General features: G+C 64.9%; 194 protein-coding genes, 1 tRNA gene and 5 pseudogenes (1 of these 200 only partly in view). 121 read left to right on the plus strand and 79 right to left on the minus strand.

Translation table 11 applies throughout. The features are described from left to right. The 3 genes in view from CFE42_RS07735 to CFE42_RS07745 are tightly spaced (at most 8 nt apart) and all read left to right on the plus strand, a layout consistent with a single transcriptional unit that may run on beyond the window. Positions 1-502 carry the 3' portion of a cytochrome c oxidase subunit 3 gene (locus tag CFE42_RS07735; protein ID WP_004632632.1) on the plus strand. 107 nt of this gene lie to the left of the window's left edge, so only the last 502 of its 609 coding nucleotides appear in the window; its start codon lies beyond the left edge, outside the window; the stop codon is at positions 500-502. Then, positions 499-1,191 (plus strand): heme-copper oxidase subunit III family protein, encoded by a 693-nt coding sequence (locus CFE42_RS07740; RefSeq protein ID WP_004632630.1) that lies wholly within the window; start codon positions 499-501, stop codon positions 1,189-1,191. Before CFE42_RS07735 ends, CFE42_RS07740 begins: the two co-directional genes overlap by 4 nt. Positions 1,192-1,199: 8 nt before the next feature. Continuing rightward, the gene (locus CFE42_RS07745; protein ID WP_004632628.1) at positions 1,200-1,526 is read left to right on the plus strand and encodes a cytochrome C oxidase subunit IV family protein; all 327 of its coding nucleotides are present in this window, start codon (positions 1,200-1,202) and stop codon (positions 1,524-1,526) included. Positions 1,527-1,544: 18 nt separating this feature from the next. On the opposite strand, the gene CFE42_RS07750 is transcribed toward CFE42_RS07745, so the two are convergent. Continuing rightward, positions 1,545-2,780: a cystathionine gamma-synthase family protein gene (locus tag CFE42_RS07750; RefSeq protein ID WP_251471176.1), complete on the minus strand. Its 1,236-nt coding sequence runs from the start codon at positions 2,778-2,780 to the stop codon at positions 1,545-1,547. Between the two features lie 239 nt (positions 2,781-3,019). Here CFE42_RS07750 and CFE42_RS07755 point away from each other — a divergent pair, with 239 nt between their 5' ends. From CFE42_RS07755 to CFE42_RS07805, 11 genes are all read left to right on the plus strand, one after another. Next, positions 3,020-5,938, plus strand: a complete 2,919-nt coding sequence (locus CFE42_RS07755; RefSeq protein ID WP_004632622.1) for an ABC transporter transmembrane domain-containing protein — start codon at positions 3,020-3,022, stop codon at positions 5,936-5,938. 110 nt (positions 5,939-6,048) lie between these two features. After that, positions 6,049-6,483, plus strand: a complete 435-nt coding sequence (locus tag CFE42_RS07760) for a hypothetical protein (RefSeq protein WP_238563817.1) — start codon at positions 6,049-6,051, stop codon at positions 6,481-6,483. A gap of 349 nt (positions 6,484-6,832) precedes the next feature. Then, the gene (locus CFE42_RS07765; RefSeq protein ID WP_004632618.1) at positions 6,833-8,146 is read left to right on the plus strand and encodes a glycosyltransferase; all 1,314 of its coding nucleotides are present in this window, start codon (positions 6,833-6,835) and stop codon (positions 8,144-8,146) included. A 36-nt stretch (positions 8,147-8,182) separates the two neighbouring features. Continuing rightward, entirely contained in the window at positions 8,183-8,944 is a 762-nt protein-coding gene (locus tag CFE42_RS07770; RefSeq protein ID WP_004632616.1) for an SDR family oxidoreductase, read from the plus strand. Then, entirely contained in the window at positions 8,935-9,558 is a 624-nt protein-coding gene (locus CFE42_RS07775; RefSeq protein ID WP_004632614.1) for an HAD family hydrolase, read from the plus strand. The genes CFE42_RS07770 and CFE42_RS07775 overlap by 10 nt, the downstream gene beginning before the upstream one ends. Then, complete coding sequence (gene waaF, locus CFE42_RS07780; RefSeq protein WP_004632612.1) at positions 9,555-10,766, plus strand: lipopolysaccharide heptosyltransferase II; 1,212 nt, start codon at positions 9,555-9,557, stop codon at positions 10,764-10,766. Before CFE42_RS07775 ends, waaF begins: the two co-directional genes overlap by 4 nt. A 48-nt stretch (positions 10,767-10,814) precedes the next feature. After that, positions 10,815-12,641, plus strand: a complete 1,827-nt coding sequence (locus CFE42_RS07785; protein WP_004632611.1) for a carbamoyltransferase C-terminal domain-containing protein — start codon at positions 10,815-10,817, stop codon at positions 12,639-12,641. Continuing rightward, positions 12,638-13,690, plus strand: coding sequence for a glycosyltransferase (locus CFE42_RS07790; RefSeq protein WP_004632609.1), 1,053 nt, complete (start codon positions 12,638-12,640; stop codon positions 13,688-13,690). The genes CFE42_RS07785 and CFE42_RS07790 overlap by 4 nt, the downstream gene beginning before the upstream one ends. Continuing rightward, positions 13,687-14,832: a glycosyltransferase family 9 protein gene (locus tag CFE42_RS07795; protein ID WP_004632606.1), complete on the plus strand. Its 1,146-nt coding sequence runs from the start codon at positions 13,687-13,689 to the stop codon at positions 14,830-14,832. The genes CFE42_RS07790 and CFE42_RS07795 overlap by 4 nt, the downstream gene beginning before the upstream one ends. Next, positions 14,829-15,821, plus strand: coding sequence for a glycosyltransferase family 4 protein (locus CFE42_RS07800; RefSeq protein WP_004632604.1), 993 nt, complete (start codon positions 14,829-14,831; stop codon positions 15,819-15,821). The genes CFE42_RS07795 and CFE42_RS07800 overlap by 4 nt, the downstream gene beginning before the upstream one ends. Continuing rightward, positions 15,818-16,840: a UDP-glucuronic acid decarboxylase family protein gene (locus CFE42_RS07805; RefSeq protein ID WP_004632602.1), complete on the plus strand. Its 1,023-nt coding sequence runs from the start codon at positions 15,818-15,820 to the stop codon at positions 16,838-16,840. Before CFE42_RS07800 ends, CFE42_RS07805 begins: the two co-directional genes overlap by 4 nt. Before the next feature lie 34 nt (positions 16,841-16,874). Here the strand turns inward: CFE42_RS07805 and CFE42_RS07810 are convergent, their stop codons facing one another. The 6 genes and pseudogenes from CFE42_RS07810 to CFE42_RS07835 all read right to left on the minus strand — a co-directional run bounded on the left by CFE42_RS07810 (position 16,875) and on the right by CFE42_RS07835 (position 21,020). Next, the gene (locus CFE42_RS07810; protein ID WP_004632601.1) at positions 16,875-17,798 is read right to left on the minus strand and encodes a glycosyltransferase; all 924 of its coding nucleotides are present in this window, start codon (positions 17,796-17,798) and stop codon (positions 16,875-16,877) included. Next, positions 17,782-18,504, minus strand: coding sequence for a PIG-L family deacetylase (locus tag CFE42_RS07815; protein WP_004632598.1), 723 nt, complete (start codon positions 18,502-18,504; stop codon positions 17,782-17,784). Before CFE42_RS07815 ends, CFE42_RS07810 begins: the two co-directional genes overlap by 17 nt. A gap of 122 nt (positions 18,505-18,626) precedes the next feature. Continuing rightward, a pseudogene (locus CFE42_RS07820) lies at positions 18,627-18,851 on the minus strand (alcohol dehydrogenase catalytic domain-containing protein); the annotation flags it as partial. 96 nt (positions 18,852-18,947) lie between these two features. Beyond that, complete coding sequence (locus CFE42_RS07825; protein ID WP_004632595.1) at positions 18,948-20,219, minus strand: Nramp family divalent metal transporter; 1,272 nt, start codon at positions 20,217-20,219, stop codon at positions 18,948-18,950. Between the two features lie 7 nt (positions 20,220-20,226). Beyond that, positions 20,227-20,493, minus strand: a complete 267-nt coding sequence (locus tag CFE42_RS07830; protein ID WP_004632593.1) for a hypothetical protein — start codon at positions 20,491-20,493, stop codon at positions 20,227-20,229. A 35-nt stretch (positions 20,494-20,528) separates the two neighbouring features. Continuing rightward, positions 20,529-21,020, minus strand: a complete 492-nt coding sequence (locus CFE42_RS07835) for a YetF domain-containing protein (RefSeq protein WP_004632591.1) — start codon at positions 21,018-21,020, stop codon at positions 20,529-20,531. A 159-nt stretch (positions 21,021-21,179) separates the two neighbouring features. Here CFE42_RS07835 and CFE42_RS07840 point away from each other — a divergent pair, with 159 nt between their 5' ends. The 4 genes from CFE42_RS07840 (at position 21,180) to CFE42_RS07855 (ending at position 28,342) form a co-directional block, all read left to right on the plus strand. Further along, entirely contained in the window at positions 21,180-22,040 is an 861-nt protein-coding gene (locus CFE42_RS07840) for an SDR family oxidoreductase (protein WP_004632589.1), read from the plus strand. Positions 22,041-22,369: 329 nt separating this feature from the next. Further along, positions 22,370-25,576, plus strand: a complete 3,207-nt coding sequence (locus CFE42_RS07845) for an efflux RND transporter permease subunit (RefSeq protein WP_004632587.1) — start codon at positions 22,370-22,372, stop codon at positions 25,574-25,576. Then, on the plus strand, positions 25,569-26,888 hold the full coding sequence (locus CFE42_RS07850) for an efflux RND transporter periplasmic adaptor subunit (RefSeq protein ID WP_004632585.1): 1,320 nt from the start codon (positions 25,569-25,571) through the stop codon (positions 26,886-26,888). The genes CFE42_RS07845 and CFE42_RS07850 overlap by 8 nt, the downstream gene beginning before the upstream one ends. Continuing rightward, positions 26,885-28,342 (plus strand): efflux transporter outer membrane subunit, encoded by a 1,458-nt coding sequence (locus CFE42_RS07855; protein ID WP_004632583.1) that lies wholly within the window; start codon positions 26,885-26,887, stop codon positions 28,340-28,342. Before CFE42_RS07850 ends, CFE42_RS07855 begins: the two co-directional genes overlap by 4 nt. Positions 28,343-28,345: 3 nt before the next feature. Here the strand turns inward: CFE42_RS07855 and CFE42_RS07860 are convergent, their stop codons facing one another. Beyond that, positions 28,346-29,275: a hypothetical protein gene (locus CFE42_RS07860; RefSeq protein WP_004632581.1), complete on the minus strand. Its 930-nt coding sequence runs from the start codon at positions 29,273-29,275 to the stop codon at positions 28,346-28,348. Between the two features lie 345 nt (positions 29,276-29,620). Here CFE42_RS07860 and CFE42_RS07865 point away from each other — a divergent pair, with 345 nt between their 5' ends. The 3 genes from CFE42_RS07865 to CFE42_RS07875 are packed head-to-tail and all read left to right on the plus strand — an operon-like array spanning position 29,621 to position 32,897. After that, the gene (locus tag CFE42_RS07865; RefSeq protein WP_004632579.1) at positions 29,621-31,213 is read left to right on the plus strand and encodes a D-aminoacylase; all 1,593 of its coding nucleotides are present in this window, start codon (positions 29,621-29,623) and stop codon (positions 31,211-31,213) included. A 60-nt stretch (positions 31,214-31,273) separates the two neighbouring features. Then, positions 31,274-31,630, plus strand: coding sequence for a RidA family protein (locus CFE42_RS07870; RefSeq protein WP_004632578.1), 357 nt, complete (start codon positions 31,274-31,276; stop codon positions 31,628-31,630). A gap of 13 nt (positions 31,631-31,643) precedes the next feature. Continuing rightward, positions 31,644-32,897 carry an FAD-binding oxidoreductase gene (locus tag CFE42_RS07875; protein WP_004632575.1) on the plus strand — a complete coding sequence of 418 codons (1,254 nt, stop codon included), beginning with the start codon at positions 31,644-31,646 and terminating at the stop codon, positions 32,895-32,897. On the opposite strand, the gene CFE42_RS07880 is transcribed toward CFE42_RS07875, so the two are convergent. The 5 genes from CFE42_RS07880 to CFE42_RS07900 are packed head-to-tail and all read right to left on the minus strand — an operon-like array spanning position 32,894 to position 39,217. Then, positions 32,894-34,375 (minus strand): NAD-dependent succinate-semialdehyde dehydrogenase, encoded by a 1,482-nt coding sequence (locus tag CFE42_RS07880; RefSeq protein WP_004632573.1) that lies wholly within the window; start codon positions 34,373-34,375, stop codon positions 32,894-32,896. The genes CFE42_RS07875 and CFE42_RS07880 overlap by 4 nt on opposite strands. 20 nt (positions 34,376-34,395) lie before the next feature. Next, positions 34,396-35,481: a tartrate dehydrogenase gene (locus CFE42_RS07885; protein ID WP_004632571.1), complete on the minus strand. Its 1,086-nt coding sequence runs from the start codon at positions 35,479-35,481 to the stop codon at positions 34,396-34,398. Between the two features lie 28 nt (positions 35,482-35,509). Beyond that, positions 35,510-36,313, minus strand: coding sequence for a 4-hydroxy-2-oxoheptanedioate aldolase (hpaI, locus tag CFE42_RS07890; protein ID WP_004632569.1), 804 nt, complete (start codon positions 36,311-36,313; stop codon positions 35,510-35,512). After that, positions 36,282-37,619, minus strand: a complete 1,338-nt coding sequence (locus CFE42_RS07895) for an MFS transporter (protein WP_004632567.1) — start codon at positions 37,617-37,619, stop codon at positions 36,282-36,284. The genes hpaI and CFE42_RS07895 overlap by 32 nt, the downstream gene beginning before the upstream one ends. 50 nt (positions 37,620-37,669) lie before the next feature. Beyond that, positions 37,670-39,217, minus strand: coding sequence for an altronate dehydratase family protein (locus CFE42_RS07900; protein WP_004632565.1), 1,548 nt, complete (start codon positions 39,215-39,217; stop codon positions 37,670-37,672). Positions 39,218-39,378: 161 nt separating this feature from the next. Here CFE42_RS07900 and CFE42_RS07905 point away from each other — a divergent pair, with 161 nt between their 5' ends. Further along, complete coding sequence (locus CFE42_RS07905; protein WP_004632563.1) at positions 39,379-40,431, plus strand: LacI family DNA-binding transcriptional regulator; 1,053 nt, start codon at positions 39,379-39,381, stop codon at positions 40,429-40,431. A gap of 3 nt (positions 40,432-40,434) precedes the next feature. On the opposite strand, the gene CFE42_RS07910 is transcribed toward CFE42_RS07905, so the two are convergent. From CFE42_RS07910 to CFE42_RS07940, 7 genes are all read right to left on the minus strand, one after another. After that, on the minus strand, positions 40,435-41,913 hold the full coding sequence (locus tag CFE42_RS07910) for a M81 family metallopeptidase (RefSeq protein ID WP_004632561.1): 1,479 nt from the start codon (positions 41,911-41,913) through the stop codon (positions 40,435-40,437). Positions 41,914-41,932: 19 nt separating this feature from the next. Next, complete coding sequence (locus CFE42_RS07915) at positions 41,933-43,186, minus strand: Zn-dependent hydrolase (protein ID WP_004632560.1); 1,254 nt, start codon at positions 43,184-43,186, stop codon at positions 41,933-41,935. An 11-nt stretch (positions 43,187-43,197) separates the two neighbouring features. Further along, positions 43,198-43,914 (minus strand): ABC transporter ATP-binding protein, encoded by a 717-nt coding sequence (locus CFE42_RS07920; protein WP_004632557.1) that lies wholly within the window; start codon positions 43,912-43,914, stop codon positions 43,198-43,200. Beyond that, positions 43,911-44,681 carry an ABC transporter ATP-binding protein gene (locus CFE42_RS07925; protein WP_004632555.1) on the minus strand — a complete coding sequence of 257 codons (771 nt, stop codon included), beginning with the start codon at positions 44,679-44,681 and terminating at the stop codon, positions 43,911-43,913. Before CFE42_RS07925 ends, CFE42_RS07920 begins: the two co-directional genes overlap by 4 nt. Continuing rightward, entirely contained in the window at positions 44,678-45,646 is a 969-nt protein-coding gene (locus tag CFE42_RS07930; RefSeq protein WP_004632553.1) for a branched-chain amino acid ABC transporter permease, read from the minus strand. The genes CFE42_RS07925 and CFE42_RS07930 overlap by 4 nt, the downstream gene beginning before the upstream one ends. Continuing rightward, a complete protein-coding gene (locus CFE42_RS07935) occupies positions 45,646-46,503 on the minus strand; it encodes a branched-chain amino acid ABC transporter permease (RefSeq protein ID WP_004632550.1) in 858 nt (285 codons plus the stop codon). Before CFE42_RS07935 ends, CFE42_RS07930 begins: the two co-directional genes overlap by 1 nt. Before the next feature lie 80 nt (positions 46,504-46,583). Continuing rightward, positions 46,584-47,783 (minus strand): ABC transporter substrate-binding protein, encoded by a 1,200-nt coding sequence (locus CFE42_RS07940; RefSeq protein ID WP_004632548.1) that lies wholly within the window; start codon positions 47,781-47,783, stop codon positions 46,584-46,586. A gap of 355 nt (positions 47,784-48,138) precedes the next feature. Here CFE42_RS07940 and CFE42_RS07945 point away from each other — a divergent pair, with 355 nt between their 5' ends. Next, positions 48,139-48,987, plus strand: a complete 849-nt coding sequence (locus CFE42_RS07945; RefSeq protein ID WP_004632544.1) for a FadR/GntR family transcriptional regulator — start codon at positions 48,139-48,141, stop codon at positions 48,985-48,987. 4 nt (positions 48,988-48,991) lie between these two features. Here CFE42_RS07945 and cynS read toward each other — a convergent pair whose 3' ends face one another. Then, the gene (cynS, locus tag CFE42_RS07950; protein ID WP_004632542.1) at positions 48,992-49,435 is read right to left on the minus strand and encodes a cyanase; all 444 of its coding nucleotides are present in this window, start codon (positions 49,433-49,435) and stop codon (positions 48,992-48,994) included. 298 nt (positions 49,436-49,733) lie between these two features. Here cynS and CFE42_RS07955 point away from each other — a divergent pair, with 298 nt between their 5' ends. From CFE42_RS07955 to CFE42_RS07975, 5 genes are all read left to right on the plus strand, one after another. Then, positions 49,734-51,089, plus strand: coding sequence for a carbohydrate porin (locus CFE42_RS07955; protein WP_004632540.1), 1,356 nt, complete (start codon positions 49,734-49,736; stop codon positions 51,087-51,089). 31 nt (positions 51,090-51,120) lie between these two features. Beyond that, on the plus strand, positions 51,121-52,131 hold the full coding sequence (gene xylF, locus CFE42_RS07960; protein WP_004632537.1) for a D-xylose ABC transporter substrate-binding protein: 1,011 nt from the start codon (positions 51,121-51,123) through the stop codon (positions 52,129-52,131). A gap of 42 nt (positions 52,132-52,173) precedes the next feature. Next, positions 52,174-53,721 carry a xylose ABC transporter ATP-binding protein gene (locus tag CFE42_RS07965; RefSeq protein ID WP_004632535.1) on the plus strand — a complete coding sequence of 516 codons (1,548 nt, stop codon included), beginning with the start codon at positions 52,174-52,176 and terminating at the stop codon, positions 53,719-53,721. A gap of 6 nt (positions 53,722-53,727) precedes the next feature. Beyond that, complete coding sequence (locus tag CFE42_RS07970) at positions 53,728-54,930, plus strand: sugar ABC transporter permease (RefSeq protein ID WP_004632534.1); 1,203 nt, start codon at positions 53,728-53,730, stop codon at positions 54,928-54,930. A gap of 138 nt (positions 54,931-55,068) precedes the next feature. Beyond that, positions 55,069-55,995, plus strand: a complete 927-nt coding sequence (locus CFE42_RS07975; protein ID WP_004632532.1) for an NAD(P)-dependent oxidoreductase — start codon at positions 55,069-55,071, stop codon at positions 55,993-55,995. A gap of 1 nt (position 55,996) precedes the next feature. On the opposite strand, the gene CFE42_RS07980 is transcribed toward CFE42_RS07975, so the two are convergent. Together CFE42_RS07980 and CFE42_RS07985 are read right to left on the minus strand one after the other, a co-directional pair. Then, positions 55,997-57,037 carry a LacI family DNA-binding transcriptional regulator gene (locus tag CFE42_RS07980; protein WP_004632530.1) on the minus strand — a complete coding sequence of 347 codons (1,041 nt, stop codon included), beginning with the start codon at positions 57,035-57,037 and terminating at the stop codon, positions 55,997-55,999. Between the two features lie 113 nt (positions 57,038-57,150). Further along, positions 57,151-58,044 (minus strand): DMT family transporter, encoded by an 894-nt coding sequence (locus CFE42_RS07985; RefSeq protein WP_004632529.1) that lies wholly within the window; start codon positions 58,042-58,044, stop codon positions 57,151-57,153. 98 nt (positions 58,045-58,142) lie between these two features. Here CFE42_RS07985 and CFE42_RS07990 point away from each other — a divergent pair, with 98 nt between their 5' ends. Further along, positions 58,143-58,958, plus strand: a complete 816-nt coding sequence (locus CFE42_RS07990) for a helix-turn-helix transcriptional regulator (protein WP_004632526.1) — start codon at positions 58,143-58,145, stop codon at positions 58,956-58,958. 10 nt (positions 58,959-58,968) lie between these two features. Here the strand turns inward: CFE42_RS07990 and CFE42_RS07995 are convergent, their stop codons facing one another. After that, positions 58,969-59,184 carry an SDR family oxidoreductase gene (locus CFE42_RS07995; protein WP_004632524.1) on the minus strand — a complete coding sequence of 72 codons (216 nt, stop codon included), beginning with the start codon at positions 59,182-59,184 and terminating at the stop codon, positions 58,969-58,971. Positions 59,185-59,534: 350 nt separating this feature from the next. Between CFE42_RS07995 and CFE42_RS08000 the strand changes: the two genes are divergently transcribed. From CFE42_RS08000 to CFE42_RS08010, 3 genes are read left to right on the plus strand one after another with little or no spacing between them, the layout of a single operon-like run. Then, the gene (locus CFE42_RS08000) at positions 59,535-59,951 is read left to right on the plus strand and encodes a MarR family transcriptional regulator (protein ID WP_004632522.1); all 417 of its coding nucleotides are present in this window, start codon (positions 59,535-59,537) and stop codon (positions 59,949-59,951) included. 52 nt (positions 59,952-60,003) lie between these two features. Beyond that, positions 60,004-60,396 (plus strand): 4-oxalocrotonate tautomerase family protein, encoded by a 393-nt coding sequence (locus tag CFE42_RS08005; RefSeq protein WP_004632520.1) that lies wholly within the window; start codon positions 60,004-60,006, stop codon positions 60,394-60,396. Positions 60,397-60,442: 46 nt separating this feature from the next. Continuing rightward, on the plus strand, positions 60,443-60,577 hold the full coding sequence (locus CFE42_RS08010) for a hypothetical protein (protein WP_004632518.1): 135 nt from the start codon (positions 60,443-60,445) through the stop codon (positions 60,575-60,577). Positions 60,578-60,581: 4 nt separating this feature from the next. Here the strand turns inward: CFE42_RS08010 and CFE42_RS08015 are convergent, their stop codons facing one another. Then, entirely contained in the window at positions 60,582-61,601 is a 1,020-nt protein-coding gene (locus tag CFE42_RS08015) for a helix-turn-helix domain-containing protein (protein WP_004632514.1), read from the minus strand. Positions 61,602-61,699: 98 nt separating this feature from the next. On the opposite strand from CFE42_RS08015, the gene CFE42_RS08020 reads away from it, so the two are divergent. The 4 genes from CFE42_RS08020 to CFE42_RS08035 all read left to right on the plus strand — a co-directional run bounded on the left by CFE42_RS08020 (position 61,700) and on the right by CFE42_RS08035 (position 69,144). Next, positions 61,700-62,842, plus strand: coding sequence for an acyl-CoA dehydrogenase family protein (locus CFE42_RS08020; RefSeq protein WP_004632512.1), 1,143 nt, complete (start codon positions 61,700-61,702; stop codon positions 62,840-62,842). Positions 62,843-62,869: 27 nt separating this feature from the next. After that, positions 62,870-64,075: an acetyl-CoA C-acetyltransferase gene (locus CFE42_RS08025; RefSeq protein ID WP_004632511.1), complete on the plus strand. Its 1,206-nt coding sequence runs from the start codon at positions 62,870-62,872 to the stop codon at positions 64,073-64,075. A gap of 13 nt (positions 64,076-64,088) precedes the next feature. Then, positions 64,089-66,215 (plus strand): 3-hydroxyacyl-CoA dehydrogenase NAD-binding domain-containing protein, encoded by a 2,127-nt coding sequence (locus CFE42_RS08030; RefSeq protein ID WP_004632509.1) that lies wholly within the window; start codon positions 64,089-64,091, stop codon positions 66,213-66,215. A 334-nt stretch (positions 66,216-66,549) separates the two neighbouring features. Then, complete coding sequence (locus CFE42_RS08035; protein ID WP_052035688.1) at positions 66,550-69,144, plus strand: EAL domain-containing protein; 2,595 nt, start codon at positions 66,550-66,552, stop codon at positions 69,142-69,144. Positions 69,145-69,151: 7 nt separating this feature from the next. On the opposite strand, the gene CFE42_RS08040 is transcribed toward CFE42_RS08035, so the two are convergent. Beyond that, positions 69,152-69,973 (minus strand): anti-sigma factor, encoded by an 822-nt coding sequence (locus tag CFE42_RS08040; protein WP_004632505.1) that lies wholly within the window; start codon positions 69,971-69,973, stop codon positions 69,152-69,154. Continuing rightward, positions 69,963-70,595, minus strand: a complete 633-nt coding sequence (locus tag CFE42_RS08045; RefSeq protein WP_024974398.1) for an RNA polymerase sigma factor — start codon at positions 70,593-70,595, stop codon at positions 69,963-69,965. Before CFE42_RS08045 ends, CFE42_RS08040 begins: the two co-directional genes overlap by 11 nt. Positions 70,596-70,794: 199 nt before the next feature. Between CFE42_RS08045 and CFE42_RS08050 the strand changes: the two genes are divergently transcribed. Together CFE42_RS08050 and CFE42_RS08055 are read left to right on the plus strand one after the other, a co-directional pair. Beyond that, positions 70,795-71,745: a metallophosphoesterase gene (locus CFE42_RS08050; RefSeq protein WP_004632501.1), complete on the plus strand. Its 951-nt coding sequence runs from the start codon at positions 70,795-70,797 to the stop codon at positions 71,743-71,745. Between the two features lies 1 nt (position 71,746). Further along, positions 71,747-72,124 carry a cytochrome c oxidase subunit II gene (locus CFE42_RS08055; RefSeq protein ID WP_004632499.1) on the plus strand — a complete coding sequence of 126 codons (378 nt, stop codon included), beginning with the start codon at positions 71,747-71,749 and terminating at the stop codon, positions 72,122-72,124. A gap of 70 nt (positions 72,125-72,194) precedes the next feature. On the opposite strand, the gene CFE42_RS08060 is transcribed toward CFE42_RS08055, so the two are convergent. Both CFE42_RS08060 and CFE42_RS08065 read right to left on the minus strand, forming a co-directional pair. Beyond that, positions 72,195-72,713, minus strand: coding sequence for an SRPBCC domain-containing protein (locus tag CFE42_RS08060; RefSeq protein WP_004632497.1), 519 nt, complete (start codon positions 72,711-72,713; stop codon positions 72,195-72,197). Continuing rightward, complete coding sequence (locus CFE42_RS08065; protein ID WP_037044490.1) at positions 72,703-73,047, minus strand: metalloregulator ArsR/SmtB family transcription factor; 345 nt, start codon at positions 73,045-73,047, stop codon at positions 72,703-72,705. Before CFE42_RS08065 ends, CFE42_RS08060 begins: the two co-directional genes overlap by 11 nt. Before the next feature lie 103 nt (positions 73,048-73,150). On the opposite strand from CFE42_RS08065, the gene CFE42_RS08070 reads away from it, so the two are divergent. Continuing rightward, on the plus strand, positions 73,151-73,780 hold the full coding sequence (locus CFE42_RS08070; RefSeq protein WP_296157154.1) for a J domain-containing protein: 630 nt from the start codon (positions 73,151-73,153) through the stop codon (positions 73,778-73,780). A gap of 106 nt (positions 73,781-73,886) precedes the next feature. Here the strand turns inward: CFE42_RS08070 and CFE42_RS08075 are convergent, their stop codons facing one another. Continuing rightward, positions 73,887-74,054: a hypothetical protein gene (locus CFE42_RS08075; protein ID WP_004632491.1), complete on the minus strand. Its 168-nt coding sequence runs from the start codon at positions 74,052-74,054 to the stop codon at positions 73,887-73,889. Between the two features lie 196 nt (positions 74,055-74,250). Between CFE42_RS08075 and CFE42_RS08080 the strand changes: the two genes are divergently transcribed. Beyond that, positions 74,251-75,540, plus strand: coding sequence for an extracellular solute-binding protein (locus tag CFE42_RS08080; RefSeq protein WP_004632489.1), 1,290 nt, complete (start codon positions 74,251-74,253; stop codon positions 75,538-75,540). Continuing rightward, positions 75,537-78,479, plus strand: a complete 2,943-nt coding sequence (locus tag CFE42_RS08085) for an EAL domain-containing protein (protein WP_004632487.1) — start codon at positions 75,537-75,539, stop codon at positions 78,477-78,479. The genes CFE42_RS08080 and CFE42_RS08085 overlap by 4 nt, the downstream gene beginning before the upstream one ends. 95 nt (positions 78,480-78,574) lie before the next feature. On the opposite strand, the gene CFE42_RS08090 is transcribed toward CFE42_RS08085, so the two are convergent. After that, a complete protein-coding gene (locus CFE42_RS08090; RefSeq protein ID WP_004632485.1) occupies positions 78,575-79,480 on the minus strand; it encodes a LysR substrate-binding domain-containing protein in 906 nt (301 codons plus the stop codon). Positions 79,481-79,645: 165 nt separating this feature from the next. On the opposite strand from CFE42_RS08090, the gene mdcA reads away from it, so the two are divergent. From mdcA to CFE42_RS08140, 10 genes are all read left to right on the plus strand, one after another. Then, positions 79,646-81,334 (plus strand): malonate decarboxylase subunit alpha, encoded by a 1,689-nt coding sequence (gene mdcA, locus CFE42_RS08095; protein ID WP_004632483.1) that lies wholly within the window; start codon positions 79,646-79,648, stop codon positions 81,332-81,334. Next, positions 81,334-82,263 carry a triphosphoribosyl-dephospho-CoA synthase gene (locus CFE42_RS08100; protein ID WP_004632482.1) on the plus strand — a complete coding sequence of 310 codons (930 nt, stop codon included), beginning with the start codon at positions 81,334-81,336 and terminating at the stop codon, positions 82,261-82,263. The genes mdcA and CFE42_RS08100 overlap by 1 nt, the downstream gene beginning before the upstream one ends. Next, entirely contained in the window at positions 82,250-82,558 is a 309-nt protein-coding gene (locus CFE42_RS08105) for a malonate decarboxylase subunit delta (RefSeq protein WP_004632480.1), read from the plus strand. The genes CFE42_RS08100 and CFE42_RS08105 overlap by 14 nt, the downstream gene beginning before the upstream one ends. A gap of 9 nt (positions 82,559-82,567) precedes the next feature. Beyond that, positions 82,568-83,413: a biotin-independent malonate decarboxylase subunit beta gene (locus tag CFE42_RS08110; protein WP_004632478.1), complete on the plus strand. Its 846-nt coding sequence runs from the start codon at positions 82,568-82,570 to the stop codon at positions 83,411-83,413. Then, positions 83,410-84,240: a biotin-independent malonate decarboxylase subunit gamma gene (gene mdcE / locus CFE42_RS08115; RefSeq protein WP_004632475.1), complete on the plus strand. Its 831-nt coding sequence runs from the start codon at positions 83,410-83,412 to the stop codon at positions 84,238-84,240. The genes CFE42_RS08110 and mdcE overlap by 4 nt, the downstream gene beginning before the upstream one ends. A gap of 357 nt (positions 84,241-84,597) precedes the next feature. Continuing rightward, complete coding sequence (madL, locus tag CFE42_RS08120) at positions 84,598-85,005, plus strand: malonate transporter subunit MadL (RefSeq protein WP_004632473.1); 408 nt, start codon at positions 84,598-84,600, stop codon at positions 85,003-85,005. A gap of 11 nt (positions 85,006-85,016) precedes the next feature. Then, entirely contained in the window at positions 85,017-85,781 is a 765-nt protein-coding gene (gene madM, locus CFE42_RS08125; RefSeq protein ID WP_004632471.1) for a malonate transporter subunit MadM, read from the plus strand. Beyond that, positions 85,778-86,413, plus strand: a complete 636-nt coding sequence (locus CFE42_RS08130) for a malonate decarboxylase holo-ACP synthase (RefSeq protein ID WP_004632469.1) — start codon at positions 85,778-85,780, stop codon at positions 86,411-86,413. Before madM ends, CFE42_RS08130 begins: the two co-directional genes overlap by 4 nt. Next, positions 86,410-87,345, plus strand: a complete 936-nt coding sequence (gene mdcH, locus CFE42_RS08135; RefSeq protein WP_004632467.1) for a malonate decarboxylase subunit epsilon — start codon at positions 86,410-86,412, stop codon at positions 87,343-87,345. Before CFE42_RS08130 ends, mdcH begins: the two co-directional genes overlap by 4 nt. Positions 87,346-87,457: 112 nt before the next feature. Beyond that, on the plus strand, positions 87,458-87,919 hold the full coding sequence (locus CFE42_RS08140; RefSeq protein WP_296157164.1) for a hypothetical protein: 462 nt from the start codon (positions 87,458-87,460) through the stop codon (positions 87,917-87,919). Between the two features lie 42 nt (positions 87,920-87,961). On the opposite strand, the gene CFE42_RS08145 is transcribed toward CFE42_RS08140, so the two are convergent. Beyond that, on the minus strand, positions 87,962-89,557 hold the full coding sequence (locus tag CFE42_RS08145; RefSeq protein WP_004632461.1) for a peptide chain release factor 3: 1,596 nt from the start codon (positions 89,555-89,557) through the stop codon (positions 87,962-87,964). A 372-nt stretch (positions 89,558-89,929) separates the two neighbouring features. Here CFE42_RS08145 and CFE42_RS08150 point away from each other — a divergent pair, with 372 nt between their 5' ends. Both CFE42_RS08150 and CFE42_RS08155 read left to right on the plus strand, forming a co-directional pair. Then, positions 89,930-90,157, plus strand: a complete 228-nt coding sequence (locus CFE42_RS08150) for a hypothetical protein (RefSeq protein WP_004632457.1) — start codon at positions 89,930-89,932, stop codon at positions 90,155-90,157. 123 nt (positions 90,158-90,280) lie between these two features. Further along, positions 90,281-90,607, plus strand: coding sequence for a hypothetical protein (locus CFE42_RS08155; protein WP_004632455.1), 327 nt, complete (start codon positions 90,281-90,283; stop codon positions 90,605-90,607). 12 nt (positions 90,608-90,619) lie between these two features. Here CFE42_RS08155 and CFE42_RS08160 read toward each other — a convergent pair whose 3' ends face one another. The 4 genes from CFE42_RS08160 to CFE42_RS08175 all read right to left on the minus strand — a co-directional run bounded on the left by CFE42_RS08160 (position 90,620) and on the right by CFE42_RS08175 (position 93,799). Further along, positions 90,620-91,627, minus strand: a complete 1,008-nt coding sequence (locus CFE42_RS08160) for a YihY/virulence factor BrkB family protein (protein WP_004632453.1) — start codon at positions 91,625-91,627, stop codon at positions 90,620-90,622. A 120-nt stretch (positions 91,628-91,747) separates the two neighbouring features. Beyond that, positions 91,748-92,053, minus strand: coding sequence for a hypothetical protein (locus CFE42_RS08165; protein ID WP_004632451.1), 306 nt, complete (start codon positions 92,051-92,053; stop codon positions 91,748-91,750). 69 nt (positions 92,054-92,122) lie between these two features. Then, complete coding sequence (locus tag CFE42_RS08170) at positions 92,123-92,290, minus strand: DUF1328 domain-containing protein (protein WP_004632450.1); 168 nt, start codon at positions 92,288-92,290, stop codon at positions 92,123-92,125. A 90-nt stretch (positions 92,291-92,380) separates the two neighbouring features. After that, positions 92,381-93,799 (minus strand): sigma-54 dependent transcriptional regulator, encoded by a 1,419-nt coding sequence (locus CFE42_RS08175; protein ID WP_004632448.1) that lies wholly within the window; start codon positions 93,797-93,799, stop codon positions 92,381-92,383. A 538-nt stretch (positions 93,800-94,337) separates the two neighbouring features. On the opposite strand from CFE42_RS08175, the gene CFE42_RS08180 reads away from it, so the two are divergent. Beyond that, entirely contained in the window at positions 94,338-95,441 is a 1,104-nt protein-coding gene (locus CFE42_RS08180) for a sigma-54 dependent transcriptional regulator (protein WP_004632446.1), read from the plus strand. Positions 95,442-95,507: 66 nt separating this feature from the next. Here the strand turns inward: CFE42_RS08180 and CFE42_RS08185 are convergent, their stop codons facing one another. After that, the gene (locus CFE42_RS08185; protein ID WP_004632445.1) at positions 95,508-95,654 is read right to left on the minus strand and encodes a hypothetical protein; all 147 of its coding nucleotides are present in this window, start codon (positions 95,652-95,654) and stop codon (positions 95,508-95,510) included. 27 nt (positions 95,655-95,681) lie between these two features. After that, a complete protein-coding gene (locus CFE42_RS08190) occupies positions 95,682-96,086 on the minus strand; it encodes a hypothetical protein (RefSeq protein WP_004632443.1) in 405 nt (134 codons plus the stop codon). Positions 96,087-96,409: 323 nt separating this feature from the next. Between CFE42_RS08190 and CFE42_RS08195 the strand changes: the two genes are divergently transcribed. From CFE42_RS08195 to CFE42_RS08205, 3 genes are read left to right on the plus strand one after another with little or no spacing between them, the layout of a single operon-like run. Continuing rightward, positions 96,410-97,912, plus strand: coding sequence for an RNA polymerase factor sigma-54 (locus tag CFE42_RS08195; RefSeq protein WP_004632441.1), 1,503 nt, complete (start codon positions 96,410-96,412; stop codon positions 97,910-97,912). Positions 97,913-97,917: 5 nt separating this feature from the next. Next, positions 97,918-99,129, plus strand: a complete 1,212-nt coding sequence (locus tag CFE42_RS08200) for a glycosyltransferase family 1 protein (RefSeq protein WP_004632438.1) — start codon at positions 97,918-97,920, stop codon at positions 99,127-99,129. Positions 99,130-99,158: 29 nt separating this feature from the next. Continuing rightward, entirely contained in the window at positions 99,159-99,953 is a 795-nt protein-coding gene (locus CFE42_RS08205; RefSeq protein ID WP_004632436.1) for a DUF2334 domain-containing protein, read from the plus strand. Between the two features lie 9 nt (positions 99,954-99,962). Here the strand turns inward: CFE42_RS08205 and CFE42_RS08210 are convergent, their stop codons facing one another. The 6 genes from CFE42_RS08210 to CFE42_RS08235 form a co-directional block, all read right to left on the minus strand. Beyond that, a complete protein-coding gene (locus CFE42_RS08210; RefSeq protein ID WP_004632435.1) occupies positions 99,963-100,499 on the minus strand; it encodes a phosphatase PAP2 family protein in 537 nt (178 codons plus the stop codon). Continuing rightward, entirely contained in the window at positions 100,477-101,649 is a 1,173-nt protein-coding gene (locus CFE42_RS08215) for a glycosyltransferase family 1 protein (protein ID WP_004632433.1), read from the minus strand. Before CFE42_RS08215 ends, CFE42_RS08210 begins: the two co-directional genes overlap by 23 nt. A 7-nt stretch (positions 101,650-101,656) precedes the next feature. Beyond that, positions 101,657-102,088, minus strand: a complete 432-nt coding sequence (locus CFE42_RS08220; RefSeq protein ID WP_004632429.1) for a hypothetical protein — start codon at positions 102,086-102,088, stop codon at positions 101,657-101,659. 225 nt (positions 102,089-102,313) lie between these two features. Then, complete coding sequence (locus tag CFE42_RS08225) at positions 102,314-103,567, minus strand: AI-2E family transporter (RefSeq protein ID WP_004632428.1); 1,254 nt, start codon at positions 103,565-103,567, stop codon at positions 102,314-102,316. A 51-nt stretch (positions 103,568-103,618) separates the two neighbouring features. Next, on the minus strand, positions 103,619-106,036 hold the full coding sequence (locus CFE42_RS08230; RefSeq protein ID WP_004632427.1) for a PAS domain-containing protein: 2,418 nt from the start codon (positions 106,034-106,036) through the stop codon (positions 103,619-103,621). Positions 106,037-106,124: 88 nt separating this feature from the next. Further along, positions 106,125-106,907: a DUF4397 domain-containing protein gene (locus CFE42_RS08235; protein WP_004632425.1), complete on the minus strand. Its 783-nt coding sequence runs from the start codon at positions 106,905-106,907 to the stop codon at positions 106,125-106,127. 297 nt (positions 106,908-107,204) lie between these two features. Between CFE42_RS08235 and CFE42_RS08240 the strand changes: the two genes are divergently transcribed. Then, positions 107,205-108,467, plus strand: a complete 1,263-nt coding sequence (locus CFE42_RS08240) for a hypothetical protein (RefSeq protein WP_004632422.1) — start codon at positions 107,205-107,207, stop codon at positions 108,465-108,467. Between the two features lie 289 nt (positions 108,468-108,756). Here the strand turns inward: CFE42_RS08240 and CFE42_RS08245 are convergent, their stop codons facing one another. Continuing rightward, positions 108,757-110,061 carry an NCS2 family permease gene (locus CFE42_RS08245; protein ID WP_004632419.1) on the minus strand — a complete coding sequence of 435 codons (1,305 nt, stop codon included), beginning with the start codon at positions 110,059-110,061 and terminating at the stop codon, positions 108,757-108,759. A gap of 1,445 nt (positions 110,062-111,506) precedes the next feature. Between CFE42_RS08245 and CFE42_RS08250 the strand changes: the two genes are divergently transcribed. Next, positions 111,507-112,583, plus strand: a complete 1,077-nt coding sequence (locus CFE42_RS08250; RefSeq protein WP_004632417.1) for a replication protein RepA — start codon at positions 111,507-111,509, stop codon at positions 112,581-112,583. Between the two features lie 77 nt (positions 112,584-112,660). On the opposite strand, the gene CFE42_RS08255 is transcribed toward CFE42_RS08250, so the two are convergent. Then, positions 112,661-112,864, minus strand: coding sequence for a cold-shock protein (locus CFE42_RS08255; RefSeq protein ID WP_004632415.1), 204 nt, complete (start codon positions 112,862-112,864; stop codon positions 112,661-112,663). Between the two features lie 415 nt (positions 112,865-113,279). Between CFE42_RS08255 and CFE42_RS08260 the strand changes: the two genes are divergently transcribed. The 7 genes from CFE42_RS08260 (at position 113,280) to CFE42_RS08290 (ending at position 122,218) form a co-directional block, all read left to right on the plus strand. Then, positions 113,280-113,948, plus strand: a complete 669-nt coding sequence (locus tag CFE42_RS08260; protein WP_004632410.1) for a ParA family protein — start codon at positions 113,280-113,282, stop codon at positions 113,946-113,948. Then, the gene (locus CFE42_RS08265; protein ID WP_004632408.1) at positions 113,945-114,955 is read left to right on the plus strand and encodes a ParB/RepB/Spo0J family partition protein; all 1,011 of its coding nucleotides are present in this window, start codon (positions 113,945-113,947) and stop codon (positions 114,953-114,955) included. Before CFE42_RS08260 ends, CFE42_RS08265 begins: the two co-directional genes overlap by 4 nt. Positions 114,956-115,275: 320 nt before the next feature. Further along, on the plus strand, positions 115,276-116,094 hold the full coding sequence (locus CFE42_RS08270; RefSeq protein WP_004632406.1) for a hypothetical protein: 819 nt from the start codon (positions 115,276-115,278) through the stop codon (positions 116,092-116,094). Between the two features lie 267 nt (positions 116,095-116,361). Next, complete coding sequence (gene galU, locus CFE42_RS08275; RefSeq protein WP_004632405.1) at positions 116,362-117,312, plus strand: UTP--glucose-1-phosphate uridylyltransferase GalU; 951 nt, start codon at positions 116,362-116,364, stop codon at positions 117,310-117,312. Between the two features lie 290 nt (positions 117,313-117,602). Beyond that, the gene (locus tag CFE42_RS08280; protein WP_004632403.1) at positions 117,603-118,943 is read left to right on the plus strand and encodes an MFS transporter; all 1,341 of its coding nucleotides are present in this window, start codon (positions 117,603-117,605) and stop codon (positions 118,941-118,943) included. A 3-nt stretch (positions 118,944-118,946) separates the two neighbouring features. Beyond that, positions 118,947-120,863, plus strand: coding sequence for a sensor histidine kinase (locus CFE42_RS08285; RefSeq protein WP_004632402.1), 1,917 nt, complete (start codon positions 118,947-118,949; stop codon positions 120,861-120,863). Next, positions 120,860-122,218, plus strand: coding sequence for a sigma-54 dependent transcriptional regulator (locus CFE42_RS08290; protein ID WP_004632400.1), 1,359 nt, complete (start codon positions 120,860-120,862; stop codon positions 122,216-122,218). The genes CFE42_RS08285 and CFE42_RS08290 overlap by 4 nt, the downstream gene beginning before the upstream one ends. Here the strand turns inward: CFE42_RS08290 and CFE42_RS08295 are convergent. Further along, entirely contained in the window at positions 122,215-123,015 is an 801-nt protein-coding gene (locus tag CFE42_RS08295) for a YhfC family glutamic-type intramembrane protease (protein ID WP_004632398.1), read from the minus strand. The two genes, CFE42_RS08290 and CFE42_RS08295, sit on opposite strands and share 4 nt — an antisense overlap. 125 nt (positions 123,016-123,140) lie before the next feature. Between CFE42_RS08295 and CFE42_RS08300 the strand changes: the two genes are divergently transcribed. From CFE42_RS08300 to CFE42_RS08330, 7 genes are all read left to right on the plus strand, one after another. Beyond that, positions 123,141-123,581 carry a surface-adhesin E family protein gene (locus tag CFE42_RS08300; RefSeq protein ID WP_004632395.1) on the plus strand — a complete coding sequence of 147 codons (441 nt, stop codon included), beginning with the start codon at positions 123,141-123,143 and terminating at the stop codon, positions 123,579-123,581. 107 nt (positions 123,582-123,688) lie between these two features. After that, positions 123,689-126,370: a diguanylate cyclase gene (locus CFE42_RS08305; protein ID WP_037044456.1), complete on the plus strand. Its 2,682-nt coding sequence runs from the start codon at positions 123,689-123,691 to the stop codon at positions 126,368-126,370. Between the two features lie 450 nt (positions 126,371-126,820). Further along, positions 126,821-127,981 carry an ABC transporter substrate-binding protein gene (locus CFE42_RS08310; RefSeq protein WP_004632393.1) on the plus strand — a complete coding sequence of 387 codons (1,161 nt, stop codon included), beginning with the start codon at positions 126,821-126,823 and terminating at the stop codon, positions 127,979-127,981. A gap of 130 nt (positions 127,982-128,111) precedes the next feature. Then, positions 128,112-128,993: a branched-chain amino acid ABC transporter permease gene (locus CFE42_RS08315; RefSeq protein WP_004632391.1), complete on the plus strand. Its 882-nt coding sequence runs from the start codon at positions 128,112-128,114 to the stop codon at positions 128,991-128,993. A 10-nt stretch (positions 128,994-129,003) separates the two neighbouring features. Beyond that, positions 129,004-129,912 (plus strand): branched-chain amino acid ABC transporter permease, encoded by a 909-nt coding sequence (locus tag CFE42_RS08320; protein ID WP_004632389.1) that lies wholly within the window; start codon positions 129,004-129,006, stop codon positions 129,910-129,912. Positions 129,913-129,919: 7 nt separating this feature from the next. After that, on the plus strand, positions 129,920-130,717 hold the full coding sequence (locus tag CFE42_RS08325) for an ABC transporter ATP-binding protein (protein ID WP_004632385.1): 798 nt from the start codon (positions 129,920-129,922) through the stop codon (positions 130,715-130,717). Then, positions 130,714-131,439 (plus strand): ABC transporter ATP-binding protein, encoded by a 726-nt coding sequence (locus CFE42_RS08330; RefSeq protein ID WP_004632384.1) that lies wholly within the window; start codon positions 130,714-130,716, stop codon positions 131,437-131,439. The genes CFE42_RS08325 and CFE42_RS08330 overlap by 4 nt, the downstream gene beginning before the upstream one ends. Positions 131,440-131,547: 108 nt before the next feature. On the opposite strand, the gene CFE42_RS08335 is transcribed toward CFE42_RS08330, so the two are convergent. Beyond that, positions 131,548-132,420 carry a LysR family transcriptional regulator gene (locus tag CFE42_RS08335; protein WP_193747931.1) on the minus strand — a complete coding sequence of 291 codons (873 nt, stop codon included), beginning with the start codon at positions 132,418-132,420 and terminating at the stop codon, positions 131,548-131,550. A 271-nt stretch (positions 132,421-132,691) separates the two neighbouring features. Between CFE42_RS08335 and CFE42_RS08340 the strand changes: the two genes are divergently transcribed. The 3 genes from CFE42_RS08340 to CFE42_RS08350 all read left to right on the plus strand — a co-directional run bounded on the left by CFE42_RS08340 (position 132,692) and on the right by CFE42_RS08350 (position 135,525). Then, positions 132,692-133,624, plus strand: a complete 933-nt coding sequence (locus CFE42_RS08340) for a quinone oxidoreductase (RefSeq protein ID WP_296157220.1) — start codon at positions 132,692-132,694, stop codon at positions 133,622-133,624. A 127-nt stretch (positions 133,625-133,751) separates the two neighbouring features. Beyond that, positions 133,752-134,069, plus strand: a complete 318-nt coding sequence (locus CFE42_RS08345) for a YciI family protein (RefSeq protein ID WP_004632378.1) — start codon at positions 133,752-133,754, stop codon at positions 134,067-134,069. 52 nt (positions 134,070-134,121) lie between these two features. After that, positions 134,122-135,525 carry a ClcB-like voltage-gated chloride channel protein gene (locus CFE42_RS08350; protein WP_004632375.1) on the plus strand — a complete coding sequence of 468 codons (1,404 nt, stop codon included), beginning with the start codon at positions 134,122-134,124 and terminating at the stop codon, positions 135,523-135,525. A 116-nt stretch (positions 135,526-135,641) separates the two neighbouring features. Here CFE42_RS08350 and CFE42_RS08355 read toward each other — a convergent pair whose 3' ends face one another. The 3 genes from CFE42_RS08355 to CFE42_RS08365 all read right to left on the minus strand — a co-directional run bounded on the left by CFE42_RS08355 (position 135,642) and on the right by CFE42_RS08365 (position 139,069). Further along, positions 135,642-135,788: a hypothetical protein gene (locus tag CFE42_RS08355; protein ID WP_004632373.1), complete on the minus strand. Its 147-nt coding sequence runs from the start codon at positions 135,786-135,788 to the stop codon at positions 135,642-135,644. Between the two features lie 123 nt (positions 135,789-135,911). Further along, positions 135,912-138,440, minus strand: coding sequence for a PEP/pyruvate-binding domain-containing protein (locus tag CFE42_RS08360; protein WP_004632370.1), 2,529 nt, complete (start codon positions 138,438-138,440; stop codon positions 135,912-135,914). After that, complete coding sequence (locus CFE42_RS08365) at positions 138,440-139,069, minus strand: TetR/AcrR family transcriptional regulator (RefSeq protein WP_004632368.1); 630 nt, start codon at positions 139,067-139,069, stop codon at positions 138,440-138,442. The genes CFE42_RS08360 and CFE42_RS08365 overlap by 1 nt, the downstream gene beginning before the upstream one ends. A 119-nt stretch (positions 139,070-139,188) precedes the next feature. Between CFE42_RS08365 and pip the strand changes: the two genes are divergently transcribed. The 4 genes from pip (at position 139,189) to CFE42_RS08385 (ending at position 142,982) form a co-directional block, all read left to right on the plus strand. After that, entirely contained in the window at positions 139,189-140,142 is a 954-nt protein-coding gene (pip, locus tag CFE42_RS08370) for a prolyl aminopeptidase (protein WP_004632365.1), read from the plus strand. A gap of 3 nt (positions 140,143-140,145) precedes the next feature. After that, complete coding sequence (locus CFE42_RS08375; RefSeq protein WP_004632363.1) at positions 140,146-141,051, plus strand: LysR family transcriptional regulator; 906 nt, start codon at positions 140,146-140,148, stop codon at positions 141,049-141,051. A gap of 103 nt (positions 141,052-141,154) precedes the next feature. Next, positions 141,155-141,823 (plus strand): HAD-IA family hydrolase, encoded by a 669-nt coding sequence (locus CFE42_RS08380; RefSeq protein ID WP_004632361.1) that lies wholly within the window; start codon positions 141,155-141,157, stop codon positions 141,821-141,823. Positions 141,824-141,833: 10 nt separating this feature from the next. After that, positions 141,834-142,982 carry a DSD1 family PLP-dependent enzyme gene (locus CFE42_RS08385; RefSeq protein ID WP_004632360.1) on the plus strand — a complete coding sequence of 383 codons (1,149 nt, stop codon included), beginning with the start codon at positions 141,834-141,836 and terminating at the stop codon, positions 142,980-142,982. A 358-nt stretch (positions 142,983-143,340) separates the two neighbouring features. Here CFE42_RS08385 and CFE42_RS08390 read toward each other — a convergent pair. Further along, positions 143,341-143,425: transfer RNA gene (locus CFE42_RS08390), tRNA-Leu, on the minus strand. Between the two features lie 173 nt (positions 143,426-143,598). Here CFE42_RS08390 and blaOXA point away from each other — a divergent pair. Next, complete coding sequence (gene blaOXA, locus CFE42_RS08395) at positions 143,599-144,423, plus strand: OXA-22 family class D beta-lactamase (RefSeq protein ID WP_004632358.1); 825 nt, start codon at positions 143,599-143,601, stop codon at positions 144,421-144,423. A gap of 75 nt (positions 144,424-144,498) precedes the next feature. Here the strand turns inward: blaOXA and CFE42_RS08400 are convergent, their stop codons facing one another. Further along, positions 144,499-144,876, minus strand: a complete 378-nt coding sequence (locus CFE42_RS08400) for a hypothetical protein (RefSeq protein WP_296157230.1) — start codon at positions 144,874-144,876, stop codon at positions 144,499-144,501. A 999-nt stretch (positions 144,877-145,875) separates the two neighbouring features. Between CFE42_RS08400 and CFE42_RS08405 the strand changes: the two genes are divergently transcribed. Together CFE42_RS08405 and mctP are read left to right on the plus strand one after the other, a co-directional pair. Beyond that, on the plus strand, positions 145,876-146,055 hold the full coding sequence (locus tag CFE42_RS08405) for a DUF3311 domain-containing protein (RefSeq protein WP_004632354.1): 180 nt from the start codon (positions 145,876-145,878) through the stop codon (positions 146,053-146,055). Further along, on the plus strand, positions 146,055-147,563 hold the full coding sequence (mctP, locus tag CFE42_RS08410; RefSeq protein WP_004632352.1) for a monocarboxylate uptake permease MctP: 1,509 nt from the start codon (positions 146,055-146,057) through the stop codon (positions 147,561-147,563). The genes CFE42_RS08405 and mctP overlap by 1 nt, the downstream gene beginning before the upstream one ends. Before the next feature lie 80 nt (positions 147,564-147,643). Here the strand turns inward: mctP and CFE42_RS08415 are convergent, their stop codons facing one another. Then, positions 147,644-148,765 (minus strand): sensor histidine kinase, encoded by a 1,122-nt coding sequence (locus CFE42_RS08415; RefSeq protein ID WP_004632350.1) that lies wholly within the window; start codon positions 148,763-148,765, stop codon positions 147,644-147,646. A 265-nt stretch (positions 148,766-149,030) separates the two neighbouring features. Between CFE42_RS08415 and CFE42_RS08420 the strand changes: the two genes are divergently transcribed. Then, entirely contained in the window at positions 149,031-151,418 is a 2,388-nt protein-coding gene (locus CFE42_RS08420; protein WP_004632348.1) for a PAS domain S-box protein, read from the plus strand. Positions 151,419-151,674: 256 nt separating this feature from the next. Here CFE42_RS08420 and CFE42_RS08425 read toward each other — a convergent pair whose 3' ends face one another. Further along, positions 151,675-152,265, minus strand: coding sequence for a flavodoxin family protein (locus CFE42_RS08425; protein WP_004632346.1), 591 nt, complete (start codon positions 152,263-152,265; stop codon positions 151,675-151,677). Between the two features lie 118 nt (positions 152,266-152,383). Here CFE42_RS08425 and CFE42_RS08430 point away from each other — a divergent pair, with 118 nt between their 5' ends. Next, positions 152,384-153,289, plus strand: a complete 906-nt coding sequence (locus tag CFE42_RS08430; protein ID WP_004632344.1) for a LysR family transcriptional regulator — start codon at positions 152,384-152,386, stop codon at positions 153,287-153,289. Between the two features lie 102 nt (positions 153,290-153,391). Here the strand turns inward: CFE42_RS08430 and CFE42_RS08435 are convergent, their stop codons facing one another. Next, complete coding sequence (locus CFE42_RS08435) at positions 153,392-154,078, minus strand: DUF2076 domain-containing protein (RefSeq protein WP_004632342.1); 687 nt, start codon at positions 154,076-154,078, stop codon at positions 153,392-153,394. Between the two features lie 39 nt (positions 154,079-154,117). Beyond that, complete coding sequence (locus CFE42_RS08440; protein WP_004632340.1) at positions 154,118-155,152, minus strand: helix-turn-helix domain-containing protein; 1,035 nt, start codon at positions 155,150-155,152, stop codon at positions 154,118-154,120. A 97-nt stretch (positions 155,153-155,249) separates the two neighbouring features. Between CFE42_RS08440 and CFE42_RS08445 the strand changes: the two genes are divergently transcribed. The 10 genes from CFE42_RS08445 to CFE42_RS08490 all read left to right on the plus strand — a co-directional run bounded on the left by CFE42_RS08445 (position 155,250) and on the right by CFE42_RS08490 (position 166,228). Further along, on the plus strand, positions 155,250-156,062 hold the full coding sequence (locus CFE42_RS08445; RefSeq protein WP_004632339.1) for a dienelactone hydrolase family protein: 813 nt from the start codon (positions 155,250-155,252) through the stop codon (positions 156,060-156,062). 136 nt (positions 156,063-156,198) lie between these two features. Further along, positions 156,199-158,562 carry a bifunctional salicylyl-CoA 5-hydroxylase/oxidoreductase gene (locus tag CFE42_RS08450; RefSeq protein WP_004632338.1) on the plus strand — a complete coding sequence of 788 codons (2,364 nt, stop codon included), beginning with the start codon at positions 156,199-156,201 and terminating at the stop codon, positions 158,560-158,562. Position 158,563: 1 nt separating this feature from the next. Beyond that, positions 158,564-159,346: an SDR family NAD(P)-dependent oxidoreductase gene (locus tag CFE42_RS08455; protein WP_004632337.1), complete on the plus strand. Its 783-nt coding sequence runs from the start codon at positions 158,564-158,566 to the stop codon at positions 159,344-159,346. Beyond that, positions 159,343-159,927: a MarR family transcriptional regulator gene (locus tag CFE42_RS08460; RefSeq protein WP_004632335.1), complete on the plus strand. Its 585-nt coding sequence runs from the start codon at positions 159,343-159,345 to the stop codon at positions 159,925-159,927. The genes CFE42_RS08455 and CFE42_RS08460 overlap by 4 nt, the downstream gene beginning before the upstream one ends. A 17-nt stretch (positions 159,928-159,944) precedes the next feature. Beyond that, entirely contained in the window at positions 159,945-160,805 is an 861-nt protein-coding gene (locus tag CFE42_RS08465; RefSeq protein ID WP_004632334.1) for an enoyl-CoA hydratase family protein, read from the plus strand. Position 160,806: 1 nt separating this feature from the next. Beyond that, on the plus strand, positions 160,807-161,982 hold the full coding sequence (locus CFE42_RS08470) for an acyl-CoA dehydrogenase family protein (protein ID WP_004632333.1): 1,176 nt from the start codon (positions 160,807-160,809) through the stop codon (positions 161,980-161,982). A gap of 31 nt (positions 161,983-162,013) precedes the next feature. Further along, on the plus strand, positions 162,014-163,630 hold the full coding sequence (locus CFE42_RS08475) for an AMP-binding protein (protein ID WP_004632332.1): 1,617 nt from the start codon (positions 162,014-162,016) through the stop codon (positions 163,628-163,630). Further along, entirely contained in the window at positions 163,627-164,046 is a 420-nt protein-coding gene (locus CFE42_RS08480; RefSeq protein WP_004632331.1) for a thioesterase family protein, read from the plus strand. Before CFE42_RS08475 ends, CFE42_RS08480 begins: the two co-directional genes overlap by 4 nt. A 28-nt stretch (positions 164,047-164,074) precedes the next feature. Further along, positions 164,075-164,467 carry a RidA family protein gene (locus tag CFE42_RS08485; RefSeq protein ID WP_004632330.1) on the plus strand — a complete coding sequence of 131 codons (393 nt, stop codon included), beginning with the start codon at positions 164,075-164,077 and terminating at the stop codon, positions 164,465-164,467. Positions 164,468-165,094: 627 nt separating this feature from the next. Further along, entirely contained in the window at positions 165,095-166,228 is a 1,134-nt protein-coding gene (locus tag CFE42_RS08490) for a hypothetical protein (RefSeq protein WP_004632327.1), read from the plus strand. 220 nt (positions 166,229-166,448) lie between these two features. On the opposite strand, the gene CFE42_RS08495 is transcribed toward CFE42_RS08490, so the two are convergent. Beyond that, positions 166,449-167,975 carry an efflux transporter outer membrane subunit gene (locus tag CFE42_RS08495; RefSeq protein ID WP_004632326.1) on the minus strand — a complete coding sequence of 509 codons (1,527 nt, stop codon included), beginning with the start codon at positions 167,973-167,975 and terminating at the stop codon, positions 166,449-166,451. A gap of 136 nt (positions 167,976-168,111) precedes the next feature. On the opposite strand from CFE42_RS08495, the gene CFE42_RS08500 reads away from it, so the two are divergent. Together CFE42_RS08500 and CFE42_RS08505 are read left to right on the plus strand one after the other, a co-directional pair. Beyond that, on the plus strand, positions 168,112-169,344 hold the full coding sequence (locus CFE42_RS08500) for an efflux RND transporter periplasmic adaptor subunit (RefSeq protein WP_004632324.1): 1,233 nt from the start codon (positions 168,112-168,114) through the stop codon (positions 169,342-169,344). 12 nt (positions 169,345-169,356) lie between these two features. Beyond that, complete coding sequence (locus tag CFE42_RS08505; RefSeq protein WP_004632322.1) at positions 169,357-172,524, plus strand: CusA/CzcA family heavy metal efflux RND transporter; 3,168 nt, start codon at positions 169,357-169,359, stop codon at positions 172,522-172,524. A gap of 29 nt (positions 172,525-172,553) precedes the next feature. Here CFE42_RS08505 and CFE42_RS08510 read toward each other — a convergent pair whose 3' ends face one another. Continuing rightward, positions 172,554-173,159 carry a response regulator gene (locus CFE42_RS08510; protein WP_004632320.1) on the minus strand — a complete coding sequence of 202 codons (606 nt, stop codon included), beginning with the start codon at positions 173,157-173,159 and terminating at the stop codon, positions 172,554-172,556. Positions 173,160-173,235: 76 nt separating this feature from the next. Here CFE42_RS08510 and CFE42_RS08515 point away from each other — a divergent pair, with 76 nt between their 5' ends. Next, entirely contained in the window at positions 173,236-174,843 is a 1,608-nt protein-coding gene (locus CFE42_RS08515) for an ATP-binding protein (protein WP_004632319.1), read from the plus strand. Here the strand turns inward: CFE42_RS08515 and CFE42_RS08520 are convergent. Together CFE42_RS08520 and CFE42_RS23910 are read right to left on the minus strand one after the other, a co-directional pair. Continuing rightward, entirely contained in the window at positions 174,840-175,763 is a 924-nt protein-coding gene (locus CFE42_RS08520) for a cation diffusion facilitator family transporter (protein ID WP_004632317.1), read from the minus strand. The two genes, CFE42_RS08515 and CFE42_RS08520, sit on opposite strands and share 4 nt — an antisense overlap. A gap of 203 nt (positions 175,764-175,966) precedes the next feature. Continuing rightward, a pseudogene (locus CFE42_RS23910) lies at positions 175,967-176,515 on the minus strand (hypothetical protein); the annotation flags it as partial. A 444-nt stretch (positions 176,516-176,959) separates the two neighbouring features. On the opposite strand from CFE42_RS23910, the gene CFE42_RS08525 reads away from it, so the two are divergent. Both CFE42_RS08525 and CFE42_RS08530 read left to right on the plus strand, forming a co-directional pair. Continuing rightward, the gene (locus CFE42_RS08525; RefSeq protein ID WP_004632315.1) at positions 176,960-177,967 is read left to right on the plus strand and encodes a fatty acid desaturase; all 1,008 of its coding nucleotides are present in this window, start codon (positions 176,960-176,962) and stop codon (positions 177,965-177,967) included. Continuing rightward, on the plus strand, positions 177,936-178,781 hold the full coding sequence (locus CFE42_RS08530; protein WP_004632313.1) for a PhnD/SsuA/transferrin family substrate-binding protein: 846 nt from the start codon (positions 177,936-177,938) through the stop codon (positions 178,779-178,781). The genes CFE42_RS08525 and CFE42_RS08530 overlap by 32 nt, the downstream gene beginning before the upstream one ends. A 575-nt stretch (positions 178,782-179,356) precedes the next feature. On the opposite strand, the gene CFE42_RS08535 is transcribed toward CFE42_RS08530, so the two are convergent. Then, positions 179,357-179,605, minus strand: coding sequence for a hypothetical protein (locus CFE42_RS08535; RefSeq protein WP_024974470.1), 249 nt, complete (start codon positions 179,603-179,605; stop codon positions 179,357-179,359). Positions 179,606-180,048: 443 nt separating this feature from the next. On the opposite strand from CFE42_RS08535, the gene CFE42_RS08540 reads away from it, so the two are divergent. Then, positions 180,049-181,680 (plus strand): methyl-accepting chemotaxis protein, encoded by a 1,632-nt coding sequence (locus CFE42_RS08540; RefSeq protein WP_004632308.1) that lies wholly within the window; start codon positions 180,049-180,051, stop codon positions 181,678-181,680. Positions 181,681-181,929: 249 nt separating this feature from the next. Then, the gene (locus CFE42_RS08545) at positions 181,930-184,524 is read left to right on the plus strand and encodes a 2-oxoglutarate dehydrogenase E1 component (protein ID WP_152458832.1); all 2,595 of its coding nucleotides are present in this window, start codon (positions 181,930-181,932) and stop codon (positions 184,522-184,524) included. A 94-nt stretch (positions 184,525-184,618) separates the two neighbouring features. Here the strand turns inward: CFE42_RS08545 and CFE42_RS08550 are convergent, their stop codons facing one another. From CFE42_RS08550 to CFE42_RS08565, 4 genes are all read right to left on the minus strand, one after another. After that, complete coding sequence (locus CFE42_RS08550) at positions 184,619-185,923, minus strand: MFS family transporter (RefSeq protein ID WP_004632304.1); 1,305 nt, start codon at positions 185,921-185,923, stop codon at positions 184,619-184,621. A 199-nt stretch (positions 185,924-186,122) separates the two neighbouring features. Then, the gene (locus CFE42_RS08555) at positions 186,123-187,346 is read right to left on the minus strand and encodes an MFS transporter (protein ID WP_004632302.1); all 1,224 of its coding nucleotides are present in this window, start codon (positions 187,344-187,346) and stop codon (positions 186,123-186,125) included. A gap of 99 nt (positions 187,347-187,445) precedes the next feature. Then, the gene (locus tag CFE42_RS08560; RefSeq protein ID WP_004632300.1) at positions 187,446-188,282 is read right to left on the minus strand and encodes a GntR family transcriptional regulator; all 837 of its coding nucleotides are present in this window, start codon (positions 188,280-188,282) and stop codon (positions 187,446-187,448) included. Between the two features lie 171 nt (positions 188,283-188,453). Further along, a complete protein-coding gene (locus CFE42_RS08565) occupies positions 188,454-188,996 on the minus strand; it encodes a helix-turn-helix domain-containing protein (RefSeq protein ID WP_004632298.1) in 543 nt (180 codons plus the stop codon). 134 nt (positions 188,997-189,130) lie between these two features. Between CFE42_RS08565 and CFE42_RS08570 the strand changes: the two genes are divergently transcribed. The 4 genes from CFE42_RS08570 to modA all read left to right on the plus strand — a co-directional run bounded on the left by CFE42_RS08570 (position 189,131) and on the right by modA (position 192,197). Beyond that, positions 189,131-189,709, plus strand: a complete 579-nt coding sequence (locus CFE42_RS08570; protein ID WP_004632295.1) for a GNAT family N-acetyltransferase — start codon at positions 189,131-189,133, stop codon at positions 189,707-189,709. Positions 189,710-189,952: 243 nt separating this feature from the next. Continuing rightward, positions 189,953-190,387, plus strand: a complete 435-nt coding sequence (locus tag CFE42_RS08575; protein WP_004632292.1) for a VOC family protein — start codon at positions 189,953-189,955, stop codon at positions 190,385-190,387. Positions 190,388-190,437: 50 nt separating this feature from the next. Then, positions 190,438-191,316, plus strand: coding sequence for a LysR family transcriptional regulator (locus CFE42_RS08580; protein ID WP_004632291.1), 879 nt, complete (start codon positions 190,438-190,440; stop codon positions 191,314-191,316). Positions 191,317-191,423: 107 nt separating this feature from the next. Beyond that, on the plus strand, positions 191,424-192,197 hold the full coding sequence (gene modA, locus CFE42_RS08585) for a molybdate ABC transporter substrate-binding protein (protein WP_004632289.1): 774 nt from the start codon (positions 191,424-191,426) through the stop codon (positions 192,195-192,197). On the opposite strand, the gene CFE42_RS08590 is transcribed toward modA, so the two are convergent. Beyond that, positions 192,198-193,496, minus strand: a complete 1,299-nt coding sequence (locus tag CFE42_RS08590; protein WP_004632286.1) for an MFS transporter — start codon at positions 193,494-193,496, stop codon at positions 192,198-192,200. Between the two features lie 188 nt (positions 193,497-193,684). Here CFE42_RS08590 and CFE42_RS08595 point away from each other — a divergent pair, with 188 nt between their 5' ends. The 6 genes from CFE42_RS08595 (at position 193,685) to CFE42_RS08620 (ending at position 200,636) form a co-directional block, all read left to right on the plus strand. Beyond that, positions 193,685-194,353 carry a TetR/AcrR family transcriptional regulator gene (locus tag CFE42_RS08595; protein WP_004632284.1) on the plus strand — a complete coding sequence of 223 codons (669 nt, stop codon included), beginning with the start codon at positions 193,685-193,687 and terminating at the stop codon, positions 194,351-194,353. A 93-nt stretch (positions 194,354-194,446) separates the two neighbouring features. Then, positions 194,447-195,409 (plus strand): MoxR family ATPase, encoded by a 963-nt coding sequence (locus tag CFE42_RS08600; protein WP_004632283.1) that lies wholly within the window; start codon positions 194,447-194,449, stop codon positions 195,407-195,409. A gap of 12 nt (positions 195,410-195,421) precedes the next feature. Continuing rightward, entirely contained in the window at positions 195,422-196,504 is a 1,083-nt protein-coding gene (locus CFE42_RS08605; RefSeq protein ID WP_004632281.1) for a DUF58 domain-containing protein, read from the plus strand. Continuing rightward, entirely contained in the window at positions 196,501-198,534 is a 2,034-nt protein-coding gene (locus CFE42_RS08610) for a DUF3488 and DUF4129 domain-containing transglutaminase family protein (RefSeq protein ID WP_004632280.1), read from the plus strand. The genes CFE42_RS08605 and CFE42_RS08610 overlap by 4 nt, the downstream gene beginning before the upstream one ends. 494 nt (positions 198,535-199,028) lie before the next feature. Then, positions 199,029-200,165 (plus strand): collagen-like triple helix repeat-containing protein, encoded by a 1,137-nt coding sequence (locus tag CFE42_RS08615; RefSeq protein ID WP_004632278.1) that lies wholly within the window; start codon positions 199,029-199,031, stop codon positions 200,163-200,165. Between the two features lie 162 nt (positions 200,166-200,327). Next, a complete protein-coding gene (locus tag CFE42_RS08620; RefSeq protein ID WP_004632276.1) occupies positions 200,328-200,636 on the plus strand; it encodes a hypothetical protein in 309 nt (102 codons plus the stop codon). Positions 200,637-200,715: 79 nt separating this feature from the next. Here CFE42_RS08620 and prpF read toward each other — a convergent pair whose 3' ends face one another. The 4 genes from prpF to prpB all read right to left on the minus strand — a co-directional run bounded on the left by prpF (position 200,716) and on the right by prpB (position 206,855). Continuing rightward, entirely contained in the window at positions 200,716-201,900 is a 1,185-nt protein-coding gene (gene prpF / locus CFE42_RS08625) for a 2-methylaconitate cis-trans isomerase PrpF (protein WP_004632274.1), read from the minus strand. Then, a complete protein-coding gene (gene acnD, locus CFE42_RS08630) occupies positions 201,897-204,494 on the minus strand; it encodes a Fe/S-dependent 2-methylisocitrate dehydratase AcnD (protein WP_004632273.1) in 2,598 nt (865 codons plus the stop codon). Before acnD ends, prpF begins: the two co-directional genes overlap by 4 nt. Positions 204,495-204,751: 257 nt before the next feature. Continuing rightward, positions 204,752-205,921, minus strand: coding sequence for a 2-methylcitrate synthase (gene prpC, locus CFE42_RS08635; protein WP_004632271.1), 1,170 nt, complete (start codon positions 205,919-205,921; stop codon positions 204,752-204,754). A 37-nt stretch (positions 205,922-205,958) separates the two neighbouring features. After that, a complete protein-coding gene (gene prpB / locus CFE42_RS08640) occupies positions 205,959-206,855 on the minus strand; it encodes a methylisocitrate lyase (protein ID WP_004632269.1) in 897 nt (298 codons plus the stop codon). 193 nt (positions 206,856-207,048) lie between these two features. Here prpB and prpR point away from each other — a divergent pair, with 193 nt between their 5' ends. Next, positions 207,049-209,007, plus strand: a complete 1,959-nt coding sequence (prpR, locus tag CFE42_RS08645) for a propionate catabolism operon regulatory protein PrpR (RefSeq protein ID WP_004632267.1) — start codon at positions 207,049-207,051, stop codon at positions 209,005-209,007. 69 nt (positions 209,008-209,076) lie between these two features. Here the strand turns inward: prpR and CFE42_RS08650 are convergent, their stop codons facing one another. From CFE42_RS08650 to CFE42_RS08665, 4 genes are all read right to left on the minus strand, one after another. After that, positions 209,077-209,391, minus strand: a complete 315-nt coding sequence (locus CFE42_RS08650; RefSeq protein ID WP_004632265.1) for an AzlD domain-containing protein — start codon at positions 209,389-209,391, stop codon at positions 209,077-209,079. A gap of 14 nt (positions 209,392-209,405) precedes the next feature. Then, positions 209,406-210,038, minus strand: coding sequence for an AzlC family ABC transporter permease (locus tag CFE42_RS08655; protein ID WP_238563814.1), 633 nt, complete (start codon positions 210,036-210,038; stop codon positions 209,406-209,408). Between the two features lie 64 nt (positions 210,039-210,102). Further along, positions 210,103-210,561 (minus strand): DUF2000 family protein, encoded by a 459-nt coding sequence (locus CFE42_RS08660; protein ID WP_004632260.1) that lies wholly within the window; start codon positions 210,559-210,561, stop codon positions 210,103-210,105. Position 210,562: 1 nt separating this feature from the next. Continuing rightward, a complete protein-coding gene (locus tag CFE42_RS08665; protein WP_004632257.1) occupies positions 210,563-211,759 on the minus strand; it encodes a fatty acid desaturase in 1,197 nt (398 codons plus the stop codon). A gap of 252 nt (positions 211,760-212,011) precedes the next feature. Between CFE42_RS08665 and CFE42_RS23915 the strand changes: the two are divergent. From CFE42_RS23915 to CFE42_RS08675, 3 genes and pseudogenes are all read left to right on the plus strand, one after another. Beyond that, positions 212,012-212,086, plus strand: a pseudogene (locus CFE42_RS23915) (hypothetical protein); the annotation flags it as partial. Positions 212,087-212,199: 113 nt separating this feature from the next. Next, the gene (locus CFE42_RS08670) at positions 212,200-212,895 is read left to right on the plus strand and encodes an HD domain-containing phosphohydrolase (protein WP_004632254.1); all 696 of its coding nucleotides are present in this window, start codon (positions 212,200-212,202) and stop codon (positions 212,893-212,895) included. 240 nt (positions 212,896-213,135) lie between these two features. Next, positions 213,136-214,482 carry a GGDEF domain-containing protein gene (locus CFE42_RS08675; RefSeq protein ID WP_004632252.1) on the plus strand — a complete coding sequence of 449 codons (1,347 nt, stop codon included), beginning with the start codon at positions 213,136-213,138 and terminating at the stop codon, positions 214,480-214,482. Positions 214,483-214,504: 22 nt separating this feature from the next. On the opposite strand, the gene CFE42_RS08680 is transcribed toward CFE42_RS08675, so the two are convergent. Beyond that, entirely contained in the window at positions 214,505-215,074 is a 570-nt protein-coding gene (locus CFE42_RS08680; protein ID WP_037044441.1) for an isochorismatase family cysteine hydrolase, read from the minus strand. 205 nt (positions 215,075-215,279) lie between these two features. Here CFE42_RS08680 and CFE42_RS08685 point away from each other — a divergent pair, with 205 nt between their 5' ends. Beyond that, entirely contained in the window at positions 215,280-216,587 is a 1,308-nt protein-coding gene (locus CFE42_RS08685; RefSeq protein WP_004632249.1) for a chloride channel protein, read from the plus strand. Between the two features lie 63 nt (positions 216,588-216,650). Here CFE42_RS08685 and CFE42_RS08690 read toward each other — a convergent pair whose 3' ends face one another. The 3 genes and pseudogenes from CFE42_RS08690 to CFE42_RS08700 all read right to left on the minus strand — a co-directional run. Next, positions 216,651-217,130 (minus strand): VOC family protein, encoded by a 480-nt coding sequence (locus CFE42_RS08690; protein ID WP_004632246.1) that lies wholly within the window; start codon positions 217,128-217,130, stop codon positions 216,651-216,653. A 459-nt stretch (positions 217,131-217,589) separates the two neighbouring features. After that, complete coding sequence (locus CFE42_RS08695) at positions 217,590-218,444, minus strand: DUF2242 domain-containing protein (RefSeq protein WP_004632242.1); 855 nt, start codon at positions 218,442-218,444, stop codon at positions 217,590-217,592. Between the two features lie 221 nt (positions 218,445-218,665). After that, positions 218,666-218,989: pseudogene (locus CFE42_RS08700) on the minus strand (metallophosphoesterase); the annotation flags it as partial. 386 nt (positions 218,990-219,375) lie between these two features. Between CFE42_RS08700 and CFE42_RS08705 the strand changes: the two are divergent. From CFE42_RS08705 to CFE42_RS08720, 4 genes and pseudogenes are all read left to right on the plus strand, one after another. After that, on the plus strand, positions 219,376-220,308 hold the full coding sequence (locus tag CFE42_RS08705) for a restriction endonuclease (RefSeq protein ID WP_296157315.1): 933 nt from the start codon (positions 219,376-219,378) through the stop codon (positions 220,306-220,308). A 76-nt stretch (positions 220,309-220,384) separates the two neighbouring features. Beyond that, complete coding sequence (locus CFE42_RS08710) at positions 220,385-220,555, plus strand: hypothetical protein (RefSeq protein ID WP_251471178.1); 171 nt, start codon at positions 220,385-220,387, stop codon at positions 220,553-220,555. 33 nt (positions 220,556-220,588) lie between these two features. Then, positions 220,589-220,903 (plus strand): DUF1153 domain-containing protein, encoded by a 315-nt coding sequence (locus CFE42_RS08715; protein WP_004637757.1) that lies wholly within the window; start codon positions 220,589-220,591, stop codon positions 220,901-220,903. Between the two features lie 5 nt (positions 220,904-220,908). Then, positions 220,909-221,217, plus strand: a pseudogene (locus CFE42_RS08720) (IS3 family transposase); the annotation flags it as partial.

Consider the following 221,217-nt stretch of genomic DNA (forward strand, 5'->3'; position numbering starts at 1 on the left):
GCTGCTGATCCTGGCCTACGCCATGCGCATGCGCGAGCCGGACTGGATGCCCGTCCCGCACCCGGCACTGCTGTGGTGGAACACCGGCATGCTGGCGCTGGCCAGCGTGGCCATGGAACTGGCACGGCGCGCGATCGCCCGCCGCGCAATCTGGCTGCTGGCGAGTGGCGCGCTTGCCGCGCTGTTCGTGTTCGGCCAATGGGCAGCATGGCAGCAGCTGTCTGCCACCGGGCAAGGCGTGGCAGTCAACCCATCCAACAGTTTTCTGTATGTGTTCACCGGCCTGCATGCTTCGCATGTCATCGGTGGCCTTGGCGTCTGGGCGGTGACGGTCGCGCGCCTGCGCAAGAACGCCGATCGCACCCAACGTGCCGTTGCCCTCTGCGCGACGTACTGGCACTTCCTGCTGGCCGTGTGGCTCGTGCTGCTGGCCGCAATGTGGTGGATCACGCCCGCCTTCGTCAGCGCCATCTGCGGGCCGCTGTATGGAGCCACGCCATGAGCAACCCCACGCTTCCCACCGACTCAGCCCACGCCTTGCCCGAGGGCTGGCCCGGCATCGTCAACGACTGGTCGGGCGACCGCGAAACCTTCAGGGTGCCGTGGGGCAAGGCCATGATGTGGATCTTCCTGCTGTCGGACACCTTCGTCTTCAGCAGTTTCCTGATCGGCTACATGACGGTGCGCATGTCGACCACCGTGCCATGGCCCGACCCGTCCAAGGTGTTCGGGCTCTCGGTGGGCGGAGTGGAAGTGCCGCTCCTGCTGATCGCCATCATGACGTTCGTACTCATCAGCAGCAGCGGCACGATGGCCATGGCGGTGAACTTCGGCTACCGGCGTGAGGCAAAGCGGGCGGCGCTGCTCATGCTGGCGACCGCCATCCTGGGCGCGGCGTTCGTGTCGATGCAGGCGTTCGAGTGGACCAAGCTGATCGTGCACGAGGGCATCCGCCCGTGGGGCAACCCGCTGGGCGCAGCGCAGTTTGGCGCGTGCTTTTTCATGATCACCGGCTTCCACGGCTTTCACGTGACCTGCGGCGTGATCTACCTGTTGCTGGTTGCCCGCAAGATCCTGCAGCCGGGCTTTGCCGAACACGGCAACTTCCAGATCGTGGAGATCGCGGGCCTGTACTGGCACTTCGTCGATCTCGTCTGGGTGTTCATCTTTGCGTTGTTCTACCTGTGGTGAGGCCTGACATGGACCACACGGAACCCTCTGCCCACGGGCAACAACACCCCATCGGCATCTACCTGAAGATCTGGGGCCTGTTGTTCGTGCTGAGCACGATGTCGTACCTGGTCGATTATTTCCACGTGCAGGGGCTGATGCGCTGGACGCTGATCATCGTGTTCATGATCGCCAAGGCCGGGCTGATCGTCTCCGTGTTCATGCACATGATGTGGGAGCGATTGGCGCTGGTGTACGCCATCCTGATGCCGCCGCTGGCGTTGCTGGTGCTGATGGTGTTGATGGCGGCGGAAGCGCATCACACCTTTGGGATGCGCGCCCTCTTTTTCCATTGAGCGCCGTTCAGCTCGCCATCAAGCAACGGCCGTCGCGTCCAGCGCCTGCGTGAAATCCGCCACCAGATCGGCCTCATCCTCAATGCCGACCGACACACGCACCAGCGAATCGGCGATACCCATCGACGCGCGGCGCTCGGCACCCATTTCCCAGTAGATGGTGGGGGCGACCGGAATCACCAGCGTGCGCGTGTCCCCCAGGTGCGTGGCGCGCACGGCGTAGCGCAGGTGGTCGAGCATGTCGACGTAGTCGGCGCCGTCCACCAGTTCGAAGCTCAGCAGGCCGCCGTAGTGGCGGAACAGCTCGGTGGCGCGGGCGTGCTGGGGGTGCTCCGGCAGGCCGGGGTAGTAGACACGTGCCACCTTCGGGTGCGCGGCCAGCGTGCGGGCCAGCGCCAGCGCATTGCTGCAGGTGCGGTCAATGCGCAGGGCCATCGTTTCGGCGCCCACGGCAATGCGGTGCGCGGCATCGGCAATCAACGTCGCACCCTGGTCGCGCAGGCCCTTCTTGCGGATCTGCTGGATGCCCTGCATTTCCGGCTTGGCCTTGCGGTAGGCCGGATAGATGTTCGGATACGTCGCCCAGTCAAACAGGCCGGTATCCACCACCGCGCCGCCCAGCGCATTGCCGTGCCCGCCGATGTACTTGGACAGCGAATGCACCACCAGGCTCGCCTGCGCATCGCGCGCGCGGAACAGCCATGGGGACGTCATCGTGCTGTCGACCACGTAGATCAGGCCGCGTGCCTTGCAAACGTCGCCAATGCCCTTCAGATCCGCCACTTGCGTGCGGGGATTGGCAATGGTTTCCACAAAGACGAGGCGCGTATTCGGCTGCACCGCGTCGGCCACCGCCTGGGCCGACGTGGCATCGACGAACGTCACCTCCACGCCCAGGTTGCGCAGCGTTTCGAACACGCTGTTGGTGTTGCCGAACAGAAAGGCGCTGGAGACCACGTGGTCCCCCGCGCGCAGCATGGTCGAGAACACCGCCATGATGGCTGCCATGCCGGTGGCGAAGCACGCGGTGGCCACACCGGCTTCCATCATCGTGATCTTGGCTTCGAGTGCGGCCGTGGTCGGGTTGCCCTGGCGCGCGTAGGTGTAGCCGGGCTTGCCCTGGAACACGTCGATCAGCTCGCGCGTATCGGTATAACCGTACGTGGTGGACGTGTGCAGCGGCTTATGGATGGCGTAGTGCTCGACGCCGGCTTCGCGGTCGGCGTGCAGGAGGGCGGTGGTCAGTCCGGTCATGGCAGGGGCAACAGAAAGGCGGGAAAAGCTAGGAGGCGCTGGAAACAGCAGGAAAGTCACGCATTATCGCGCGATTCCGGGGCCACCTGGGGGCCAGAGCGCGGGCGGGCGTGGAACGTGGCTTGCGTCGCACCTCGCGTTGCAAGACCGACCGGATCCCAAGCCTGGTGACGAGCCCATCTCCTGCATCTTCCCCTCCTTCCCATCCTGCTGAGGCATCGAGCCTGCAGCAGCGGATCGTGGGCGCGTTGTGGCGCGCCATCTGGCGCTACCGCAAGCGCGTGCTGGTGGCCGTGGGGCTGCTCGTGCTGGCCAAGCTGTGTGCGGTGGGCGTGCCGATCGTGCTCAAGTGGATCGTCGACGGCTTTGGCGATGCCACCCGGGCGCGCGTGTTTCCGGCCTTCCTGCTGCTGGCCTATGCGGTATTGCGCTTTGGCGGCACGCTGTTCGGCGAGCTGCGCGACATGGTGTTCTCGCGCGTGTCGCAGCCCACGGTGGCGGGCTTCATGGCGCAGGCGTTCGAGCACCTGCATCAGCTCGGGCCGCGCTTTCATGCAAGCCGGCAGACGGGCGGGCTGATCCGCGATGTGGAGCGCGGCACCACCGGCATCGAGTTCCTGCTGGGTGTCGCGCTGTTCACGATCCTGCCGACCATGGTGGAGATCGGCTCCGTGCTGATCATCATGATGAGCCGCTACAGCGGGTGGTATCTCGTCACCATCCTGGCCACGTTTGCAGCCTACTGCACCGCAACCGTGCTGCTCACGCGACGCCGCGTGCGCCTGCAGCGGCAGATGAACGAGTTCGACTCGATGGCCGGCAGCCGGCTGCTCGACAGCATGCTCAACCACGAAGCCGTGAAGGTCTACACCAGCGAGCGCTTCGAGGCCCACCGCTACCGCGACATCCTGCGCCAGCGCATCGAGACGGCGGTGGCCAACCAGCGCGCGTTGTCATTGCTGCACGTGTCGCAAAGCGGCGTCATTGCCGGCGGTGTAGCGACCGTCATGCTGCTGGCCGGGCAGGACGTGACGCGCGGTGTGCTGTCGGTGGGCGATCTCGTGCTGATCAACGCGTACATCATCCAGGTGTGCCTGCCGCTCAACGCGCTGGGCTTCATGTTCCGCGAGGCCAAAGACGCCGCCATCAATGCAGAGCGCCTGTTCCAACTGCTTGAGCAGCGCGCCGATGTCGTGGACCTGCCCAACGGCGCACCGCTGCGCGTGACGCAGGGCGAGGTGCAGTTCGACCACGTGGATTTCGGCTACGAGAACACGCGGCCCATCCTTCACGAGCTGTCGCTGCACATTCCTGCGGGCCACACGGTGGCGGTGGTGGGCGGCAGCGGCTCGGGCAAGTCGACGCTGGCGCGGCTGCTGCTGCGCTTCTACGACCCCTGGGCGGGGCGCGTGTCCATCGACGGGCAAGACCTGCGCGTGGTCACGCAAGACAGCGTGCGGCGCGCGATCGGCATCGTCCCGCAAGACACGATCCTCTTCAACGACACCATCGCCTACAACATCGCCTACGGGCGCGAAGGCGCGACGATGGCCGAGGTGATCGAGGCGGCGCGCGCGGCCTATGTGCACGACTTCATCGCTGCGCTGCCCGAGGGCTATCAGACCATGGTGGGCGAGCGGGGGCTCAAGCTCTCGGGCGGTGAAAAGCAGCGCATTGCCATTGCGCGGGCGCTGCTGAAGAACCCGTCGATCCTGATCTTTGACGAGGCGACCTCTGCCCTGGATACACGCTCCGAACGCGCCATCCAGCGCGAGCTGGATCGGCTCTCGGCACATCGCACGACGCTGGTGATTGCGCACCGGCTCTCCACGGTGGTGGACGCGCACGAAATCGTCGTCCTGGAAAAGGGCCGCATTGTCGAGCGCGGCCGCCATGTCGACCTGCTGGCCGCCAACGGCGTCTATGCGCAGCTCTGGACGCTGCAGCGTCAACAGTCCGACCTGGAGCAGGCCCAGCACCGGCTTGCACAGCAGCCAATCAATCTCGTGGCGCTGGTGGTGAGCGTGCTCGACGGCCTGCGCGAGGCCATCGATGCACGCCGCATCACCGTGTATTCCGTCATCCGCTCTGAAACGCCGAGCATCACGGGCGACCCGAGCCGCCTGCAAGGCATCGTGGGCGATGTGCTGAGCCACGCCGTGCTGGCCAGCCACCCGGGCAGCCGCATCGAGATCGTGCTGGAGCGCGTGGAAGGGATGGCGCAGTTGCGCGTGACTGACACGATTGCCATTCCGGCTGCGGCTGCGGCCGCCATTCCCACCGCCTCGCACACGCCTGCCGAGATGGAGCCCGACGCCGCATTGTCGGCCTTTGGGCCGACGGCAACCCCGCCGGCGCCCGCGCCGTTCGACGTGCTGGACCCGGTGGAACCGCTAGCGCCGCTGCGGCAAGAGCCGCGCGCGTTCGACACCGCACTCGTGGCCACCGCGCAAGACGCAGCCCCAACACCGGCAGCCACGCTTGACCCGTTGTGGATTCGCTCTGTCGTCGAGCAGCACGGCGGGCGCTTTGCCGTCGTACCGCTGCCCCATGGCGAGGGCACAACGTATGTGATGGACTTCCCGATCCGCGCCGTGGCGCCGCTTGCGACCGCGCCCGGCGAGCCCGTGCCCGCCACCGCGCAGCAGGCGCCACGAGGCGAACGCACCACGCTTGCGCCGCCGGATGCGCTATCCGGGGTGCACGTGCTCATCGTCGATGACCAGGAAGACGCCCGCGAGATACTCCAACTGCTGCTGGAAGACTACGGCGCCACCGTCACCGCTTACGGCGCGGCCAAGCCTGCACTTGCTGCGTTGCGCGCGGCGCCGGGCAATTCCTGGCCCGATGTGCTGGTCTCCGACATTGCCCTGGGTGACGACGAAGACGGCTACGCGCTGCTGCGCAACGTGCGCTTGCTGGAGTCCGAACGCGACATGCCGCTCGATGCCCGCCTGCCCGCCGTCGCACTGTCCGGTTATGACAGACCGGAAGACCGTACGCGCGCGCTGCTGGCCGGTTTCCAGTTGCACCTGGCCAAGCCTACCGAGCGCGGCGAGCTGGTCACCGCCATCCTGAGCGTCATCCGCGCGCGGCGTGCGCCCGCGCATGAATCGCACGCCTCCCTTTCCTTCCAATCAGCCCAGGAGTCTCCATAAGCATGCTGGCCGATTTCGATCCTTCCGCCCAACGTGAGGCGCCGCAGAAACAACCGCACCAGACCACATCGCACTTTGCTGGCGCCGACGCCGCACGGCGTGCGGTGGAGATGGCGTTGCCGCTCATCACGCAAGCGATGAAGCGTCCGCAGGAGGTGGGCGACAGCGGCTTTCTGCACATCGTTGTGATAGACCCCGCACGCTCGCCTGCGGAATGCGCCTTTGATGACGCCGTGCTTTACGAATATTCGGTAGGCGATCGCGCGCAATGGGATGCGGACTACGCCGCCTATGCGCGCACCAAGGCACGGCTGGCCTGGCGGCACGGCATGAGCACACATGCGCTGCAGGCGTTGCGCCCGCACGTGCTGCGTGCAGGCGACACCAACCTGTGGGGCAGCGCCGTGCTCGACGGCATCGTGGTAGGCGTGAGCGGCGCGCTGCCGTTCTATGACGAAGCCTTTGCACATGTGGTGGCGGCATGCCTGCGCGCCATCGCCAAACAGGCCGCTGTCGCCACGGGCGGCACGCTGCGGCTCGCCTGACCTGCCCCACTCTTCATGCGCGGCGCGTCAGGCGTGATGCCGTCGCCGCGCCGTTTCTCCTTGCGCTCCACGTAAGAATTGCGCGGTCGCTTCGGCTGCGGCCTGCACCTGTCGCGTGACGCCATGGCGGCCCGCCGCGTGCACGGGTCACGCGCGACGTTCGCATCAACCTCCCGCAAACGCTTGTCCGGACAAGCGAGAGACGCTTCCCCGCATCGGCTCCGCACGCACCAGCGCGAAGCCCCGCCGCACAAGGTTGCACGCCATGGCACGCCGGCTGCTGTAGGTCTTCGCACGTGGCTTCCGAACACCTCACCACACAGGCCGCGGCCATAAGAGGAGAAACGACATGCGCATCGCCATGGTCAGTGAACACGCATCGCCACTTGCCGACCTGGGCGGTGTCGACTGCGGCGGACAGAACGTCTACGTGCGCCATGTCGCGCGCCAGCTTGCACGGCTGGGCCATCGTGTCGATGTCTTCACGCGCCGCGAGCGTCCGTGGGACCCGGAGGTGGTGCCGTTCGATAGCGGCTGCCGTGTCGTCCACGTGCCGGCCGGGCCGGCTGCCGTGCTGCCCAAGGAAGCGCTGCTGCCCCACATGCATGCCTTTGGCCGCCACCTGCTGAACCACTGCGCGCGCGCCCAGGCCAGCGGTGACGCCTACAACGTCATCCATGCCAACTTCTTCATGTCGGGCCTGGCATCGCTGGCGGCGTCCACGCGGTTGAACCTGCCGCTGGTCATGACCTTCCACGCGCTGGGCCGCGTGCGCCGATTGCATCAGGGCAGCGCCGATGGTTTTCCCGATGCGCGATTCGCGATCGAAGAGACGCTGGTACAGCGTGCCGACCGCGTCATCGCGGAATGCCCGCAGGATCAGGCCGACCTGGAAACGCTCTACCGCGCCCGCCCTGAGCAGATCGACGTGGTGCCGTGCGGCTTTGACGCCGGAGAATTTGCGCCCATCGACCACGCGCAAGCGCGACGCCGCCTGGGCGTGCCAGCCGATGCGTTTGTCGTGCTGCAACTGGGCCGCATGGTGGCGCGCAAGGGCGTGGACAACGTCATCGAGGCCATCGGTGAGCTGCCGGCCGACGCGCGCAAGCGCGTGCGCCTGTACGTGGTGGGCGGCAACACCGTCGTGCCGGACGTGGCCGCCACACCTGAGCTCGGCCGCCTGCAAGCCATTGCCGAGCGCGCCGGGGTGCACGCGCAGACCACCTTTGTCGGCAAGCGCGGCCGCGCCGATCTGCGCACCTGGTACAGCGCCTGTGATGTGTTCGTCAGCACGCCGTGGTACGAGCCGTTCGGCATCACGCCGGTGGAGGCCATGGCGTGCGGGCGCGCGGTGATCGGTGCGGACGTGGGCGGCATCCGCTCGACCGTGCGGCATGAGCGCACCGGCTTCCTCGTCCCGCCAAAAGACCCGCAAGCGCTGGCCGCACGGCTGCTGCAACTGATCCAGCAGCCCGAGCTGTGCCGCGAGCTGGGGCAGGCCGGGCTGGTGCGCGCCCGCATGCTCTACACGTGGCTGGGCGTGGCGGGGCAACTCGAGCGTGCGTACCTCAAGGCCATCGACAGCCACGCGCGCGCCGTGGGCCGCATGACCGATGCCGCGCCCAGCGCCAACGCTGCGGCGCTGGCAGGGCTCGCAGCCTGACCGGATTTCTTCCCACCCTTCCCTCTTCACCCCGCCATGACCCAGACCGATTTGAACTCGAACCCCAACACCACACCCACGCTGCGCGACCAGGTCATCATCGTGACCGGCGCGGGGCGTGGGCTGGGCGCCGCCATCAGCCGCGTGCTCTCTGCCGAAGGGGCCACGGTGGTCGCTACCGACTACGATGCCGGCACCGCCGACCGCACCGCCGCTGCACTGATCGCCGAGGGCAGCCAGTCGCACGCCATTGCGCTGGACGTGGGCGACGCAGCCGCCGTGCGCGGCGCACTCGATGAAGTGGTCGACCGCTTTGGCCGTGTGGATGCCGTGATCAACAACGCGGCCATCGACATCACGCTGCCCATTGATGAACTGAACGTGGAAGACTGGGACCGCGTGGTGCGCACCAACCTGCGCGGCCCGTTCCTGCTGGCCAAGCACGCCAGCGTGCTGATGCGCAAACGCGCGAGCGGTGCCATCGTCAACATCGCGTCAACCGCTTCGCGCCGTGCGTGGCCGAATGCGTCGGTCTACCACGCCACCAAATGGGGGCTGCTGGGGCTGTCGCACGCGCTGCATGCCGAGCTGCGCCCGCACGGCATCAAGGTCTCTGCCGTGATTGCCGGCGGCATGCGCACACCGTTCCTGCTCGACCGCTTTCCCGATATCGATGTGAGCAATCTGCAGGATCCGGCCAACGTGGCCGCCGCCGTGCGCTTCGTGCTGCTGCAGCTGCCCGAGACGGTGATCCCGGAAGTGATGGTGCTGCCGATGCGGGAGACGTCATGGCCCTGATGCGTGCGCCGTTGCAGCTGCGATCGCGCCCCGCCATCTTTCTCGACAAGGACGGCACGCTGCTGGAAGACGTGCCCTACAACGTCGATCCGGCACGCATTGCGTTGGCACCCGGCGCGGGCGAAGGCCTGCGGATGCTGGGCGCCACCGGCTCGCCGCTGATCGTGGTGAGCAACCAGCCCGGTGTGGCGCTGGGACTCTTTCCCGAGGCTGCGCTGGAAGGGGTGGCAAAGCGGCTGGGCGAATTGTTTGCGTTGCACGGCGCCACGCTGGGCGGCTTCTATTTCTGCCCGCACGCGCCGGCGGCCGATGGCAGCATCCATTGCGCCTGCCGCAAGCCGGGCGACGGGTTGTTACGCCAGGCCGCTGAGGCACACGGCCTTGCGCTGGAAGGCTCCTGGATGATCGGCGACATCCTCAACGATGTGGAAGCCGGCCGGCGCGCGGGCTGCCAGACCATCCTGATCGCCAACGGCAACGAAACGCTGTGGCAGCCGGGGCGGCTGCGCGTGCCGGATTACATCGTCGGGCGCTTTGACGAGGCGGCTGCCATCGTCATTGCCCAGCAGGCGCGGCATGCGCCGCGCGCACAACACCTGAGGGCGGTTGCATGATCGCAGCGGGGATTCCCGAGCGCCGTGCCGTGTGGGCCAACGCGAGCCGCATCCTGTGCGTACGGCCTGACAACCTGGGCGACGTGGTCATGACCACGCCGGCCTTTCACGCGCTCAAGGCCGGCGGGCAGACCCGCCGCGCCAGCCGCCATCTCACGTTGCTGACATCGCACTCGGGCGCCACGGCGGCGCCGCACCTGTCCGACATCGACGACGTGATCGTCTGTGATGTGCCGTGGGCCAAGCACGCCAGCGCGGCCGATGCTGAGCAGACACGCGCACTGGTCGACACCCTGCGCGAGGGCGCATTCGACGCGGCGGTCATCTTTACCGTGCACACGCAGAATCCGTTGCCGGCCGCCATGCTGTGCTTTCTGGCCGGCATTCCGCTGCGCCTGGCGCATTGCCGCGAGAACCCGTACGCGCTGCTGACGGACTGGATTGCCGACCCCGATGCGCGCATTGCCGCCACCGCGCCCGGTGACGTGCGCCACGAAGTGCGCCGTCAGCTGGACCTCGTGCAGCACGTGACCGATGTGGCCGCGCATCTGCCGCATCGGCTGCGCTTCAACGTACGCCCAGCGGATCGCGATGCCGTGCGCGCCAAGCTGGGCGAGCGCGGCGTTACTACGGACGCCCCGTGGATCGTCCTGCATCCGGGTGCGACCGCAGCGTCGCGGCGCTATCCGCCCGATCGCTTTGCGCATATCGCCTGCACGCTGGCGAACCGGTATGGCTGCCCGGTGCTGGTGACCGGCGCACCCGCCGAAGCGGAACTGGTGCAGCAGGTGTGCCTGCCAGGGCTCATTGCCGGGCAGCGCGTGCTGAACATGGCCGGGGCGCTCACGCTGGGCGAGCTGGCGGCGCTCATCGAAGGTGCGGCGCTGCTGGTGTCCAACAACAGCGGCCCCGTACATCTGGCGGCAGCCACGCAAACGCCGGTGGTCGATCTCTACGCGCTGACCAATCCGCAGCACACGCCGTGGGCCGTGCCGCACGCGGTGCTCTCGCATCAGGTGCCGTGCCGCTATTGCTATCGCAGCGTGTGTCCGCTCGGCCATCAGGCGTGCCTGACCGGCGTGACGGAAGAGGAAGTGGTCGCCGCCGCGCACCCGCTATGGCAGTCGTCGCGCGTGGCGCAGGCGTTATGGCCTGCTTCCGTCGTGCCTGCGTTGCCTGTATCGAATGCGCCAACGCCGGTCGCCTGAGCGTTGCGCGTGACCTGTACTGACTGAATCGATTGACGGAGCCCCCGCATGGAAGCCAAACCGCTCTACACCCTCGGCATCAACGCGGCGTATCACGATTCTTCCGCCACGCTGGTGCGTGACGGTGTGGTGATTGCCGCCGCTGAAGACGAACGTTTCACGCACGTCAAGCACGCCAAGCGGCCGGTGCCGTTTTCCACCTGGCAGTTGCCGTATCACGCCATCGATTACTGCTTGGCCGAAGCCGGCATCGACCTGGCGCGCGTGGACCAGGTCGCCTACTCGCTCGACCCGGCCCTGCTGACCGACCTGCAGGCGCAGACGCATATCGCGCTGCCGCGGCAGCCGTCGGCGCAATTGGACCTGCCGCCCGGCGCCGCGCCGTGGGACCCGCTGTTTCTCTCTTACGTGCTGAACGCGCCGCGCCAGCTGGCCGACGGCGCGCCGCATCATCTGCAGGCGCGCTTCGCCAACGTGAAGCACACCGGGCCGTTCCGCTGGTCGTTTGTCGAGCATCACCTTGCGCACGAGGCCAGTGCGTTCCTGGCGGCACCGTTCGACGACTGCGCCGTACTCACGATGGACGGACGCGGCGAGCGCGCGACCACGTCCTACGGCCTGTTCAGCGACGGCGAATACACGCGCCTGCAGCAGGTGGACCTGCCGCATTCGCTCGGCCTGTTTTACGAAGAGGTGACGGACTACCTCGGCTTTCTGCGTTCGTCGGACGAATACAAGGTGATGGCGCTGGCGTCGTACGGGGAGCCCCGCTATGTCGACGCATTCCACGAGATGGTGCGGGTCGAGACCGACGGCCGCTACACCGTGGCCCCTTTGCGGCTGGAAGAACGTTTCGGCCCGCCGCGACAGCGTGGCGGCCCGATGGAACCGCGCCACTTTGACATTGCGCGTTCGCTCCAGCAGGTACTGGAAGAGACGGTGCTGACGATGAGCCAGTGGCTGCATCAGGCCACCGGCGCAAGCAATCTGGCCATGGCCGGCGGCGTGGCGCTCAACTGCGTAATGAACGCGCGCATCCGCGACCGCGGCCCGTTCGAAAACGTCTGGGTGCAGCCGGCAGCCGGCGATGCCGGCACGTCGCTCGGTGCCGCGCTGTGGACGGATTACCAAACGCGCGGCAACAAACAGCGCCTGTGGAAAATGGACCACGCCTATCTCGGCCCGTCGTATGCCGATGAAGAGATCGAGCAGTTCCTCGCGTGGTCAAAGCTGCCGTTCGAGCGCCTGGACAACATCGCCGAGCAGACCGCCGAGCTGCTGGCGCAGGGCCAGGTGATCGGCTGGTTCCAGGGGCGCATGGAGTTCGGCCCGCGCGCGCTGGGTGCGCGGTCCATCCTCGCCTCGCCCATCCCCGCCGACATGCAGGCGCGGCTGAACGAGATCAAGGACCGCGAGGACTTCCGCCCCGTCGCTCCGGTGGTGATGGAAGAACGCGCCGCCGACTGGTTTGTCGGTGCGCAAACCGCACCGTTCATGCTGTTCATCTTCGATGTGCGGGAAGACCGCGCCACGCAGATCCCGGCCGTGCGCCACGTTGATGGCACCGCGCGCGTGCAGACCGTCAACCGGCGCCAGCATCCGCTGTACTACGACCTGCTGGCGGCGTTCGAGCGGCGCACCGGCGTGCCGATCCTGGTGAACACGTCGTTCAATACGCGCGGCGAGCCCATGGTCTGCAGCCCCCGCGATGCGGTGGAATCGTTCTGGACCTCGCCGCTCGACGCGCTGGTGATCGGGCCGTTCCTGCTGCGCAAGACGGCCCTGCGCCCGGAGCAATCGCAGACCCAGGAAGACGGCGCCGTACGCAATGTCGACGGGCTGCGGCGCGTCCCAGGCCTGGCGGGGGTCGCATGAACCAGCCGATGCCGTTTGACGTGTCGTCGGTGACCCCCGTGCAAGGGGAGCCAGCCATGTCCGTCGTGATTGCGACATGGCGACGGCCGCAGATGCTGCAACGCTGCCTGGACGGCCTGCGCGCGCAGACGTTCGACGCGCGCCGCGTGGAACTGGTCGTCGCCGACGACGGCCCGGACGACGCCACCCGCGCGGTCGTGGACGGCTTTGCCGCAGCGTCCCCCGGCTGGCGCGTGCAGTACGTGCCTGTGCGCGAAACGCAGGGCCCCGCCGCCGCACGCAACCGCGGCTGGCGCGCCGCCACCGGTCACATCGTCGCCTTCACCGACGACGACACCATTCCGGCGCCCACGTGGCTCGCGGAAGGCTGGCGCATCATGACCACTGCCGAGGGCGCCAGTGGCCCTGAGAGCGACCAGCCGCCCGACGCCGCCACCGGCGCAGTCCGCATGCCGTTGCCCGAGCGTCCGACGGACTACGAGCGCGATGCCAGCGGCCTCACCCGGGCCGAATTCGTCACCGCCAACTGCTTTGTACGGCGCGCGATGCTGGAGCGTGTCGGCGGCTTTGACGAGCGCTTCCGGCTCGCGTGGCGGGAAGATTCCGACCTGCAGTTCCGCATTCTCGATGCAGGGGGGCGCATCGTGCAGGCGCCGCGCGCCTTGATGCACCACCCCGTGCGGCCGGCGCCGTGGGGCGTGAGCGTGTCGCAGCAGCGCAAAGTGTTTTACGACGCGCTGCTTTACAAGAAGCACTCCCGGCTCTACCGCACGCGCATCCGGCCGGTGCCGCCGTGGCATTACTACGGCGTGGGGGCTGCCGTGGTGGTTGCAGTGGCCGCGCTGGCCGCGCACCTGCCCTGGGTGGCCGCTGCGGCCGCTGTGGTGTGGCTGGCACTCACGCTGCGCTTCACCGCCATGCGGCTGCGGGGCACCGCACACACCGCGCGGCATGTGCTGGAAATGTTTTGGACGTCCATCGCCATCCCGCCGCTCGCGCTGTACTGGCGCTTGCGCGGTGCGTGGCATTTCCGGGTCTGGTTCCTATGACGCCCGCTGCTGAACTTTTGCGCGGCGCGCGCCGCATTGCCGTCTTTCGCGCCTTGCAACTCGGCGACATGCTGTGCGCCGTGCCCGCCCTCCACGCCTTGCGGGCCGCCGCGCCCCAGGCGCACATCACGCTCGTGGGCCTGCCGTGGGCGCGCCAGTTCCAAGAGCGCTATGCCGATCTGCTCGACGACTTTGTCGCGTTCCCGGGCGGCGACGGCTTTCCGGAAGCCGGGCCTGGCGATGCAGAGGCGACACACGCGTTCTATGCCGGCATGCGGGCACGCTGCCTGGATGTCGCCATCCAGCTGCACGGCAGCGGACCGCAATCGACGGAAGTGGTCCGGCAGTTTGGTGCGCACCATGTGTTCGGATTCCAACCCAATGGCGTGATCCCGCGGCAGCCGGATCCGGGGTTGCTCCCGTGGCCGACGCAGTTGCCTGAGGCGCAGCGCCTGCTGGCGTTGCTTAATCACCTGGGGGCGCCGGCCGTGCCGGCCACGCCCGACTTTCCGCTCATGCGCGACGACTATGCCGAAGCGCTTGCCCTGCTGCGCCACCACGCGCTGGACCGCGACCGCCTGGTCTGCCTGCACCCCGGCGCGCGCATGCCCACGCGGCGCTGGTGGCCGGAGCGCTTTGCTGCGGTGGCCGACACGCTCATCGTCAGCGGTTTTCATGTGGTGATCACGGGTGCGCCTTCGGAGGCGGCGCTCGTTGAAGAGGTCCGCAGCCACATGCGCCAGCGTGCGGCCTCGGTGGTCGGGCAAACCTCGCTTGGCGGGCTTGCTGCGCTGCTGCGGCTGGCGCGCCTGCTGATCTGCAACGACACCGGCGTGTCGCACGTGGCGGCGGCGGTGCGGGCGCCGAGCCTGGTCATTGCCTGCGGCAGCGACGTGGAGCGCTGGGCGCCGGCAGACCGCACGCTGCACCGCGTGCTGGCCGCGCATCCGCCATGCCGGCCCTGCATGCACTGGACGTGCCCCACCGGGCACGAATGCGCGCGCGATGTGACGGTGCACGAACTGCTCGACGCCGCGTATGCCGCGCTGTTCGACCCCGATCTGCACCTGCGCGCATCGCATGCACCGCAAGCCGCCGACGCTCCCACCGCATCGCACACGATCGAGAATTCGACCTCATGACCCACCCCACGCGACAACGCCTGCGCATCCTGACGTGGCACGTGCACGGCAACTACCTGTACTACCTGTCGCAGGTGCCGCACGACTTCTATCTCGTGACGCGGCCGCCCGATGCCTCAGGCCGCGTGCCGCCGGGTTATGCGGGCAAGGTCGGCGTGTTGCCCTGGGGTGACAACGTGCACGAAGTACCGTTCGATGCCGTTGCCGGGCAGCACTTCGATGCGGTGCTGTATCAGTCCCGCGCGCAGTGGGAAGACGATCGCCTGTCGGTGCTCAGTGCCGCGCAGCGGGCGCTGCCGACGATCTATCTCGAACACGATCCGCCGCAGGAACACCCCACCAATACACGGCACTGGGTGCAAGACCCGAACGTGCTGCTGGTGCATGTAACGCCGTTCAATGCGTTGATGTGGGACAGCGGCATCACCCCGGCACGCGTGATCGAGCACGGTGTGCACTTACCCGTGCCGGCCAGCTACACCGGCGAGCTGGAGCGCGGCATCGTGGTCGTGAACCACCTGCACAAGCGGGGGCGCCGGCTGGGTGCGGACGTGTTCCAGTCGCTGCGCCAACACGTGCCGCTTGACCTGGTCGGTATGGGCGCGGAAGCGGCGGGCGGGATCGGCGAAGTGGGCAACCTCGACCTGCCCACCTTCTGCGCGCGCTACCGCTTCTTCTTCAACCCCATCCGCTACACCAGCCTGGGCCTGGCGGTGGTGGAAGCCATGACCGTCGGCATGCCGATTGTCGGCCTGGCCACCACGGAGATGAGCACGGTCATTCGCAACGGCCACAACGGCTACGTCGATACCAGCCCCGAAGCGCTGGCCGGTGTCATGCAGACGCTGCTGCGCGATCCGGCCCTGGCCCGCAGCTGGGGCGACGCAGCACGCGAGACGGCCCGCACGCGTTTCGGCATCGACCGCTTCGTCGCCGATTGGCTGGACGCGTTTGCCACCGTCATGGAAAACAAGAAGGAGGCGGCATGAGACACCACGGAGACGCACACCACCCCGGCCACCCCGAGCCGCACCACCACTGGCGCGACCAGCGCCGCGTGCTGGTCACCGGCGGCGCGGGCTTTCTCGGCTCGCACCTGTGCGACCGCCTGCTGCGCGACGGGCACGATGTGCTGTGCGTCGACAACTTCTACACCGGCACCAAGCGCAACATCGCCCACCTGCTGGGGCATCCGCGCTTCGAAGTGCTGCGCCATGACGTGACCTTCCCGCTGTATGTGGAGGTGGACGACATCTACAACCTCGCCTGCCCGGCCTCGCCCATCCACTACCAGCACGACCCCGTGCAGACCACCAAGACGAGCGTGCACGGCGCGATCAACATGCTGGGGCTGGCCAAGCGCGTGGGCGCGCGCATTCTGCAAGCGTCAACCAGCGAGGTGTATGGCGACCCCCATGAACATCCGCAAACCGAGCGCTACTGGGGCAACGTCAACCCCATCGGCGTGCGCTCGTGCTACGACGAGGGCAAGCGTTGCGCCGAGACCCTCTTCATGGACTACCGCCGCCAGCATGGCCTCGACGTCAAGGTGGCGCGCATCTTCAACACCTACGGCCCGCGCATGCACCCGAACGACGGGCGCGTCGTCTCCAACTTCATCATGCAAGCCTTGGCCGGCGACCCGATCACGCTTTACGGCGATGGCCGCCAGACACGCGCCTTCTGCTACGTGGACGATCTGATCGACGCGCTGGTGCGCTTGATGAACACGCCGGCGGATTTTTCGGGACCGGTCAACGTGGGCAACCCGGTAGAAATGAGCATGCTCGACATCGCGCGGCAGATTGTGGCTTGCACGCGCTCGACGTCGGAACTCGTCTTCCACCCGCTGCCGCAAGACGACCCGACGCAGCGCTGCCCCGACATCACCCTCGCCCGCGAGGCGCTTGGCTGGGAGCCCCGCACGGCGCTTGAAGTCGGGCTGGCGCGTACGGTGGAGTATTTCCGGCAGCAGTTCTTCCTGGCGCCGATGCCCGCGCTGGCCTGACCTCGGCCTTCGCGGGCGCTCTTCTGAAATCGGGTTAGCCGATCGACAGTGTGGGGATGGCGCGGCGGCGCTGGCGGTCAGCATCCATCTGCCGCCACAGCGCCACGGTCGTCGGCTGCACGGTATGCCGATGCAGCAAGGTGCGCGGCAGCCGCACCAGCGCGGCGGGCAACGCCTCCGCCAGCACGCCCTGTTCGGCCATCGCGCGGATGGCGCGGCCCGTCACTCGCCAGGCGAGATCCAGCGGCAACCGCAGCCAGGCGCTCAGCAACTCGTTGCGCGCCAGCAGTGCACGCCGCTGTGTCACATCACGCACCGGCGATGGGTTGTGGTGCGTGACCACCTCCCTGCAGTAGACGATGCGCCAGCCCGCGTCGACCAAGTCGAGCGCGAGCACGCTTTCTTCACCGCCGATAAAAAGGTCGCGCCGGTAGCCGCCGGCCTCGGTAAAGGCGCGTGTGCGGACCACGCAGGCGCCGGCCATGAAGCCCAGCAGTGCGGGACCCGGCAAGCCGTCGGAAGGCAGCGTGCTGGTGGCCATGGGCTCGCACGCCGTGTCGTCGCGCCGCGTGGGCCCGACCACGACATGCGCCGCTACCACGCCCACCGACGGATACCGCTGCAGCACATCCACCGCGCGTGCCACCGAACCGGGCAACCACGCGGTGTCGTCATCGCAGAAAGCCACGTAAGGCGTATCGATGCTCGCTACGCCAAAGTTGCGACCCGCCGCACCGTAGTTGCGCGGCACCCGGACGAGTGTGATGTCGGGAAAGCGCGCGGCGATCTGATCGGCGGTGCCGTCGGTCGAGCCGTTGTCCACCACCACGATGGGCCACGGTTCATCGAGCGCGGCGAGGTTGCCAAGCGTTTCAAGCACGGTGGCTGCACGGTTGTACGTCAGCACGACGACGGAACACGGTGCCTGCGCACTGCGGGCGTCATCCAGCGGTTGCATGATCGGGTTCTCCTTGCTTGGGTTCCAGTAGCCAGAAACGTTCGGGCTGGTGCAGGTCTTCCACGCCGCCGGGGCCGAACGCGCGCAGCTGACTGGCGTAACAGGCCACGGCGCGACGCTTCTGACGGCCATCGACGGCTGTGAGGGGCGATACCGGCGTGGCCACGATGTCCTGCGCGGCCAGCGCAACGATGCGGTCCTGCACGGCACCGCGCCCACGCCGGTACAGCGCGTCCTCATAGCCGATCCAGAGCCGCTGCGGCAGCTTGCGCAGCAGCATCAGCGCCGCTTCGTGCACAAGTACGTGGTCGCTGTGGAACAGCCCCAGCGGTACGAACACCGCATCTGCCGTGCGTCTTTCCACCAGCCGGTATAAGGCACGCTCCAGTTCGGCCACGGTGGGCGTTTGCCCGTACTGGCTGTCGCAAAAACCGAGGTGATGCACCGTGGCGCTGACCTGCGCGTGGGCCTGCGCATCTTCCAGCCGGCGAGCGGCCACCGCCTGGTTGGAATCGGCAAAGCCCGCTTCTTGGTCCCAGGTCGTTGAGACCGGAGTTTCGGGCGCGCCACCAAACACCGTGACCGTGCGGCTGCCGTGATGCGCCGCCAGCAACGCACCGCACGAGAAGATCGCGTCGTCAAAGTGCGGCGAGATCACCAGCACCGGGCCGAGGCTCGCGACGCGATCGTGCAGCGCCCGGCTCATGCGCGCGAGGCGCGGGGCGTGCGAGCGCCGTCAGTCGCGTGCGGGTCAAGCTTGACCCTCAACCGGCCTGGCTCGCGCGTATCGAAGGCGAGGCAGGCATCGAGCGCTCCCGCCATCGGCGCGCCCACCGCCAGATTGCGCAGATCGTCGCCGAGCGCCTCCACTACCCTCCCCACGCCTTCGTGGCCGAGGATGCGGCCCACGGTGCCGCATACGAAGTGCAGATCCGTCCCGCAGATGGCGCTGGCCCTCAGGCGCACGGTGGCGTCGGTGGGCTCGCGCAGTGTCGGCTCGGGCACGTCTCTCAGACGAATGTCGCCGATGCCGTGGAATACAACCGCTTTCATGATTGACCCCTGGTTGGTGAACTGGACACCGCGCCGGAAGCGCGGTTTCGCCCGAGACACGCAACCGCGGTGCCTGCGCCGCAGCCGGTTGTTTTTTCAGGAACCTCGCGCGGCCAGCACGAAGAACAGCAGCGTGCTGGCGCACATGCACAGCGTCGCCACCCAGGCGGTGCCATGCAGCAGCGGCGAGCTGCGAAACGGCCCCATCACCGCCTTGCGGCGCGACATCAACTGCAGCATCACCATGACCGGCGTGGCGGCCACGCCGTTGAGCACGGCGGCCCAATACAGCAACTTGAAGGGCTCGATGGGCAGGAACACCATCACCATGGCTGCGGCCATCACCAGTGTCAGGAAGAGGTAGAACTTGGGCGCGTGGTGCACCTTGGCTTCCAGGCTGCTATGCCACTTGAAGGCCTCGGCAGCGGCATAGGCGGCAGACCCGGCCAGCACCGGCACCGCCAACAATCCTGTGCCGATCACGCCCACGGCAAACAGCATCTGTGCAAAGCGGCCGGCCACCGGCTTGAGCGCCTCGGCGGCCTGCGCACAGGTTTCGATGTGGGTGATGCCGTGCGTGTGCAGCGCATAGGCGGCTGTCAGCATGATGCAGAAGGCGATCAGCGCCGACACCGCCATCCCGACGGTCGTGTCGATGCGGATGCGTGCGAGCTGGTCCTTCGCCTGCCACGGCGCATGCTTGAGCGGCGCTTCGTCTTCAGCCAGCCGCGTTTCTTCGACCTCGCCGGCGGCTTGCCAGACAAACAGATACGGGCTGATGGTGGTACCAAACACGGCTACCAACGTCATCGCATAGTCCTTGGACCACTGCATCCGCGGCACCACCGTGTCGTGCAGCGCATGCGCCCAGTCGACCTGCACGACAAACGCCGTGGCAACGTACGCGAGCAGCGACAACGCAATCCATTGCAGATAGCGCGCATAGCGCCGATACGGCATCCAGACTTGCAGCACGAGCGTCACCACCGCAAACAGGCAGGCGTACCACGCCGTGGCGCCGCCCACGAGCAGCCGCACGCTGTCGCCCATGGCCGCAATGTCCGCACCCACGTTGATGACGTTGGCCACCGTGACGAGCGCCACGAACGCATACGCCAGCCACGGCGAATGATGCCGCCGAATGTTGGCGACCACGCCCTGCCCGGACACCCGCCCCAGCCGAGCACTGACGAGCTGGATGGCGATCATCAGGGGCAGCGTGAGCAACAGCGTCCAGAGCATGGCCGTGCCGACCTGTGCCCCGGCCTGTGCATACGTGGCGATGCCGCTCGGGTCGTCATCCGCCGCACCGGTGATGAAGCCGGGCCCCAGCCGGCGGTACCACGGGGTGTCGTTTGCAGCGGGCACGCTGGGCTTAGCTGCAGTTGTCGGTGGGCGGTGCGTCTGGCATCTGCTCGCCGGGGTCGAGCAGCCTGTCTCGCGTGATGCCCGGCGGCACCTCGCCCTGACGCATGCGGCGCAGCGTATCGTGCCGGCTCTGCGGTTTGGGTGCGGTGCTGCCGGTGCGGCCCACTTCCGCATTGGCAGGCCGGTCGCCCGGTTTGCGGTGCGAATCGGCCTGTTCCCAATCGGCCTGACGTTGTTCTGCGTCTCGGTTTTCCTTGTGTTGCTTGTCTCGCATGGTCGGCTCCGGTGTGCGTGTGCGGGTGTGCAAAATCAGCGGCGCTTGCGGATCAGGCTGACCTGTCCGTTGCGCTCCAGGATGGCGGCCTCCACATCGTCGAGCGTGCGTGAGCCCAAGGTCTGGCGCGCGCTTTCTTGCACATCGCCCACAGTGATGAGCGCCGCATCCATCTGGCCCTGGTCGAAGCGCCCTTCGCGATAGACCTCGCGTTCGCGGCCCGCGATGAGCCGATCGAGCTTGGGCAGCCGCACGCACGCCCAACCCAGCAGACGGTGCACCGCTACCAGTGCGAGCGACGCCGACACCGTGGCCACAAACGGCGACGCCCCGACGATCGCGCGGCTCAGCGTTGCCCCAAGCAACACGGCGACAACGAAATCGAATGGCGCGCGCTGCCCGAACGAGCGCCGACCGGATAAGCGCACCAGCGCCAGGCCGATGGCGAACACCACCACCGCGCGCATCGCGGTTTGCAGCGGGTTGAGATCCTTGCCTTCGCCAAACAGGAACAGCAGCGTGTCCATGGCGCCTCCCGTTGTCGATGTGGAGTCTGTTCCACCAGGAGAGCAAGCGGCGTGCCGCAGTGCATGCGGCCAAGACTCCACCTGACGCTACGTCCGAGCGCAATGGCATACCGCGTGCTGAAAGCCAGGGTATCCACTCTTTTTTATAGGGAGCCCGCCATGCCCGACCAACCCCAACAGCAACCGCCACAGCATCAGCACCGCCAGCCCGGCACGGAGAGCGAGATGACGCCGCGCCCGCAAGCCGAGATGGAAAATTACGTCGGCGGCAGCAAGCTCACAGACAAGGTGGCCATCGTCACCGGCGGCGACAGCGGCATCGGCCGTGCCGTCGCCATCGGCTTCGCCAAGGAAGGCGCCGACGTGCTGATCGCCTACCTGGACGAACACGACGACGCCAACCAGACCTGCCGCCTCGTACGCGCGACCGGCCGCCGCTGCGAAGCCATTGCCGGCGACCTGGGCGACGAAGCACACGCCCGCGCGGTCGTCACGCAGGCGGTCGCCACCTTTGGAAAGATCGACATCGTGGTGAGCAATGCGGCGGAACAGCACCCGCGGCAAAGCCTGGCCGACATCGATGCGGCGCAACTGGAACGTACGTTCCGCACCAACGTCTTTGCGATGTTCTATTTGATCCGTGCCGCGCTGCCGCACCTGCATGCAGGCGCACGCATTATCACGACCACGTCGGTCACGGCGTTTCGCGGCAGCGGGCACCTGGTGGACTACGCCGCCACCAAGGGCGCTATCGTGGCGTTCACGCGCTCGCTCGCGCAGCAACTGGCGGAGAAAGGCATCCTGGTGAACGCCGTGGCGCCCGGGCCGATCTGGACGCCGCTGATTCCGTCCACCTTCGACGCCGAGCACGTCGCCAAATTCGGCAGCAAGGAGCCTCTGGGCCGGGCTGGCCAGCCGGATGAAGTGGCACCGTGCTACATCTTTCTCGCGTCGGCCGATGCGAGCTACATGACGGGGCAGACGCTGCATCCGAACGGGGGCGAAATCGTCAACGGGTGAGGGAACACATCCCGCCGCATAACGGCAAATCAATCCGCCACCCTCGGGGCCGCCCAGTGTCCATGGTCTTGACCCGCGGTTCCGCCCCCGTCGCTGAATCGCGCCCCCCCCGTCGGGCGCCTCCGACTGCGCCCCGCCTTCTCGTAAGCCACTTTCGGCGTCGATTGGCGCCGCCCTTCAGTTGCCCTGGCAGCCGCCGTTATGCAATGTAATAAAGTCTGATCATAGGAACATTCTGATCGGCACCCCTCGGCGATAGAATGACTGGTCACCGCCGTTCGAGCGGTCTTCGTCCCCCAATCAACGCACCGCGGTTCTGAAACGCCTCCATGTGGATTGTCCAACTCGCGCTGCGAAGGCCGCTGACGTTCATCGTCCTCGCCTTGCTGATCCTGCTGGCGACGCCGTTTACGCTCATGCGTACGCCAACGGACATCTTTCCGGAAATCGACATTCCGGTCGCCAGCATCATCTGGAACTACAACGGCCTGCCAGCCAAGGAGATGGCCGACCGCATCGTGTCTGTCACGGAGCGCAGCCTGACCACCACCGTCAACGACATCGAGCATATCGAGTCGCAATCGTTGGGCGGCGTGTCGATCATCAAGGTCTTCTTCCAGCCCAACGCCAACATCCAGACCGCACTCGCGCAGATCGTGGCGAGCACGCAGGCGCAGGTGCGGCAGTTGCCGCCGGGCACGACGCCGCCGCTGGTGATCAAGTATTCAGCGTCAAGCATTCCGATCCTGCAACTGGGGCTGTCGAGCAACACGCTATCGGAGCAGGAACTCAATGATGCGGCGGTAAACTTCCTGCGCCCGCGCCTGATCACGGTGCCCGGCATCGCCGTGCCGTTCCCGTATGGCGGCAAGAGCCGGCAGATCACGGTCGATCTTGATACGCAGAAACTGTTGGCGCAGGGCCTGACGCCCGTGGACATCGTCAACGCGGTGGGCGCGCAGAACCTGATCCTGCCCGCCGGCACGCAAAAGATCGATGCCACCGAATACGGCGTCACGCTCAACGGCACGCCAGGCAGCATTGCCGCGCTCAACGCGATTCCGGTCAAGACCAGCAACGGCGCCACGCTCTACCTGGGCGATGTGGCCCATGTGCGCGACGGCTTCTCGCCGCAGACCAACGTGGTGCGCCAGGACGGCCAGCGCGGCGTGCTGCTGTCCATCCTGAAGAATGGCGGCGCGTCGACGCTCGATATCGTCAACAACATCCACAAGCTCCTGCCGGCCGCGGCCGCTGCCCTGCCGCAAGACTTGAAGATCACGCCGCTGTTCGACCAGTCGCTGTTCGTGAAAGCGGCCATTGAAGGCGTGATCCGCGAGGCGATCATCGCCGCGTGCCTGACCGCCGCCATGATCCTGCTGTTCCTCGGCAACTGGCGCAGCACGGCCATCATTGCGGTGTCGATTCCGCTGTCGATCCTCTCGTCGATCATCGTGCTGCATCTGCTGGGCGAGACCATCAACCTGATGACGCTCGGTGGGCTGGCGCTCGCGGTCGGGATTCTGGTGGACGACGCCACCGTCACCATCGAGAACATCGAGCGCCATCTGCACGAAGGCAAGGCGCCCGTCACCGCCATCCTGGACGGCGCGGCCGAGATTGCCGTGCCGGCCTTCGTGTCGACCCTCTGCATCTGCATCGTGTTCGTGCCGATGTTCTTCCTCACGGGCGTGGCGCGTTATTTGTTCGTGCCGATGGCCGAAGCGGTGATCTTCGCCATGCTGGCGTCGTATGTGCTCTCGCGCACGCTCGTGCCGACGCTGGTGATGATGCTCATGACCGGCCACACCGACGACGCAAAGAAGCCTGGCCCACGTTTGACCACATTCGGCCGCATCTACGAGGCATTCAATCGCCAGTTCGAGCACATGCGCGGCAACTACGCCGCCGTCCTGGGCGGGTTGCTGGAGCGCCGCCGCGTGTTTGCACTGTCGTTCCTGGGCTTCTGCGTGGCGTCGTGCGCGCTGTTCCTGGTGCTCGGCCGAGACTTTTTCCCCGATGTGGATGCGGGCCAGATCCGTCTGCACATGCGTGCACCGTCGGGCATGCGCATTGAAGAGACGGCACGCCTGGCCGACGAGGTGGAGACGGCCATCCGGCAGATCATTCCCAAGAACGAGTTGTCGACGATTCTCGACAACCTCGGTGTTCCGAACTCGGGTATCAACCTGTCGTACAGCAACGCCGGCACCATCGGCACGCTGGACGGCGAAATCCTCATCGCCCTGCACGAGGGCGAGCGCAAACCCAGCGCCGAATACATCCGGCGCCTGCGCGAAGAACTGCCGAAGCGGTTCCCCGGCGTGGAATTCGCCTTCCAGCCCGCAGACATCGTCAGCCAGATCCTGAACTTCGGCCTGCCGTCGGCCATCGACGTGCAGTTCTCAGGCGCCGACGTGGCCACCAACAAGCAGCTCGCGGGCATGCTGGCCAACCGCATCAAGCAAATACCGGGCGCCGTGGATACACACGTACACCAGCGCTTCGACCAGCCCACGCTGGCCTTGAACATGGACCGCACGCGCATCCAGCAGGTCGGGCTCGAAGGCCGCGACGTGGCGCAGAACCTGCTGGTGTCGCTCAGCTCCAGCTTCCAGACTTCACCCACGTTCTGGCTGAACCCGATCAACGGTGTGGTGTACCAGGTGGCCGTTACAAGCCCGCAATACCGCGTCGACTCCCTCGACGCGCTACTGCGCACCCCGGTGGCGGGCTCACGTGGTGGCGCGGCACAAGCAGGGGGGCCGCAGTTGCTGGGCAACCTCGTGCAGGTCAGCCCCGGGGTGCAACCCCAGGTGGTCTCGCATTACGACATCACCCCCGTGGTGGACGTGTACGCCGCCGTGCAGGGCCGCGACCTGGGCGCCGTCGCCAAGGAAGTGCAGAAAGCCGTCGACGACATCCGCCCGAAGCTGCCGCGCGGCGCGCAGGTCACGGTGCGCGGTCAGGTGAAGACGATGGAATCGTCGTTCGTCGGCCTGGGCGTTGGACTGGTGATGGCGATCGTGCTGGTGTACCTGTTGATCGTCGTGAACTTCCAGTCGTGGATCGACCCGCTCATCATCGTCACGGCCCTGCCGGCGGCGCTGGCAGGTATTGCGTGGATGCTGTTCGTGACAGGAACGACGCTGTCGGTGCCGTCGCTCACGGGGGCGATCATGACGATGGGCGTGGCAACGGCCAACTCGATTCTGTTGATCTCGTTTGCCCGGGAGCGCCTGGCCGAAGGCATCGCGCCGGTGCAGGCCGCGCTGGAAGCCGGCGCCACCCGCCTGCGCCCGGTGCTGATGACGGCGCTGGCGATGATCATCGGCATGGTGCCGATGGCATTGGGCCTGGGCGAGGGCGCAGAACAGAACGCGCCGCTGGGGCGCGCGGTGATCGGCGGTCTGCTGTTTGCAACCGTCTCGACCCTCTTCTTTGTTCCGGTGGTGTTTGCCAGCGTGCACAACAGATTGCAGCGGCGCGCCGCACGGCGGAGTCACGATTTGCGGGGAAGCGAAGGACATGTCTGAGCAAACATCCAGTGCCCATTCCGGGGCGCATTCGGGGCCGCATTCTGGGCACCTCGCGGACGGCCCGCCGCACCACGTCGTCACGGTCGACCCGATCGAACAGGTGGACCGCGGCCCCGCCATGCGGCGCGCACGCTGGGTCGTGATTGTGGTGGCTGTGCTGCTGGCGCTGGGCGCCGCGCGCACGCTGGTGGGCCGCTACTACAACGCGCACGCGCTGGAGCGCCAGGTGAGTGCGCAGACCAGCCGCTACGTCACCACCACCGCTCCCAAACCGGCCAGCGCCAACCGCGAGCTGACGCTGCCGGGCACGCTGCAGGGCTACGTTGAATCGCCCATCTATGCGCGCACCAGCGGCTACGTGCTGCGCTGGTTCAAGGACATCGGCGCCCACGTCGACAAGGGCGAAGTGCTGGCGCTGCTCGACACCCCGGAAATCGACCAGGAACTGAACCAGGCGCAAGCCACACGCAACCAGGCCGCCGCACGCAAGGCGCTGGCGCAGACCTCGCTTACGCGCTGGCAGAACCTGCGCCAGAAAGATGCCGTCTCTCAGCAGGAACTGGACGAGCGCACCAGCGCTGCCAATCAGGCCCAGGCCGACCTGGCCGCTGCCGAAGCCAATGTGCGCCGCCTGCAGGAACTGCAAGGCTTCCGCCGGGTAGTGGCCCCGTTTGCGGGCGTGGTGACCAAGCGCAATGTCGATGTCGGCGCGCTCGTCAACGCCGGCAATGCGGGCGCCAACCGCGAGCTGTTCACCCTGGCGCAGACCGATCCGCTGCGCATCTACCTATATGTGCCGCAGGCGTATTCGCAGCAGGTGAAGGTTGGGCAGGATGTGGCCGTCACGCTCGCAGAGCTGCCCGGCCAAACCTTCCGCGGCACCATCGCGCGCGCCTCCGGCGCCATCGACGCCACCACGCGCACCATGCAGGTGGAAGTGCAGTTGCCCAACAAGGACGGCCACCTGCTGCCGGGCGCGTATGTGCAAGTCGCCATCAAGGGCAAAACGTCCGGCGACGATGCGGGTGCCAACGCGCAGGGGGCCTATCTGGTGCCGACCAACACGCTGCTCTTCCGCAAGGAAGGCCCACGCATCGCCGTCGCAGACAACGGCCGCGTCGCGCTGCGCCCGGTCACCATTGGCCGCGACTACGGCCGCACGGTAGAGATCGTCTCGGGCCTCAAGCCAAACGACGCGCTGATCCTCAACCCGGCCGATTCCATCGAGCAAGGCGAAGTGGTGACCATCGTCACCCCGGCCCCGGCCCCCGCATCGGCACCGGCGGCTTCCGCGCCGCACGCATCATGACGCGGTTGCGAACCCCAGCGCTGGCGGCTTCGCTGATCGTCTCGCTGGCCGGTTGCTCGCTCGCGCCGACCTACGAGCGCCCGGCCATGGACATGCCCGCGCACTGGCAGACCGAAGCGCCCTGGCGCGCCGCCCAACCTGCCGATGCAGCACCCAAAGGCCCGTGGTGGCAGCGCTTCAACGATCCGCAGCTCGACAAGCTGATCACGCAGGCGCTGCAGGAAAACCAATCCCTCAAGGTGGCACTGTCGAACCTGGAGCAGGCACAGGCGCAGACGCGCGTGGCCCGTGCCAGCCTGCTGCCGACCATCACAGCCGCCAACAACGACACGCGGTCGCGCACATCCTCGGAACGGCCGCTCTCGTCGTACACAAGCCCGACGATGTCGACGGTGCAGAGCGATTTCGTAGTGCGCGCCGACGTCAGTTACGAAGCCGACCTGTTCGGCCGCGTGCGTAACACCGTCGCCAACGCCGCCGCGAGCGAAGCGCAGGCCGGCGCCAATGTCGAGAACTTCCGCCTGCTGCTTGCCGCGCAGGTTGCCACCACCTGGTACAACCTGCGCGAGACCGACGCGGAAATCGCCGTGGTGCAGGAAGGGCTCGCACTGCAGCGCAAGGCGCTCGATTTCGTCACCTCACGACATCAGGACGGCGTTGCGTCGGGGCTCGATCTGGCACAGCAGCAGACGCTGGTCGACAGCACGGCCACGCAGGCCGAACTGCTGACCAAGCAACGCGCGCAGTACGAACACGCGCTCGCTACGCTGGTCGGCACACCCGCACCCGCCTTCCACATCGATCCGATTCCGCTCAAGGGCGCGGCACCGCAAATTCCGGTGGCGCTGCCGTCCGACGTGATCGAACGCCGCCCCGACGTGGCCGCAGCAGAGCGCGGCGCCGCTGCTGCTAACGCGCAAGTGGGCGTGGCGCGCGCTGCCTTCTTCCCGAGCGTGATGCTCAACGGCGGCGCCGGTTGGGAAAGCCGCGATCTGGCGCTGCTGTTTTCTGCGCCGACGCTGCTGTGGTCGTTCGGCACGCAGATCGCCCAGACGGTGTTTGACGCGGGTCGCACGCGGGCGCGCGTGGACTTTGCCAATGCGGCCTACCAGGGCGCGATTGCCAACTACCGGCAGACGGTGCTGGGAGCGTTGCAGGAAGTGGAAGATGGACTGGCCGGGCTGCAATCGCTGGACCGTGCGGCAACCCAGGCGCGCCATGCCGTGGAAAGCGCTCGCAAGGTCTACGACATTGCCAGCGTGCGCTACGAGGGCGGGCTCGCAACCTCGTTGGACGTGATCACCGCGCAGCAGTCGCTGTTGAACAACCAGCGCACGGCGGTGCAGATTCTCGGCCAGCAGATGACGACGAGCGTGTTTCTCGTCAAGGCGGTGGGCGGCGACTGGAACCACGTGATCGCCACGCCAACGCCAACGCCAACGGCCAAGCGGTAAGCCTCAGGCAACGGCGCGCAGGAAGCGCGCGCCCACAAAAAGCCCCACCAACCAGCTCAACGTCAGCGCCACGGCAACGACCAGCTGGAGTAGCGCGGTGGCATCGCCGGGCACGCGCAGCGCCAGCACAATCACCGCGGCCATCAGCGCACCCGCTGCGACCAGGCTCACCAGCAGCGCACCCAAACCGGATGCGAGCGTGCGCACCAGCGGCGGATGCACATGTGCCGGCGGACACAGCACCGCCATGCGCGCACGCACATAGGCGGTGGTGCGCGCGCCATCGGTGGCTTCGGCGTGATGGCGCATCACGTACATCCAGGTTTGCGTGTCGAGCACGCCGGAACTCAGCTCGTGCGTCACACGGCGCAGTGCAGCACGTTCGCGCGCGTGGTCGGTGGCATCGCTTGGCGTTTCGTTGGGGTTGAGCCTGTCGAATACGGCCGGCGCAGCAGCCGGATCGTTCGCGCGCACCTCATGCCGATACGTCACGCGCACGCGGCGCGACCGGGCGAGATACGCCAGCGTCCCGAGCGGCACCAGCACCTCCGCCGCCAGCAACAGCGCGAGCGGTAACCCCGCCGCCGTGCCGCCCGATGCCTGCGCGGCCCACGCCTTGATCCCACCGCTCATGCCCAGCGTGGCCAGCAATTGCAGCAGGCAATAGCCCAGCCAGACCCACGGAAACCAGCGCACGCGCAAAAACGCCACAACCACCAGCCCCAACGGAAACGCCAGCCCAGCAAGCGCCAGCACCGGCCGCGCCGCGCCACCGCCCATCTCGCCCAGCATCAGCACCATGGCCATCGCCAAAACCACCACCAGCGCCGGCAACGTGCTCAACCACAGCAGCGTCACCAGCCAGCCGCGAACGCCATAAAGCCGGTGCGCCCGCGCACGCGCCGCCGATATCGCAATCCACCTTCCTTGCATGAAGCTCCTTGTCCGGGTCCGCCATGCGGCGCGCCGTAGCGCAGCATGGATTACTGAATTTCGGCGATTGTGTCATCGGGGCAACGCAGGTGGCCCCCTCTGGAGTGGGGACAGCCGCACATTGTTGCTAATGTCTGGGCGGGCCCAATGCCGACAAGGGTTTGCGAGCAATTAGTTGTTCTTAATTCAGATGTTGAAATCTCTGAGTGTTGTATCGGCGCCTTAATGTGGGCGCGTCCGCTGGCAAGGGTCAGCATGTCCGCCGCGCATACGAGCCCGAACCATTTGCATGTGATGTGTGCCACAAGGCTCCTTACACTCGCTGCAAACTCAAAGGAAGCCGATATGCGCCCACACCGTCTGCCGCAGTGCCTGCTGTCCGCCCTCATCCTGAGCCTTGCCCTCGCCGGCCCCGCCGGTGCTGCGCCGGAGCCTGAACCGGTCGACATCCTGATCCGCAACGGCACCGTGGTCGACGGCAGCGGCGGCGTGCCGTTCGTGGCCGACGTCGGCATCCGCCATGACCGGATCGTGCTGGTCCAGCCCTCCGCCACCGGCGTCCAGGCGAAAACGGTGCTCGATGCGAGGGAGCTCGTGGTGGCGCCGGGCTTTATCGATCCGCATACGCACGCCTATCACAACCTCATCTCCAAAGATCGGCACCAGAACCAGCCGTACCTGCTGCAGGGCGTGACGACGGTAGTGATCGGCAACGACGGCATTGTCCTCGAAGCCGACGGGCCGGATCTCGACCGCATCGGCCCGACGCTCAAGGCGCTGGACGCCAACCGCATCGGCACCAACGTGGCCATGCTGGTGGGTCACAACGCGGTACGCCATCGCGTGATGGGCGACGTGGCCCGCGCACCGACGGCTGAAGAACTCAAAGCGATGCAGGGCCTGATGGAAGACGGCATGCGCGACGGCGCCTTCGGCATGTCGACGGGCCTCGTGTACACACCCGGGCTGTTCGCCAAAACCGACGAGGTGGTGGCGCTGGCCAAGACCGTGGCCGCGCGTGGCGGCATCTACGACACGCACCTGCGCGACGAGGGCAACTTCCGCACGGGCCTCGTCAACGCCGTGAAGGAGGCGCTGGACATCGGCCAGCAGTCGGGCATCCCGATCCACATCTCGCACATCAAAGCGCTGGGCGTGGATTCTTGGGGCAAGAGCGCGGAGATCATCAGCTTGATACGGCAGGCGCAGGCCGGCGGCATGAACGTATCGGCAAGCCAGTATCCGTACACGGCGTCGAGCACGCACATCATTCCGGCGCTGGTGCCGGGCTGGGCGCGCGACGGCGGCAACGACGCGCTGCTCAAGCGCCTGGAAGACCCGGCCACACGCGCGCGCATTGCCACCGACATGGAAAAGGCCATGCAACAGCGCAACGGGCCGGCGGCGCAGGTGCTGATCTCCACCAACCCCGAATACAACGGGCAATCGCTCGAGGCGCTGGGCAAGAAGCTGGGCGTGAGCCCCGTCGATGCGGCCATCAGCGTGATCCAGCACGGCGGCACGAACATCGTCTCGTTCAACATGAGCGATGCCGATCTGGAAGCGTTCATGAAGCAGGACTTCGTTGTGGGCGGCTCCGACGGCATTGCCGGACACCCGCGCGAGGCCGGTACCTTCGCACGCCGCATCGGTGAATACGTCACGCGCAAGCACGTGATAACGCTGCCGTTCGCCGTCCGCCAGACAAGCGCCCGCACCGCTGAGATCTTCGGCATCAAAGACCGCGGCACCGTGCAGGCGGGCAAGTTTGCCGATCTGGTCATCTTCGACCCAGCCACCTACGCCGACCGCGCGAGCTATGAACAGCCGGCGCTGCCGCCTGTAGGCGTGCGGTGGGTGCTCGTCAACGGCGCGGTGGCCGTGGCCGATGGCAAGGCGGTGCCGGAGGTTCTGGCGGGGCGGGCGCTGCGCAAGTGAAGCGCAGGAGCGCTACCATCGACGCTCCTTTCGCTTCTTTGAATCCATAACTGAACCGACATGCCCAACATCCAACGCTTCCACACCAACGCCCGCATGAGCCAGATCGTGATCGCCAACGGCATCGTGCATCTGGCCGGACAAGTGCCCGACATCGACTTCAAGTCGATCACCGAGCAGACCAACAACATCCTCGCGCGCATCGATACGTTGCTGGCCGAAGCGGGTGTCGACAAGACGCGACTGATCTCCGCCAACATCTGGCTGACCGAAGCCAAGCACTTCGCCGAGCTGAACGCCGCGTGGGAGGCCTGGGTGCCGGCCGGCCACGCGCCCACGCGCGCCTGCGTGCAGTCGGGCCTGATGCGCCCGGGCATTGACGTGGAGATCGCCGTCACGGCGCTGGCCAAGGGTTAAGGAGCCAGCCGCCATGCGCTTTGACACCCTTGTGCTGGGCGCCGGCATTGTCGGCGTATCGGTGGCGGTGCATCTGCAGAAACGCGGGCGTGCCGTCGCGCTGGTGGACCGCCGGGCGCCGGGCTTTGAGACGTCGTTCGGCAATGCCGGGCTGATCCAGCGCGAGGGTGTGTATCCGTATGCGTTCCCGCGCGATCTGTCGACGCTGTTGCGTTATGCGGGCAACACGTCGGCGGACGTGCATTACCACCCCGGCGATCTGCCCCGGCTGCTGCCGTTCTTGTGGCAATACTGGCGCAACTCGCACCCGACGCGGCACGCGGCGATTGCGCGTGAGTATGCGCCGCTCATCGCACATAGCGTGAGCGAGCACCGCGCACTGGCCGAAGCCGCCGGTGCCATGCATCTGATCCGCCCCAGCGGCTGGATCAAGGTCTTCCGCAATGCCGCCACGCAGGACAAGGAAACGCGCAACGTCGAGCGCTGGCAACGCGAATACGGCGTCGCGTTTGAAGCGCTCGACCCGGCACGCCTGCATACGGTTGAACCGCATCTGGACACATCGCTGCTGGGTGGTCTGCGCTATACGGAAGCCGACGCCGTCAGCGACCCCAACGCACTGGTCACGGCCTACGCGAAATACTTCGAGCAGCTTGGCGGGCACCTGTTTGAAGCCGATGCCAACACGCTGACGCCCGACGCGCCGTGGCTGCTGCAAACCAAGGAGGGGGAGCTACGCGCAGACAACGTTGTCATCGCCATGGGCCCCTGGGCAGACGTCCTCACCTCGCGCCTGGGCTACAGCTTGCCGCTGGCCGTCAAGCGCGGGTACCACATGCACTACGCGCCCGCACAAGGCGCGCAGTTGAACCATCCCGTGCTCGATGCGGACGGCGGGTATGTGCTGGCACCGATGGCGCGCGGCATCCGCCTGACGACCGGCGCGGAATTGGCGCACCGCGATGCGCCCAAGACGCCGGTGCAACTGGACGCCGTCGAGCCCGTCGCCCGCACGCTCTTTCCGCTGGCAGAACGTGTGGATGCGGAACCGTGGATGGGCGCCCGCCCCTGCACGCCCGACATGCTGCCGGTCATCGGGCAGGCACCGCACCACGCAAACATGTGGTTCGCGTTCGGGCATGCACACCATGGTCTGACGTTGGGCCCGATCACCGGGCGATTGATTGCGGAAATGATGACGGGCGAGACACCTACCGTGGATGTTCGCCCGTTCCGTGCGCAGCGGTTCTGGGATTCAGCGCGCTAGTTCAACCCGCCCTGGCACAGGTACTTGATCGACAGGTAATCGTCGAGCCCGTACTTGGAGCCCTCGCGGCCATAGCCCGATTCCTTCACGCCGCCAAAGGGCGCTGCCTCGCTGGCAAGCGCACCTTCATTGATGCCGACGATGCCCGCCTCCAGGGCGTGTGATACACGCTCGATGCGGCGGATGTCCTGCGTGTAGAAGTACGACGCCAGCCCGAACGGCGTGTCGTTGGCGGCCTGCACGGCTTCGGCTTCATCGACGAAGCGGAACAGCGGCGCAACGGGGCCGAACGTCTCTTCGCCGCACAGGGCCATGCCGCTGTTGGCGTCGGCCAGCACGGTGGGCGCATAGAAGTGTTCGCCAACTTCCGGCAGGCGCTTGCCACCGGCCAGCACGCGCGCACCGTTGGCAACGGCGTCTTGCACGTGGCGTTCGATCTTGTCGACAGCGCGGGCGTTGATCATCGGGCCGATCTGCGCATCCGGATCGGTGGCGGGCGCGACTTTCAGCGCGGAAACCCGCTCGGCCAGCATGGCGCCAAAGCGCTCATACACGCCGGCCTGCACGTAGACGCGGTTGGGGCACACGCACGTCTGGCCGCCGTTGCGGAACTTGGCCGCCAGCAAACCCGTGATGGCCGCATCAAGGTCCGCGTCGTCAAACACGATGAACGGCGCGTTGCCGCCCAACTCCAGCGACAGCTTCTTTAGCGTGCCCGCCGATTCGTGCGCCAGATACTTGCCCACCGGCGTCGAGCCCGTGAAGGTGATCTTGCGCACGCGGCTGTCGTGCAGCCAATCGGCCACGGCCTCGATGCCGCGCTCACGCGAGGCCGAGATCATGTTCAGCACGCCCGGCGGCAGCCCGGCTTCCTGCGCAAGGTGCGCCACCGCGAGCGCCGTGAGCGGCGTGTCTTCCGCCGGCTTGGCGACCACGGTGCAGCCCGCCGCCAGCGCCGGCGCGATCTTGCGCGCAATCATCGCCAGCGGGAAATTCCACGGCGTGATGGCCGCCACGATGCCGACGGGCTCCTTGACGGCGCTCATGCGCTTGCCGCGCTGCTGCTGCGGGATCAGGTCGCCGTAGATGCGCGTGGCCTCGTCGGCAAACCAGGCGACGTACGAGGCGCCGTACATGACCTCGCCGCGCCCTTCGGCAAACGGCTTGCCCTGCTCCAGAGAAATCAGCCGCCCCAGCGCGTCGGCATTGGCAACGATGGCCGCGTGCCAGCGGCGCAAGATGGCAGCGCGCTCGGCAGGCAGCGTGTCGCGCCATGCGGGAAAGGCGCGGGCTGCCGCGTCGGTGGCGGCACGCGCGTCGGCGGCGCTGCTGTCGGGCACGTTGGCGATGAGGCAGCCGGTGGCCGGGTCCGTCACGGCAAAACGTGCGCCGTCGGTGCCGGCAACCCACTGGCCCTCGATCAGGTTGTCGGTGCGCACGAGCCCCGTCTGCCGAAGTTGGTCGAAGCTGAAAGCCATCATCGATTCCTTCTCGTCGCTCAACCCAGGTGCGCGGCAATTGCCTCGCCCACCTGCGTGGTGTTGGCGTTGCCGCCCAGGTCTGGAGTGCGGGGGCCTTCCTTCAACACGGTTTCGATGGCAGCGACGATGGCGTCGTGCGCAGCGCGGCCTGCCCCCTGCCCTTGCGTCAGGAAATCCAGCATCAACGCGCCCGACCAGATCATCGCGATCGGGTTAGCGATGTTCTTGCCGTAGATGTCCGGCGCCGAGCCGTGCACCGGCTCAAACAGCGACGGGAACGTGCGATCGGGGTTCAGGTTGGCGGAAGGCGCCAGGCCGATCGTGCCGGTGGTGGCGGGGCCAAGATCGGACAGGATGTCGCCGAACAGGTTGGTGGCGGCCACCACGTCGAAGCGGCCCGGCTGCAGCACGAAGCGTGCGGTCAGGATGTCGATGTGCTGCTTGTCGAGCGTGACGTCGGGATAGTGTTGCGCGACTTCATCCGCGCGCTTGTCCCACCACGGCATGCTGATGGCGATGCCATTGCTCTTGGTGGCGAGCGTCACGTGTTTGCGCGGGCGGCTCTGTGCAAGGTCGAACGCGAACTTGAGCAGCCGCTCTGCACCCTTGCGCGAGTAGACCGATTCCTGGATGACGATTTCACGATCGGTGCCTTCGTACATGACGCCGCCGAGCGATGTGTATTCGCCTTCGGTGTTCTCGCGCACGACGTAGTAATCGATGTCGCCCGGCTTGCGATTGGCGAGCGGGCACGGCACGCCTTCAAACAGGCGCACGGGGCGCAGGTTGATGTACTGGTCGAACTCGCGGCGGAACTTGAGCAGCGAGCCCCACAGTGAGACGTGATCGGGCACCGTGGCCGGCCAGCCGACCGCGCCGAACAGGATGGCGTCCATGCCTTGCAGTTGCTGCTTCCAGTCGTCGGGCATCATCTGGCCGTGCTGCTGGTAGTAATCACAACTGGCCCAGTCGATGTGCTGGGTCTCGAGGCTGATGCCGAAGCGGCGCGCGGCCGCTTCGAGCACGCGCAGGCCTTCGGGCATCACTTCGCGGCCAATGCCGTCGCCAGGGATCACGGCGATCCGGTAAGTCTTGCGGGTCATGTCAGATCCGTTGGAAAGAGAAGAACGATCAGGCGGTTTGCGGCGCGATGAAGTCTCGCGCGAGCTTGCGGGCGCCGTTGGCGAACAGGAGGATGTCGATGCCGGTGGCGACAAAGGTGCAGCCGAGTTCCAGGTAGTGGCGTGCGAGCACGGGGTCGGATGTGAGCGTGCCGGCTGCCTTGCCCGACGCGATGATCGTGCGCATGGCGTTGTCGATGGCGGCCTGCACCTCCGGATGGCCGGCATTGCCGCGATGGCCCATCGACGCGGCCAGATCGGCCGGGCCGATGAAGACGCCGTCCACGCCATCCACGGCGCAAATGGCTTCGAGGTTCTGCAGAGCGATCACGGTTTCGGCTTGCACGAGCAAGCAGGCTTCGTCATCAGCCACTTGCAGGTAGTCGGTGCGGGCGCTCCAACGCGATGCACGGCCTACCGCGCTGCCCACGCCACGAATGCCGAACGGCGGGTAGCGCACCGCACGCACGAGATCGCGCGCCTGTTCCGCCGTATCCACCATCGGCACCAGCAGCGTGCGTGCGCCAATGTCGAGCAGGCGCTTGATGAGGGCGGGATCGCCGCTGTACGGCCGCACGATGGGCTCGGCACGGTACGGCGCCACGGCCTGCAGTTGCGCGAGGATCGTGCGCACGTCGTTCGGAGCGTGCTCGCTGTCGATCAGCAGCCAATCGAAGCCGGCCGTGGCACTCACTTCGGCCAGGTACGGATCGCTCATCGCCAGCCAGAAACCGATCTGGCGTTGCTTGGCGGCCAGCGCGGCCTTGAAACTGTTCGGTCGGTTAAGCGCGGGCGTCTGCATTGCGTTGGTCATGCGAATGATGTGTTTCAGGAGTGGGCTCGAAGCTGATGGGTTCTACCTTGCCGAGTAGGAAGAGGTAATTCAGGATCGCGAGGCCGATCAGTGCGGCGGAGAACACCAGCGCCGGAATGAACGAGCCCGTGGCACCCACGATGGCGCCGGTGACGATCGGGCCGACCACGCCTCCCATATTCGACACGCTATTCTGCAGGCCCGCCACCATCGACACGTTGTTGCCCGGCGCCACATCCGCCGGAAGCGCCCACACCTGCGACGCCGCCACGGTGGTGCCCGACTTGGCGATGCACAGCAGGATGACTGCCACGACGGCCGACTGAGCGAACGCCGCCAGCCCGATGCTCGACGCCATCACCAGCCCAATCACCAGGAAGAGCTTGCGCGTGGCCGTGAGCGAAAGCTTGCCCGACGCATACACGCGGTCCGACGCCCAGCCCGCGAACACCTCCACGAACATCGAGACGAACAGCGGCAGCGACGCCATGAGGCCCATCTGCATCAGGCCCATGCCGCGTTCCTTGACGAGATACGTCGGCAGCCACGTGATGAAGAAGTACGAGTTGTAGTTGATCATGAAGAAGCCGATGCACATCGCCCAGATGTTCCGGTGCGTGAGCAGCTTCGTCCAGGGCACCTTGGGTTCATCCTTGCGGGCTGGCGGCAGGCCGCGTTGGATGTGGGCCAACTCAGCGGCGTTCACGCCTTTGTGCGCTTCGGGCGTTTCCTTGAACACCGCCCACCACACCACTGCCCACACGATGCCCAGCCCGCCTGTCACGACAAAGGTGATCTTCCAATCGAACATCACCAACAGCCACGCGATAAGGGGCAAGGCGACGGCGCTCCCCAACTTTGAGCCGCTATCGAAAATGGCCGCCACCGTGGCGCGTTCCTGTTTGGGGAACCAGCGCCCCGTGATGCCCGCGCTGCTCGGATACGCACCTGCCTCGCCGATGCCCAACGCCACACGCAGGCCCACCAGCGACTTGAAACCGTTTGCCAGGCCCGTCAACGCCGTCGCAACAGACCACCACAGCACCGCAAACCCGAGCACCTTCTTTTGCCCGAAGCGGTCGGCCAGAATGCCGGCCGGCAACTGCAGCAGCGCATACGACCAGAAGAACGCCGACATGACGACGCCCATTTCCACCGCGCTCAGGTGGAATTCCTTCTGGATGTGCGGCGCGGCGGCCGACAGCACGGTGCGGTCGATGTAGTTGATGGCAATCGCCGCCCACATGAGGCCGGCGACAACCCAGCGCACTTTCGAGCGCGGGCCGCCTTGTGACGTGTCCTGCATGGTTTGTCTCCTGTTTTGTAATAGGTGATGCGTGCCTTCGAGTCGAGGCGCTAACTCACGATGCCCATGTGCCACGGCACGAATTCATGGTCTCCAAGACCGAGCAGTTCGCTCTTGGTGCGCTCGCCCGAGGCGGTACGCAGGATGTGTTCGAAGATGTCCTGACCCATCTCTTCCACCGAACGTTCGCCGTCGAGAATGCGGCCGCAATTGATGTCCATGTCTTCTTCAAGCCGGCGGAACATGGGCGTGTTGCTGGCGAGCTTGATCGTCGGAGCGGGTTTCGAGCCGAACATCGAGCCGCGTCCCGTGGTGAAGCAGATCAGGTTGGCGCCGCTGGCAATCTGGCCCGTCACGGCAACGGGGTCGTAGCCGGGGGAATCCATGAAGACAAAGCCCGCGCGGTCGATGGGCTCGGCGTATTCGTACACGGCCTGCAGCGGCGTGGTGCCGCCCTTCATGGCCGAGCCGAGTGATTTTTCGAAGATGTTGGCCAGACCGCCCTGCTGGTTGCCGGGCCCAACCACGCCGTTGAACTGGCCGTTGTGGCCGCGCGTGTAGTTCTCCCACCAGGCCAGCCGATCGAGCAGCTTCTGGCCGACTTCGGGCGACACCGCGCGGCGCGTGAGCATGGTTTCCACGCCGTGGATCTCCGGCGTTTCCGACAGGATGGCCGTGCCGCCATGGCGCACCAGCAAATCCATCGCCGCACCGAGCGCCGGGTTGGCGGTGATGCCCGAGAAGCCATCGGAGCCACCGCACTCCAGGCCGATCTTGATATGACTGGCCGATACCGGGCGGCGAACGATGTCGTTGGCCGCCGGCAGCATCTTCTGGATGGCGGCGATGCCCGCCTCGATGGTGGCGCGCGTGCCGCCGGTGTCCTGCATCACCAACGTGTGCATCAGGTTGCCGGTTTTCAGGCCCTGACTGGTCATCAGATCTGCCACCTGGTTGCGCTCGCAGCCCAGTCCGACGATCAGCACACCCGCCAGGTTCGGATGCCGCGCGTAGCCCGCCAGCGTGCGGCGCAGCACATCGAAATGCTCCGAGGGCGACGACATCCCGCAGCCGCTCGTCTGCGCAAATGCCACCACGCCATCCACATTGGGAAACAGCGCGAGGCGCTCCGGCGAGAACCATGCCGCAATGTTCTTGATGACGGTAGACGAGCAGTTGACCGACGCCAGGATGCCGATGAAGTTGCGCGTAGCCACGCGGCCATCGGGGCGGACGATGCCATTGAACGTAGCGCGCTGCGCCTCTGGGATGTAATCGACCGGGCGCACATCCAGACCGAAGCCCGGGTCGCGTGCGTAGTCGATCAGCTCGACGTTGTGCGTGTGGACGTGTTCGCCCGCCGCGATGTCGCGTGCGGCGCGCCCGATGATCGTGTCGTACTTGCGGATGGCTTCGCCCTGGGCGATTCGCCGCGCGGCGATCTTGTGGCCGGCCGGCACCTGCGCGCGCAGGCGCACCGTCGTTCCGTTGATCGACAGGTTTGCGCCGAGCGACAGCCCTTCGCGCGCAATCAGCACGTTGTCTGCCGCGTTCAGCTGAATCAGCGGCCCAGCGTACGCTGGGGTTGCCTGCAACATCCTTTGCTCCTCCGGGCTGTCTTCTCGTGCAGCCGCAGTCGATCGTGAGTTTTGATGTTACCGGTTTATGTAACCGGTAACATTGGCGCAATCGTAGTCTGGTTTTGCGATAATTGCTAGCCCCTTTTTCCCTGTGTTTCCCCAATCGGCCCATCGATCACGTGACCAAGTCCACCACCGTGTCCCTCGTAGAAACCGCGCCGGCGGCCCCACGCCGTGCGCGCAAGAACACCGGGCGCGTCACTCTGAGCGACCTTGCCAAGCTGGTGGGTGTGACCAAGGTGACGGTGTCCCGTGCGCTGAACACGCCGGAGCTGGTGTCGGGCGACACGCTCGAGCGCGTGCGCGAAGCGGTGCGGCAGACCGGCTATACGCCGGACCTCGTGGCCGGCTCACTGGCATCCAACCGCAGCCGGTTGATCGTCGCGCTCATCCCGACGATTGCGGGCAGCGTGTTTCAGGAAACGGTCGCGGCGCTGACCACCGAGCTGGCTGCTGCGGGCTATCAATTGCTGATCGGCCAGAGCGGCTACGACGAATCACGCGAAGATGCACTGCTCGATGCGATCGTCGGACGGCGCCCCGCGGGCATCGTGCTGACGGGCGTGGTGCACTCCGCCAGCGTGCGGCAGAAGTTGCAGGCGGCCGGCGTACCGGTAGTGGAAACCTGGGACATCACGCGCAACCCGCTGGACATGCTGGTGGGCTTCTCGCACCAGAAGGTCGGCCAGGCGGCGGCGCGCTATGTGAAACAACGCGGCGCAAAGCGCCCCGCCGTCATCACGCCGAGCGACCGCCGTGCACAGGCCCGCGCGCAAGCCTTCGTGAAGGCGTTCGGCTCAGAGGCCGACATTCCCGTGATGGCCGCCGAATCCCCCGCCAGCCTCGGCGACGGCCGGCGCGCACTGGGCATATTGCTAGAGCAACATCCGGACACCGACGCCATCTTCTGCGGCGCAGACATCCTTGCGCTCGGCGTGCTGATGGAGGCGGAACATCGCGGCATTGCCGTGCCGGCGCAACTCCGCGTGGTCGGCTACGGCGACCAGGTGTTCGCCAAAGACACCACGCCCGCGCTCACCACCATCCGCATCGACGGCACAGGCATCGGCAAGCTGGCAGCGACGTTGCTGATCAACCGCATCGAACACGGCGACGAAGAACGGCGCACGGTCGATGTGGGTTTCACCCTCGTTGAGCGCGACAGCGCGTAGCGCTTAGGCAGGCACCGCGTCCGCATCGAGCGGAAACACGGGCCGCTGCACCTTCACAAACGGAAAGCGGCTGTAGTCCGAACTCGTCACCCCGCCGCCGTCGCACTCCACCACGGCTTTGGCAATGGGCACGAACACGGGCCGGCAATACATGCGCGACTTCAACAGCACGAAGCGCGCGGCATGCGGGTCCACGCCGATGTGCGTGAAGATGCCAAGGTCCCAGTGCTCCTGCGGCGTCTCCGTGACAACGATCTGCGCCGCGCCGATGTCGAGCAGCGCCGTGCGGCCCATGCGGATGCGCTGGCCCGTATAGGTCGGCCCCGTGATGGTGTATTCGCCGTCGCTGATGCCGACAACCTTGCCCGTCAGCGCGCGCGGCACAGGGTAGATGCCCAGCTGCACGAGCGGCACCTTGTCGCCCACGGGCAGCGAGACGGTAGCACCCTCGCCCGCCTCGATCATCGCAGCGACAGCTTCCGGGTCGCACACTGGCCCGACGGCGATGCCGCTCAAGCCTTGCTTCAACGCTTCGTGCAGGACGTGCATGTCATCGCACGTGCCGCCGGACATGCAGTTGTCGCCGTGGTCGAGCAGCAGCACGGGGCCGCTGCCGGGGGCGTGTGCCAACTTGGCCGCGCGCGCAATCGATTCGGTCAGCGGTTCAGAGCGGTAGACGAACCCTTCGCGGTCGGCCCAGATGGCATCGGCGATGCGTTGCGCCGCGGCGTCGGCGGCATGCTTGTCGCCGTTGCCGACCACCACGACGGAAAGGCACGGCGCGGCAATGTCCGCCAGCCCGAATCCGGCCAGGATCGACACGGCCAGCATGCCGTCAGTCTCGGCCTGCTTGGCGAGCGCCACGGCGCGGTGCATCGCCCCTTCGTCGGTGCGGCTGCGCAGGGTGTGCGTGACCATCGGCAGGCGGCGCCACGCGAGCACGGGGTTCGCGCGGCCGGCCAGCTTGTCGAACAGCAGGCGGCCGGCGTGCTCGCCGGTTTCGTACATGTCAACGTGCGGATACGTCTTGAAGCTGACTGCGATGTCGGCCAGGTCAATGAACTTCTGCGTGAGATTGCCGTGCAGATCCAGCGCGACGGCAATCGGCACGCCGGGCGCCACCGCGCGCAGGCGTTCGAGCAGATCGCCTTCGCCGTCGTCGCTGTTCTCGGCGACCATCGCGCCGTGCAGGTCGAGCATCAGCGCATCGCAGCCGGGTGCAGCCGCGACGATGGCGTCGCACAGCGTGGTGTACGCCTCGGCAGCGACCCGTCCGCTGGGGTTCGCTCCGGCCACGACGGGCACGACGATTTCCGCGCCCGCCGCCTCCGCCAGATCGATGAACGCACCGGCCGCCGTGCGCGTGCCCTTGGCGGCGCGGTACGCGTCGGCACCGTAGTGCGGATGGAACGATGCCAGCGGCGTCGGCACCGGCGAGAACGTATTCGTCTCGTGATTGAAGCGGGCGATCAGGATGCGCATGAGCGGTCGGGTGATGGTGTCAAACGCGGCCAGCGGCCTGGAGCATCGCGTGCAGCAGTACGTTGGCCCCGGCTTCCAGATGTTCGGGGCGGGCGTCTTCGATTTCGTTGTGGCTGATGCCGTCCTTGCACGGCACGAAGATCATCGCGGTGGGGGCCACACGCGCCAGATAGACCGCGTCATGGCCTGCGCCGCTGATCACGTCCATCTCCGACAACCCCAACTGCCGCGCGCCGCTGCGCACCGCGTTCACCAGCGTGGCGTCAAACGGCTGCGGCGGGAAGTAGACGACCTGGCGCAATGCGATGTCGATGCCGCTGCGTGTGCGCAACTCCGCCACCGCCTCATGCAGTGCCGCATCCATGTCGGACAACATCGCGTCGTCAGCGGCGCGAAAGTCGATCGTCATCGACACTTGGCCGGGAATCACGTTGCGCGAATCCGGATGCACGCTCAGGCAGCCCACCGTGGCCCGCGCGTGTGGCGGGCGCTCCAGCGCGATGCGGTTGGCAATGCCGACCAGCTCCGCCGCCGGCAGCAACGCATCGCGGCGCAGCTCCATCGGCGTGGGGCCGGCGTGCGCTTCCATGCCGGTCAAGACCACGTCGTACCAGCGCTGGCCGAGCGCGCCCGTCACCACGCCGATCGTCGTGGCGTGCGCCTCCAGCACCGGCCCTTGTTCGATATGTGCTTCGAAATAGGCACCGACGGCTCGGCCGCCAACAGGCTCACTCCCCGCGTAGCCGATACTGCGTAGCGCCTCGCCCACGGCCACCCCGTCGCGGTCCTGCGCGGCCAGCACGGCGTCCAGCGCAAACTCGCCGATGAACGCGCCGGAGCCCATCATCACCGGCACGAAGCGCGAACCTTCTTCGTTGGTCCACACGGCCACTTCGATGGGCGCTTCCGTTTCGATGCCCGCATCGTTGAGCGCGCGCACGACCTCGATGCCCGCGAACACGCCGTAGTTGCCATCGAACTTGCCGCCGGTCGGTTGGGTGTCGATATGGCTGCCGGTCATCACCGGCGGCAGTGCATTGTTGCGGCCGGGGCGGCGCGCGAAGAGGTTGCCGATGGCGTCCACGCGTACGGTGCAGCCAGCGGCTTCGGCCTGCGCAATAAAGAAGTCGCGGCCCTGCCGGTCGAGATCCGTCAGCGCAAGGCGGCGCACGCCGCCCTTGGGCGTGGCGCCGATGCGCGCCTGCTGCATGAGCGTGTCCCACAGACGTGCGCCGTTGACGCGCAAAGTGGTATCGAGTTGGGTGGTCGTCATGATGTGTGCGTTTAAGCGGCCAGACCGACGCCAAGGTAGCGGTCCTTGATGGCGTCGTCGGCGCGGAAGGCTTCATTGGTACCGCTATAGACCACGCGGCCCTGTTCGATGATCACGTGGCGATCGGCGAGCTGCGTGCAGACTTCGAGATTCTGTTCGACAAGCAGGATGGACACGCCCGCCTGCTTGATGACTTTCAGCTGCGCGACGATCTCTTCCACGATGACGGGGGCCAGACCTTCGACCGGCTCGTCGAGCATCAGCAGGCGCGGGTGGTTCATCAGCGCGCGGCCGATTGCCAGCATCTGCTGCTCGCCACCGGACAGGTTGGCGCCACCGTTACGCCGCCGCTCATGCAGTCGCGGGAAGATGCGATAGATGTCAGCCAGCTGCCACGGAGAATCGCGCCGCGCGCCGAGCCTCAGGTTCTCTTCCACCGTCAGCAGCTTGAAAATCCCGCGATGCTCGGGCACGAGGCACAGGCCCTGCGCGGCAATGCGATGCGGCGGCTGCCCCGCGATGTCCTTTCCACGAAAACGCACTTGCCCGCCGCGCGGCGTGACGACGCCGGCAATCGTCTTCAGCGTGGTCGATTTTCCGGCGCCATTGCGGCCGAGCAGCGTCACGAGTTCGCCCTCGCCCACCGACAGCGCCACGCCCTGCAGCACGTGGCTCTTACCGTAATAGCCGTGGAGGTCTGCAACGTCGAGAATCGCCGTCGTCGTCATGCCTTGCCTCCCGTGATCATGTTGCCGAGATACGCGGCGCGCACGCGCGGATCCGCCCGCACGGCATCGGGCGTGCCCTCCATGAGCACCTTGCCCTGCTGCATGACGGTGATCATGTCGGAGATGTCCATCACGATGTCCATGTTGTGTTCGATCAGCACGACCGTGTGATCCTGCGCGAGGCCGCGAATGAGCGCCTTCATGGCGGGCAGGTCGTCCACGCCCATGCCGGAGGTGGGTTCATCCAGGAAGATCGCGCGCGGGTTGGCGGCCAGCGCCATGCCCACTTCCAGCCGGCGCTGCTGGCCGTGCGAAAGGACGGCGGCCGGCGTGTCGGCCAGGCGCGGCAATTCAAGCCGATCGAGCACGCGGTCGACCGTGTCGGCGCAGGCCAGCTCGCCCTGCGGCAGGCGCCAGCCGTGCAGGGCACGACGCGGCGTGGTGCCGAGTGCGGCGAGGCGCAGGTTCTCACGCACGGAAAGGCTCGGGAACAGGCTCGTCACCTGGAACGAACGCGCAATGCCACGCTGCACACGCTGGTAGTCGGCTTCACGCGTCACGTCGTGGCCATCGAAAACGATGGTGCCGCTGGTGATCATGCGTGTGCCCGTGAGCATGTGGAACAGCGTGGTCTTGCCTGCGCCGTTGGGGCCGATGACGGAGTGGACCGTGCCGGGCATCACACGCAAATCGACGCCGCCCAGTGCGGTGAATTTGCCGTACTGCTTGACGATGCCGGTGGCCTGGAGGATGGGGGTGGTGGTCATGCACGCTCCTCCTGCACCGCCGGTGCGTGACGCAGTGCGCGCACACGCTGCCACAGCTTCTGCCCGAGCCCGAACAGCCCGCGCTGCATGAACAGGCTCACTGCGATCAGCAGGAAGCCGAGCAACATCAGCCAGCGGGGCCACAAGCTGGAAAGCCAGTCCGACAGCAACACATAGAACGCCGCACCCAACACCGAGGCAAACACGTTGCCCGTGCCGCCGATAACGGTCATCACCAGAATCATTTCGCTGACGTGGTAGTCGATATTGGCCAGCGGCGCGATGCCCGTGAGCATGGCGTGCAGGGCGCCGGCCAGCCCTGTCACCGCACCGGAGATGACAAACGCCAGCAGCTTGAATGCGCGCACGTTGTAGCCGACGGCGAGCGCGCGCTCTTCGTTGTCGCGAATGGCCAGCAGCGTGCGGCCAAACACCGATTCCGTCACACGCTGCACGAGGAAGAACACCACGAGAAACAGCGCCGCGACAAACGCGTAGAACGCCCACGGCGACGCCGCAAATGCCGGACGCGGAATATCGAGCAGGCCGTTATCGCCGCCTGTGAGCGACGGCGTGGTGTAGGCCAGGAAATAGAACATCTGCGAGAAGGCCAGCGTCAGCATGACGAAGTACGTGCCGCGCTGGCGGATGGCAAACCAGCCGACCACCGCCGCCACGACCGCGCCCACCACCACGGCCAGAACAAGCGCCACCGGCATCGGCAGCGCGAGTTGCGTGAGGCCGATACCCGCGGCATAGCTGCCGAGCCCGAAGAAGATGCCTTGCCCGAACGACAGCAGCCCCGTGTAACCGAGTAGCACGTTGCAGGCCATCACGGCCATCGCGTAGACGAGCACTTCGGTGGCCAACGTGCCGGACGTCAGCACCAGCGGCAGCAGCAACGTCACGCCCAGCGCCAGCCACCAGAAGCGATGACGCGAAATTCCATGGAATGCGGCTTGCATCATCCCCTCCCCAGCAGGCCGTGCGGGCGCAGCAGCAGCACGGCCGCCATCGCCACGTAGATCATCAGCCGAGCGCCCTCGGGCCACAGCGTGCTCATCAGGCTCTGCACGATGCCCACCAGCAGGCCGCCGACCAGCGCCCCCGCAAAGCTGCCCATGCCGCCCACCACCACAACCACGAAGGCGACGCCGAGGGCCTCCACGCCCATGAAGGGCTCCGCGCCGCGAATCGGCGCAGCCAGCACACCGGCCACCGCCGCCGTCGCCGCACCCAGCGCGAACATCAGGCTGAACAGGCGGAACACGTTGATGCCGAGCAGCGACACCATCTCGGTCGATTCGCTCCCCGCGCGCACGGCGCTTCCCAGCCGCGTGCCCTCCAGCAGCCACCACAGCCCGAGCGCCAGCACGGCGGTAAAACCGATCACGAACAGCCGGTACTTCGGATAGACGAAATCGCCCCACATCACCACGCCCTGCAATGCATCGGGCGCTGGCACGTCCACGCCCAGCGGCCCCCACGCCACGATGATGAGTTCCTGCACCACCAGCGCCAGCCCCACCGTGACGACGATGTGGAATTCGTGCGCCTGCGCATACACGTGCCGCAGCAGCACCTTCTCCGTCACCCACGCCAGCGCGCCGATGACGAGGGGCGCGAGCACAAGCGCCAACCAGAAATCCATGCCCATCTGCAGGGCCTGAAAGCACAGATACGCGCCCAGCGCATAAAACGCGCCGTGGGCGAAATTGACGAAGCGCAACAGCCCGAAGATGATCGACAGCCCTACCGCCAGCAGGAAGTAGAGCATGCCGATCCCCACGCCGTTGACGACCTGGAGCAGGTAGACGTTCATTGCGTTGACCGAAATGGCACTCAGGAAGACAGGCGCCCGCGCTTCAGTGGCCGAAGGCGGGCGAGCGGCAGATCAGACCCTCAGGCCAGCTTGCACTGCGTCTGCTCCACCGGCAGGAACGCCTTGCCGACGGCGACCACTTCGGCAAAGTCGTCCTTGTCCTTCATGCGGTTCTTGGGCTTGCCCTTGAGCAGGTAGTAGTTCTTGAGCACCTGGTGGTCCGCCGCGCGAATTTCTTCGGGGCCGGTCAGGCCGTCGTACTTCATGCCCTGCAGCGCGGCGATCACGGCCTTTGGATCGGCGCTGCCGGCCTTGGCCATTGCGTCGAGCAGGATCTTCGTGCAGGTGTACGAGCCTGCCAGGCTGTAGTTCGGGTTGGTCTTGAACGCCGCCTGCGTGCGCTTGACCAGATCGCGGTTGGCGGGCGTATCCACGTCGTGCCAGTACTGCGCGCCGAAGTACACGCCATCGCACAGGTCGGCGCCGAGCGATTCGAACTGCTCCAGGCCAGACGCCCACGCCACCAGGATCGTCGTGTTCTTCTTCATGCCGAAGCTCACCGCCTGGCGCAGCGTGTCGGACGATTGCGAACCGAAGTTCAGGATCAGCAGCACGTCGGGCTTGGCGGCCATCGCGTTGGTCAGGTAGCCGCTGAATTCCTTCTCGGTGAGCGCGTGATAGCTGTTGCCCACATGCTCGATGCCCTTTTCCTTGAAGATGTTCTTGGCCGCCGAAAGCAGCCCGTCGCCAAACACGTATTGCGGCGTGATGGTGTACCAGCGCTTGGCCTTAGGCATCGACTCGATGAGCGGGCGCACGGTGCGCTCGATGGCGCCGTATGTGGGCACCGACCAGCGGAAGGTCGCGCGGTTGCAGTCCTTGCCGGTAATTTCATCGGCGCCCGCGGTCGTGATGAACACCCCGCCGAACTTCTCCGCCTCCTTGCCCATGGCCAGCGATTCGGAAGACAGGATGCCGCCCGCGAAATAGCGCGCGTTCTTCTGCTGCGCGAGTTCCTGGACCTTGCGCACGGCCGTGGCTGGCTTGCCCTCGGTGTCGAGCACGCTATACGCCAGCGGCCGGCCGAGCACCTTGCCGTATTGCTCCACGGCCAGCTTCATGCCGAGGTCGGCAAACTTGCCATTGGCAGCGAACGGACCGGACATCGGCACCGGGCAGCCGAGTTCGATGGCATCGGCCGCAAACGCAGAACGGGCCTGCAGCACCGACGCAGGCACGGCGGACAGCGCCGCCAGTTTGAGCAAATCTCGACGATTCAAAGCGCACTCCTTGGGGTTCGTGTATGGGACACAACAAGCGCCTGGAGCCACCTGCGGCGGCCTCCTCCTAGCCTGACCGGCGAGGTTTTTCGCCGACGGTAGCGTCGAGCAAGAACCAGACCAGTTTCTTATATTTGTTATGATAAATAGGCGAAATCATCATAGAATCCGCCTCCACGCTGCGTCAACGACGACGAAGTCGGTGTTTACGCCAAGGTGTGTGGGATTGAGGTGCCGGGCGACGATGCGGGAATGCGGTGCGTACGCACGATCGAAGGGCATGCATGCACCACCTCGGGCAGCCCGGGCGGCACAAGCTCGCAGTTAGAATGCGCGCAACTAGGAACGGACATCCATGGCCACACTCGGAGCAGGCAAGACGGCGTCGATCGGCATTCGCAAGCAGAAGCGCGCCGACCTCGTTGCCGAAGAACTCAAGCGGCTGATCACGCAGCGCAACCTCAAGCCTGGCGACAAACTCCCGCAGGAGGTCAAGCTGCAGGAGACCTTCGGGGTGAGCAAGGGCACCATCCGCGAGGCGCTCAAGTCATTGGAGGTACAGGGCCTGGTGAGTGTGAGCACGGGGCCCGCCGGCGGCGGCACCATCGTCGAGGTGCCGTTGGACCGCACGTTCCAGCTCATACAGAACTATCTGTTCTTCAAGGACATCGGCATTGCAGACGTCTACACCGTGCGCTGCCTGCTTGAGCCTGAACTGGCCGCGGGCGCGGTGCCGCATCTCACCGAAGATGATTTCCACGCGCTTGAGCACACCATCGACCTGTGCGACCCAGCGTCGACCAAAGCCGCTGCGCCGCTCGACCAGCGTCAGGAAGACCTGAGCTTTCACGACATCCTGGCCGCGGCCAATCCCAATCCGATGCTGCGGTTCTGCTGCGAGTTGATCAACGAAATGATTCGGCAGCTTGTGGTGTTCGGCAATGAAACCTCGCCGAAGGACCATGCCAAGTTCGGCGCGTCCAACGTCAAGTTCCACCGGCAGATTCTGGATGCGGCCCGCGCGCGCGACGCCGACACCGTGCGCGCACTCATGAGCACGCACATGGAAGACTGCACGCATCACGTCACGCGCATGAAGGGCCGCGTTCACGGCCGCCTCGTGCTCGATTCCGAGATGCCGCGCCGCCATCGGCCGCTGATCGACGATCACGACGACAGCGACCACAGCGACGACGGCGCGTGACGGTTCAGTAAGTCTTGTAGGGCAGGAACTTGCCGCTCATGACGATGCGCACGCGATCGCCCTTCGGGTCGGGCTCGCGGGTGAGGTCCATGTTGAAGTCGATCGCGCTCATGATGCCGTCGCCAAACTCTTCGTGGATGAGCGCCTTGAACGTCGTGCCGTACACGCTGATCGCCTCGTAGAAACGGTAGATCAGCGGATCCGTTGGCACTGCCGTGGGAAGCGAGCCCTTGTACGGCGTCACCTGCAGCAGCGCGATGGTCTCTTCGGACAGCTCCAGCGCCGCGCCCACGGCATGCGCCTGCGCTGCAGTCAGCGTCATCTGGCCGAGCAGCGCAGCGGTGCTCCATTCCTTGCTGTGGCCGATGACCTCGGCCAATTGCGTCCACGTCAATTGCTTCTTGATCTTCTGCAGGACGATCATTTCGGTCACATCTTCGCGTTGCATATCGGCACCTTCGATGGGTTGAGGAAACGGCGCGCAGCATAAGCAAGGTGGATGCCATGCACGCAGTTCAGCGCCCGTGGCGACGCTTGCGCCCGATGTAAAAATTTCCGCATCGCAACATACGTCCGGCAACCGTTTCAACGCGTTGTGGGTACAACTCGAACTAGGGCAAACCCCGAGATTGACAGCGCTGTCAATTGTGGCCATTCTTGCGTCCGTCGGCACGCCACACGATTCCGAAGAGAACGCTGACACCGCTGTCATGCATGGCAGCCGGTCCAATATCAGGAGACAGTCCATGGAGCTTGAAGCCGCACGTCCGGCCGCACGTCGTCAATCCCGCAACACGCGCTTTGGTCAACGCGTCGGCGCGTCGGCCATTGCAGCCGCCGTCCTCGCGCTGGGCGCAGGCAGTGCCCACGCGTATGACATCACCACCAGCCCGTATCTGACCGGCGACTGGGGTGGCCTGCGCACCCGTCTGGCCGAACAGGGCGTGACCTTCAACCTCGGCTACGGCAGCGAAGTTGCGCACAACTTCAGCGGCGGTACCGAACACCTCACGCGCTACACCGATCAATGGGTCATCGGTACGGCGCTGGACCTGCAAAAGCTCGTCGGCTGGCAAGGCGCCACGTTCCAGGCCACCGTCACCGACCGCAACGGCCGCAACCTCGGCAGCGACGCGAACATCGGCAACAACATGCTGATCCAGGAAGTCTATGGCCGCGGCCAGACCTGGCACCTGACGCAGTTCTGGCTGAACCAGAAACTGCTCAACGACCGCCTGGAAATCAAGGCAGGCCGCGTAACGGTGGGCGAAGACTTCTTCTCGTTCTCGTGCGATTTCCAGAACCTGACGTTCTGCGGCTCCCAACCGGGCAACTTGGTGGGCGGCTACTGGGTGAACTGGCCGACCAGCCAGTGGGGCGCGCGCGCCAAGGTGCACACCTCGGCCGAAACCTATGCGCAGATCGGCGTGTACCAGGTCAACCCGAACTACGTGGATGACGGCTGGGCCCGCCGCAACGGCTGGAAGCTGAACAACCCCGGCGGCACCACGGGCGCGCTGATTCCGCTGGAGTTTGGCTGGATGCCCACCATCGAGGGTCGCCCGGGCACGTACCGCGCAGGCGTCTGGTACAACACGTCGAACGGCAAAGACCTGTATGAAGACGTGAACGGCAACGCCCGCGGCATCACCGGCCTGGACGCCAAGCAACGCAGCGGCCAGTACGGCGTCTACCTGAACCTGCAGCAGCAGATCACGGGTGCGCCGGACGGACGCGGCGCCACGGTGTTCCTGAACTTCTCGCAAGCCGATCGCAACACCGCGCAGACCGACCACCAGATTTCGGTGGGCGTGCAGTACAAGGGGCCGTTCGATCGCTTGGCCGACACCATCGGCTTTGCCGTGGGTGCCACGCACAATAACGGCCGCTATGCCGACTTTGTCCGTCAAACCAACGCACGCACCGGCGCCAATACCGTGGTGGGTGACGGCTACGAATACGTGAGCGAGCTGTATTACAGCTGGTCGCCGGTGAAGTCTGTGTACTTCCGTCCTAATCTGCAGTACATCCTTCATCCGGGCGGCACTTCGCAAAACAAGAATGCCTTCGTCGTCGGCCTGAAGACCGGCGTCACGTTCTAAGAATGCACTTGCGCACAATAGGAGACCTTTCATGATTTCCCGCGTACTGAACACCCTCGCCGCTGCGGCGGTGCTGACTTTCGCCGCCACCTCGGCCCACGCCAGCAAGGAAGCGCCGGTGATCGGCTTCTCGATCGACGACCTGCGCGTCGAGCGCTGGACGCACGACCGCGACTATTTTGTCGAATCGGCCAAGAAGCTGGGCGCGACCGTCAACGTGCAGTCGGCCAACGCCAACGAAGCCAAGCAGATCGCCCAGATCGAAAACCTGATCGCCCAGAATGTCGACGTGCTTGTGATCGTGCCGTTCAACTCCAAGGTGCTGGGCAACGCCATCGCAAGCGCCAAGAAGAAGGGCATCAAGGTGGTGTCGTATGACCGCCTGATCCTGAACGCCGACATCGACGGCTACGTGACCTTCGACAACGTGAAGGTGGGCGAGCTGCAGGCGCAGGGCGTGGTCAAGCTCGCGCCGAAGGGCAATTACTTCCTGCTCGGCGGCGCCGCGACCGACAACAACGCACGCCTGCTGCGCGAAGGCCAGATGAAGGTGCTCAAGCCGTACGTCGACAAGGGCGACATCAAGATCGTCGGCGAGCAGTGGACGCCGGAGTGGGACCCCTCCAAGGCGCAGAACATTGTTGAGAACGCGCTGACCGCCAACAACAACAACATCCAGGGCATCGTTGCCTCCAACGATGGCACGGCCGGTGGCGCGATCCAGGCGCTGGCACGCCAGAAGCTGGCGGGCAAGGTGCCGGTGTCTGGCCAGGACGCTGACTTGGCCGCCGTGAAGCGTGTGGCCGAAGGTACGCAGGCCATGACGGTGTACAAGCCGATCAAGCAGATCGCCGCCACCGCCGCCGAGATGGCCGTCGACCTCGTGAAGGGCACGGCGCCGAAGTTCAACACCAAGCTGAACAACGGCAAGAAGGATGTCGACACCGTGCTGCTGACCCCGACGCTGCTGACCAAGGACAACCTGGACAGCACCGTTGTCAAGGATGGCTTCTATACGCATCAGCAGATCTTCGGCAAGTAAGCAGCCGATGCAGTGGTCAGTCGTAGTCAGTAGGAGAACGCCATGAGCAGTAACGGCACCCTGTTCGAGATGCGCAACATCGTGAAGTCGTTCTCCGGTGTGCGCGCGCTCGACGGCGTCAGCCTGGCAGTGAGGCCGGGCGAGTGCGTCGGTTTGTGCGGGGAGAACGGCGCCGGGAAATCGACCCTCATGAAGGTGCTGTCGGGGGTCTACCCCTACGGCACCTTCGAAGGCGAGATCCTGTGGGAAGGTGAGCCGCTGCACGCGCATTCCGTGCGCGACAGCGAGCGCGCTGGCATCGTCATCATCCATCAGGAACTGATGATGGTGCAGCAGCTCTCCGTCACGGAGAACATCTTCCTCGGCAACGAGATCACCAAGCCGGGGGGCCGCATGGACTACGACGCCATGCATGCGAAGGCAGAAGAACTCCTCGCCCGCCTGCGCCTGACCGACGTGAACGTGGCCGCGCCCGTGATGAACTACGGCAGCGGCCACCAGCAGCTTTTCGAGATTGCGAAGGCGCTCGCCAAGAATGCGCGTCTGCTGATCCTGGACGAGCCGACCTCGTCGCTGTCCGCCAAGGAAATCGAGGTGCTGTTGTCCATCATTGAGGACCTCAAGCGCAGCGGCGTGGCGTGCGTGTACATTTCGCACAAGCTCGATGAGGTCAAGCGCGTGTGCGACACCGTCACCGTCATCCGCGACGGCAAGCACATCGGCACACGCCCCGCCGCCGACATGACCATCGACAACATCATCACGATGATGGTCGGCCGCGAAATGACATCGCTCTTCCCCAAGGTCGAACACACGGTGGGCGACGTGGTGATGGAAGCGCGCAACGTCACCTGCTGGGATGTCACCAACCCCAACCGCAAGCGCACAGACAACGTAAGTTTTGCCGTGCGCCGCGGCGAGATTCTCGGCATTGCGGGCTTGGTGGGTGCCGGGCGCACGGAGATGGTGTCCGCGCTGTTCGGCGCCTACCCCGGCCGCTCCAGCGCAGAGATCATCATGGACGGCAAGCCGGTCAAGGTCAGCACGCCAGCACAGGCGATTGCCAACGGCATCTGCCTGGTGCCCGAAGACCGCAAACGCCACGGCATCGTCCCGCTGATGGCCGTGGGCGAAAACATCACGCTCGCCACGCTGGCGCAATACGCGCGCGGCTTGCGTGTCGACAAGGGCGCCGAACTCACCACCGTCGACCGCGAAATCAAACGCCTGCGCATCAAGACCGCCAGCCCGGCGCTGGCGATCGCCAGCCTTTCCGGCGGCAACCAGCAGAAGGCCGTGGTCACGAAGATGGTGCTGGCGATGCCAAAGGTGCTGATCCTCGACGAACCGACGCGCGGTGTCGACGTCGGCTCCAAGTACGACATCTACAAGATGATCGCCGACCTGGCCTCCAGCGGCGTGGCGATCATCATGGTCTCTTCCGAGATGCCGGAAATCCTTGGCATGAGCGATCGTGTCCTGGTCATCGGCGAAGGCCAGTTGCGTGGCGACTTCGTCAATCAAGGCCTGACCCAGGAGCGCATCCTGGCTGCTGCAATCAACGCTGAACCCGGCCGCCAAGCGGCTTGAATTGCCATGTCCAATATCCTGCAATCCCAACTCGCCCGCCAAAGCGGCGGCAATGGCGGTCCGCGCCTGGACGGCCGCGCCATCCAGCAACTGTTCGTGCGCTACAAGGTGCTTGCGCTGCTGCTGGCCGTGGCGCTCATCTGGGTCTTCTTCTACTTCCAGACCAACGGCACGTTCCTGAAGCCCAACAGCATCTCCAACCTGTTCCTGCAGATGTCGGTGACGGGCATGCTGGCCTGCGGCATGGTGTTCGTCATCATCGCGGGGGAGATCGATCTTTCGGTCGGCTCGCTGCTTGGCCTGCTGGGCGGGCTGGTCGCCATCCTCACCGTCAACCTGGGGTGGAACACCTGGCTGGCCGTGGGTACGGTGCTCGTGGCAGGCGCGGCCATCGGCGTGGTCAACGGCTTCATCACGACCAAGCTGCGCGTGCCCTCGTTCATCGTTGGCCTGGGCGGCATGCTGGCCTTCCGCGGCTTGCTGCAGTGGAGCACCGACAGCGTGACGATCGCCCCGGTGCCCGATGACCTCGGCAACCTCGCGCAGAGCTTCGTGCCGGCATGGCTGGCGTGGTCGCTGGCCGCCGTCATCGTTGCCGGTTCGGTTGTGCTGACCGTGCTCCGCCGTCGTGAGCGCACCCGCCTGTCGCTCTCGCTCACGCCGATCTGGGCTGACGGACTGAAGCTGCTGGCGATTGCGGCCGCCTCGTTCGGCTTTGTCGCCGTACTCAACCAGGCCAGCGGCGTGCCCCTGCCGGTGCTGATCCTGCTCGTGCTGCTTGCCATCTTTTCGTACGTCGCGACACAAACCGTCTTCGGCCGTCACGTCTATGCGGTGGGCGGCAACATGGAGGCCACACGCCTGTCCGGCGTGAACGTCGGCCGCGTCAAGCTGCTGGTGTTTGTGCTGATGGGCCTGATGTGCGCCTTCGCGGGCATCATCACCACCGCACGTTCGGCGGCGGGGTCGCCCTCCGCCGGTGTGGGCGGCGAACTGGATGCCATCTCCGCCTGCTTCATCGGCGGCACGTCGATGCGCGGCGGCTCGGGCACCGTGTACGGCGCACTGATCGGCGCGCTCGTCATGGCGAGCCTCGACAACGGCATGCAGCAAATGAACGTCGACGCCTCGTGGCAGATGATCGTCAAGGGCGTGGTGCTGGTCGTCGCGGTGCTGATCGACGTGCTGTCGGGCTCCAATCGGGGCTGACGGCGGCTCGGTTCACATCACTCCAGGGGCCCATCCGGCTCCCCTCCCTGATCCCGGAACGATACGGCGGCGCGCGACGTTGCAGCGCCGGCCGCCGATCGTCCTTTTTTCTCCTCATCCCGAACGGAATTCGACATCGTGGCTGACTACCAAACCCCTGCTCGCGTTCTTGTGACCGGCGTGGCCGGCAACCTGGGCCGCAAGGTCGTCGAGGCACTGGCCTCCGCCCCGTGGTGCACGTCCATCATCGGCGTTGACTGGGTTGCCCAGAACGTCGAGTTTTCGCCGCAAGCAGCCGAACGTTTTCAATGGGTCAAGGCCGACCTCACGCAAGCCGACGGCGCATGGACGGATCTGCTGGGCAACGTCGATGCCGTCATCCACCTGGCCGCGATCCACTCCACGCCGGACGCAACGTGGGAGCAGGCGCTGGCCTCCTACGGCATGACGCTCAATGTGCTGCAGGCTGCGGCCACGCACGGCGTGCGCCGCTTCGTGTTTGCCTCGTCCAACCACGCGATGGGCGCATACAAGGACCAACCCCTGGCCGGCACCATCGGCCCCGGCAAACTCACCGCCGAGCTTCCGCCCGCCCCGGGCACGCGCTGGAACAACGGCACGGAAGACGTCTACTCGCTCGCCTACGGTACATCCAAGGCAATGGGCGAACGGCTTTGCAGCGCGGTGGGCGCCGTCTCGGCAGCCAACGGGGGCAAGCTGTCGATCGTGTCGCTGCGCATCGGCTGGGCACTGCCCGACGAGAACGACCCGAACGACATCAACTATTCCGGCACCGCTGACACACCCGTCCCCACCGAACTGCCCGATGAAGCCAGCCACATCGCGCTGCGCTGGTTCCGCAACATGTGGCTCTCGAATGGGGATCTGCGCCGGCTGTTCCTCTGCTCCGTCACGGCAGACCCGGCATGCTGGCCCGCGCCGGCTATCGTCGTGAACGGCGTGTCGAACAACCGTGGAATGGATTGGGGTCTGGAGACGGGGCGCGAGTTGCTGGGGTATGAGCCTCAGGATGATTTGTATGGGTTGATCCGGCAGCCCGCCTAAGTCAACGCGCGGGCGCGCAGGTCGATTCCCGAATCACCAACTCATACTGCAAATTCTCGTGCACCGAATGCGGCTTCAGCCCCGGCAGGTGCGGGCGATGAATCGCGATGAGCTGTTCCACAGCCGCATGCGCCATCGCCTGGATCGGCTGGCGCACCGTGGTGAGCGCCGGCCAGAGCTGGCGTGAGAGCGGCGTGTCGTCGTAGCCGCAAATGGAGAGTTCTTCCGGCACCTTGATGCCCCGCGCCTGCGCCACGCGGAGCACGCCGGCGGCCATATCGTCGTTGCCGGCAAAGATGGCGGTGGGGCGCGGCTCGCACGACAGCAGCCGCTCAGCGCAGGCCACACCCGACTCGAACGAGTGCTCGCCCTGCTCGACCAGTCGTTCGTCGACTTCGATGCCGGCTTGCGCCATCGCATCGCGATAACCGAATACGCGCTGATACGCCGCGCCGTGAGCGGGGTCGCACACCACGAAGCCGATGCGGCGATGACCGAGGCCGATCAGGTGCCGCGTCATGTCGCGTGCGGCGGCGCGGTCTTCGGTGTTGACGGACAACCCTTTGTGCTCGCGATCGGCAGGTGCCAGCCGCACGTAGTCGATGCCGGCTTCATCCAGCGCCGTGATCAGCGACGGCACGTCCGACACCGGCGGCGTCAGGATGATGCCGGCCAGGGCACGCTGGCGCGCACTCTGGATGATCTGGTCGGCGAGGTTCGGATCGCGGTAGTTGCACGGCGTGAGCAGCAGGCTGTAGTCGAGCGCCTGGCAGGCTTCGAGCGCGCCATGCTGAATGTTGACGATGTAGTTGTCGGAGGGGTTGTCGTAGACCAGCGCGATGATGTCGGCGCGCTTGCTGGCCAGTCGCCGGGCAGCCGGGTTGGGCCGGTAGTCGAGCGTCTGCATCGCCTCGACCACCTTCGCTCGCGTCTTCTCGCTGATGTTGGGCTCGTGATTCAGCACGCGCGAGACGGTCTTGATGGACACGCCCGCATGCGCGGCAACATCATCGACGGTGACAGCTCCGGCGTTGCGCTTCATGGTCTGACGATGGTCTGGCGAATGTGGTTCTGAAACACGGAACGGGCGCCATCATGCGCCCGCCAACGTGTTCGATTTTACCGCCAACCCCCACGCGGCGCGGCCGAAAAAAACTAACGGGCGCTCAATCCCGAACGGCCAATCGGCAGCCGGATGATGCCTTGGGCGAAGCTCACGCCCAGCAGAACGAGACAGCCGCCGATCCAGTGATACCCGTGCACCGTCTCCCCCAGCATCACCGCAGCCATGCCGGCCGTGAAGACTGGCATCAGGTTCATCAACACCGCCGTACGCTCACTGCCGATGCGCTTGAGCCCCTGCATCCACAGATACGACGCGACGATCGACGAGGCAATACCCGCAAACGCCACCAGCCCGATGCCCCTGGCCGGCACGGCCAGGCTGTGCGCCGTCATGGCTACCGGAACGAGCATCACGACGGCCATCAACACCTGCACGTACAGGTTGATCCACTGCCCGAACGGCAACGCCCAACGGCGATAGAGGATGTTGTACAGCGCGTAGGCAGTGACGCCGGCAAGCACCAGCACGTCGCCGTGGTTGATGCCGCCATCGAACAGGTTGGTTGGTTCTCCGCGTCCAAGCAGATACAGCACGCCCAGGAGCGACACCACCACACCGGTCACCGCCTGCGCCCCGACCGGCTGACGAAATACCACCACGTTCAAGGTCAGCCCCAGCATCGGGATCAGGGCGCCGATCACGCCCATGTTGGTCGCGCTCGTGCTGTGCGCGGCGTAGTACGCCAGGCATTGGTACATCACCATGCCCAGCAGCGCGAGCACCGCAAAGCGGCGCCACTGCGCCACCACGGCATGACGCTGGCGCCATAGCGGCCGCGCACAGAACGGCGTGAGCACGATGGCCGCCAACAACCACCGGTAGAATGAAATGGCCGCCGGGTCAACCACGCCGGCCGCGGCCTTCGACACGATTGTATTGGCGGCCCAGATCAGCACCGCCAGCAAGGGATACAGCACAGGCACGACGGCCTCCTCGAACACCCGAAGACGGCAGTGTAGTAATGTCTGGTTCAAAACATATACTTCAAACCAGACAACCTCACCCCTCGAAAGCGACAACCGTGGCTGACACCGTGTACACCGCCTTCCGCGAAGCCGATCTGCGGGTGCCCAAGGGCGCTCCGTTCTACTTTCGCTACGACCATTTCGAGCCTGAAACCGATATCGAGCCGCACACGCACCCATGGGGCCAGATCAACCGGATCAGCCTCGGGTTGATGGAGGTGGTGGTCGATGGCCGCCGGCTGACGGCGCCCGCCGAATACGTGATCTGGGTGCCGGCCAACCAGCCGCATTCGGCATCGATCCGGCAAGCGACGGATTTCCTCTCGCTGTACATGGCGGAGCCGCTTGCGCAGCGGCTGCCACCCATGGCTTGCCTGATTCCGCAAACGCCGCTGGTGCGTGCGCTGTTCGAAGACTTCGCCACGCGCCGCGTCACCGGCATGGCTGACGAGTGGGACTTGCGCCAGTTCGAATTGCTGGTCGAAACGTTGGTGCGTGCCGGCCACGCCGATAGCTACCTGCCCGACAGCACCGACCGCCAGCTGGAGCCCATCCTGCAAGCCATCCGCCTGGACCCCGCAGACACCATCACGCTGCAACAATGGGCCGAGCGCGTGCACGGCACCGAACGCACCCTTGCACGCCGCTTCCAGACCGAACTCGGCATGAGCTTCGTGCAATGGCGCAATCGCGTGCGCCTGCTTCGCGCGCTGGTGTGGCTCAAGGAGGATCGATCGGTGCAGGACATTGCGCTCGCGCTCGGCTATGGAACGCCGTCGGCGTTCATTGCGATGTTCCGCAAGCAGGTTGGGGTTTCGCCCGAGCGCTATCGACGGCAGATGTGTGGCGAGGCGGAGCGCCCCGCCGCATAGACCGTCGTCATCAAGCGACCGAGTCACCGCCATCGGCCACCAAGGCGTAGCCCGACACAACGCTCGCATCATCCGAAGCGAGGGAGGCCACGATGGTTGCCATTTCCTCTGCGCTGCCGACACGGCCAGCCGGTGTGCCCGCCGCAAAGTCATACATCGCTTGGGCTGACGGCGAGATGCCGCGATGGTGAAACGGCGTCTCGACCAGGCCCGGCGGTCTCGACATCTGGGACTATCGTTACGCGCGAAACGCGGCGATCGGCGTTGTGTTTGTCGGGATTCCGATCGGTTCGAAGAAGATCGCCTCGTTCTACTTCGACGATGCGGACGGCGTGCTTAAGAAGATCGAATACAAGGTCCTGCAGCAGTAACCCCCGGTGAAACCTGCCGCGCCCGCCACCCATGGCGCGGGCACGGCATGGCCAACGCCTGCACTCACGGCGGCACGTCAATTCCCCCAATCGCAACGCGCCCTCGTGCCTTGCTTGTTACATTGAGCACGAACGAAAGAGGGATGGGCCACCAACACAAAAATAAGTTGCATATCTAACCATCCTCACCTACCATCAATTCACCATGTTCGACCACTGCCTCTACTTCAACACCACCGCCTTGGCCCGCAAGCTCGACCGGGTCTGGGCAGACGCCTTCGCGCCGTTTGATCTCACGCCGCCGCAAGGCTTCATGCTCCGTGCGATCGTCGACCGCCCGGGCATGCTGCAAAGCGAGTTGTCGGAAGCGATGTCCGTCACGCGCCCCACGGCAACGCGCGCGCTGGATGGCCTGGAAAGCAAGGGCTTGATCGAACGCCGCAAGACGGAAGTCGACGGCCGCGAGACCGCCATCTTTCCGACGCGGGAAGCCGTCAAGATCGGTGCGGCGTTGAACGAGGCGAGCGGCGCCGTCACCGCAAGGTTGAAGCGTGTGCTGGGCAGTACCGAATTCACCGATACGGTGACGAAGATCCGCGGTGTGCGCTCCACCCTGACATGAGCGTCATTTTTTTGGCCACGTAGTTGCATTGCTAACTAAAAAGAGAAACATCATGCCCATCCTCAACGTCAAAGTCAGCGCCAAACGTTCGGCAGAAATGACGCAGAAGATCGCCAGCACCTTGCTGGAACTTACCTCCCGCATCCTCGGCAAGGACCCGAAGGTCACGGCCATTGCCATCGACTATGTCGACCCGGAAGACTGGGTCGTCGGTGGGCAGACGCTGGCCGCACAAGGCAAGAACAGCGTCTATTTCGACATCAAGGTGACGGACGAAACGAATACCAAGGCAGAAAAGGCGCAGTACATCGCCGAGGCGTTCACGGCTTTTGCTGAGTTGCTCGGCAATCTGCACGAAGAGAGCTATATCTATGTGCAGGACGTTCGCGCCGCAGCTTACGGCTACGGCGGCAAGACGCAGGAGTACCGCTACCAGCACGCATAAATGTGCCGATCGCGTCTCTCCCACCAACTAAAGAACAGGTGAAATCATGAACCGCATGAGCGCTTTCTTCGCGGCCAGTTGGCTGGCCGCCGCGCTGCTGTACTTTGGCCAACATTCGCTGCCGCTGACCGCGCTCTCGGGTGTGGTGTTGCTGGCCGGCTTCGATCTGCTGCGTCCATGAAGCTTCAGCGGGTGCGGTGCTGCGCCCGGTATTGCAGTGGGCTGCAACTGCGGTCGGCAGAAAACGCGCGACTCAGTGCGCTGACGCTGCCATAGCCGCATTCATCGGCAATGTGATCGAGCGGCTGGCGGCCCGTTCGCAGCAGAAACGCCGCCAGTTCCAGCCGCAGCATCGCCACGTAACGCCGCAGATTGCTGCCGGTGGCGGCGGCAAAGCGGCGCGTCAAGCTTCGCTCGCTCATCGCTGCCTGGGCGGCCAGTTCCGCCAATGCAGGTGGCGCCGCCAGTTCCCGCTCCACGATCTCCTGGATGGCCAGGATGGCCACATCGCCGTGGCGCTTGAACTGAGCCGTCCACACGGCCATGTGTTCGTATGACGGCAAGGATTGCGTGAGCGCCGTGCGCAGCATCCGCCGCGATGCGCCCGCCCCGCGGCAGTGATCGATGACGTACGCGCAGGCGTCCACAGCGGGGTTGATGCCACTGACGGTGATGATGCGGCCATCCACCGCCAGGGGCCGGTCGGGCGTGTAATGCACGTTGGGAAAATGCCGTGCAAACCAGGCGCGCTCGCTCGCCAGCCCGGTCGCTCTACAACCATCAAGCAGTCCAGCCTTGGCGAACAGCGGCGCCGCGTTCATGCCAACGACCAGGGCGCCAGCCTCATAGCGCCTGCGCAGCCAATCGGCGATGTGCGCCTCTTCCGCATCCAATGCCGCCTCGGGGGCGAACTGTGCGGGCACGATCACGACGTCGTAGGCTGCATCGGTCAACGCGGCGGTGGCGGGCACGGCCATCTCGCCAAAGCTCTGGACGGCTGCCCCATCGGCAGACAGCAGATCGATATCGAAGAGCCGGCTGCCCATCACATCCACGCTGCGCGCCTGCATGGTGCCGGCAACCAGCAGCATCTCCTGGGTGAGGAATACATATCCGGCAAACAGGCGCGGCGGCAGCAGGATGGCGATACGCGCCCGCGCGTGCAGACCGGGGCGTTTGGAGGCAGCTTTCGGCTGGCGCTTCATATCAAGAAGGTGGCGATCCGGATCAACCGGAATTGTCGCGGCCTTGTTGAAATACGGCAACCCATTCGCTGCCAATCCGCCACCAGTCCGGAGCCGCCATGATCGCCCGCACGCTGTTCGATGCCGAACACGACACCTTTCGTGAATCCGTCCGCCGCTTTATCGACGCCGAAGTCCTGCCCCATCACGAGCGCTGGGAAGACCAGGGCTACGTCGACCGCGCCATCTGGGAGAAGGCGGCCGCCGCTGGCTACCACTGCGCCAGCATGCCGGAAGCCTACGGCGGCGCGGGTGCCGATATCCGCTACAGCACCGTGCTGATCGAAGAGATTGCCCGCGCGGGCGCCACGGGCCTGGGCTTTGGTCTGCACTCGGAAATCGTCGCGCCGTATCTGCTGCACTACGGCAGCGAGGCGCTAAAACAGCACTACCTGCCCAAGCTTGCGAGCGCCGAGATGATCGGCGCGATTGCCATGACCGAGCCTGGCGCCGGCTCCGACCTGCAAGGCGTGCGCACCACCGCCACGCGCAGCAGCGACGGCAGCCACTACGTCCTCAACGGCTCGAAGATCTTCATCACCAACGGCTGGCACGCCGATGTCGTGATCGTCGTGGCGCGCACCACGCCGGACGGCGGCGCCAAGGGCACGAGCCTTTTCGTCGTCGACACCAGCATGGAGGGCTTCAGCAAAGGCAAGCGCCTGAAGAAGGTCGGCATGAAGGCGCAGGACACCGCAGAGCTGTTCTTCGACAACGTGCGTGTGCCCGCCGGCAACCTGCTCGGCGAGGAACATCGCGGTTTTGCCTACCTGATGCAGGAGTTGCCGTGGGAGCGCCTCCAAATTGCCATCACGGCCATCGCTTCAGCCGAAGGCGCGCTTGAATGGACGCTGCGCTACGTGCGCGAGCGCCAGGCCTTCGGCAAATCCATCCTCGATTTCCAGACCGCGCGGCACGCACTGGCGGAACTGAAAACCGAAGTACAGATTGGCCGTGTGTTCGTCGACCAGTGCATCGCGCTCAAGCTCGCCGGCAAGCTCGATGCCGCCACGGCCTCCATGGCCAAGTACTGGACCACCGACCTGCAGTTCAAGGTGATGGACCGCTGCGTGCAACTGCACGGCGGCTACGGCTACATGTGGGAATACCCCATCGCCCGCGCGTGGGCCGATTCGCGCGTGCAGCAGATCTACGGCGGCACCAACGAGATCATGAAAGAGCTGATCGCCCGCACCCTTTAACGAGCACGACCATCAGGACGCAACGCTATGGAAGCCTATATCTACGACGCCGTGCGCACCCCGCGCGGCAAGGGCAAGAAAGACGGCAGCCTGCACGGTGTCACGCCGCTGCGCCTGGCCGCGACCGCGCTGCGCGCCATCCGCGATCGCAACCAGCTCGACACGGCATTGGTGGACGACGTCGTGCTCGGCTGCGTGGAACCCGTGGGCGAACAAGGCGCGTGCATCGGCCGCGTGGCAGTGCTGTCCGCCGGCTATGCCGAGACGACGGCCGGCGTGCAGATCAACCGCTTTTGCGCATCGGGCCTGGAGGCCTGCAACATGGCCGCCGCGCAGGTGATGGCCGGGCAGAGCGACTTTGCCATCGGCGGCGGCGTGGAGAGCATGTCGCGCGTGCCGATGGGCGCCAGCGGCGGCGCGTGGCCGGTCGATCCGGCGGCCGCCATCCCGCTGTACTTCGTGCCGCAAGGCGTGTCGGCCGACACCATCGCCACCAAGTGGGGCTACAGCCGCCACGATGTCGACGCCTATGCCGCAGAGAGCCACCGCCGTGCGCATGCGGCCAGCACGGCCGGCTGGTTCACAGGTTCCATCGTGCCGGTGCGCGACCAGAATGGCCTGACCATCCTCGACCGCGACGAGATGATCCGCCCGCAGACCACCGTGGACACACTCGCGCAGCTCAAACCGTCGTTTGCGGAATTGGGCGAGCAATACGGCTTTGACGCCGTGATCCGCCAGCGCTATCCGGAACTGGAGCGCATCGAACACGTGCACCACGCGGGCAACAGCTCGGGCATCGTCGATGGCGCCGCGGCCGTGCTGATCGGCAGCCGCGAGGCCGGCAAGCGCGCGGGCCTCAAGCCACGTGCGCGCATCCGCAGCTTTGCAAGCATCGGCTCGGAGCCGTCGATCATGTTGACCGGGCCTTCGTACGCAGCAGAGAAGGCGCTCAAGCGGGCCGGCATGTCTGCATCCGACATCGACCTGTACGAACTGAACGAAGCCTTCGCCTCGGTCGTGCTGCGCTTCATGGAGGTGCTGGCCGTGCCGCATGACCGCATCAACGTCAACGGCGGGGCCATTGCGATGGGCCATCCGCTCGGTGCGACGGGCGCCATGATTCTCGGCACGCTGCTCGACGAGCTAGAACGGCGTGGGGCGAGCACGGGGCTCGCCACGCTGTGCGTCGGTGCCGGCATGGGCACCGCCACCATCATCGAACGCATTTAAGGAGCGTGCTGACATGATCGACATCACCATCGACACCGACGGCATCGCCACGCTCACATGGAACCAGCCGGGCCGTGCACAGAACGTGCTCAACGGCGAAACCTGCGCCGCCTTCTTTGCCGCCATCGACCGCGTATGCGCGGATGCAAGCGTCAAGGGCATCCTCGTCACCTCCGCCAAGGCGGATTTCATTGCCGGCGGCGACCTCGAATGGCTGCAGGCCAGCGACGACGCAGCCACGTTGTATGAACGTACGTGCGAGCTGCACCGCATGCTGCGCAAGCTGGAAACGTGCGGCAAACCCCTGGCCGCCGCGCTGCCGGGCTCCACGCTGGGCGGCGGGCTGGAGATTGCGCTTGCCTGCCACTACCGCGTGGCGGCCGACAACGCCCGCGCGCGCTTCGGCCTGCCGGAAGTGACGCTCGGCCTCTTGCCGGGCGGCGGCGGCACGCAGCGTCTGCCGCGCCTGATTGGTGTGCAGAAGGCGCTGCCGATGCTGCTGGAGGGCAAGCGCATCAAAGCGGCCGAGGCGCTCAAGCTGGGCATTGTCGATGCGGTCGTCAACGCGGGGGAAGAAGCCGATGCTGCGCGCACGTGGCTGCTGGGCGAAGGCCAGACCAGCACGCAGCAACCGTGGGACATCAAGGGCTACAAGGTGCCCGGGGGCGCCATCGCCAGCCCCGCCGTGCAGCAGCTATTCACGGCGGCCAACGCCATGCTGCGGCAGAAGACCTACGGCAACTATCCGGCAGCGGCCAGCATCCTGTCGTGCGTGTACGAGGGGCTCATCACCGATCTCGATATGGGCCTCAAGACTGAGGCACGCTACTTCGTGCAGGCCGTGCTGTCGCCGGAGGCACGCGCGATGATCCGTACCCTCTTCTTCAGCCTGAACGCGGCCAACAAGCTGGCCGCGCGCCCCGCCGATGTGCCGGTGCGCCGCTACGCCAAGGTGGGCGTGCTGGGTGCGGGCATGATGGGCGCCGGCATCGCTTACGTCACCGCCAAGGCGGGGTTGCCGGTCGTGCTGCTCGACGCCACGCAGGAAGCCGCCGAACGCGGCAAGGACTATTCCCGCAAGCTCGTCGAGAAACAGGTACAGCGTGGCCGCCTGCATGCCGACCAGGCCGAAGCGCTGCTCGCGCGCATCCAGCCCACCACGTCCTACGCCGACCTGGATGGCGCGGGCCTCGTCGTTGAAGCCGTGTTCGAGCAGCGCGAGATCAAGGCCGACGTGACGCGCCAGGCAGAAGCCGTGCTGTCGCCGGAAGCCATCTTCGCGTCCAACACGTCTACGCTGCCGATTACGGGTCTGGCCGAAGCCAGCCAGCGTCCGGGCAACTTCATCGGGCTGCATTTCTTCTCGCCGGTCGACAAGATGCCGCTGGTGGAGGTGATCGTCGCCCGGCAGACCACGCGCGCCACGCTGGCGCAAGCGCTCGATTACGTCAAGGCGATCGGCATGACGCCCATCGTTGTCAATGACAGCCGCGGCTTCTATACGAGCCGCGTGTTTTCGACCTACGTGCTGGAAGGCCTGGCGATGCTTGCCGAAGGCGTGGCGCCTGCGCTGATCGAAAACGCCGGGCTGCTGGCCGGCATGCCGGTGGGGCCGCTTGCGTTGATCGATGAGGTTTCCAGTGAACTGATCCACAAGGTCAACCAGCAGACCCGCGCGGACCTGGGCGCCGCCTACATCGAGCGCCCGGGCGAAGCCGTGGCCGAGCGCATGGTGGCGCTGGGTCGCATCGGCCGCAAGGCCGGCCAGGGCTTCTACGACTATCCGGAAGGCGGCAGGAAGGCGCTATGGTCGGGGCTGGCGAACGAGTACCCCGCAGCGGCTGCGCAACCCGACGTGCAGACGCTCGTCGATCGGCTCATCACCGTGCAGGCCGTGGAAACCGCACGCTGCCTCGATGAACGCGTGGTGACCGATCCACGCGATGCCGATGTGGGTGCGCTGCTCGGTTGGGGATTCCCGGCATTCCGCGGCGGGCCGGTTTCGCACATCCATCGGGTTGGGGTCAGCGCATTTGTCGAGCTGTGCGATCGGCTGGCTGCGCAGCACGGCCGCCGCTTCGCGCCGCCAGCCCTGCTGCGCGACATGGCAGACAAACACGCCGCGTTTTACGAACGCTGACCCGCCGGCGCCCGCGTGCCCCCTGCGCGCGGCGCTTCTCTCCGCAGGCGTTGCGCCGCACAAACAGCAACCCACGGTAAGTCCGGGTGTTGCCTGCCAAAAGCAAACGATTGCGCTCCTGCTGCCCTGCTTCCACGGTCGGGTTAAGACACATGCGGCCCGCTCCGATATAGAGTGAGATGCACATGAATTGCCGACACCCAGGCACGCGGCACGCGTGCCCTAGGCAACTGGACACGCAACCGATGGAGTGGGGATGCCCGCAGAGCAATCGAAGGCCTCTTCTGGTGGCACGACAGATACCCCGCCACGGCAAGGATGGCGGAGCAAACTGTTGTCGCCGCTCAACATCGGTGCGGTCGTGGGCCTGCTGTTCATCTGGTCGTTCACGTTCCATCAACTCACCCTAGAGCACGACAGGCTGATACGCGATGCGCAGGCGCGCACGCAGGTTGAGGCACGGGCATTTGGTGAATACTCGCTTGGCAGCGTGCGGCGCGTGTCGGAGTTCTTGCTCGATCTGCGCGCGAGTTGGCTGGCCGGCCGCGAAGTATTCGAGCATGTCATCCGCGAGCGGCAGGAGACCGTGCGCGACCTGACCTTCCAGGTTTCCGTGATCGACGAGAACGGGATGCTGCTCTACTCCAGCATCGGCCCCACAACAGAACGCGTCGACCTGAGCCAGCGCGAGCACTTTCGCGTCCACAAGGATTCGGGCGGACGCGATGTGCTCTTCATCAGCGACCCGGTGCAAGGCAAGGTCTCGAAAAAGTGGTCGATCCAGTTCACACGGCCCATCCTCAGGGCCGGGCAGTTTGCCGGCGTCGTCGTCGTGTCGGTCAGCCCGGAACAGTTCGCCAGCTTCGCCAATACGCTGGCCGTGGGCAAGGACGGGGCGGCCACGATCATCCGAGAGTCAGGTCAGGTCCTGGCCCGCGTGCCCAACCCGACCGCGGGTATCGAAAAGCCGCCGCGCCGCCGCCAGTTCAACCAGCCGGGCGCGCTGGAAACGGGCAGCTACCGCGTGGTGTCGGGCACCGACGGCGTGGAGCGCATCATCGGCTATCACCATGTGCCGGAGATCGGGCTCTACTTTCTGGTGGGCGAGTCGGTGGCCTCGGTGCTGGCGCCTTACGACGGCTATCGGCGCACCGCGCTGGTCGAGGCGGCCGCCTCCACCTTGCTCCTCGCGCTGCTGTATTTCACGCTGCGTCGCCGGGGTGCAGAGCGCAAGCGGCACATCGAAGATCTGCGCCTGGCCTCCATGGTCTATGCGTCGAGCAGCGAGGCGATGATGGTGACGTCCCTCGACGGGCACGTGATCGACGTGAACCCCGCCTTTACCGTCACCACCGGCTATTCAGCGCAGGAGTTCAAGGGCCAGTCCAGCGACGCCATCCGCTCCGAATGCAACGAGCGCGCCGTGATCGACGCCATGCGCGAGGGTGTCTCAACCAAGGGCACGTGGAGCGGCGAGTACCTGATCCGCCGCAAGGACGGCAGCGAATTCCCCGCGCTGCTCACCATCGACACGTTTGCCGACAGCACGCTGGGCGAGCCGCGCCGGGTTGTGCTGATCCACGACATGACGGAGAAGAAGCGGGCCGAAGAGGTCATCTGGCGGCAGGCCAACTTCGATGCGCTCACCGATCTGCCCAACCGGCACATGTTCTACAACCGCCTGCGCCACGAGATCGCGCGAGCGCGTCAGGCATCTACACAGCTCGCGCTGCTGTTCATCGATCTTGACCGCTTCAAGGAAGTGAACGACACGCTCGGTCATGACCAGGGCGACGTCCTGCTCAAGGAGATCGCCCGGCGCATCTCGGCCATCGTTCGCGGCACCGATACGGTCGCGCGGCTGGCGGGCGACGAGTTCACCATCATCCTGCCGGACCTGCCTGATGCCGGCGCGGCCACGCCTATCATCCGCGCCCTGCTCGCACGCATTGCGGCGCCGCTGCAGCTTGGTGAGGAAAGCGTGGAAGTATCGGCCAGCATTGGCGTGGCACTGTACCCGCGCGATGCCGACAGCGCGGAATCGTTGCTCGTGCGCGCAGACCAGGCCATGTTTGCGGCCAAGAGCGCGGGGCGCAATCAATGGGCCGTCTTTACCCCGGCATTGCAGCGCGCCGAGCAGGAACGCCTGCGCGTGACCAGCGATTTGCGCGTGGCGCTCACGCAGGGCCAGCTTGCGGTGCACTATCAGCCGATCGTCGATCTGTTGACGGGCAAGGTGCGCAAGGCAGAGGCGCTGATCCGCTGGACGCACCCCGTGCGGGGCGAGATCGATCCGGCGGATTTCATACCGGTGGCCGAAGACAGCGGGCTGATCGTCGAAATCGGCAAGTGGGTGCTGAACCAGGCGCTGGATCAGCTCACGCAATGGCACGCCACGCTCGACAACACGCTGCAGGTGTCGGTCAACAAATCGCCGCTGGAGTTCCGCGCGCACCAGTCGAGCAACGAGTCCTGGCCCAAGGTGGTGGAGCGCCGGGGGCTTCCACCGCACAGCCTGGTCGTCGAAATTACCGAAGGCTCGTTGATGGCCGACAGCGCCGAGGTGGTCGAGCACCTGCACGAGTTCAGGCGCGCGGGTGTTGACATCGCGCTCGACGATTTCGGCACGGGCTATTCGTCGCTGTCGTATCTCAAGCGCTTCGACATCAACTACATCAAGATCGACCAGTCTTTCGTGCGCAGCCTCGCAGATGACCCGAAGGACATCGCGCTGTGCAGCGCCATCGTGAGCATGGCGCACGCGCTGCGCATCAAGGTCATCGCGGAGGGCATCGAAACCGAGGAGCAGAAGGCGATCCTGGTGGCGGCAGGTTGTGACTACGGCCAGGGCCACCTCTTCTGCCCGCCGGTGCCGCCGGCAGCGTTTGCAGCCTTTGTGGTCAAAAGGCAGCACCTTGCGGAAACCTGACCGCCTTTCAGCCGCCGCGCACGGCCCGCGCAAAGGCCTGCACCACATCGGCAGACGCATCGGTGATGGCCCAGTAGCCCATGCCGGCGCTGCGCCAGACCATCAACTGGTAGCCGCGCTCGGTGCGCAGCGCGGGCTCGGTATCAATGCCCGCTTCGGGGCGTACGTACAGGTCGACGGGATGCTGCGCCGAGCGGTAGACCAGCACCGCCACGGGGCGACCGTCGATGTAGTCCAGCCGCCCGCCGATGAGCGGGAAGCCGCGTTCGGCAAGGTCAGTCACGGGCGGCGCATAGTCGATGCGGCCGTTGAACCACGGCTTGACCGTGTGGCGATCCGATGACAGCACATCCGTCTCCCGCGCGCCCAGCAGCGCCCGCACGTGGCTTGCGGTGATGTCGTGCGCGGTGAGCGCAGCCGTATCGGGTCGGCCAACCAGCACGCCCACACCGAGTGCCACGGCAGCGAGCGCGGCTGCGCCCAATCCCAAGCCGAGCCCCCGCGATGGCGTGATCAACCAATTGGCCAAGCGCTGCCATGGAAATTCCGTCCGGCGCGGCGCGCCCGCACGGGTCGATTCGGGTCGCACGCCGGACTCTGCCTGCACGGCCTGCAATACACGTTCGCTCAAACCCGCCGGCGCCTTCATGTACAGCGCCGGCGCACGCAGCCCCTGGCGCAGCGCACGCACCACGCCATCGTGGCGCACTGCGATGTCGGTGCAGGCGGCACACGTGCCCAGATGCGTTTCCATGCGCAGGCTGTCGGCCGCACCGAGTTCGCCATCGGCGCGGGCAGCCAGCAGCGCGCGGATGTCGTCACAGTTCATGGCGGGCCTCCTTGGTGCTGTTTCCCATGCCGCCCGATGCGCGGATGGGTGTCACATTGGTGCGCGGTGGCGCGTTGTCTTCCGTCAATAGGCGTGCGAGTTGCTGCCGCGCACGTGCCAGCCGCGACATGACCGTGCCGATGGGCGCGTCGACCACGGCGGCAATGTCGCGGTACGGCAGGTCTTCCAGCTCGCGCAGCACGAGCACCTCGCGATACGGCACGGGCAACTGCGCCAGCGCGGCATGCACGCGGCGCACATCGTCGATGCGGGCGAGCAGCGCGGCGGGGTCGACACCGTAGCTGGCGCTGTCGTCATTCGCCTGGCCTGCTGCATCGTCATCCCATGGCTGGGCCGGGGCCTGCTTGCGGCGCGCGCATTCCGAGAACCACGTGTTGCGCACGATGGCGAGCAGCCACGGACGGCCATCGCCGCCGCGAAACCCGCCGAACAGCCGGAACGCGCGCAGGCAGGCTTCCTGAACGATGTCGTCGGCGTCTTGCGCGTCGCCCGAGAGCCAGCGTGCCAGGTTGTAGGCGGCGTCGACATGCGGCAACACCGCCTGCGCAAAGCGCTGCGCGTCGGTGGGCAGATCGAGCATGGGGTCTGGCAGGTCGGGCATGGCAGCCTGGAGGCGGTTGACCTCCGTATACCTGGGTGCAATCCAGTTTATTCCCGCCCCGAAGAAATTTTGTGAAAACGCGAATCTTGTGGAATACGCGGGCACGCCGGCCGGTATGACAGGCAGGACCGGCGCTTCCTCCATTTCCATCGCGCTGGGCCCACTTCCCATACTCAGCCATCTATTGCAGGGGACACCCATGAGCAAGCAACCCGGACGACGCCAGTTCCTGCAACTGGCCGCGGTCGGCGGTCTGGTGTACGCATCCGGCCTGCCCGGCTGGCAGGCGATGGCGGCCACCACGCGCGCCGCCGGCGCCAAGCCAGACGATTTCTATTTCGTGCAGTTATCGGACACGCACTGGGGCTTCAAGGGCGCGCCGAACCCGGATTCGCAAGGCACGCTGCCCAAGGCGATTGCGGCGGTGAATGCGCTGTCGCCGGCGCCGGATTTCGTCATCTTCACGGGCGACCTCAGCCACATCAGCGACGACCCTGCCGAGCGCCGCAAGCGCCTGGCCGAGTTTCGCGACATTGCCGCGCAGATCAAGGTGCCGGTTGTGCACTACATGCCGGGCGAGCACGACGCTTCGCTCGACAACGGCGAGGCCTATATCGAACTCTTCGGCCGCACGCATTACTCGTTCGATCACAAGGGCGTGCACTTCATCGCCATCGACAACGTGTCCGACCCGTCCGCCCGTGTGGGCGATGCACAACTCGCGTGGCTGGCGGCGGATGTGCGTTCCGTGCCTGAGCACACACCCATCGTCGTGTTCACGCACCGGCCGCTGTTCGACCTGTACCCGCAATGGGACTGGGCCACGCGCGACGGCCAGCAGGTCATCGACTTGCTGATGCCGCACCCGAACGTGACGGTGTTCTACGGCCACATCCATCAGGAACATCACCACATGACCGGGCACATCGCGCACCACTCCGCGCGCTCGTTGATGTTCCCGCTGCCCGCGCCGGGCTCGCAGGCCAAGCGCAACCCGATCCCGTGGGATGCTGCCGCACCGTACCGCGGCCTGGGCTGGCGCAGCATCGCCGAGCACGGCAAGCAGGATGCCGCCACCTGGGCGTTGGCCGAGCAGCCGATCCAACCCAACAGCGAAGCCACTGCCACCAAAACCCCGGAGACCACCTGACATGCGCGCCTTCATCGCACACAACCCCAAGCGCCGGCTGGCGCTGCGTCAGTTAACCGTGCTTGCGGCGGGTGCGGCGCTCGCCTGCGTTGCGCACGGCGAGGGCCCGACGGTCATCCGCGTGCACGCGCGCAAGTTCACGTTCACGCCCGACAAGATCACGCTCAAGCGCGGCGTGCCCGTGGTGTTCGAACTGACCGGACAGGACATCCTGATGGGTTTTTCGATTCCGGATTTCAACGTACGGGCCGATGTGGTGCCGGGGCAGACCGTCCGGCTGGCGCTCACACCCGACAAGACGGGGACGTTCGATTTCCTGTGCGACATCTTCTGCGGCTCGGGCCACGAGACGATGAATGGGACGTTAACCGTCACCTGAAGCGCAACGCCGCATACCCAACGCAAAACGCCCCGATCTGTTCGGGGCGTTTTCATCTGCGAGCGCCGCCTTAAGCCAGCGCGTCCCGCTCGGCCAGGGTCAGCAGCAGTTCGTCGAGCCGCTCCATGGTGGAGGTCATCCCGTCCTTCAACCCCATGTCGATGACCTTCTGCACGTCCTCTGGCGAGTTGTACAACACCACAGTCGTGACGAGGGTGCGTTCCTTCGCATCGGCAAAGGTGACATCCCAGCGGGCGCGGGGCAGATCCGGATTCACGGCGCCGGTTTCGTCAGAAAAAGCATCGAGCGCTGCATAGCCGTCGATCGGGTTGATCTTCTGATAGTCCAGGCGGCTCCAGAACGACTGTCCATCGGGGGTGATCATGGCGTAGTGCCAGTAGCCGCCTTCCTTGAATTCCATATGCTTGGTCTTGGTGGTGAGCGGCTTGGGCGCAAACCACTGATCGAGCAGTTCGCGCTTCGTATGGCAATCCCACACGAGCTGGCGCTTCGCCGCGAACTCTCGCCTCACGGTGAGGCTGCTCTTTTGCATGTCGACCACGAAATCAAACCGAAGATCAGCCTTCATTGCCTTCTCCTTGGAGTTTCTCTAAGAGGTTGTCCAGATTGCGGTACCTGCTCGCCCAGATCGCGTGCTGCTTCTCAAACCAGCGCTCGGCGGCAGCCAGCTTCTTGCGCTCGAGCGTGCACGTCCGGATTCGGCCGCTCTTTTCCGAGCGGACCAGCCCGACACCTTCCAGCACCCGCATGTGCTTCATGAAGGACGGCAGCGCCATGTCGAATGGTTCCGCCAGTTCACTTACCGACGCGGGCCCTTCACCGAGCCGTTGAATAACCGCCCTGCGCGTTGGGTCCGAAAGCGCGTGAAATACCGCGTCTAGCGCAATTCCATTGTTATCCATTTGGCTAACTATATACGCGAGAATGCGTTGATGCAACAAGGTTCAACAGCGTGTGGTGACACAGGTGGGCGGCCGGTCAGCATGCACACGTACCCATGCTAGGATGACCTCCCCCCCCCCGGCAGCCGCCACACAGCACATGACGACCATCTACGCGACCCTCGGCGTGCAGCCGGACGCCACCCTGGACGAAATCAAGCGCGCTTACCGCCGCGCCGCAATGAAGTGGCATCCCGACCGCAACCCCGGCCGAGAAGCCGAGGCCTATGCGGCGTTCCAGGAAATTCGCGAAGCCTACTCGATCCTCTCCGACGCTGAACAGCGCCGTGTCTACGACGAGGTATTCGCACAGGAAATGCAGCGCTGGCAAGCGGAGCGCGATGCCCAGGAAGCACAGGAGCGCGAAGCGCAACGCGAGCGCGAACGCCTTGCGCAGGAGCATTACGAAAAGATGGTCGCCATCGCCATGCGTTTTGCCGACGATGGCCACCATCGCGACGTCCTGTTCGGCGTGCTGCTCGGCAGGGACTGCGATGCAGAACTCGCCGCACGCATCGCCGACAGCGTGTGGGCCTTGCAGGAAGCACGGCGCTCCCCCAAGCCTGCAACGGAGGTGTCCGACGCGCAGCCAGCGCCCGCACCCGAAGACGCGGCCTCCAAAATCGACGAATCTGCAGTGCCGCGGCGTGCGTTCGAGTCGTTCTGGCAGGGGTTGTTTGGCTTGCGCCCATAGGTGCCGATTGGCCTGCCCGCTAACTGCGGGTGATTGGATGCAAGTTCGGCTCGCGCTGCGAGCAGGATCACCAAGGTCGCGCTGGTGGTGGCAGGCAACGCCTTCGTCATGAGCCAAACGTTTGCCGATTGCCATTCGTCGAGGTGCCAAGTTCATTGAGGCGCTGAGCCACATGGGAAACAAACGCCCGCGCCTCGCGACCATTAAAGGATTCATGTGGGCTGCCGATGAACAGATTGCGTCTGTTGCGGTTAATCAGCTTATTCGTCGTCATGCCCAACTATCCGCATTCTGGCTGTCGCATGGGTTTCCCGATCTGCCGGGCGTGGCGGGCGCTGCTGGCGCATGCCGTCATCTCCAGGCAATCAATGCTCAGCAATATCGAGCGCCCCGATCGACGGGCGGCCGCGAGAAGTCTTCCCTGCTTCGCGAGCCCAACCGGCTCATACCGAACCGAAAGCGAGCGTGATATGCGACAAAGCCACTTTGCCCGGCTGCTATCCGGTCTGATCGGTTTGCTGATTCTGTCCGGTTGCCACCAGCAAGACGCCCCCATCACCAGTTCGCCCTCGCCGCACCGAACCAGCATTACGGCATTGATCTGGGCACCGGACTGGCCCGAGCAGATGCTTCAGATTGCTGCCGAGTTCAGCAAGCTCAATCCCGATGTGCAGGTGGACGTTCAATTCATGATCGGCAATTCGGTCGAAGAGAACATCAAACCCCGCGTCGCTGCCGGCACGATGCCCGATCTTTTGAGCGTCAACCCAAATGCCTATTCGGCCGAACTGGCCGATCAGCGCGTCCTTGCCAATGTCAGCCAGACATTGGCGTGGACGAACATGCTCGCCCCGCTCAAGCGGGACTGGACCAGCCGCCGCGGCAAAGGGTTCGGCATCTCGGGCGGTGTCGCAACGACGATGATCTACTACAACCGCGAGATGTTCGAAAAAGCGGGCATCGACAAGCTGCCAGCAAATTTCGACGAGTTCCTGCGCGTTTGCGCGCAACTCAAACGCGCAGGATTCACGCCCATGATGTTGAACGGCGCATTCCCGAACATGCTCGGAAACGGACCGTTTGCCTCGGGCTTCGCCAACAATGTGATCGCGCACGAGCCGAACTGGAAAAGCAAGATGGCCGAGGGCACGCTGGATCTCGACACCCCCGAGGTCGCTGATATCTTCGCCAGGATGGCACTGCTGCCGGAGCGCGGCTACGTCCAGGCGTCGTTCATGGCAACCGGCTACGACGACGGCATGCGTCTTTTCAAGGAAGGCAAGGTGGCGATGGCCATCCAGGGCAGTTGGGCGGCGGGCCTGCTGCTGCACGGCAATCGCTTTGCGGTCGGCGTGTTCATCCCGCCATGGAACAAGCGCGGCGCTCAGGTGGTGCCCGTGCTCGGCAGCGAGACCGGCTTTGCCGTATGCGAGACGCCCAACAAGGCAGCTGCAATGCGCTTTCTGGAATTCATCGCCGGCAAAGGCTTCCCGATTCTGCAGAGAAAGCGCCACAACATCTCCCCGTTCCAGCAAGACGCGGAAACGGCCGTCAGTGACCCGGAAATCGTCGACTACACGAATACGGTCAGCCGCTATTTGGTGACTGCCAGCCCGTACTATTCGACGCTGCCTTCAAACACGCTCGAGTCGCTGCATGGGTTGATGCAGGACGTGTTGCTCAAGAAGATGTCGCCCAGCCAAGCGGCGAAGCGACTCGACGAATCGGTCAAGAATGAAGCGAAGATGCACTACAAATGAACTCGATCCCACGGTTGCTGCAGCGCGCTTTCGACTATCTCTCACAGGACCTGCTTCGCCGCGTTGAGATTCGCCACCGGTTGGTTGCCGCGTTCATCCTGCTGTCTCTGCTGCCGATCTGCATTTCGGCCAGCATTTCGTATGTGAACTCGATCGCGGCGATCAAGGAGAACGCAGAGATCTTCTCGAAGGAGGTGGTCAAGCAAGTCTCGAGGAACATCGAATTGCGCATGCGGCAGATCGAGACGGAAAGCAACTTGCTGGTGCTCTCCAATCGGGTTCAAGGCGCGCTTGCCAGGGCCGCGAGCGGCAACGGCAAGGAGCAAAGCGAGGCACGCCAGGACATGGCGCGGCTGCTCCTCGAGCATTACGGATCGGTTGATTTCATCAACCAGAAGTATCTGCTCGACAAGAACAACCGGATTCTCGACACCCAGGCCGCCACGCAATTGACCCAGGGTGTGACACGCCTCGTCTCACGCGCTCAGGACGAGCATGCGCACACGTACTGGGGCAGCTACGACAACGGTGTTGGACAGCAAAACGTCGGGGTGGTGCGCGCCATCATCGACAAGAACAGCAACCGCCAGCTCGGCAATCTGGTGCTGATCGTCCGCCCCGCATACTTCTCGACCATCTTCAACGACGTCGCCACGGGCAGCGGTACGCAAATCTACATTCTCGATGCGAGTAACGAGGTCATCATCCGGGCCGCCGACGCCTCGAATGATATCGGCGCACTACCCGAACCCGGCCTGCTCGAAAACCTCGCGCGCAACGCGACATCGGGCGAGGCGCGAAGCTTTGTTGCGGTCGAGGGAAAGCGCGGAGGACGTTATTTGACTGCGTACGCCAAAATCCCCGGCACGACCTGGTTCGTGGTGAGCACCATTGCGGAGAAAAAACTGACGGCCGAGGCACAAGCGGTGCGAAACCAGATCGCGCTGGTCGGCATCTCGGGGGTTCTGCTGTCGATCTTCCTTGCTTACTTCATCTCGCACAGCATTTCTGCGCCGCTCAGGGAGCTGGTGCGCAAGGTGCACGATACCGGCGACGATGCCGGCGCCCAGGTCGACGAAGGAAAGCACGAGGAAGCCGGGGCCCGCGCCAAGGACGAACTGAGCAGGCTCGCGCAGCGCTTCGAGAGAATGCGCGAAGCGATCAAGCAGAAGATCCAGAAGATCAACGAGATCAATGCCTCGCTCGAACAAACCGTCATCGAACGGACGGCAGAGCTCGTCACGCGGGAGCGGGAGTCGCGCACACTGATCGAGAACTCCCCAGATACGATTGCCCGCTATGACCGCGAGTCCCGCCGCATTTACGCCAACCCTGCGTTCTGTGCCCTGGCTGGTTGCAGCCTTACGGAAGCGCTCGGCAAGCGGCCCTCGGAACTCCCCGGCGGCGACAACGCGCGCGTCTACGAAAAGATCATCAGCGACGTCATTTCAAGCGGCACAAGCGCGCAATTCGAACTGAGATGGGCCGGCAAGGATGGGCAGGAACAATGCTCGCACGTCCGCCTCACGCCGGAGACCGACCAAGCCGGCAATGTGCATTCCGTGTTGGCGGTCGGTCGTGATCTCTCCGACCGGATGGCGTTTGAGGCCACCATCTGGAAACAGGCCAATTTCGATGCACTGACGGGCCTGCCGAATCGCCAGATGTTCCATGAGCGCCTCGCCCAGGAAGCCAGTCAGCCAGGCCATATCGGGCGGCGCATGGCGTTGATGCTGATCGATCTCGACCGCTTCAAGGAAGTCAACGACTCGCTCGGGCACGACAGGGGAGATACGTTACTGATCGAGGCCGGCAAGCGCATCGGTTCGTGCGTGCGCCAATCGGATACGGTCGCCCGTCTGGGCGGGGATGAGTTCACCGTCATCCTGCCCAATCTGGATGACGCGGAGAGCGTTGAACGGATCGCCAGGACCATCATCGGCAAGTTGGCCGAGCCATTCAAACTGGGCACGGACGAGGCCTTCATTTCTGCCAGCGTTGGCGTCACCTTCTACCCCGACGACGCCCACGATCTTGACGTGCTGTTCAAGAACGCAGATCAAGCCATGTATGCGGCCAAAAACGCCGGGCGCAATCGCTTCAGTTACTTCAAGCCCGACATGCAGGTGGAGGCCGAACAGCGCCTGCGGCTCACCAGCGATTTGCGCGCCGCGCTGCCCAGCGGCCAGTTTCAGGTCTACTACCAGCCCATCGTGGAGCTCGCCACGGGCGAGGTTTGCAAAGCCGAGGCGCTGATCCGCTGGCTGCACCCGGAGCGCGGCACCATCAGCCCGCATGATTTCATTTCCGTGGCGGAAGACACGGGCCTCATCGTCCCCATCGGCGATTGGGTATTCAAGCAGGCGGTGCAACAGGCGCGCCAATGGCGCGATCAATTCCATCCGTCTTTCCAGATCAGCGTCAACATGTCTCCGGTGCAGATGCGCCAGGATGGCCAACTGTGCGCGCGATGGTCCGACTTCCTTACGCGCGAAGGCTTGCCGGTTCAGAGCGTGATGGTGGAAATCACGGAAGGGCTGCTATTGCAGGCCGAATCGCGGACGGACGAGACGCTGCTGACTTTGCGCAGCGCGGGCATCGGGATCTCGATCGACGACTTTGGAACCGGTTACTCGTCGCTTGCGTATCTCAAGCGCTTCGATATTGACTACCTGAAGATCGATCGTTCATTCGTCTACAACCTGAGCTTTGACGAAGACAACCAGGCGCTGTGCGAGGCAATGGTCGTCCTGGCACACAAATTGGGGCTCAAAGTCATTGCCGAAGGTGTGGAGACCGCCGAGCAGCGGGATTTTCTCAAGGCTGTCGATTGCGATTTTGCGCAGGGCTTTCTTTATTCGACGCCGGTTCCGCCGCAAGAATTCGAACGTCGGGTATGGCACATGAGCGAAAAGCGCGCCGCTGATGCTTCAGCATGAAGGACTGAGACACGGAGTTTGAAGAGATCACGCGCCACTTCGTTGCGCCCACAGCGGAAGAAGACTTTCACGTGGTGCGGCACACATGATCCACGTTATCGCGCGCCCAGCAACCGACACTCCGCCGACAACGCCAACAGATTCGGATCGCGCTCCCGATTGCGCTGCATCACCAGCACGATGTGCTGACTGATGGCATAGCGTGCGGCCAGCGGAATCAGCTGCACCTTGGGGCTGAAATCGGCCACGCGGCGCGGTAGTAGCGCGTAGCCGATACCACCGCTCACGAGGTTCATCAGCGAGAAGATGTCGCCCACGCGCAGCGCAATCTGCGGCGCAAAGCCGGCCTTGTCAAAGGCGGCCATGAAGTCGTGATACGTCGCAAAGTCGTCGCCGAGCGCGACGAACTTTTCGCTGCGCACGGTTTGCAAATCGATCTCTGCTGACGACGCATACGGCGAGCCGAGCGGCGCGGCAAAGAGGATCTCGTCGTCAAACATCGGCACGGTCAGCAGATCGGGATTGCGCAGCGGCTCGCCCAGCGCGATGACGATGGCGTCGAGTTGCCCGTCTTCGAGCTTGGCGAGCAGGCTGCGGTTCGAGCCCAGCGTGAGTTCGATGTCGAGCGCGGAGCGGCGTGTTTTCAGGCCCGCAAAGATGCGCGGCAGCGTGCCCACCGTCATTGAATACAGCCCGCCGATCTTCAGCGTGGTTGACGAAAACCCCGCCGCTTCGCGCGTGCGGCGCACGCCGGCTTCGCATTCGGCCAGGATGCGCTCCACGTGCTCGGCAAACACATAGGCGGTCGACAGCGGAATCAGCTTGCGGCCGTCGCGCTTGAACAGCGGGCAGCGCAGCCCTTCTTCCAGCGAATGCAGCGCGCGGTGCACGCTCACCGTGCTTTGCCCCAGCGCTTCCGAAACGCGCGCCATGTTGCCCAGCGTCATGAAGGACTGGAACACCTCCAGCTTCTTCAGGGTGATGTCGTCATCGATTGCCATGGCAGGGTCTCCTCCGGGCGCGTTCTGTTGGCGCGCTGCTATCAGAATTGCCCATTGTTTCATTAACTTCAAGTTAACGAAACGGCGCCAAGGTTGATTGAAGTGCACGTTCTTACGGCATACGGTACAGCCCATCAAATCAATCAAGGCTGGAGACGCCACCCAATGCAACCGATGCCCACCCAATCGGCAAACGGGGTCAACGCACCCATCCCGCCTCAATGGCGCCGGCGGCGCGACGAAAAGGAACGCCGCCTGGCTGCAGCCCGCCGCATCGCCAACGGCAAGGTCATTCCGACCAGCGATATCGTCGCCGCACTCGAAACGCTGCTCGCACCGGGCGACCGCGTCGTGCTGGAGGGCAACAACCAGAAGCAGGCGGATTTCCTGTCGCGCTCGCTGGCCAAGGTGAACCCCGAGCGCCTGCACGATCTGCACATGATCATGCCCAGCGTGAGCCGCGCCGAACATCTCGACATTTTCGAAGCTGGCATCGCGCACAAGCTCGACTTTTCGTTTGCCGGGCCGCAGAGTCTGCGCATCAGCCAGTTGCTGGCGGACGGGCTGCTGGAAGTGGGCGCCATTCACACCTACATCGAGCTGTATGCGCGGCTGGTGGTGGACCTGATTCCGAACGTGTCGCTGGTGGCCGGTTTCAAGGCTGACCGCGACGGCAACATCTACACCGGCCCGAGCACGGAAGACACGCCCGCGCTGGTCGAACCCACGGCGTTTTCCGACGGCATCGTCATCGTGCAGGTCAACGAGATCGTCGACGATCCGGCCGACCTGCCGCGCGTCGACATCCCTGGCTCGTGGGTCGATTTCATCGTGCAGGCCGACAAGCCGTTCTACATCGAGCCGCTGTTCACACGCGACCCGCGCCTCATCAAACCCGTGCACGTGCTGATGGCGATGATGGCCATTCGCGGCATCTACCAGCGGCACAACGTGCAGTCGCTCAACCACGGCATCGGCTTCAACACGGCCGCCATCGAGCTGATCCTGCCGACGTACGGCGAGCGCCTGGGCCTCAAGGGCAAGATCTGCCGCAACTGGACGCTGAACCCGCACCCGACGCTCATTCCCGCCATTGAATCGGGCTGGGTGGAAAGCGTGCACTGCTTCGGCACGGAACTCGGCATGGAGCGCTACGTGGCCGCACGCCCCGATGTGTTCTTCACCGGCCGAGACGGCTCGTTGCGCTCGAACCGCATGCTGTGTCAGTTGGCCGGCCAATATGCTGTGGACCTGTTCATTGGCGCGACGCTGCAGGTGGATGGCGACGGGCATTCGTCCACCGTCACGCGCGGGCGCCTGGCCGGCTTTGGCGGCGCGCCCAACATGGGCCACGACCCGCGCGGCCGCCGCCACGCCACACCGGCGTGGCTCGACATGACCGAACCGGTGACGATGCTGGAGCGCGGCAAGAAGCTCGTCGTGCAGATGGTCGAAACGTTCCAGGAAGGCGGCAAGCCGACCTTCGTCGACACGCTGGATGCGGTGGCCGTGGCCAGGCAAAGCGGCATGCCGCTGGCGCCCATCATGATCTACGGCGACGACGTCACCCACCTGCTAACCGAAGACGGCATCGCGTATCTGTACAAGGCCCGTTCGCTGGAAGAGCGGCGCGCGATGATTGCGGCGGTAGCGGGTGTCACATCGATCGGCCTGCGGCATGACCCAACCAAGACCGAACAGATGCGCCGCGACGGCCTGATCGCGCTGCCCGAAGACCTCGACGTGCGCCGCAGCGACGCCGGCCGCGAACTGCTCGCCGCCAAGAGCATCGCCGACCTGGTCGAATGGTCCGGCGGCCTGTACGACCCGCCTGCACGCTTCCGGAGCTGGTAATGGAGAAGACATTGCAACGGCCCCTCCCGGCCAGCCCGAAAGCACGCGCGAAGCGATTGGCCGCGCTGGTCGAGTCTGCCCTCATCGACGAAGTGACGCTGTCGCCCAAGCCCGGCCTGGTGGATGTGCGCGGCAACGGCGCGCATCACGATCTGGACTGGACGCTGATGGTGCATTCGGCCCAAACCCTGCGCCCCACGTTTGAAGCCATGGCACTGGCCGGCGCGCAGATCGAAACGCAAGCCGGCGCACAACTCGCCCTGCGCGAGCGCATCGGCCGCCTGGGGCGCGAAGGCGAAGCGGCCATGCTCGACGCCACCGGTGGAGTCAACACGCACCGCGGCGCCATCTGGGCGCTGGGCTTGCTGGTGACGGCTGCAGCTCAAACGCCGCCTGCAGTGGACGCAGCCGCTGTTGCGCGCCGCGCCGCGCGCCTGGCGAACATTCCCGACCGCTTTGCCCCCGTCTCGACTGGCCACAAAGGCGAGCGCGCCTGCAATGACTACGGCGTCGGCGGGGCCAAGGGCCAGGCCTGCGCCGGCTTCCCGCACGTGATCAAGGTGGCGCTGCCGGCGCTGCGCCAGGCGCGCGCAGCCGGCATCCGCGAAGACCATGCACGCGTGGATGCATTGCTTGCCGTCATGGCCGCGCTGGATGACACCTGCGTGCTTGCACGCGGCGGCGCGCAAGCACTGCGCGTTGTGCAAACGGGCGCGGCCACCGTGCGTGCAGAAGGCGGCTTGGCAACACCGCAGGGCCGCCGCGCTTTCCGCACGCTTGAACAAGACATGCTGGCGCTGCACGTGTCACCCGGCGGCGCGGCCGACTTGCTGGCTGCCGCGCTGTTCCTCGACCGCCTGCCCGCAAGCGCGCAGGCAGGGTACGACACCGAAACCGCTCATCAGGAAACCGAACATGGAGCATCTTGATTTTCAGTTCACCGGCGGCGCGCCCGCCGGGCGCCGTGCGTATGCCGGCGTGGTCGGCTCGGGCGACCTCGAAGTGCTGTTGACGCCGGGCAACGCCGGCCAGATCGACGTGGCCATCACCACGTCCGTCAATGGCATGAGCGCGACGTGGCAGGCGCAGCTTGCACGCGTGTTCGGCTCGCACCCGTGGCCGGCGGCCAAGATCATCATCAACGATTTCGGCGCGACACCGGCCGTGGTGCGGTTGCGGCTTGAGCAGGCGCTTGAATCGCTTAACGCGCTCGCGCAATCTTGAGGAGAAGCCATGTCACGCAACCCGATTGAACGCGACAGCTTTATCGAACGCGATGCGCGCCGACGCGCGATTGCGCTGCTCGACCCCGGCACCTTCCGTGAACTACTGGACCCGTTCGAACAATTGACCTCGCCGTGGCTGCCGCGTCAGGGCATCGTCACGCAGGCCGATGATGGCGTCGTGGTGGCGCGCGGCACGCTGGGCGGGCAGCCAGCGGTGGTGCTTGCCATTGAAGGCGCCTTCCAGGGCGGCAGCATGGGCGAGGTGTCCGGCGCCAAGATTGCCGGCGCGCTGGAGCTGGCGGTAGAAGACAACCGCAACGGCATTCCCACACGCGCCGTCATCGTCTTCGAGACCGGCGGCGTGCGGTTGCAGGAAGCCAACCTGGGCCTCGCCGCCATTGCCGAGATCCACGCCGGCATCCGCGCGCTGCGCGAGTATGGGCCGGTGATCGGCATCACCGCTGGCGTGGTCGGCTGCTTTGGCGGCATGAGCATCGCCGCTGGCCTGTGCAGCTACCTGCTGATGACGCGCGAAGCACGCCTCGGCCTGAACGGCCCGCAGGTGATCGAGCAGGAAGCCGGCATTGAAGAATACGACTCGCGCGATCGCCCTTTCATCTGGAGCCTAACGGGGGGCGAACAACGCGCCGCCACGGGGCTGGCCGATGTCTGCATCGAAGACGATTCCATCACGATCCGCGCGCAGGTGATCGAGTGGCTGCGTGCCGGCGCACCCGCGCGCCAACGCAGCGAACAGATCGACCACTACCTCGCACAACTCGCCGCTGTAGACACATCGCGTCAAGCCACGGCAGAAGATGTGCGCACGCACTACGCAAAGGACGTCGCATGAGCCAGAACGAACTTTCCACGCGCGGCGCGACCTGGATGCGCGTGCTTGCCGGCGGCGCGCCGGTGCCAGGTTACGGCAGCACGCTGCAAGTCGTCGATGCCGCGCTGGCGGGACGGCCCGCTCGCTACATCGCCATCGTGCCCGACGCCGGGAACCGCTTCCCCCGCGCACGCAACGGTGAAGTCGGTCTCATCGAAGGCTGGCAGCTTGCGCGTGCCGTGCGCGATGCCATGCGTGCCGATGCAGGGCAGGAAAAGAAGCGCGCCATCGTCGCCGTCATCGATGTGGCAAGCCAAGCCTACGGGCGCCGCGAGGAGGCCTACGGCATCCACCTCGCACTGGCTGCGGCGGCGGATGCCTACGCGGCTGCCAGGTTGGCTGGCCACCCCGTCATCGGCCTCATCGTCGGTCGTGCCATGTCGGGCGCGCTGCTGGCGCACGGCTACCAGGCCAACCGCCTGCTCGCCCTGGACGATGCCGACGTGATGGTGCACGCGATGGGCAAGGCTGCAGCCGCGCGCGTGACGCTGCGCTCCGTCGCCGACCTGGAACGCCTCGCACAAGAGGTTCCGCCCATGGCGTACGACATCGCTAGCTTCGCCTCGCTCGGCTTGCTGTGGAACCTGCTGAAGGTGAAGTCTGCCGACGCGCCCGATGCAGTTGACATCGATACCGTGCAGACGGCGCTCGCGGCGGCGCTGGCCGATATCGCAGTCGACCCGTCGCGCGGGCTGGAAAGCCGCCTGGGCGCGCCGCTGCGCGGCGCATCGTCGGAAGTTCGCAAACGCCTGCGCGAGCAATGGAACGCGCAGCCAGAAAGCGCATAACGAATAGGAGACACATCACGGCGCGAACACATGCGCCCCGATGGTTTGGCCGTACCTGCCCTAGATGGCGCCTTGAATTTTTGCAAGCGGGCGGAAAAAGGAAGGGGAACTGTCTGAGCGCAGCGAGTTTTCCCCTTCCCCGCCCGGTTGCAGAAATTCAAGGGGAAGTCGCCATCTTGGGCGCGCCTTTCTTTGCTTACTTTCTTTGGCAAGACAAAGAAAGTAAGTCAGCCCCGGCAGGGGATGAAACAAGGGATGCACCACCAACGCAATCAACGCAAAACAACCAGTCTTCAAACCTCGATCACCACACCACACAACAGGCGACCCATCGCCGTTCCTTCAGGAGACAAAGACGTGATCATCTACGGTACAACCCTGCTGGCGCTCTGTCATATCGCCGGCCTCTTCCTGGGCGACCTGCTCGGCCAGGCCATCGGCGTAAAGGCCAATGTGGGCGGCGTGGGCATCGCCATGCTGCTGCTCATCTTCGCGCGGCTCTACCTGCACAGGCACGGGCTCATGCCGGCCGCCACCGAGGCGGGCGTCTCGTTCTGGGGCGCCATGTACATCCCGGTAGTGGTCGCCATGGCGGCCACACAGAACGTCGTCACGGCACTGCGCGGCGGCCCGGTTGCGCTGCTCGGCGCCATCGGTGCGGTGCTGGTGTGCGGTGTCTGCATTGCACTCATCAACCGCACGGGCAACGCGGAAGACCGGCGCCCGCTGCCCCCGCTGCCTGAAACCGAACAAGCCCGCGCCTAAGGAGCCCCACCATGCTGTCAATGCTAGAGAAAGTTCTGCAGCACAACGGGCTGGTCGCGGCGTTCGCGCTGGTCGGCATCGTCATGGGTCTGTCGATGTGGGTGTCCAGGAAGCTGACGTTTGGGCGCGTGCACGGCTCGGCCATCGCCATCATGATCGGGCTGGTGCTCGCCTATTGGGGCGGCATGCAGACAGGCGGCGAACGGGGCCTGGCCGACCTGAAACTGTTCGGCGGCATCGGCCTGATGGGCGGCGCCATGCTGCGCGATTTCGCCATCGTTGCCACGGCCTTTGAAGTGCAGGTGACCGAAGCACGCAAGGCCGGCATGATCGGCGCCATCTCGCTGCTGCTCGGAACGGTGCTGCCGTTCATCGTCGGTGCCAGCGTTGCCTACGCCTTCGGTTACACCGATGCGGTGAGCGTCACCACCATCGGCGCGGGTGCCGTCACGTACATCGTCGGGCCGGTCACCGGTGCGGCGCTCGGTGCCACCTCCGATGTGATGGCGCTGTCGATTGCCACGGGGCTCGTCAAGGCGATCCTGGTGATGGTCGGCACGCCGTTCGCGGCCAAGGCGCTGGGCTTGAACAACCCGCGCGCGGCCATGGTGTTCGGCGGGTTGGCGGGTACGGTCAGCGGGGTGTCGGCGGGCCTGGCCGCCACGGATCGGCGCCTGGTGCCGTACGGCTCGCTGGTGGCCACGTTCCATACGGGCCTCGGCTGCCTGCTCGGACCATCGATCCTGTTCCTGGCCACACAAGCGCTGCTGCGATGACATCCACGCCGCTGCGCGCGCACGACCTGCTGTGGGTGTCTGAGACACCCGTGGCGATGGATGGCGCGCCCTTGCCGGACTGGGCCGTCACGGCATATCGGCAAGGCGCGCCTGTCGTGGTGCGCCGTGCACCGCGCGGCAGCGACGGTTCCGTGCCGGTCGGCCTGCGCGGCGGCGCGCGGCATGAACGCTGCGCAGCGACGGTAGCCGCCAACAGCATCACGCGTGTGGTCTCGCCCGAGGGGCTGGCAATTGCCGCTGTCTCCATCGCACACGACGCGCCGTTCGCAGCGCTGCGCACCTTGCGCGCGCTGGCGCCCGCACTCGACGCACTCGGCTGGGCGTGGGGCCCCACGGGCGGCGCAGGCTTTACGCTAGCCAGTGGTTTGCCAGTGCTGCATGCGGACAGTGATCTCGATCTCCTTGTGCGCATGCCGCGTGCCCCGTCGACTGCGCAACGCGATCAGCTCGCTCGCCTGTTGGGCGATACCGAGTGCCGCGTCGATTTGCAGATCGACACCGGCCACGGCGGCTTCGCGTTACGCGATTGGCTGGCGTCGCCGCATCAAACGTTGCTCAAGACCGACCACGGCCCCCGGCTCGTCGCAGACCCATGGAGCGACGCGGCATGAGCATCCTGTTCATGTTTCCCGGCCAGGGCAGCCAGCGCGCGGGCATGCTGCATGCGCTGCCTGGTGACCCGGCCGTTGCGCAGACGCTGACCGAAGCCGGCGACATGCTCGGCGTCAATCCGCTCACGCTCGACACCGCAGAGGCGTTGCGGTCGACGGTGGCCGTACAGCTTTGTCTCTTGATTGCAGGCGTGGCCGTGGCTCGCACGCTGGCTCGGCAGGACGCAGGGCCGGACATGGTGGCGGGCCTGTCCATTGGCGCGTGGCCTGCGGCCGTCGTTGCCGGTGTGCTGGAGTTCAGCGATGTGCTGCGCCTCGTCCGTCTGCGTGGTCAGCTCATGGAAGACGCTTACCCAAGCGGGTACGGCATGGTCGCTATCATCGGCCTCGCCGAACCGGAGGTCAGCGGCATCGTTGCGCAAGTCAACACCACCGACACGCCGGCCTATGTCGCCAACGTGAATGCGGAACGGCAGATCGTCGTGGCCGGCAACGACGCAGCGCTCGCGCAGGTCGCCGAACGCGCGCTGGCCCACGGCGCATCGAAGGCGACGCGCTTGTGCATGGCGGTGCCGTCGCACTGCCCGTTGCTTGACGCACAGGCTGCAGAGTTAGCGACCGCTGCCGCAAACATCACCGTCCACGCGCCGCAACTCACCTACGTCAGCAGCAGTCGCGCGCGGGCGCTATTCCGCGCGAACCTCATCGTTGAAGACCTGGCGTGGAACATGGCGCGACCGGTGTTGTGGCATGACACGCTGCGGCATGCGCTGGAACGCGGCGCACGCATGGCGGTGGAGGTGCCGGGCGGCGGCACGCTGGCGCGTCTGGCGCAAGGTGTGTTTGCGGACGGTGCGGTGCTGGATGCAGGCGCCGGGCGGGATGCGGTGCGGGTGCGGATACAGCGACAGCGCCGCGGGGACGGCCTTTGAATTATCTGGGTCATGGACTTTTCAGCGGCATTCCGGCATCGTTGCGCGCCACATTTCATCGCTCGTGAGAGGTCCCGAATTGCGCGTCCTGTGCATTGCCGCCATCGCCACCTTGTTCGCCACCTCCGCGTTGGCGGCCACCACGGAAACCGCCGAAGAAGAACTCGCAAGCTGGTACTACGTCGCACAGTCATTGACTTACGGCGGCTACGAAACCGAAGGCCTGAGCTTTTACGCCAACTGCGAGTACGAGCGGCTCTCCGTTGCGGTATCCACGAGTGGGCAATCGGAGCACAACGGAACAGCCCTCCGCATCCAATTCGCTTCCGGCCCTCTTCGTTTAGCGATCCCGGCGCGCCTTGAAGTGTCCGACATGGAAGCGTATGCCGTGGGTGACGTGAAGTCGCGGGCGCGCTTCTACGCGTTGTTCCATACAGGCACCCCAATCACGGTCAAAGTGACCGGCGCAGACCCGCAGCCTCTGCAGCTTCTGCAGCTCTCACCGCAAAACGCCGACACCGGTGCCCGCCAGCTTGAAGCGGTTTGCCCGGTGTCGCGCAGAACGGATCAATAAAAAACGGGGCACATGGCCCCGTTCCTTTTGGCGGCTCGCCGCTTAGACGATTTCCCGTGTTTCCATGAACTGGATGTCCGGAAAGCGCTCCTGCGTCAGGCGCAGGTTCACCTGGCTCGGTGCCAGGTACACGTAGTCGCCCGCACCATCCAGGGCCACGTTGTGGCCGGCCTTGTCGATCAGCTTGTCGATATCTTCCTGCTTGCCGCGCAGCCAGCGGGCCGTGGAGCACTCGTGCGGTTCGAAGATGGCATCGACGCCGTACTCGTGTTCAAGGCGATGCGCCACCACGTCGAACTGCAGGATACCGACGGCGCCCAGTACCAGGTCGTTCGATGCCAGCGGGCGGAACATCTGCGTGGCGCCTTCTTCGGCCAGTTGCTGCAAACCCTTCTGCAACTGCTTCAGGCGAAGCGGATTGTTCAGGCGCGCGCGACGGAAGAACTCCGGCGCAAACGACGGGATGCCCGTGAACTTGAGCGCCTCGCCTTCCGTAAAGGCATCGCCCAAGCGGATCGTGCCGTGGTTGGGCACGCCGATGATGTCGCCGGCGAAGGCCTCTTCCGTGGTGTTGCGGTCCTGCGCCATGAACGTGATGGCATTGTTGATGGCGACCGTCTTGCCGGTCGACACCTGCAGCAGCTTCATGCCGCGTTCGAAGCGGCCCGAGCACACGCGCACAAACGCGATGCGGTCACGGTGCTTCGGGTCCATGTTGGCCTGAATCTTGAAGACGAAGCCGGTGAACTTCTCTTCCATCGGCTTGACTTCGCGCGTTTCGGTGGGGCGCGCCAGCGGCTCGGGCGACTGGTCAACCAGCGCATCGAGCAGCGACTGCACGCCGAAGTTGTTTACCGCCGAACCGAAATACACCGGGCACTGCTTGCCGGCCAGGAAGGCCTCTTTGTCGAACGTGTGCGATGCGCCGCGCACGAGTTCGATGTCGATGCGCAGTTCTTCCGCCTGCGAGCCCAGCACGCGGTCCAGCTCCGGGTTGTCCAGGCCCTGGATCAGGCCGGCGGTGGCGCCCTTCTCGCTGTCGGCGTTCGGGTCGAACAGCTGCACCGTGTCGTTGACCAGGTGGTACACGCCCTTGAACGACTTGCCCATGCCGATCGGCCACGTCATCGGCGCGCACTGGATCTGCAGCACGCTTTCGATTTCATCGAGCAGCTCGATGGGCGCGCGGCCTTCGCGGTCGAGCTTGTTGATGAACGTCAGGATGGGCGTGCTGCGCAGGCGGCAGACGTTGAGCAGCTTGATGGTCTGCGCTTCCACGCCGTTGACGGAGTCGATCACCATCACGGCGGAATCGACGGCCGTGAGCGTGCGGTACGTGTCTTCCGAGAAGTCTTCGTGACCGGGGGTGTCGAGCAGGTTGACGATGTAGTCGCCGCCCTCGTTTCGGTACGGGAACTGCATCACCGACGACGTAACGGAGATGCCGCGCTGCTTTTCCATCTCCATCCAGTCGGAGGTGGCGTGGCGGTTGGCTTTACGTGCGCGCACGGCGCCAGCCATCTGAATGGCGCCGCCGAACCACAGCAGTTTCTCGGTCAGCGTGGTTTTACCCGCATCCGGGTGGGCAATGATGGCGAACGTCCGGCGGCGCCGGATCTCCTGCTGCAGCGTACTCACGGGCAAAAAACCGAAAGGGAAGGAGTGAAAAATGCGGATGGTTGCGCACGTGGCAAGTGCGCTGGCTGGCGGGTCATCCCGGCGGCCGATGGACTGCCCGAACGGCGTTGTCAATCCGGGGCAGCCGAGATTGTACGCGATCGGCGCCCTTGCTTAGGATCAACTGATCCGGGCCGCAAGCGCGGGAAACTCCCTAGGAACCGTCCCCCAGACGGACGAGACCAACCCGTTGTGGGAATGCACTGACAACCCTTTCGGAGCGGGTGTTATCGAAGTTGTCATGAAGCTCCCGTATTGTGGAGTCCGTCGCGAAACCCGCCTTTGGGTACGCCGCGACATTGAAAGAAGCAAAGAAGCAAGGAGTCCAACATCGTGCGTAGTCGAATCCCTGTCGATCCGGCAGTGCAACGCATCATCGAGACCACCCGCAAGGCGTGGCAACTCGACGAGCAAAGCGTGCGCGCGGCGCGTCAGCAGCGTGCCGCCAATCGCCGCAAACGGATCAAGGCCCTGCCGCAGGACAGCCTGCAGGCACTCGCTGCACTGGCCCTGCAAGCTGAAATCTGGGCCGTGCGCAAGACCGTGGTGACGGTCGGCTAGCCGCGCAGTTCCTCACCGTGTCGAGGGCCACAGTCGTGGCCCTTTTCTTTTGCGCGTCGCGCAACATTGGGGGCATGGCGGTTGCTTGTGACTGACTGACATGACTCAGCTCAGGAGGCCGACATGACCGAACTGACCCCCAAGCCGCCCGCCAGCAGCAATGGCACCACCGGCACAAATGGCGCCAACGGCGCGATCGTCACCCCGCTCCATCCGCAAATCGATCACACCGCGCAGCGCGTCAAAGATGCCACGGCCGAGGGCATCGACCGGCTGGCGAGCGTCCTCTGCACGGCGCTCACACAGTTCGACAAGCGCACCGAACAGTTGAAGAACCTGCACGCGAATGTCTCCGAACAGGCGAGCGGCTCCGTACGTCAGCACCCAGTCATTACCATCGGGCTGGCATTTGTGGCGGGGATGCTGCTGGAGCAACTGACCCGGGATTGATGCGGGGGCGTCTTAGCGGCTCTCGCGGGCTGCGCTTGCGTTGCCCCCGGCCACCCCACTGGAGAGGTTCGCCGCGATCGCCGGGTTGAGCAACGCCGCCTGCGCGGCGGCAGTGGCCCGGCCCGCGCCTTCGTACTGACGGCTGCCGAACTGCAACGCATATTGCCGCGTGACCAGCGCGCCAAAGAAGAAGATCTGCGCCGAGTAGTAAATCCACAGCATCAGCGCCACGACCGAGCCCGCCGCCCCGTAGGACGATGCGACGGCGCTGTTGCCGAGATACAGGCCGATGAGGTGTTTGCCGAGCGTGAAGAGCAGCGCCGTGACGATGGCGCCCAGGGCAACGTCGCGCCAGGCCACGCGCGTTTCGGGCAGCATTTTGAAAATGGTGCCGAACAGCAGCGAAACGACGGCAAACGAAAACGCCGACGACAGCACCTGCGCCACCAGCAACGCAATGCCCGAAGTGGAGCCCGCCCACAACGCGCCCCAAAAGCGCTCCACCACGGCCAGCGCCGCGTTGATGGTGAGCGACACCAGCAGGAGAAACGCCAGCACGAGGATCAGGCTGAATGACAGCAGGCGTGAACGCAGCAAGCCCCACATCCCGGGCTGCTGGCGCGGCGGCACCTCCCAAAGCTCGTCGAGGCTGTCCTTGAGTTCGGAGAACGCCGTGGTGGCGCCCACCAACAACAGCACGATGGCTGTAATTGCCGCGAATAGGCCATTGCCCGAGCGCCGGGTTGCGGCAAGCACGGCTTCCACCGCAGACGCGCCCTGCGCGCCTACCAGACCCTGGATCTGCCCGAAGATTTCGCCGCGGGCGGCCTGTTCGCCAAAGAACAAGCCGGCGATGGAAATGACCAGCACCAGCACCGGTGCCATCGAGAACAACGTGTAGAACGACAACGCCGCGCCCTTGCTCGCGGCGCGATGCGCAGACCACTGCTGCCCTGCCCCCATCAGGACCTGGGCAGATCGCTTGAGCAGGTTGCGGTCGAAGCAGGCGGTCAGGCGCATGGGGGGTCCTTTCAAAGCGACGCGGCCAGCGCGGTGCCGGCCTCGACCTTGAGCCTAGTCAGCACGCGGCACGCGCGCAAGCGCGACCGTGGCTGGCAGGAAGCGTGAGGGTGTTCGCCCTCAGTCGTTATCGCTGCCCAGCAGGCGGCTGATCAGGAAGCCTGCGCCGAATGCCAGGCCGATCGTCGCAAGCGGGTGCGATCGCATGCAGTCCGCCGCATCGCGCATCAAGCGCTGCTGCGAGGCCCGCCATTGATCACGCTTGGCAGCGGCCTCATCAAGTGCGGTGGCCGCTGCGTCGGCAGTGCGGTCGATGGCCTGTGCCGTGGTCGCCTTCGCACGCTCGGCGGCTTGCGCCACGTCGCCGCGGATGAGGTTGCCGTTGGCATCGGATTTGGGAAACGGGTTGGTTTGAGACGGTTCCATCAGTCAGCGCTCCTGGAGTTGCGTGGCATCGTGAAAGCCGGGTTGAAAGCTGTGCGCTTCATCCCGGCGTCATCCTCTGCCCGCGACCAAGCCCCAGATGAGGCTGACCACGAATAGCACCACGAAAATCATGAACAGGATCTTGGCGATGCTCGCTGCGCCGGCAGCGATGCCGCCAAACCCGAGCACGGCCGCAATCAGGGCGATGATGAAAAAGACGACTGCATAACGCAGCATGGTGACCTCCTGTGCAGTTGAGTGAGCTTGCCGCCATGGGGCGGATACCCCACTGCTTCAGCAAGCCGCGTACCGCGCCAGGAGATCCGGCTACGCCTCGGTGGCATGCGCGCGGCCGGAGCCGGCGCCGTTGCTGGTGTTGTTGCCCTCGCCGCCGTCGTCGGCATTGCTGTTGCCGTATTCCTCCAGCCGGTTGTAGAGCGTCTTGAGGCTGATGCCGAGCAGTTCAGCCGCGCGCTTCTTCACACCGCCGCACTGCTCCAGCGTGGCGAGGATGATCTTCTTGTCAGCGCTCGCCAGTGAGGTGCCGACCGAAATCGTCAGCGTGGAACCGGACGAGACCTGCGTGCTCGACACCTGCAGCGGCACATTGGCCGTATCGATGCCGGCGTCGTCCGACAGGATGTACGCGCGCTGCACGTAATTGCGCAGTTCGCGCACATTGCCCGGCCAGTGGTAGCCGCGCAGGGTCTCCATGGCCGGCGGCAGGAATGCCTTCTTGGTATTGCTCTGCGCGTTGAGCTGATCGAGGAAATGCTGGGCCAGCAGTTCAACATCCTTGCCGCGCTCGCGCAGCGGCGGCAGCTGCAGCGGAAACACATTCAGACGGTGATACAGGTCGGCGCGCAGCTTGCCGTCGGCCACGGCCTCTTCGGGGTCGCGGTTGGTGGCGGCAATCACGCGCACATCGGAGTCGATCTCGCGGTTGGTGCCCACGCGCATGAACACGCCGGTTTCCAGCACACGCAGCAGTTTCACCTGCAGCTCGATCGGCATCTCGGTGATTTCATCCAGGAACAGCGTGCCGCCGTTGGCCCGTTCGAAGTAGCCCTTGTGCTGGCGGTCGGCGCCGGTAAAGCTGCCGCGCTCGTGGCCGAACATTTCCGACTCGATCAGGTTGGGCGAGATGGCGCCACAGTTGACCGGCAGGAACGGTTGCTTGCGGCGCAGGCTGAGGTCGTGAATGGTCTGCGCGGCCAGTTCCTTGCCTGTGCCCGACTCGCCGATGAGCAGCACAGTCGCCTCGGTGGGCGCGACGCGGCTGACCTGGTCATACAGCGTCTGCATCGCCGTCGAGTTGCCGAGCATCTGTCCGAAGAGGCCCAGGCGCCGCAACTCGCCGCGCAGGTTGCCGATCTCGGCTTTCAGATCGCCTGGACGCGGGATGCGCGCCAGCACCGATTTCAAGCGTTGGAAATTGACGGGCTTGACCAGGTAGTCGGCCGCGCCCATGCGCAGTGCCTCCACGGCGGTTTCCACACTGGCGTGGCCGGTCATGACGATGATCTCGGTACCGGAGTGCGGCGCGATGTCTTCCATCAGATCCATGCCGTTGCCGTCGGGCAGGACGAGGTCGATCAGCACGGCATCGGGGCTGTGACGCGACATCTGAATGCGCGCATCGCGCAGCGACCCGGCCAGCGCGGTGGTGAAGCCTTCGGCACCCACCAGCTCACCCAGAGCAGCGCGTGCGTTGGCATCGTCTTCGACAATCAGAACATGTGGCATCTCGATTCGGTTGGATGAGCCGGCAGGTGCCGGCGGTCATGCATGGCGCAACGGTGCGCTTGGCGGCAGAACCGGCGGCAGGTGCAAAAAGCGTTCCATCCAATACAACCCGGGCATCGCACGGGCAAACCCACGTCGGCGATATGGATGTTGGTAATTTTTACACGCACGCATGCAAGAAATGGATCGAATACATCACTCCAGGGCGGACCGCTGGTACTACGCAGGAGTCAGCATAGTTGAGAAGACCGGCGCTTCGCCACCTGCGGGCGGAAATGGACACCGTACGTCGCATGGCCATGTGAAACCCGCGCGGCATCTGCGTCTCAGGCCGGTTTCTTGTCAGCGTTTGACCGACAGGATGGAAGAAACGTCAGCGCATGCCCGACATACAACGCGCTTGGGCGGCCCTGATAATGGCTCAACTTTTCAACACAATGTGACGGGATGACGACGTACCCTGCCTTCCGAAGACTGCATCGCTGAAGATGCAGCCGCTCGCCAGGACGTCCCCGTTGCGACCAACCACGAGGGAGCCATGTCCTTGAGCGAAGCCTTCGCCGACGATCGTGCAGTGTCCGTCGGGCGCCTGAGCTATCCCCCTGCCCTGGCCGACTTTGACGACACCGAACGCGTGCCGTCCGACGCCGAAACATTGCCTGCCCAACCGATCGCCGAGCCGGATTTCGGTCACCTCTACGGCCGCTCGCCGGTGATGCGTGCGCTGTACGATCAGATCGGCAAGGTCTCCGGCACCCTGGCCACCGTGCTCATCATGGGCGAATCGGGTACCGGCAAGGAACTGATTGCCCGCACGGTGCACGACATGAGCCCGCGCGCAGACCAGGCCTTTATCGCGGTGAACTGCGGTGCCATCTCGCCCAACCTGATCGAGTCCGAACTGTTCGGCCACGAGAAAGGCAGCTTTACGGGGGCTGCCCAGCGTCATATCGGGTATTTCGAACATGCCTGCGGCGGCACGATCTTCCTCGACGAGATCACCGAGATGCCGGTCGAGATGCAGGTCAAACTGCTGCGCGTGCTGGAGACCGGCGTGTTCATGCGGGTGGGCGGCACCGAGCCGATTCAGACGCGCGCGCGCATCATCGCGGCCACCAACCGCAACCTGCTGGAAGCGGTGAGTGATGGCGCCTTTCGCGAAGATCTGATGTATCGCCTGGCCGTGGTGCCGTTGCAGGTGCCGCCGCTGCGCGATCGCGATGACGATATCGAAGAACTGGCGCTGCACTTCCTGGCCCAGTTCAACGCCGCACACCAGACCGACAAGGTGTTCTCGCGCCAGTCCCTGGCGGCCCTGCGCAGCCAGCCGTGGCCGGGCAATGTGCGCGAGTTGCGCAACGCCGTGCAGCGCGGCTACATCCTCGGCGAAAAAACCGTCGAACTGGCTGCGCCGCTCGCATCCACGCGCGGCCCTGCGCGCCCGACCGTCAAGGAAGGTGTGCTCAGCCTGTCGGTGGGCGTGACGCTGGCCGACGCGCAACGCGCGATGATCCTGGCCACGCTGGAGCATTTTCATGGTGACAAGCGCCAGGCTGCCAAGACGCTCGGCGTGAGCCTGAAGACGCTGTACAACCGCCTCGACCTCTACCAAAGCACCGCGGCCGCCGCCATGGCGGCCTGACGCAGGCGCTTCTCAGCGCTCCACCGCCTTCGCCCATGTTGTACCCGCTGCATCCGCGCTGACGTTCTAGCGCGGATGCGCGTGCGCGCGTTCGCCCGGATGCTCGTGGCGGCGGCGTTCCTGCGGTTCCGGCGTCCGGCGGCGGGGTGCGGGTTCGGTCTCCGCGCGGGCGCGCGGGCCCGTGCGGACGGCAATGGTGAGTGTCATCGGCATGACGAGCCCTTTTCCTTTTTTTCGAGGTTACTGACCTGGCTTCGAGCTACCGGGATAGGAATTCCCGGTGGTCGTCGCGGCATCGTTGCCGCCGGCCTGCACGCCCGAATGCGACATGTCGCCCGCGCTATTGGTACCGCCCGGCACGGTCGACTCTGATTTCGACTTCTTGTGATGGCGCTGCTTCTTGTGCATCGGCTTGCTGGTGTCGCTGCCGCCCGCAGCAGGTGTCGCCTCGCCGCCGGCCATCGGTGTATTCGCGGTGCGATCGGCAGTGGACGACGGCGGATCGGTGCGCTTGCCCGGCGCCTTGGTCGGGTTGCTGGACTCCTGGTTGTCGACCGGCGCGGCCGTCGTCTGGGCCATGGCAGTGCCCACGCCAAGGCCGAAGATCGCGCTGGTAAGCGCTGCGGTCAGAAAACGTGTTCGCATGTGGTTTCTCCTGGGATGTGATGCTGGATAAGAAGGCAATGGAAGCGCACTGCGGCGCGTCTCCCGCCTCCCACCGCAGCAACGCATGTACCTGCGGTGCCACCCATCCGCGTCTGCCAGGGCAATCCCGCTAGCAACGCCGGCGCTGTCATGTGCCGGCAACACTTCGCATATAAAAACGACATGACCATGTAGAAACGGCGTGCCAGCCGCCCGTGAAGCCTTGTGGCGACTGGCTTTGTGGACATGGCATACCCTTTGCATCGATGCGGTGACCGGTCGACGGAAATGTCGACACCCACTCACCAAAGGAGGCAAGGCGAATGGTCAAGGCCGCTCTGGAAATGCGTGCGAAGCAGCATCTCGCGCTAACACCGCGACTGCAGCAGTCCGTCAAGCTGCTGCAGTTGTCTGCAACCGAATTTGCGCAGGAAATGCAAGAAGCGCTCGCAAGCAATCCGTTCCTGGAGGAAGTCGAACAAGAAGCCGGTGCGCAGCCCGATGCCGCACGGACCGGCGACATTGCCATTTCCGCCGATCTGGACGGCACCGCGGCCGATCACACGCCTGCAGACGACGCCCCGCTGGAAACCACCACCAGCGCCATCGAAACCGATGCGACGCTAGCGGCATCGGAAGACTTCCCCACCGACTTCAGCACCTATTACAGCCACGGCGGCGCCCACCACGGCGACGGTGAAGACAGCGACATAGGCGAGTGGGTGCATTCCACGCCGAGCCTGCGCGAGCATCTGCATCAGGAGCTGCGCAGCTATCGCCTGTCAGACCGCGACTGCCTCCTCGCGCAGACGCTGATCGAAGCGCTGGACGACGATGGCTACCTGCGCCAGCTGCTCTCCGAGCTGGCTCCGCTGGCACCGGTGGAGCCGCCCCCCACCGAGAAGGAAATGCAGATTGCCCTGGCGCTCGTGCAGAGCCTGGACCCGCCGGGCGTGGCCGCGCGCGATCTGGCGGAGTGCCTGCGCCTGCAGATCGAGGCGCGCCCCGCGGATACCGAAGCCGAAGAGCGCATCCAGGAGATCGCACAAGACATCGTGCGCAGCCACCTGCCCCGTCTGGCCAAGCGCGAATTCACGCAGATGCGTCGCGCGCTCGGCTGTACGGAAGAGGAGTTGCGCGATGCCTGCGCGCTGATCCGCATGCTGGACCCGCGCCCGGGGCTGCGCTTCTCGCAGGCGCATGCGGGCTACATCGTGCCCGACGTGATCGTTGCCAAGATCAAGGGCAAGTGGATTGCCCTGACGAACCCGGCGGTGGCACCGTGCGCGCGCGTCAACAAGGTCTACGCGGAGCTGTTTGCCCAGACGCGGGGCCACAATCGCACACCACTGGCGCACCAACTGCAGGAAGCACGCTGGCTGATCCGCAATGCGCAACAGCGCTTTGCCACCATCCAGCGCGTGGCCGAGGCGATCGTCGCGCACCAGAAGCATTTCCTGGAATACGGCGAGGTGGCCATGAAGCCGCTGGTGCTGCGTGATGTGGCCGAAGAACTTGGCCTGCACGAATCGACCATCTCGCGCGCCACGGGCAACAAGTACATGGCCACGCCGCGCGGCATCTTCGAGTTCAAGTATTTCTTCTCGCGCCAGTTGGCGACCGACACAGGCGGCGCATGCTCGGCGGCCTCCGTGCGGGCGCTGCTCAAGGAGATGATCGAAGCCGAAGACGCGGACGCCCCGCTCTCCGATGTTTCGCTCGCAAAGATGCTGGCTGAGCAGGGCGTGATCGTTGCGCGCCGCACGGTCGCCAAGTACCGCGGCCTCATGCGCATTGCACCCGCCGAAATGCGGCGCCAGGTCTGACCACCGTGCGCAAGCTGCCCACCGATCACTACCCGCATCGCCACGACGGCGATGCCACGGCCGCCGGGTTGCATCTGGCGGACGTCACGATGTTCTGGGCGGCGGAAAGCGGTGGCGTCAAACGCTACCTGCGGGCCAAGCACGACTTCCTGCGCTCCACGCACTGGCGGCACACGTTGGTTGTACCCGGCACGGCAGACGACGCCAGCAACGAGATCGCCGTGGTGCCCGGCGTGCCGCTGCCGCTTTCGCACGGCTATCGCATTCCGCTGCGCACCGGACCAGCGGTGCGTGCTCTCTGTGCGTTGTCGCCGGACCTGATTGAAGCCGGGGACCCCTATCGGCTGTCGTGGGCGGCGGTGCATGCCGGCGCGCGGCTGCAGGTGCCGGTGGCGGCGTTCTACCACTCCGATCTGCCTGCGTTCTTCCGCCGGCTGGGCGGCCCACCCGCGGAACTGGCCGCAGCGGCGTACGCCCGCAAGCTCTATCCGCACTTCGATACGGTGTTCGTGCCGAGCCGCTACATCGCGCAGAAGGTGGCCGACCTGGGCGTGCAGCGCATTGAGCTGCAACCGCTGGGCGTGGACACGCGCCTGTTCCACCCGGCACGGCGCTCGCTGCGCTGGCGCGAACAGCTGGACCTGCCGCGTGATGCCCGCGTGCTGCTATACGTCGGCCGCTATGCGCCGGAGAAAAACCTGCACGTGCTCTGCGACGCGGTAGACAAGCTCGACGACGGAAGCGTGCTCGTCACCATCGGCTCGGGCCCGACCCCTCCGCGCGGCAAGAACGTGCGCGCGCTCGCTTATGAAGGCGATGCGCAGCACCTGGCCGCCGCCATGGCCAGTGCCGATGTTTTCGTGCATGCAGGCGATCAGGAAACGTTCGGCCTCGTCGCGTTGGAAGCGATGGCCAGCGGCGTGCCGGTCGTCACGTGCGCAGCGGGCGGCTTGAGCGAGCTGGTGGACGAGCGCGTCGGCTATGCCGTGCCACGTTGCATCGCGGACGATTTTGCCCAGGCGCTCCAGGCGCTGCGCCAACGGGATCCGGTGACGCTCGCGCACGCCGCGCGCCGCCATGCGATGCAGTACGACTGGCGGGCCGTGCTGCCGCAGCTGCTCCACCGCTATCTGGCGCTGCTCGGCCGGCAAGCCGGCACCGCCGCAGCAACGTTCGAACCGGCTAGCGAGCGCGTGCGCGCATTGCGCAGCCGTTAGCCCAGACCACAGTCGCTTAGTTGATCATCATGTCGCGCTATCTCATCCTCGCCATGCACGACGTCACGCCCGCCACCTGGCCCGCGTGCAAGGTGTTGCTCTCTGCGTTGGACGAGGTGGCGCGCGTACCCAAATCGCTGCTGGTCATTCCAAACTTCTATCGCGGCCCGACCGCCCGCAACAGCGAGCGCTTCTGCCGCGTGATGAGCGAATGCCTGGCGGAGGGCGATGAACTTGTGCTGCATGGCTATGCGCACCTCGATGACCAGCCTCCGGGCGGCTTGATCAATCAACTGATCCGCACGCGCTATACCGCCGGTGAAGGCGAGTTCTCGGCGATTCCGCTGGCGGCAGCGCGTGCGCGCATCGAAGCCGGCGCCGCGTGGTTTGCCGCCAACGGCTGGCCGCTGCATGGCTTTGTCGCACCGGCGTGGCTGATGAACCCGGCCACCTGGGAAGCACTCGACGGGCTGCCACTGCGCTACACAACCACGCTGCAGCGCTTTTACCTGCTGCACCCGCGCCGCCCGCTCAAGGCACCGTGTCTGACGTATAGCGTTCGCTCGCCGGCGCGCCGACTGGTGTCCCGGTACTACCTGCGTTGGCTCGCACAGCGGCACGCCGACGCGCCGCTGCTGCGCCTGGGCCTGCATCCGGCCGACGCGGCGCATCCCGACGTCATTCGCCATTGGCAGGAACTGCTTGCCACATGCCTGGAGACGCGCACCCCCGTCACCAAGAACGGCTTTGCGCAGGCCCTGGCGCAAGCCTGGATGGGTGGCCCGGAAACCACCGTCACCGGGCACGCGCAAACGTCGTACTGAGCGCGGGCCTTAGAACAGCCACACCGACAACCCGCCGATCAGCATCCCAAGCCCGGCTCCCGCCAGCACGTCGCTCGGATAGTGCAGGCCGAGCACGATGCGGGAGATGGCGACCATCAGCGTGAACGGCACCAGCGCCAGCGCCATGCGCGGGTAGTACGCTGCCATCACGATGCTGAACGACACCGCATGCAGCGTGTGACCCGATGGAAAACTGAACTGATCGAGCACGCGCCCGCACAGGTGGATCTCTTTGCAGGAAAGATAGGGTCGCGGACGGCACACGCCGCGCTTGAGCACAATGTAGATAACGAGCGAGAGCAGCCCCGTGAGCCCCATCTGCTTGGCACATTCCCAGCCGGCCTCACCGCCCACGACCGGCAGCGCGGCCATCAATGCATACCAGAGCATGCCGTCACCAAGGCGGCTGACACCACGATAGAAGCGCATGGCCGAGGCATTGCCCGCCACGTGGTTGAGCGCCACCGCGAGCTGCCGATCGCGCTCGCGCCAGCGCTTCCAGTCAGGCCAGGCGTGCGTCGCCATGGTAGGCCTCCCCGTTGGTGGCAGCGTCGTGCACGGCAATGAGCGCGGCTTCAAAGCGTTCGAGCACACGCGGCCAATCCAGGCCCAGCGCCGTCAGCCGCGCTGCCTGCCCGAGGCGTTGCCGCAAGCCGGCATCGGTGGCGAGCGCGACGGCCGCCTGCGTGAATGACGCGGTATCACCGACGGGCGCGAGCCAGCCGTTCTCCTGGCTGCGCACGAGCATGCCGGCCGCTGCGGTATCGAACGCGACCACGGGCAAACCGCTGGCCATCGCCTCGACCACCACGTTGCCGAAGGTCTCGGTCAAGCTCGGAAAGAGAAACACGTCAGCCGATGCATAGTGCGCGGCCAGTGCCTCGCCATGCTGCGTTCCACCAAAGATGGCATCGGGACAGTGCCTGCGCAGTGCGTTGCGCTGCGGGCCATCGCCCACCATGACGAGGCGTGCGCGGGGCACGCGCTTGCGCACCGCATGAAACGCATCGAGCGCGACATCGAGGTTCTTTTCCAACGCCAGACGGCCAACCGTGAGCACGACCGGCGTATCGGCATTGGCGCCCCACTGCGCGCGCAATGCGTCGCTGCGGGCTTGTGGCGTGAATTGGTGTGCATCGACGCCGCGTGTGCTGACGGTCAGGCGCGCAAAATCGAGTTCGCTCAACTGCCGCTGCAGTTCGCGCGTGGGGACAAACGTGCGATCGGTACGGTTGTGAAATGCGCGCAGATAGGCGCGCACGAGCGTGACGGCACCTTCCCACGCATAGTGGCGACCGTACTCGTCGAAGCGGGTTCTGAAATCCGACGTCACCGGCAGACCGAGTTGCCGCGCGGCGCGGATGGCTGACCAGCCTAGCGGCCCTTCCGTGGCGACATGCACAAGGTCGGGCCGATAGGCGGCCCACGCGCAAAGCAGGCGCCGGCGCGCGGGCAGCCCCATGCGCAAATCCGGATACAGCGGAATCGGCACGCCAGGAACGCGCAGCGTGTCATCCGCCAGTGCAGACTTGCCGGCGTCGATGGCACGTTGGCGCGGGCGCACCACCATCACGTCATGCCCGCGCGCCTGCAGAAACGCCGCGGTGCGCGCGGCAGTGAGCGACACGCCGTTGAGTTCCGGCGGCCAGGTTTCGGTCACATAAGCGATGCGCATGCGCCGATCAACCCTTGTGCTCGTCGCGGCTGTGCGAAGGGCCGCCCGTCTGGCCTCGCTTGTGGGCAAGGTCATCTGCGCTGCGATTGGCGACTTGGCGATCGCTGTCGTCGCGATTGGCCGCATGGCGTTCGCGCACGACGCGCTCCACGCCCGGGGTGTTGTGCAGATCGGTGTCGAGCTGACCGCTTTCGATGTCGCGCGCGGCCTGCTCGACATCGCTGCGCGGGGCGGAACGTTGCTCTTCAAGGTGCTGGTCGCGCTCGTGCGGCAGCCGATCTGCCGAGCCCGACTCCGGCTTGCCTTGCTCCGGCTTGCCGAGCATCTTGTCGATGTTTTCAGCGTTTCGGCCCGCGCCTGGCGCACGCGGCGGTGTCATGCCTGCCGGCCGTTCGCCGCGCTGATGCGGGCCCCGTAAGGTGGGGCGTAGTCGGTTCATGGCGCCCTCCTGCGGACGTGATCTGGTTGCCTTGCGCACCGCAACCGACGTGCCCACAGCGCACGCTCACATCATGCAAGGGACAAGACCTGCACCGCTGCTGCACAACCACGCGGTGCAGACGGTGCGGATTAACCATGCATGTGCCGGCGTCGCGGCGTGATCATTGCGTAAGGGTTACATGCGCGCTTGTAACGCTTGCTGCGCCAGGTGATTGAGAGGCAATCAGCGGGGGCGGTGCACGCGTTCCAGGCGCCGTGTGGAACGGCCGCGCAGTCGGTCCAGCAGCCGCTGCGACACGCCGGCCGGCGCATCGGTGGTGCCGAGCAGCGTACCAAGCGGGCGCAGTCGGTCGACGTGATCACACACCACCTTGATCATCGCCGTGATCGATGTCCCAAGCAGCAAGCCCCACAGGCCCCACAGCCAGCCCCACAGCAGCAGGCCGATGTAGACCACACACGGGTCGAGCTTGGACGCCCGGCTCTGCAGCCACGTCACGAGCAGCGTGCCGACCAGCGTGGCCAGCAGCAGCGTAACGCCTGCCACGACAAGCGCATCCGACCACGCGCCCATCTGCAGGTATGCGCCAATGCCGCTGGCCACGGCAATCACCACCGAACCGAGATACGGCACGAAATGCAGCACAGCGGTCGCCAGACCCCAGACCGCCGCGTCTTCCATGCCGAGCAGCACAAAGGCCACCGTGGTCAGTACGCCCAGCATGATGTTGGTGGCAAACAGCACCAGCAGCGAATACTGAATCTGCGTGCCGATCACCGCCATCATGCGCACCGCGCGCTTCTTCTCGTTCAAGGTGTTGCCCACTGCACGCACCCATTTGCGCTTGAGTGCCTGGCCCGAAGCGAGCAGGAAGTAGACGAGAAACGAGACCACGACGAGTTGCCCGGCCAGCGCGAAGAGGTTGGCGGAGCCTGTCCATAGAAACTCGCGCAGCGGCAGCACCGGCTGCGCGGAAGCCGGGGTCGCGGGCGAACGCTTGGCAGGTGCTGGTGCCGGCTTGCCCTGCATGCCTTCGGCGGCATGCTCGAGCGCGACGGTCACATCGCGCATCTTGCCGAACGCGCCGCCCATGTGCCCGCGCATACCGTCGACGGCTTGGGCCATGCGCTCCGCCGCAACGGGCAACCGGTCCGCCATGGCCGACACGCCGTCTTGCATTCCGAAGACCAGCATCGCACCGGCAATCCACAAGCCCAGCACCACGATGCCCGCGGCTATGGGGCGCGGGACATAGCAGCGCCGCAGCCACACCACAACCGGGTTCAACGCAAACGCGAGCACCACACCCAGCGTAACCGGCACCAGGAACGCTCGCGCCCACTGCAGAAACACCAACGTGCCGCCAATGGCCACCAGCACCATCGCCACGCGCCAAGCCGGCTGCCGCAGCCCGTCGAGCAGGCTACCGTGCAAGGGTTCCAGCGGCGTGGTGGGTGGAGTCGGTTCGGCTGGCATGGCAGAGAATGCGGTTCTCCGTTCTCTGCGCAAAAGTCGTGCCCTGGCGGGCTATGACACGGAAGCAGCAGGCATCGCCAGCATCCGCAACGTACGCACCAGATCGTACGGCGACACAGGCTTGATCAGGTGTTCCTGAAAACCGGTGGCCAGCGCCTGAGCGCGATCGTGCGGCTGCGCAAATGCGGTCAGCGCGATGGCGGCCATCGGCGTCGCGCCGGTGGGCAGGTGTTCGTGTTCCCAAGCACGAATTCTCTGCAGGATCGCGTAGCCGTCTTCATCGGGCAGCGCGATGTCGCACACCACGGCCTGCGGGCGGCCTGCTTCACCCCGTGCGCCCCAGAGGTCGAGCAGCGCCATCGTCTCGTGCCCGGAGCCCACGCTGCCGACCTCCGCACCGACCTGCGTGAGCAATGTCGCCAGCGCGTCGCGCGCATCCTGCTGGTCGTCAACCAGCAGCACGCGCAGGCCCGCCAGTGAAGGCAGTGGCCCGCTGCGTTCGGGGTCTTCGGCCAGCGGCGTGATCAGATCGGCGCCGGCATGCAGCGGCAGGTACACGGTAAAGGCAGCGCCATGCTGGTCGCCCTCACTGCGCGCATACACGCGCCCGCCGTGCAACTCGGTCAGGCGCTTGACCAACGCGAGCCCAAGCCCCAGTCCACCCGTGCGCCGCGTGTGCGCGCCGTCGGCCTGGCGGAATGGATCAAACAGATACGGCAAGAACGCCGGCGCAATCCCGCGGCCGTTATCGCGCACGACAATGCGCGCCACCTCGCCCAACAGATCGGCCGACAGCCAGACATCACCGCCTTCCTGCGTGAACTTGATGGCGTTGGTCAGCAGGTTCCACACGATCTGCTCGACACGATCGGCATCGCCGTCAATTTCGTGATCGTCCAGGTCGATGGTGATGTGCAGGGCGATGTGGCGTTCGGCGGCCAACGCGTGCACGCTGTTGAGCGCGCGTTCCAGCGCCGTGCGCAGCACGAACGGTTCACGCGTCAACCGCAGCTTGCCGCTCATCACGCGTGTGGCGTCCAGCAGGTCTTCGATCAGGCGTACCTGCTGCTCGACGCCCGTCTTGATGCCCGCGAGCGCACGCTGCATGAGCGGCGCACCGCCGGCGATCTGGCTCTCCAATACATACGCCCAGTTCTGGATGCCATTGAGCGGCGAACGCAGCTCGTGCGACACCACCGCCAGGAACTGATCGCGCGCCCGCGCCGCGGCTTCTGCCTGCGCACGCGCGGCTTGTTCGCGCAGCAGCAGCGCATCGCGCTCGCGCTCGGCCTCGGTGCGTTCGGTCACGTCGTAAATGATGAGCAGCGCCGATTCCATCGCGCCGTTGCGATCCGCTTCCGGAATCACGCGCGCGTTGTAGTGCGCAATGCGCGGTCGTCCGTCGAACACGTCCAGATGCAAGGCAAGCGTCTGTTCTGCGCCCAGGGCGAACGCGTGGCGGGCGGCGTCCTCCAGCGGGCGCGTGACCTCGGCGGCAAGCGGCGATGCCGTCAGCGTCTTGCCAATCATCACGGCAGGCGTCACGCCAAAGGCTTCGGTGACCGCGCGGTTGACATACATGCAGCGCAGTTCGCGATCGAGCCGCGCGATCACGTCGGGCGCGTTCTCGACCAGCGTGACGAATTCGCGCTGATGGCGAAAGCGCTCGTGCTCGGCCTCCTTGCGCTCGGTGATGTCTTCCACCACGCAGACGAGCGCCTGTACCCTGCCGTCCGGCCCATGCTGCGGCGAGTACGCGGCGTGCACGAAGCGACGGCCAACATCGGCCCGATACTGCAATTCCATTTCAAACTCGACGCGCTGCCCCGCGAATGCGTCGTTCAGGTGCGACAGGACACGGGCATACGCTGCTTCACCCATCAGGTCGCGCAAATGGCGGCCCAGCACGTCTTCGTGCCGAAAGCCCAAGCGCTGCGCGTAGGCGCGGTTGGCAAAACGCACGCGGTGCTCGGGGTCGATCTGCACGAGCGGAAACGGCACGCTTTCAGTCAGCCATTGCAACTGGAATTCCGACTCGGTGAGTGCGGCCAGGGTCTGCTGGCCCTGCGTCACGTCTTCGACCACGCCCACGGCATGGGCGGACGCACCGTCGAGGCGTGGCAGGAGGTAGCCGCGTTCGCGAACGCGGTATTCGCGCGTTTGGCCGTCGTCGGTGCCGAGCCAGCGGTATTCGAGGGCAAACTCCTGCCCCCGCGCTAGGCCCTCCCAGGCGGCACGCAGCGCGATATGGTCATCCGGATGCACATGGACGAGCCAGCGGTCACGGATACCGCACAAAGAATCGGGCTGCACGCCCCACGTCTGCGCCCCGGCGCTCACGTGCAGACGCGTTCCCGTCAACGGATCGTCTACCCAGAACACATCAACCTGCTTCTTGGCGGCCGGTGCAGCATGCGTCTCGCGCGCTGCGCGCACGGGTGCCGACCAGCCCGTTACGGATTCACTCATTGCGCCCTTCGCTAGCAGTTTTCATTCCCGGGGCCGCCGCGAAAAAAATGCGGTGCCGCAGCACCGCATCATAGGGCGTGAAGCGAAGTTACTGCGAGGGCAATTCAGAAGCCGTCTGCGAGGCACCGTTGGCCTGGGCCACCAACACGCGAATCGCGTTCGGCGTCACCGCACCGACGCCCCCGGCCGGCAGCGTGGTGATCAGCCAGTCGGCGTTGTTGGCCAGGCTGAACGGTTGCGAGGTGAAGATGATGTTCTTCGTCCCGGCTGTCGCCACCCGCACTTGGTACGTGCCGCCATCGACGTAGATCGAATCCTGCGTGCTGGCCGGCGACGCGCCGCCATAAGCGGCACCGCTCATGGTCGGCGCAATGGCCGAAAGATCCACGTTCGGCGCGGTCACGTAGACGTCGACGTTGGGGGCGTTGTACGAGGCGTTGAAGGTGCGCACGCGCGCCTTGTCTGACAGGATCGACTTGTTATACGGATCATCAATGAGCGCCAGGCTCGTGGCCGAGCCGTTGGAGCCCACGATGGCCAGCGCCGTATAGCGGTGGCCATTTGCCGGCGTGAAGCCGGTGGAGGCCAGCGGCGTACTGCTGCCCGCGTTTGACACCGTGGCCGTGCTGGCCGTCGCGTCAATACCGAAGTAGTTGCTGACGTTCTTGAAACCAACATTGGTGATCTTCGTGGTGCCGTTCACACCAAAGTCCACGTTGCCGATGAACGGGTTGGCGTGCACCGTGCGGTATTGCGGCGAGCTGGTGCCAATGATCTGCCCGATGTCGTTGTCACCGCCGCCGCATCCGGCAAGCACACCCAACGAACCCAGCGCCAGCACGGCGACGATCTTCCTGATCTGTATCTTCATCTTGCACCTCGGAGGGAGAGTCCTGTCATGAACCGGGCCGCATGCATCGCACGCCCATGTACGTTGTTGTCGACTTGTGGAGCCGAAGATAGCCACGCGCGTGCAGCGTGCCTATCGAACTGGTTCCGATCGTTTTGTCGGAAGCGTCCGACACACGAAGCGACGTTCCCTCATTGAGCATGGGGCGTGCCCATCGCGGTTGAATATCCGCTCGAATGCGGTGCCTGCGCCTGGGTACGGATGCGGATCGCTATACTTGCGCGAACCGTTTTGTCTTCGTGCCCACACACGCTCCGCATGTTCGAACCGCGCCCGGCAGACGCCGTGCCCCTTCCCGATAACGCCGCTTCCGAGGCTGATCTGCAGGCTTTCGCGCAGGAGCGTGAACGCGTGCAGGCGTGGCTCGCTGCGCGCGCTTCCGGCGCCCGTGCGGTGAGTGCTTCCACGCTGTCGCAGTACCGCGTGGAAGCCGAGCGCGTGTGCTGGTACGCGCGCACGTTCGGTAAGCCGATCGCAAGCTGGAAACGCGACGACGCGTCGGCCTATCTGCGCTTTTTGCAAGAACCGCCTGCATGGGCGATCAGTGCGCGCGGCATTGAACGCGACGATGCCAACTGGACGCCGCTGCGCGGCCGGCTCTCGGCACGTTCCGCACGACAGAGCAGCATCATCGCGGCGAACCTCTGCGGCTGGCTGCTGCGCACGGGCTATCTGCGCGCGAACCCGTTTCTCGATGACGATGCGATCGTCATTACCGTACCGGCGCCAAGCGCGCCCGCACCGAGGTCGGTCGCAACGTCCGAACCGGACACCGCGCTTGGCGCCTCCGATATGGCATTGATGATCGATGCCGTGCGCGCGCGTGTCGCGCTTGGCCGTGAAGCGCGCTTGCGCCAGGCGCGCGACCACTTCCTCGCCGTGCTGCTCGCGCAGGCGAGCATGCGGGTATCGGAGCTGGTAAGCGCACGGATGGGAGACGTGGCGCTGCACGCCGTGCCGGCCGCGCGCGTGACATCCGACGCGCTGCTGCCGGCGTCGGTCTGGCTGCTGGCAGTCGGCACAGGCCGCTCGCAGCGCTGGCTGCCATGCGATGCGCTGATGCCTGCGCTGCGCGAGTACCGCGCGGCCTTTGGCCTCTCGCCGTTGCCGCTGCCGAACGAAGCCACGCCGCTGCTGCTGTCGGTGCGCAAGCGCTCGCCGCGACGTGCAGACGGCACCATCATCGACTCCCCCGCCCTGCGTCGCGACTTCGGCGAGCGCAAGGGCATCGGCTCACGCTCGCAACTGCTGCTCATCGTCAAGGCCATGCTTGGCGAAGCCGCTGAATACGCTCGCGCCATCGGTCGCGCCGACGCAGCTGTGCGCCTCGCGAATGCCTCGCTGCGTAGCGTGCGCGGTGCCCATTTACGCGAGCGGCTTGCCACCGGTGAGCCGGCTGCCGACGTTGCCCACGCGCTCGGCCTTGCTGCCCTGCCGAGCGTCGCCGTGCGTGCGCGCGAAGCCGATCTGGCCGCCAGCATTACCGACGCAGCCCGCAAACTGGCCGTGCCGTCCGCCTGACATTCCTCCACACATCGCGCAGAAACGGGTACGCACCGCCTGCGTGAGTGCCGTATCAACGCATTGTCGAAACCAATTGTCGCCGCGATTTGCGCGACAGTTGTCACTTACCTCGTCCGCAGAATCGGGTACGCTCACTTGCCGAAACGGCGACAATGGTACGCAGCAACGGGTACGCCCGGCGCTGCAATCGCACGCAGAAATGGGTACGCTTTGGCGCAAATGCTCCAAAAAAAAACGCGGACCCAAAAGTCCGCGTTCGCTGTGGATCGCGTGGAGCCCCTGGCGCTCAGTGCCCGCCAGACAGATAGAAAAAGCGGAATAGGAACACCGCCGAGATGATCCACACGATGACCGGCACCTCGCGCATGCGGCCGGTGAACAGCTTCAGACCCGCGTAGGTGATGAAACCGAACGCAACGCCGTTGGCGATCGAATACGTGAACGGCATCATCAGCGCCGTCAGCACGGCCGGCACGGCTTCGGTGGTGTCTTCCCAGTTCAGGTCCACCAGCTCGCGCAACATCAGGCACGAAACGTACAACAGCGCGGGCGCCGTCGCGTAAGCCGGCACCACGCCAGCCAGCGGCGAGAAGAACAGACACAGCAGGAACAGCGCGGCCACCGTCAACGCAGTCAGCCCCGTCCGGCCGCCCGCCTGCACACCCGAAGCGCTCTCGATATAGGCGGTGGTCGACGACGTACCCAGCAGCGAGCCCGCCATGATGGCCGTGCTGTCCGCCAGCAGCGCCTTGTTCAGGCGGTCCATCTTGCCTTGCTTGAGCAGGCCCGCGCGGTTGGCCACGCCCATCAGCGTGCCGGTCGCGTCAAACAGCTCCACCAGGAAGAACACGAGCACGACGTTCAGGATGCCTACAGACAGCGCCCCCATGATGTCGAGCTGCATCAGCGTGGGCGCAAGCGACGGCGGCATCGACACCACACCGTGGAACGTATTGCCCGCAAAGAAGAAGCTCGCTGCCGTCACGGACAGAATGCCGATCAGGATGGCGCCCTTCACGCGCAGATGGTCCAGTGCGACGATCACGAAGAAGCCGATCACCGCCAGGATGACCGAAGGCTGGTGCACGTTGCCCAGCGTCACGAGCGTCGCCGGATTCCCGACGATCAGCCCAGCCCCCCGCAGCGACACGATGCCCAGGAACAGCCCGATACCCGCCGTGATTGCCACGCGAATCGAATGCGGAATCCCGTTGACGATCATCTCGCGGATGCGGAACACGCTTACCAGCAGGAACAGGCAGCCGGAAATGAATACCGCGCCCAGCGCCGCCTGCCACGTAAAGCCCATGCCCTTGACCACCGCGTACGCAAAGTAGGCGTTCAGGCCCATGCCTGGCGCCATCGCGATCGGGTAGTTCGCGTACATCCCCATGATGATCGTGCCGATCGCCGCGGCAATGCAGGTGGCGACAAATACCGCGTCGTGCGGCATGCCCGCGTCAGCCAGGATGTTCGGATTGACGAAGATGATGTACGCCATGGTGAGGAACGTCGTCAGCCCGGCAAGCACTTCCGTGCGGACGTCGGTCTGGTGTTCCTCGAGCTTGAAGGTGCGCGCAAGCCAGGTCATTCAGGTTGTCTCCTCTTGTTGTGAAGTGTCATCGCCGGCCGGCGCGGTCCTGCGCTTGGCTCCCCTGATGCACGCCCACCATGGGGCGAGGCTACTCTTAGCAAGATTCCGGCGCCCCCAGGCTGCACGGTCCAAATACTTGTTCATGTGAATCGAATGATGGAAACGCGACGGCCAACCAAGAGCCGGGCCGGCGCGCGGGATGCGCATGATGCCCGAAACGCCGGGCGTATGCACTCGCCCGACAGGCCGCCTCCCGCTGGCAGCGAAGAGCCCGTCCCCCCACCCACCCACTGACCGTACCCGTTTCTGCGAGAGCCGGATGGCACGTGGCCTGCGCGTCCGTAGGCGTACCCATTTCTGCGCCCCTCGTCCGCAGAAACGGGTACAAATTTCTACAAATGAGTGGGGCGGAATGACAATGCGGGGCGTACCCGATTCTGCGAGCCACTGAAAAACGAAACCGTACCCGTTTCTGCGCACGATCGCGCCCAGGGCTCAGCTCAAAGCGAACCTGTTTCTGCGGCCACGGCCTCGAATCGGGCGAACCTGTTTCTGCGGGACCTCTCGCAGAAACAGGTTCGCCGTGTCTGCAAGCCTTCACGCCAAGCCTTTGGCCAATAAGGCTTTTTACCCGCAGAAACAGGTACGCGGTGTAGAACGCCCAAGCCTTGAGATATCGGCAAGCAGCCTTCCCTCAACCAGGTTTCAGCGATGAAAGTTCAGAATGCACAGGTCAGGCGGAAGGCTCGATGACGTGCAGCCACATCAAGCTTACCCGCCGCCACGCAGAAACAGGTACGCAGGGTGTGCAACCAAGCAATTCGAAGCGTGTGCTCGCTTTCTTATAGATGGCGCAAGAATAAGAGCCAGGAAGTCACGTGGATCGGCACGCACGCAGATTTGGGTACGGGTAGTCCGTGCGAAAACGCCCTTACTCACGCAGAAACAGGTACGCTTCGTCAGTTATCAGGCTGAGGGAGCCCAAAAAATCGACGAATCCCTCGCAGAAACGGGTACGCACTCGCAAAAGCGGACCGAATCGTGCGGCTCTCCCCCTTTTTTCTGTGGATAACACTGTGGACAACATGATGTTGTCCCCGCAGATTCCGGTACGCCCAACGCGCAGAAGCGGGTACGGTTTCGCGCAGAAGCGGGTACGCCATCGCGCAGAATCTGGTTCGGCCGTTCGCAGAATCTGGTTCGGTTTACCCCTCTGAACCAAGCGCTGACAAGGCTTTGCGGGCCGCGTATACGGTTTACCTGTAGTAAACGTAGAAGGTATATATAGCTTGTAGTAAGGAAAGGTCTTCCGTGGACAACCTTAACGGTTGCCCACCGATGCCCTTCCCGCGACAACGAGCAAAATTCAGAAAACGTACCCAATTCTGCGTGACAAGGCGAAGGCGTTTTAGTACAAAGGGTCTGAACAATTCTTGCCCACCATGGTCACCAAGCGCCTCACACCCAATGGGAAACCGGACGACAATTCGCCCGGCCGCATCATCGTCCCCTCGGGAGGGCAAGTCATTGCCGCGCCGGAGAAGTTTCAGCGCCTGTTCGACGAAGCACAGGCAATGGAACGAGAAGACGCCTGGCAAAGCGGCGAGGTCGGCTTCCTCAGTCGCGCCAGCGTGCAGGTCACCCTTCCCTATCGCGCTCCCAAAGGTGCACCGCCGGTCTGGACGCGTTCCAGCGGCAACATCTCGCTGATGATCCAGCCGGGCTACTTCACGCAGCAGCGCTCCGAGCGGGCCAGCAATGGGCGGCAGCGCATCGTCTCCGAGACCGTCTCTTTCGGCTACCCATATGGCTCGTACCCTCGCCTGATGCTGGCCTGGATCGGCAAGGAGATCATGGCCAAAAAGAAGCGCGGCGAATTCCAGGGCACGGTGGAAGATCGGCGCATTTCGCTGGGCAACTCGTTGTCCGAGTTCATGTACAACCTGGGCATCCCGATGGCCACGGGCGGAAAGCGGGGCACCATGACGCTGGTGCGCCAGCAGATGATTCGCCTCTTCTCTGCCACGATTGCCATCGTGCAGAACAAGTCGGCGCCCAGCAGCCAGAATCAGAACCAGGAACCGCTCTCGATCGATCGCATCGGTTATCTGTTGGCCGATCAGCTGTCCACCTGGTGGGATCCGATGCAGCCGGGCCAGGGCTCAATGTTCGAGAGCTTCGTGGTGCTGTCTGAACCGTTCTTCAACGAGCTCGTGAATCGGCCGGTGCCGGTGGATATGCGTGCGTTGAAGGCGCTCAAGCAATCGCCGTTTGCGCTGGATGTGTATTCCTGGCTCACATACCGCTTCTTTACGATCCAGAAGCGTACCGAGATCCCCTGGGAAGCGCTGCAGATGCAATTCGGTACCGAAACGGAAAGCGAGCGGAAATTCCGTGCGTTGTTCCGCAAGGCGCTGAAGGACGTGCTGGTTGTCTATCCGGACGCCAAGGTGGATGCAGACTCTTCCAAGGCGCTGATTCTGCAGCCTTCGCGTACGAGCGTACGGAAGTTGGCCTGAAGTCAGCAAGAAGCGCCAGGCAAAAAGAAAGGGGAGCAGAAGCTCCCCTTTTTCATCTCAGGCGATCAGCCCGAAACTTATTCCGGCTTGATCGCCGAGGCTTGCAGACCCTTCGGGCCTTGCTTCACCTCGAAAGTGACCTTCTGGCCGTCCTTCAGGGTCTTGAAGCCCGAACCCTGAATTTCGGAGAAGTGCGCGAACAGATCCGCGCCGCCGCCGTCCGGAGTGATGAAGCCGAAGCCTTTGGTTTCGTTAAACCATTTGACAGTACCCGTGGCCATGCAAAAATTCCTTTAAATAACAAAAAACACGTCGTCCAGCCGATCCGGACATCGCACGAAGAACCGGCTGATTCCGAATCTTGCGTAGACAAAGTCTTCAGACGACTGTCTGAGCATCATAACCAGTTTGGAGCGGAGTGTCGATGGCCGGCATTTTTCCGAAATGTCGCTTTTATGCATCTCACTGGTAAACACCTAGGAAGCCCGTAAATGCCGGGTTGAACGCATAAAGTTATGCGCCAAAGACCGCATTTACATCTCAATTTAGGTGAATTGAAAACCGCCTTTCCGTCATGTCTGCGGTCTCTCTATTTCGGTGAAATTTGTATGAATTGAATTTTATCGAACTTGTGTTTTCATGCCGCCTTCCCTAAGATGAGCGCTGCTGACTTTCAGCGCTGAAAGTGGAGGAGCAGTGAGCGCCAAGATCGTAACGGTATTCAATCAGAAAGGTGGCTGTGGCAAGACCACGGTCAGCATGCACATCGCCGGAACCCTTGGTTTGCGGGGGAGTAAGACGCTGCTGGTCGATATGGACGAGCAAGGAACGGCCACGCGGTGGGCCGCTCAAGCGCCCGAAGACAAGCCCTTCCCGGCTTCGGTGATTGGTTTGGCGCCTTCCGGTGGCGCCATGCACCGGGAGGTCCGCAAGTTTGTCGCGGACTACGACTACATCGTGGTCGATTGCCCTCCGGCGGTCCACTCACCGTCGTCGTCAAGCGCGCTGTTGATTTCCGACATTGCGCTGATCCCCGTGGTGCCGTCACCGCCTGATCTGTGGGCTGCAGTGGCTGCCAAAGCCCTGGCTCAGCAGGCCCAAGTCACCAACGAGACGCTGCGTATTCGCGTGCTGGCGAACATGGTGCAGCGGCGTGTCTCGCTAGCCAAGCAAGCAATTGAAATTCTTGGTGATGATGGAGATATTCCTTTGATGGATTCCATGATCGGATCGCGGTCTGCATTTCGTGAGTGCCAGGCCATCGGCGCGACAGTACACGGTGTGTCGGGCGCCCGGGAAGCCGTGAGTGAAGTCGACATCTTGATCGACGAGGTGTTGCAGTTGTTGCAGGAGGAACGTGTATGAGCGCGAAGTTGAAATCGCTCAAAGATGGCATGCTGGCCGGTATAGCCGCGGAGAAAACCAAGGCGACACCGGTCGATCGCTTTGCTTTGGCAGAAAAAGCGATTACATCGCATCCCCGCGGCCTGCTTGGCCAAGCGGCTCCCGTCTCCGCTTTCAGCGCTGAAAGTCCCGCACCTGCGAATACCTCCGAACGCCGGGTCATCAAGGTTCCGCTTGAACGGTTGCAGGAAAATCCGCTCAACGCCCGCCGCATCTACGATCCGCAGATCGTTCAGGAGCGGGCGGCATCCATCGCCACACACGGCCAGCAGACGCCAGGGTTGGCAGCACCAGACCCCGCGCGGCCGGGCTGGTATGTCCTGATCGACGGCCACTACCGTAAGCGGGCCTTGGCGGCTGCGGGGAAGGCCGAGATGGACTGCTTCATCGAGGACGGCCTGTCGGACATTGATTTTTACCGTCTGTCGTTCGTCTTGAACGAGCAGCGGTCCGGCCAGTCCGTGCTGGACAACGCAATCGCTTGGCGACAGCTGCTGGACGAAGGAAAAGTTAAAAAAGAAGAAGATATTTGCGAGATTACCGGCGTATCCGCAGGAACAGTCAACAAGACACTGGCGCTGTTGAAGCTGCCCGAGTCAGTGCTCGAAGTGATGAAGGAGCGGCCGGCCGGAATTGGTATCGCAACAGGATATGAGCTGACACTGTACTTTAAGAGCGCTGGCGAAGACCGCACGCGCGAGCTGGTGCATCGCGTACTGGAAGAGGGCCTCTCCAGCCGAGACGTGGAGCAGATCCGCAAGGTGGCCCAGGAGGGGCGTACCCGCAAGGTCAAGGAAGTCAGCCGCCAGTATAAGATCCGAAGCGCTGAAGGTGATCTTCTAGGCACAATTAAGGAATGGGATTCCGGACGCGTCATGCTTGATGTGAAGCTGGGAGACCGTGGTGCGCGGGAATCGCTCGTCGAGGCGCTAAAAAGCCGGTTTGGCCTGGACGTCGCCCTACTGTAATTTCGCCGCAGCTCTCTTCGCCATAAGCGCCCATGGGGCGCTTTTTTTTTTGCCTCAATTTCGCGCGCCAGAAGCCTGCCAGCGTGCTGAAGCGTACCCGTTTCTGCGCGCGCCCACTTACGGCGGGTGCGTCTACAGAACGGCTCAACTCACTGCTGAAGGTGCCTCGAAACGGGCAGATTCGGCACCCGGGGGGTACCTCGGCCCTTGTGAATTCGACTGCAAATAGATTATGCCGATATTAAAATAATGAAGTTTATTAAGACAGCTTTGAGGTTTTTAACCCTCTGTGTACACTATATGGACACTTGTTAGCCCTTATGGCACGTCCCGGTCTCTATTTCTCGGCAGAGCAGCAGCAGCGGATCGTTGAAGCGATCCGGCGGCTGGATATCGCCTTCCCTCACGACAACGCCGTGTTCCTGGATGAAGTGATCGAAGCTGTCCAGGCTGTGACGCGTCGTGTTTATGGCGTTCGACGCTACGTGCAGTGGTTGGCGGAGGCGGGGGTACACCGACGTCCGAGCAATACGACGCTACAGAAAGCGGTCGATCGAGCGCAGGGGCGCGGGCCGGCTGCAGCCGGTGCCGCAGCGGACGCGGTAGAGCCGTGGCCGATCCCATTGGCGCACGCAGAAACGGGTACGCTTTCGGCGCGTGAAGAGCGCAACCGGATCGCCTCGCGCGCCATTGGCGCGCCGGGTGCGGGCGCCGAATGGATGGAAGCGCGCATTCGTGCAGAGGTGGCGGAGCGCGCGCTGGAACACGAAGCCGCGCGTAACCGGCAATTGCAGGCCGCCATGGCCGACTTGGAGCGTCGTCTCGGCGAGGCGCTTGCCACGGCGCCTGCCGTGCCCCCCAAATTGACCGACGCAACGCTAGAGCGCCTAGAGCAGACCATGGAAACCGTGACCCGCCTGGAGGGGGCGGCCAGCGCGCTGGCGGGGACGGAGCGCTTTCTGCGCTTGCAGAACGACGCGGTACGCCAGCAAACGCAAAATGAAGCCGATCAATTGCGCCAGCGCATCCGCACCCTCGAAGCCGAGGTCGCGCATTTGAACGCCCAGATCGACGCCTATCGGCGCACGCCCGAGCGCACCGCACCGGTCTCGCGCGGCTGGGTCAAGCCATCTTCCTGATTTCTTGACGCACTGTTAGCGGGCGCTTACTAGTCCGGCCAGCCGCAAGTTGGCGTAAACCGGTACGCAGAATTGGGTACGCTTTTTCAACTTTCGGCGCTGAAAGTTGATGCGACGGCGTTGCAACCGGTTGTAGGAAAGGCGGCAACGCAGTGCCCGCCACGTTGCGCGGGGCACGCCAGATCGAGCGCCACCAAAGGTTGGACCCGGGGGCTTACGCTGGCATATGACTTGCTCATGACGCTACGTCTCACCAATGGAGTTGTCATGAACGAGAAGATCACCAAGGCCGTGTTTCCCGTGGCGGGGCTCGGTACACGTTTTCTACCCGCCACCAAGGCCAGCCCGAAAGAGATGCTGCCGATCGTCGATAAGCCGCTGATCCAATATGCGGTGGAAGAGGCTGCCGCTGCGGGTATCACGGAGATGATCTTCATCACGGGCCGCGCCAAGCGCGCTATCGAAGACCATTTCGACAAGGCGTACGAGCTTGAAACTGAACTGGCTGCCAAGAACAAGCAGGCGTTGCTGGAGATGGTGCAGTCGATCAAGCCGGCGGGCGTCGAGTGCTTCTATGTGCGCCAGCCCGAGACTCTGGGGCTGGGGCACGCCGTGCTCTGTGCGCAGAAACTGGTACGCGACGAACCCTTCGCTGTGATCCTGGCCGATGACTTGCTGGACAACCAGCCGCCAGTCATGCAGCAGATGACGGAACTTTACGATCACTACCGCTGCTCGATCGTCGGCGTCGAAACGATTGCGCCGGAAGCCTCGCGCTCGTACGGCGTAGTGGCTGGCCGTGAATGGGATGACCGCCTGGTCAAGCTCGATGGCATCGTCGAAAAGCCCGCGCCGAAGGATGCGCCGTCCAACCTGGGCGTGGTCGGGCGCTACATCCTGACGCCGCGCATCTTCGATCATCTGCGCAATCTGAAGCCGGGCGCCGGCGGCGAGCTGCAATTGACGGACGCCATCCAGAGCCTGCTGGCTGAAGAGCAGATCCTGGCTTATCGCTACCGTGGTCAGCGCTTCGATTGCGGCAGCAAGTTCGGTTACCTGCAGGCGACCGTCGAGTTCGCGCTGCGCCATCCGGAAGTGCGTGCTGACTTCGAGGCGTATCTGCATGACCGCCTTGGCCTGTCGCACACGCGTGAAGATTTGTCTGCCGAGGTGGAATCGTTGGTCCGCGACGCCATTCCGTTAAGCGTGGCCGCCTGAGCATCGCCGCCTTCAGAATCGAATCGGCCGTGCGGGTTTCCGCACAGGTTGCCTCGGCTGATTCTGAGAAACCGCACACTTCTCCTGTCGTCCACCGTTCCGCCGATTTCCCGCAAAGCCTCGCGCCACGGGCTTTTGCGGCGGATCGGCGAGTCTGCTTTTCGCATGGAATGCTTCTTGAGTAAGAGCGACCACCCATAAACCGGCGGACCGCTCGGACGTCGCACACGCAGCTGGTTGTGCCGACATGTCACAAGCAAAGGCCGCCGCCAACGCTCCAAGGAGACACCATGACGCAGCCTCAGGCTGGCGCCATCACGGGCGAGTTTTCGCCCGCGCAGGCCCCCACCAAAGACACTCCCGCAGACGTACGCCGTCGTTTGCGTTCCATCTTCTCCGGTTCAATTGGCAATCTGGTCGAGTGGTACGACTGGTATGTCTACTCGGCGTTTGCGCTGTACTTTGCCAAGTCGTTCTTCCCCAAGGGAGACCAGACCGCGCAGTTACTCAATACGGCGGCCGTGTTTGCGGTGGGCTTTCTGGCCCGTCCGGTGGGCGGCTGGCTGATGGGCATCTACGCCGATCGCTACGGCCGCAAACGCGCGCTGTTCTTCTCGGTGGTGCTCATGTGCGCGGGTTCGCTCATCATCGCGCTCACGCCGAGCTACGCGACGATCGGCGTTGCGGCGCCGGTGCTGCTCGTGCTGGCGCGGCTGCTGCAGGGGCTCTCGGTCGGTGGGGAATACGGCACCTCGGCCACGTACCTGAGCGAAGTCGCCAACAAGGAAAACCGCGGTTTCTACTCGAGCTTCCAGTACGTCACGCTCATCGCCGGCCAACTGACGGCGCTGGCGCTGCTGATCGCGCTGCAGCAGTTCGTGCTGTCGCCGGCGCAGCTTGAGGCGTGGGGCTGGCGCATTCCATTCTTTGTCGGCGCGCTGTGTGCGCTGGTGGCAATGGCCATGCGCTCGCACATGGAGGAAACGCAGTCCTTTACCGCCGCGAAGGCCAACAAGAAGCGCGGCACGCTGTCAGAGTTGGCCAAGCATCCGCGCGCCGTTGCGACGGTCGTGGGCCTGACGATGGGCGGTACGGTGGCGTTCTACACGTACTCGATCTACATGCAGAAGTTCCTGGCCAACACGGTCGGTCTGTCGAAGGACAAGGCGACGCTGGTGTCCGGCGCCACGCTGCTGCTGTTCGCCATGCTGCAGCCGATCGTGGGCGGGTTGTCCGACCGCATCGGCCGTCGTCCGATCCTGATTGCCTTCGGCGTGCTGGGTACGCTGTTCACCGTGCCCATCATGACCGGCATCAGCCAGACCACCAACGTGTGGACGGCGTTCTTCCTGATCATGGCGGCGCTGGTGATTGTCTCGGGCTACACATCGATCAACGCGGTGGTGAAGGCGGAGTTGTTCCCCGCCGAGGTTCGTGCACTGGGCGTGGGTCTGCCGTATGCGCTTACGGTGTCGATCTTTGGCGGCACGGCCGAGTACATCGCGCTGTGGCTTAAGCAGGCAGGTCACGAGTCGCTGTTCTATTGGTACGTGACGGGCACCATCTTCCTGTCGCTGTTGGTGTACGTGTTCATGCGCGATACTCGCAAGCATTCCCGCATCGAACATTGACCCATGTCGCCAACAGACGGCCACCCGGACCTTGCTCCACCCGCACGCGGGCGCGGCTGGCGCGTGGCTGTCGCGCTGGCCATGGCGGCATGCTGCGCAGCAGCGGGATGGGGCGCTTACGCCGTCGCCCTGCAGCGCTACGTTGCCACGCGGGCCGAAGAGGCCGGCCAGCGCACCACCTTCTACGCGCAGAACCTGCGCAGCACACTGGCGCGCTATGAATCATTGCCGAGACTGGCGGCGTTGGAACACGTGCTGCACGTCGCGCTTCTAGAGAACCCCGAGGCCGGCGACGCCGTTCCGCGCCGTGCAGCCAACGCCTATCTGAAAGAAGTCCAGGCGGCCACCGACTTGGCCGCCGCTCACCTGATCAATACGACCGGTCTCACGATTGCGGCCAGCAACTGGGATCTGCCGACCTCGTTCGTCGGCCAGAACTACGCGTTCCGCCCGTACTTTGTCGAAGCCATGCGCGAAGGGCTCGGCCGCTTCTACGGCGTCGGCAACACCACCGGCGAGAACGGCTATTTCGTCGCCGCCCCCGTGCGCGAAGACAACAAGCCGATCGGCGTGGTGGTCGTGAAGGTCAACCTCGACGCGTTCGAGGCCACCTTGTCGCGCAGCGGCGATACGGTGCTGCTGGTGGATCGGCACGGCGTGATCTTCCTGTCGTCCGTACCCGAATGGAAATACCGCACGCTCGGCACCTTGAGCGCGAACCAGCGCGCCGCACTCGACGCGACGCGCCAGTACGCGCCGCACATCCTCACCCCGCTCGGCATGAACGATGGGCGAGCCGCGAGCGTACCCTTTTCTGCGGACCATCCCCCGCAGACCGTGCGCGTGGCATTGCCCGGAAAATCGGTATCGACGCTGCGTGTGCAGTACCGCCCGGTGGGGCTGCTCGGCTGGCAAGTCGCCGTGTTGATCGATCCGCGCGATGAGCAGCGCACCGCGCTGGTGGCCGGTGCGAGCGCCGCGTTTGCGATGGCGCTGATCTTTGCCGTGCTCGTCGCTTTGCGTTTGCGTCAGCGCCGGCGCGAAGAGCAGCACCGCGCGCGCGCCGCGCTGCGCGAAGTCCAGCGCGATCTGGAAGCGCGCATCGCCCAGCGCACTGCCGAGTTGACGTCCGCCAACACCGCACTCGCCGGCAAGGTCGAGGCGCTTGACGCCGCGCAACGCATCCTGCGCGAAACGCGCGATGCCGCCGTGCAGGCCGGCAAGCTCGCCGTACTCGGCCAGATGGCCGCCGGCATCACGCACGAACTCAACCAGCCGCTCACCGCGCTCACCACGCTGTCCGACAACGCCAACCAGCTTGCCGAGCGCGGCCGCATCGACGAAGTGCGCGGCAATCTCACGCACATCAGCCAGCTTGCCGAACGCATGGGGCGCATCGTTTCACACATCAAGGCGTTCTCGCGCAAGGGCGATGGGGCACGCGCTGCCGTGTCGGTAGACGAAGCCATCCGCCAGGCGCTGATGCTGGTTGAGACGCGTCGCCGGCAGGCCGGCGTGACCGTGGTGACCGAGCCGGTGCCGACCGATCTTGCGGTCTGGGCCAATGCCGTGCGGCTTGAGCAGGTGCTCGTCAACCTCATCCGCAACGCCATCGATGCCACCGCCGAGGCGCCCGCAGCCGAATCGGCGATCGTGCGTGTGAGCGTCCAGCCCATCGAGAAATGGGTACGCATCACCGTGCGCGACTTCGGCCTGGGCATTCCCGCCGACGTGCTGCCGCGCCTGTTTGAGCCGTTCTTCACCACCAAGGACGATGGTCAGGGCCTGGGGTTGGGGCTGGCGATTTCGCTGGCGATTATCGAAGATTTTGGCGGCCGGCTAGAAGGTCGCAATGCCGGTGACGGCACGCCGGGCGCAGAATTCATCATCGAGCTTGAACGCGTTGTGAAACCCACATGACTGAACACGGTACGCCGGATTCTTCCCCCATTGACCACGCGCCCGTCTTCCTGATCGAAGACGATGACGTGGTGCGCCTGGGTTGCGAGCAGGCGCTCACGCTGGCGGATGTGCCCGTGCAATCGTTTGCCGATGCGGAAAGCGCGCTGGCTGCGCTTGCTACGCAAACGCCGGCCGTAGTCGTCACCGACGTGCGCCTGCCCGGCCGCGACGGCCTGGCCGTGCTGCGCGAGATGCTGCAGCACGACCGCCAGTTACCGGTCATCCTCATCACCGGTCATGGCGATGTGACGATGGCCGTGGCTGCCATGCGCGCCGGCGCCTACGATTTCATGGAGAAGCCGTTCCACTCCGAACGCCTGGTTGACGTGGTGCGGCGCGCATTGGAAAAGCGCAGGCTCACTTCCGAAAACCTGCGGTTGCGTGAAGCGCTGCAGGGACGGCAGGCGTACCCGTTGATCGGCCAGAGCGCCGTCATGCAGAACGTGCGCCGGCTCGTCACCGCGCTGGCGCCGACCGATGCCGACATCCTCGTCACGGGCGAGACCGGCTCGGGCAAGGAAGTGCTCGCGCGCGCCATTCACGAAGGCAGCCGACGTCGCGGGCCGTTCGTTGCGCTGAACTGCGCGGCGTTGCCGGAATCCGTGTTCGAGAGCGAGATGTTTGGCCACGAGGCGGGCGCCTTCACGGGCGCCAACCGCCGCCGCATCGGCAAGATGGAATACGCAGATGGCGGCACGCTGTTCCTCGATGAAATCGAATCGATGCCGCTGTCGCTGCAGGCCAAGCTGCTGCGCGCGCTGCAGGAACGCAGCATCGAACGGCTGGGCAGCAACGCGAGCGTGCCGGTCAATTGCCGTGTTGTGGCCGCCGCCAAGGTCGATTTGAAGGAAGCATCCGATCACGGCCAGTTCCGCGCAGACCTGTACTACCGCTTGAATGTCGTGTCGATTGCGCTCCCTGCGCTGCGTCAGCGTGCCGAAGACATTCCGTTGCTGATGGCCCACTTTCTGCAGCAGGCCGCGGTGCGCTACGAGCGCGCCGCGCCGGATTGGTCTGCGCAGGACATGATGCGCTGGCAGCACCACGACTGGCCCGGCAACGTGCGCGAACTGAAGAACGTGGCGGAGCGCTTCTGCCTCGGATTGGACGATGGCCTGGTGGCGTCCGATGCGAGCCAGCACTCCCTGGCCGGCCGCATGATGGCGGTCGAACGCACCACCATCGAAGAAGCACTACGCGCCACGGAGGGCAACGTTGCCCGCGCGGCCGACTTGCTCGCCGTGCCGCGCAAGACGCTGTACGACAAGCTCAACCGGCACGGCATCGAGCCGGACCGGTTCCGCAGTAGTTAGCGCAGCGAGGATTCGCCGATCCTGCGGCCACCCTGCGGCGGCCAGCACGTTGCTGCCAGCAGCACGGCCGCCACGGCGTAGATCGCTTCAGTCACGGCCAGCGGCAGCACATGCACCTGGTACAGCGCAGCGGGCAAGTCCGCCAGCGCATGCAGCACCACCGCCAGCACGACGATCACAAAACGCCGCTGGCGCACCGCGTGCCACACCACCAGCGTGAGCGTGAACTGGATCAACATCGCCGCAACACGCTCGCTCACCGCACCGAGGGCCAGCCACGGCGAGAGCTGCGCGAGCATGGCGTGAATCGTCCCCACCATGGCCGCGGCGCCGCTGGCCGCGAGACGCGATTCCAGCTCGCCGCGGTTGGCGGCAATGCCGAACATCACCATCTGCGCCTGCGATGCCGCACCGACCAGCCAGGCTTCGATGCCGGCGTGCCCGAGCGCGTACGCGACGGGTGTGGCGGCGTCTGCAGGCTTGCGCACGAGAAAGCGCAGGCCGATCCAGCGCCCGCTTTCCTCGAACAAACCGGCCATCAGCGCGCCGTAGATGACGAACAGCACGGGCATGCGCAGCCAATGCGCCGTGATCGGATTGAGCTGCAGCAGATACAGGTGCAGCGTGCGTTCCAGCACCAGCGCAAACACGACAAACACCGCCGCGCCCACGCCGATGTCGCGCCACGCCAGGCCAAAGCGCCGCCGTAGCCAGAACCACGCCGCGACGGGCACGCTTGCGATGAGCAAGGCCGCGACGGCGTGGGCAACGAGGGCAGGCAGGGCAACGGTGGGCATGGCGGATGGGGTAGTCGGGGCGATCGGGTTGGCGGCATGCTACCTGAGGGCGCAGGCGCGAGTCTTGCGGGCCAATTGTTACAATAGGTGCCTGCGGCAGCAGTGCCGCTTCTTGGTTTCTTGATATGGCAGGACAGACGGTCGTGAAACGCATGATGTGGCGGTGGATCTGGATATGCAGTGTCGGCGTGGGCGCCCTCGGCCTGGCGGTGCCTGCCCAGGCTGCGCGCTGGCACCAATATCTGACGACGACGTCCGTCGTGGCTTCCATCGATCGCACGTCGCTGCGCTCGAACCGTACCGGTCACAAGACCTTTCTGGCCCGCACCGTGCTCAGGCGCAGCGAACGCCGCGCCCATGGGGCGCACTACCGGCCCGGCACGGTGATCCTCTCGCGCCAGGAGATCGACTGCCACCGCCAGCGCATTCGCCTGGTCGACTACGTGGTGCGCGGTCCCGACGGCGCCACGCTCGATACCGATACCGCAGCCGGCGCGCATTGGATGCGCATCCGCCCCGGTACGCTCGCTGCACGCTCCGCCGCCTACGTCTGCGGCCGTCGCTAGACGCCGCGGCGGCTCGACAATGCCGGGCGGGCATAGCACTATGGTGTCTGCCCTCCCACTAAACACGACACCGGACGCGAGGGGCGCCGGTGTCAGCCGACGGTCCGATGAAACTGACCCTGAAGTCGCAGGCGGCCATCATGGCGACCGTCATCAGCGTGACGGTGGTGAGCCTGTTCGGCTGGTCGCAACGCGAGCCGATCCGCCGCGAAGTGATGGCGCAGATCAAGGTGCAGCAGACAGCCTTGGTCAAGGAGTCGGCGGAAGACCTCCAGAAGCGCCTGGACACGTACCTGGGCGTGCTCGAACGCACCGCCCAGCAGATGCACTCCGTGCGGTTCGACACGCCCGCGCAGGAAGCGGCGTTCTACCAATCCATCCAGCCGGCCAGCGGCCTGTTCGACGGCGTGTTCCTGGCCTCGGCTGAGGGCAAGGTGACAGCCGCGACGGTGCGCCGCGAAGGCGTGGTCGGCATCGACATTTCCGATCGGGATTATTTCAGGCAGGTCATGGTGGTTGACCAGCCGACAATCTCCGCGCCGCTGCGCAACCGCGTGGGCAGCGAGCCCATCGTCATCCTGGCCGCGCCCGTGCATGATCAGGACGGCAATCTCGTCGGGCTGATCGGCGCGTCGCTGTACCTGCTCAAGCCGAACTTTCTTGGCGACCTGCGCGACATGCGCGTGGGGCAGACCGGCCACGTCTACCTGGCGACGCGAGGTGACAACGCCGTCTATATCGTGCACCCCGAGGCCGACAAGACGCTCGCGCCGCTCGATGCCGATCCGACGGCGGCCGCGGCCTTCCGCGCAGACCCGGATGCGCTGCCTGAGCGTGGCGGCGACGTGGCCACCAGGCAAGACATCATCGCGGCCGGCTGGACCCTCGCTGCCGTGTTGCCCGGCGCCGAAGCCAACCGGCAGCTCTTCCTCATGCGGCAGCGTTTTCGCTGGTCGCTGCTGGTGCTGGCGGCGCTGATCGGCGTGTCGGTGTGGGCGGCGATGCTGTGGCTGCTGCGCCCGCTTGGCCGGCTGCATGCCGCCATGACGCAGCTCTCTGCCACGGACTTGCGCAATGCGCCGCCGCTTGAGCGGCTCGGTGCTTCAGCGGAAATCGACGCGGTGTCGACGGCGTTTCACAAGCTGATGGGCGAGGTCGTTCGCCAGCGCGCCGAACTGGAAGCCGTGAACGATGCCTCGCCACTCGGGTTGTTTCGCTCGGATGTGGACGGCCGGACTGTCTATACCAACGAGGCGTATCGCCGCCTGCTCGGTGCCACGCACGAACAGGCACTGGCCGACGTGTGGCTTGCGCGCCTGCATCCGGACGACCGCGATGCCATCATGGCCGGCTGGCGCGATGCGCTCGCGCGGGGGGCCGGCTACCACGCCGAGCAGCGCGTGATCGTGCCGGGCCTTGGCGAGCGGTTGCTCGTCGTTACGACCGCGCCGGTGCGAGTGGACGGCGAGGTCGTGGGCCACGTTGGGGCCATGGAAGACATCACCGTCCGGGCACGGGCGCAACAGGCGTCGCGCGTGTTGACCAAGATCCTCGACTCCACCACCGACTTTGTTGCGCAGAGCGACATACAGGGCAACGTCACCTATATGAATCCGGCCGGCCGCCGCTTTGCCGGCATTGCGCTGGATGCCAATCTCCAAGGCCTGACCGTTGCGGATTTCTACCCACCCGAGACGATGGGCTGGCTGCGCGAGGTGGCCGTGCCTGCGGCGGCGCGCGATGGCGTCTGGATTGGCGAAACGACCGCGCGAGGTGCCGAGGACCAGGTCGTACCGATCAACCACATGATCATTGCGCACCGCGATCCCGCTGGGCGTATGGAGTACTTCTCATCGGTCATGCGCGACGTCACGCAGGACAGGGCTGCCAAGGAGGCACTGCAGCGCAGCCGCGAAACGCTCCAAACCGTGACCGATGCACTGCCCGCGCTGGTGGCCTTCATCGACACCGACGAGCGCTTCCGCTTCCTGAATGCCGCCTACGAGAAGGCGTATGGACGAGCGGCCGCGAGCATGCTCGGACAGACGGTGCGTGAAGTCGTGGGTGACGATGCTTACAGCATCCTTCGCGATGCGCTGCGGCGCGCGCTGGGCGGCGAGACGATGGTCTTCGAGCGCGAACTCCGCGGCCGCGATCCGTACCGCTGCGAAGAGGTCAGCTACCTTCCGCAGTTCGACGCGCAAGGCCGCGTGGCGGGTGTGCATTCTGTCACCCTTGATATCACGGAGCGCAAGAAACAGGAGCTGCGCCTGCGCGCGCTCACCACTACCGACCACCTCACGGGCCTGGCCAACCGCGCCGGCTTTGAAGAGCGCTTGCTGGCGGCGCTTGACCAGGCGCGTGTGAATGGTTCCACCGGCGCACTGCTGCTGGTTGACCTTGACGGCTTCAAGGTCGTCAACGACACGTACGGGCACGCTCTGGGCGATGCCCTGCTGCGTACCTTCGCGCAGCGTCTGGCGCGGGCCGTGCGCCCGTACGACGGCGTGGCGCGGTTTGGCGGTGACGAGTTTGCCGTCATCCTGGAGCACCTGTCGCACCCGGACGACGCGAAGACGGTTGCCGCCAATATCCTGGCCGCATGCAACAAGCCGTTTCGCCTGCGCGAAGCGATGGTGCAGGTGGGCGCGAGCATCGGTATCGCGACCTTTGACGCGCGCACATTGGCGCAGAGCGTCGTCTTCGAAGCTGCCGACGAAGCGTTGTACGAAGCGAAATCGCGCGGCAAGGGCCTGTTTGTCAGCGCCGACGAGCTATCGGCGGGCTGATTTTCGCAGTGCCGCAAGGCACGCAGAAACGGGTACGCTCCACGTCGATTTGACAGTATTGCGCAGGCAATATTGCGGCGCAACATCGGCCCTCCAGGCCGGGCGGCGGACAATCCCCTATCGCACGGTCGTGCGCTTTCCGGTAAAGTCCCGCGACTGACTGCACGCGCCGGCGACCCTGGCGCGGCGCACAAGAGCGCTGTACCCATGGCGCCTTCGCTTCACACTCCGACGCACTCCCGGTGCACGCATGCCCGATCCGGCATCGCTCGCCCGGCAGGTCTTCCGCTGTTTCGCCAACGTTGTTTGTCTTCGTGGCGCGAACGCCGGCAGGCGAGCGTCCGGACGCGATGCAGGGCGCATGCGGGGGAGCGACGGTGTTGGGCCAGCGCATCTTCGAGACGCATCGCATTCAAGCAATCGCGACGGACAAACAAGGAGCAGGTTCGCATGAAAAAAATGATCAAACGGCTGCTGTTGACGGCAGTGGCTGCGGGGGCGGCAATCGCAACGGGCACGACTTTCGCGGCCCAGGACATCAAGATCGGTGTGGCCGAAGCGCTGTCGGGCGGCGCAGCCCAATACGGTGTGGCCATCCGCAACGGCTTCCAGCTGGCTGCTGATGAGATCAACGCCGCAGGCGGCATCAACGGCAGCAAGATCGCGCTGGTGATCGAAGACGAGCAGGGCAAGAAGGAAGAAGCCATCAACGTCTTCAAGAAGCTGATCTTCCAGGACAAGGTGGCGATGGTGTTCGGCCCCACGCTGTCCAACTCGGCACAGGCGGCGGACCCGATTGCGCAGGGGTCCAAGACGGTTGCCTTTGGCACTTCCAACACCGCAGACGGCATCACCAGCATCGGCGACTACGTCTTCCGCAATTCCGTGACCGAAGCCGACGTGCTGCCGGCCACGATCCAGACCGTTGTGAAGAAGGCCGGCGTGAAGAAGGTGGCCGTGCTGTACGGCAACGACGACGTCTTCACCAAGAGCGGCTACGACAACTTCAAGAAGGCGCTTGAAGACCTGAAGATCCCGGTGACGACCACCGAAACGTTCGCCAAGGGCGACGTGGACTTCAAGGCCCAGCTCACCAAGATCAAGGCGACGAACCCGGACGCGATCGTACTGTCCGCGCTGATTGCGGAGGGCGGTCCGATCATGGTGCAGGCGCGCCAGCTTGGCCTGAACGTGCCGGTCATCGGCGGCAATGGCATGAACTCGGTCAAGGTGTTCGACCTCGCCCGCGACAAGTCCGACAACCTGTGGGTGGGCAGCCCGTGGTCAATCGAGAACCACACGCCCGAGAACAGCAAGTTCATCACTGCCTACACCACCAAGTACAAGGCAGCGCCGGATCAGTTTGCGGCGCAGGCGTATGACGCCATGTACATCGCGAGCAAGGCGCTGAAGACGGTCAAGTTCAGCGGCAACCTCGAAGCCGACCGCAAGGCGATCCGCGATGCACTGCCGGCAGTCAAGCACACCGGCGCGACCGGCGCGTTTGCGTTCCGCCAAGTCACCGCACGCGGCAAGCCGGCCGGCTACGACGCTGTGCAGACGCCGATCGTGAGCGTGACCAAGAACGGCAAGTACACGATCGAGAAGTAATCTTCGGTTCTCGTTGAAACCCTTTGAACGAGACAGGCGGGGCGTAGCTAAACCTACGCCCCATCGTTTTTTTTGTGGCTGCCTGGTGACTGCTTTGGTCTCGTCCGGCCGCACCTCACTCTGATTCATCATGCTGGAACAGCAACTCGTCAATGCGCTGTCGCTCGGCTGCGTGTATGCGTTGTTCGCCCTGGGATTCACGCTGGTTTTCGGCATCCTGGGCGTGATCAACCTGTCGCACGGCGCGGTCTTCATGCTCGGTGCCTATGCGGCGCTGCAGGTCGTTCTCCACTTCGAACTGCCGCTGTGGGCGGCGCTGGCCGTCGGCTTTGTCGTGAGCGGTGTGGCCGGTCTCATCATCGACGTCCTGCTGCTGCGCCCGCTGCGCCGCCGCAACGCGCCGCACCTGATTCCGATGATCGCCACCATTGGCGCGGGCATCGCCATCAACAACGCCATGCAAGGTGTGTTCGGGGCGGAGAACCTGCGCTTCCCGGCCGGGCTCGTGTCGGATGCCTCGCTGGACCTGGGCGGCATCCACCTCACGCCGCTGGAGCTGGGCATCATCGTGCTGTCGTTCGCGCTGATGGCGGCGCTCATGCTGCTGCTCAAGCGCACGCAACTCGGCCGCGCGCTGCGGGCGATTGCGGAGTCGCCCAAGGCCGCGGCGCTGCTCGGCATCAATGTCGAAGGGCTGTTCCTGCTGACCTCGTTTGCGGCCGCCGCGCTGGGCGGGTTGTCGGGCGTGCTGATCGGCCTGTACTCCAACGCCGTGTTCCCGCTGATGGGCCAGCCGATGCTGCACAAGGGCATCGCGGTCATCATCCTGGGCGGCCTGGGCGACATTCGCGGTGCGATGCTCGGCGGGCTGTTCCTCGGGTTTGCCGAGGTGCTGTCGGTGGCCTACATCGGCTCGACCATGCGCGACGCGGTGGCGTTCGGACTGCTGTTCCTGATCCTGCTGGTGCGGCCGCAAGGGCTGTTCGGCAAGGTGCTGGAACGCAAGGCATAAGGAGACCGACATGGAATGGTTCGACAACTTCTGGTCGGTCTACAGCAACCTGGTGCTCACGCTGGGTATCAATGCTTTGCTGGCGCTGTCCATTTACCTCACGCTGTCGTGCGGCATGCTGGCGATGGCGAACGCGGCTTTCATGGGCATCGGCGCGTACACCTCCGCATTGCTGACGATGAATGCGGAGATGCCGTTCTCGGTCGCGCTGCTGGGCGGCATGGCGGCACCGGCCGTGGTGGCCGTCGTCATCGGCCGGCCGACGCTGCGTCTTTCGGGCGTCTATCTGGCCATGGCCACGCTTGGTTTCGGCGAAGTCGTGCGCGTGCTGATCCTGAATACCGAGAACTGGACCGGCGGCGCGCTGGGCCTGAACGGCATTCCTCAATTGACCCAGTGGTGGCATGTGGCGGTGGCCGTGTTGGCCACGCTGTTCGTGCTGGCGCGCATGCGCCGCTCGAAGGTCGGCCGCGCATTCGAGGCCATCAAGGAAGACGAAACCGCTGCGGGCCTCATGGGCATCAACGTGGCGGGCGCCAAGCTGCTGGCGTTTACGCTGGGCGCGGCCATTGCCGGGCTGGCGGGCGCACTCAACGCGCACCTGACGTTCTTCATCGGCCCGAACGAATTCGGCTTCGACCGCGGCGTGGAAATTCTCACGATGACGATTTTGGGCGGCACCAACGGCCTGACGGGGCCGGTGCTCGGCAGCCTGATCCTGTCGCTGCTGCCGGAGTTGTTGCGTGCGTTCAAGGATTTCCGACTGGTCATCAACGGCTTGACCCTGATGGTGATCGTGCTGTTCCTGCCCAAGGGCATCTGGGACCCGGCGCGTTTCGCGCGCTGGTTTGGCGTGAAGCGCGGCGGCACGATGCCGGGCACGGGCGATACCCGGGCTGCTTCCAATGAATCGCACTGAGGCCGCCATGCTCAAACTCACCTCCATTTCCAAGCGCTTTGGCGGCCTGTCGGTCTTGCAGGACGTCAACATTGACGTGCCGCAAGGCAGCATCTTCGGCTTGATCGGCCCGAACGGCGCCGGCAAGACGACCGTCTTCAACCTCATCACAGGCCTGCTGGCACCGACGGGCGGCTCGCTCACATTCAACGGCGAAGATCTCGTCGGCAAGAAGCCGCACCAGATCACACAGATGGGCATCGCACGCACGTTCCAGAACATCCGCATCTTCAAGGAGATGACGTTGCTGGAAAACGTCGTGGTGGGCATGCACCGGCATCTGGACTACGGCGCGCCGGGCCTGCTGCTCTCGCTGCCCAAGTACCGCGCTGCCGAGCGCCGCGCGCGCGATCGTGCGCTGGAGCTGCTCTCGTGGGTCAAGCTGGACCACAAGGCGCATGACATTGCCGACAACCTCTCCTATGGCGACCAGCGCAAGCTCGAACTCGCGCGGGCGCTGGCCACCGAACCCAAGCTGCTGCTGCTCGACGAGCCCGTCGCCGGCATGAACACGGGGGAGAAGGTCGACCTGATGGCCGAGATCGAAAACATCAAGGCGCGCGGCTACACGATCTTCATGATCGAGCACGACATGCGTTTCGTGATGGGCCTGTGCGAGCGCATTGCGGTGCTGAACTTCGGCCGCATCATCGCAGAGGGGCCGCCAGAGGCGATCCGCAACGACCCGCAAGTCATCGAAGCGTATCTGGGCCGGGATGATGACGATGAAGCGACCGGCGATGCCGCGCAGAAGGAGACGGCATGACCACGTTGCTGGAAGTGAAAGGGCTGGATGTGTCGTACGGGCACATCGCAGCCGTCAAGGGCATCGACTTTGCGCTCAAGGCCGGCGAGATCACCTCGCTGGTGGGCGCAAACGGTGCGGGCAAATCGACCACGCTGCTGGCGCTCTCGGGCCTGATTCCGAAGTCGCAGGGTGATGTGCGCGGCCAGATCCTGTTCGAAGGCGAAGACGTCACGCAGTGGTCGGCCCACAAGCGTGTGGAGCGCGGCATCGTGCAGGTGGCAGAAGGGCGGGCCACGCTCACCACCATGACCGTGCGCGAAAACCTGGAGCTGGGCGCCTACACCCGCAAGGACAAGGGGCAGATCGCCTCCGACCTGGAGCGCGTGTTCCACCTGTTCCCGCGCCTGAAGGAACGCATCGACGGCTTGGCGGGCAACCTGTCGGGCGGCGAGCAGCAGATGCTGGCCATCGGCCGCGCGCTGATGGCTCGCCCGCGCGTGCTGCTGCTGGATGAACCGTCGATGGGCCTCGCGCCGATCATCGTGCAGGAGATCTTCCGCATCCTGCGCACCATCAATGCCGAGGGCCTGACGATTTTCCTGGTCGAGCAGAACGTGCGCCAGGCGCTGAAGATCGCGCAACACGGCTACGTATTGGAAACCGGCGAGATCGTGCTGGCCGACAGCGGCAAAAACCTGCTGGGCAATCCGCGCGTGCTCGAAGCCTACCTGGGCGGCTGAGTGTTCCGAACGCGCCTCGGCATGCAATATTGCCGAGGCGTAAGAACCTTATATCCATTGGGTTTGCGGTTCTTTTTCACCCAAAAGCGTACCCGTTTCTGCGTACGCTCAAAACCCCGCCAACACGTGTCGCTGTGCGTCGAACAACGCGATCAACGCGTCGGCCACAGCCCGCACGCGCGGTGATCGTCGAACGTCGGGGTGGATCACCAACCAGATTTCTCGATGCAGCGCAGGGTCGTCGACGGGCAATCGACGCAAAAGCGTACCCGTTTCTGCGGGCGCGCCGAGCAGGTGCGGGAGCGCGGCGACACCCAGTCCGGCCAACGCTGCCTGGTGCATTGCTGCCAGATCACTGCAGCGCAAGACCACGCGACGTTCGCCTGCGTAGTTGTCCAGCCAGCGCTGCTGCGGCACGTGGCGCAGGTTTTCGTCGTAGCCGATGAATTCCCATTCGGATTCGGGGCGTGCGAGCACTTCTGCGGTGGCGTACAGACCGTAGCCGAGGTCGCCCAGCGGCCGTGTCGCCAAGGCAGACGACGTTGGACGCGACAGGCGCACCGCCAGGTCGGCCTCGTGCGCCATCAGGTTGGCGTTGCGTTTTTCACCCAGCAGCACGAGGTCGATGCCAGGCCATTGCCGGCGCAGGGTCGCCAGGTTTGGCGCGATGATATGGCTGGCCACCGTGGGCGGCGCGGAGATACGCACCGTCCCGCGCAAGCTACCGGCCCCGGCGGCTGCACGCGCAAAGCCGGCGGCTTCCTGCTCCATGCGTTCAGCGCGCTCGGCCAGCGCGTTGCCTTCGGCGGTCAAACGCCAGCCGCGCGGCAGGCGGTCGAACAGGCGCACGCCCAACGATTGCTCCAAGGCATCGGCACGCCGCGCCACCGTGGTGTGTTCCACCGCCAGCCGCCGCGCTGCGGCTGACAAGCTGCCTTCACGCGCCAGCACGAGAAAGTAGCGCACGTCATCCCACTGCAAGGAAGAAGAAGGTTCGGCCGCTGCCGCACGCGCAAGCGCACGCACTTTCTTCGGCCAGTCTGAGCTTTTTTGCACAGAAGGTGGTCAGTTTTTGTGGATTCCCGGGTGATTCTGAACGGATTACGCTTGTTTCACAACGTGACGAACGTAGTACCCGTCATCGACGAATCCAAAAAGCGTACCCATTTCTGCGAGGACATTTGCTATGCATGCCAAGGTGATCCAACTCCGCGAACCAGGACCAGCATTGGGTTTGCGGCCCGCCAGCCTGATGTTGCCGCCGCCCGCACCAAACGCGTTGACGGTGCGGCACACCGCCATCGGCGTGAACTTTGTCGATGTGTATCACCGTGCCGGGTTGTATCCGGTGCCGGCATTTCCGGCGGTGCTCGGTGTTGAGGGCGTTGGCGTGGTGGAAGCCGTGGGTACGGATGTACGCGGCTTTGTGGTTGGCCAGCGCGTGGCCTGGGCCGGCCTGATGGATGGCGCGCCCGGCGGCTACACCAGCCACCGCAACATCCCGGCCGAACGCGCGATGGCCTTACCCGATGCGCTGGATGACGAAACCGTGGCCGCCACGTTGGTGCGCGGCATCACCGCACACATGCTGCTGACGCGGGTACGGCAGGTGAGCGCCGGCGATACGGTGCTTGTGCACGCGGCAGCCGGCGGTCTGGGCGTATTGCTGGTGCAGTGGGCCAAGCGCCAGGGTGCGCACGTGATCGGCACGGTTGGCAGCGAAGCCAAAGCCGCCGTCGCCATTGGGCACGGTGCGGACCACGTCGTACTGTATCGCCAGCAAGATGTGCGCGACGCCGTGCTGCAACTCACTGGTGGAGAAGGCGTCGACTACGTGATCGACGGCGTTGGCGGCGCGATGCTGCCGGCCTCGTTGGCGGTGACGCGGCCGTTCGGGATGGTGGCTAGCATCGGTCAGGCGGGCGATGTCGGCAACGCGCAAACGAACGTCGTCGATCTCGCGGCGCTTGGGCCCGCGCGCTCCATTGCGCTGGCGCGGCCAGGCGTGTTCCGTTACATGGCCGATCTGTCGAACTACCGGACGGGGGCACAGGCAGCATTGCAGCGCATGCTCGATGGCGTGCGCGTGCCGGTGGGCGGTACCTATGCACTCGAAGATGCGGCCGCCGCGCACACCGCGCTGGAGGCCGGGCAGACCTCGGGTGCGTTGCTCCTACGCCCTTGAGAACCCTGCGCGGCGCAGGGTTTCCATGCAAAGCGTACCCATTTCTGCGGGACGCTCGGCGTTGTTGTTTCACGTTGCCGGGTCTCGTGTTTCGAAGGTGTCACCTCATCCGATAAGGAGCCATCGCATGCTGTACCTGATTCTTTTCAACTACACCGCACCGCTCAAAGCACTCGACCGCGTGCTGCCTGCGCACCGCGCGCATCTCGATGCCCACTATGCGAGCGGCCACTTCCTGATGTCGGGACCGTTCTTCCCGCGTGAGGGCGGTGGCATCCTGGCGCGTGCCGGTTCTCGCGAAGAGATCGACGCCATCCTCGCGCGCGACCCTTTCGTGATCGAAAACCTCGTGCAGGCGCGCGTCATTGCCTGGGACCCGAATCGTCGCAGCGCAGACGTACCGCAGGCGTGGTTGCCAGACGCCGTGGTTGCGACATCGACCTAAAACCGGTGCGGCGCCGCCGCTATCATGTCGATCCGTCCTGATGTGAATCGACATGACCGACACGCCGCCGCCTCAACCGGATATGCCGCGCCAGCCATGGTGGCGGCGCGCGATTGCCCGACTGCCCTTCGGTCGCGAGCATCTGGTGTTCGTGATTGCCGGCGTGATCGGCTGCGCGGGCGCCTTGTCGACGATCCTGTTTCGCGAGTGCCTGCGTCATCTGCAATGGTGGTTCTCGGGTACGGACCAAGGATTGGTGGCTACGGCGCGGGCGCTGCCTTGGGGGGCGCGCCTGCTGGTGCCGACCGTGGGTGGACTGCTGGCAGGCATCACCTTGCAGGTGGGCCTCAAGTGGATCCCGCGCAAAGGCGCTGAAGACTATATGGAGGCCATTGCGGTGGGCGATGGCGTGCTCAGCGCGCGGCAGAGTTTGGTACGCAGTGCGTCGTCGTTGTGCTCGGTGGCCAGCGGCGCGTCGATCGGGCGCGAAGGGCCGATGGTGCAACTGGCAGCAATGTGCGGCTCGCTGGTCGGCCGCGTATTGCGGCACTGGACGCCCGTACCAGTCGAGCAATTGCGTCTGCTGGTGGCATGCGGCGCGGCTGCTGGCATCACCTCTGCTTACAACGCGCCCATCTCGGGCGCCGTGTTCGTCTGCGAAATCGTGTTCGGGGTCATCACCACGGCGACGCTGGGGCCGCTGCTGGTGGCGGCGGTCACCGCCGACATCGTGGTGCGCCAATTCTTCGGCTATGGGGCCGTCTACGAGATGCCGCACTTCGATTTCGTTTCCGGCTGGGAAGTGCTGACGTATCTGGGCCTGGGTCTGGCGGCGGGGATGGTGGGACCACTGCTGCTGGGTTTGATTGACCGCGCGCGCGACGCGTTTGCACAGACCAAGCTGCCGCTCACGCTGCAATTGGCCGCTGGCGGATTGATTGTCGGTGCGTTGTCCACGGGCGTGCCCGAGGTCTGGGGCAACGGCTACAGTGTGGTCAATGCCTTTCTGCGCGAACCTTGGCTGTGGCAGACGGTGGCGCTGGTGCTGATCTGCAAGGTGGTGGCGACGGCGTCGAGCGCGGGCTCGGGTGCAGTGGGTGGTGTATTCACGCCCACCCTCTTCTGTGGCGCGGCGCTGGGGTTGCTTTACGGCACGGGCATGCACGCGCTGCTGCCGGATGCGGCGCCGGTGCCCGTCAGCTACGCGGTGGTCGGCATGGGGGCACTGCTGGCCGCCACCACGCATGCACCGCTCATGTCGATCCTGATGATCTTCGAGATGACGCTGTCCTACCAGGTGGTGCTGCCGCTCATGTTGGCCTGCATTACCGGCTATGTGACGGCACATGCAGCGGGTGCGCCGTCGGTGTATGCGCGCGCGCTGGCGCGCAATCGTCAGGACGCAGGAGACGACGCCCAGCACCTTCCAGCGCCATCAGACGGCACGCAGAAATAGGTACGCTTTGCCGGTTGGGGCTGCGCCCTCGAAATCTTTCGGGATGGCACGCTTGCCGTGTCAGCGCCACACCGGAGACGGTGCGACGCAACAAATGCCGGAACCGTCGGTTCGGCTTAGCGACCCGAACGGCGATACAACTCGGCCATCATGCCGCAGCTTTCCACGTGCAGCGCGACGGCGCGGCTGGCTTCACGGCGCACGATTTGCCAGAAACGGGCGAAACGCGAGGCGGGAGCGGCTTTGAGAGCGACGGTGTTCATGGCGATTCCTTCTGAAGACTGATTTAGGGATAACCCTACTAGGGAATACCCGAATGTTAGTCCGAATATTGCGCCGCAGCAATTTGGATTCGCCAGTGTCGCCTCATCACCACATTGGGGTGGCTAACCCGCCACTCTGCTGACCGTGCCGGTGTTGCCATCCACGCGGATGGTCTCGCCGTCTTTCAACTGGGCCCGGATGCCGGGCACGTTCACCACCGCCGGAATCCCGAACTCGCGCGCCACGATGGCACCATGCGACAGGTAGCCGCCGGTCTCCATGACCAGTGCGCCGGCCTTCAAGAAGAGCGGCGTCCACCCGGGGTCGGTACTGGGCGCGACCAGGATGTCGCCGGCTTGCAGCGCCGTGCCGGCGGCAGCGTGGTCGACCAGCCGTGCCAGCCCCTGTGCCGAGCCTGCGCCGACGGCTGTGCCGCTCCAGGCGTCTGCGGCCAGGGCGATCGGCACAGTGGCCGCGACCGGCACCTCCCCATGTTCGGCGATGATGTCCGGCTCCTGCGCAGCAGCCCAATCGTTCAATTGCCGGCGGCGTTCACGCGCACGCTGGGCCGCAAAGCGCAGCGGCAATGCGCCGGTGCCTGCAGCCACGCATTCGTCCAGTGTCAGGTTGAAGATGTCTTCCTGCGCATCGAGTCCATCCTTGCCGACCAACCTGTCCGCCAGCTTCAGCAGGCCGATGCGCAGCGCTTCCAGATATGCCACGAGCGCGCTGCGCGCGGCCTCCCGCTGATTGCTGTCACGCACGGCACCCTTGAGCATGCCCCGCACGATCGGCCGCACCCAGCACGGCAGACGTTCCCACGCTCGCTCAGACGCCGTCTGCTGCCTTTGCCGCCCCGCCCTGGCATCGGTGCCGATCAGGCCGACCACGAGGTCGAGCAAGTAGTCCGGTTGCTCGCGCCAGCGCGGGTGGCGGAAGTAGCTCTCTTCAATGGCGCGGTGGCCGTAGCGCTCCACGAACGTACTGAAGTGGAGGCGGAACGGGCTGTGCGCCGGCAGTTGCTGCGTCCACTGCGTGCCGATGCGTCTGTCGCCGCGAAGCCAGGCGAGCGCTTCGGTATCGGTGGCGGCCGTTTGTGCCAGCGCCATCAGGTCATGGCTCTGCTGTGCGGTGACGCTGGGTTCTGTGCCGGCCATGAGCGCGGCGGCCAGCGCGTGGCCCTCGCCGGGGCACTGTTTTTCGATCACGTCGACCAGCCCCGAAACGGCGCCGCCCGCCGAGCCCTGCAGGAAGAACAGGCTGTCTGCGCGGCGCACAATGTTGAAGCGCTCGCGCAGGCAGGTGGCCAGCTCGGCGGTCGCTTCCGGCCACGCGTCTTCACGCCATTGCGCGGCTTGCTTGCGGGCCCGGTTCAGATCGCTCTGCGCATGGCGGCGCGCAGCGCCTGCTCTCAATAGATATCGCACGAGCCGTGCGCCGCGCGCCAGCCGCTGCGCCCACGTGGTGCGGGGCAGCGCAATCTCGGGCTGCGTGCCGCCCAGCATGCGGTTGATGGCATCGGGCGCAATGCCGAACGCGTCAAACGCCTCCCACTGCATCAACGAAACATCCAGGTACACGTGGCCGCCGAAGAGCCTGGCGCGCTCCAGGCCCGGCAGTAGCGAGTAGCCCGCAAGCGAGTACGCCAGCGTCAGCATCCGGTTGGCCGCGTGGCCATAGAGCGCCCAGTCGATGGGCGACAGCGGTGTGGGAAACATCTCGCGCGTGTTGCCGCGCGTCCAGAACGTCGGTTGGGTTTGCAGGGCGGGGTAGGTGGAGCGGGCGGCCGCGGTGATCGGGCGCGCCTGCACGATCCAGAAGCGCTGTCCGTCCCACACCCATTCGATGTCGTAGCGCGGCTGGGCAAAGTCGAGCGCGCGGGCCGTGTCGCGTGCAACCGTGGCCAAGGCGATGAGCTGCGCGTCGTCCAGCACGGCACGGCGGGCGTCTTCTGTCGCGGTGTCGGCGAGTGTCGTGCCGCCTTCGGTCAGCGCGCGCGTCATGTGGCGCTTCGTGCCGATCTGGCGTTCGACCACGAGCAGCGTGTCGTCTTGCGGCGCCACTTCGAGCCGGTCGACGTCGCCATCGGCGTGGCCGCCCACCAGCGCTTCGCCCAGGCCCCAGTGCGCGTTGATGACGATGTGGTCATCGCGGCCGGTCAGCGGGTCGCCTGTGAACGCGATGCCTGCGGCCACCGCCGGCAACATCGGCATGATGACCACGGCCATCGCCAGGTCGGCGGTGTCGATGCCAAAGCGCTCGCGGTATGCCAACGCTTGCGGTGCGTGCGCCGAGTCCCACACGGCGCGTACCGCTTCTGCCAGCGCCTGCGCGCCGATGACGTTCAGGCGTGTTTCGTGGATGCCCGCGAACGAGCGTTGCGCGGAATCCTCCTGCGGCGCGGACGAGCGCACGGCCAGTGGCGCGTTCTGCCAGCCGCGCGCCGTCAGCGCTTCGGTGATGGCAGCCAGCACGGCGTCGGGCACGCCATCTCCGCGACTGCGCCCGCGGCTGGCATCTGCCACCAGCACAAAACCATCGGGCACCGGCACGCCGAGCATCGCCATCCGTCCAAGCTGCCAGCCTTTGCCGCCGGCCACTGCGGCGCAGGCCGCCGCCGCAGCCGGCCAATCGAGCACGAGCGTGTTCATCACGCCTCCTTGCGCGCCACGCCGTGCAGGAACAGATCGATGACAGCGGAGAAGCCCGCGTGCAGGTCGGTGTCCGGACGCGCAAGCCAGCGCATCAGCGCACCGAGGTACAAGTACTCGAACAGCCCCGCGAGGTGCTCCGCATCGAGCCGCGTGTCGAGTTCGCCCGAGTGCTGCGCTGTGTCAATGAGTGCCATGAACACCGCTTCGAGCCCGCTGCGCTTGTCTGCGTCACGGTCGCGGGCAGCCAGGTCGGCGCTGGCAAAGCGGTAGCGGAAATACGCGGCCAGATAGGGCCGGCGCACGTTGCACCAGTCGGCCGAGGCGGACAGCAGCACCGCCAGGCGCGAGGCGAAATCCGGCTGCGCCTCGATCTGCCCACGCAATTGCGCGCCGCCTGCCGCCAGCTCGGCGTGGAACTGGTGCGCCAGCAGGGCTTCCTTGACTGGAAAGTGGTTGTACAGCGTGCCCTTGGACACATCGGCCTGCGCGGCAATCTGCTCCATCGTCACGGCGTCGTAACCGTGCTGCTCGAACAGGGAAAAGGCCGTGGCCGCCAGGTGGTCCAGCGTCTGGGTGCGCTTGCGTTCGCGGCGGCCGGCTTCGATGGGGGACGGACTGGACGACATGGTGGGCTCGCTATTATTAAACGAGGTGCAATTTTATACGTCGTTCAAAAATATGTGCAAGCGGGAACCCGTCTGTAGAATCAGCCCATTCCCACGGCAACCTCTCGACAGGACCGACCATGTCTGCACTGCGCACGCTGTATCCGCCCATCGAACCGTATGAAACCGGCATGCTCGACGTGGGCGATGGCCACACGATCTACTACGAGCGCGTCGGCACGCCCGGTGCCAAGCCGGCGGTGTTCCTGCACGGCGGGCCGGGTGGCGGTGTTTCGGCAGATCACCGCCGCGTGTTCGATCCGGCACGCTACGACGCCATGCTGTTCGACCAGCGCGGCTGCGGGCGGTCAACGCCGCACGCGGGCCTGGAGGCGAACACCACTTGGCACCTTGTGGCCGATATCGAACGACTGCGCGCCATCGCCGGTGCGGACCGTTGGCTTGTCTTCGGCGGCTCGTGGGGCTCGACGTTGGCGCTCGCTTACGCGCAGAAGTATCCGCAGCATGTGAGCGAACTCGTGCTGCGGGGCATCTACACCGTCACGCATGCCGAGCTGCGCTGGTACTACCAGTACGGCGTGTCGGAGATGTTCCCCGAGAAATGGGCACGCTTTCAGGCGCCGATTCCCGAGGCCGAGCGCGGCGACATGATTGCGGCCTATCGCAAAGTGCTGACCGGCAACGACACCGCCAAGCAGATCGAAGCTGCCCGCGCGTGGAGTGTGTGGGAAGGCGAGACCATCACGCTGTTGCCCGACCCCGCCAACAGCGCCAAGCACGCCGACGACCATTTCGCGCTGGCCTTCGCGCGGCTGGAGAACCACTACTTCACGCATCAGTGCTGGCTGGAAGAGGGCCAGTTGCTGCGCGAGGCGCACAGGCTGGCGGGTATTCCCGGCGTGATCGTACATGGACGCTACGACATGCCGTGCCCTGCGCGCTATGCGTATGCGCTGCATCAGGCGTGGCCGGATTCGGACTTCCACCTGATCGAAGGTGCCGGTCATGCATGGTCCGAACCGGGCATCCTCGATCAGCTGCTGGCCGCAACGGACCGCTTTGCCGGCAAGTAACCCATGACGGATTCCGCCGACCTGCGCTTCCTGCTCGCCATCCAGGACAACGGCAGCCTGGTGGCGACGGCGCGGGCGCTGGACCTGACGCCATCGGCCGTGTCGCAGCGCCTGCAGCAACTGGAGAAGAAGCTTGGCACACGGCTGGTCGATCGCACCGCGCGCAGCCTGCGCTTTACGCAAGAGGGCGCGCTGCTGTGCGAGCGTGGAGCAGAGCTGATCCGCCAGCTCGATGCACTGTCGGAGGATTTGCACACGCGCCGGGGCGGCCTCGTGGGCACGCTCAAGGTGAATGCGCCGCTGGGGTTTGGGCGGCGCCACGTGGCGCCCATCATTGCGGATTTCCAGCAGCAGCATCCTGATGTCGACATCGAACTGGCGCTGTCCGATGCACCCCTTGTCGAGGCGGCGGACCGCTTTGATGTGGTGGTGCATATCGGCGCATTGCAGGTGTCGAATCTGGTCGGCCATGCGATTGCGCCGAACGCACGCTTTGTCTGCGCGTCGCCCGCGTTTGTGAAGCGCTTCGGCCTGCCGGAAACGCCCGATGACCTTGCCGCGCTGCCTTGCATCGTGCTGCGCGAGAACAAGGAAGATGTGTCGCTCTGGCACTTCAGCAAGGGCCGCACGAGCCGCAGCGTGCGCGTGCCGAGACGGCTCATCTGCAACGACGGCGATGTCATTCGCCACTGGGCATGCGAAGGGCGCGGCGTGATCCTGCGCTCGGAATGGGATGTCGCCGACGACCTGCGCGCGGGCCGGCTGGTACGCCTGCTGCCCGGCTGGAAGGCGCCGGACGCCAACGTGATCGCGCTCACGCACAACCGCGCGGGGTTGCCGCAACGCACGCGTCACTTCATGCAGGCGCTGCAAGGCCGTTTCAAGCCGCAGCCGCCGTGGCGCGCCTGATGTAGTGATACTGAATCTTAGATTCAAGCCAGCTTCACCGAAAGCCGGTGCGGGGTACCTACAATCGGCTGCATCGATCCCTACCGATTTGCAGGTGACCAGCGTGAACGTTTCCACCGCCTCCACCGTTTCTCCCGACAACGGCTATCCCAAGGCCATCCTGTTCGATCTGCTGACCGCGTTGCTCGATTCGTGGTCGCTCTGGAACCGCGCTGCCGGCTCCGAACAGGCAGGCCGCACGTGGCGCGCCGAGTATCTGCGGCTCACGTACGGCTGTGGCACGTACGTTCCTTATGAAGCGATGGTGCGGCAGGCCGCGCAGAACGTCGGCTTGCCGGCTTCCGCACCCGAAGCGCTGGAAGCGAACTGGTTGCAGCTCGCACCGTGGAGTGGCGCTGCGCAAGCGCTGGCCCAGCTCCAGCCGCGCTGCAAGCTGGCCGTGGTCACCAACTGCTCGGAACGGCTGGGCCGGCAAGCCGCCGCGCTGTTGCCGATCACGTGGGATGTCGTCATCACGGCCGAGCAGGCGGGCGTGTACAAGCCCGACCCGAAGCCGTATCGCATGGCCCTCGAGCAACTTGGCGTAGACGCGGCCGACGCGGCATTTGTGGCGGGCTCCAGCTACGACATGTTCGGCACGGCGACCGTCGGCCTGCGCACGTATTGGCACAACCGGATCGGCCTGACGCCTGTGGAGGGCGCCCAGTTGCCGGAGATCACCTCGCCCACACTGGTCGACCTGCTGCCTTGGGCCCGCCGTTTTGCCGCATGAGGATGCAGCCATGACCACCGACACACACGTGATTGACACCATCGACACGCCCGCAGCGTTGATCGACCTGCCGCGCATGCAGCACAACATCGCCCGCATGCAGCACCGCATGAACGCGCTGGGCGTGAAATTCCGCCCGCATGTGAAGACCACCAAGTGCCTCGACGTCGTGCGCGCACAGGTGGCGGCGGGCGCGCAGGGCATCACCGTATCGACGTTGAAGGAGGCCGAGGCCTTCTTTGCCGCCGGTATCAAGGACATCCTGTACGCCGTGGGCATTGTCGCCACCAAGCTGCCGCGTGCGATGGCGCTGCGCAAGCGTGGCTGCGATCTCAAGCTCGTGGTTGACAACGCCGAGGCCGCCCATGCGGTCGTCGACTACGCCCGCACACACGGCGAGCGCTGCGAAGTGTGGATCGAAGTCGATACCGATGGGCACCGCTCCGGCATCACGCCCGAGCAGGACGCGCTGCTGGAAGTCGGCCGCATCCTGAAAGACGGCGGCATCGACGTGGGCGGCGTGATGACGCACGCCGGGTCCAGCTACGATCTGAACGACCGCGCCGCGCTGGCCGCATTGGCCGAGCAGGAGCGCGCCGGTTGCGTGCGCGCAGCGCAGCGCCTGCGCGATGCCGACGTGCCGTGTGCGGCGGTGAGCGTGGGCTCGACGCCCACCGCGTTGGCCACCGAGCACCTCGAAGGCGTGACGGAGGTGCGCGCCGGCGTCTATGTGTTCTTCGATCTGGTCATGCACAACGTTGGGGTGTGCGCGATGGACGAGATCGCACTGAGCGTGCTGACCACCGTGATCGGCCATCAGCCCGACAAAGGCTGGGTGATTGTCGACGCCGGATGGATGGCGATGAGCCGAGACCGCGGCACCGCTAAGCAGTCTCATGACTTTGGCTACGGGCAGCCGTGCACGCTCGACGGTACGCCGCTCGAAGGGCTCACGCTGATCGGCGCGAACCAGGAGCACGGCATTCTGGCGGCCAGCGATGGCTCGGCGCGTGAAGACCTCTTGGCACGCTTTCCTGTCGGCGCGAAGTTGCGTGTGCTGCCGAACCATGCGTGCGCCACGGGGGCGCAGTTCCCGGAGTACCAGGCGGTGTCGTCGCGGGGTGTGGTGCAGACGTGGGCGCGGTTCCACGGCTGGTGACCCGTCCGCACGGTGTGTCAATAACGCAAGCAGCGCCCATTACGGCGTCAGGTTGGCACGGCCAGGAAGGCTTGATGTATTCGGCGTTTGGTGACGACACCCCACGCAATCGTCGCTGCCGGGGGTGTTGTCGCGCTGTCGATGGCGGCGTTCTGAGCGGCGCTGCCGAATCGGAGCGGGGGCTGATCGCGCAAACCTGTCGATACATTGGCGGGAGCGGTGCCGTGGCTTTGCTGGCGATTCGCTGGTGCGGGGCGCAACCGCTTCGTCGCGCTGCATCCATCCGGACAACAAAAAACCCGCGAGGCTCATCGCCACGCGGGTTTTTTGTCGCCCCTGAACTGCTTGGGACTGTGTCTGGTGCCCAGGAGAGGACTCGAACCTCCACGGAGTTACCCGCTAGTACCTGAAACTAGTGCGTCTACCAATTCCGCCACCTGGGCTAGGTGAGCGGCGCATTTTACCGACCGCCGAAAAATTTGCAAGCCCCTCTTTTCTGGTTGGCAGTTGCGCCCGCGTTACAGCCGTTACGCGTGTGGCGGTCTGCAGGACGGCAACCTCGCTGCTACGCTGCCGCGCAGTTCTCTGCATTCCCCCAACATGAGGTTGATCGATAATGAAACGCTGCCACGCCGCCATCGGCGCCCTGCTTGCCGCGCTTGCAACCTTTGCCCGCGCCGAGCACCCGATCTGCACGATCGTGGCCGATGCCGCCACGGGCAAGGCCGTCTTGCACGAAGGCAAGTGCGACGAGCGCGTGACGCCCGCTTCCACGTTCAAGCTCGCGCTGGCCGTCATGGGCTTCGACCACGGCTTCCTCAAAGACGAGCACACCCCGGTTGAGCACTTCAAGCGCGGAGACCCCGACTGGGGCGGCGACGCCTGGCACCAGCCCATCGACCCGGCGCTGTGGCTCAAGTATTCGGTGGTCTGGTATTCGCAGCGCATTACGCATGCGATGGGCGCGCAGACCTTCCAGGCGTACGTGCGCAAGCTCGGCTACGGCAACATGGATGTGAGCGGCGATCCAGGCAAGAACAACGGTATGGACCGCTCGTGGATCACCTCGTCACTGAAGATTTCGCCGGAGGAGCAGGTCGGCTTTATGCGCAGGATCGTCAACCGGCAGTTGTCGGTGTCTGCGCGCACCTACGAGATGGTCGACCGTACCGTGCAGACCTGGCAGGTGCCAGGCGGCTGGGCGGTGCAGGGTAAGACGGGCACTGCCGGCCCTGCGCCGGGCAACACGTCGCCCGATGGCACGTGGGACCAGGCGCACGCTTACGGCTGGTTTGTCGGCTGGGCCAGGAAGGGCGACAAGACGTACGTGTTTGCCAACCTGATCCAGGACGATAAGGTTGAGCCGACGTCGGGCGGCATCCGCTCGCGCGATGCGCTGCTTGCCCGCCTGCCGGAAGTGCTGGCCTTTGCCGGGCACTGATCGACGGCGTCATGCGTGACGGTGTTCGGCCTCGCTGCGCACCGTCGCCTCATCCACGCCCAGGCGCTGATGCAACTACTGCCAGCCCTTGGGCGTGACCAGCACCGCGCGTGAATCGCGTGCGCGCAGCATCCAGCCGACATCGCACAGCCGACGCAGGAACTGCACGCCGAGCGGTCCCGCCACGTGATGCGTGCGCTCGATCCAGTCCAGGCATTGCCGCGCCAGCCCCCGCCGTGTCGGGCGAATGGCGCGCACGTCGAGCCCCACATCGCCAAACCACGTGACGCCGGCGGGCGTGATCTCGTAGTGCTTGTCGGGCATCGACAGCAGATGGCCGCGTGATTGCAGCGCCTGCGTGACGGCCACGCCCACTTGCCCCGCAAGGTGGTCGTAGCAGCAGCGGCAGAAGCCGAGTTCGCGCGCCTTTGGGCTGGGTGTGGCGCGCCGCACGGCTGCTGCGGGGGGGGGTGGCCGCGAGGTGTTCCAGCGCCCCTGAGCGCTTTGCAATGTCCCCAGCGTTCACGATGGATTGCCGCAGACGAGGCCATCGGATGCACCGCCCAAAAAAAACCCGGCGAGGGGATTGCCGGGCTAAGTGGGATGTGAATGCGCACGATGGAACTACCTTACAAGTATTTTTTCAATCAGATTGAAAAAAAATTCAAAACACCACACTTTTTTGAGTGTTTGCTCTAAAGAAACGGGTGCTTGAATAGCAATCCGTGTCCGGGTTTTTCCTGATGATCACGCCATTTGCGGGTTGCGGGCAAACGATTTCCGTTAGATGGAATACATACAAAAATCGCGGCCTAGAGACTAAAGAAAGGCGGAAAAATGCGAATAAAAAATCTTTGATTGGTTTAATTCAATTTTGATAATTTAATCAAATCAATTCTGTCTTTAATTATTGATTCGATCGGATCGGTTGGCGTGAGGAGTCCCTCGGCACGCAGACCTTTGCACGAGCAGGCAATTGCATTTGCCGAATTTCGGGGCGCGTTTGGCCCCCCCGGAATTCGCAACGCGGCAGCGCTGCACCCGGCAGAAACCCTGGGCACGGCAGGGCTTATGCTGCGTCACAACAGTCAACGGGGAGCCACTGCGGCTCCCCGTTGTGCTTGGTGCCATGCGGCACCGTGGTGGCCAGCGAGTTTTGCTCACGCATTCGGCGGCTGTCTGTCATGACAGGAATTCGTGAAAACCCTAGGAAACCCGCGCCCACCTTAGCGATTGGTTATTTCACGCGAAAAGTCTACGCTTACTACGTAGTACTACGTGTGGCTGCTGCGTACAGGTGCGGATGGTCTTCCAGAAGGCGCGCGATCACAGTGCGCCGGATAACAACAAAGGCGGAAAGCAATCCGTCAGACATCCGTCTGGTCACGCATCGGGCGTGGCACCTCACCTGTTCAAAACAACATCCGAAGTCCCCGAACCAGGAGACAACCCATGAAGTTCTTGCTCGCACTGCCTTTCATCGGCCTGCTGTGGGTGCCGTTCTACAACCAGGAAACGCCCGCGCTCTTCGGCTTTCCGTTCTTCTACTGGTACCAGTTCCTCTGGGTGCCGATCACCTCGCTGCTGATCTGGATCGTCTTCAAGAACGGCCAGAGCAAAGGAGAAGAATGATGGACGGACATATTAACTGGACTGCGCTGGCGGTCTTCATCTTTTTCTTCGCGCTGGTCACGGTGCTGGGTTTCATCGCCTCGCGCTGGCAGCGCGGCAACTCCGACAAGGGCGCCCACATTGAAGAGTGGGGCCTGGGCGGCCGCAACTTCGGCACCTGGATCACGTGGTTCCTGGTGGGCGGCGATTTCTATACCGCCTACACCGTCATCGCCGTGCCGGCACTCGTGTATGCCGTGGGCGCGTACGGTTTCTTCGCGCTGCCGTACACGATCCTGGTGTACCCGATCGTCTTCCTGATCATGCCCAAGCTGTGGAAGGTGGCGCATGCCAACGGCCACGTCACGGCGGCCGATGCCGTGTACGGCCGCTACGGCTCGCGCTCGCTGGAGTTTGCGGTGGCGCTCACGGGCGTGGTGGCGACGATGCCCTACATCGCCCTGCAGCTCATCGGCATGGAAGTCGTGATCAAGGCGCTGGGCTTGACGGGCGAGCTGCCGCTGGCGGCTGCCTTCGTCATCCTGGCGCTGTACACGTACTCCGCTGGCCTGCGGGCGCCTGCGCTCATCGCCTTCGTCAAAGACATCATGATCTACATCGTGGTGCTGGTGGCGGTGGTGCTGGTGCCGGCCAAGCTCGGTGGCTACGGTGCGGTGTTTGCGAGCGCGCACGATGCGTTTGCCATCAAGGGCGGTGCTACGGGTCTGACGCTCAAGCCTGCGCAGTTCCTGCCGTTCGCCACGCTGGCGATTGGCTCGGCGCTGGCGGCGTTCATGTATCCGCATACGCTCACGGGCATCTTTGCCGCGCGCAGTGCAGACACGATCCGCAAGAACGCCGTCTTCCTGCCGGCCTACACGGTGCTGCTGGGCCTGATTGCGCTGCTGGGCTTCATGGCCTACGCCGCGGGCATCAAGGTCACCAACAACAACGACGTGGTGCCCGCGCTGTTCAACGCGCTGTTCCCGAGCTGGTTCACGGGCTTTGCGTTCTCGGCCATCGCCATTGGTGCGCTGGTGCCGGCGGCGGTCATGTCGATTGGTGCGGCCAACTTGTTCACCCGCAACTTCTGGAAGCCCTACGTGGCGCCGGACCTCTCGCACGCCGGTGAGGAAAAGGTTGCCAAGGTGATCTCGCTCATCGTCAAGGCGGGCGCGCTGGTGTTCATTCTGTTCCTGCCGACCAAGTTCGCGCTGGACCTGCAACTGCTGGGCGGCGTGTGGATCGTGCAGACGTTCCCGTCGGTGGTGTTCGGTCTGTTCAACATCTCGAACCGCTTCCGCGCACCGGCGCTGCTGGCCGGCTGGGCGGCGGGCATGATCGGCGGCAGCTGGCTGGCCTTCTCCGACGGCATCAAGCCCGTGCACACCTTTGTGATTGGCGGCGACAAGTACACCATCTACACCGGCTTGGCAGCACTGGCCTTCAACATCATCGTGGCGGTGGTGGTGCAGTTGCTGATGGGCAAGCGTGGGGAGGAAGCCGCTGCGCTGCGTCAGGCGGGCTGATCGACGCTGCGATTCGCCCAAGGAAGAGAAAGGGCCGGTACCTCAGGGTGCCGGCTTTTTTTGCACGGCGACCGACAAGGTCAAGCAGCCACCGAAAAGGGAATCCGCACAGTGAAGGTCGTGCCGTGTTCCGACGATTGCACATCGATCGTCCCGCGATGCGCCTGCACAATGCAGCGGCAGATATACAGGCCAAGCCCGATGCCGGCGGCGCTCCTGCTGTGGTCCGGCCGTGTTGCGCGGGTCAGCGGATCGAACAGGGTGGGAAAAGCGGAGGGCGGTATGGGGTTGCCCTCGTTCGAAACGGCAATCGTCATCTGCCCGTCGCGCCCGGCGGCTTCGATGGCGACCCGCCCCGACCCGTAGCGCACCGCGTTGGCCAATAGATTGACCAGCAACTGGCCGATCTGGCTGCCGTCCCACTTGCCACGCAGTTCGCCCGCCAGGCGCAGGTCGATCTTCGCGTCGGGGTACGACGCGCACACTTCGTCGATGGCGTCGCTGCACAGTCGCCCCATATCCTGCGTGCTGAAACTCGTGGGCAGGAAATCGCCCAGGCGTGTGCGTGTGAAAACAAGAAGGTCGTCGATCATCTGCTGCACGCGCATCGCACCGCGCTGGATGAATGCGATCGCCCGAACGCTGCGCGAAGACAGGCCATCGTCGTGCAGCAGCGTTTCTGCGGACGCCAGGATCGCGCCGAGCGGCGAACGCAGGTCATGGGCAAGCACGCCGGCAAACAGGTCGCGCATGCGTTCGGTTTGCTGGGCATGCTGGCGCACCGATTCTGCAAGCATCTGGTCGATGGCCTCGTTGAACCGGATCATCTCCTGCAACGCCAGGGCGTGAGCCTGCGGATCTTGCTGCCACCGGCGCAGCACGCTGGCGCGCAACGCGCGGTATTCCGCCACCAGATCGTTGATGTCGAACCCGTGCGAGAGGCGGTCGTCGGCGTGCTCGTGGGCGGCTTCATTGAAGCCCGATTCCGAAGGTGCGCGGTCGCCCCACGATTTGGCGTGCTGTTGTGCAGACGTCTGCCCCTCGCGCATATCGGCAGCAATTCGCCGGAGAAGGTCGCGCGCCGAGTTGCGCAGCTGTTGATCGGAGAGACGGGAGCGGCTGCCATCGAGCTTGCGCGCGTATTCCGTCCAGTCGTCGATGAGGCCCGGGAGGTTTGCCTCGATGAAGTCGGATAGGTTCATGGGTTTCCTTGATGGTGGCGAAAGCCATGGTCGGGAAGCCGTCTCGTGCGCCGCGCCGCTGTCATCCCGATTGTTGCGGGAACGGCCAATGCTGCGCTTGTGGCTACAAGGTATGCAAACTGCGTTCCTCTGGCCAGACAGACCGGTTCGATGGAGTGGCGTTTCAGTCGCCCATCGCGCCGGTTTCGGTAAAGATGCGGGCGCGGTCCACTCATTGCTATGCGCTCCCGACACGCCTGCGGTTGCGCGCTGATCTGCCAATTCAATGAATCACGATCTCTTGTCTTCTGAGTCCGGTTTTGCGTGGCTGCGGTTGTGGGCCGAATCCACCTCGGATTTCTCCATCTTCGCGCTATCGCGCCCCGGCGTTGTCGCCACGTGGAACCCTGGCGGCGAACGGATGCAGGGCTATCGGCCGGACGAGATTATTGGTCAGCCACTCGCCCTTTTGTATCCGCCGGAGAGCCGGGCCTTGGGTGCGCCCGAAGCCGCGCTGCATGCTGCCGCCCAGACAGGGCGGCACGTCGAGGAGGGATGGCGCACCCGCAAGGACGGCACGCCCTTTTGGGCGAACGTCGCCATGACGGCGCTGCGCGACGGCAACAACGCGTTGATCGGGTTCGGTACCGTGATCAGCGACATGAGCGACAAGAAGGCCGCTCACGACGCTGTGCTCAAAAGCGAGCGGAATTTTCGGCTGCTGGTTCAGGGCGTGACGGACTACGCCATCTTCATGCTGTCGACCGACGGGCACATCACGAGCTGGAATGCCGGGGCACGGCGCATCAAGGGCTATACCGAGGCCGAGATTATCGGTTCGCATTTTTCGCGTTTCTATACGCCCGAGGATGTTGCGGCCGGCGTGCCGTTCCGGGGCCTGGAGACGGCCCGGCGCGACGGGCGATTCGAAGCCGAAGGCTGGCGCGTACGGTGCGACGGAAGCCGCTTCTTCGCGCACGTCATCATCGATGCCATCTACGAAGACGGCGAACTGGTCGGCTTTGCAAAGGTCACGCGCGACATCACGGAACGACGACGCGCAGGCGAGCAGCTTGAGCAGACGCAAAGAGCGCTGTTCCAGGCTCAGAAGATGGAAGCACTGGGCAAGCTCACGGGCGGCGTTGCGCATGATTTCAACAACGTGTTGCAGGTGCTGCGGGGCAACCTCGAACTGCTCGAAAGCCGGCATGGGCGCGATGCCTGGAGCGCCGAGCGGCTGAATAACGCCATCGATGCCGTCGACCGGGGTGCAAAGCTTGCCGCCCAGTTGCTGGCCTTCGGTCGCCAGCAGCCGCTTGCACCCGTTGTGATCAACCCTGCACGTCAACTGCGCGCCATGGATGATCTGCTGCGGCGCGCGCTGGGCGAGGCGATCGAGATCGAATCGGTGGTCGCGGGCGGACTGTGGAATACCGCGGTCGATCCGCATCAGCTGGAAAACGTCATCCTGAATCTGGCGATCAACGCGCGGGATGCGATGCCGGAAGGCGGCAAGCTCACGCTCGAACTCTCCAACGCCACGCTCGACGACGGCTATGTATCAGCGCTGCCCGATGTGCCGGCCGGGCAGTACGTCATGCTGGCCGTGACGGACACGGGCACGGGCATGAGCCCGGAAGTCATGGAGCGCGCCTTCGATCCGTTCTTCAGCACCAAGCGCGAAGGCGAGGGCACGGGCCTGGGGCTCAGCATGGCCTACGGTTTCGTCAAACAGAGCGGCGGCCATATTCGCCTCTACAGCGAGGTCGGAGAGGGCACGACGGTGCGCGTCTATCTGCCCCGCTCCACCGGTACGGCGGTCGAGCCCGCACGCGTCAAGGCTGGAGCGCTCAAGCACGGCAACGAGACGATCCTCGTTGTGGAAGACGACGCAAAGGTTCGCGAGACCGTCGTCGATCTGCTGAGCGGCCTCGGCTATGCCGTGCTCAAGGCCAACAATGCAGAGCAGGCGCTGGCCGTGGTCGAGAGCGGTGTGCATATCGACCTGCTCTTCACCGACGTGGTCATGCCGGGTGCCCTGCGCAGTACGGAGATGGTGCAGAGAGCAGTTCAGACACTGCCCGCGCTGAAGGTGCTTTACACCTCCGGCTACACGCAGAACGCCATCGTGCACGGTGGGCGGCTCGATCCGGGCGTCGAGCTGCTGAGCAAGCCGTACAGCCGCCAGCAGCTCGCCTTCAAGATTCGCCAGGTGCTCGGAAGCGACGCGGTGCAAGCGAGCGGACCCGAGGAAGGCGACACGCCGCCCGATCTCGACACGGGCGCGGTGTGGGAGCCGGCGCGCTTGCGCATCCTCGTGGTGGAGGACGACGCTTCATTGCGTGGCGCGGTGTGCGAGCTGTTGATGCTGATCGGGATCACGCCCCAGCAGGCGGCCAGCGGCGCGCAGGCGCTCGAAGCCCTGCAGGCGGAGGCGTTCGACGTTCTGTTTACGGACCTGATCATGCCGGACATGTCGGGGATTGAACTCGCGCAGCACGCGTTTGCGCTGCATCCGGAACTGCGGGTCGTCTTTGCCTCCGGCAACCCCATTCCCAACCACGATCGCTTTGCGTTCAGGTGGACGGCGCTTCGCAAGCCTTACACGCTCGATCAGTTGCAGCACGCCCTGCAATCGATGATGGCGCGACAGCGGGCGGCCACCGACACCTAGCCGGGCGTGGAGGTTTGAAGGCGGCATTCGGGCCTCAAGGGCCCGTGTTCCGCTGTGGGAGGCTCACGCACGGCACCCAAACTGTGCAATGCCGCTGTCTTCGCTCGAAAATCTCGACCTCCGAGAGTCGTGCGCCAGGGTCAGACTGCCGAGCGCGAGCCTCCAACCGTGGCGATCGACTGACTGAGGCTGGAGTGAGGCTCTCCGAGGTCGAAAATTTGAAGCTCGAAGTGGCGGCAGGTCCGCTTCGATCATTTCAACGTGCCTGAACCCGCCCCGCGCGAAGCTGCGCTGCAACCTTCGCCACACGTGCGCCATAGCAGCGTGCGGTTTCCAAGTCTCCTGGCGACATTTCTTCCGGCGACGCATCGGCGGGCGTTTGCGCCATCGGCGCGATGTACGATCCCATGCGGTTCAGGTCGTCGCGCTTGGAGGCCTTTACGTTCGCAGGCTTGATATCCATGCTGACCCAGATGCCGCCGTGCTGCCCCGTGAGCAGAACGAAGTATTCGAGCGTGTTGAGCTTGTCGCCATTGATGCTGGCGCTGTTGGTAAAGCCGCCGAAGACCTTGTTCTGCCACGCGCCTTCAAACCAGGGCTTTGACGATGCGTCTGCAAATTTCTTGAATTGCCAGCTGGGTCCGCCCATGTAGGTGGGCGAGCCGAACAGGATGGCGTCGGCTCGGGCAAGCGTGGCCCAGGCGTCTTCGGCGATATTGCCCTCGGCGTCGATGGCGACGAGGTCCGCGCCTGCGCCTTCGGCAACAGCGCTTGCCATGCTGGCGGTGTGCCCGTAGCCGGAGTGATAGACGACGGCCGTTTTTGCTTGGGTGGTGATTTCAGTCATGGTGGCTTCCTGTCGTGAACGTGGTCCGCTGTGGACGACATGGGAGGCCACTTTAGCGAGCAGCGACGGCGTGATAAATGACGCCAATTTGAACGTTCTGTTCTTCCCCGGGTGAACAATGCAAAACCTCGACGCGCTGTTGATCTTTGCCCGTGTGGCCGAAATGACGAGCTTTACGCGCGCGGCGGAAAGCCTCGGCATCCAGAAGGGACGCGTCTCAACGGTGATCCGCACGCTCGAACGGGATGTGGGTGTTGCGCTCCTGCATCGGACCACGCGCAGTGTGCAGCTGACTGAAGACGGCCGCGAATTCTATGCGCGCGCCCGCGACCTGCTGGCCGAAGCGCAGGAATTGCAATCGATGTTCCTGGCGAACGGCGGGCCGTTACGCGGCCGGCTGCGCGTCGATCTGCCGACCGAGTTGGCGCGCAGTGTCGTGGTTCCAGCGTTGCCGCAGCTGATGGCGGCGCACCCGGAGCTGCAACTGGAGCTTTCCAGCACGGACCGGCGCGTCGATCTCGTCCAGGAAGGCTTCGACTGCGTGATCCGGTTCGGGCCGATCACCGATGAAACCATGATTGCGCGGCCGCTCGGCAAGCTGCGCATGACCAATGCGGCAAGCCCCGCGTATCTGGCACGGTATGGCGTCCCGCATACGCTCCAAGACTTGCTCAGCCAGGGGCATCAGATGGTGCATTACACGCTCACGCTTGGCGCCAGGCACGCGGGGTGGCAATACCCCGATGGCGATGGTTATGCGTGGCTTCCGTTGCCCGCCGCCATGCAGGTCAACAGCGTGCAGACGTATCACGCCGCCGGGCTCGCGGGCATTGGGTTGATCCAGGCGGGATACACCGCGCTCGCGCCACATATCGAGAGCGGTGCTCTGGTGGAAGTGCTGCCCGATCTGCGCCCTGAGCCGCTGCCTGCGTCGTTTGTCGTGGCCCATCGGCGCAACCTGTCGCCGCGCGTCCGGGTCTTCATGGCCTGGATCGAAGGGCTGTTGAAGCCCTATCTTGACTGAGCGCCGCTGGGGCGGCGCCATCATCCTTCTCTTGCGCAACATCAAGGGCGGGCCGGGCGGGGAGACCTTCCGGTCTGCCGATGCGCGGCGCGCCTTGCGCGACTAGCTCAACATCGAATCGTCATCCGAATAGTCACTACCGCCGAGGTCGCTGTCGTCGATCAGCCCGAGGCTGTCATCGCGCGACGCCGTGTTGGTCGTGCCGCTGTTGCTGTCGCTGTCGTAGTAGTTGTTGATGACCGTTTCCGTGGTGCCGCCCATCACCGGCTGCTGGCCGAAGAAGCCGCCACCGCCGCTGTTGTGGTGGAACATGTTCTCGATGCCCTGGAACAGCAGCGCGCCGCCGGCCACGCCGGCTGCGGTGGTGGCGACGCTGCCGAGCGTGCTGCCCAGGCCGCCGCTAAAGAAGCCCGAGCGCGCGGGTTGCGCAGGGGCCGGCTGGGGCTGTGGCGGCATCTGTACTGGGGCGGCTTGCTGCGGGGCGTAGGCGGGGTTGGGCGCCGGGCTGCTGGCGTGGCTGCCCCAGTTGTTGGCCGAGTCCATGAACGACGTGCTGCGGCCGGCTTGCGCGGTCTGCAACTGACTCTGCAGCGTGGCGATCTGCGCTTGCGCCGATGCCAGCGCCTGGTCGAGCAGCATGGCCCGTTGCACGAGCAGATAGGCCGCGTCCGGCTGGCGGGCCACGGCGTCGAGGATGCGGGCTTCGGCCTGCGGGTCCTTGGCCCCAACGCGGGCTTGCGTCAGTTGGGCCAGGAAGTTTTCCAGCGCTTGCTGTTCTTGCGGGGACATGGTGTGTAGTCCTGTCTGGGTGGATGCGACGTGACCAAGTTAGGGGCCAAGTCTTAAACCAACATTAAGGCCCGGCAGCTTCTTGTGTAACCGCCTGTAACCATAGGCTGCCGGGCGGTATTGGCTGGGGTTGGTGCCCGACACTTTGCGCATCAGGCGCCGCAGCGCGGTGGCGTCTTCGTAGCCTACGGCTTCGGCCACGCTGTCGATGGTCATGCGGCTCGATTCGATCAGCATGCGGGCGCGGTTCAGGCGCACGCTCTGCACCAGGGCGAGCGTGCTTCTGCCGGTCGCTTCCCGCACGTGCCGAGACAGCGTGCGTTGCGACATGGCCAGCTCGTCGGCCAGCGCCTGAACGCTGGGCGGGTTGGGCAGGGCGGCTTCAATGCGTGCCACCAGCCGGGCAATCAGCGCGTTGCCGTTGGCCAGCATGGCGGGCACCACAAACGGCGCTTGCGCGTGGCGGCCGTCGATCAGCAGCACACGCCCCACGGCGTCGGCCAGCGCCACGCCAAAGCGTGTGCGCAGCAGATGCAGCATCAGGTCGGTTTGCGCAAAGGCGGCGCCGGCAGTGGCGATCGGGCCGTCGGCGCACACCATGCGGTCTGCGTCGACCGTGCATGCGGGTTCCCACTGCTGCAGCGTCGGGGCCAGCCACCAAGACGTGGTGACGCAACGCCCGTGCAGCAAGCCGCCCGCCTGCAACAGAAACACCGCCGAGCACGATGCGGCCACCTGCCCGCCCGCTGCGACCTGCGCGGCCAGGGCGCGCGCTGCTCGCTGGGCATCATCCTGCGCCAGGCGCGTGGCAATCACGCCCGCATGATCCAGGCCCAGGCCCGGCACGATCCAGGTGCCCCCATCGGGGCGGGGGCGCTTTGGCAGGGCGGTGGCCTCCACTTGCATACCGTTGCTCAGTTGCGCGCTGGGCGCGTCGGCTGAGAGTACGCGCCAGGTTGGACGCGGGGCCTTCACACGCGGGGCGAGTGTCGACGCGGCCTGCAGGATGTCCAGTGTTGCCGCCACGCTGGTGGCGTAAGCGCCGGAGAGTACGAGGAGGGTGAAATCCGCCATGACCAAAGTTGCCCGAAAGATGTCGAAATCGACACTGCCAGTCTAGCGGCCCGAGGCGTTCAATGGGGGCATCTCCATTCCGCGCAAGGCCGACCGCATGACGCCCCCCATCCCGCAAGACGACCGCCTGGAAGACTTCACGCGCCGCCAGATCACCCTGGATGGCATCACCAAGACCGTGTATGTGACCGGCACCGGGCCGGGCGTGATCGTCATGGCCGAAATGCCGGGCATCAGCCCGCACGTGGCGCGGTTTGCACGCTGGGTGCGCGATGCGGGGTTGACGGTCTACATGCCGTCGTTGTTCGGGCGGGATGGCGCGGTGCCCGAGGCGGAGGCGGGTGCCGCGGTGTTCCGCCATGCGTGCGTGAGTGCGGAGTTCCGTGCCTTTGCGGCCAACCAGTCGAGCCCGGTCACGCAGTGGCTGCGCAGCTTGGCGCGGCTGGCCCATGCGGAGTGCGGTGGCCCCGGGGTGGGTGCCATCGGCATGTGTTTCACCGGCAATTTCGCGCTGACGATGATGCTGGAGCCGGCCATGCTGGCGCCCGTGCTGTGCCAGCCGTCCTTGCCATTGAACGCGCGGGGCGGGATCGAGATCGCGCCAGAGGAAGCGGCCGCCGTACGCCAGCGGCTGGAGCAGGAAGACCTGACCGTGCTGGCCTATCGGTTTGAGGGCGACCGCTTCTGCCGCGCCGAGCGCTTCGCTGCATATGCACAGGCGCTGGGCCCTCGCTTTGTGCCGCGCGTGCTGCCCGACAGCGCTGCGCACCCGAACCCGCCCTCGTTCTTTGCCCGGCATGTGCCTTGTCCGCACAGCGTGGTGACGGCCCACCTGATCGACGCGGCTGGCGAGCCAACGTTGGGGGCCCGCGACGAGATCCTGGCGTTCTTCCGGCAGCGCCTGTGCTGAGTGGGGACTCACATGCGGGTGTGAGCCTGGCGCCGCCCGCTTCGGTGTAAACCCCGGGGCGCCGGTTCAGCAAATTACTTTACAACTAAACTATTCATGACTAAGGTAATACCGCATCAAACGCGGAGCCGTTGTCATGAAGATTGTCTGTATTGGTGGTGGGCCGGCCGGCCTGTACTTTGCCCTGCTGATGAAGCTGCAGGACCTGTCGCACGACATCACCGTGGTGGAGCGCAACCGCCCGTATGACACGTTCGGCTGGGGCGTGGTGTTCTCCGACCAGACGCTGGGCAACCTGCAGCGCGCCGACGCCAAGAGCGCCGCGCAGATCCTCGACGCCTTCAACCACTGGGACGACATTGAAGTCCACATCCGAGGGCAGGTCGTGCGCTCGGGCGGCCACGGCTTCTGCGGCATCGGGCGCAAGCGCCTGCTGAACATCCTGCAGGCGCGCTGTGAGGAAGAGGGCGTCAAACTCGTCTTTGAAACCGACGTGCAGGATGACACGGCTTACGCCGATGCCGACCTCATCATCGCCAGCGACGGCCTGAACAGCCGCATCCGCACCAAGTACGCCGCCACGTATCAACCGGATATCGACACGCGCCGCTGCCGCTTTGTCTGGCTGGGCACGCACAAGCTGTTCGAGGCGTTCACGTTTGCGTTTGAAGAGACCGAGCACGGCTGGTTCCAGGCGCATGCGTACCGCTTTGACGACGAGACCTCCACCTTCATCGTCGAGGCACCTGAAGAGGTATGGCGCGCCGCCGGGTTGGAAACCATGGAGAAGGAAGATGCCATCGCATACTGCGAGCGGCTCTTCGCCAAGTATCTCGACGGCAACAAGCTGATTTCCAACGCCACGCACCTGCGCGGTTCGGCGCAGTGGATTCGCTTCCCGCGCGTGGTGTGCCGGCACTGGGTCCACACCAACGAGAACAACACGCCCGTGGTGCTGATGGGCGATGCGGCGCACACGGCGCACTTCTCGATCGGCTCAGGCACCAAGCTGGCGCTGGAAGATTCGATTGAACTCGCGCGCAGCATCGGCCAGTACCCCGGCGATTTGCGTGCCGCGCTTGAACACTACGAGGCGGTGCGCAGCGTGGAAGTGCTGCGCATTCAGAACGCGGCGCGCAATTCGACCGAGTGGTTTGAAAACGTGGCCCGCTACGCCAGCCTGCCGACCGAGCAGTTTGCCTATTCGCTGCTCACGCGCAGCCAGCGCATCAGCCACGAAAACCTGCGCCAGCGCGACAAGCGCTATCTCGAATCGTTTGAGGACTGGATTGCCGAGCAGGCTGGAGCCCAGCGCGGCCCGCAACACGGCCCGGTGCCACCGATGTTCACGCCGTTCACGGTGCGTGGCGTCACGCTCAAGAACCGTGTGGTGGTGTCACCCATGGCGCAGTACTCGTGCGAAGACGGCCAACCGGCGGACTACCACCTCGTGCACCTGGGCGCGCGCGCCATGGGCGGTGCCGGCCTGGTGATGGCCGAGATGACGTGCGTATCGCCCGATGCCCGCATCACCCCCGGCTGCCCGGGTTTGTGGAACACCGACCAGCGCGACGGCTGGGCGCGCATCGTGCAGTTCGTGCATGCCAACAGCGATGCAAAGCTCGGGATCCAGCTCGGCCATGCCGGTGCCAAGGGCTCGACGCGCGTGGCGTGGGAGGGCATCGATCTGCCGCTGGAAGACGGGCAGAACTGGCCGCTGATCTCCGCATCGCCCCAGCAGTATTTGGATGGCGTAAGCCAGTGGTCGCACGCCATGACGCGCGACGACATGGACCGCGTGCGTGACGACTTCGTCCATTCGGCGCGGCTGGCGGCCGAAGCCGGCTTCGACTGGCTGGAGCTGCACTGCGCGCACGGCTATCTGCTGTCGTCGTTCATCTCGCCGCTGACGAACCAGCGCAACGACGAATACGGCGGATCGCTGGAAAACCGGCTGCGTTTTCCGCTCGAAGTCTTCCACGCGGTGCGTGAGGTGTGGCCGAGCAACAAGCCGATGTCGGTGCGCATTTCCGCGCACGACTGGGTGGAGGGTGGTATCACGCCGGACGATGCGGTCGAGATCGCGCGCATCTTCAAGGCCGCAGGCGCCGACATGATCGATTGCTCGTCGGGCCAGGTCAGCAAGAAGGAGCAGCCCGTGTACGGCCGCATGTTCCAGACGCCGTTTGCCGACCGCGTTCGCAACGAGGCCGGCATCGCCACCATCGCTGTGGGCGCCATCTCCGAGGCCGACCACGTCAACAGCATCATTGCCGCCGGCCGTGCTGACCTGTGCGCCGTGGCGCGTCCGCACCTGGCCAATCCGGCCTGGACGCTGAACGAAGCCGCCCGCATCGGTTATCTCGACATGCCTTGGCCCAAGCAGTACCGCGCGGGCAAGCTGCAACTGGAGCGCAACCTGGAGCGCGAGCGCGCGATGGCGGCGCAGGCGGCGGGGCTGTCACCGCTGGAGCAGGCCAACCGCATGCAGGGGGTTTGAGATGGCGACCTCTGCAATGCTCGCCGGGCACCACGCCGTTGTTACCGGTGCAGGGCGCGGGATTGGCGCTGCGATTGCCGCGCAACTCGCGGCGCATGGCGCCACGCTCACGCTGATGGGCCGTAACGCCAACGTGCTGGAAGCCACCGCCAAGACGTTGCCCGATAGCGCACGCGCGCAGGTCGTGACGTGTGACGTGACCGACGAGGCGAGTGTGTCGGCGGCGTTCGAATCCGCGCGCGCGGGGCTCGGCCCTATCTCCATCCTCGTCAACAACGCCGGGCAGGCGGAGAGCGCTTCGTTTGCCAAGACAACGCTCGATCAATGGCAGCGCATGCTGGCCGTCAACCTGACGGGCACGTTCCTGTGCACGCAGGCGGCGTTGGCCGATGTGCAGGCGTCGGGCCGCGGCCGCATCGTCAACATCGCCAGCACGGCCGGGCAGCGCGGTTATGCGTATGTGTCGGCGTATGTGGCGGCCAAGCATGGCGTGATCGGGCTCACGCGCTCGCTGGCGCTCGAACTGGCCGCGCGCGGCGTCACCGTCAACGCGGTGTGCCCGGGCTACACGGAAACGGACATCGTGCGCGAGAGCATCGACCGCATCGTCGCCCGCACCGGCCGCAGCGCAGAAGAAGCGTGGGCCGAGCTGGTGAAGGGCAACCCGCAAGGCCGGCTCATCACGCCCGACGAAGTGGCGAACGCGGTCGTGTGGCTGTGCTCCGATGGCGCGTCGTCGGTCACGGGTCAGGCCATCTCGGTATCCGGCGGGGAGGTGATGTGAGCACCGAACGCACCCGGCGCAAAACCGCACTCGCCACGCGTGCCTCCGGCCATCACGCCGTCGTGCAGGCGCTGGGCGACGAACATATCGGGCTGGAAGCGCGCGCGCATGTGGACGACCACATGGACGTCAAGATCTGGCTGCGCCTGCTGGCCTGCAGCACGCAGATCGAGCAGCAGATCCGCCAGCGCCTGCGCACGCGCTTCAACACCACGCTGCCGCGCTTCGACTATCTGGCACAACTCGATCGCCATCCGGACGGGCTGCGCATGAACGTGCTGTCGCGCTACCTGATGGTGACAGGCGGCAACGTCACCGGCCTGACTGACCAGTTGGAGAAGGAAGGGCTTGTCAGACGCGAGGCGGATCCGGACGATCGCCGGTCCTTTCGCGTGCTGCTGACCGACGCCGGCCGCCGCCACTTTGCCGAGATGGCCGCCGAGCACGAACGCTGGCTGATCGAGATGTTCGACGGCCTTGGCGTCGCCAACAAAGACGCGCTGTATGCGCAGCTTGGCCACCTGCGCGTCCACCTCGCGCAGCGTGAGCAAGAGCTGGACGCCCGCGAAGATCAACCCTGAACGAACCCGACCCAATCATGACCGACCCGAATCACCCTGTGGACCCGGCCCTGCTGGCCGGCAACCGCCGCCCGCTGGCGGGTTATCAAGCCAAGCATTTCCTGTGGAGCGTGGAAGGCGGCGTTGCCACCATTACGCTCAACCGGCCGGAGCGCAAGAACCCGCTCACGTTCGATTCGTATGCTGAACTGCGCGACCTGTTCCATCAGCTCAAGTGGGCGGATGACGTCAAATCCATCGTGCTGGCCGGTGCGGGCGACAACTTCTGCTCCGGCGGTGATGTGCACGAGATCATCGGCCCGCTCGTGCAACTGAGGGCGCCCGAGTTGCTGATGTTCACGCGCATGACGGGCGAGCTGGTGAAGACGATGCGCGCGTGCCCGCAGCCGATCGTCGCTGCAATTGACGGCGTATGCGCCGGCGCAGGCGCCATCCTGGCGATGTCTTCCGACCTGCGTCTGGGCACGGCGCGCAGCAAGACGGCGTTCCTTTTCAATCGCGTTGGCTTGGCCGGCTGCGACATGGGCGCCTGCGCGATCCTGCCGCGCATCATCGGCCAGGGCCGCGCAAGCGAGTTGCTTTACACCGGCCGCTCGATGAGCGGTGAAGAGGGCGAGCGCTGGGGCTTTTTCAACCGCCTGTGCGAACCGGCCGAGGTGCTGAGCCAAGCGCAAGCCCTGGCCGCCGATCTGGCCGCCGGCCCGACGTTCGCCAACGGCATCACCAAGACGATGCTGCACCAGGAATGGACGATGACGATCGAGCAGGCCATCGAGGCCGAGGCGCAGGCGCAGGCCATCTGCATGCTGACCGAAGATTTCTCGCGGGCGTATCACGCGTTCGTCGCCAAACAGAAACCGGTATTCGAGGGCAATTGAGATGAGCGACAAGGATTATTTGCAATGGCCCTTCTTTGACGACAAGCACCGCCAGCTCGAAGCCGAGTTGGACGCCTGGGCCACGAAGCACATCGCCCACGACCACGGCCCCGATGTGGATGCCGAATGCCGCGCGCTGGTCAAGTCGCTCGGGCAAGCCGGCTGGCTGCGTCACGCCGTGGGCGGCACGGCGCACGGCGGCGCGGCCGAGACCATCGACACGCGCGCCATCTGCCTGATCCGCGAGACGCTGGCACGCCATTCCGGCCTGGCCGACTTTGCCTTTGCGATACAGGGGCTGGGCTCGGGCGCCATCTCGTTGCACGGCACGCCTGAGCAGCGCGAACGCTATCTGACGAAGGTGGCGCGCGGCGAGGCCATCTCTGCGTTTGCACTGTCCGAACCCGATGCCGGCTCCGATGTCGCGGCCATGGCTTGCGCCGCGCGTGAAGACGGCACGGATTACGTGCTCGACGGCGAGAAGACGTGGATTTCCAACGGCGGCATCGCCGACTTCTACGTCGTGTTTGCCCGCACCGGCGAGGCGCCGGGCTCGCGCGGCATCAGCGCGTTCATTGTCGAGGCCGGTACGCCAGGCTTTGATATTGCAGAGCGCATCAACGTGATTGCGCCGCACCCGCTCGCGCGCCTGCGCTTTACCAATTGCCGCATTCCGGCCAGCCAGCGCGTGGGCGCGGCGGGCGAGGGCTTCAAGGTGGCGATGCGCGCGCTGGATGTGTTCCGCACGTCGGTGGCGGCAGCCGCGCTGGGTTTTGCGCGCCGCGCGCTGGACGAAGCGCTGGCGCGCGCCACCACCCGCAAGATGTTCAGCGGCGTACTGGCCGATTTCCAGCTCACGCAGGCCAAGCTCGCACAAATGGCCACCGCCATCGACAGCGCCGCCTTGCTGACGTACCGCGCCGCGTGGCAGCGCGACCAGGGCCGCAACGTGACGCGCGAAGCTGCCATGGCCAAGTTGACCGCCACCGAAAACGCGCAGCAGGTGATCGACGCCGCCGTGCAGATGTGGGGCGGCCTGGGCGTGGTGAGCGAGCAGCCGGTGGAGCGCCTGTACCGCGAGATCCGCTCGCTGCGGATCTACGAAGGCGCGACGGAAGTGCAGCAACTCATCATCGCGCGCGAACTCCTGCGCGCGGCCACGCCGGCAGCGCACTGACACTGCCCAGCCCAGAGACGGAGAGCTCGCCATGCCCAGCGCCCATATCGACACCTTCGCCCGCGACCGGCTGCCCCCGGCGGAGCTGCAACCGGTGTATCGCTTTGATCTGCCGGCGCTGCAGTTTCCGCCGCAGTTGAACTGTGCGACCGAACTGCTCGACCGCCGCGTTGCCGCAGGCGAGGGCGGCCGCCTCTGCATCCAGGCGCCCGGCATCCGCTGGACATACGCCGATTTCCAGGAGCACGCGAACCGCATCGCCAATGTGCTGGTCAACGAGATGGGCGTCGTGCCGGGCAACCGCGTGCTGCTGCGCTCGCCCAACAGCCCGATGCTGGCCGCCTGCTGGTTTGCCGTGATGAAAGTGGGCGCCATTGCGGTGACGACCATGCCGCTGCTGCGCGCCAAGGAGCTGGGTCAGATCCTGGGCAAGGGCGAGATCGGTTTCGCGCTGTGCGACGCGCGGCTCGTCGACGAGTTGCGCGATGCCGTGACGCAAGCGGCCAAGCCGGTGCAGATGCTGTGTTTTCACGATGACACGCCGGAAGGGCTGGAGGCTGCCATGGCCCGCCAGCCGGTCACCTTCAGCAACGTGGATACGGCGGCGGATGACACGTGCTTGCTTGCCTTTACGTCGGGCACGACGGGCGTGCCGAAAGCGACGATGCATTTTCATCGCGACATCCTCGCCATTTGCGCGTGTTGGCCGCCGCATGTGCTCAAGCCGCGCGCGGACGACATCTTCATCGGCAGCCCACCGATGGCATTTACGTTCGGGCTTGGCGGCCTGCTGCTGTTTCCGATGAGCGTGGGTGCATCGACGGTGCTGCTGGAGAAGGCATCGCCGAACGATCTGGTCGATGGCATCCGCACGTTTGGCGCGACGGTGCTGTTCACGGCGCCTACCACGTACCGCAACATCGCGGCGCGCGGAGACGAGTTGCGCGCCACGCCGCTGCGCCGCTGCGTGTCGGCGGGCGAAGCGCTGCCGGTGGCCACGCGCACGCTGTGGAAGAACGCCACCGGCATCGAGCTGATCGACGGCATTGGCGCGACCGAGATGCTCCATATCTTCATCTCCGCCGCCGACGCCGACGTGCGCCCCGGCGCCACCGGCAAGGCCGTCCCCGGATATGTCGCACAGGTTGTGGACGACGCCGGCAACCCCGTGCCGCCGGGCACCGTGGGCCGCCTGGCAGTCCAGGGCCCGACCGGCTGTCGCTACCTGGCCGACGACCGCCAGCGCGCCTACGTGCGCAACGGCTGGAACCTCACGGGCGATGCATACGTCATGGACGAGGAAGGTTACTTTCACTACCACTCGCGCACTGACGACATGATCATCTCGTCGGGCTACAACATTGCCGCGCCCGAGGTGGAAGACGCGCTGATGCAGCATCCGGCCGTAGCCGAGTGCGGCGTGATCGGCGAGCCCGATGAAGAGCGCGGGCAGATCGTCAAGGCGTTCGTTGTATTGCATCCGGGCCATTCGGCGGGGCCGGAGATGGTCAAGACGCTGCAGGACTTCGTGAAGCAGACCGTGGCCCCGTACAAGTATCCGCGTGCCATCGAATTTCGCGCGAGCCTGCCGCGCAGTGAAGTCGGTAAGCTGCTGCGCTACCGCCTGCGCGAACACGACAAATCATGAGTGACTACCACTTCGAGCGCGCCGCGCGCATCCGCTTTGCACACTGCGACCCGGCCGGCATCGTCTACTTTCCGCAATACCTCGTGCTGTTCAATGGCCTGGTCGAAGACTGGTTTACCGACGGCCTGGGCGTTTCGTATGCGCAGATGCTGGGCCCGCGCCGCATCGGCCTGCCCATCGTCAAGCTGCATTGCGAGTTCAGCGCCATCAGCCGCATGGGCGACGACGTGCAGTTCAAGCTGAAGCTGGAGCGGCTGGGCAATGCGTCGCTTACGTTGGGCCTGGATTGCTGGTCCGGCGACGAACTGCGCGTGCGCTCCCAGCAGGTGCTGGTATTTACCGATCTCAACACGCATCGCGCGATGCCGATGCCGCCCGATGTGCGGCAGGCGATCGAGGCGAGCGTTCAACAGTAGTCGCAACAGAACTGGAAGGAATTGCATTATGGAAGTACTGCTCCCCCCCAACTGGCCGCGTCCGAAGGGCTATGCCAACGGCGTGTCCGCGCGTGGGCGCATGGTGTTCGTGGCCGGCATGATCGGCTGGGATGCGCAGGGCGTGTTCCACACGGATGACCTGGCCGGTCAGGTCCGGCAGGCGCTGCAGAACATCGTCGACGTGCTGGCCGCCGGCGACGCCAAGCCCGAGCACATCGTGCGCATGACGTGGTACGTGACCGACAAGAAGGCCTACGTGGCGGCCTACCCCGAGATCGGCAAGGCGTTCCGCGAACTGATCGGCAGCTTCAGCATTGCGATGACGGCGGTGGAGGTGGGAGCGCTGGTCGAAGACCGCGCGAAGGTGGAGATCGAGGTGACGGCGGTGGTGCCGGATTAGGGCGATCCGCGAACTGATGGGACACAAAAGCGTCCGTACCTGTACAAAAATGTCTGTAGCAACCGCGGGGGTTTGGAGACTGTTGACGCCAGTCCGCTCAACCAACCCCGACACCCCTGTTTCACCAGGCAGAGGACGGTGACCGAATCCGGCCTCTGCCGTTCAGGCGAATCAATGGCCACTTGGCCGGGCGAGTTAGCCGGAGTCTAGAGTTGGCATCTACGCGCCACAAGAAAAAATGGCGTAAGGAGCTCCGCAACGCCCACTGTATCCGCTCCGCATACACGTTCCCTGGCCGCGGATTTACATCTCTTCAATTTGCGTCGCCCTATGCGTTCAATGAGGCTGCTCGTGGCAGGGGCACCGCGTCACCGGCACCGAGGGTATCCGAACAGCATCGAAGAGGTCGATCTTGGCCGCGAGCCAACCCATGACGTCACTGTGCAGGCTACCGCTTCGGGCTCAGTCAGATCGACGAGTTGCCCGCACGAAAACGAATCTCTGAAAAAGGTTCGAGGAACGGCATGAGTCGTATCCTGACAGGCATGCCCCTCCGCCATACGGATACCATTGCGGTGGCAACACCGAGGCCCAAGAACAACCATCGTTCACTTGTCCGCCCCCACCATGAAAACTCGGTGCATCCGTACTGTCCTTCTTGTCCTGGCCGCAACGTGGCTGACGAGCGCTGCGGCCGCCCAGACCTTCACCTGGGGCGTCTGTGGGCATCCAAGCCCGAGCCAGGCACTCTGGAGCGACTACGCCACACAGTTCGCTACGCTGGAGCAGCGCGGCTTGAAGAGCTATCGCTTCGACGTGCCGCTCACGAGGGATGGCTCGGCCGCCACGCAATTGCTGCAGGCGCTGGTGCCGCTGTCCCATGCGCACCACATCACGCTGCACCCGATCCTGTACGTGCCCTTCACTTGGGGCGATGCGACCGACAACGGCCGGTATCCCGACTCAGACGCCGGGCTCGAAGCGCAGGGCTACGATCGCGTGGCGCCGATCGTCCTGCGGTTCGCTGCTGACATTCGCGACTGGGAGCTGCAGAACGAGCTGAGCCTGCGCCAGGGCTTCAAGAGCGGGACGGGCACCACCGCCAGCGACTACGCGACGCCGCTGGCGCATCAATGGGCAACCGTGCTGCGCGGCATGTCGCGCGCCGTGCATGATGTCGGCACCCGTACTGGCCGGCCGCTACGCACGGTGGTCGACACGGTCTACGCAGACTTCGGCCTGATTCCGTTCCTGGAAGCGCAGGGCGCGCGGGTCGACAAACTGGCGTACCACTATTACTACGGTGCCGGCACCAACCCCTACCGGGTCAGTGTCGCAAGGGGAACGATCGATGTCTTTGCCGAGATGAAGAAGATCGGTAAGCCCGTTATCGTCAACGAGTTGAACGCGGCTGAAATCTACGCCCCGCTGCGAGGCCAACCGTATGACGACGCGAAGGCCCTGGTCAGCCTGAAAACGCACATCGGCTACTTGCTGAACCAGAACGACGCCAATATCGAGGGCGCCGAGTTCTACGAGTTGTATGACGAATCCGGCAAAAACGCTGCCGAGTCCAACTTCGGACTGATGAAAACGCCGGCGCAGCCCAAAACCCAGATGCTGCTGGCAACGGTGGCCACGTGCGCGATGTTCTCGGCCAGCGAACACGCAACGCTGGTCTCGCAAGGGCTGTTCACCGAAGCGGACCTGGATGCAAGGCAGGCCAGTTGCAAGACAACTACCGCTGCGCACACCCGCTAGGGACTGCTCACATTTTCAAGAAGGGCCTGATGCGCAGGCTAAGCTCAATGCTGTCGCAAGACGGCTCAATTAGCGTCCGCGCAAAACTCTAAACGTCGATACGCCATCGGAACGTTGGCATCAATAAGTTGCATTGACCCGTTGAAGGCGCACATTTGTGAAATCCCACAGAGTTGACCGTCAGGTCGGGGCACTGACCCTTCGCGCGAAGCCTCGCGCCTCATTGACTTCCGCCCTGTGCGATATCAGCGTGGGGCCGGTTCCACCACCCGCCCCCGAGCGCCTGAAATAGCGCGGCCGTATCGGAAAATCGGTTGGCGCGTGCCGCTATCGTGGCTTGCAGGGCCGTCTGGTAGGCCTGTTCGGCGCTTAGCACGGCGAGGATGTTGACCTGACCGATGGCGCGCTGCTTGTCAGTGATGTCCAGCGTGGTGCGGGCGGCCTGCTCGGCCTTTAGCGCGGCCTTGAGCACGTCGGCATCAGCATCCAGCGCATGGAGGGTATCGGCGACGTTCTGGAAGGCGGAGATGACCGTGCCACGATACTGGGCCTCGGCCTGGTCGACGCCCGCATCGGCGGCGCGTTTCTTGGCCAGCAGCGTGCCACCGTCGAAGAAGGTCTGCGCCACGCCGCCAACCAGGCTCCAGAACACATTGCCCTGCTGGAACATTTGGCTGAATTGAGAGGCTGTTCCGCCCCGGGTTGCAGACAGAGTGAGCTGGGGCAGCATGTTCGCAATGGCCACGCCTACCTGCGCAGTGACGGCGTGCAGTTGTTCTTCCGCAGCGCGAACATCGGGGCGCTGCCGCACCAGATCAGACGGTAGCGACAAGGGCAACGCTTGCGGCAGCGTGAAATCTGCAAATGTGAAAGTGTCCGCGATGCCGTCGCCCGGCAGCTTGCCGGCCAGCGCGGCCAGCAAGTCGCGCTGCACGGCCAGTTGCTTTTGCAAGTTCGGCAGCGCCTGCTCGGCCTGCGCCAGCGCTGATTGTGCGGCGGCCACGTCGAGACCGGTGACGGCACCCAGCGTGAACTGCTTGCGCAGGTTGCCGACCAATTGTGTGTTGATGGCCACGATGCGCTTTTGCGCATCGATCTGCGCCCGCAGCGATGCCTCTTGTACCGCTGCCGCCACGATGTTGGTGGCCAGCGTTAGATAGGCGGCCTCCAACTGGAAGTACTGCGCATCCTCTGCGGCCTTGAGCGACTCAACCTGACGCCGGTTCAAGCCGAACACGTCAGGTGCGTAGCTGACCGTAACCTGTGCCGTGTGCAGGCTATAGATCTCGGCATTCGAGGTGAGCGACGGGGCGATCGTGCCGACCGCATCGCGCTTGCGGGCACCCTGGTACGCGCCCTGCACCAACGGGAAGAACGCGCCCTGCTGCGCACTCGTCTGCTGTTGCGCTATGCGCAGCGCCGCTTGCGCTGCACTCAACGTTGGGCTGGCGGCGAAGGCATTTTCAATGGTCTTGTTCAGCTTGTCCGACTGAAACGTCTTCCACCACTGGTCGGACACCTTCATGCCCGAGACAAAGCGCTGTGCTTCACCCCCCTGCGTGGCGGCAGAAGACGTCTGCTCCGGCAACGGCTGCGGCGTATAGCCGGACACCTTGGGCGCGTCCGGCACCTTGAAATCGGGCCCGACCGCACAGGCGGTGACCAGCAGGCAGGCCACCGCCAGGGTGGTCAGGCGCAGCGAGGCAGAGGTAGAAGGTGACGTGCCAAAGGCAGTTTTGGAGGGCATGCAGGCACCCAGTCTGGACGAATGGCGGCGATTCTAGGGGAGCGGCGATTTGTTGCGAACTGTGATTCATCACAGTAGACCGATCTGCAGGCGGCCCGCATCATGCGGGCCAATTTCTATCGTCTGGGGTATTGCCGTGCAGGTCGATTACAAATCTGCCGCCATCGGTGGCGCTGTTGCCGCGCTGGTCGTTGGCTGCCTGATGTGGGGCTTGGGAGGCCAGAAACGGTCCGAAGCCTCGCCCGCTCCGTCGTCACCATCGTCATATGGAGTGGCGCCCCTGGCTTTGCCGGCAACGGCGTCGCGCGATGGCCAAGCCGTCACGTTGAGCCAGAGTCAGCTCCAGTACATCAAGGTCGCGCCGGTTGAACTACACGACTTTGCCAACCGCCGTGAAGCCGTCGGCAACATCGATTTCAACCAGGACCGTGCCGTCCAGGTCTTCACGTCGTACCAGGGCAAGATTCGCAACACCTACGCCAAGGTGGGCGATACGGTGGCCAAGGGCAAGCCGTTGTTCGACATCGACAGCCCCGACCTGGTGCAGGCGGAATCCACGTTGATCTCCACTGCGGGCACGCGTAAGTTGACCACAGCGGCGCTGGCCCGCGCACGTCAGTTGTTTGAGATTCAGGGCCTTGCGCAGAAAGACCTGGACCAGGCTATCTCCGACCAGCAGGCTGCGGAGGCCGCCTACAAAGCTGCGCGTGAAGCCCTGACCGTGTTCGGCAAGACGCCCGCACAGATGGACCAGATCGTGGAGACGCGCAAGACCGATTCGCTGCTGATGGTGGTGAGCCCGATCTCGGGCCAGGTGACTGCGCGCAGCGCACAGCCGGGCTTGCTCTTGCAGCCGGGCAACGGCACGGCGCCATTCACGGTGGCTGACGTGTCCACCATGTGGATGCAGGCATTCGTGCCGGAAGCCGACGCGCCGTTGCTGCACGTTGGCCAGCCGGTCAAAATTCACGTCATGGCATTTCCGGGCCGGGTCTTCAACGGCAAGATCACCACCGTGGGCGCATCGGTCGACGCCAACACGCACCGCATCCTGGTGCGTTCGGAAATCGACGATCCGAAGCACGAACTGCGCCCCGGCATGTTCACGTCATTCGACATCACCACCGGCGCGCCCATCCAATCACCAGCGTTGGCGATGGACGGCGTGGTGCGTGAAGGCGACGGCACCATGACCGCATGGGTCACGACGGACCGCAAGCGCTTTGTGCGGCGCGTGATCAAGCTTGGCCTGGAACAGGATGGCTTTGTGCAAGTGCTCGAAGGCCTGAGCGCGGGCGAACTGGCCGCCAACGAAGGCGCGCTGTACCTGAGCACGGCGGCTGCCGGCAATTTCAACGGCGCCGACTGAGGGGAGTTCACCGTGCTCAAATCAATTCTCAAGCTATCGCTGCTGCGACGGCCGCTGATCCTGTTGTTTCTGCTGGCATTCGTGGCGGCAGGGCTGTTTGCGTATTCCAAGCTCAACATCGAGGCGTACCCCAACCCCGCACCCGTCATCCTTGAGATCACGGCACAGACGCCCGGCCTGTCGGCCGAAGAAATGGAGCGGTACTACACCGTGCCGATGGAGATCGGCCTGGCGGCGACGCCAGGCGTGGAGAACATTCGTTCTACCTCGTTCTACGGTCTGTCGTTCGTGCGCGTGACCTTCAAATATGGGATCGACTACTACTTTGCTTACACGCAGGCCGCACTTGCCCTCCAGCAGAACGTCAGCCTGCCCAACAACGTGCAACCGCAGATTCAGGCGTCCAGCCTGGTCGGCGAAGTGGTGCGCTATCAGTTGAAGGGGCCGCCGCACTTTGGTTTGACCAACCTGCGCACCCTGCAGGATTGGGTGCTGCAGCGCCGCCTGAAGACCGTACCGGGTGTGGCCCAGGTCGTCAGCTGGGGAGGCACGACCAAGGAGTATGACGTCGAGGTCGACCCAAAGAAGCTGGAAGCCTATGGCGTCACCCTGCCGCAGATGATGACGGCGCTCGGCAATGCCAACATCAACGTCGGCGGGCGCACGATCAACTTTGGGCAGCAGTCGGTCAACATCCGCGGCGTGGGTCTGATCCAAGACGTGAAGGACATCGACAAGATCGTTCTTACGCAGACTAATGGAGTGCCCGTACAGGTCAAGGATGTGGCGAAGACGAAGATCGGTTTCGCGCCCCGTCTAGGCATTGCCGGCCGTGACAATGAAAGCGACGTCGTCACCGCCATCGTGGTGATGAACCGCACCATGCAGACCAACGACGTGGTGGCGCGCGTCAAGGCAGAGCTGGACAAGATCAACACCGATGGCACGCTGCCGGCAGGCGTGAAGGTCGAGCGTTACTACGACCGCTCGGAGCTCGTCTCCGTCACCACGCACACGGTCATGCATGCGCTGCTGTTTGGCTGCCTGCTGGTGTTCTTCATCCAATGGATCTTTCTGGGTGATTTGCGCAGCGCCATCATTGTCAGCGCGAACATTCCGTTTGCGCTGTTCTTCAGCATCCTGATCCTCTTGCTGACCGGCGAATCGGCCAACCTGCTCTCAGTGGGCGCGGTGGACTTCGGGATCATCGTCGATTCCTCCGTCATCCTGGTCGAGAACATCTTCCGCAACTTCCAGATGCCGGCGGCGGAGCAGACGCGCCTGCTGATGAGTCGCGACGCGAAGGTGCTCGGCCTCCGTGTGCCGGAGCGCTTGCGCATGATTTTCGTCAGTGCGCTGCAGGTGGATCGCGCCGTGTTCTTCTCCGCCTTGATCACCGTCGCGGCGTTCGTTCCGCTGTTCACCATGCAGGGAGTGGAAGGTCAGATCTTCGGGCCGATGGCGCGTACCTATGGCTACGCGTTGGCGGGCGCGCTCATCGCCACCTTCACGGTCACGCCGGCGCTGTGCTCGTACCTGCTGCCCAAGAAGATTGAAGAGAAGGAAACCTGGCTCGTGCGCGCACTGCACAGGCTCTACCAGCCTGCGCTGAAGTGGTCCCTATCCAACCGGCGCATTGCCGTGACGATCGGCGCGGTCGTGCTGGCGGCGACCGCGGCGCTCATGCCGCTGCTGGGCACGGAGTTCCTGCCCGCGCTTGAAGAAGGCAACCTGTGGATCCGGCTCACCATGCCGCAAACGGCGTCGCTGGAATCGGGCGTGGTACCGGTCTCGCGCATGCGTCAAATCCTCCTTAAGCACCCCGAGGTGCGCACGGTGGTGTCGGCCCATGGTCGCCCCGACGACGGCAGTGATGCCGCCGGCTTCTACAACGCCGAGTTCTTCGTGCCGCTCAAACCTTTCGACCAATGGTCGGCGGGGATGACCAAGGAGAAGCTGATCGCGCAGGTGCAGAAAGAGTTCACCAGTGAGTTCACCGGGGTCGGCCTGAATTTCTCGCAGTACATCCAGGACAACGTGGAAGAGGGATTGTCTGGCGTGAAGGGGGCGAATTCGGTCAAGATCATCGGCCCGGATCTGCAGGTGCTGGAGCGGCTGGCCGATCAGGTGCAAAGCGAGATGAGCCGCGTCAAAGGCATCACCGACCTGGGCATCTTCCGTGTGCTGGGTCAACCGAACCTGAACGTGCGCATCAACCGTGAGGCGGCCGCGCGCTATGGACTGAACACGGGGGATGTGAATACCGTGGTCCAAGCGGCGCTGTCGGGTTCCCAGGCCACCACCATCCTGGAAGGCGATCGGCAGTTCGCACTGACGGTGCGGCTGGCCCCGGAGTACCGCGCCACGATCGATGCGGTGCGCAACATCCGCGTCGCCTACTCGAACGCGAACGGCGGCAACGCCTACATTCCACTCTCGGCGCTGGCTGACATCACGCTGGATACGGGGGCGTCGTACATCTATCACGAGAAGAACGCCCGCTATATTCCGGTCAAGTTCAGCGTGCGCGGGCGCGACCTGGGCGGCACGGTCGAAGAAGCGCAGCAGCGCATCGCCCAGCACGTCAAGTTGCCGCAGGGCTACCGCATCGAGTGGGCAGGTGAGTTTGAAGAACTCGAACAGGCCAAGCAGCGGCTCGCGGTCATGGTGCCGATCAGCATTCTGTTGATTCTGGTGCTGCTCTATGGGTTGTTCAATTCGCTGCGCGATAGCCTGATGGCGCTGGCCGGTATTCCGTTTGCGATTACCGGTGGGGTCGCGGCCCTGTTCCTGACGGGGTTGGACTTCAGCGTCTCGGCGGCAATCGGCTTTGTCTCGTTGTTTGGGGTGTCCGTGATGGACGGCATTCTGATGATCACCTACTACAACGACTTGCGCCGAGAGCGCGACCTCCAGCCCACGGAAGCCATGTTCCATGCGGCGCAACAGCGGATGCGGCCCATGCTGATGACCGCGCTGTCAGCGTGTATCGGCCTGTTCCCGGCGGCTATTTCCACGGGCATCGGCAGCCAGGTGCAGCGGCCACTGGCCACCGTGGTTGTGGGCGGCATGCTGGTGGGCCCGTTGATGCTGCTAGTGATCGTGCCGGCCCTGCGGATGGTATTCCTCGGCAAGGAGCCGCCGCCTGAAGAGCCGACCCTTGAGGAAGCGCCGGTCTGAGCGATGGCCGCCGCTTCGTGCGGCGGCCCCTACGGTTTGATGATGCCCGAGCTGGAAGCCCTGACCACGGCTTCGATGCGCGTGGCGACGCCCAGCTTTTCGCGCGCATTGTCCATATGGAAATCGACCGTGCGCTTGGAGAGCCCAAGAATCGTGGCAATCTCACCCGATGTCTTGCCGCGCGCAGACCATGCCAGCACCTCGGCCTCGCGCTCGCTCAGTTGTACGGGCGGATGCGCGGTATGCGTGCGCGGCCGTCTGGCGAGCCGTGTTTGCACAATGCTAATCAGGATTTCGAAGTCGACCGGTTTGGTCACATAGTCATCAGCACCCAGGCGACGCCCACGCAGTTCGGACTCGCGTTGCGCCATCGCCGTCAGAAAGACGAACGGAATTTCGGCATAACGTGGCGCAAGCGTGCGCAATTGCTCCAGCAGTTCGAAGCCGGTCATGCCCGGCATGCCCACGTCGCACAGCACCAGATCAGGGGCTTCGCGCAGGAGCATCGCCAGCCCGGATTCGCCGTCGTGCGCGGTGATGACGGTATAGCCGTGTTCGGCCAGTTCTTCGGTGATCAACTCGGCGGTTTCAACGTCGTCTTCAATGCAGAGGATCTTCGGGCTGGCTGGCATCATGGAGATTCCGCCTGGTGGTATGGTGACTGACGCTTCGCTCACGACATTGTCAGGGAAACTGCGCAGGACATTACCTATGCAATCGCCAAACAGGGCCCCAGCCGCGCCAGACGGGCGGCGCTTTGGAATCGAATCTCCGTCGATCCTGCGTCCCATCCGCGTCCGGCTGACGCTGGTGTTCGTGATCTTTTTGCTGCTGGTGGTCGGCGTCGGCGCTTTCAGTATCGACCAATTGGCCAGTTTCCACAGCGTATCTGCGCAAATCAGCGGGCGCTGGCTTCAAAACAGCCGGATTCTGGGCGACCTCAACAACTACATCTCGGATTATCGCGCGGCCGAAGGCGATTTTCTAATCGCTTCATCACGTGCCGATCTGCGAGCCGCAGACGAACAGGTCGCCATGCTCGACAAAGCGATTGCCACGTCCCAGGCCCGCTACGACAAGATCGAGCACGACAGCCCCGAGCGCGAGCTTTACAGCCAGTTTGTCACCCAATGGAACACGTATCGCGAGCTTGCGCGACGGCTGATGATTTCTGCCAAGGCAGGCGACGTAGCGGGTGCTACGCGGCTCTATCACACGGACTCCAAGCATGCTTTCGACTCGGCCAACGACACCTTGGGTGTGATGACCGAACGCAGTGTCGCTGGCGCCACGGCAGAAACCGAGCGAGAGGCGCAGGCCTACCACGATGCGCGGCAACTCATAGTTGGGGCGATCGTGGTGGCGGCGTGTCTGGTCGTGTTGGCCGTGATTTATCTTGTCTACGCCGTGTCGCGCCCGATTGCCGCGCTGGTGGATCGCATGCACCGCGTTGCCAACAACGATACCCAGATCGACATCCCAGGCGTGGACCGCCACGACGAGATTGGTGACATCGCGCAAGCCGTGGCGCGTTTTCGAGAAAACACAATTGAATTGGGTCGCAGCAAGGATGCATTGATCGCCCAAGCCGCCGTATTGCAGGAGACGCTCGACAAAGAGCGTCGCATGGCCGAGTTGCAACGCAATTTCGTCTCAATGGCATCGCATGAATTCCGCACGCCGCTGGGCGTGATTGACGGCCAGGCTCAGCGCCTGATCCGCATGCGTGACGCGTTGCCGCCTGAGGTGCTGGAAGAGCGCTGCGAGAAAATCCGGGCTGCCGTGCAGCGCATGACGCACCTGATGGATCACCTGCTCGACTCTTCGCAGTGGCTGGATTCCACGACGCCCGCAGCGATGCGGCGCACCGATTTCCCGCTTGCAGCGCTTCTGACCGAGGTTTGCGAAATGCACTTGGAAGGCACGCCGAGCGCACGGATCGAGTCGTGCGTAGAGACTGATGAGCCGAACACATTCTTCGGCGATGCCCGGCTTCTGTTCCAGGCCTTCAGCAATCTTGTCGGCAACGCCGTTAAATACTCGCCGCCAGGCGCACCGGTCAGCGTGCGTATGCGCAGCGATGCCGACGGTGTATCCGTGACAGTGGAAGACCGGGGCCTGGGCATACCCGAGCGCGATATCGAGCGTTTGTTCGAGCGCTATGTGCGTGGTGGCAACGTTGCGGGGACGGTCGGGGCAGGTGTAGGGCTTTATTTGGTGAAGCTGGTAGTGGAATTGCACCGAGGGACGATCACCGTGACCAGCGAAGAAGGCAAAGGCTCAACATTCAACGTGTTCTTACCGCGGCTCAAAGGCTAGCTTGTACCGGCTGGGAGCCCGTTTACGGGATCGACGTGGGTCATGACATTGAGAACATCACGTCTTTGCATAACGCGTCGCCTCGCTTCGAGCGCGATGTCGTGACCGACCTTCACGGTTGCGGTGCTTTCGATCTCCAAGTGCGCGTCAACCAGGATCATGTCGCCCATTTTGCGTGTCCGCACGTCATGAACGCCAAGCACGCCTGGCGTGCCGAGTATCACTTCCCGAATTTCGCTGGCTGTCTCTTGATCGACGGCTCTGTCCATGAGGTCGTGCAGGGCATTCGAGCCAAACTGCCAGCCCATTCTCGCCACCATTAACCCGACAACGAATGCGGCCACTGGATCGAGCAGGTGGAATCCAAGCAAATTGCCGACGATGCCGAGTGCAACCACCAATGAGGAGGCTGCGTCGGAGCGGGCGTGCCATGCGTTCGCTATCAGCATGCTGGAGCGTACGCGCTCCGCAACGGCCAGCATGTACCGGAACAACAGTTCTTTGCTCACCAGTGCGCCCAGTGCGACCCACAAGCCGACCAATTTCACATGTGAGATCGACTCCGGATGCTCCAGCTTGGTCACCGCACCCCAGAGCATTCCGACGCCTACGGTGAGTAGCAGCAAGCCCAATACCAGGGATGCTGCTGTCTCGAATCGAAGGTGACCATAGTGATGTTCCGCATCCGGTTCCTTCTGACTATGGTGTCCAGCAAAGAGAACGACGAAATCCGAAACCAGGTCGGAAAGCGAGTGGATCGCGTCGGCGATCAACGCTTGTGAATGGGCAAGAACGCCGGCAACCAGCTGCGCAGCCGTTAGGGCCAAATTGACACCCACGCTGACGAGCGTGCTGCGTTTCGCCGCGCGCTTCATGGCGGGCGTTTCGCTGTCGAGATCAATCTCGGTTGGCTGTTGCATGGTCTTGTTTGTCTGATGGACGAGGACAGATCACCTTGAGGGCGAGCGCCTGAATTTGTCCGCGATCATAGGGGGAGAGCGGGCCGTGTGGGAAATAACCGGGAGCGGCAGAAAAGAATCCGCATGAGAGGCGTTCGCATTCGCTGTTGCATTGGTTGGCACCACTGCAATGCCAGGGCTCGCATGTGCATCAAGACAATTCGCTAATGCGCCAGGATCGGCTTGCCGAATAGTGACGGCAGGAAATCATCCAGGAAGAACAACACCTGAATATTTGCGCCGACACCTCGCGTCGAACCGTGGGTTGTAGGAAGGCCCGGTTCCGCGGCGACCTGCCACGTATCGCTGACATAGGGGATCCCTGGGTTGACGGTGCCGCGCGTGCGTTGCCCCGTGGTGAGTCGAGCGCGAACTCAATCAAGGGAATCCATTGGCGGAGGGGATCCTCCTTGGGGAGCACGCCTGACGCAAATCGATCCGTCAAATACAGCGTGCTGTACTCCAGCGCGAATCTCCAGTGCACCGTGGTGACATTGGCCGTCCTTACAGTGTTGAACTGCCGCGTCGTCGGGTCATAGCTCAAGTTGTTCGACGTCTTACCTGTCGGCACGGCCACGCTGACACCCGCCGTAATGCCCGCCGGCCGCAACCAAGACCCTGCGTCAGGCAAGGCGCCGAACCCCTGGGCCTATATAGAGGCTCGGGGCGATGGTCGCTGAAATGTTGGCGCCGAGCCGTTTAGCCCCGGTATGAAGCCACTGGGCCGCGTAAGTCCAGCCGCTTCCGCGAGTGAGCGATAGTGCGCATGCATCACTGAGAAAGGCTTCACCTTGTCACACGTGACAAGTCAATGGGTCTGCGCGCAACTTCCAGCGCATGGGGGTTTCCATTCCATAGTGGCATTTGCGTTGAATAGTCCGGCCAACGAGGCGCCATGCGGTTGGCCGGAATTTGTGTCTCTTGTTTGTCCGTCGACGAGTCTCCTTGGTACAGACTTTCCTTTCCGCCAAGGTGGGAGCGGCTCAATCAAATCAACGCTTTATCGACGATTTTGGTACAGCCTTTTTTGTCTGCCGTTAAAACGCCATGTGCGCTGCCGATGGAGTGCCACATATCGTTATCGGCAATCCTTCGTTCCGGTCGCGCGGGGCCGGCCCGTATGCTGTGCTTTCGTTCCACCACGCAAGCATGCACGCATGGCCATTTATCTTGACGACCGACAGCGCACGGAGCTGGCGCAGGCCGCCCGTCACTGGCTGTGGCGCACGGAGCTGCCGACGTGGCTGCTGATTGCCACGGTCTATGCCACATGGTTTGGCGTTGCCACGCATGTGCGGCAACTCGGTTTGCCGCTGGCGTGCGTGCTGCTCACGTTATGCACCACGTGGTACCTGTCGTTGCAGCACGAGCTGCTGCATGGTCACCCCACGCGCCTGCCGTGGCTCAATGCCTTGCTCGGCGCCGCGCCGCTGGGCATCTGGCTGCCATATGGCCTGTACCGGCGCCTGCATCTGCGGCACCACGAGGCTGAACTGACGCACCCGGACACCGATCCGGAGAGCTACTTCCTCTACGCCGTCGATTGGCATGCGGCCAGTCCGGCAATGCGCAAGCTGTATGCCGCGCGCAATACGCTGGCCGGGCGGATGTTGCTGCAACCCGCGTTCTCGATTCTCACCATTGCAGCGGATGCTTGCGCAAAGCTGCGCTCGGGCGACTGGCGCGACGCGCCCATGTGGGCGGCCCACCTGCTTGCGGTCGCGGTGCTGCTCGTCTGGCTGCAGACGGCCTGTGGCCTGCCTGCCTGGCTCATGCTGCTGGGCGTGGCTTATCCGGCGCTGTCGTTGGCGGCGATCCGCTCTTTCCAGGAGCATCGCCCGGCGGATTCCCACGCCACCCGCAGCGTCATCAACGACGCCGGCTTGATGTGGCGGTTGCTGTTTCTCAACAACAACTACCATCTGGTGCACCACGACCTGCCTTCCGTACCGTGGTTTGCATTGGCATGGGTCTACCGTCGGCGCGCTGACGACTACCTCGTGCGCAACGGCGGCTTCCATGTCCGCGGGTATCGGGAATGGCTGATCCGCTACGCGCTGCGTGTGGCGGCGCCGGTAGCGCATCCGCTATTCCATGGTCCTTCCGATCGGCACATGTATGCGCCGCGTTCCTATGGCGGGTATCGCGAATATGGCGAAGCGTGAGCGCTGGGTGGCAGCCCTCCCGATGTACAACGTCTCTGCGTCGTTGCGGGACGACTGGGCCACGCTGATCGAGCGGACAGCCCGGGCGCTGGGCCGGGGTACATCGCCCGTGATGCTGGACACCGTGGACCCGGGCGAGAGCCCCGACGCGCTGCACGTGTTCTGGCGGCGCGACGACGTATTGCTGTCGCAAACCTGCGGCTACCCGTTGATTCGCGGGTTGGCATCGCGGGTACAGCTGATCGGCACGCCCCGGTTTGTGGTGCCCGGCTGCCACCAGGAAGCCTATAGCAGTGCAATCGTGGTTCGCGCCAAAGATGGCCCCACCACCCTGGCCGCATGCCGGGGCGCGCGGGTGGCCTGCAACAGCCCCGATTCGCACAGCGGTATGAATGCGCTGCGGCACGCAGTCGCGCCACTGGTGCGCGGCGCGCGGTTCTTCGGGGCGGTCGTGCACACGGGATCGCACTTGCGGTCGTTGGCGGCCGTTGCCGACGACGAGGCCGACGTTGCCGCCATCGATTGCGTGACGCTGGCCTTTGCCGCTGAGCACAGGCCAGACCTGGTTGCGGGGCTACGGCAGATTGGCTCGACACGGCATGTGGCCGGCCTGCCCTTCATCGCCTCGCGCCGCGCAGGTGACACGCTGGTGCAGCGCGTGAGGAACGCAATGCGCCAAGCCTTGCACGATGACGCCGGCCTGCGTTCCAGACTCCGCCTGGAAGACATCGTGCCGACCACGATGGCGCACTACCGGCCCATCGCCGTGATGGCACGCGAGGCGCGCATGCGCGGGTACGGGGAACTGGGCTGAGATTTCCCGAACGTCTCCAGGCCGAGCCGGTGAAAAGCGGTCGCGCATTGCGCACCGGCATCGAAGAGTCGTGCGCGAGCCAGAAAAACAGCCGATGACGGGCCTTTCTGGTCCGAACGTGGGCCTTCAACAGTCATGCTCGAACCTCTGTGGGCGGAGTGCGAGCCTCGAACACTCGCCCTCCGCAGTCCAAGCTCGAAAATTTCGACCTCTGACTGCCGGCTTCAAGCCTCGGGCGGTGGAACGTCAGCCTCAACGGGCCAACGTCGAGTGTTTGAGGGCCATGCGCCAATGTCTGACGGTGGCGTGTCGCTCTCAGACTGTCGAGATCGAATGTTTGAGATCGATTGGTGGATGCGATTGATGCCAACGTTTCGATATCGCTCGGGGCCGCGATGTCGATCCGCAGACGCGGGACGTGTTAGCCGCCATCGAGCGGCGGGGCGACGGCCAGTAACAACAGATTGACGCATTCCCGTGACGGACGGGAATGCCAGGTTTTTCCAGAACGCCCGCAGCAATTCGCACGGCCGCCGTCACAGCCGCTCTATCGGCGTTCCCATCTCCTTAACTGTTCAAGAACGACATCGCACGGATTTACCGGCGCGCTTGGCGCGAGGGCCGCGCTCGGTCAGCGGATTTCCGTGTTCGTTGACCTGGGAATAGATCGCGGCCAGGGCAGGTTGAACCTTGCGCATGCGGATCCGGTAGAACATCAACGCAGCCGACATCACAGCCAGCAAGACACCGGAGGCCGGTCCGATGATGTTGGCGCGCTTCCAGCGTGGTGCATCATCAGCCGGGCGGCGCGCGTGACCGCACACTGGGTAGCTCGATTTCCATCCGCATACGAGAATTAAAATAATTTCATATCGAAAGTTTTTGCGCCGCCACGATTCACAAAAGCGCAGATTTGGTGCGCGTTCATCCTCTTGGTTTTGCTCGGATGTGCCGCCAAGCCAATACTGGCGTCACGCAGCTCACGATCAGCACGGACCCCTTCCGCCGAGAGCACAGGTTTGAAGCGCGCTGCTGCCCTGGCATCGCATTCAAGATTCCTCCTGACGTGCCGTCATTTCCCATCAAAGCAGCCTGGGCAATCTTGCGGCGCGACGGCTTTGAAGATCGGTCAACGACAGCCGCACCTGTCTTCAAGATGCTCCTGCTTCAACGCATGCACCTGATTGCATCGCCAGATGGCCACGGCGATGGCGTTGCCCAGGTCATGACGTCTCTCTCTGACGCCGCTGAAACAGGAATGAAGCAAATGAGAATCTCGGATATGAAGATCGGGGTGCGCCTCGGTGCAGCGTTCGCGCTTGTCGTGGCGCTGCTGATCGGGACTGCCGCGGTGGGCATCCAACGGCTGGACGACAACAACACGAAGATGGGCCGGATCGTCAGCGAGCGCTATTCGCTGATCGCGCTGAGCAACCAGATCAAGAACAACGGCTACAAGGCCAACGGCATTCTCAGCAATCTGCTGCTGGCCACGTCGGCCGACCAGAAAGCGAAGTACATGAGCGACTACGCGGCCATCCGCCAGGCCAACGGACAGGCGTATGGCCGGCTGGAGAAGATGCTGACGACCGATGCGGGCAAGGCGCTCTTCAAGGAACAGTTCGAGGCGCGCTCCGCTTACGGTGCGAGCGTGCGCAAGTTCTTTGAGCTGATCGATGCCAACAAGCCCGAAGACGCACGCGTTCTGTACCAGGGCGACATGAGCCGCCTGCAAGACCAGTACTACGTGCTGGTCGACAAGATGGTGGATCACCAGGCCAGCGAGATGGAGCACGACGTGGGCGAAGCCGCCGCACAAGGTGCCAACGCGAAGATCCAGATGATCGTACTGGCCGTGCTGGCAACGCTGCTTGCCATTGCAACAGGTGGCTTCATCACCCGCACGATCACCGGCCCGATCCACCGTGCCGTGCATCTGGCCGAAGCCGTGGCGCAGGGCGACCTGACGCACCGTCTTGAAGTTGGCGCACAAGACGAGATCGGCCGCCTGCTGGCCGCGCTCAAGCACATGACCGAGAACCTGCATGGCATCGTCGGCCGTGTGCGCGGCGGAACGGACACCATCACGCGCGCATCGCGCGAGGTGGCGAGCGGCAACATCGATCTCTCAAGCCGGACCGAACAGCAGGCCAGCTCGCTGGAAGAAACGGCGGCGGCCATGGAGCAGCTCACCTCCACCGTCAAGCAGAACGCCGACAACGCGCAGGAAGCCAGCCGCCTGGCGTCCAACGCATCGCTGGTGGCCGCCAAGGGCGGCGATGCCGTGGGCGAGGCGATCGAGACCATGAGCACCATCAATGCGTCGTCACGCAAGATCGTCGACATCATCGGCGTGATCGACAGCATCGCGTTCCAGACCAACATCCTGGCACTGAACGCCGCCGTGGAAGCCGCGCGCGCGGGCGAGCAGGGCCGCGGCTTTGCTGTGGTGGCTGGCGAGGTGCGCAGCCTGGCGCAGCGCAGTGCCGCAGCGGCCAAGGAGATCAAGGCGCTGATCGAAGATTCGGTCAGCCACGTCGGCACCGGCACCGCCAAGGTGGAAGAGGCCGGCCAGATCATCCGCGACGTGGTGGCCGGTATCCAGAACGTGACGAACATCGTTTCCGAGATCAGCGCATCGAGCCGTGAGCAGAGCGAAGGCATCGAGCAGATCAACGAGGCCATCACGCAGATGGACAAGGTCACGCAGGAAAACGCCTCGCTGGTGGAAGAGAGCGCGACATCGGCGCAGGCCCTGCAGGACCAGGCCGATCAGCTGGCCGAGATGGTCAGCGCCTTCAGGCTGCATGGCGACATGCCGGGCCATGCGCATGGCGTGCAGGGCGAGACGGCCACCGTGGCGCAGGCTGGCTGGGCGCGAGCACAAACACTTTCGTAATTCGTAGTTGTCGTTGTCGCAGTGATGTTGCAGTCAGCAGTCCAACGGAGGAGGCACGGGCCATCGCCAGGCGGCTCGTCACAGAAGGAATCGACGTAGCGCCTGCCTTGGCGTTTCGAACGGTCCCGCCATTTGCCGAACAGGTGTCTGCTGCGCAACCGCTGTGCTGGTTGGAGGATTGCGCGCGCGGGTGCGCCGGAGTGCCGATGGTGGGACCCACCCACGGTGTCTCTTATCTCCTGAACAACCATGTCTTCGCACGCTCCTCAAATGGCCGACCCGGGTTCGGCCGCAGCGTTTGACCCGTCCAACGCGCCGGCCGGCACTGCCGCGGCGGCGCCCCCATCCACCGCTGTCACGCAGTTGATCGATGCCTATCGCGAGCATGGGCATCGGCGCGCGCGCCTGGACCCGCTCGCACGCGCGCCCCTGCCCGACGTGCCCGAGCTTCGCCTGCGGTTTCATGGCCTGGACCCTGCGCAAAAGCGCGAGCCGGCAAGCACCGTCCTGCCCACTGCGACGACGATGCAGGCGCTCGAATGGCAGCTCAAGCGGGTGTACTGCGGCACGACCGGTCTCGATTGCAGCAGCGTGCGCAAGCGCCAGCGCCGTGCGTGGCTCTACGCCCGCATGGAGGCAGAACTGCTGGCGCCGCCGCTCGCCCCCGACCGCAAGCGTTGGCTGCTGCGCCGGCTGGTGGCGGCGGAGATGTGGGAGCGTCTTGCCGGTGGCACGTTCGCGCACGCCAAGCGGTTCTCTCTGGAGGGCTGCGAGAGCCTGGTGCCGCTGCTCGATACGCTGGTTGAGGAAGGTGCCGGCCACGGCGTGCGGCAGGTGTTTCTCGGCATGCCGCATCGTGGGCGCTTGAACACGCTCGTCAACGTGATGGGTGTTGATGCGCGTGGCATGCTCGATCGGCTCAATCCGGATTCGGACATTGCGTTCACCCAGCGAGACCTGCCCTATCACCTCGGTGGTCGTGCGCATCGGTTGGTGGGCGACGACGAGGTGGCGCTGGTGCTGGCGCCCAATCCATCGCATCTGCAGAGCGTGTACCCCGTGGTGTGCGGCATGGCCCGCGCGCATGTGGACGAACACCCCGGCACACCGTGCCTGCCGGTGATGGTGCACGGCGATGCGGCGTTCGCGGGGCAAGGCGTTGTCATGGAGACCCTCAACCTGACCCGCCACGGTGGCTATACGGCAGGCGGCGTCGTGCACGTGATCGTCAACAACCAGATCGGCTTTACAACACCCAACGTGATGGACGTGCGTGCGCACGACTACTGCACCGACGTGACGCGCATGGTTGATGCGCCGGTGCTGCACGTCAACGCCGATGACCCCGAAGCCGTCATGCGTGCCGCACGCATTGCCATTGCGTACCGCATGGAGCATGGCGCCGATATCGTCATCGATCTGATCGGCTATCGCCGCCTCGGGCATTCTGAGCACGACACGCCCGCAGTGACGCAGCCCGCGCTGCACGCCGCCATTGCGGCGCACCCGACCGTCACGGAGCTGTATCACGCCGCCAGCGCGGAACCGGCGCGGCTGGCCGATCTGCGTGATGCGGCCGTGCGCGACTTGCACGCAGGCGCTGGCGCTGCGCTGGGTGAAGCTGACGTTTCGCTGCCGCACGGTGCGGCGCGCCGCCAGCTTCAGCCGTTGTCATCGCAGCGCGTGCAGGCATTGACGCAGACGCTGACCACACCGCCCGACGACGTGCTCCTGCACGACGTTGTGCGCGGACTGTGCGAGCGCTGGCGCGCTACGGTCTCGAGCGACGCGCATACGGTCGATTGGTGCCTGGCTGAAAACCTCGCGCATGCCACGCTGCTGGAAGACGGGCACAGCATCCGGCTGTCCGGCATGGATGTGGGGCGCGGCACGTTCATGCATCGGCACGCGGTGTGGCAGTCGCAGGCGTCACTGTCCGACGACGGCGACCGGTACGTTCCGCTGCAGCACGTGGCGCCGTGCCAAGGCACCTTCGACGTCATCAACTCGCCGTTGTCGGAAGAGGCGGCGCTGGGCTTCGAATACGGCTACAGCGTGCAGACCCGAACGCGGCTGACCTTGTGGGAGGCGCAGTTCGGCGACTTCGTCAACGGTGCACAGGTCTTCATCGACCAGTACATCGCTTCGGGTGAATACAAATGGGGTTGCCAGTCTGCGTTGGCCATGTTGCTGCCGCACGGCCACGAGGGTATCGGGCCGGAACACTCCAACGGATTCCTGGGGCGTTTCCTGCAGCTTTGCGCGGATGGCAACATGCGCGTCGTCATGCCCTCGACGTCGGGCCAGTGGTTCCACCTGCTACGCGAGCACGCCGCGCGGGCGACGCCCAAGCCGCTGATCGTCATGTCTCCAAAGACGGAACTCCATGGCAACGGGCGTTCGCATTCGCCCCTGCAGGACCTGATCGACGGGCGTTTCATGCCGGTGCTGGCCGACGCCTCGGCGGTCGATCCGCAAACCGTCACGCGTGTGGTCTTGTGCAGCGGTAAGTTCTTCTACGAACTGCACGCGCAGCGCGAGCGCGAGGCCCGCGCGGATGTGGCGCTCGTCCGCGTTGAGCAGCTCTATCCGTTTCCGCAGGAGGCACTTGTGGCCGCGCTGGCGGCATTCCCTAACCTGAAGGAGATCGTCTGGGCGCAGGAGGAGGACGCCAACCAAGGCGCATGGCGCTTCGTGCGCGACGCGCTGCAGACGTGTCTGCCGGAGGGGAGCCGACTGGCCAGTGTGTGCCGCAGCGCGACGCCGTCGGGCGCGCATGCGTCGGTGCGCGCGCACCAGGCGGAGCAGCGTCGCCTGGTGGCTGCCGCGTTCGGCGCGTTGTGATAGCCGGAAGCTGATGCAGGAAGCTCGACCGCGACCGCCGTTTGAGACATCGGTGGTCGCGGTATGCCCTTGTTGTTGAAGCGCCGGGCCGCGATTACGGCGTGTGGCGCAGATACCCTTCCTTGCTCGGATCGGGCATGAAGTACGTCACGACGAAAGACACCGCGCACAGCGCCGTCACATACCAATAGAACGTCGATTCGGTACCGGCCTGCTTGAACCACAGCGCCACGTATTCCGCCGAGCCGCCGAACACCGCGTTGGCAATCGCATACGACAGGCCCACGCCCATGGCGCGCACCTCTGGCGGGAACATCTCGGCCTTGATCAGCCCGCTGATCGACGTATAGAAGCTGACGATGGCCAGCGCCACCGTGATGAGGCCGAAGGCAGCGAGCGGGGTCGTCACCGTGGCCAGCGCCTTCATGAGCGGTACTGTGCCCAGCACCGAGAGTGCCCCGAACAGCAGCATCGAATTGCGGCGGCCGATGCGGTCGGACAGCGCGCCAAACACGGGCTGCAGCACCATGTAGACGAACAGAGCACCCGTCATCACGTTGGAGGCGGTCTTGGTCTCCATGTGTGCCGTGTTGACGAGGTACTTCTGCATGTACGTCGTGAACGTGTAGAAGATCAGCGAGCCGCCAGCGGTAAAGCCGATCACGCGCAGGAACGCGCCCTTGTGCTGCCACGCGCCGCGGATCGTGCCCGCGTGCTCCGCCGTGCGCGCCGAGGCGGTCTGCGTTTCGTGCAGTGACTTACGCAGGTACAGGGCGATCAGCGCGGTGAGTGCGCCCACCACAAATGGAATGCGCCAGCCCCAGGCTTTCAGCTCCGCGGTCGTCAGCAGTTGCTGCAGGATCACCAGGACGAGCACGGCGCACAGCTGGCCGCCAATCAGCGTCACATACTGGAACGAGGCGAAGAAGCCGCGCCGGCCCTGCAGTGCCACCTCGCTCATGTACGTCGCGCTGGTGCCGTATTCCCCGCCCACCGACAGGCCCTGGAACAGCCGCGCGACGAGTAACAGGAACGGGGCCAGCGCACCGATCTGCGCATACGTTGGCAGCACCGCGATCAGCAGCGAGCCGCCGCACATCATCAGCACCGAGATCATCATCGCCCTGCGCCGGCCGTGCTTGTCGGCAATGCGGCCGAACAGCCAGCCGCCGATCGGCCGCATCAGGAAGCCCGCCGCAAACACGCCTGCCGTGTTCAGCAATTGTGTCGTGCGGTCACCGCTGGGGAAGAAGGCGGGCGCAAAGTACAGCGCGCTGAACGCGTAGACGTAAAAGTCGAACCATTCGACGAGGTTGCCCGACGACGCGCCGACGATGGCAAAGATACGGCGACGTGTGTCGTGCGGGTCAACCGCGTGCGGGGTGGCAGTGCTATCCATGAGGGCGTCTCGGTGTGGTCGGTGTGGTTGTTCTGTGGGCAGCCTAAGCTGAACCTCAGAATTGTAGCGACATGTCGCGGGTTGTCGCGCCCGGAATTGCCCCGATGGGTGAGATGGTGTGTTGCGGCAGGTGTGCAGGAGGCGTGCTGAGGTCACGCAGAAACGGGTACGCCCAACACGCGTACCCGGTCGATTTCGCTCATCGTGCGCCCTGCCGCGCGTTGAACACCACGCGCAACCCGAGCGCCACCAGCGCCGCCGCCGCGCAGAACGCCATCAATCCAGTCCAGCGCGCGCTCGTCCACGCCAGGCTCGCGCCATATGCGCCCACCGACATGCCGATGAACAGCGCCGTCATGAACACCGCGTTGATACGGCTGCGCGCTTCGGGTGCCAATGCATAAATGATGGTCTGGTGCGATACCAGCGCAGCCTGCACGCCCACGTCAAAGACGAGCGTGCCGATCACGATGGCGATGAGCGATTGCGGGAACAGTGCCATCGCGGCAAACGTCACCGCCATGAGCAACGCACCACCCGCAGCGATGTGGCCGGGCGCAACGCGGCCCGACAATCGCCCGGCAATGCTCGCGCCCAGTGCGCCCGCTGCACCGGCCAGGCCAAGCAGGCCCGCTTGACCCGTCGACAGGCCGAGCGAACTCGTCAGGTGCAATGCCACGGTCGACCAGAAGCCCGAGAACGCAATGCCGATGAATGCCTGCGTGATGGCCGCCGCGCGCAGCCGCGGGTGCTGTGCGAACAGCGTGCCCAACGAACGCAGCAGCGTGAGGTACCGCTGCCTCATGGTTGCGGGCGGTGCCACACCAAAGTGGGCGGCGCGCACGGCAATCGCCAGCCCGACAATCGCTACCGCCGATACGCCAAATGCCGCGCGCCAGCCGAAATGGTCCGCCACGATGCCGCTGAACACGCGCGAGCTGACGATGCCGATCAACAGCCCCGTCATCACCGTGCCGATGTTGCGATTGCGGTTGTGGTCGGTGCTGATGGCCGCGGCGCTGGGCACGAAGTCCTGCGCGATGGTGGCCGACAGCCCCACCGCAAAGCCCGCTGCCGCAAGCAGTGGGAGGTTGGGCGCGAGGCAGCTGGCGATGAGCGCCAATGTGAGCAGCAGCGCCTTCCAGAGGATGACGATGCGGCGATCGTAGCGGTCGCCCAGCGGGCCGAAGAAAAAGATGCCGCTGGCGTAGCCCGCCGCCGTGAGCGTCGGCAACACGCCCAAGGCGTGCGGCGCGATGGCGAGGTCGCGGCCGATGAGGCCCAGTAGCGGGTGGTTCAGGTAAATGCACGCCACGCTGATGCCCGCGCCGGCCGTGAGCAGGCGGATCAGCCCTCGGGTGTCAGGTGCGGCAGGTGCCATGGTGGTATTGGCAGGCGTTGGGGACGCAGGCGAGGTCGACATGGGAACCTCATGAGGAAATTGCTGCATCGCAGCGAAGCGGCGATGCTAACAACTTTCCTGGGGGCCTGCTGACGGCCAATAACCTTGCTGGTGGTGGTGTCAGGCGCGCTGGCCGGCGGGGGTGGAGGCCGAGGCGGGTGCCTCCTCCACGTCCTCGCTGTGGCCACCGTGCACGTCGTGACCGGCGTTGTCGATCCACAGGCGGGCGCGGTCCTCGCCCACGCGCGACAGCTCCATGCGGTATTCGTAGCGGTCGGGCCGGTAGAGGCCCTGCAGCAGTTGCACGGGGCGCCCGCTCATCTCGCGCACGATGCGCTGGACGGAGAGCAGCGGCGCGCCCACCGACACATCCAGATATTGCGCCGTCGCCACATCGGCCAAACGTGCCGACACCACCTGCGACGCACGATCGATCCGCACGCCCGAGCCCTCGATCAGCCGCAGCAGCGACTGGCTGGCCAGGCGTTCGAGCGTGAGCTTGCTCGTCACGTCCAGCGGCAGCCACGTCGTGATGAGCGCCATGGGCGTGTCTTCCAGGTGGCGCACGCGCACGAGTTTCTTGATCGGCGTGCCAGGCGCGATTTCTAGGCATTTGGCCTCGTCGGGCGGGGCCAGCACGTCTTCAAATTCGACGACGACGGCGGAGGTGCGCTCGCCCACGTCAATGATGTTCTGCAGCAGCGTCTGGGCACCGCCGCCCATCGTCACCGGGTCATCAGGCTTGACGACAAACGTGCCCATGCCGCGATGGCGGCGCACCAGACCTTCCTTGACGAGGTAGTCGAACACGCGCCGCATCGTGACCCGCGACGCGCCGAACTGGCGGGCCAGTTCGATCTCGCCCGGCATCGGGCCATCGCTGAACCGGCCCTCAAGAATCTGTTGGCGCAGGACGACGTAGATCTGGTGGTAGAGCGGTACCACGGCATCGGGCATGGCAGTCGGGGTTCCGGGCGTGAGCAGAGAGGTACAGGGCGAAATCAGGAGGGGCAACCATCAGCCGATGGCGGCAAGGCGCGGGATGTGTTGGAAAGCCGGGTCGAACGCGGCCGTTTGCCCATTCATCCCCGACGATAGGGGGTTATGCCGGGCCTGTAAAGTTGTGTGTTACCCGTTGGCCGGCGGCGTATCAGCGGCCGTGGCGGCACGATTTTCCCCCCGTCCATAACGCGGATTGCGCTCGCGCATCGAGTTCTTGGGCGCAACGGGCTCGCCCAGCGCATTGACCAGCGCGACGTGGATCGGGGTGCCGCTTTCGCGGTCGCGCAACAACATGGGACCTTCGCCGTCCGGCGTGAGGTAACGGTCGCCCCATTGCATGAGCGCGACGATGGCAGGCAGCAGGTCCACGCCCGCCCGTGTGAGCCGGTAGGCGTCGCGCACGCGGTCGCCCGGCTCCTGGTACGGCACGCGGCGCAGGATGCCGTACGTCACCAGCGCCTTGAGCCGCGACGACAGGATCGCCGACGAGCACCCCGTGCGGCGCAAAAACTCATCAAACCGCGTCACGCCCGAGAACGCCTCGCGCAGCACGAGCAGCGTCCATTTCTCGCCGACGATCGACACGGCGGCCGCGATCGAGCACGGCTCTTCCATCGACGTTACAAGCTCGGATGCCGCTGGGACGGGGAAAGGTTCCGGAATTCTCATGGCAAAAGCATAGTCAATTCTGACTTTACTTGCAAAAGTCAGGGTTTCTGCTAATCTAGCTTCAAATTAGAAAGTCAGGCGGTGATCCCGTGCTGGCATGCAATAACAACGATCCGTCGCGTGAGGAGATCCCCATGCTTTACACCATTCACCGTTACCCCGCCGAATGGATCGACCGCTGGACCATGCACGACGGCTCCATCGCCACCGTGCGCCCGATTCTGCCGCAAGACGCCCCGCTTGAGGCCGCTCTGGTCGAGGGGCTGTCGTCCGAGTCGCGCTATGCGCGCTTCCTGGTGGGCGGCGGCCGTCTGACCGACGAGATGCTCGCCACCTACACGCAGATCGACTACGTGAACCACATGGCGCTGGTCGTGAGCGTGGCGCGCCCCGACGGCACCGGTGAAGACCTGATCGCCGATGGCCGCTTCGTCGTGGAAGACGGTGTGGCCGAGTTCGCCATGCTGGTGGCCGACGCGTGGCAGGGCAAGGGCGTGGGGCGACGCCTGTTTGCCACGCTGGTTCGCGCGGCGCGGGTGTCCGGCGCGCGGGAAGTTTTCGGCGAGGTGTTGTCCATCAACCGCCGCATGATCAGCCTGGCGCGCGACGCGGGTTTTCGCGTGGCAAACGTGTCTGGCGACGCCACCGTCTGCACCGTGCGCCTGCCGCTGGCCCAGGCCGAAATGGCCGTGACGCCCTTCGCCTTCGCCTGATATTCGTCTTTGCGCGCCTGCTCGCCATGCAGGTGTGCTTACCGTGTGTCTCTTTCGCCGCCGTTGGGCGGCTTCTTTTTTTGCCGGAATCATCGAATTTGTTGGGGCTCAGCGCAAAAAAACATCGCTTTTGTGCATGAGTGGATCCGCATAGACTCATTCGCGTGGCCCGGTGCGTTAGCGGCCCCCCCGCTGCGTGCCGGTGCTGCCCCATTCAATCCTTCCCCAGCCTGCGCCCCCCACATGAGCAACGTCACGCCTGTGCTTGCCCCATTCCACCTTGCTTTTCCTGTGCACGATATTGCCGCGGCGCGTGCGTTCTACGGCGGTATCCTCGGCTGCCCGGAAGGCCGCAGTTCGCCGGAATGGGTGGATTTCAACTTCTACGGCCACCAGATCGTCGCCCATCTCGCGCCGGATGAAATCGGCCACCGCAAGACCAGCGCCGTCGACGGCGACAACGTGCCCGTGCGCCACTTCGGCGTGGTGCTCTCCATGGCCGAGTGGGAAGCCGCCGCCGACAAGCTGCGTGCCGCCGGCATCGAGTTCATCATCGAGCCGCATATCCGCTTCAAGGGCGAAGTGGGCGAGCAGGCCACGATGTTCTTCCTCGATCCGTCGGGCAATGCGATGGAGACCAAGGCGTTCGCCAACATGGCGTCGCTGTTTGCCAAGTAAGGCGGCGCGGCGCGCGTATCCTTGCGCTTCTTCACTGATCCGCGTGCCCCATGCTTCGAGAACTCAAGACTTTCATCGCCGTCGCCCGGCATGGCACGTTTGCGGGTGCGGGCGAGCGCATCGGCCTCACGCAGTCGGCGGTGAGCGCGCAGATCCAGCGGCTGGAAGAATCGCTCGGCTTTCAATTGTTCGATCGCACGGGCCGCTCGGCCACGCTCAATGCCGCCGGGCGCGATGCGCTGGCCCTGGCCGAACACATCGTCACGCTGTACGACCGTCTGGGCGACCAGGCCGGCGGCAACGAACAGCGCGGCCTGGTACGTATTGGCGCGATTGCTTCGGTGCAGACGTCGTTTCTCGTGGACGCGCTGGTGCAGTTTCGCCGCGAATTCCCGCATTGCCGTGCGCGCATCGTGCCCGGTGTCTCGCTTGACCTGCTCGGGCTGGTGGATGCCGGCGAGATCGACCTGGCCGTGCTGATCCGCCCCCCGTTTGCGGTCCCGGCCGATCTAGAATGGCGCACGCTGGTGGCCGAGCCCTTCGTGCTGCTGGTGCCTGCCGCCGTGCCCGGCGACGACTGGCGCGCGCTGCTCGCGCATCAACCGTTCATCCGCTATGACCGCCGCTCGTTCGGCGGCCGCCGCGTCGACCAGTTCCTGCGCGACCAGCGCATCACCCCGCACGACGTGATCGAACTCGACGAGTTGCAAGGCATGACGCAACTCGTGGCGCGCGGGCAGGGCGTGGCACTGGCCCCGCAAACCGCCGCACAAGGCACCTGGCCGTCCGGCACGCGCGCCGTCAGCCTGGGCGACGCCACGTTCTACCGCGAGATCGGCCTGATCGAGCGCCCGCGCCATAGCCGCCAGCCCATTGCGGGGCGGCTTGCCGATTGCATTGACGAAGCCGCCCGCGCCGAACGCACCTGAAGCCTCCACGGTGCGCGCGTGATATCCGGCATTCCGGTCGCGCGTTGACCAGGCGTTATATCGACTCGTATATTACGATCGGTTATTCATCCACTTCCGGATTTTTCATGCAACGTTTCTCGGTTCGCGCGCACGTGCGCGCCATTGGCCTGGTCGCCGCGCTGTCGCTGGGTTTTGCAGCGCCAGCCCGGGCGGCGGACCTCGTTGTCTCTGCCGCCGCCAGCCTGACCAACGCCTTCAAGACGATCGCCCAGCAGTACGAAAGGCTGCATCCGGACACCAAGGTTGTGCTCAACTTCGGCGCGTCGGACGTGCTGATGCAGCAGATCGTGAAGGGCGCCCCGGCTGACGTGTTTGCCTCCGCCGACCAGGAAGCGATGAACAAGGCGGTGGCTGAGAGGGTCATCAAGGCGGAGACGCGCCGCGACTTTGTCGCTAACCAACTCGTGCTGATCGTGCCGGCCACCGGCACGGTGCCCGTACATGCGCTGGCCGATCTGACGAGGCCCGACGTGAAGCGTGTCGCGATCGGCAATCCGGCGTCGGTGCCGGTGGGCCGCTATGCCAAGCGTGCGCTGGAAGCGGCCAAGCTGTGGGAGCCGATGGAGGCCAAGGCGGTGCTGGCGCAGAACGTGCGCCAGGCGCTGGACTATGTGTCACGCGGCGAGGTCGAGGCCGGCCTGGTGTTCTCCACCGATGCCGCCATCGCCGCCGACAAGGTGAAGGTGGCGAGCCCCGTGCCGCTGAATGTGCCACTCACCTACCCGATCGCCGTAACATCCGGCACGAAACAGCCGCAGCAGGCGGCCGACTTCGTGGCTTACGTGCTGTCGCCCGCGGGCCAGGCGGTGCTGGCCAGGTACGGTTTCCTGAAACCTTGATTACGCGGTAGCCGGTTGACCCGCACGCTCGGCGTCCTTCTTGGGCGTGCGGTGAATGCGCAGCACCAGGAAGGCGCCCGCCACGCACAGCCCGCCAGAGATCATGGAGGCGAGCGTGTAGTTCCCCAGCGAGGCGCGCATCATGCCCGCGCCCAGCGTGGCGAATGCCGCGCCCAACTGGTGCCCCGCGACGATCCAGCCAAACACGATGGGCGCGGCGGCCTTGCCGAACACATCGTTGGTCAGGCGCACGGTGGGCGGCACGGTGGCAATCCAATCCAGGCCGTAGAAGACGGCGAACACCGGCAGGCCGAAGAACTCGAAGCCGAACGCATACGGCAGGTAGATCAACGACAGCCCGCGCAGGCCGTAGTACCAGAACAGCAGCACGCGGCTGTTGTAGCGGTCGGACAGCCAGCCCGACAGCGTGGTGCCGACCAGATCGAAGATCCCCATCGCAGCGAGCAGGCTTGCGCCCTTCACTTCGGAGAACCCGTGGTCTGCGCACATGGCGATGAAGTGCGTGCCGATGTAGCCGTTGGTGCTCGCCCCGCAAATGAAGAAGCTCGCAAACAGCAGCCAGAAATCGCGCTTGCGGGCCGCCTGCACGAGCGTCTGCATGGCCAGGGTGATCGGGTTCGCGCGCGGGCCTTGGGCGGCTTCCGGCGCATCGGCGGGTTCGCCATACGTGCGCAGGCCCACGCTCTTGGGCGATTCCGGCAGCAGCAGCCATACCACCGGCAATAGCAGCGCAAGCACGCTGGCCACGATCAGCACCACCGGGCGCCAGCCGTAATGCTCGACCACCGCCGCCATCATCGGCAGGAACACGAGCTGCCCCGTGGCCGAACTGGCCGTCAGGATGCCCATAGCCAGCCCGCGATGCGAAGTGAACCAGCGGTTGACCACCGTCGCGCCCAGCGTGATGGCCGCCACGCCCGTGCCGCCGCCCACCATCACGCCCCACAGCAGCACCATCTGCCACGGCGCATGCATCATCGCCGAGAGTGCCGTGCCCGCCACCAGCACCGCCAGCGCACCGAGCACCGTCGGGCGGATGCCGAAATACTGCATCGATGCCGCAGCAAACGGCCCCGTCAGCCCGTACAGCGCAATCCCGATCGAGATGGCCAGCGAGATCGTGCTGCGGCTCCAGCCGAATTCGTGCTCGAGCGGCAGCATCATCACGCTGGGCGTGGCACGCGTGCCGGCCGCGCACAGCAGGATCAGGAACACCACGGCCAGCGCGAGCCAGCTGTAGTGAAAACGTGGGGCGATGAGGCGGGCAAGTCGCTGCATGGGGTGTCCGATGGTTTCGATTCTTTCTTCGATTCGATTCTTGTGGGGGCGACAATATCGCATTCGTTACCGGTCGGTAACAACGTGGTTGCGATAGTAGGTACCGGTCGGTAACATGTCAAGCAGCATTCGAATGACACCGGCGTGGCTGGGGGTTTGCCTCCCGCCGCGCCTGCAGGAGCACCACCATGGCCACCGCCGCCCGTCGCGGACCTCGCGCACTTTCCACCGTTGACACCGGTGATCAACCGAAACCGGCTCCGCGCCGCATCAGCGGTGAGGACGCGCACGCCAGCCTGCTCGAGGCGGCTCGTCAGCTGTTTTACTACGAAGGCGTGCGGGCCGTGGGCGTCGAAGCGGTGGTGGAGAAGGCCGGCGTCAACAAGATGAGCCTGTACCGGCAGTTCAAGTCGAAAGACGATCTCGTCATCGCGTACCTGGAGCGCAGCGACGAAAGCTTCTGGGGTTACTTCAACGCCAGCGTGGCCAAGCACCCCGACGATGCGCGCGCGCAACTGCTGCAGTTCTTCATCGACGTATCCGAACGCGCTTCGCGCCCCGGCTATCGGGGCTGCCCGTTCGTGAATGTGGCGGCGGAGTTTCCGGACATGACGCATCCGGCGCGGCAGTTTGTCCAGCGCAACAAGGCGCTGCTGCTCGCCCGCCTCCGGGACCGCGCCCAGGCCGCCGGCGCGACCGACCCCGATGCGCTGGCCGACGACCTCGCTTTCCTGATCGAAGGCGGCTATACGGCCAGCCAGACCTTCGGCACCGATGCGCCGCGCCTCATCAAGAGCCTGCCGCGCACGGCACGCGTGTTACTCGATGCGGCTATCCCCGCGCACAAACCGGACTGATGTTGTAGCGCGCTCACGCGCGCGAAACATGGGCGCACGGGTGTCGTGCGATGCCGCTACACTCGCTGGCATTGTTGCCTCGGCTGCACCTCGATGACGCCCAACCAAGTCCCGCTCTCTCCCGTTCGTACGACGCCCGCCACGCCGCTGACCTTGCCGGCGGCGTTGTCGCAGGCGCAACGCGCGCTTGATCGCATCGTGCTCGGCAAGCCGCTGCAGATCCGCCTGGCGCTGGCGTGTCTGCTGGCACGCGGGCATCTGTTGCTGGAAGACCTGCCGGGCGTGGGCAAGACCACGCTGGCGCATGCGCTGGCCCGTACGCTCGGGCTGCAATATCAGCGCGTGCAGTTCACGAGCGATCTGCTGCCCACCGACCTGATCGGCGTGTCGATTTATGTAAAAGAAAAGGGCGCGTTCGAATTCCACCCGGGGCCGCTGTTCGCGCAGGTGGTGCTGGCGGATGAAATCAACCGCGCCACGCCCAAGGCGCAAAGCGCGCTGCTCGAAGCGATGGCCGAAGGGCAGGTCACGCATGACGGGGCGACGTATTCGCTGCCCGAGCCGTTCTTCGTGATCGCCACGCAGAACCCGTTGAACCAGATCGGCACGCATCCGCTGCCGGAGTCGCAGCTGGACCGCTTCACGATGCGGCTCTCGCTGGGTTATCCCGATCAAAGCTCGGAGCGTGCGCTGTATCTAGGGGGCGGTGCGCCGCAGGACATCGAAGCCGTGCTGACGGCTGCGCAAGTGGTTGCGCTGCAGGCCGCCGCCGATGCCGTGCACGTGGCGCCGGCGCTGGTCGACTACGTGCTCGCGCTGGTGAATGCCACGCGCACAGATGCGCAGGTGCAGATGGGCCTGTCGCCGCGTGCGGGGCTGGCATTGCTGGCCGCGGCGCGCGCCTGGGCGCTCATCGATGCCCGCGATGCCGTACTGCCCGAAGACGTCCAAGCCGTATTCAAGGCCGTGGCGGCGCATCGGTTGCTGCCCACGGGCGGCACGCTGTCGGCGACCGCGCTGGCGCAGCGGCTGCTCGATACGGTCGCCATCCCCTAAGCAGGCAGCGCCATGGCGCGATTGAGTTCTCTGCTGCTCGCGCCGTTGCGTCTGCTCGGTGCCGGCCTGGCAATGCTGCCCGGCGTGCGCTTTGCACGGGCACGCGTGCAACGCTCTCTGCAGCGGCCGCGCACGCCACGCGAAGGCCGCATCCGCCTGGACCGCAATCACGTCTACATCCTGCCCACCGCGGCCGGCGGCGGCTTTGCGCTGCTGCTGGTCGTGATGCTGCTCACCTCGCTCAACTACAACGTAAGCCTGGGTTTTCTGCTGACCTTCGTGCTGGCCGGCGTGGGCGCGTCCGCCATGTGGCAGACGCATCGCAACCTCGTGGATCTGGAAGTGCGCGGCGCGGCGGGCGAAGCCGTATTTGCCGGCCATGCGTTGAATGTGGGCGTGGCGTTGGCCAACGTCACCCCGTGGGCGCGCGTGGGTGTGGATGTGAGCGCCGCGCAAGCCGCCGCGGTGGAAACATCGCTCGACGCGCAGGACGCCATCGTGGCTGCGCTGTCTTTCGCCGATCAGCCGCGCGGCTGGTTCAAGGTGCCGCGCCTGACGGTGTCGACGTGTTTTCCGCTTGGCCTGTTTCGCGCGTGGAGCTATGCCGATGCGCCGCTGACCTTGCTCGTCTATCCCGCGCCGGAGCCCTCCGCTCCGCCGCTGCCGGCGAGCTTTGCGCCCGACCCTGGCGACGAAGACGACACGCGCGCCGCCCGCACCCACGTCGAAGAAGCCGCCGACCAGTTGCGCACTTACCGCCCCGGCGACGCACTGCGCAGCATTGCGTGGAAGCACAGCGCGCGGCTCGACACATGGATGAGCCGCACCGGCCAGCAAGTGCGCCACGCGCAATGTGTGCTCGCGTGGGAAGCGCTGCCACCGTCGATGAACGTTGAACAACGCCTGTCGCGCCTGTGCGCCTGGGTGCTGGCAGCCGAGCACGCGCCCGCCGGCGATGAGCCCGAGTACACGCTGAGCCTGCCTGGCGTTGTCATCGGCCCGGCACGCGGTGTCGCGCATCGGGATGCGTGTTTGCGTGCCTTGGCGTTGTGGGGTAGGCCGGCGATGCCGGAAGCCGAAGGCGAAGTCACATGACCACTGCCACCATCGGCACCGAAGCGGCCGCCTTTGGCTCCGCCCGTGCGCTGACCCATCGCGAGCATGGCTGGCTGATCGCTCAGCTTGCCGTCGTGCTCGCGCCGCTGCTGCGTGCGCTGCCGCTGGTGACCTGCGCCGTGTTCGGCGTGCTGCTGCTCTGGCGCGCGCTGTTGTGGGTACGGCGCGCGCCGTTACCTGGCAAATGGGTGTTGGGGCTGACGGGCGTCGCCACGCTTGTCGTGACGCTGGCACTCGCCATGCGCACCGGCGGAAACATCGGGCGGGACTTGTCGGTGGCGCTGCTTGGTGCGTTTCTCGTGCTCAAGCTGATGGAATCGCACACGGTGCGCAACGGCGTGCTGGTTACGCAGTTGTGCTGTTTCCTGCTGCTCTCGCAGGTGCTGTTCGACCAGCCGCCGTGGCTGGCCGCCACCATGCTGGCAACCGTGGCGCTGCTGTTGCGCAACTGGCTGTTGCTGCTGCATCCGCAGGCGCTTGCGCGCGTGTCGCCGGCGCGAGTGCTGGCGCGCCTGGTGCTCATGGGTTTGCCGTGCGCGGCGGTGCTGTTCCTGCTGTTCCCGCGGCTGGATCATCCCCTGTGGCGCCTGCCGCAAACTGCCGACACCGCCGTCAGCGGCCTGTCGGACCGCATGGCGCCCGGCTCCGTCGGCCAGTTGATCCTCTCAGATGAGCTTGCCTTCCGCGTCGATTTTGTCGGCGCGCCGCCACCGCTCGACACGCTCTACTGGCGCGGCATGGTGCTGTGGCGTTTCGATGGCCAGACATGGACGGCCGCGTCGATGCGGCAACGTCCCGCAGCTGAAAGCGTACCCAATTCTGCGGACGCAACCGGCGGTGCGCCCGGCGTGTTCGACTACAACATTACGCTGGAACCGACGCGCCAGCGCTGGCTGTTTGCGCTCGATCGCGGCCAGTCGATCGAGGCGCGCGACGGCACCGGCCGCAGCATCGACGGCGAATTCATCAGCACGCAACCGGTCGACCAGCGTGTGCGGTATCACGCGCGCTCGCGGTTGCCGGAGCGCAATCGCGCCGACGACGCCCGCCCGCTCGACCCGCTCACGCAGCAGATGGCGCTGGCGTTGCCGCCGGGCAACGGCCAGGCGCGTGCGCTGGCAGCGCAATGGGCAGCGCTGCCGCCTGCAGAGCGCGTATCTGCCGCACTCAAGCTGTTTGGCAGCGCACCGTTTGCCTACACGCTTGAGCCGGAACCGCTGCAGGATCAGCAGATCGACGATTTCCTCTTCCGCACGCACCGCGGTTTCTGCGAGCACTACGCGGGCAGCTTCGTCTTCCTGATGCGTGCGGCGGGCGTGCCGGCGCGTGTGGTGGTGGGCTACCTCGGCGGTGAGGAGAACGCCGTGAGCGGCGACATCATCGTGCGCCAGTCCGATGCACATGCCTGGGCTGAGGTGTGGCTCGACGGGCGCGGCTGGGTGCGCGTGGACCCCACCGCCGCCGTCGCGCCGCAACGCGTCGAACGTGGCCTGGCCGCCGCCGTGCCCGCGAGTGAATTCCGCTCGCGCCGCGCAGAAGAACCCGGCTGGCTGCGCAGCGTGCGGTGGGGGCTGGATGGCCTGATCAGCGGCTGGAACAGCTGGGTGCTCGGCTATGACCGCAACCGCCAGGCGCGCCTGTTCGCGTGGCTGGGGCTCGATGCGGCGGACCCGCGCGCGGTGCTGTGGGGCGTGTCGGGTTTGTTCCTGCTCGCTGCGCTGCCGCTCCTCTGGCAGCAGCGCAAGCCCAAGCCGGACCCCGTGCAGGCCCAGTGGCAGCGCCTGTGTGATCGGCTGGCGCGGCATGGCTGCACGCGTGGGCCGGCGGAGGGCCCGATGGCCTACGCCGAGCGCGCTGCCGCGCAGTTTCCGCAAGCGGCGCAGGCATTGCGCAATGCCGCCGCAGGCTATGTCGCCTTGCGTTACGGGCGCGACGATGGCGATGCGCAGGCGCGTGCCCAGCGGTTCACGCAATGGCGCGAAGCCGTGACGCAAGTCCGGCTCGGCTGACGCGGCGCAGCGGTTGATCGGCTTAAACATCGCGCCCCAAAAAGCGGGCGCCCACGCGGTTGATCGAGCGCTCCGGTCATTCACTTGTGATGCTGCGTGATCGGCATTGCGCAAAGCATCGCGCTGCCGCAGCGCGCCCCAGGGCTTTCAATGCCGCGCCTGCCGGTTTTTCGAATGGCTTCGAGATAACACCGGGTCATGGATTTAACCCATTTTGGGTAATTTAGAGCAAAACCTTCAAACATAATCGTCCGAGCGCGTCAGCGCGCGAACCTTTGCGTCATGGTGACACCGCGTCCGGCGGGCATCTTCTGATGCAGATTGGCGTCATGACGAGGTTTTCGGCGTTTGACAATGTTTGCAATTGCCTTCGACTCGGTTAATAGACTGAACTTGAACGTGCCAGCAGGTTAATCGTGGGATGCACCGATAAAACACCGAGTAGGGCGGGGCTGCGCGCATTATCAAGCGCATATTTGAAACGGGAGGCAGACATGAAGACATTGCAACGAGGGACCCTGGTTTCGGCGGCCTTGGCCGGCCTGCTTGTGCTGGGCGGTTGCGCCAGTTCGGGCTCGGGCGATATGAGCGGCACTACTGGGAGCGGCGGAAGTTCGGCCAACAATGGCGGTGGCTCCGGTTCCAACGGTTCGGGTGGCACGACGACTACCGCGTCCACCACGCCCACCGGCGACGTGGCGAACAAGGGCGGCGGCGTGCTGACGGCCACGGGCAATGCCGTCAGCGGTCTCGGCTCTACCATCGGCGGCAGCAATCTACCGGGGGCATCGGCGCTGGGCAATGTGGTCGACAACGTAGGCAATACGGTGTCGGCTCTGGGCACCGGCGTGCAGTCGGGCCTGGGCAGCATCGGTACCAACCCGAATCCGATCGGCACCACGGTATCGAGCACTGGCAACGTGGTGACGCAAGTGGGCAACACCGTCGATGCCACGGGTGCGCTCGTCAGCAGTCTCGGGTCGGGGCCGCTGCAGCCGCTTTCGCCGGTCACGTCACCGGTGGGTGGCGCGGTTTCGCAGGTCGGGCAAGCGGTGGCCGGCGCGGGCGGTACGCTCGGCACGGCGCTGTCGACCGGGCCGGTAGAGCAGGTCACGCAGCAACTCAGTTCCGCTGTGGTACCGCTCACTTCGCAGGTGACCACCGCTACGCAGACGCTGGGTAACACGACAGGCCTGGGCGCTCCGGCAACCAACCTGCTGCAGACGGTGGGCGGCGGCGTAGCGAATGTGGGCACGTCACTGACGGCGACCAACGCGCCGGTCGTCTCCGGTTTGGGCGGTGTGGTCACGGCCACCGGCAACACGGTGGCCGCGCTGGGCGGGGTGACCTCCACGCCGGGCGGCGCAACGGCGGCCAACCCGCTGGCACCGATCACCGGCGCACTGGGCGGCGTGGGAGGCGGCAGCAATCCGCTGGGGGGTGTGACGGGTGCCTTGGGCGGTGCAGCCGGCGGCGGTACGACGGCAGGGGGTGCGACCGCGCCGGTCGGCTCGCTCGTCACCAGCGTCGGCACTTCGCTCACGTCCACCGGGGCTGCGACGCCGCTTGCGCCCGTCACGGGCGCTGTGGGTGGCGCACTGACCACAGTAGGCGGCGCGTTGCACCACTGAGCGGATGCAACATGGCGGGCCGGCCTGTGCGCTTGGCCCGTCATCGAGCCATTTCCGCCGCGTGCGCAACGGCTCGTACGCGTGTTCGTATGACGCGGCCCGCTGCTTTCGGCATACAGTACGCCTGACCGCGCGCTCTTCCGCGCGTATCAGGAGACTTCAATGATCCAGTACGCATTGTTCGCCCGACTCATTGCCAAACCGGGCAAGGAACAGGCAGTGGCCGATTTTCTTTCGGCCGGCCTGCAAATGGCCAACCAGGAAACCACCACCCCGATCTGGTTTGCGCTGCGCCTTGCGCCCAACGTATTCGGCATCTTCGATGCCTTTGCCAGTGAGGAAGACCGCCAAGCGCATCTGGACGGCCCGATCGCCAAGGCGCTCATGGCCAACGCGGCCGAGCTGCTGGCCTCGCCGCCCGAGATTGCGTCGATCGAGGTGCTCGGCCTGAAGAACACCGGCGCAACCTGAGTTCCGAGAGAAAAAAGAAACCGCCGCATCCAGCCGTCAGCCGGATGCGGCGGTTTTGCTTTGCATGCGTGGTCAGCCTTCAGCCCGGCACGCGCACCCAGCCTTCCATCAACACGCGCGCGCTGCGGCTCATGATGGCCTTGGTGACGGTCCATTCGCCGTCAACGAGCTTGGCTTCCGCGCCCACGCGCAGCGTGCCCGACGGATGCCCGAAGCGCACCGCGCCACGTTCTCCGCCGCCTGCCGCCAGGTTGACGAGCGTGCCAGGAATGGCCGCCGCCGTGCCGATGGCCACCGCTGCCGTGCCCATCATCGCGTGGTGCAGCTTGCCCATCGACAACGCACGCACCAGCAAGTCCACATCGCCTGCGCCGACTTTCTTGCCGCTCGATGCCACGTAGTCCTTCGGCGGCGCGACGAACGCCACCTTGGGCGTGTGCTGGCGCGTGGCGGCTTCTTCAATGCTCTTGATCAGCCCCATGCGCACGGCGCCGTGCGCGCGAATGGTCTCGAACATCGCCAGCGCCTTCGCATCGCCGTTGATGGCGTCCTGCAGCTCGGTGCCTGTGTAGCCGATGGCCTCTGCGTTGATGAAGATCGTCGGGATGCCCGCGTTGATCATCGTCGCCTTGAGCGTGCCCACGCCGGGCACCTCCAGGTCGTCGACGAGGTTGCCGGTGGGGAACATCGCACCGCCGCCGTCACCTTCCTCCTCGGCAGCCGGGTCGAGGAATTCGAGCTGCACTTCCGCCGCCGGAAAGGTCACGCCATCCAGTTCAAAGTCGCCCGTCTCCTGCACCGCGCCGTTGGTGATGGGCACGTGCGCAATGATGGTCTTGCCGATGTTGGCCTGCCAGATGCGCACGATGGCGGTGCCGTTCTGCGGCACACGGCTTGCATCGACCAAGCCGTTGCTGATGGCGAACGGCCCGACCGCTGCGGAGAGGTTGCCGCAGTTGCCCGACCAGTCGACAAACGGCTTGTCGATGGAGACCTGACCGAACAGGTAGTCCACGTCATGATCCGGGCGCGTGCTCTTGCTGAGGATGACCGTCTTGCTGGTGCTCGACGTGGCGCCGCCCATGCCGTCGATCTGCTTGCCGTACGGGTCGGGGCTGCCAATCACGCGCATGAGCAAGGCGTCACGAGCAGCGCCGGGCTGCTGCGCTGCCGGCGGCAGGTCCTGCAGACGGAAGAAGACGCCCTTGCTGGTGCCGCCACGCATGTAGGTCGCGGGAATCTTCACCTGTGCGGGGTGGCTCATGCGGCCTCCTTGTTCGATTCCAGGAAGTCCTGCGCAAATCGCTGCAGCACACCGCCGGCTTCGTAGATCGAGACTTCCTCATCGCTGTCCAGGCGGCACGTGACGGGCACTTCCACGCGTTCGCCGTTCTTGCGGTGGATGACGAGCGTGAGGTCGGTGCGCGGTTTGCGCTCGCCGATCACGTCAAAGGTTTCGGTGCCGTCAATGCCGAGCGTCAGGCGCGTGGTGCCGGGCTTGAACTCCAGCGGCAACACGCCCATGCCGATCAGGTTCGTGCGGTGGATGCGCTCGAAGCCTTCGGCCACGATGGCCTCCACGCCGGCCAGCCGCACGCCCTTGGCGGCCCAGTCGCGCGAGCTGCCCTGGCCGTAGTCGGCACCGGCAATCACGATCAGCGGTTGCTTGCGGTCCATGTAGGTTTCGATCGCTTCCCACATGCGCGTCACCTTGCCTTCGGGCTCGATGCGTGCCAGCGAGCCCTTCTTCACCGCGCCGTCCACCACGGCCATTTCGTTGATGAGCGTCGGGTTGGCAAACGTCGCGCGCTGGGCGGTCAGGTGATCGCCGCGGTGCGTGGCGTACGAGTTGAAGTCCTCTTCCGGCAGGCCCATCTTGGCGAGGTATTCACCGGCGGCGCTGCTGGCCAGAATGGCGTTGGACGGCGAGAGGTGATCGGTCGTGATGTTGTCGCCAAGCACCGCCAGCGGGCGCAAGCCCTTGAGCGTGCGCTCACCGGCCAGCGCGCCTTCCCAGTATGGCGGGCGGCGGATGTAGGTGCTCTGCGGGCGCCAGTTGTACAGCGGGCTCACGTTGGCAACGGATGCGCTGCGCTGCTCGAACATCGGGATGTACACCTTGCGGAACTGCTCCGGCTTGACCGAGGCGCGCACGATGGCGTCGATCTCTTCGTCGGTCGGCCACAGGTCTTTGAGCAGAATGGGCTTGCCGTTGGCATCGGTGCCGAAGCTGTCACGCTCGATGTCGAAACGCACGGTGCCGGCAATCGCGTAGGCCACCACCAGCGGCGGCGAGGCGAGGAACGCCTGCTTGGCATACGGGTGGATGCGGCCGTCGAAGTTGCGGTTGCCCGACAACACGGCGGTGGCGTACAGGTCGCGGTCGATGATCTCTTGCTGGATCTTCGGGTCCAGCGCACCGCTCATGCCGTTGCAGGTCGTGCACGCAAACGCAACGATGCCGAAGCCCAGCTTCTCCAGTTCGTGCTTCAGGCCGGCTTCTTCCAGATACAGCTCCACGGCCTTGGAGCCCGGCGCCAGCGAGCTTTTCACCCACGGCTTGCGGGTCAGGCCCAGGCGATTGGCATTGCGCGCCAGCAGCGCTGCGGCAATCACGTTGCGCGGGTTGCTGGTGTTGGTGCAGCTCGTGATGGCGGCGATGATGACCGCGCCATCGGGCATCTGGCCCGGCGTCTCTTCCCACTTGCCGGCGATGCCCTTGGCGGCCAGGTCGGTCGTTGCCACACGCGCGTGCGGGTTGGACGGGCCGGCCATGTTGCGCACTACGCTCGACAGATCGAAGCGCAGCACGCGTTCGTATTCGGCGTTCTTGAGCGTGTCGGACCACAGGCCTGCGGTCTTGGCATACGTCTCCACCAGCTTGACCTGTTCGTCGGTGCGGCCGGTCAGGCGCAGGTAGTCGAGCGTGTTGTCGTCAATCGAGAACATTGCCGCGGTGGCGCCGTACTCGGGGGCCATGTTGGAAATGGTGGCGCGGTCGCCCAGCGTCAGCTTGGAAGCGCCTTCGCCGTAAAACTCGAGGTAGGCGCCCACCACCTTCTGCTTGCGCAGGAATTCGGTCAGCGCCAGCACGATGTCGGTGGCGGTGATGCCGGGCTGGCGCTGGCCGGTCAGCTCCACGCCGACGATGTCCGGCAGGCGCATCCACGAGGCGCGGCCGAGCATCACGTTTTCGGCTTCCAGGCCACCCACGCCGATGGCGATCACGCCCAGCGCATCCACGTGCGGCGTGTGGCTGTCGGTGCCGACGCAGGTGTCGGGGTAGGCCACGCCGTCGTGCGCCTGGATGACGGGCGACATCTTCTCCAGGTTGATCTGGTGCATGATGCCGTTGCCCGCCGGGATCACGTCGACGTTCTTGAACGCGAGCTTGGTCCAGTCGATGAAGTGAAAGCGGTCTTCGTTGCGGCGGTCTTCAATGGCGCGGTTCTTGGCGAAGGCATCCGGGTCGAAGCCGCCGCATTCCACGGCCAGCGAGTGGTCGACGATCAACTGCACGGGCACCACCGGGTTGACCTTGGCGGGGTCGCCGCCCTGGTCTGCAATGGCGTCGCGCAGGCCGGCGAGGTCGACCAGCGCGGTTTGGCCCAGGATGTCGTGGCAGACCACGCGCGCCGGGAACCAGGGGAAGTCCAGATCGCGTTTGCGCTCGATGAGTTGCTTGAGCGAGTCGGTGAGCGTGGTCGGGTCGCAGCGGCGGACCAGATTCTCGGCGAGGACGCGGGAGGTGTAGGGGAGCTTGTCGTAGGCGCCCGGTTGGATGGCTTCCACAGCCTCACGTGCGTCGAAGTAATCGAGCTTTGTGCCGGGGAGCGGTTTGCGGTGGGTGGTGTTCATGGTAGTGGTACATCCCTTGTTTCATCCCCTGCCGGGGCTGACTCACTTTCTTTGTCTTGCCAAAGAAAGTAAGCAAAGAAAGGCGCGCCCGATGCGGCGACCCCTCCTTGAATTTATGTCGCAAGGAGGAGAAGGGGAAAACTCGCTGCGCTCAGACAGTCCCCCTTCTTTTTTCCTCCTTGCAACAAAAATTCAAGGCGCCGCATAGGGCAGGAACGTCAAAGGCCAACCGTCTGAGTGCGTGCGGTGGCGTTCTCTTACGGGCGTTTGCCGATCGGTACGAACTTCAGGTCGTCGGGGCCGGTGTAGTTGGCGCTCGGGCGGATGATCTTGTTGTCGATGCGTTGCTCGATGATGTGCGCGGCCCAGCCGGACGTCCGCGCGATCACGAACAGCGGGGTGAACATCGCGGTCGGCACGCCCATCATGTGGTACGACACGGCGCTGAACCAGTCCAGGTTGGGGAACATCTTCTTGATGTCCCACATCACGGTTTCCAGGCGCTCGGCAATGTCGAACATCTTGGTGTTGCTGGCTTCCTTCGACAGCTTGCGCGCCACTTCCTTGATGACCTTGTTGCGCGGGTCGGACACGGTGTACACCGGGTGGCCGAAGCCGATCACGACTTCCTTGGCTTCCACGCGGCGGCGGATGTCGGCTTCGGCCTCGTCCGGGGTGTCGTAGCGCTTCTGGATTTCGAAGGCGACTTCATTGGCGCCGCCGTGCTTCGGGCCGCGCAGTGCGCCGATCGCGCCGGTGATGGCCGAGTAGATGTCCGAGCCCGTGCCCGCAATCACGCGGCCGGTAAACGTCGATGCGTTGAACTCGTGCTCGGCATACAGGTTGAGCGAGACGTGCATGGCATCGACCCACGACTGCGACGGTTCAACGCCATGCAGCAGGTGCAGGAAGTGGCCGCCGATGGAGTCGTCGTCGGTTTCGACTTCGATGCGCTTGCCGTTGTGGCTGTAGTGGTACCAGTACAGCAGCATCGAGCCCAGCGATGCCATCAGGCGGTCCGCGATGTCGCGTGCGCCGGGGGTGGCGTGGTCGTCCTTTTCGGGCAGCACGGTGCCCAGCACCGACACACCGGTGCGCATCACGTCCATCGGGTGGGCGGAGGCGGGCACCCATTCCAGGGCGGCCTTCACGTTAGCGGGCAGGCCGCGCAATGCCTTCAGCTTGGCCTTGTAGGCAGCAAGTTCCGCCTTGTTGGGCAGCTTGCCGTGCACCAGCAGGTGGGCGACTTCTTCAAACTCGCACGCCCCGGCCAGGTCGAGGATGTCGTAGCCGCGATAGTGCAGGTCATTTCCGGTGCGGCCAACGGTACACAGGGCGGTATTGCCGGCCGTCACGCCCGACAGGGCCACGGATTTCTTCGGCTTGAAAGCGCCGGCGTTCGGCGTGCTGTTATCGGCTTCGCTCATGGTGGTGGTCTCCTTGGATGCGTTGAGTCTGTAGGCGTTATTTCTGTGCGGCAAACAGCGCGTCGAGCTTGTCTTCGTACGCGTGGTAGCCGAGATATTGGTATAGATCGGCGCGCGACTGCATGGTTTCCACAGCCGCCTTCTGCGTGCCGTCACGCATCACCGTTTGATAGAAGTTGAGCGCCGCTGCGTTCATTGCGCGATAGGCGCCGCAGCAGTACAGCGCAATGTCCACGTTGGCGCTGCGCAGTTCGTCGGTGGTAAAGAGCGGCGTGCTGCCGAACTCGGTCAGGTTGGCCAGGATGGGCACTTTTACAGCGGCCTTGAAGCGGCGGTAGTCGTCCAGCGTCTTCATGGCTTCCGGAAAGATCATGTCGGCGCCCGCTTCCACGTAGGCGACGGCGCGCTCGATGGCGGCGTCGATGCCTTCGGAGGCGGCGGCATCGGTGCGGGCCATGATGACGAAATCGTCATCGGTGCGGGCATCCACGGCGGCCTTCACGCGGTCGACCATTTCGTCGGTGGAAACGACTTCCTTGCCGGGGCGATGACCGCAGCGTTTCTGGCCAACCTGGTCTTCCAGGTGCACGGCGGCCACACCCGCCTTGATGAACGAGCGAATGGTGCGCGCAATGTTGAAGGCGCCGCCCCAGCCGGTGTCGATGTCGACCATCAACGGAATCTGCACGGCGTCGGTGATGCGGCGGGCGTCGATCAGCACGTCTTCCATCGTGCTGATGCCCAGGTCCGGAATGCCCAGCGAGTTGGCCGCCACGCCGCCGCCCGACAGGTACACGGCCTTGAAGCCGGTCTGCTCGGCCATCTTGGCAGCGTAGGCGGTAATGGCGCCCACCACTTGCAGCGGTTGGGATTCGGCCACGGCAGCACGGAACTTGGCGCCGGCGCTGGTGGGGTGTCGATGGGTTGTGCTCATGTGTGGCTCCAGAAAGATTGGCCTAAGAGAGCAGGAAGCGGGCCACCCAATCGAGTGGACGTAACCCCTTGATTTGTATGGATGTGACGTTACCGCCCGGGCGCACACCATTTCAAAGATGAAATATGTGATTTCAATATGGAAATGCGCGGCGCATAATGCTGGGACTGCCGTTTTTTAGCCGCGCCGCACCATGAGCCCCACTGCACCCGACCTGACCGACCGCCCCCGCATCTGGGCTTGCGGCATCAGCCGCCTGAGCGATCTCTTCCTCGATATTGCCGCCGAGTACAACGACCGCGCCGAGCTGCGCGTCATCACACGCGGCTTTGAAGACATCGTGCGCGAGATCGACGCCGCTGGCGCCGAGCGGCCCGACGTGGTGGTGGCGGGCGGCTCCAACGGCGCCTATCTGAAGCCGCGCCTGTCGCAGCCGGTGGTCGTCATCAACCCGACGGGCTTTGACGTGATGCATGCGCTGGCCCGCGCCCGGCGCGACGCGGAATCGGTGGCGCTCGTCACCCACGGCGACACGCCCGAGGAGGTGCGCCGCTTTGTCGCCGCCTATGGCATGGACGTGGTGTTTGCCTCGTACACCTCGCGCCAGGGCGCGGAGAGTTGCGTGCTGGACCTGCGCGACCGCGGCGTGGGTGTGGTGGTTGGCCCCGGTCTGGTGACGGACCTGGCAACGCAGGCGGGCATGAACGCCGTGTTCCTGTATTCGCGGGACTCTGTGCGTGCGGCATTCGATACCGCGCTGGAAGTCGTACAGGCCACGCGCCGCGAAACCCTGCGCCGCCAGCGGTTGGACAACCTGCTGCAGCATCTGCGTGACGGTGTGGTCGCGCTGGATGCGCAGGGTCGCGTGGAGGCCATCAACCAGCGGCTGGCCACGGCGTTGGGCATCGAGGCCAAGCAGGCCATCGGGCAACCGCTGCTCAGCATTGCGCCCAACCTGCTCGGCTTGCTGCCCGATACCGACGGCGACACGCTGGGCACCGTGCAGGGCGTGAACTACGTCATCCACCGTGGCCCGCTCACGAGCACCGGCACCGGCGCCGCAGAAGGCACGGTGTTCACCTTCCAGGAATCCCGCGCGGTGGAGCGGCTGGACCGCACGCTGCGCTCACGCCAGCGCCCGCAGCAGTTCAGCGCGCGCTATCGGCTCGAAGACCTGGTGGGCGAATCGCTGGCGATGGAACGCGTGCGTACGCTGATACGCCGCTATGCCAAATCCGACGCCACCGTGCTCGTGCTGGGCGAATCCGGCACGGGCAAGGAGATGGTCGCGCAGGGGATGCATCAGCTCAGCGCGCGGCGCGATTTTCCATTCGTCGCCATCAACTGCGGCGCGTTTCCCGAAGCGCTGCTGGAAAGCGAACTGTTCGGCTACGAAGAGGGCGCCTTCACCGGCGCGCGCAAGGGCGGCAAGACGGGGCTGATTGAAGCCGCGCACCGCGGCACACTGTTTCTCGATGAAATCGGCGAGATGCCGCTGCCGCTGCAAAGCCGCCTGCTGCGCGTATTGCAGGAGCGCGAGGTGGTGCGGCTGGGTTCCACCGAGCCCACCCGCGTCGATATTCGCGTGGTGGCCGCCACGCATCGCGCGCTGACGGACGCCGTGCAAGCCGGCACCTTCCGCGCGGACCTGTACTACCGCCTCAATATCCTGAGCATCGCGCTGCCCCCACTTCGCGAACGCCCCGACGACGTGATGCCCCTGGCTGTTGAACTGCTCGTGCAGGCCGCGCGCCGCGATCCGCGCCTGCTGCTGCGCATTGCCGACACGGAAGAGGCTGCCCGCGTGCTGGCCGGTGTTGCCGAGCCGCTGCGGCGCTACGCCTGGGCCGGCAATGTGCGCGAACTGCAGAGCGTGGTCGAGCGGATTGCCGTTGAACTGGCTTACACCGAAGACGCCAGCGCCGTCACGCAAGACGTGCTGCGGCTGATTGCACCCGAAGTGTTTGCCCACGCCACGCCGGGCAAACCGGCCGCATTGACGCTGCGCGAGCGCAGCAGGGGCGTTGAAGCAGAAGAGATACGCGCAGCGCTGGCGGCCCACGGCGGCGATCGGGATGCCGTATGTGCCGCGTTGGGGATCAGCAAGACGACGTTGTGGCGGCGGTTGCAAGAGGTGGCTTCGATACGGTAATTCGCTCGCTCCAGCGCTGCCCACCGGCACCGCCGCGACACGTCGGTCAACGTGACGCTATGCAGAGTGTCAAAGCAGGGAGCGAAGCAACGTCAGCCCGCCGATGCCAGCTACAACGCTGAGCAACGAGTTTCGCCACATCAGATAGGTCAAGGCAACACCACAGAGCGCGATCAATTCCACGCCAAGCTGGCTGGGCATCATGCTACCTGCAAGCGCGTTCGCAACAAGGATGACCATCACGCAGAGCGGTAATTCGCGATTGAGTTGCGTAACCGCTCGGCTGCGTAGCACATCGCGGTTGATCATCAACGGCGATGCCCTGAGAAGGATCGTCAGTGCGCTCATGATGCCGACTGCGATCCATTGTTCAATACTGCTCATTACGTGACGCTCCTTCAGGATGCTTCCACTGCGTTACCGCGGACAAGTGCGCGCGCCAACAGCGTCGCCAGTCCGAATCCGAGGGCCGTGATCAATAGATAGTTCGTCGCCAGTCGCGTCGCTGCAAAGTAAGCCAGTACGCCTATCAGCGCCGGAGCCAATCTTCTCTGCGATAGGTACTGTTCGATGGCGAGGATGGTGAACAGTGACGGCAGCGCGAAGTCCAGGTTGGGAATCCAATCCGCAACCTTTTGTCCGAGCAGCACACCAAGGGCGGTTCCCGCGATCCAATAGACGTGATGGATCAACGTCACTGCCATGGCGAATTGCTGCCGCTTATCTGTGGGAAGGGTAGTAAGAACGGAGTAGTTCTCGTCGGTTAGCGCTGCAACGATATAGGCCCGGTGCCAGGGCCGCGCAGGCAGGTGCTCAATCAGCGGGATGGCGTAGAGAACATGGCGCAGGTTGATCAGCAGCGTGGTCATGGCAAATGTGCCGAGCCCCGTGGCGACACTCAATAACGGCACCGCCGCAAATTGAAGTGCGCCGGCAAAGATAAAGACGCTCATTGCAATCACTACAGCGGGTGACAATCCCGCTTGCGTGGCCAGGACGCCAAAAGCAAATCCTGTGGGCAAATAGGCCATCCCCACTGTTGTGGTCAGTCGGAGAAGAACGCCCCAGTCAGATGCCTGCGTGGCCGAGCGCCCCTCATTTCGCCGGTGCGACACGGGAGGTCTCCGATTCCTTGTACAGGGAGAACGACTTGATAAGCGGGCGAATCGCTTCTTCACGGCCAAACAGCGCAATGCAGATCACCTTGTTATGCTCAGGAGTCGCAGCCAGCGTTGCTGCCTGCTGACTCTCAGCGCTGGCGCCGATCATGGAGTCAATGAAGATGTTGTGCGGGATGCCTGTGTCGCGCAGGGCGCAAATCAACTTCTCCAGGGCCGATGAGCGTTTCGCTCGCAGTACGATGGCAGGAAACTCGCTGATGTGGCTTTCCGACGAAAAGGCCGGGCTCGGATATGCCAACAGCTTCCATGCGTCCCGATTGTTCGATCCTATGAGCCCCAGCACGGCGTGCGCGACGGCATTGATGATCGTAGGGCCAGGAAACTCCGAGTTCACGACGATCACGGTCTTACTTGTGTTGTCTGCGTATGCCATCTTATTCAGCTGCGACGAGAAGTTGTTGATCAGCGTGTGTAGCCGGCGTTTTGCCTGCCGACCTTGAAGGGGCAGGCTGTGCGGATTCAAGCCAGCGGAATTGATGTTCGATCATGTTCGAGATGCCCCACAATTCCCGTTTGGCAAAGCCGGGCCGGTCGCCACAGGCAATTGCGGCTTGACGCAGGTATAGGCTCCGCGGCCAATGTCGGGAATTCTGACCCGCAAGATGTGCGAGGTGATGCCAATCGTGGGCGGGCAAGTCCGAGACAAGGCACCCAAGCCGGACAGGTGCGTGGACAATTAACATGCGCACGCTCCACATCGCAATTTGTGCTGTGTGGCGCAGCGTTCCAATCAGGCCGTTGCCGGACCGCTTGGGGTAGAGCTCCCCGCAAAATCGTCCCCAACAACGGGCTGCATAAGCGTCCCAATCGGTCGGGGCTGATCCTGCGACATCCCACGCGTGTTCGGTTAGGAACTGGAGCAGGGCGCTGATGTGGTACAGAATCGTCATGGGAATGAACACCGCAATCAGATACGCCTTCAGACCTAGCAGAAAGGCGAGCACAAGATGCACGCCAACCATAGTCCATGCCAGCGCGAGCTCATAACTCTTCTTCTGGATCAGAATCGATTTCAGGCGTGCTTGAAGGAAGAGTGCGTGGAAAGCGGGGCTAAGGACGGTGATCCAAAGCGTTTGCCATAACTCTTTCCTCGTTCGGCCAGGTATAAATCCAAGCTGCGCCAGGAATGCGGCATCCGCGTCTTGCTTTGTGGTGAAAATATCTGCGTTATGATGCGCAAGATGTTCTTTCTTATACTCTCGGCCATTTTGTACAAAAATGATCGAAGGAATCAGCTTGGCATAGACATTATTTAGTGCTGTGCTGTAAAAAAGACGATTGTGAATGGCGTGGTGCAAGTGAGTGACCTGCAATTTGCGCAGAATTCCAACTAGAACGATCCAAAGCGCAAAGATAATAGGCCATGCGGCCGGGGTATCCCATTCTGCAAGTGAAGCGAGAATTTGAATGGCAAGAATGCCAATCAACGGCGTGATTGCAATATCCGCTGTCTTTGGAAAGAAATATGATTTTTCTGATTCCTTGAGTGGTTTCCCAGTGAGCCACGTGAGAATTGGTTGCAATAAATCTGGAACCCTGTTCATTGATTCGCGAACACCCTTTTGGAACATTTTGTCCCCCTATTAATCGTTTGGTTTGATGCGGAAATGCGTGGGGGCGATAATAGTGCACTGTCGAAAAAGCGGATTTTTGTTTGCAAAATTCAATTATTCTGTTGCTCATTTGAGGCGTTATTGGTTCTTCATGTTTTGATTATTGCGTTGCAAGGGCTAGCCTGCTAAGTGTCAATAAGCGAGCAAGTGGATCGATGCGGACGCCGTCGATAAGCTCGACACAGTGACGTAAGCCACGCCGCCCACGGCGGCGATCGGGATGCCGTATGTGCCGCGTTGGGGATCAGCAAGACGACGTTGTGGCGGCGGTTGCAGATGGGCTAGATCAAAATTGACCAGCGTAGGTGGTTGCGGTCGACCGGCGCGATGACTATCGTGCAATCCTCCATCGAGCCTCATTGCGTGTCGACAGGCGCGCGACCAAGAAGGTCAACACCATGGCACAACAAAGCTGCCCCCACATCATTCTCGCCAGCCTCACGCTTGCTGGCGGGTCGCGCTATCCGTCTGCCCTGGGCCATCTCGTCCGGACGGCCGCTGTTGCGGCGTATCTGGCAAACGTTTTGGAGCTGGACGACGCGGAACAGCGGCACATCTATCTTGTGGCGCCCGTGCACGACATCGGCAAGCTGGGCATTCCGGATGACGTCCTGCTCAAGCCCGCCGCCCTGACCGACGCAGAGCACGAGATCATGCAACGGCACTCCAACATCGGTGCCGACCTGCTTGCAGGGACGGCCGACCCGATCCTGCAGTTGGCAGCCAGCGTCGCGCGCCATCATCACGAGCATTTCGACGGCAGCGGCTATCCGGCCGGCCTCGCGGGGGAAGACGTCCCGCTTGCCGCGCGCATCGTGGCCGTTGCCGATGCGTTTGACGCCATGCTGGAGCCGCGCGTTTACCGCGAAGGGATGTCGGAGGATGACGCGGTCGGTGCGGTGGCAGACCAGAGTGGCCGGTACTTTGACCCCACGCTGGTGGAATGCTTCCTGAAGAACGTGCTGGGGGTTCGGCGCGCTCGTGCTGCTGCAGAAAGCCTGGTGCAGCAGTACGGCGACGTGTCGGGCGTCATCCGGTTCTATGGAGCTCGAGACCAATCGCCGGCATTCCTGAGGTATATCCAAACGCTTTGACAAGCAGCGCGCGGCGCAGCGCATAGTTGCTGACAGCGCATGCTCGGGGCGACGAAACGCCGTCCGTGGCAATCATTCCAGACGGGGCGAAGCTCTTCGCGCGGATGCTTGCCGCGACACCGAATTTGGCGGAATCCACTCGTGCAGCGCAAGGCGACATAACCCTTTGGACGGCTTTTCGCTTGGGCCGGAACCGTGGAAAATCGCGCTCCAACCCCGCTCGCCAACCTGTAGTTCGGAATGACAGAAAACAATCCCTCGGAGACCGCCCGGCACGCCCTCAAGCTGCTGGCCTCACGCAGGTTGGCGCCCACGCCAGACAACTTCGCCTCGATCTATTACGAAATCGCCGGCAACAAGCCCGACGCAGACCCCCCGGATGCCGAGCGGATGGCGCTCGTGCGTGAGTTGCGCGAGCAGCTTGCGCGCACGGTCGAATGCTGTCTGCCAGTGCTCGGTGAAGACGATGCCAGCATCGGCCCCGCGGCCTGGGCGCTGATCCGGGCCTGCCGGTCCGAATTCGAAGGCCTTGGCAGCCTGAACGGCAAGCTCTCGACGTTCAACCACCGGCTCTCACTCGCGGCGGAAGATCAGAGCGAGATCCGTCGGGCGCTGCTGAGCCTGCTGCAACTGGTGTTTGAGAACATCGCCGAGCTGTCGTTGGACGACCGTTGGCTGCGCGGCCAGATCGAAGCCCTGATGAAGGCCAGCGAGGCCCCCGTCAGCCTGCGCCGGCTGGACGATCTGCGGCGCCGCCTCATGGAGGTGATCCAGAAGCAAAGCTCGCTGAAGTCGAAGTCGATCGAAGCCCAGGAAGAAATGAAGCGGCTGCTGGCCGCCTTCATGGAGCGCCTGTCCGTTGCCGCTGAAACCTCGGGCGAGCATCACCGCCAGATGGAAGCCTGCGCCAAAAAGATTGAATCGGCCAACAGCATCGCCGAGATTGCACCGGCCATTCAGGATGCGCTGTCGGCCACCCGCTGGATGTCGCTGGAGTCGGCCCGCAACCGCGACGTGCTGTCGGCGATGAAGGTCAAGGCCGAAGAGGCCGCCGCCGAGGTGGCGCAACTGCGCAAGGCGCTCGACATGGCATCGGCGTCGGCGCGTCACGATCTGCTGACGGGCGCGCTCAACCGCAAGGGTCTGGAAGAGGCGCTGGAGCGCGAAGTTGCCCGCGCGGCCCGCCAGAACACGGCACTCTGCATCGCGTTCCTGGACATCGACGACTTCAAGTCGATCAACGATACGCACGGCCACAGCTTTGGTGACGATGCGCTGTCGCACCTGGCCCAGGTGGCCCGCGAATCGATGCGACCGCAAGACACGCTCGCCCGCTTTGGCGGCGAGGAATTCGTGATCCTGATGCCGGACACGTTGCTGGAAGAGGGCGTGCAGACCATCGTCCGCCTGCAGCGCGCGCTCACGCAGCGCTTCTTCGCGGCGGGCGACACCCGGCTGTTCATCACCTTCTCTGCCGGGGTGGCGGAAGTCGGTAAGAACGAACCGCCCATGGCAGCCATCCAACGCGCCGACCGCGGCATGTATCAGGCCAAGCGCGCCGGCAAGAACAAGGTGGTCAGCGTCTGAGCGTGCCGACTACCTGTCGCGATCAACCCAGCATCGATAGCGCATCCGCCAGCGACAGCACCGTCGTGCGCGATTCAAACGCCGTCGCAAAAAGGTGCTCGTGCACGATCGGGTCCGGGTCGTAGCAGCAGTCCTTCACGGTGAACAGGCGGTAGTCCGCATCGCTTGCATGCGCAATGGAAGACAGCATCACGCCCGTTGACGCAACCCCCACCATGATCAAGGTATCGATGCCACGGGCGGAGAGCCGCACCTGCAGATCGGTTCCGTAGAAGACGCTGGCGCGGTGCGCGATGATGATCGACTCATCGGGCTGCCGGCCGAGTTCCGGCGAGATGCGGTCTTCAACGAACAGCCCCAGCCGCTTGACGCCTTGCCCGTTCTTGTTCAACGGGCTGACTTCCGGATAGCCGGGGCTGAAGTGGAACTTCGCAAAATAGACGCTGATGCCCGTGGCCCGCGCCGCGTCGCACAGCTTGCGGGTGTTGGCGAGTAGCGCAGGCGCGACCGACGGGAACAACGCCATGATGTCGGTCTGGTAGTGCATGACCAACAACGCCGTTTGCTTGGGAACAAGCGCGAATGTCGACATAGGGCTACGCGATGACGGATGGGGGGCGGTCGACTCTATCACGGGCACCTGTGTGGATTGGCCACAGTCGACCACGCCTTCCGTTGCGGGCCGGCGCAAGGTTAGCCGCGTCGGATCACGCTGCGTGTCATCAAGGCGCACGACGAAGCCGCCTTGCGCCCCGTCCTATAATCTCCGCTTCCGCGACCCCCACATCCCCAGCATCATGTTTTCTCCTCTCCACATCGCAGATCGATCAGCGCGTCGGGCCAGGAGACTCTGGGCGAACTACGGCATCTTCTGGCTCGGTGCCGTTCTCGTGGGTCTCGTGTCCGTCGCCTACGCCAAGCTGATCGATGTTGGCTTCGAGCTTTTCCGGAACATGGTGTCGCACGCGCTCTGGCTGCCGATCGTCATCACGCCGGTGGGGGCGGCACTGGCCATCTGGCTGACGCGCCAGTTCTTTCGCGGTGCCGAGGGCAGTGGCATTCCGCAGGTGATTGCGACGCTCGAGGATGGGCGGCTCTCCAGTTCGCTGCTCTCCCTGCGCATCATGCTCGGCAAGATCGTCGTCTCGTTCCTGGGCATCTTCTGCGGCTTTACGATTGGCCGTGAGGGGCCCACGGTGCAGATCGGCGCATCGCTCATGTACGCCATGCGGCGGGGCTATCGTCGAAGCAGCAAGCATATCGAACGGCAACTCACGCTTGCGGGCGCTGCGGCCGGGCTGGCTGCCGCGTTCAACACGCCACTGGCGGGTGTCGTGTTCGCCATTGAAGAACTGACGCGCAGCTTTGTTGCCCGCAACAGCGGCACGCTCATCACGGCCATCATTTTTTCCGGCGTGGTCGCTTTGGGCTTGCAGGGCAACTATCTGTACTTCGGACGCATCCAGGCCATTGGGCAATTTCATCTGGCGCTGGTGCCTGTGGTGATTGCCGCCAGCGCCATCTGCGGTGTGGCGGGCGGCGTGTTCTGCTGGCTGCTGCTCAACATACCCCGCTGGATGCCTGCGCGGCTGGTTGACCTCCGGCAAGCGCAACCGGTGTGGTTCGCCTTCCTTTGCGGAGTCGCCATTGCTCTGATTGGCCTTGTGTCAGGCGGCATCACGTTCGGCAGCGGTTATGCAGAAGCGCGGGGCCTGCTGGAGACCCATCAGGCGCTCTCCCCGTTCTACGCGGTGCTCAAGTTCTGCGCGCTGATCGCGTCGTACCTGTCCGGCATTCCGGGCGGCATCTTCGCGCCGTCGCTGGCCATTGGTGCGGGGCTTGGCAACATCATGTCGCTCGTGACATCGGCGATCCCGCTGCCCAGTCTTGCCGCGCTCTGCATGGTCGGCTACCTGGCGGCGGTCACGCAGTCGCCCATCACGTCGTTTGTGATCGTGATGGAGATGATCGACGGCCACGAGATGGTCTTGCCGCTCATGGCTGTGGCGTTGCTGTCGAGCCAGGTATCGAAGGCGCTGACGCCGTCGTTCTATCACACGCTTGCGCATCGGTTTCGTGCGTTGGTGTCGCGCCCGGCGGCGTAGAAAACCCAGCCCGGAACAGCGCCGCACGCAGCGTCGCTGCTCCGGTTTCAGCACCCGGCAACGTCACCCCCGCCGCGCCGCCTCAATCGCCGCGATGTCGATCTTGCGCATCGTCATCATCGCGTCGAAGGCGCGCTTGGCCGCTGCGTGGTCCGGATCGGTATAGGCCGCAGTGAGCGCGCGCGGCGTGATCTGCCACGACAGGCCCCACTTGTCCTTGCACCAGCCGCAGGCGCTTTCCTGTCCGCCGTTGCTGACGATGGCGTTCCACAGCCGATCGGTCTCGGCCTGGTCATCGGTGGCAATCTGGAACGAGAACGCCTCGCTGTGCTTGAACTGCGGGCCGCCGTTCAGCCCCAGGCACGGAATGCCCGCCACGGTGAACTCCACCGTCAGCACGTCGCCCTCCTGGCCGGCGGGGTAGTTGCCCGGCGCGCGGTGCACGGCGGTGACGTTGCTGTCTGGGAAAGTCTGGGCGTAGAAGTTGGCCGCGTCCAGCGCATCGCGGTCGTACCACAGACAGATCGTGTTCTTGCTGACCATGCGTGTCTCCTCACCGGGCGGGCGCCGGCATGTGCGGTCGAGGCGGTCCACAGGTTGCGCGCCCGTGATGTGACGTGGATGCCTTTGCCACTGCCGTGGCTTGCACGCACTCACATTCCTACGCTTGCGACGGGTACTGATTCTCGTAGGTTTGACGCCCGCGTTGAGTGTTCAATGAATGCCGCCAAAACAGCATTTACGCATTTGGAACTCTAGGCAATGAACGTATAGTGCGTGCCCATGAAACGAGACCTGTTTGCTGAACTGAAAGAAGGAATGGATGCGCTTGCCGCAGAACGCGAAGGCAAGGCGACTCTCCCAAAAACTCAAGGCGGGTAAGCCTGAGCCGGTGGAGGTAAATTCGAGCCCCGAAACCCTGCAGATGCCAGACGACGTCTAATACGACGCCCCAACAAAAAAGCCGCCCCAAAGGCGGCTTTGTTCTTTTGGTAGAGCCTCTCAGCTCGCCCCACCCGTTGTCGAACTGGCGGGTTCGGACGCAGGTGCCGGGTTCGGTGCTGCTGCGGGTGCAGGCGCAGGCGGCGTAGTCACCGCAGGCGCCGATGCCGGTGCAGCTTCAGCAGGCGCCTTCGGTGCCGGCGTAGCCGCCGGAGCCGAAGCCGGCGCCGCCACCGGCACAGGCGGCGCGGCTGGCGTGGGCACCACGGGCGTCGTCATCTTCATGGGCTCGCCTTGCGGCGTAGGCGCGGGTTCGGGCAGCGGGGCCACGTGTTCCTTCTCCGCCGCCTTGGCCACCTTGTGGTCCTTGCGGGCGGGGTCGATCTTCAGGAAGTGGTCGACCAGGTTGAAGTAGCGCTCGTAAAACACCCCAGCCGGAATCGTCTCGCTGGCCACCTTCACCATCGAATCGTCTCCCGAGCCGATGGGCAGCGACACCGAGCCCAGGATGCTCAACCCCACGCTTGCCGACGTGCTCGTCTTCTTGAGCGTGTAGCGGTCTTGCACCGCGTTCACATAGGCCGTGCTGGACGTGCCGTCTGCATTGGCCTCTGCGCACACCACGTGGAACGAGATCACCACGTGCGAATCGTTGCTCGGCTGGAAGTTCTTGCTGCCATCGATCGTGTCCGGGCGCGGCGAACTCGACACATACCCCTGACTCAGCAGCGCCCGGCGCGCCGCCTCGCACGTCGCGTCGGACTTGGCGTGGAAGGTGCGCGCGTAGGGGCTTGCCGTCGCATCGAACTGCTCCTGCTGATAGAGCGGCGTGGGCGCAGAGCTGCACGCAGCCAAAGCGGCAGCGATGCTGGCAGCAGCGCACAAAACGGACAACGGACGGAAGCGGTAGGGCATGGCGTTGGGCAAAAGGGCTTGGCCGAATGGTGTAGCGGGCCAGTAGCGCCACTGCAGCTGCGGCGCAAGTTTTGTGCGCGGCAGGCGGTGGCGGCGTTGGTGGGTAGCCGGGCGACATTATAAGTTTGTCGGGTGACACGTCACCCCGCGACATGCGCCCATTCTGCTCGCGCGACATCTTGGCATCGCGGGCAACGGTTTCATTAGGCCTTTGAGCACCCCTAGCCCCGGGGCTCCACCTTGCCAGTGCGCAGCGCAACCGCCCAATCCGGCCGGCCCCGCTGCTCCGCAATCGCCGCTGCATCGTTCCACGCGTATTCAACCGCACGGAACTCGGCAGTTCATTCACCTTCCTGTTCAGTCACGATGGCATAGCGCGCATGCGGGCTGCCGGTTTCAATCGTGTGGGCAAACGGATAGGCATCGCTGTAAGCCTGTAGGCCGACGCTGCCCGTGTTGACGATAAAGCGGCCATCCACCAGCTTTATCGCGCGTGGCATATGGGTGTGGCCGCACAGCACGAGCTTCGCGCCGGCATCTTCTGCGCAATAGGTGCCGCATCGCGCCCGACAGTTTTTGCGGGAGTAAGAGCCAACCGCCGTGTAGCCAAAGGCCGCCGCACAACAGCGCTTACCGGCAACCCGGCGCCGCTCGTGCCCCGCACATGAGTTATTTTTAATTCAGATTTTTACCAAATATAAATCTGGCGCCAGGCTTCGATCTTTATCCAACCCCCGCCCAAAAAACCTCCAAAAACCCCACCGACGGGGGCAGCGCAATCCCGACGCATCGCCTATGCTGTTTCCCATTAAAAACAGCGCCCTGATTTGAAGCGGATTATCAGAGAAAACGCCTAGTCCTAAATATCTAAAAAGCATTCGGCCGGGGGCGGTAAATGGGGCGGAGGAGAAAACAAGCATCCACCAGCGACGTGCTGTTGGCGCTGCCGTGGTGGATGCTGGCCATTGGCGCGGCGGCCAGTTACCTGATTTTTCACAACATCCTCCCGGCGGCGTTTAGCGCCAACCCGCTGTTGAGCGGCGTCGGGATGCTGGCGCGCGGGCTGGCCTGGATGCCCGCGCTGCTGCTCGGCTTCTTTGCCGTGCTGTCGTACCTACGGGAGCGCAGCCGGCAGGCCGATGCCCGGCTCGGTCCCCCGCGCACGGAACCGACTGGGCGGTCCCGCCCGCGGAAGGCGCCGCCCCAGCCCGCGAGCAACGCAGCGGGCAGCAACCCGCCCAACCCGCCCAATCCGACTCGCAATACCCCCACGCTCCCACAAGCCGCCACGCCGGCAGAACCCGCCACGCCTCAAAGCTGGACGCTGGAGGCCATCCAGTCGCTTGAGTGGAAGCGGTTCGAGCTGCTGTGCGTGCAGTACTACGAGCAGATGGGGTTTGCCGTGAAGACCGTGCAGAACGGCCCGGATGGCGGCATTGACGCCACGCTGTACAAGGCCGGCCAGGACGCGCCCGTGGCGGTGGTCCAGTGCAAGGCGTGGTCCAAGCCCGTGAAGGTGGAGCAGGTGCGGGCGCTGGGCGGCTCCATGCTGGCGCACAAGGTCAAGCGGGGCGTGTTCTGGTCTTTGTCGGGTTATGTCGGCAACCCGGTGCAGGAGTTTTCCGAGCTTGCCGGTATCCAGCTATTGGATGGGCCGGCGGTGCTTGAGCGTATCCGCGCGCTGGCCGAAGACAAACAGGCCGCGCTGCTGGCGAAGGTGTTTGAGGGGGATTACCGCACGCCGTCGTGCCCGGCTTGTGGGGTGAAGCTGGTGGCGCGGAATGGGAAGGGTGGGGCGTTTTGGGGGTGCAGCAATTACCGAGTGGGGTGTCGGTATACGTTGCAGATGGGGCGATCCGCGTGAAGATGATCTGTCGCGTTTTTTCGAACAGTAGTGGAAATTTCAGTAGCGGGTTCGAAATTCGAGGATAGGAGACGCTATGAAAGACTACAAGAATCTTAGTGGGGAATCCGGAGTGATCGGATACGAAATCGAGCAAGGCTCAATTACCGTTTACTTCCGTGATGGTTCGACTTATTTGTATACGAATACGATCACTGGACCGGAGGAAATCATAGAAATGCAATGCTTGGCTGTAATGACCCAGTGAAAACCTGCTCACGTCACAATGGAAGAAAAGACGATGAGCACGAAGATGGAAGAAGACATCAAGCGGTGGACGGCCAAGCGCAAGAGCGCGTTGGTGCTGGACATCATTCAGGGCAAGACGACAGTGGCAGAGGCCAGCCGCGCCTATGACCTGTCGCCCTCCGAGGTCGAGGGTTGGGTGGATGACGGCAAGCGCGGCATGGAGAATGCGCTGCGGGCCAACCCGCTGGACCTGAAAGATCAGTACGAGCGGCAGATCAAGGACCTGCAGGAAGCGTACGGCGAAGCCATGCTGGAGTTGCGCGCAAGAAAAAAATTGCAGTCCCTGCTGGGCGAGGACGACAAGTGATCGAGATGATCCGCCAGGGACTGCAGGCTGACGGCATTACCGTCTCGATCTCGAAGCTGTGCCGGTGGTTTAACGTACCGCGTCGCAGCGTGTATTACCGGCCAGTCAAGGCAGAGCCGAAGGTCCAGGCCCGCTTCGCGGAGCCGATCAAGGCGATGATCGAAGAGTCGCCGTCGTTCGGTTACCGTACCGTCGCGTATCTGCTGGGGTTCAATAAGAACACCGTGCAGCGCATCTTCCAGCTCATGGGTTGGCAGGTTCGCAAACGTCCCGTCGGCTTCCGGCCGCGCATTCAAGCGATGCCGTCAGTGGCT

Source organism: Ralstonia sp. PBBBR1 (assembly GCF_002256165.1).
GTDB lineage: Bacteria > Pseudomonadota > Gammaproteobacteria > Burkholderiales > Burkholderiaceae > Ralstonia > Ralstonia thomasii.

What these genes read in the sequence shown, in the direction of transcription:
- CFE42_RS07760 (WP_238563817.1), top strand. Translation starts at nt 6,049, where the DNA reads ATGGCGTTGCCGCTCATCACGCAAGCGATGAAGCGTCCGCAGGAGGTG.
- CFE42_RS07765 (WP_004632618.1), top strand. Translation starts at nt 6,833, where the DNA reads ATGCGCATCGCCATGGTCAGTGAACACGCATCGCCACTTGCCGACCTG.
- galU (WP_004632405.1), top strand. Translation starts at nt 116,362, where the DNA reads ATGAACGAGAAGATCACCAAGGCCGTGTTTCCCGTGGCGGGGCTCGGT.
- CFE42_RS08520 (WP_004632317.1), bottom strand. Translation starts at nt 175,763, where the DNA reads ATGCAACAGCCAACCGAGATTGATCTCGACAGCGAAACGCCCGCCATG.
- CFE42_RS08465 (WP_004632334.1), top strand. Translation starts at nt 159,945, where the DNA reads ATGACCGACCCGAATCACCCTGTGGACCCGGCCCTGCTGGCCGGCAAC.
- CFE42_RS08250 (WP_004632417.1), top strand. Translation starts at nt 111,507, where the DNA reads ATGGTCACCAAGCGCCTCACACCCAATGGGAAACCGGACGACAATTCG.
- CFE42_RS08305 (WP_037044456.1), top strand. Translation starts at nt 123,689, where the DNA reads ATGAAACTGACCCTGAAGTCGCAGGCGGCCATCATGGCGACCGTCATC.
- CFE42_RS08195 (WP_004632441.1), top strand. Translation starts at nt 96,410, where the DNA reads ATGGTCAAGGCCGCTCTGGAAATGCGTGCGAAGCAGCATCTCGCGCTA.
- CFE42_RS07875 (WP_004632575.1), top strand. Translation starts at nt 31,644, where the DNA reads ATGCGCTTTGACACCCTTGTGCTGGGCGCCGGCATTGTCGGCGTATCG.
- CFE42_RS08000 (WP_004632522.1), top strand. Translation starts at nt 59,535, where the DNA reads ATGTTCGACCACTGCCTCTACTTCAACACCACCGCCTTGGCCCGCAAG.
- CFE42_RS08350 (WP_004632375.1), top strand. Translation starts at nt 134,122, where the DNA reads ATGACCGACACGCCGCCGCCTCAACCGGATATGCCGCGCCAGCCATGG.
- CFE42_RS07745 (WP_004632628.1), top strand. Translation starts at nt 1,200, where the DNA reads ATGGACCACACGGAACCCTCTGCCCACGGGCAACAACACCCCATCGGC.
- CFE42_RS07795 (WP_004632606.1), top strand. Translation starts at nt 13,687, where the DNA reads ATGACGCCCGCTGCTGAACTTTTGCGCGGCGCGCGCCGCATTGCCGTC.
- CFE42_RS08515 (WP_004632319.1), top strand. Translation starts at nt 173,236, where the DNA reads ATGCAATCGCCAAACAGGGCCCCAGCCGCGCCAGACGGGCGGCGCTTT.
- CFE42_RS08055 (WP_004632499.1), top strand. Translation starts at nt 71,747, where the DNA reads ATGCGCGCCTTCATCGCACACAACCCCAAGCGCCGGCTGGCGCTGCGT.
- CFE42_RS08455 (WP_004632337.1), top strand. Translation starts at nt 158,564, where the DNA reads ATGGCGACCTCTGCAATGCTCGCCGGGCACCACGCCGTTGTTACCGGT.
- CFE42_RS08065 (WP_037044490.1), bottom strand. Translation starts at nt 73,047, where the DNA reads ATGGATAACAATGGAATTGCGCTAGACGCGGTATTTCACGCGCTTTCG.
- CFE42_RS08555 (WP_004632302.1), bottom strand. Translation starts at nt 187,346, where the DNA reads ATGTCGACCTCGCCTGCGTCCCCAACGCCTGCCAATACCACCATGGCA.
- CFE42_RS08470 (WP_004632333.1), top strand. Translation starts at nt 160,807, where the DNA reads ATGAGCGACAAGGATTATTTGCAATGGCCCTTCTTTGACGACAAGCAC.
- CFE42_RS08310 (WP_004632393.1), top strand. Translation starts at nt 126,821, where the DNA reads ATGAAAAAAATGATCAAACGGCTGCTGTTGACGGCAGTGGCTGCGGGG.
- CFE42_RS08085 (WP_004632487.1), top strand. Translation starts at nt 75,537, where the DNA reads ATGAACTCGATCCCACGGTTGCTGCAGCGCGCTTTCGACTATCTCTCA.
- CFE42_RS08190 (WP_004632443.1), bottom strand. Translation starts at nt 96,086, where the DNA reads ATGCGAACACGTTTTCTGACCGCAGCGCTTACCAGCGCGATCTTCGGC.
- prpB (WP_004632269.1), bottom strand. Translation starts at nt 206,855, where the DNA reads ATGAGCACAACCCATCGACACCCCACCAGCGCCGGCGCCAAGTTCCGT.
- CFE42_RS08270 (WP_004632406.1), top strand. Translation starts at nt 115,276, where the DNA reads ATGGCACGTCCCGGTCTCTATTTCTCGGCAGAGCAGCAGCAGCGGATC.
- CFE42_RS08215 (WP_004632433.1), bottom strand. Translation starts at nt 101,649, where the DNA reads ATGCGCATCGCTTATGTGACCGAAACCTGGCCGCCGGAACTCAACGGC.
- CFE42_RS08170 (WP_004632450.1), bottom strand. Translation starts at nt 92,290, where the DNA reads ATGCTGCGTTATGCAGTCGTCTTTTTCATCATCGCCCTGATTGCGGCC.
- CFE42_RS08605 (WP_004632281.1), top strand. Translation starts at nt 195,422, where the DNA reads ATGGCGCGATTGAGTTCTCTGCTGCTCGCGCCGTTGCGTCTGCTCGGT.
- CFE42_RS08105 (WP_004632480.1), top strand. Translation starts at nt 82,250, where the DNA reads ATGGAGCATCTTGATTTTCAGTTCACCGGCGGCGCGCCCGCCGGGCGC.
- CFE42_RS08220 (WP_004632429.1), bottom strand. Translation starts at nt 102,088, where the DNA reads ATGAACCGACTACGCCCCACCTTACGGGGCCCGCATCAGCGCGGCGAA.
- CFE42_RS07840 (WP_004632589.1), top strand. Translation starts at nt 21,180, where the DNA reads ATGCCCGACCAACCCCAACAGCAACCGCCACAGCATCAGCACCGCCAG.
- CFE42_RS08480 (WP_004632331.1), top strand. Translation starts at nt 163,627, where the DNA reads ATGAGTGACTACCACTTCGAGCGCGCCGCGCGCATCCGCTTTGCACAC.
- CFE42_RS08680 (WP_037044441.1), bottom strand. Translation starts at nt 215,074, where the DNA reads ATGTCGACATTCGCGCTTGTTCCCAAGCAAACGGCGTTGTTGGTCATG.
- CFE42_RS07880 (WP_004632573.1), bottom strand. Translation starts at nt 34,375, where the DNA reads ATGGCTTTCAGCTTCGACCAACTTCGGCAGACGGGGCTCGTGCGCACC.
- CFE42_RS08440 (WP_004632340.1), bottom strand. Translation starts at nt 155,152, where the DNA reads ATGGCGGATTTCACCCTCCTCGTACTCTCCGGCGCTTACGCCACCAGC.
- CFE42_RS08695 (WP_004632242.1), bottom strand. Translation starts at nt 218,444, where the DNA reads ATGCCCTACCGCTTCCGTCCGTTGTCCGTTTTGTGCGCTGCTGCCAGC.
- CFE42_RS08080 (WP_004632489.1), top strand. Translation starts at nt 74,251, where the DNA reads ATGCGACAAAGCCACTTTGCCCGGCTGCTATCCGGTCTGATCGGTTTG.
- CFE42_RS07970 (WP_004632534.1), top strand. Translation starts at nt 53,728, where the DNA reads ATGTCCAATATCCTGCAATCCCAACTCGCCCGCCAAAGCGGCGGCAAT.
- CFE42_RS08685 (WP_004632249.1), top strand. Translation starts at nt 215,280, where the DNA reads ATGTTTTCTCCTCTCCACATCGCAGATCGATCAGCGCGTCGGGCCAGG.
- mctP (WP_004632352.1), top strand. Translation starts at nt 146,055, where the DNA reads ATGGACGGACATATTAACTGGACTGCGCTGGCGGTCTTCATCTTTTTC.
- CFE42_RS08420 (WP_004632348.1), top strand. Translation starts at nt 149,031, where the DNA reads ATGAATCACGATCTCTTGTCTTCTGAGTCCGGTTTTGCGTGGCTGCGG.
- xylF (WP_004632537.1), top strand. Translation starts at nt 51,121, where the DNA reads ATGATTTCCCGCGTACTGAACACCCTCGCCGCTGCGGCGGTGCTGACT.
- CFE42_RS08560 (WP_004632300.1), bottom strand. Translation starts at nt 188,282, where the DNA reads ATGCCCGATGCCGTGGTACCGCTCTACCACCAGATCTACGTCGTCCTG.
- CFE42_RS08375 (WP_004632363.1), top strand. Translation starts at nt 140,146, where the DNA reads ATGACGGATTCCGCCGACCTGCGCTTCCTGCTCGCCATCCAGGACAAC.
- CFE42_RS07930 (WP_004632553.1), bottom strand. Translation starts at nt 45,646, where the DNA reads ATGCAAGCCGCATTCCATGGAATTTCGCGTCATCGCTTCTGGTGGCTG.
- CFE42_RS08155 (WP_004632455.1), top strand. Translation starts at nt 90,281, where the DNA reads ATGACCGAACTGACCCCCAAGCCGCCCGCCAGCAGCAATGGCACCACC.
- CFE42_RS08620 (WP_004632276.1), top strand. Translation starts at nt 200,328, where the DNA reads ATGATCCAGTACGCATTGTTCGCCCGACTCATTGCCAAACCGGGCAAG.
- CFE42_RS08180 (WP_004632446.1), top strand. Translation starts at nt 94,338, where the DNA reads ATGTCCTTGAGCGAAGCCTTCGCCGACGATCGTGCAGTGTCCGTCGGG.
- CFE42_RS08485 (WP_004632330.1), top strand. Translation starts at nt 164,075, where the DNA reads ATGGAAGTACTGCTCCCCCCCAACTGGCCGCGTCCGAAGGGCTATGCC.
- CFE42_RS07800 (WP_004632604.1), top strand. Translation starts at nt 14,829, where the DNA reads ATGACCCACCCCACGCGACAACGCCTGCGCATCCTGACGTGGCACGTG.
- CFE42_RS08715 (WP_004637757.1), top strand. Translation starts at nt 220,589, where the DNA reads ATGAGCACGAAGATGGAAGAAGACATCAAGCGGTGGACGGCCAAGCGC.
- prpR (WP_004632267.1), top strand. Translation starts at nt 207,049, where the DNA reads ATGAGCCCCACTGCACCCGACCTGACCGACCGCCCCCGCATCTGGGCT.
- CFE42_RS08355 (WP_004632373.1), bottom strand. Translation starts at nt 135,788, where the DNA reads ATGAACACCGTCGCTCTCAAAGCCGCTCCCGCCTCGCGTTTCGCCCGT.
- CFE42_RS08245 (WP_004632419.1), bottom strand. Translation starts at nt 110,061, where the DNA reads ATGACCTGGCTTGCGCGCACCTTCAAGCTCGAGGAACACCAGACCGAC.
- CFE42_RS08070 (WP_296157154.1), top strand. Translation starts at nt 73,151, where the DNA reads ATGACCTCCCCCCCCCCGGCAGCCGCCACACAGCACATGACGACCATC.
- CFE42_RS08610 (WP_004632280.1), top strand. Translation starts at nt 196,501, where the DNA reads ATGACCACTGCCACCATCGGCACCGAAGCGGCCGCCTTTGGCTCCGCC.
- CFE42_RS08670 (WP_004632254.1), top strand. Translation starts at nt 212,200, where the DNA reads ATGGCACAACAAAGCTGCCCCCACATCATTCTCGCCAGCCTCACGCTT.
- CFE42_RS08450 (WP_004632338.1), top strand. Translation starts at nt 156,199, where the DNA reads ATGAAGATTGTCTGTATTGGTGGTGGGCCGGCCGGCCTGTACTTTGCC.
- CFE42_RS08650 (WP_004632265.1), bottom strand. Translation starts at nt 209,391, where the DNA reads ATGAGCAGTATTGAACAATGGATCGCAGTCGGCATCATGAGCGCACTG.
- CFE42_RS08050 (WP_004632501.1), top strand. Translation starts at nt 70,795, where the DNA reads ATGAGCAAGCAACCCGGACGACGCCAGTTCCTGCAACTGGCCGCGGTC.
- CFE42_RS08710 (WP_251471178.1), top strand. Translation starts at nt 220,385, where the DNA reads ATGAAAGACTACAAGAATCTTAGTGGGGAATCCGGAGTGATCGGATAC.
- CFE42_RS08160 (WP_004632453.1), bottom strand. Translation starts at nt 91,627, where the DNA reads ATGCGCCTGACCGCCTGCTTCGACCGCAACCTGCTCAAGCGATCTGCC.
- CFE42_RS07995 (WP_004632524.1), bottom strand. Translation starts at nt 59,184, where the DNA reads ATGTCGAGACCGCCGGGCCTGGTCGAGACGCCGTTTCACCATCGCGGC.
- CFE42_RS08530 (WP_004632313.1), top strand. Translation starts at nt 177,936, where the DNA reads ATGGCGGGTATCGCGAATATGGCGAAGCGTGAGCGCTGGGTGGCAGCC.
- CFE42_RS08550 (WP_004632304.1), bottom strand. Translation starts at nt 185,923, where the DNA reads ATGGATAGCACTGCCACCCCGCACGCGGTTGACCCGCACGACACACGT.
- CFE42_RS08290 (WP_004632400.1), top strand. Translation starts at nt 120,860, where the DNA reads ATGACTGAACACGGTACGCCGGATTCTTCCCCCATTGACCACGCGCCC.
- CFE42_RS07790 (WP_004632609.1), top strand. Translation starts at nt 12,638, where the DNA reads ATGAACCAGCCGATGCCGTTTGACGTGTCGTCGGTGACCCCCGTGCAA.
- CFE42_RS08575 (WP_004632292.1), top strand. Translation starts at nt 189,953, where the DNA reads ATGAGCAACGTCACGCCTGTGCTTGCCCCATTCCACCTTGCTTTTCCT.
- CFE42_RS08345 (WP_004632378.1), top strand. Translation starts at nt 133,752, where the DNA reads ATGCTGTACCTGATTCTTTTCAACTACACCGCACCGCTCAAAGCACTC.
- CFE42_RS08130 (WP_004632469.1), top strand. Translation starts at nt 85,778, where the DNA reads ATGACATCCACGCCGCTGCGCGCGCACGACCTGCTGTGGGTGTCTGAG.
- CFE42_RS08600 (WP_004632283.1), top strand. Translation starts at nt 194,447, where the DNA reads ATGACGCCCAACCAAGTCCCGCTCTCTCCCGTTCGTACGACGCCCGCC.
- CFE42_RS07830 (WP_004632593.1), bottom strand. Translation starts at nt 20,493, where the DNA reads ATGCGAGACAAGCAACACAAGGAAAACCGAGACGCAGAACAACGTCAG.
- CFE42_RS07900 (WP_004632565.1), bottom strand. Translation starts at nt 39,217, where the DNA reads ATGTTGCAGGCAACCCCAGCGTACGCTGGGCCGCTGATTCAGCTGAAC.
- CFE42_RS08110 (WP_004632478.1), top strand. Translation starts at nt 82,568, where the DNA reads ATGTCACGCAACCCGATTGAACGCGACAGCTTTATCGAACGCGATGCG.
- CFE42_RS07805 (WP_004632602.1), top strand. Translation starts at nt 15,818, where the DNA reads ATGAGACACCACGGAGACGCACACCACCCCGGCCACCCCGAGCCGCAC.
- CFE42_RS08430 (WP_004632344.1), top strand. Translation starts at nt 152,384, where the DNA reads ATGCAAAACCTCGACGCGCTGTTGATCTTTGCCCGTGTGGCCGAAATG.
- CFE42_RS07770 (WP_004632616.1), top strand. Translation starts at nt 8,183, where the DNA reads ATGACCCAGACCGATTTGAACTCGAACCCCAACACCACACCCACGCTG.
- CFE42_RS08210 (WP_004632435.1), bottom strand. Translation starts at nt 100,499, where the DNA reads ATGGCGACGCACGCCTGGCCTGACTGGAAGCGCTGGCGCGAGCGCGAT.
- CFE42_RS07895 (WP_004632567.1), bottom strand. Translation starts at nt 37,619, where the DNA reads ATGCAGGACACGTCACAAGGCGGCCCGCGCTCGAAAGTGCGCTGGGTT.
- CFE42_RS07845 (WP_004632587.1), top strand. Translation starts at nt 22,370, where the DNA reads ATGTGGATTGTCCAACTCGCGCTGCGAAGGCCGCTGACGTTCATCGTC.
- hpaI (WP_004632569.1), bottom strand. Translation starts at nt 36,313, where the DNA reads ATGACCAACGCAATGCAGACGCCCGCGCTTAACCGACCGAACAGTTTC.
- CFE42_RS08020 (WP_004632512.1), top strand. Translation starts at nt 61,700, where the DNA reads ATGATCGCCCGCACGCTGTTCGATGCCGAACACGACACCTTTCGTGAA.
- mdcA (WP_004632483.1), top strand. Translation starts at nt 79,646, where the DNA reads ATGCAACCGATGCCCACCCAATCGGCAAACGGGGTCAACGCACCCATC.
- CFE42_RS08435 (WP_004632342.1), bottom strand. Translation starts at nt 154,078, where the DNA reads ATGTCCCCGCAAGAACAGCAAGCGCTGGAAAACTTCCTGGCCCAACTG.
- CFE42_RS08325 (WP_004632385.1), top strand. Translation starts at nt 129,920, where the DNA reads ATGCTCAAACTCACCTCCATTTCCAAGCGCTTTGGCGGCCTGTCGGTC.
- modA (WP_004632289.1), top strand. Translation starts at nt 191,424, where the DNA reads ATGCAACGTTTCTCGGTTCGCGCGCACGTGCGCGCCATTGGCCTGGTC.
- CFE42_RS08295 (WP_004632398.1), bottom strand. Translation starts at nt 123,015, where the DNA reads ATGCCCACCGTTGCCCTGCCTGCCCTCGTTGCCCACGCCGTCGCGGCC.
- CFE42_RS08285 (WP_004632402.1), top strand. Translation starts at nt 118,947, where the DNA reads ATGTCGCCAACAGACGGCCACCCGGACCTTGCTCCACCCGCACGCGGG.
- CFE42_RS07740 (WP_004632630.1), top strand. Translation starts at nt 499, where the DNA reads ATGAGCAACCCCACGCTTCCCACCGACTCAGCCCACGCCTTGCCCGAG.
- CFE42_RS08425 (WP_004632346.1), bottom strand. Translation starts at nt 152,265, where the DNA reads ATGACTGAAATCACCACCCAAGCAAAAACGGCCGTCGTCTATCACTCC.
- CFE42_RS08660 (WP_004632260.1), bottom strand. Translation starts at nt 210,561, where the DNA reads ATGGCATACGCAGACAACACAAGTAAGACCGTGATCGTCGTGAACTCG.
- CFE42_RS08300 (WP_004632395.1), top strand. Translation starts at nt 123,141, where the DNA reads ATGGCAGGACAGACGGTCGTGAAACGCATGATGTGGCGGTGGATCTGG.
- CFE42_RS08495 (WP_004632326.1), bottom strand. Translation starts at nt 167,975, where the DNA reads ATGCCCTCCAAAACTGCCTTTGGCACGTCACCTTCTACCTCTGCCTCG.
- CFE42_RS07910 (WP_004632561.1), bottom strand. Translation starts at nt 41,913, where the DNA reads ATGCGCATCCTGATCGCCCGCTTCAATCACGAGACGAATACGTTCTCG.
- CFE42_RS07750 (WP_251471176.1), bottom strand. Translation starts at nt 2,780, where the DNA reads ATGACCGGACTGACCACCGCCCTCCTGCACGCCGACCGCGAAGCCGGC.
- CFE42_RS08235 (WP_004632425.1), bottom strand. Translation starts at nt 106,907, where the DNA reads ATGAAGATACAGATCAGGAAGATCGTCGCCGTGCTGGCGCTGGGTTCG.
- CFE42_RS08580 (WP_004632291.1), top strand. Translation starts at nt 190,438, where the DNA reads ATGCTTCGAGAACTCAAGACTTTCATCGCCGTCGCCCGGCATGGCACG.
- CFE42_RS08475 (WP_004632332.1), top strand. Translation starts at nt 162,014, where the DNA reads ATGCCCAGCGCCCATATCGACACCTTCGCCCGCGACCGGCTGCCCCCG.
- CFE42_RS08360 (WP_004632370.1), bottom strand. Translation starts at nt 138,440, where the DNA reads ATGAACACGCTCGTGCTCGATTGGCCGGCTGCGGCGGCGGCCTGCGCC.
- CFE42_RS08595 (WP_004632284.1), top strand. Translation starts at nt 193,685, where the DNA reads ATGGCCACCGCCGCCCGTCGCGGACCTCGCGCACTTTCCACCGTTGAC.
- prpC (WP_004632271.1), bottom strand. Translation starts at nt 205,921, where the DNA reads ATGAGCGAAGCCGATAACAGCACGCCGAACGCCGGCGCTTTCAAGCCG.
- CFE42_RS08230 (WP_004632427.1), bottom strand. Translation starts at nt 106,036, where the DNA reads ATGAGTGAATCCGTAACGGGCTGGTCGGCACCCGTGCGCGCAGCGCGC.
- CFE42_RS07865 (WP_004632579.1), top strand. Translation starts at nt 29,621, where the DNA reads ATGCGCCCACACCGTCTGCCGCAGTGCCTGCTGTCCGCCCTCATCCTG.
- CFE42_RS07775 (WP_004632614.1), top strand. Translation starts at nt 8,935, where the DNA reads ATGGCCCTGATGCGTGCGCCGTTGCAGCTGCGATCGCGCCCCGCCATC.
- CFE42_RS07850 (WP_004632585.1), top strand. Translation starts at nt 25,569, where the DNA reads ATGTCTGAGCAAACATCCAGTGCCCATTCCGGGGCGCATTCGGGGCCG.
- CFE42_RS08265 (WP_004632408.1), top strand. Translation starts at nt 113,945, where the DNA reads ATGAGCGCGAAGTTGAAATCGCTCAAAGATGGCATGCTGGCCGGTATA.
- CFE42_RS08385 (WP_004632360.1), top strand. Translation starts at nt 141,834, where the DNA reads ATGACCACCGACACACACGTGATTGACACCATCGACACGCCCGCAGCG.
- acnD (WP_004632273.1), bottom strand. Translation starts at nt 204,494, where the DNA reads ATGAACACCACCCACCGCAAACCGCTCCCCGGCACAAAGCTCGATTAC.
- CFE42_RS07920 (WP_004632557.1), bottom strand. Translation starts at nt 43,914, where the DNA reads ATGACGACGACGGCGATTCTCGACGTTGCAGACCTCCACGGCTATTAC.
- CFE42_RS08590 (WP_004632286.1), bottom strand. Translation starts at nt 193,496, where the DNA reads ATGCAGCGACTTGCCCGCCTCATCGCCCCACGTTTTCACTACAGCTGG.
- CFE42_RS08240 (WP_004632422.1), top strand. Translation starts at nt 107,205, where the DNA reads ATGTTCGAACCGCGCCCGGCAGACGCCGTGCCCCTTCCCGATAACGCC.
- CFE42_RS08320 (WP_004632389.1), top strand. Translation starts at nt 129,004, where the DNA reads ATGGAATGGTTCGACAACTTCTGGTCGGTCTACAGCAACCTGGTGCTC.
- CFE42_RS08280 (WP_004632403.1), top strand. Translation starts at nt 117,603, where the DNA reads ATGACGCAGCCTCAGGCTGGCGCCATCACGGGCGAGTTTTCGCCCGCG.
- CFE42_RS08615 (WP_004632278.1), top strand. Translation starts at nt 199,029, where the DNA reads ATGAAGACATTGCAACGAGGGACCCTGGTTTCGGCGGCCTTGGCCGGC.
- CFE42_RS08060 (WP_004632497.1), bottom strand. Translation starts at nt 72,713, where the DNA reads ATGAAGGCTGATCTTCGGTTTGATTTCGTGGTCGACATGCAAAAGAGC.
- CFE42_RS08570 (WP_004632295.1), top strand. Translation starts at nt 189,131, where the DNA reads ATGCTTTACACCATTCACCGTTACCCCGCCGAATGGATCGACCGCTGG.
- CFE42_RS08075 (WP_004632491.1), bottom strand. Translation starts at nt 74,054, where the DNA reads ATGACGACGAATAAGCTGATTAACCGCAACAGACGCAATCTGTTCATC.
- CFE42_RS08415 (WP_004632350.1), bottom strand. Translation starts at nt 148,765, where the DNA reads ATGAACCTATCCGACTTCATCGAGGCAAACCTCCCGGGCCTCATCGAC.
- CFE42_RS07955 (WP_004632540.1), top strand. Translation starts at nt 49,734, where the DNA reads ATGGAGCTTGAAGCCGCACGTCCGGCCGCACGTCGTCAATCCCGCAAC.
- CFE42_RS08655 (WP_238563814.1), bottom strand. Translation starts at nt 210,038, where the DNA reads ATGGCCTATTTGCCCACAGGATTTGCTTTTGGCGTCCTGGCCACGCAA.
- CFE42_RS07885 (WP_004632571.1), bottom strand. Translation starts at nt 35,481, where the DNA reads ATGACCCGCAAGACTTACCGGATCGCCGTGATCCCTGGCGACGGCATT.
- CFE42_RS08340 (WP_296157220.1), top strand. Translation starts at nt 132,692, where the DNA reads ATGTTGCCGCCGCCCGCACCAAACGCGTTGACGGTGCGGCACACCGCC.
- CFE42_RS08045 (WP_024974398.1), bottom strand. Translation starts at nt 70,595, where the DNA reads ATGCCCGACCTGCCAGACCCCATGCTCGATCTGCCCACCGACGCGCAG.
- CFE42_RS07785 (WP_004632611.1), top strand. Translation starts at nt 10,815, where the DNA reads ATGGAAGCCAAACCGCTCTACACCCTCGGCATCAACGCGGCGTATCAC.
- CFE42_RS08490 (WP_004632327.1), top strand. Translation starts at nt 165,095, where the DNA reads ATGAAAACTCGGTGCATCCGTACTGTCCTTCTTGTCCTGGCCGCAACG.
- CFE42_RS08540 (WP_004632308.1), top strand. Translation starts at nt 180,049, where the DNA reads ATGAGAATCTCGGATATGAAGATCGGGGTGCGCCTCGGTGCAGCGTTC.
- CFE42_RS08040 (WP_004632505.1), bottom strand. Translation starts at nt 69,973, where the DNA reads ATGAACTGTGACGACATCCGCGCGCTGCTGGCTGCCCGCGCCGATGGC.
- CFE42_RS08255 (WP_004632415.1), bottom strand. Translation starts at nt 112,864, where the DNA reads ATGGCCACGGGTACTGTCAAATGGTTTAACGAAACCAAAGGCTTCGGC.
- CFE42_RS08445 (WP_004632339.1), top strand. Translation starts at nt 155,250, where the DNA reads ATGACGCCCCCCATCCCGCAAGACGACCGCCTGGAAGACTTCACGCGC.
- CFE42_RS08010 (WP_004632518.1), top strand. Translation starts at nt 60,443, where the DNA reads ATGAACCGCATGAGCGCTTTCTTCGCGGCCAGTTGGCTGGCCGCCGCG.
- CFE42_RS08175 (WP_004632448.1), bottom strand. Translation starts at nt 93,799, where the DNA reads ATGCCACATGTTCTGATTGTCGAAGACGATGCCAACGCACGCGCTGCT.
- prpF (WP_004632274.1), bottom strand. Translation starts at nt 201,900, where the DNA reads ATGAGCCACCCCGCACAGGTGAAGATTCCCGCGACCTACATGCGTGGC.
- CFE42_RS08330 (WP_004632384.1), top strand. Translation starts at nt 130,714, where the DNA reads ATGACCACGTTGCTGGAAGTGAAAGGGCTGGATGTGTCGTACGGGCAC.
- CFE42_RS07855 (WP_004632583.1), top strand. Translation starts at nt 26,885, where the DNA reads ATGACGCGGTTGCGAACCCCAGCGCTGGCGGCTTCGCTGATCGTCTCG.
- pip (WP_004632365.1), top strand. Translation starts at nt 139,189, where the DNA reads ATGTCTGCACTGCGCACGCTGTATCCGCCCATCGAACCGTATGAAACC.
- mdcH (WP_004632467.1), top strand. Translation starts at nt 86,410, where the DNA reads ATGAGCATCCTGTTCATGTTTCCCGGCCAGGGCAGCCAGCGCGCGGGC.
- CFE42_RS07965 (WP_004632535.1), top strand. Translation starts at nt 52,174, where the DNA reads ATGAGCAGTAACGGCACCCTGTTCGAGATGCGCAACATCGTGAAGTCG.
- CFE42_RS08365 (WP_004632368.1), bottom strand. Translation starts at nt 139,069, where the DNA reads ATGTCGTCCAGTCCGTCCCCCATCGAAGCCGGCCGCCGCGAACGCAAG.
- CFE42_RS08405 (WP_004632354.1), top strand. Translation starts at nt 145,876, where the DNA reads ATGAAGTTCTTGCTCGCACTGCCTTTCATCGGCCTGCTGTGGGTGCCG.
- CFE42_RS08510 (WP_004632320.1), bottom strand. Translation starts at nt 173,159, where the DNA reads ATGATGCCAGCCAGCCCGAAGATCCTCTGCATTGAAGACGACGTTGAA.
- CFE42_RS07980 (WP_004632530.1), bottom strand. Translation starts at nt 57,037, where the DNA reads ATGAAGCGCAACGCCGGAGCTGTCACCGTCGATGATGTTGCCGCGCAT.
- CFE42_RS08545 (WP_152458832.1), top strand. Translation starts at nt 181,930, where the DNA reads ATGTCTTCGCACGCTCCTCAAATGGCCGACCCGGGTTCGGCCGCAGCG.
- CFE42_RS08030 (WP_004632509.1), top strand. Translation starts at nt 64,089, where the DNA reads ATGATCGACATCACCATCGACACCGACGGCATCGCCACGCTCACATGG.
- CFE42_RS08100 (WP_004632482.1), top strand. Translation starts at nt 81,334, where the DNA reads ATGGAGAAGACATTGCAACGGCCCCTCCCGGCCAGCCCGAAAGCACGC.
- CFE42_RS08005 (WP_004632520.1), top strand. Translation starts at nt 60,004, where the DNA reads ATGCCCATCCTCAACGTCAAAGTCAGCGCCAAACGTTCGGCAGAAATG.
- CFE42_RS07835 (WP_004632591.1), bottom strand. Translation starts at nt 21,020, where the DNA reads ATGGACACGCTGCTGTTCCTGTTTGGCGAAGGCAAGGATCTCAACCCG.
- CFE42_RS07810 (WP_004632601.1), bottom strand. Translation starts at nt 17,798, where the DNA reads ATGCAACCGCTGGATGACGCCCGCAGTGCGCAGGCACCGTGTTCCGTC.
- CFE42_RS07935 (WP_004632550.1), bottom strand. Translation starts at nt 46,503, where the DNA reads ATGAACGTCTACCTGCTCCAGGTCGTCAACGGCGTGGGGATCGGCATG.
- CFE42_RS08165 (WP_004632451.1), bottom strand. Translation starts at nt 92,053, where the DNA reads ATGGAACCGTCTCAAACCAACCCGTTTCCCAAATCCGATGCCAACGGC.
- CFE42_RS08690 (WP_004632246.1), bottom strand. Translation starts at nt 217,130, where the DNA reads ATGGTCAGCAAGAACACGATCTGTCTGTGGTACGACCGCGATGCGCTG.
- cynS (WP_004632542.1), bottom strand. Translation starts at nt 49,435, where the DNA reads ATGCAACGCGAAGATGTGACCGAAATGATCGTCCTGCAGAAGATCAAG.
- CFE42_RS08025 (WP_004632511.1), top strand. Translation starts at nt 62,870, where the DNA reads ATGGAAGCCTATATCTACGACGCCGTGCGCACCCCGCGCGGCAAGGGC.
- CFE42_RS07925 (WP_004632555.1), bottom strand. Translation starts at nt 44,681, where the DNA reads ATGACCACCACCCCCATCCTCCAGGCCACCGGCATCGTCAAGCAGTAC.
- CFE42_RS08225 (WP_004632428.1), bottom strand. Translation starts at nt 103,567, where the DNA reads ATGCCAGCCGAACCGACTCCACCCACCACGCCGCTGGAACCCTTGCAC.
- mdcE (WP_004632475.1), top strand. Translation starts at nt 83,410, where the DNA reads ATGAGCCAGAACGAACTTTCCACGCGCGGCGCGACCTGGATGCGCGTG.
- CFE42_RS08675 (WP_004632252.1), top strand. Translation starts at nt 213,136, where the DNA reads ATGACAGAAAACAATCCCTCGGAGACCGCCCGGCACGCCCTCAAGCTG.
- CFE42_RS08185 (WP_004632445.1), bottom strand. Translation starts at nt 95,654, where the DNA reads ATGCCGATGACACTCACCATTGCCGTCCGCACGGGCCCGCGCGCCCGC.
- CFE42_RS08565 (WP_004632298.1), bottom strand. Translation starts at nt 188,996, where the DNA reads ATGAGAATTCCGGAACCTTTCCCCGTCCCAGCGGCATCCGAGCTTGTA.
- CFE42_RS07815 (WP_004632598.1), bottom strand. Translation starts at nt 18,504, where the DNA reads ATGAGCCGGGCGCTGCACGATCGCGTCGCGAGCCTCGGCCCGGTGCTG.
- CFE42_RS08665 (WP_004632257.1), bottom strand. Translation starts at nt 211,759, where the DNA reads ATGTTCCAAAAGGGTGTTCGCGAATCAATGAACAGGGTTCCAGATTTA.
- CFE42_RS07915 (WP_004632560.1), bottom strand. Translation starts at nt 43,186, where the DNA reads ATGACGACCACCCAACTCGATACCACTTTGCGCGTCAACGGCGCACGT.
- CFE42_RS08015 (WP_004632514.1), bottom strand. Translation starts at nt 61,601, where the DNA reads ATGAAGCGCCAGCCGAAAGCTGCCTCCAAACGCCCCGGTCTGCACGCG.
- CFE42_RS08090 (WP_004632485.1), bottom strand. Translation starts at nt 79,480, where the DNA reads ATGGCAATCGATGACGACATCACCCTGAAGAAGCTGGAGGTGTTCCAG.
- CFE42_RS07945 (WP_004632544.1), top strand. Translation starts at nt 48,139, where the DNA reads ATGGCCACACTCGGAGCAGGCAAGACGGCGTCGATCGGCATTCGCAAG.
- waaF (WP_004632612.1), top strand. Translation starts at nt 9,555, where the DNA reads ATGATCGCAGCGGGGATTCCCGAGCGCCGTGCCGTGTGGGCCAACGCG.
- CFE42_RS08315 (WP_004632391.1), top strand. Translation starts at nt 128,112, where the DNA reads ATGCTGGAACAGCAACTCGTCAATGCGCTGTCGCTCGGCTGCGTGTAT.
- CFE42_RS07860 (WP_004632581.1), bottom strand. Translation starts at nt 29,275, where the DNA reads ATGCAAGGAAGGTGGATTGCGATATCGGCGGCGCGTGCGCGGGCGCAC.
- CFE42_RS08205 (WP_004632436.1), top strand. Translation starts at nt 99,159, where the DNA reads ATGTCGCGCTATCTCATCCTCGCCATGCACGACGTCACGCCCGCCACC.
- blaOXA (WP_004632358.1), top strand. Translation starts at nt 143,599, where the DNA reads ATGAAACGCTGCCACGCCGCCATCGGCGCCCTGCTTGCCGCGCTTGCA.
- madM (WP_004632471.1), top strand. Translation starts at nt 85,017, where the DNA reads ATGCTGTCAATGCTAGAGAAAGTTCTGCAGCACAACGGGCTGGTCGCG.
- CFE42_RS08525 (WP_004632315.1), top strand. Translation starts at nt 176,960, where the DNA reads ATGGCCATTTATCTTGACGACCGACAGCGCACGGAGCTGGCGCAGGCC.
- CFE42_RS07870 (WP_004632578.1), top strand. Translation starts at nt 31,274, where the DNA reads ATGCCCAACATCCAACGCTTCCACACCAACGCCCGCATGAGCCAGATC.